This window comes from Allobosea sp. LjRoot90, assembly GCF_964254315.1.
Classification (GTDB): domain Bacteria; phylum Pseudomonadota; class Alphaproteobacteria; order Rhizobiales; family Beijerinckiaceae; genus Allobosea.
In genome coordinates this window covers 111937-339727 of record NZ_CAXUTF020000001.1, presented here as the reverse complement: position 1 = coordinate 339727, position 227791 = coordinate 111937, and the positions used below count along the sequence as shown (strand labels likewise).

Here is a 227791-nt window from a genome sequence, read left to right as displayed (position 1 = left end):
CAAAACGCTGACGGTGACGACCGTATGGCCGGGCGCAACCGCGCGCGAAATGCAGGACCTTGTCGCTGAGCCGCTGGAGAAACGGATTCAGGAGCTGACCTGGTACGACCGTGTCGAGACGACCACGCGGCCGGGCTACGCCTATATGACGGTGACGCTAAAGGACAGCACGCCGCCATCCGTCGTGCAGGAGGAGTTCTATCAAGCCCGCAAGAAGCTCGGGGATGAAGCCCGCAACCTGCCGCCAGGCGTTCTCGGCCCCTTCGTCAACGACGAATATTCGGATGTGAGTTTTGCCCTCTATGCGCTGAAGGCCAAGGGCATGCCGATGCGTGAGCTGGCCAGACAGGCCGAGGCGATCCGTCAGGATCTTCTGCACGTTCCGGGCGTCAAGAAGATCAACATCCTCGGCGAGCGACCCGAACAGATCTTCGTCGAATTTTCCTATGCGAAGCTCGCGACGCTTGGCGTGTCTGCACAGGACATCATCACGGCCGTGCAGCGGCAAAACACGGTCACGCCGGCTGGCTCGATCGATACCAACGGCCCCCAGATGTTCATCCGGGTCGATGGCGCCTACCAAGGTTTAAAGGCCATCGCCGACACGCCGATCGTTGCTGCGGGACGGACGCTCAAGCTCTCCGATATCGCCGATGTCCGCCGCGGTTATCAGGACCCTCCGACCTATCTGATCCGCCGTCAGGGAGAAGCCACGATCCTGGTTGCTGCCGTCATGCAGGCGGGCTGGGATGGTCTCGCGCTCGGCAAGGCGCTCGAAAACAAGACGGCGGCGATCGCTCAGACGCTGCCTCTCGGCATGACGCTCGACAAGGTGACCGACCAGGCCGTCAACATTACCTCGGCGGTCGACGAGTTCATGATGAAGTTCGCCATGGCGCTCGGCGTCGTGCTGCTCGTGAGCCTGCTCAGTCTCGGCTGGCGCGTCGGCATCGTCGTGGCCGCGGCCGTCCCTCTGACGCTCGCCGTCGTGTTCCTGATCATGCTGGAAACTGGGCGCTTCTTCGACCGCATCACGCTCGGCGCCCTCATCCTGGCGCTCGGACTTCTGGTCGATGACGCCATCATCGCCATCGAGGTCATGGTGGTGAAGATGGAAGAAGGCATGGACCGCATCAAAGCGGCCGCCTATGCGTGGAGCCATACGGCGGCACCGATGCTGTCGGGCACGCTTGTGACGATCGCCGGCTTTCTGCCGGTTGGCTTCGCCCGTTCGACGGCCGGCGAATATGCCGGCAACATCTTCTGGGTCGTAGGCTTCGCGCTGATCGTCTCGTGGATCGTCGCGGTCGTCTTCACGCCCTATCTCGGCGTCAAGATGCTGCCCGATATCAAGCCGATCCCAGGCGGTACGCACGCGATCTACGACACGCCGAACTACAGGCGCCTAAGGGGGCTCATCACTTTCGCCGTGCGCCACAAATTCATGACCTGCGGTGTCGTCGTGGTGGCATTCGCGCTCTCCGGCATCGGCATGGCCGGTGTCAAACAGCAGTTCTTCCCGACATCGGACCGCCCCGAAGTACTGGTGGAAGTGCGCCTGCCGGAAGGCACCAGCATCGAAACGACGACGGCTGCGGTCCAAAAGCTCGAAAGCTGGCTGGGTGGCCAGCCCGAGGCGACCATCGTCACGAGCTATGTCGGCCAGGGCGCTCCGCGCTTCTTCTTCGCGATGGCGCCGGAACTGCCTGATCCCGCTTTCGCCAAGATCGTCGTCCTGACACCGGACGCCGAGGCGCGCGAGGTTCTGAAGCACCGGCTGCGGGCTGCAGTGTCTGAAGGCCTGGCCCCCGAAGCCAATGTGCGCGTCACGCAGCTGGTGTTCGGGCCGTACACGCCGTTTCCCGTCGAGTTCCGGGTGATGGGGCCTGATCCGGCAGAACTGTACGCCATCTCCGATAAAGCCCTGGAGATCATGCGCGGCGTCGCGGATGTGCGGCAGGTCAACCGGGATTGGGGCAATCGCACGCCCGTACTCCGCTTCGTTCCGGACCAGGACCGGCTGAATCTCATCGGCCTGTCCCCGGCAGCGGTTGGCCAGCAGCTTCAGTTCCTCCTGACAGGCGTTCCCGTCACGCAGGTCCGCGAGGATATCCGCAACGTGCCGGTGGTGGCGCGCAGCGCCGGCAGTGAGCGGCTCGACCCGGCGCGCCTTGCGGACTTCTCACTGATGAGCCGCGACGGCCGCCAGATCCCGCTCGACCAGATCGGCCGTTCGGAAATTCGTCTGGAAGAGCCGATCCTGAAACGCCGCGACCGCACACCCGTCATCACCATCCGATCGGATATCAACGAGGCGACACAGCCTCCGGAGGTGTCCAAGCAGATCTTGACGGCTCTTCAGCCGCTGATCGCCTCCCTTCCGACCGGCTATCGCATCGAGATGGGCGGATCGATCGAGGAGGCTGCCAAAGCCAACACTGCTCTGGGCAAGGTCTTCCCGGTAATGATCGCTGTCACCTTGATCGTCATCATGCTCCAGGTGCGGTCGTTCTCGATGATGGCGATGGTACTCCTCACCGCGCCTCTGGGTGTGATCGGCGTCGTCCCGACATTGCTTGTCTTCAACCAACCATTTGGCTTCAACGCCATTCTCGGCCTGATCGGGCTGGCCGGCATCCTGATGCGCAACACCCTGATCCTCACCGAGCAGATCGAGGAAAACCGCGCTGCAGGCCTCGACGACTATCACGCCGTCATCGAGGCGACGGTGCAACGTACGAGACCCGTGATGCTGACGGCATTCGCCGCCGTGCTTGCTTTCATCCCCCTCACGCACTCCGTCTTCTGGGGATCGATGGCCTACACGCTGATCGGTGGCACGGCAGTTGGCACCGTGTTGATCCTGCTGTTCCTTCCCGCGCTCTACACCGCGTGGTTCCGCATCAAACCGACTGCGGCTGAGAACCATGAGGTTTCGACGGTGGAACCAGAACTGCGACCAGTATTGGCTGCCAAGTAAAATCGTCGTGGAAGGAGACCGTTCCGGGTCGTGTTGCAGCTGCGTTCGTCGGTCGTGAGAGTCTGCTTTCCGGTAATGTCACAATGTCCGCAGTTGGCGCACAGCTGACTATTGACCTAACGACTCATCTTTCAAGCCATGGTGCGGACGGCGGGGATCGAACCCGCATGCCGTTTCCGGCGAGGCATTTTAAGTGCCATGAACAACGCTGCTCAGGCTCAATATACTGAATTTAATAGAATTTTGTCCTGCCTCTGCACCCACCCTCGCCCACATGCATCTGGCATTTCGGGACGCCGTCAGTCCACGCGATAGCGTGCGATGACAGCCGGATCGGGGTCCAGGCCGAGCCCCGGCCCTGACGGCACGTCGATATGGCCGCCGCGCGGCCGCAAGGCACCACCGTAGAGATCGGCTTCCATATCGAAATAGCGCCATTCGATCATCGACCCATCGTCGCCGAGCGCGGCGGTGGCATGAATGCTCGCGAGCAGGCCGGGACCGTCGTAGAAAGTATGGACCATCACGGCGACGTTTTGGGCATCGGCCAGCGCCATGACCTTACGTAATGCGGTGATGCCGCCCATCTTGGCCGGGCTGGGCTGCACGAAGTCGACCGCCCCGCAAGCAAGCATGTGCTGGAATTCGATCAACGTGGACGCATTCTCTCCGGCAGCGACAGGAATCGCGGAGATGCTGCGCAAGGCAGCCAGCCCGTCGAAATTCTCCGGCGGCCAGACGGGCTCCTCAAGCCAGCGCAAGCGCATCGGCTCCAATTTCTCGGCCATGTCGATCGCTTCCCGCAGCGACCAGGGGCAGTTTACGTCGAGCGTGATCTCGACATCGGGACCGGCGGCTTCACGGGCCGCCGCGATCACTGCCAGATCGACCTCGTGCAGCTTGAGAGAGCGGTAGCCGTCGCCCAGCGCACGGCGGACGTTGGCAGCGATCGCGTCCGCGTTCGCGTAGCGGATCAGGCTGGCATAGGCCGGCAGGCGATTGCGCCTGGCGCCGCCCAGCATCGCATGGACAGGCACGCCCGCGGCCTTGCCTGCAATATCCCAGAGCGCGATGTCCAGTGCCGAAAGGCCGAACATCACGGCGCCGCCGCGCCCGAAGATGTGGAAGCGCCGCTGAAGATCTTCTGCGATGGCTTCGATACGGCCTGCCTCCATGCCGATGCAGGCCGGTGCGATCATGGAGTCGACCACAGCCCTCACGGCCGGGATCGCGGTAAAGCCGAACGATTCTCCCCATCCGACAAGACCGGCATCCGTCGTCACCTTCACCAGCAGCGAATCGGCTGCCTGCAGACCGCCCTTACCCCAGGCGCCGGCAGCGGATGTGCCTCCGACGGTGAACGGGATTCGCAAGGGAATCGCTTCGACGCTTGTAATCTTCAATGCCCGCCTCCCACTTCGGCAGCCCTTACGGCAGCAACGGCTCGATCCATTACCTTGCCGATGGGTGCGGCAGCATCCTAGTTATTTGAAAGGCGCCCGGTAGACAGGTACTGACGCAAGGTAGCGCGCAACCTACGTCGCCCATTGGCCTGTCCGATACCGTATCTCTCCAAGAAAGAAACATGGATTCCCCGAACGAGGTACCTCGAATTGGGTATCCCTCAGGTCGGGCGACAGATCGCGGCCTCATGCGCAGGGCAAACGAAAGCGCTTGCCCTGGAGAGCTATGGATCATGGTGCGGACGGCGGGGGTCGAACCCGCATGCCGTTTCCGGCGAGGCATTTTAAGTGCCTTGCGTCTACCAGTTTCGCCACGTCCGCGCGGCGGAACTGGTTAGCGGTGAGAAGGCCCGCCGACAAGCGCTGGTTGCGCGCCCCGGCTCAGCGCCTGTGCGCCGGCTTGTACCATTCGACGCCGTCGGGATCGACATAGAGCCCCGGCGCGACGTCGGAGCCGATCTTCTTCTGCTCCATCGGCACGCGCACCGTGTCGTCGCGGTCGCCGCGGCGGATATAGGGGCCGCTCGCCTGCTGGCTGGGCTGGCCGCGGCCGCCATCGCCGCCACCGATCACGGCGCGACGGGCCGCAACCTTGTCGTCGAGCGCCGCGACCTGGCGCGCCGAGAAGGCGATCTTCGCCGTGCCCTCGACGATCGGAAAAGCCTTGCCCGAAGCGCCCTCGCCGGTGACGCGGATGCCGACGAAGCGCGGCACGTAAGACTGCCCGCCACCGCCGCGCGCCAGCGCGTCCCAGCCGCCAGTGGTCGAGACCTGGGCGCCGCAGCGCTTGTGGGTACGCTCGCAGGCGGTACGCGAGGCGTAACGCGGTGCCTTCTGCTCGAATTCGGCGCGGGCGTTGCGATAGGCGTGCTCGCATTGCTCGGCCGAGAGCTTGCCGGCCTCGATGCATTCGTCGCGGCGAACATAGGTCTGGCCGGCGGCCTGGGCGGCAAGGTCGGCGGGCGTCAGTGCGATGCCGGCAACGGCAAACGCCGCAGCGCGGACGAAGACGAGGGGAAGAAGCGTGATCATGCGCCTTCCCTGATCATGCGATTGTGGCGTCACAGCAGCGGCCTCATCGTGATGGCGAGCTCGCGCGTGCCACCATAATCGATTTTGCCGTTGCCGAGCACCGGAATCGAACCGGTGACCAGGATCGCCTTCGGCAGCCACAATTCCGGGAAACCCTGCGCCTTGGCCTCGTCCTGCAGCGCCTTCTTCTCGGCGTTGGGCTTTTCGGTGACGAGGACGAGCTGCTCGCCCTTGCGCAGATCAGGCAGCGCCACGACCACGTGATTGTGACCGGGCCAGAGCCCCGCGATCATCGATTCGACCGCCGCGAGCGAGACCATCTCGCCGCCGAGCTTGGCGAAGCGCCGCGCCCTGCCCTTGATGGTGATGAAGCCGTCATCGATCGCGACGATGTCGCCGGTATCGTGCCAGCCGCCCTCCGGCGGCACGATCGCGCCCGGCCGGTCGGCGTTGAGATAGCCGAGCATGACGTTCGGCCCCCTGACGCAGAGTCGCCCGCCTTCGGTGATGCCCTCGACCGGCTCGAGCTTCGCGGTGATGCCGGGCAGCAGCCGCCCGACGCTGCCGTCCCTGGTCGCGACCGGCGTGTTGCAGGCCAGCACCGGCGAGCATTCGGTGCAGCCATAACCTTCGAGGATGGTGGTGCCGTAGGGCTCCCACATCCGGCGCGTCTCCGGCTTCACCCGCTCGGCCCCGGCGACGACATAGCGCACGCTCTTGAGGTCGCCCTCATCGGCAGCGCGCGCATAGCCCTGAAGGAAGGTGTCGGTCGCGAACAGGAAGGTCGAGCCGGTCTCGCCGATCAGCTTCGGCACCTGCTTGTAGTGCAGCGGGCTCGGATAGAGCACGACCTTCATGCCGTGGATCAGCGGCATCAGCAGCGCCGCCGTCAGCCCGAAGGAGTGGAAGGCCGGCAGCGGGTTCATGACGACGTCGCGCTCGGAGAGGAAGCCGGCTGCGAGCTCGAAGATCTGGCGTGCGTTGGAGACGAGGTTGGCATGGCTCAGCACCACGCCCTTCGGCTTGCCCTCGGTGCCCGAGGTGAACAGCACGACGGCCGGATCGTCGGGCTTGGCCGCATGGCGGCGATGCACCATGCCCGGCGCCAGCGAGGCCAGCGCGCCGATTGCCTTGTCGAGGCTGGTCAGCTCCTTGCGGACATCCTCGAGATAGATCACCCGCCGGCCCGGCTCGAGCGCCTCGATCACGTCGTCGAGCTTGGCCTGGTCGATGAAACGCCGCGAAGTGATAATGGTCGAGATCGGCCCGATCTCGCAGGCGGCGGTGAGGTTCTTCAGGCCCGCGGTGAAATTCAGCAGCGCCGGCACCCGGCCATAGGCCGAGAGCCCGAACAGCGTCACCGCCATACCCTGGACGTTCGGCAGCATCAGCCCGACCGTCTCACCGGGCCTGGTCGACGCCGCGAGCTTGCGGCCGAGCACCAGCGCCCCCAGCACCAGCCGGCCATAGGTGATCGGCTGCCGTTCCGGGTCCTCGAGCGCGATGCGGCTTTTTCCATGCTTGCCGGCGGCAGCCAGCAACGCCTGGAACAGCGTCGTCCGTGCGCCTTCGGCATCGAAGGGCTGTGCCGGCAATTCGATCGCGGCCATTCGGCTCGTGCTCCTTTGACGTTTCTCCCGCCTGCAACCTAAGGCGAACGGGCCGGGATACAATGCGCAGACAAGACCTTCCCTTGCGTCATCACGCACGCTACGGTTGCTGCGTGAGGCGGGGGTATGGCATGTTTCGGCTGCGCTTGTTTCTGCTGTTCCTGACTGCTGGGCTCGCTGGCGGCGAAGCTTTCGCGCAGCCGCGCATCGAGTGGGAAATCGCCAACCGCTTCCGCCTGTTCAAAAAAGAAGAGCAGTTCCGCAAGCTCGCCGAGGTCTTCGCCGCGCTGCCAGTTGAAGACCGCAAGGGGCGGCCGGCCTTCGCCTTTGAAGACGCGATGCAGCGTGCCGCTGCGAAAGGCACGCTCGGCAAGGCCTTCGGCGACCGGGTCAGCATTGCGCGCTGGGGCTGGACCTCCGCGGTCACGCGCCAGACCTGCTTCGAGAACGGCAATCACGGCCACTATGAATGCCTGCTCGAAACCGGCGACCAGTTCATGAAGCCGCGCGTCGCCGATGTGCTCGCAAAAATCGCCGACCTGCCGCCAGCCCTCGCCGGGCAATCCTGCCGGTGGGTCGCGGCCGAACTCACCGTCGTCGCACCCTGCACCACGGAAGTCCGGCTGGCGCGGCGCGCCTTCGACAAGCCCTTCGACATAACCGTGACCGCCGCGAATGCGCCTGTAGCCGACATCAAGAGCGTCCGGCTGCGCCATGTCGCAATCGTCGGCTTCGGCGATTCGTTCTCCTCAGGCGAGGGCAATCCCGACAAGCCGGTCGAGCTCGTCGACGATAGTCCATCAAGCTATCAAGAATCCTCGGCGACCAATGGACGTCCTCGGAATTATCCGCGACGGCGCGAAGGTAACCCTGGAAGTCTAGGGCATCGTTTGGCAGCGGCGACCTGGCTGAATGACCAGTGCCACCGTTCGCTCTATTCGCAGCACGTTCGCGCGGCACTCGTCATCGCGATGGCCCATCACGACACCGCCGTGACGTTGACCCCTTATAGCTGTACCGGCGCAGCGGTCAGGGCCGGCATCCTCGGCTACTATGGGGCGCGCGACGATGCCGGCGACGCCGGCGACTCCTCGCCGCAGCTCATGCGCTATTGGCGCGACTACTGCAGCAGCAGGGTCGGCTACAGCCGCTTCAACAATCGTGGCAGGGGCTTCGACTGGCAAAGCGAGTTGCGGGATTGCAAGGAGCGGGCCCGGCTCAAGCCGGACGCAGTGCTGCTCAGCATTGGCGGAAACGATATCGGCTTCTCCAGCGTGATCGCCGAAGAGGTGGTCGCCAAGGGCGATTACGGGCCGTTCACAGAACTGCTCTACGAGCTTTGGCTCAGCCAGGTCGCAACCAAGACCTTCGACGAGGCGCGCCAGGCCGTCACGGAGCTGATCCCGGCCCGCATAAGGGAGTTGTCCGACGCCTTTCGCAAGCACCTCGACCTGCCCTCCTCCGCCATCATCCAGACCGGCTATCCGCAGATCACGCGCAGCGGCGGAGGAAGTAGCGTCTGTCAGCCGAGCGACGCGGGCATGGACGTCCACCGCATCCTCGCCATCAGCAAGGACGACACGGGCCAGCAGGCGGCCGCGTTCGTGCCGTTCCTGAACCAGCGTATCGCCGCTGCTGTCGCCGTCCTCCCCGAAGAACGACGCTGGCGGTTCGTCGACAGCCATGTCGAGCGCTTCGCCGGCCACGCACTGTGCACGGCGGGCGCACCCGGCGATGCCCCGGATCGGCAGATTTCAGGTGCGATGCAATTTCCCACCTATGTCGGGTTCAAAAAGCCCCACCACTTCCTGTGGGAGCCGTTTGCGCCCAGCGAATGGCGTGCCTATCGGCCGCGCAACCGCTGGTTCGTCACGCCGAACGACGCCTTCCTCACCGGCCATTACATGCGCGTCGCCCCGATCGGTAGAGGAAAGACGCCCTATCCTCCCCAGGACAAGGTGCAGCCGCTTCTCGCCGCAACGCTTGGCGGCTCCTTCCATCCCAATGCCAGCGGCCATTCCGCGATCGCCGACGCGACCATTCCGGTACTGCGCGAGGTGCTCAAGCTTCCACAGCCTTGACCCCTTTGCCGGCGCATGGCCGCATGCGTCCGGCGCGGTCCTTGCGCTGCATTGCAGCAAAATTCTTCGTGAAATCGATCACAGCTCAACGATCTCGCAACAGGTTCGGCGCAATCGCTGAAAAGTGACGAAGAAGCCGTTCATCACGTCGCGCCATCGTCATTGAGATCGGGCATAGTCACTGCTATCTCCGGTTGCGGAGCTGGGGACTGCCGCCGTGCCGTCAATTTCGAAACAAGTCATTGCGGTTGCCGCGCTGGCAGCGGCCTCGATTGCTGTCGCCTCGCCGGCGAACGCAGCGGGCTTCTGGGAGACGCTGTTCGGCGTCCCGCAGCGCCGGGCCGTCGCGCCCCTGCCGGAGAGCGTGCCGCTGCACATGACCGTACGACCCTCGCGCAAGAAGGCGAAGCTCGACGGCGCCACCAAGGACGTGAAGGACGGGCCGAAGACCCCGCTCGTCAAGCCGATGGAATACGCCAACGACCCATTCTGGTACCTCAGGGACGAGACGCTGAAGAAGGGCGACATCATTGTCCTGAAGGACCGCGTCGTGGTCTTCGATGGCGGCACGCGCGCCTATGCCAATTTCGCCAGCTTCCAGACCAGCAAGCTGCTCTCGGCCAAGGCCAAGGGCCAGCTCAAATATCTGATCTCGACCCCGAGGGACAATTACACGGTCTGGGAGCCGGTCCAGTCGATCGGCGATCGCAACGCCGCCGCCTCGGCCGAGCTCTCCGAGCGCACGCGCTGACACGACCCAGCGGTCGTGCCAGCGGTTCCCGTTATTGCTTCTGAGTTCGAGACAAGTCGCCATCACCCCAGGCTTGCGAAAGCCTCGGCTATTTTCTGAGGCGCTTTCGGCCGTGCATACATGCGGTCCAGATACGCGGCGAGATTCGTGAACTGGCCGAGCAACTGAGCTTCGTTGGCCCAATCGAGCGTGTAGGCGGCGATGCAATCCGCGGCACTGATACGATCGCCGACAAGAAACTGCCGACCCTCCAGATGGCGGTCCAGTACAGCCGCCATCTGCAAGAACTCCTCCCTGGCAAGCGCGACATCGTCCGGCAGGCGCTTGTCTTCGGGGTAGACCGCCGTGTGCTTGGCGATCCGCCAGAGCGGCTGCTCGAGTTCGGTGACGGCGAACATCATCCAGCGGTATACGGACGCCCGGTCGGAGATGCTCGCCGGCAGGAGGCCCTTGTCGCTGTGCTTCTCGGCCAGGTACAGCACGATCGCGGCGGATTCGGTCACGATGAGGTCGCCGTCCACCAGAACCGGGATCTTGCCGGCCGGATTGAGCTGGAGGAAGTCGGGATGCCGGGTCTCGCCGGCGAAGACATTGACGGGCACGAACTCGAAATCGGCACCCAGTTCTTGCAAGGCCCACAGCACGCGAAGCGAGCGCATCGGGCCAAATCCATAGAGCTTCAGCATTGTCGTTCTCCTTGGTTGATCATTGCTGCTACCGGCGCGTCGCCTCGGGCTTCGCGCGAGTTCAAGTCGCGTCGGCTGTCGCCAAACGTTGGGAGGGAGCTGCAAGGCGCGGACTTGCGGTGCCCAGCCACGAGCCGCACAGGATGAAGGCGAAGGCGACGACGAGACGGGCGTCCAGGGGCTCGGAGAGGGCAAACGCTCCTGCCAGGACGGAGACCGCGGGCGCCACATAGGTGATGAAGCTGGTGCGCTCGGGACCGACCTCGCGGATCAGGACGAAGAAGGCTGCGAAAGCGAGCGCGGTGCAGAAGAAGCCCAGGCCCACGATCGCAGACAATGCGGGCATCGACGGCAGGGTTTCGGGCGCTGTGAGCGCCGCCGGCACAGCGTAGGCGAGCGCAGCCCCGATGAGACAGATCGCGGTCAGCGGGATTGCCGGGGCGTCCTTGAGCCACCGCGCGGCGATGATGGAGCCAACAGCGTAACAGATCGCCGCCAACACGATCTCGACTATGCCGAGGAGGCTGCCTCCCAACGCCGGCACGGCCAGCACGAAAACACCGATCAGCCCCAGCGCCAGCCCGGCCCAGCGGGCTGGGCTCAGAGGTTCGCTGGCGCCGGTGAGGCGCGTCACTACGACCGTGGCGATGGGAGTGAACGCGATCAGCAGGCCAGCGGTCGAGCTTTCGACGCTGATCTCTCCATGCGCGATGAGGCCCCAGGGCACGACCATCTCGACCAGGCAGAAGGCGGCGACTGGCAGCCGGCACTTGCGGATCCAGCCGAACCCCCCTTGCATGAAGGCGAAGGGCAATAATGCGAGCGCGCCGACGCCAGCTCGGGCAAACGCCAGGAAAGGAACCGACACTTCGGCGACGGCGATCTTGATGAGAAGATAGGGCGCGCCCCACACGAGGCAGAGAAATGCAAACAGGATCCATCCTTGGCGGGTCATGTCGTCCTCCTGGTCAGAAAAAGCCTGATCCGATGCGAGAAACGATGCCCCCAAGGCTGCTTGGCTTCCAATCGAGCCTCAGTCAGTATGCATAAGGAGATTTGATCCGTCATGAGCTGGGACCTGCCCCCTTTGACCGCCCTGCGAGTCTTCGAGGCGGCCGCACGCCTGGGCAGTTTCACCAGGGCGGCAGAAGAACTCGGCATGACCCAGTCTGCCGCCAGCTATCAGATCAAGGTGCTGGAGGAACGCGCCGGAGCGGCGCTTTTCGTCAGGGGCACCCGTCGGATCGACCTAACGGAAGCGGGAGAAATGCTCTCGCCCCAGGCAACACGAGCCTTGTCCGCGTTGGCTGATGCGTGGAGTGCCGTCAAAGGCGGGACAAGCGGCGTGCTCTCCGTCACAAGCGTCGATACGTTTGCGTCAAACTGGCTTGCCTCGCGCCTTGGCAGCTTCCAGTTGCTGAACCCGGGCCTGGCGGTGAAAGTCGACGCATCGACCCGATTGGTCGATTTCACACGCGAGAACATGGACGCCGGCATCCGCACCGGAAAGGGCGAATGGCCTGGCCTGAAGGCGCATTATCTGTTCAAGGCCGACTACACCCCGATGCTCAGCCGCAGGCTGGTGGAGAGCGTCGGCGGCCTACACCGGCCCGAAGATCTCTACAAAGTCCCGCTGCTTTGCGCTGACTATCGCTGGTGGCCGGCTTGGTTCGAAGCCGCAGGAGTCAAGTTCGACGCCGACAGAGTCGTCAGCGGTGCAAGACTGGACACGGAAATCTACGACGCGATGGCGGCGATGACGGATCAGGGCGCCGCGATCCTCACGCATAATCTCTACAGCGATTTCGTCGCCAAAGGCCATCTCGTGCAGCCTTTCGAAATCACCGCATCCGACGGAGATGGCTACTGGCTGGTCTATCAGGAGAGCCGGCGCAATACTCCGCGGATCAAGGCCTTCCGTGATTGGTTGCTGGAACAGACTGCCGATATCCGAGAGCTCGAACGACAGCGCGCCGCCGTGCGCGCGGATTAACCGTCGCCATCGTCAGCCAAACGCCCCGATCTCGTGCTGGATTGCGCCGGAAATCTCGCGCAGCAGCGCAAAGCATGCCCGCATCGGCTCGATCACGTCGCGATGCAGGGCGGCATAGGCGCCGCCCTCGCGCGGACCGGCAGGCTCGCCGAAATCGAGGCCGAGCGCCGCATCGGGATTGACCGGGAAGATCTCGCTGAGCAAGGCGAGCGCCCCGGTCATGTCGAGCCGCAGGATGCGCTCGAGCAATAGCTCTCGCGTCACTCCGGCATGCGGCCGGAAATCGGGAATATGCGTCGCCGAGAGCCAGATCCGGTGCAGCAGCGCCAGCCTCAGCGTATGCAGCGCCACCAGCCTGACCGGCATCGCCGGCGGCTCGCCCGCCGCCTCCTTCAGCTTCAGCCGGTCCGAGGCGAAGCGCCAGAACAGCCGCCGCAGCGCGGGGGCGAGATCGAGCCGCGCCAGCGCCTCGGCGACCGCGAGCAGTTCGTCGCGCCGCCCCTCCTTCTCGGTGCGCCGTGCCCGGTCGAACCAGCTGCCGGCGTCGAGCGTGTCGAGATAGGCGCGCAGCACGTCGAGATCGCTGTTCGCCATCGCATGCGCTGCGAGCCGATAGGCCCGGCCGAAGCGCTCGGAACTCTCGCGCATGCTCATGAACAGTTCGGGCGCGCGCGCCGCCGCCTGGCCAATGCCGTGGACGCTGTTCGCCAGCCAGCCGAGCTGCTGCAGAATGGCGTTGTTCGGGATGGCACGCAGCTCGCGCGGATGGCGGATCACCGTCGGTCCGCCGGCATCGCTCTGCCGCGCCGCCGGGCGCGAGCCGGTCTTGTCGAGCAAAGACGGGCCGAAGGTGCCGATCAGCGCCGCATAGCCGGGATCGTCGATGAGATGCGTCATCTCCTCGCGCACGGTCTGGAAGAACTCGGTGGCGAAGTCCGGTTCGGCATAGATCGGATCATCCGCGCCATCAGCCGGATCGGCGAAGACGCTCTCGGCGATGCGCGCCACCGTCGCGCCCGCGAGCGCGCTGGTGCCGAACAGCAGGTAGCCGTCGCTGCCCTGGAAGCTGGTTTCGCGCGTGACCTTGACCCCGGCCTTGGCGAAGGCGCGCCGCGGCCATTCCGGATCGAGATAGGCGAGCCGGTCGGTGAGGCTGTCGGGATGGGCGCCGCGCCCGGCCGATTCGCCATGGGTGTCGAAGATCACGAGCTCGACCTCGGTCAGCCCATAGCGCTGCAGCAGTTCGAGGATGCGGCTGCGCAGCCGCTCGACCCAGAAGGTCGCCGCGACCTGGCCGATATAGCGGCCGGAATCGGAATAGCCGAACTGGACGCAGAGCCGGCCATGGCGCTTGAGATAGTCGCGCCAATGCGGGCTGCGCAGCGCCTCGTCGATGATGCGCGGCCCCTGCTCGAGCGCGTCCGAGGTCTCGAACAGCGGCGAGATCTCGACGAGGTCGGCGATACCGAAGCGCTTGGCGAGATAGAGCGCCGAGAGCAGCGTGTAGCCCGTCTCGGTCTCGGCGATCAGGAAGCGCACCGGCCGCGAGCCGTCGACATGCTTCACGATCTGCGCGACGCTCATCATCATCCGGGCCGCGGAGGCGCGCTCGACCGCGAGTGCCCCGAAATCGACCGGCGTCGGCCTGACCTTGACCAGTGCCTGGTTCGCGGCGGACAGGAAGGCGCGCCGCTGCGCCGGCTGGGCCGGATCCTCGTCGAGCGGGATCACGCCGCGCATCGCGTTGTGTAGCTGCGAGGCGTTGAGCCGGAAATGCGGCAGTGCGATCGAGACGCCATGCGCGATCACGCCGGCCCGCGCCAGGATCAGCGCGGCGGCGGTCTCGTCATCCCCTGCCAGCATGATCGCCTTGTCGAGCGCCGCCAGCAGCCGTGATGCTTCCGGCAGGGCCGCCTCGCGCTCGCCGACCAGCGCCAGCGAAAACGCCTGCAGCGCCCCGATCTCCGGCTTGCTGTTCAGCGGCGGGCAGAGCGAAAGCTGCCGCTCGACCGCCGTGTGTGCGCCTGCGATCAGCGCCCTCACCTCGGCGGTCGCCGGCGCCTCCGGCAGCTTCTCCAGCAGGCGGAAGAACTGGCCGCGCTTCGATTCCAGCCGGTAGCGCAGCGTGTCCCACCAGCCGATATCGGTGCGCCCGTCGGTATCGCAGCCGACCCAGGAGGCGAGCAGCAAGGCGCGTGGCCTAAGCTCGCGCCAGCGCTGCGGCCAGCGCGCCCGCGCCTCGGCAAGGAAGGCGGAGTTCAGTCGGTCGATCGCATCGCGCGCATGGCGGACGGAAAAGCGCGCCTGTTCGAACTCGTCCTGCAGGGTGATCGTCGCATCCGGCCGGAAGGAGAGATCGGACGCCATCAGCGCCGTCGCCTCGCCCTCGTTCGAGGCGAGTTCGGCCAGCGCATGCGCCACCACCCGGCTCATGCCGAAAGTCGGATGCGCGGTGAAGACCGCAGCGAAGCGCGTGCGGGCCAGCGCCGCGCCATAGGCCTCGAAAGGCTGCGATGCGCCGCTTGCCTCGTCGGCGACCCGCCGGGCCAGCGCCGCATAGGCCTCGACTTCGTCGCGCTCCAGCCCGACATAGGCCGCGACGCGCGCGGCCCGGTCGGCGAGCGCGGCGCGGCCGAGCTGGCGGATCAGTGCGGCGGCATCCTCGAGCGTGACCTCGCCGCGGTCCATCTTGCGGGTCAGCCAGAGCGTGACGCGCAGCACCGGATTGCCGAACGGGTCCTCGCGTGCATCCGAGCGCGCCTGCACGATCGCGGCCGACAATTCGCTCGCCAGCGCCGATGGCGACAACTCCTCCACACCCGCCACGCCGCTCTCCGCTTTTCAATCGTTTGATGAGGCGGGTCGCAAGTGAGCAAGATTCCGACTTTGCTGCAACTGCGAAATGCATGCGGCAGCGCAGCAGCAATCGCCGTCGCCGTTTGAAATGCGGTTCAACCCGGGAACATCGGCCGCCGCGCTTCGCTGGTGTCCTGATCGAGCCCGGGACGCGCCGGATCATTCAGGTGGTCAACTGACCTCAATTGGCTGACTGGGTCGACTCACCGGTCCGGTCGCCGCTCCGGACCTGATACCTGCGCTTCGACCGGTCTCCGGCCCTTACAATCACCGTGTCCATGGCCATATCGGGGTAGACCCGGAGGGAGCCATGGACACGACCGTGCGGCGTAACCTCGCCGGCGACTGGGGCGTCTGCGACCTGCTCGAGCGTCCGATCTGTTCGATCACGTGCGATCTTGACGGCAGTTGCTGGATTATCCTCTCTCAGGAGCAGGTGGTGCGCCTGAGAGACATCCGAAAGGGGCCGTTCCTGTCGGTGGATGCAGCCATGACGGCGATCGAGAAAAACCTCAACGGACCATGCCGTCATCGCGCCGCAACCGTTTGGGAGAGTGATTTTCCTAGACTATCGGCAGTTACGACATAGCAGAGCTCGCCTGCAACTTCATTTAGCCACATTGCCCCGATAGAAACGGCAGGCAGGCGAAGAATGATCGGCTGGTTCCTTGACATAGGAACCGGCGGCGAGCCTCCCACCCTACCCATCTAAAACCGATTGCTGCCAATGGCAGCACCATCGCCGCACGCCTTGTGCCCGCGATGTCATCACAAGACCGCGCGGCCTCGGCCGGGCGGCAAACGGACATAAATGCAAGAATCAACACAACTGAAGTCACCCGATACCCAGCGCGTCGCCGATGCGATCGCCAACACCATGCCGCCGAAATCCGCACCTGATTGGAAGCCCCAGCCATGCGGTCTGAGCCGCCTGGAGCTGCGTCGCATCGTCAGGAAAATGCTGGGATGAGGAGGCTGATATGAATGAACGCCCATCCAGGACCACAGCCTACGACAATCGCTTCGCCCGCTCGGGACCACGCGCCGACGCTGCGCAGACAAGGCGGGGGGCAACCCCGCAGGCGAGCTACGAGCGCTATCTGGCCTTGGCCAAAGCCCAGGCCCTCGCCGGCGACCGGATCGAGGCCGAGCGCAATTATCAATACGCCGAGCACTATCATCGCCTGATCAACGGAACGGCCGCCTGAGACGTGGGTGCTCGCCGACAGGGCGGCGAGCATGACGGACAGGAGAACCGCGACGCAGAACCCCTCTCCCGGATGGGAGAGGGGCAGGGGTGAGGGATCGCCGCCAATTACTTGGGCGCGACGGCACCGTTGCACTTTCTGCGGATAGGGCAGGCCCTCATCCCTGCCCTTCTCCCACACGGGAGAAGGGTTCCCCGCGCTCCTCCATCACGCGCAGCGGCCTCAAGCGGGAATAACTCCCCAATCAATCCCCGCCTCTAAAACCTGGCTTATGCTTCTCCCCGTCCCGCCCGAACCGAGGGGGCTTCGCGAGGCATCATGAGGCCGGGCGGGAGAGCGGTGTTTGTGGCGAGAGGGCCTTGCGAGCCTGAACGAGCATGCTCCGCAGAAGTGCGAACCACTTTTGCGACCAGAGGCTGCTCGTTCCACCACGAAGGGGTTTCGTCGTTCGGGGCAGGCACCCCGGTCCAGCCGGACGCAACACACGGCGAGAACTCATAGAAAACCGCGCGCGGGGCTCGGGCAGTGGCCAGTGGCGCTGCCTCGACAATTCGACATCGACATTCGGCACGCAGCCGTCGACTGCGACGCCGCCTTAGCCCCGCGCCTCCCTCGGATGGCGTTCTGCTTCAAACCCCCGCGGCGGTAAGCCGGCGGGATGCACGAGCATGACAGACGAACAGGCCGGCGATCTCGCCATGCCGAGAGCCAATCCGCCATCAGGCAGCTTTGCCTCTTTCATTCGAAATTAACTTTCTGGTAAGAGCTTCGGGATTCCTTTCCGGTGACAACGGCCCGCCGCCCGCGGCAGGTCAGACCCCGTAATCAGGAGATGACCGCATGAAGCGGACCGTGATCGCTGCAAATGCTGTCCGTTTCACCTGCATGGGCCCCCGCAAGACGATCCCGCTTCTGGTTGCTCTGGCTGCGCCGGTTCTCGGCGCCTGCAGCGTCTCGCCGGTCCAGACCGCTGCGAACACGGCCGCCCCCGCCGCCAAGGAGCCGCACGAGGCCCGCAAGCGCGCCATCGAACTCGCCAAGGCCGACCCGCGCGAGAAGGAATGCCTCGTCCGCGCAATGTATTTCGAATCGAACCGCTCGAGCGATGCGGGCCTGCTCGGCGTCGGCACGGTGGTAATGAACCGGGTCGGAGCGCCGCGCTACCCCGATACGATCTGCGGCGTCGTCGGCGCACCGCGCCAGTTCGCCCCCGGCGTACTGACCCGCCAGATGGTCGCGCGCGACCTGCCGAAGGCCGAGGCCGCCGCCGAAGCCATCCTCGCCGGCAAGCGCAACGAGGCCGTCGGCAACGCCAAGCATTTTCATATGGCCGGCCTGCGCTTCTCCTACGCCAACATGCATTACGTGACGGTGGCCGGCGGCAACGCCTTCTACGTCAAGGGTGAGCGCCCCGAGCGCCGCCGCATCGAGGAGCCGAGCTATCAGCTCGCCGCGGTCACCGCGCCGGCGCCGCTCGCCACCACCGCCTCGACCGGATCGAGCTCCTTCGCGGCCGCGCCGCTGGCCTATGCGCCGGAAACGCCGGCGGCCGCCGCACCGGCAAGCCCGGCGTTGCAGCTCGTCGGCAATGCCACGCTGCCGCCGAGCCGGCCCTATGATCTCGGCATGTCCCGGAAGACCGCACAGGCCTTCATCGCGCCGCCGAAGAGCGACGCCCGCCTCGCGGCCCTGATCTCAGGCTCCCGCAGCCTGCGCGGCAGCTTGGCGCAGAACTGAGCTTCACCAACGCCGAGGGCGCTGCTTTTCGTCATGGTCGGGCTCGTCCCGACCATCCACGTCTTCGCTTAAAAGTAGGGCGGCGAGGGAAACCGCGACGCAGAACCCCTCTCCCGGATGGGAGAGGGGCAGGGGTGAGGGACCGCCGCTGATTATTGGAGTGCGACGGCACCGCTGCGCCTTCTGTGGATAGGGCAGGCCCTCATCCCTGCCCTTCTCCCACACGGGAGAAGGGTTCCCCACGCCTCTCCTTCGCAGAGTCGGCAACCATCGGGGATAGTCCCCAAATCCCAGCTTGCACCTCCTGCCCGCCCGCGAGCGCCCATGAGACGAAGCAGCCCGACCCGCCTGCCCGCGCCCTATCTCAGGCGCATCTGGCTCGACCACACCGCGGTGCCGGACGCAGCATTTCAGGCTCATCCGCGAGTTCTGCCTCGACCCGGCAACGTTTGTGGAGACGATGATTGAGGAGTGAGGGGCGGCCTGCCCCAGCGCAGCGCCGATCTGCCCCGCCTGCTCGGCATCGTGCTATTGGTGGCGGGCGTGATGCTGATCAGGCGGTAGGGGGCTTGCGGTGGCAGACGTCGAACCCGGCGGCGGCTCGCGCTTCGGCAGGGCGGCCTGGCTGCTTCTCATCCTGTCGGCCGCGCTTGCGGCCTATTTCGGGCTGTCTTCGCTGCTGCTGCCGCTTCTCGGGGCGCCGAACCTCTATACGGGGGTCGACCGCTGGATCGTTCCCGCCACAGGCGCGCTCCAGCTCACGGCCGCCGCGGTGGCCTTCAGGCTTGCCGCCCGCCGCGACCTGCGCGGCACGACCCTCGCCGTCGCCATGTGCCTCATGCTGGGGTGGCTCGAGATGCTGCCGCCCGTGATACGCAACGGGCTCGACCTCGGCGCCGAGGGGCGGCTCACATTAGCCTACTTCGTGGCGATGCCGGTGGTCGCGGTCTCGGCGGCGGCGCTGGCGTGGCGGAACCGCCACCCGATCCTGGCCGCCTTCATCGTGACCGCGCCGACCACGGCCGGCCTCCTGTTCACCATCGCCTTCGCGATCATGATCGCGATATACGGTTTTTGAGCCTAGAGCATTTTCGAGCGAAGTGGGCACCGGTTCGCGTGAAGAAAATGCGATAAAACAAAGAGATAGAGTATTTCAGCGATTCGGAGAAACGCGGAAATCCTCTGGCGCCGACGTCGTGCCGGAACGGCATCTTCATGGTCGACGAGCCGGAATCGGCGCTGTCGCCGGCCCGCCAGATCGCGTTCCTCAAGCCCGCATGGACCAACTCGGCCAGTGCCAGGTGATCATGGCGACCCGATGCCCCTGGAACTTGCCGATCCTGATGGCCTATCCCGGCGCCCGCCTGCTCGGCCTGACCAAATACGGGCTCGATCCCGTAACGATCGAGCAGACCCAGCATTTCAGGCTCATCCGGGAGTTTTGTGCGGACCCGGCGACGTTTGTGGAGACGATGATTGAGGAGTGAGTGGGCGGTCGCATCGCCGCGATCGATGACAGCTCGGCGCGGATGGCCGTTTTTCGATCCAATGGCAGCGCCGGGTATCCGCAGCTTGCGAGGCAGAGCATCAAAGGGGCGATGAATTTCAGTAGCAATATTGCCTTGATGCCGAACCGGCATCAGTGTGATCGATTTGTGATATTGCGAGAACGACAATGTCAAAGACAAGAAACAATCATTATGTCCCGCAATGGTATCAAGAGGGGTTCTTCGAGCCAGGCCGCTCGTCCATTGCCTATGTAGACATGACACCGGAACGTAAAATCCTTCCGGATGGACGCGTGATCACTCAAAATGGCGCGTGGAATGATACGCCGACCTCGAAAGCGTTCGTCCAAGAGGATTTGTATTCGACCTTCTTCGGAACATCGGTCAACGACGAGATCGAACGACACCTGTTCGGTGATATCGACGGCAGGGGCTCCAAGGCGGTGCGCGCATTTTCTGGCACCGACGTACGCGAATGGCACAGGCACTTCCAAACGTTCTTTGAGTACCTCGATATCCAAAAAATTCGTACACCGAAGGGGCTGGACTGGTTGAAGGCTCAGTATCCCAATCTCTCGCAGAACGAATTGATGGACGAGATGCAGGGTATACGCATGATGCACTGCACGATCTGGGTCGGCGGCGTGCGCGAAATCATCTCTGCTGAAGACTCCGGCGTGAAGTTCATCTTCAGCGACCACCCGGTGACGATCTACAACCATGCGGTTCCACCTACGCACAAGATGGGCGCCTATCCGCTCGATCCCGGCATTGCATTGAGGGCGTCCCAAACGGTCTTCCCGCTGAACCGCGAGCTCTGCCTGATTGTCTCAAACCTGGAGTACGCAAGAGATCCGAACACCAGCCCGCTCGAAAAGAGGACATTCGCGCGAAACTACCGGCAGTCCTTGACCCGGATCGACTCTTTCATTCGCACCCGGAAGCTGACTTCCGAAGAAGTCACGCATATCAACTTCGTTCTAAAATCACGCGCGCGGCGCTACATCGGAGGTGGAAGGAAGGAGTGGCTGTACCCGGAAAAGACGGTCGGGCAGCCTTGGGAGGACCTGAGGAAGACGTTTCTGCCCCCAAAGGATGGACTGTTCCACTTCGGTGGCGAGATGTTCGTGGGATACGAGAGTGGTCATGTCCACTATCAGGACGAATTTGGTAGGACAGAGAAGCCACGTGACTTCCTGATCAAGAGTGCGCCGAAGAAGCCGTTGCGCCCAGAAGAAACCTGCAGGTGCGGGTCTGGGAAGTCCTTCAAAGAGTGTTGTCAGCCCAAGCCCGAAGCACTGCGCCCTTCCTGGAATGAGCGCAGCATACGGGAACGAAACATCATGCTGCAAAACGGGATCGAAAATGTCCTCGGGCTAGATGGGAAAAAGGATTGGGTTCAAGTTCGGCGCGAAATAACCGATGAGCAGATCAAGAAAATCTACTCCCTCTACGAGGGTCTTTGGCCGCTAGAAACCGATCTGCTCGCGCTATTACCAAAGCCGGACGGCGTCGCTCGCGCGGTTTACACTGGCTCGATCCACCCTTCGTCAATCACTGACTTTGCATTGGCTGCCCCATTATATTTTGGCGAGCTAATTATCGCGCACCCGTTTGTCCATTCCGGGATAATGGCAAAAAAGTACCGGCCAACCGAAAATCCGAAGAACTATCGGCAGGAAATTTTGAAGAGCATCGTTCTCTTCGTGAATATCATGCCGCTCGTGCAAATCGGCTTGGTCAATCTCATACCCGATCCCTGCGATTTCGATTTCCATCTCCGCGACCAGATGCTGAGCATGGCGCAAGCGCGAGCACGCATCACGCGGTTACGTCCAGATAAAGAGCCTCGCCTGAGAAAACAGATGGAAGAGGACACCCGGCGCAGCCTGATGCTGATGCCCCCGGATGCGCTGCGCAGGCAACTCCGTAAACTCAATCCAGAAATGAGCGAGGAACAAGTTGAGGCCACGATGCGCTTTGCTACGCGCAAGCGAGAGCTCGACCCACTCGCCGTGCTTCAGGAAGGCTCGTTGGAAGGCGGCAATCAGGATGGGCAAATGTCCATGTTCAAACTCGCCCCAAATTTCGAGATGACGATGTACTTGGCCCAAGCGACGGGTGCCTGCATTGTCACGGACAGCCCTTTCCGCTGGAACGAAGTCAAAAGAGCTATCCGTCGCCAACCGACAATGGCAACGCCTGGGCTCGACACTTTTTCGAATGTGATGAAGTCTGCGAAATTCGCTTTCCCGCAGAACGTTATGGATGTCGTCGAACACGCGCTGGTCAAGACATGCGCGGGCTATCCGGATTTGCTCCGGGACATATCCGAGTATCTCTCGCATCTTGAGGAGCGCGGAGCAAAACCCAACCGGGAATCGCAGTTTGCTAGCCGGCTCCCCAAGATCCATAAGGCCGCGCAAACTAGTTTTAAAAGATCAGGCGTATTCGCAAAAGAGGGCCGCATATCTTGCGTCTTGCCGCCCGAAGGCATCCAGGACAATACGATTAATCGCCTGCTTTTGATGTCTAGCTCTGAACAGCACCTTTCAAGCGTGCCGATGGCGTTCTTCATTGAGGAACACGGGACTGGCGAACCCTCAATACTCGCTCGGTGACGCCTCAAGGTCCGCAATCCATCCCTTAGCACCCACTCCACCCAGCCCTAAGCGGCCTGCATTAACAGTCCAAGACGCCCCCAAGCAGCAATGCTAGACCTGTCTCGTCAGCCCTCGCTTCCCGAGTCCCCGCCTTGCCCAACTCCAACTCCGTCTCCCCCGCCCGCCTCCAGGCCGCCGTCGCGTTCGCGCAGGCGCATGATTCGCCCTGGCCGCGCAGCATGTTCTATCCGGACGGCGCCTATGTCGGGAATCGCGAATGGGACGAGAAAGGTCCCTGGACCGAGATCGTCGGGCCGGTCGAGCCTCACGGTGGGAGCCGGCAGGGAATTACGCGTGCGTCGCGATAGCGGAATTCGACGCGTTGCCGGCTTTCAACCGACTCGTCATTGCGGCGTACGCAGGATGGCCAGTGCGAGTGCCTGCGCCCTCGGAACGAGCGTATTGATTTCCATGTATTCGTCGGGCGTATGGTTGTTTCCGCCAACGGGCCCGACCGCACAAATCGTAGGCGTCCCTACAGATGCGGCAAATCCCGAATCCGCGCAGCCGCCTGAAAACTCGCCCGTCAAGCCAACCAAGCCTACGTCGAACGCGGCCTGCTGATAGGCTTCGAACAAAACCTTCGAACCGGGCGTCTGGACTAAAGGCAATATCTCGCCCTTAAGATCGAGCCTCGCCGTTGTTCCCGGCACCGTCGCGCTGCCCATGATACGCTCGATCGCCGCCAGCGTATCATCGCGGTCGGCGGGATCGATATAGCGTAGATCGATCTGCCCATCGGCATAAGGCGCCGTGGTATTCACTGACTGCCCGCCGGATACCAGTCCGACGTTCAATGTAATGCCCTTGTCGAGGTCAGTAAGCGCGTGGATTGCAGTTACCTTATGCGCCAGTTCGCCAATCGCGCTGGCGCCCGATGTGAAATTTCCCCCGGAATGTGCTGCCTTGCCAAAGATTTCGAACCGCATGAAGACACAGCCCTTTCGACCGGTATTGACGTTGCCGCCGGGCCGGCCTGGCTCCGAGTTGTAAACGGCGCGGGCGTTTCGCGCTTCCCGCTCGATCAACGGCCTGGATGAGGGCGAGGCGATCTCTTCGTCGGACGTGATGAGCAGCCGGATGGGACAAGGGGCGCCGCCGAACTTCTTGAATGCTGCCGCGACGAACAGGTTCATGACGATGCCCGACTTCATGTCGGATACGCCCGGACCATAGGCACGATCACCATCGATCCTGAAGGGACGGCGCCGTGCTTCCTCCTTCGGGAAGACCGTGTCGCGATGGCCCATAAGCAGAGCTGCCTTTTCGTTTGCTCCCTGCTGGCCGACACGCGCATGCAGCGCGTCACCATAGACATCATTCGCCTCGCGCCAGGCCTCGATGTCGTGGTTGCTCAAAAAACGCTCAAATACCTCAGCAACGTCATCGACACCTCGCTTATCGTAGGAACCGGAGTCGATATTCACCACATCACGAACTAAGTCGATCATTGCCCCTTGTTGAGATTCCAGCCAATTCAGGATTCTAGCTTCGATCGACTGAGACATGTCTGTGCGCTCGCCAAAATGCAGTTGCGATTTAAAAAATTACCATCGCTCGGCGCGCGGTGACAGCTTTTCGCTGCTTTAGTTTCGCTCTCTTTGACTTCCTTTTCTGCGAGAATTTTGCGTCCAGTTGGCCTGTTGGGGCTGGGTCCGCCTCGCGCAGATTGCGGCCATCGCTGCATCGCCGGAAAGCGGGCAACCCTCTCGCCAGCACGAAACGCCAGCTTGCCATCCGTGGCCGCCATTCCCTCAACCGCCGCGTGGCCTGCGCCGCCGAGGGAGGACTGGCCAAAGCGGCGATGCTAGAGCATTTCCGCGTTTCTCCGAATCGCTGAACTGCTCTATCTCTTTGTTTTATCGCATTTTCTTCACGCGAACCGGTACCCACTTCGCTCGAAAATGCTCTAGCGTGCCGCGCCGAACCCTGCCTTGCCGAGGACCAGCCCTTTGCCCAGCCCCCTCTCCCCCGCCCGCCTCCAGGCCGCCGTCGCGTTCGCGCAGGCGCATGACTCGCCCTGGCCGCGCAGCATGTTCTATCCGGACGGCGCCTATGTCGGGAATCGCGAATGGGACGAGAAAGGTCCCTGGACCGAGATCGTCGGGCCGGTCGAGCCGCGCGGCGGGCCAGCCGGCATCATCATGCAGGGCGGCAAGGTCGTTGCCGAATGGGGCGATGTCGAGCGGGCCGACATGACCTTCTCGATCGCCAAGAGCTATCTCTCGGTGCTGGCGGGCCTCGCCGTCACTGAGGGTCTGATCGCCGATCTCGACGAGCCGGTGGGCAGAACCGTCGACGGCCCGCATTTCTCCAGCCCGCACAATGCGAAGATCACCTGGCGGCATCTGCTGCAGATGAACAGCGAATGGCAGGGCGAGATCTTCGGCAAGTCCGACCAGGTCGACCATAACAGGCAGATCGGCATCGGCGCCGACAACAGCCGAAAAGGCCAGCGCCGCGAGCTCAGGGAGCCCGGCAGCCTCTACGAATACAACGACGTCCGGGTGAACGCGCTCGGCTATGCGCTGCTGCGCCGCTTCCGCCGGCCGCTGCCTGAGATTCTGCGCGAGCGCATCATGGACCCGATCGGCGCCTCGCAAGGCTGGCGCTGGGAGGGCTACGAGACCTCATGGGTCGAGATCGACGGGCAGCGCATGCAGTCGGTCCCCGGCGGCGGCCATTGGGGCGGCGGCCTCTTCATCAGCGCCCGCGACCATGCCCGCTTCGGCCAATTGATCGCGCAGAAGGGCATCTGGGAGGGGCGCGAGCTGATCCCGTCGGCCTGGATCGAGCAGTCGCTGGTACCCTCGCGGACCTTGCCGAATTACGGCTTCCTCTGGTGGCTGAACCGCGGCCCCGCTGCCAATCCCAAGCTCCCCGCGAGCGCCTTCAGCGCGCAAGGAGCCGGCAACAACCTGATCTGGATCGACCCCGAGCACGATCTCGTCGCAGTGCTGCGCTGGATCGACAAGGCCGCGATCGACGGGTTTCTGGAGCGGCTGGTCGCGGCGGTGGAGTAGGCTTGCCGTCTTGGGGACCTCGACCGAGAACCCCTCTCCCGGATGGGAGAGGGGCAGGGGTGAGGGACCGCCGCTGATCATTGAGGCGACGCGGCACCGTTGCGTCTTCTGCGGTTAGGGCAGGCCCTCATCCCTGCCCTTCTCCCACACGGGAGAAGGGTTCCCCGCGCCCTCCATCCGCCTCCTCGCCCATGCGCCCAGCGTCGAGCCGCCTACGCCGCCCACCCTTGCCGCCAACCCCTCCCGCGCGCATAAGCCGCCTCGCTCCCGCAAGGCCTTAAGCCCAGTGTCCCCAGCCGCTCCCGCCTCCCCTCGCCTCGCCATCGGCTTTGCCTGCGGCATCCTTTCGGCCGTGATCTGGGGCGTGCAGTCGGTGATCTCGCGGCAATCGGTGGCGGACGGGCTCTCGGCTGGCGACGTCACAACCTTACGCTTCCTCGCCGCCTCGCTGGTGCTGCTGCCTTTTGCGCTGAAGCGGCTGAAGCCGTTTCCGGTCGGCCGGCTCGGCTGGAAGAAGGCGCTGATCCTGACCGCGATCGTCGGCCCGAGCTACAGCCTGATCCTGGTCGGCGGCGCCCATTTCGCCCCGGCTTTGCACTCCTCGGTGATCTCGCCTGGGCTGATCCCGGTCGCGACCGCGCTGCTCGCCGTCCTCGTACTCGGCGAGCGCATCAGTCCGCTGCGAGTGATCGGGCTCTCGATCATCGTCGCCGGGATCGTGGTCTTCTCCTTCGAGGCGATGGCGAACACGCCGACCCGCGAGGGCGCCTGGATCGGCGACCTGCTCTTCGTGCTGATCGCCGTGCTCTGGTCGGTGTTCGGGCTGCTCGCCCGGCGCTGGCGGGCCGATGCGGTCGAGGTCACCATGGCGACCTGCCTGCTCTCGCTGCCGTTGTTGCCGTTGCTGGCGCTGGTCCAGCCGGTCAATCTACTGCAGGTGCCGCTCTCGGCGGTGGTGCTGCAGGCGCTCTATCAGGGCGTCATCGTCGGCGCGGTCGCGCTCTTCCTCTACACGCAGGCGGTCGCAATTTTAGGCGCCGGCCGCGCCGCGCTCTTCCTGCCGCTGGTGCCGGTGGTGACGGCGCTGTCGGGCGCGGCGCTTCTGGGCGAGCGCGCCTCGGCGCTGGAGATCGCCGGCATGGCGCTTGCCATCCTCGGCATGGTGGTGGCGCTCAAGGCGCCGAGCCACGCCTGATCCGTCTTTGCCGCGCCGTCATTCCGGGGCAGGCCGCCAGGCCTGAGCCCGGAACCCAGAACCGATGAGAGCCATAGGCAAGGTGCGCCATGGCAGCGCCTTATCAATAAGCGGCAACGGTTCTGGGTTCCGGGCTCTTCGCTTCGCGAAGCCCCGGAAAGACGAGCCCGCTCAGCCCTTGTGGTCCTTGGCGATCGGCTCGACATAGGACAGGCCCATGTCCCAGGGGAAATAGATCCAGGTGTCCTGGCTGACCTCGGTGACGAAGGTGTCGACGACAGGCACGCCGGCCGGCTTGGCGTAGACCGTGGCGAAATGGGCGTTGGGCAGCATCTCGCGCACGACGCGGGCGGTCTTGCCGGTGTCGGTCAGGTCGTCAACGACGAGCACGCCCTTGCCCTTGCCGTCGCCGATGGCGCGGATCGAGGGGGCGATCTCCTTCATCACCTTGAGCTCGGACTGGTTCTTGTAGTCGTGATAGCTCGCGACGCAGACCGTCTCGATCATGCGCAGGCCGAGCTCGCGGCAGATGATCGCCGCCGGCACCAGCCCGCCGCGGGTGATGCAGACCATCGCCTCGAACGGGCCGGCATCGGCGAGGCGCCAGGCGAGCGCGCGGGCGTCGCGGTGGAACTGGTCCCAGGAAACGGGGAAGGCCTTGTTGGCGCTCGGTTCGGCCATGGCTGGTCCTGCGGCAGACTTAAGAAAGAGCCTTTCCGCAAAGCGCATTCGGCGCAGGCTGGCAAGAGCCGCGCGGCCACAATCCCCGACCGCGCGACTCTTTAGTTGGTCCTAGAATTCGGCCCAGCCGTCGTCGCCCCGACCACCCGCCGCTCTGGCGCGCGGGAGCGGCACCGGCTTCGCCGGCGCTACCACCGCCTTCATCGCCGGCAGCACCGAGCGCAAATTTGCTGCGAGCGCAGCCGGCTGGTCGTTGCCGCCGAGCCGGAAGGCGCCGACCAGCGCTGCCAGCGCCTGCGTCTCGGCCTGCAGGTCGCGCGACAGCTTCGAGCTGGAATCGGCCATCAGCGAATTCTGCTGCGTCATCTCGTCCATATGGGCGACGGTCTTGGCCATTTCCTCGACGCCATTGGCCTGCTCCGTCGCCGCGCTCGAGATCTCGGCGATGGTGCCGGCGACACGGTTGGCCGCATCGACGATCTCCTCGAGCGTCCGCCCGGTATCCTTGACCAGCTGCACGCCGGCGCGGACCTGCTGGCTCGAATTGGCGATCAGCGCCTTGATGCCGTTGGCGGATTCGCTGGAGCGGCCGGCGAGCGCCCGCACCTCCGAGGCGACGACGGCAAAGCCGCGGCCGGCATCGCCGGCACGCGCCGCCTCGACCGCGGCATTGAGCGCGAGCAAATTGGTCTGGAAGGAGATCTCGTCGATCATCGAGATGATGTCGGCGATCGAGGCCGAAGCCTGTTCGATCCGGCCCATCGCCGCGACAGCATCGCTGACGATCGCCCCGCCGCGCGAGGCCACGGCCTTGGCCTCGTCGCCGAGCGCCGCCGCCTGGCGCGAGTTGCCGGCGCTGGTCTTGATCGAGGCAGCGAGCTCCTCGGTCGTCGCCGCCGTCTCCTGCAGGCTCGAAGCCTGGGCCTCGGCGCGTTCGGCGAGTTCGAGGCTCTCATTTGCCATCCGGTCAGCCGCGATGCCGACCTTGCCGGAGATCGTGCCGACCTCGCCGACCACCTCCGCCATCGTCTCGATCAATTCGTTGATGCCGTCGCAGAGGACCGCGACCTCGCCCTCCTTGCCAGCCATGTCGATGCGCGTGGTCAGGTCCTTGGCCTTGGCCCGGCCGATCACCGCCTGCGCCTCGCCGACCGCCTTGGCGAGTTGGCGCGCCGCCTTCTGCTCGCTGATGTCGGTGGCGTATTTCACCACCTTCAGCGGCCGGCCCTTGGCATCCATGATCGGGTTGTAGCTCGCCTGGATCCAGACCTCGCGACCGCCCTTGCCGAAGCGCTGGTACTGGCCGGAATCGTATTCGCCGCGGCCGAGCTTCTCCCAGAAGGCGCGGTAGTCCGCCAAGCTGCGATAGGCAGCGTCGCAGAACATGGCGTGGTGCTTGCCCTTGATCTCGTCGAGCGCGTAGCCGGTGACGGCGAGGAAATTCTCGTTGGCGTCGAGGATGTGCCCGTCGAGCGTGAACTCGATCACTGCCATGGCCTTGCGGATCGCAGCGACCTGCCCGGCCAGGTCGGCTTCCCGATTCTTCTGGTCCGTGATCACGGTCGCAAACTTGATCACCTTGACCGGCTTGCCGCGGGAATTGAAGACCGGGTTGTAGCTCGCCTCGATCCAGAACTCGCTGCCATCGGCGGCGACGCGGAGAAACTGTCGCGCGTCGTATTCACCCTGCCGCAGCCGCTCCCAGAACGCCTTGTATTCGGCGCTCGCGGCCTCCTCCTTCAAGACGAACATGCTGTGATGGCGCCCCCGCACCTGGTCCAGCGTGTAGCCCACCGCCTTCAGGAAATTCTCGTTGGCATCGAGAATCGTGCCGTCGAGCTTGAAACTGATCACCGCCATGGCGCGGTTCAGCGCCGCCATTTCACCTTCAAGCTCACGGCGCGAAGCCCCGCCTCCAAATGGATTTAGCCGCATGCCCCATCCCCCGCATTCAGCTCCGCGGACTCCTGGCCCGCAAGATCAGAATTGCTGAGAATGGTTTATGACTCGCTAAGCGAAGATGGATCTCAAGTTAAAAATCAAGATGACGTTAGGGCAACTCAAAAAAACTACTATAAATCGATCATCGCCCGAAAACTGAATACATTCAATGAAAATGAATGCATCCACTCTTGTTAGCAGGCTAAGTTTATGAAAACTCGTCGCACTAAATAGAAATTCCTCTAATCATGTCCTAGAGATACTTGCGAATTATTCCAGACTGTTGCTCGACTAAACTTTGAACGGCGTTAGAAATCTGAGGGCCCTAGACTAAAAGTTGCATATATTGTATTATGCACTCTATACGTTAAGGCGCTTCCGCTCGGTTTCAACCATCGCCTGCACGGCGGCGGTCGCCATCATCAGCTTCTCCGGATCGCGCGAGCGGATGACGATGTTGGTGTCCGGCCCGGTCTCGGACCAGAACGGATAGGAGCCGATCGAGCAGTCGGGATGGGCTGTCGCGATCTCGGCCAGCGGCGTGCCGATATCGCCTTCGCGCAGGCCGGCCCTGACTGTCTCCGAGAGAATCTTGGCGCCGGTCTTCAGTGTCGGCGCGACGACGTCGAGCATCGCCTGCATGATCGCCGGGACGCCGGCCATGACATGAACGTTGCCGATCTTGAAGCCCGGCGCCTTCGACACCGAATTGGCGATGAGGTCGGCGCCGGCCGGGATGCGCGCCATGCGCATTCGCGCTTCGTTGAGCTGATCCTGCGGGAAGCGCTCCAGCAGCATGGCGACAGCGCGCGGGTCATGGTCGATCGGCACACCGAAGGCGGCCGCGACCGCGTCCGCCGTGATGTCGTCATGGGTCGGGCCGATGCCACCGGTTGTGAAGACATAGGTAAAGCGCGAGCGCAGCGCGTTCAGCGCCGAGACGATCTCGTCGGTCAGGTCGGGCACGACCCGGACCTCGCGCAGCTCGATGCCGATATTGGTCAGGTACTCGGCGATGTAGCCGATATTCTTGTCCTTGGTCCGGCCGGACAAGATCTCGTCGCCGATCACCAGGATCGCAGCGGTGATGACGGGCGGAAAGGCGGGCGATGGCGCTGCCGTCATGGGCATGATCCTGCTGTTCGAAAAAACGCCGCATGCGTGCCCCGATACGCAAGCGAGCTAAGCTGCTTGCGCGCGAATGCTCAAGCAGCGCGCCAGTCAGGGCCGCTATGCGCGCGCGGCGCAGCGCATCACGCGGTCGTGCGCTCGTAGACGAGGTTGAGCCGGGTCTGGGCGATCAGCTTATAGCCCTTGCTCTCCAGCAGAGCCGGAAGGTCGCTCTGCCAGCGCCCGCGCGAATCCTCGACGATGATGAAGCCGGGCCACAGCGCCTCGGGCGCATCGCGCAGGAAGGGTTCGAGGATCAGGTCCTCGGCGCCCTCGACATCGAGCTTGACCGCGTCGAGCCGCTCATAGCCCTCGCCCTGCATCAGCGCGAACAGCGTCGTCGCCGGCACGCGCACCGAGTTCGCGTTGCTGGAACGCAGGATGCGCACACTCGATTCGCCCTTGTTGGCGGGATCAAGGAACAGCGTCAGCTCGCCCGGCTTGTCGGCGAGCGCGCAGGCCACCGCCTTGACCGTGCCGAACGGGTTCTGGGCGATGTTGTAGGTCAGCCGCGCGAAGATGTCGGGCTGCGGCTCGACTGCGAGGATGCGCGCGCCGCGGCCGGCACGGGCCGCGACGAAGAGCGAATAGGCGCCGATATTCGCGCCGATATCGATGAAGCAGAAGCCGTCGCGAATGCGCGAGGCCAGGAGCTCGCGCTCCCGTGCATCGAAGTACTGCGGCGTGAACAGCACCCGCTTCTCGCAGACATTGCCCTCCGGATAGAGCCGCATCTGGGCGCCGAGCGCCTCGATATCGACGGGCTGGCCTTTGAGCCGGTTGAGCCCGAGGCGGCGCAGCGCATAGGCGAATTTGCGCCCGAGGAAGGAATCCGAGGCGCAGCGCGTCCAGCCGATGAGGCGCGCGATGCCGCCCTGGGGGGCGAAGGTGCCGAAAGGCTGATCTTCGGCCGATCTGATCTCATTGAATGCCATCGGCGGGCTGATACACCCCCGGCGCAGCGTGCGCCAGCGGCTTGATCGACGCCGGCGCGGCGAGAGGACCATGTCAGGCTGCATCGGTCGCCGCCGAGGCGCAGCCCGCATGCAGCGGGCAGAGGCTGCCGCAATCGGCGACGCCCGCCAGCAGGTAGCGCAGGCAGCAGAGCTTGCGGCGCCGGATCGGCTCACCCTGCTCGACGGGATAGCGCACCGCCTCGAACATAGGGTTGCGCTGGCCGGAGGGTTCGAGACGTCGCTCCAACCGTAGGCGCGCCGCCGCCAGCACTTCAGCGTCGGCAAGAGCGGCCGGCACTTGCTGCAGCGTCCATTCGAAGATAGCCGCCGCATTGGCCCAGAGCAGCCGCGGCGACACCCGGAACTGCGCCGCAAAATGGGCGATCAGCGGCGCGACATGGCCGTCGAACAGGCGCGCGAAAGGATCGCTACCGCCAACGCGCGACCCGCCTTCGTCGGGAATGACGATGGCGCTGGTCAGCCCGGCCTCCTGCGGCACGACCGCGATGTAGTCTAGCTCCAGCGGCAGATCGCGACCGCACAGCAGGATCGCCGCCGTCGCCGGAATGACCAGAGCGCCGAAATGCCATTGCGTCCACATCGAGACGATCGCGCGTCGGTCGCTCTCCGGATAGAGCACGGCGAAACGCGCCATCAGCCGGTCGGCGCCGCCCGTAAGCAGGTCGGGTCCCGAAATCGCTTCCCGGGCGCCACCGGGCAGCACGAGCTTGTCCCTGTACCAGGTCAGCGCCTCCGGAAAGCGCGCGGCAAATGACGGCTGCTGCTGCGCTTGGCTCATCCGAGCGCCGCCTGCTCCTCCGCCACCGGCTGCGCCGGGGCCGCAGGCCCGCTCAGCAATGCGACCAATGGCGCCGCGACCAGCGCAGCGCCGGCTGCGAGCGCAAAGCAGACGCCGTAGCCGAAATGCTGCGCGATCCAGCCGGCGCCGATGCCGCCGGCCATGCTGACCAGCCCGTCCATGCATTGCAGCAGGGTGAAGTCGACGCCGGCCTGGCGTGGATCGGACAGCGCCATGAAGCGGGCGTAGAGCGCGACGAAGCCGAGCGCCATGACGCCGGACGAGCTCGCCAGAGCCAGCGCGAGCACGGCCGGCTGCGGCAGGCCGCGCCAGGCGGCGAAGGCGAGGCCCGCAAGCGAAGCCGCCTGCAGCACGAGCGCCAGGACGAGCACGCTGCGTGCACCGAGCAGCCGCACCAAAGCGCCGCCAATGAGGGCGCAGGCGAAGCCGACCGCAAGGCCGCCGACGCCGTTGACAAGGCCGAGCGAGGCCAGATCGAGCCCGCTATCGACGAGATAGGGCCCGAGCATCGCCACACCCCATTTCTGCGCGGGGACATAAAGCGCGGCGAGGAGAAGCCCGGAGCGCATCTCCGGCCGGCGGAGCGCCTCCTTCAGCGAAGGCTGGTGAGTGCGCCGGGCCGGCGCGGCCGGAGTTGGCGAGAGCAGGAAGGGCAACGCCAGCAACAGGAGCAGCCCGGCCATGGCGAAGGTGGCGAATTGCCAGTCGAGCCGCGCGACGAGAACAAGGAACAGGCCAGAGCCGAGCGCCGAGCCGAGATAGGCCCCGCCGACCTGGGCAGCATTGCCCCAGCCATGATGCGCCTGCGCCAGCGTCTCGACCGCGTGTCCGTCGCAGGCGATGTCGCCGGTCGAGGCGGAGAACGCGATCACCACGAAGACGGCGATCAACGGGACGAACGCGATCGGCCCGATCAGGCCGACAGCGACGAGCCCTACCGCCGAGATCAGCGTTGTCGCCAGCACGATCGTCCGCGAGCGCGCCGACCCGGTATCCGGCAATCGGTAGCGCTCGATCGACGGCGCCCACAAAAACTTCAGCGCCCAGGGCAGTACGGCGAGATAGGTCAGGCCGATCTGGTCGAGCGGCAGGCCGCGCTCGCGCAGCACGCTCGGCAGGGCGATGAAGGTCAGCCCGCCGATGATGCTCTGGCCGACATAGAGCCCGCCAATAGCGAGAACGATCGCCGCCGGCGACAACAGCAGCGCCCTCACCAGCGATAGCGCAGGCTGGCGATGACCTTGCGGCCCTCGTCGAAGTAGCAATAGCCGGCGGTGCAGGTCTGCTGGACCTCGTTGAGCAGGTTGGTGGCATTGACCTGCAGCCGCATGCCCTTGAGCTGCGGGCTGAGGTTTTCGAGGTCATAGCGGATCGAGCCGTCGACGAAGGTGCGCGCCTTGTTGTCGATCACTGGCCGGCCGAGATTGTCGCCGAGGCTGGAGCCGACATAGCGCACGCCGCCGCCGACCCCGAGCCCGCGCACCGGCCCGCTTTGGACGGTGTAGTCGAGCCAGAGCGAAGCCATGTGGTAGGGCACGCTGGACAGCGGGTTGCCGACGGTCTCCGCGGTCAACTTCTTGATGCGCGCATCATTGTAGGAATAGGACGCCTGCAGGCTGAGCCCGTTCGCCAGCGAGGCGACGCCCTCGATCTCGAAGCCGCTGGAGCGCAAGTCGAGCTGGACCTGGCGATTGAGGCCGTCGACGACCTCGTAGACCACCCCGTTTTCCTGGCGGATGCTGAACACGGCGGCGCGCAGCGAGGCGTTGTAGCCCGGCAGGTCGTATTTCACGCCGAGCTCGGCCTGCTTGCCGCTCGTCGGCTGGGCGATGCCGCCATTCAGCACCGTACCGGGATTGGGCACGAAAGAGGTGCCGTAGCTGACATAGGGCGCAAGCCCGAAATCGGTGACGTAAGACAGCGCCGCGCGGCCGGTGAACTTGCCGTCATTGCGCTTGCTCTCGGTCGGGACGGCGCCCGCAGCGCCCGCCTCGAACTTGCTGTCGACCCAGTCCTGGCGAACGCCGGCCGAGAGGCGCCAGCCTCCCCATTTGATCTGGTCCTGCAAGTAGACTCCGGTCGTGGTCAGCGTCTGCTCGGTCCGCCACAGGAAGGCGGGGTTGTAGCCGAGCGGCACGCCACCGAAGGCTTCCTTGCTCTTGTAGTGCAGCCGGCTGACATCGACGCCGGCGAGCAGGGTGTGATCGACCGCCCCGGTCCGGACTTTTGCCTCCAGCGAGGTGTCGACCGAGAACCCGGCGGTGTTCTCGCGGGTCAGGCCGGGGTCGAAATAGACATATTGCTGGTTGTTGCCGAGCTGCTGGTACCGCGCCCGCTGGCGCAGCGTGAAAACCTCGTCGAATTTGTGCTCGAACTCGTAGCCGATGCGGGCCTGCTGCTGGCGGAAATCATTATAGCGCTTGTCGCCGACATAGAGCTTGGTCGCGCCCAGGGTCTTGGACAGCACATTGCCCTGGCGATCGACATAAGGGCCGTACTGGTTGAGATAGGCCGCAGTGCCGCCCGTGGTCGAATCCATGTACTCGCCGAGCACGGTGAGCTTGGTCGCCTCGTTCGGCTTCCAGGTCAGCGCCGGGGCGATGAAGATGCGGTCGTCCTTGATCGCGCTGATGTCGCTCTTTGCATCGCGGATGACGCCTGTCAGCCGGTAGAGCAGCGTGCCCTCCGGGTTGGCCGGGCCGGATAGGTCGAAGGCGAACTGCTTGCGGCCGAAGGAACCGCCCTGGATTTCGATCTCGCGGAACGGCGTCTCGGTCGGCCGCTTCGAGATCAGGTCGACGATGCCGGCGCTGGTGCTGGCCCCGTAGATCGCCGAGGCAGGACCGCGCAGCACGCTGATCCCTTCCAGCCCATAGGGCTCGAGCCGCATCAGCCCGTTCGGGCTGCCGATCTGGCGAAGGCCGTCGCGGAACACCGCGTTGTGGGTGACGTCGATGCCGCGGATGGTGAAGGCGTCGTAGCGCGGATCGAAGCCATAGGTGCCGATGCGTGCGCCCGGCGTGTAAGCCAGCGCCTCAAGCAGGTTCTGCGGCTTGCGCTGCTCGAGCTGCGTCTGCGTCACCGTCGAGATCGACATCGGCGTCTCGAGCAGCGGCGCGTCGGTCTTGCTGGCGCTGCGGCCGGATGTGGCGACATAGCCATTGGCGCTGAAGACGCCTCTCTCGCCAGAGCCCTGCCCTTCGACGACGATGGTGTCGAGCTGGATCTGCCGACCTTCGGCCCCCTGCGCCAGGGCGGCGAGAGGAGCAAACAGCAGCGCGGACGAGCCCAGCAGGGCAAAGCGAATATTCACGGCACACGACTCTCGGCGGGAAGCGACGAGCGCGGCCTAACAATCGAGACTATGCAGGTCAATACATTATAGTTTTGAATTATTACAGGTAAACATATCGATCATATACTTCAAATACCAAACAATACGTTGTTACACAGCATCATCATTGTTGATCTGCTCCTGCCTCGGGCAAATTGCGACAACGTCCAGCGCGACCGTCCAGATCCCGCGCAGCCGAGCACGAGTTATGCCGTCCCGCGTCAGCCTTGCACCGCTGCCCAAACCCAATAGATAAGAAGATCAAGGAGCGGCCTCCGGAATGACCCTGAACGAATCGATCTCGCGCGCTCGCCGCGACCCCGCCATCAAGCTGCATGGTCCCGAGGCCTTCGCGGCGATGCGCAAGGCCGGCCAGCTCACCGCGCGCGGCCTCGACATGCTCGCCGGCGAGGTCAAGCCCGGCGTGACCACCCAGCGCCTCGACGATCTCGCCTTCCAGTTCGCCATGGACAACGGCGCCTATCCGGCGACGCTGTTCTATCGCGGCTACACCAAGTCGATCTGCACCTCGATCAACCATGTCGTCTGCCACGGCATTCCCGACGACAAGCCGATGCGCGAAGGCGACATCGTCAACATCGACTACACGCTGATCGTCGATGGCTGGCACGGCGATTCCAGCCGGATGTTCGGTGTCGGCGACATTCCGCGCAAGGCCGAGCGGCTGGTCGAGATCACCTATGAGAGCCTGCTGCGCGGCATCCGCGCGGTGCGTCCGGGCGCGACCACCGGCGATATCGGCTTTTCCATCCAGCGCTATGCCGAGGGCGAGCGCTGCTCGGTGGTGCGCGACTTCTGCGGCCATGGCCTCGGCCAGGTCTTCCACGATGCGCCCAACATCCTGCACTATGGCAGCCCCGGCGAAGGCGTCGAACTCAAGCCCGGCATGCTCTTCACCATCGAACCGATGATCAATCTCGGCAAGGCGAGCGTGAAGGTGCTCTCCGACGGCTGGACCGCGGTGACGCGCGACCGCTCGCTCTCGGCCCAGTTCGAGCACACGATCGGCGTAACCGACACGGGCTGCGAGATCTTCACGCTCTCGCCCGCCGGCCTCGATAATCCGCTCGCCCGCACATGAAGACCAGCGGCAACGGCAAGTCAGCCCCGATTGCCGCAGCCTCTGACGACGCCCCGCCGCACCATCTCGGCCATCGCGACCGTTTGCGCCAGCGCTTCCTCGACGGCGGCGATGCCGCCCTGCCCGACTACGAGCTGCTCGAGCTTCTGCTCTTCCGCTCGATCCCGCAGCGCGACGTGAAGCCGCTCGCCAAGCAGTTAATCCAGCATTTCGGCTCCTTCGCCGAGGTGATCGGCGCGCCGCTCTCGCGCCTGACCGAGGTCAAGGGCATCGGCGAGAGCGTCGCGCTCGATCTCAAGATCGTCGAGGCGGCGCTCAAGCGCACGATGAAGGGCCAGGTCGCGAAAAAGCCGGTGCTCTCCTCCTGGTCATCGGTGATCGACTATTGCCGGCTGGCGATGGCCTTCGCCGAGCGCGAGCAGTTCCGCATCCTCTTCCTCGACAAGAAGAATGCGCTGATCGCCGACGAGGTGCAGCAGACCGGCACGGTCGACCACACCCCGGTCTATCCGCGCGAGGTGATGCGCCGGGCGCTGGAGCTCTCAGCCACGGCGCTGATACTCGTGCACAACTATCCCGCTCGATACCCCACGGGAATGCATGGTCACGCATAGTCCCGGACGATCACGGAAAGGCTTAGATTCAATAGCTTATGAAGATTCTGCGCAGGCCAAAGCGGGATGATAGATTACCAGCTCCCCTCGCAAAGGTCTCTCGCGTATTTGTGCGATAAATCAATAACTTAAACCATCGCCGCTATGAAAATTCGGGTAATTAATACTTCCCACCACTTGGTCGGGCGCGCTCTGGAGCCATCGGAAATCCCGAGCTCCGAGCAACTGCTTCGCGGTCACCTAGACCCGCAGCAATTGCCGGAATTGTCTATAGAGCCAAAATTTGCGAGGATGCCGCGGGCAGACCGAAGGTATCAAACCGACGCCGCGATCCGGTTAGGAAAGCCGCCCATAAAGCTGCAGCGAAGAACGGCCTTGCGACCGCTTGCGCGGATCGCATCGAAAAACCCGCGCGCGAGCTCAGACCCGATACCGAGCCCCGAGAAGGGCTGCGGCACCTCGGTATGGGTGAGCGTGACGCGATCGCCCTCGATCTGGTAATAGGCGACAGCAGGCTCGTCGGAGTCCTCGATCGCGAGTTCGAAGCGATCCTCGGCCAAGTTGTCCCTGACCGCGCTCATGCGCTCTCTCTTTGCTCAATGAAGGCCAACAGGTCAGCGTTGATGATGTCGGGATGGGTCGCGAACAGCCCGTGTGACAGGCCAGGGTAGGTCTTGAGAGTGCCGTTCGACAGCAGCTTGATCGCTTCGCGGGCCGATGCGTCGATCGGTACCACCTGATCGTCCTCACCATGCAGGACCAGGACAGGCACAGATACGGCCTTCAGGTCATCGGTGAAGTCGGTTTCCGAAAACGCGGCCACGCAGTCATAGTGCGCCTTGGCGCCACCGTTCATGCCTTGGCGCCACCAGTTGCGGATCAGCCCCTCGCTGACCTCCGCGCCCTCGCGATTGAAGCCGTAGAAGGGGCCGCTAGGCACATCGAGGAAGAACTGCGCGCGATTGCGGCTGAGCGCGTCGCGAAAGCCATCAAACACAGACATTGGCAGACCGCCGGGATACCGGTCGGTGGCCAGCATGATGGGGGTGACCGCGCCGATCAACACCGCCTTGGCGACCCGATCCGGCTCGCTGCGCGCGACACAGCGTATGACCTCGCCGCCGCCCGTCGAATGACCGATATGAACCACATTCCTGAGGTCAAGCGCGCGCACCAGCGCCGCGACATCGGCGGCGTAGGTGTCCATGTCGTTTCCGGTATCGGTCTGGTCGGATCGACCATGGCCACGCCGATCATGGGCGATCACCCGAAATCCCCTGCCAAGGAAGAACAGCATCTGGTTGTCCCAGTCGTCCGCGCTGAGCGGCCATCCATGGTGGAACATGATCGGCTGGCGGTCCTTCGGGCCCCAATCCTTGTAGAAGATGCTGACGCCGTCGCTCGTGACTATCGTGGGCATGAGAGGGTCTCACTGATGTTGATTGCGTCGGAGGAGGAAGGCCGCCATGGCCTGCCAGCCTGGTTATAAAGGGTGCTGTTGCGGCCAACGGCAGCGGCGCGCCTCCTGCGAGGGCGGGAGACGATGTGCATCTCGCTGATGCGATATCCCCTTGCCAGCAAGTGGTGGCGACATGAGCCGCCGCCACTTCCGCTCGCCGTCAGGCGGCGTGCGCTGCCTTTTCGGGATTGAAGCCGTCGAAGCTTTCGAAGACGCCCATGAAGCCGGGAACGGTGGCTTCCCGCGCCCAGTCGCGCTGGAGCTCGCAATACATCTGCACGCGGCTGATCAGCTTCGCGCCCGCCTGCTCGACCCGGCGCAGCGCAGCCTCGTGCGCGGCCAGCGACGTGCCGCCGACCGCGTCGACGGGCACATAGACTTCATATCCCTCCTGGATCGCATCGAGCGCAGGGAAGGTGAGGCAGGCCTCGGTCCAGAGCGCGGTCATGATCAGCTTGCGGCGGCCGAGCGCCTTGACTGCATCCTTGAAGCCGGTGTCCTCCCAGCTGTTGATCGAGGTGCGATCATAGGTCGGCAGATGACCAAGGACGTTCTGCAGCTCCTGGATCGGCGGCTTGTTGCGGCCGGTCGCGATATTGACCGTCGAGTGGACGATCGGGAGATTGTAGTTCACGGCCGCCTTGGCGGTGCTCACGATGTTGAACACCAGCTCGTCGCGCGGCATCGAGCGGATCGAGGAAACCTGGATCGGCTGATAATCGATGATGATGAAGGCTGCGTTGTCAGGGGTAAGAAGGTGATCGGTCTGCGGATTGCGGATGGTCTCACTGGCCATGATTGGTCCCTTTCCTGTTCATGTCGCGCGTCGGAGGCGGGCTTGCGCCCTTGTTCAAGCGGAGGGTCGAGCGCCAACCGATCCGCAGGAAAAAGGGGCCGGATGCAGAGCGCATCCAGCGCCCTGATCATGTTGCGGCGGCGACGAAGCGCCCGCTGTTGAAGTCTTCAGCGGCCTGCCGGATTTCCGCTTCGCTGTTCATCACAAAGGGGCCGTATCCGACGATCGGCTCGTCGATGGGTTCGCCCGTCAGCACCAGCAGCTCGGCATCGCCATCGGCGTGAACGGCGATGTCGATGCCTTCGCGGTCAAGGAGCACCATCTCCGCCTCGCCTGCCTCCTGCCTGTCTGCGATAGTGACGTGACCCGTGAGGACAACGATCATAGCGGTGTGTCCCGCAGGCAGATCGAGGTTGACGTCCGCACCAGCGTTCACGCTGAGGTCCCAGACATTGATCGGCGTGAAGGTGCGCGCAGCTCCCTGCGTCCCCCGATAGTCGCCCGCGATGATCCGGATCGTGCCGGCACGTTTGGGGAGCTTCACGACCGGAATGTCGGCCTTCAGAATGCCTTGGTACCCAGCCGGCGCCACCTTGTCCTTTGCGGGCAGGTTCACCCACAGCTGCACCATGCGAAAGGGCCCACCGGCACGGGCGAAGCCAGGCGAGTGATACTCCTCGTGGATGATGCCGCCTGCGGCGGTCATCCACTGGACGTCGCCCGGTCCGATCACACCGCCGTTGCCGGCAGAGTCGCGGTGCTCGACCTCCCCTTCGTAAACGATCGTGACCGTCTCGAAGCCACGATGTGGGTGCTTGCCCACCCCTCGGCGCTGACGAGTCGGCTCGAACAGATGCGGCCCGGCATAGTCGAGCAGCAGGAACGGGCTGACGTGCGCGCCCAGGTCGTTGTACGAAAAGAGCGAGCGAACGGGAAAGCCGTCGCCGACCCAATGCTGCCGGTCGTTACCGTACCGGCCGATTACCTTGGCCATGTGCGTTCTCCGATTCCGACGCGCCGCCGCGCGGCTGCGTGCTGGATCGTAGATTATGGCGCGACGACAAAATGAATAGATTGCCATAAGCGACACAGCGTCCTACATAAAGGACGATGAAAGACCTCAACGATCTCTATTATTTTGCCGCGGTCGTTGATCATGGCGGTTTCTCGTCGGCTGGGCGGGCGCTCGGCATCCAGAAATCGCTGCTCAGCCGTCGGGTTCTGGCCCTTGAGGAGCGCCTGGGGATCAGGCTTCTCAACCGATCCTCCCGCCGGTTCTCCGTCACAGAGGTTGGGCGCGAGTTCTACGACCGCTGCATCGCGATGCTGGTGGAGGCAGAAGCCGCGGAGCAGGTAGCGGCGCAGGTCCAGGGCGAACCGCGCGGCATCGTGCGCATGAGCTGCCCCACCGCATTGCTGTCGTTCCAGTTCGGCGAACTGATTGCGCGTTTCATGATGATCAATCCGCGTGTCCAAATTCTTCTGGAGAGCACAAACCGCCGGGTCGACGTGATCTCCGAAGGATTGGACCTCGCCATACGGGTCCGCTTTCCGCCGCTGGACTCGACCGGTCTGGTGATGCGGCGCCTTGATGAAAGCGCCCAGTGCCTGGTTGCTGCTCCAAAGCTGGTAGGTGGCCAGCTGCAATCGCCGGCCGACCTTCATGGCCTTCCAAGTCTGGATCAGGGGCGTGCGACCCGTGAGCATAGCTGGGGACTTCACCATGCCGACGGAAAGGTGGCGACGGTTCCTCATACGCCCCGCCTAGTGACCGACGATATGTCGGTGCTCCGCGATGCGGCGATGGTTGGCGCGGGAGTGGTGCAGTTGCCGACGATCTTCGTCTCCGATGACGTGAAGAAGGGACGGCTCGTCGACGTGCTCCCGGACTGGCGACCTCAGTCCGGGATCGTTCATGCCGTCTTCCCGTCGCGCCGCGGGCTGCTCCCGTCCGTACGCGCGCTGCTGGACTTCTTCGCGCGCGAATGCGCGATACAGCGCACTCGAGCGGAGAAGATCGTGCCGCCCGGGTTGCAGCCCCGAGGCTGGAGCGATGGAACGACTGCCAGCGAGGATGGCGCTCAAAAGACAAGCGGGCCGTACGAGGAGTTGCCGCAGTGGCTAAGCCAGATTCGATAGCAGATATTGCTTACAAGATTCCCCAGGATGTCACCGGAGCAGCCCGGAGTCTGCTATCTCAGATCATTACTTGCCTTGAGCTGAGCGCGGTGCACGCATCCGACCATTGGAGCGTCCGGGATGGTGCCAGCGGCATTTCGGAAAACGCACAGTTGACAATGTTCTGGCCTACCGTGTCGCGTAACGGGGAACGATGAATGGATATCGAGGGCTTGCGAACATTTGTGGAGGTCGCCGATGCGGGCGGAGTGACCGCCGCTGCCTTGCGCCTCGGCGTGTCCAAATCCATCGTAAGCCGGCGGCTCGCGAGGATCGAGACCGAGCTGGGCGTTCAACTGCTCGCGCGCACCACGCGCGGTGCGGCCCTCACCGAAGCAGGTATCACCTTCCGAGATCACGCGGCCAGAATCTGTGCGGAATACGATATCGCGATGGAAACAATCCTGCCGGCGGGCGACCTCCGCGGAAGCTTTAGAATTGCTGCCCCACTGACGTTCGGTCCCACACACTTCGCATCCGTCATTGCAGATATGGCCCGTCTTAACCCTCTGCTGCAGGTTCGATCCTCCTACTCTGACCGCTTCGTCGATCTCATCACGGAAGGCTTCGACTGCGCGATCCGGATCGGTCATTTGACAGACTCGAATTTGGTCGCGCGCAAGGTCGGATATACACCGGCGATCTTCGTAGCGACGCCCGACTACATCGGGCGCCACGGCGCACCGGAAACGCCCGAGGAGTTTGACGCCCACGATGTCGTGATGCACGGGACCGAGACCTGGCTTGCCATGGATGGGGACAAATTGATTAACCTGAAGCCGCAGGGGCGGTTCAAGGCCGACAATGCCGTAGCTCTCGTCGCGGCGGCGCTCGCTGGCGTGGGCGTGGCCGGAATTCCCAAGGAGTTGATCATTGAGCACCTGGATTCCGGAGCACTTGTTCCGGTCATGAAGCGCTATCCGCCACCGAACCTCGGTATCTATGTGGTGCGGCCACCCGGGCAGCATCCGGAGCGTAAGGTGCGGATCCTGACAGAGATGATGATCGCATGCTGCCAGAACCTCTGCAAAGCGATCATGATGCGGGACGCCCCCCGACTGGGCCAGCGGGGCTGAAATTTGCAGGGGACTTATCCTTGGCGGAGCTTCAGACGCTGGTTTCCGATCCGTCTGGATTTGCCTTGATGAGATATTCACCACTTTCCCGGAAACTGCGGACGGTCGCGAAGGTATCTTCCATAAACTGCACATAGGACAGCTTGCCGTTCTCGCCGCGCGCCAGAACCGCGAAGGGTGATGTCACGGTTTTATTCAAAACGGTCGATGTATAGGTAAAGGAACCAAAGATCGCAGCGCCGTTCTCATTTTCAAAGCTGTCCTGAATTTGGAAATCGTCTGTCCTCCAGTAGCGGCCGACATCGATAAAGGTCTGAACCAGCCCCTCGGTGCCTTTGTTCGTTCCTGCCCAAGGCATGATCTGCTTCAGTTCAGCGTGCTCATAGTTGAGCGAGACATATTTGAAGTCATCCGTGGTGAATTGCTTGACGAAGTCGAGATCGGTCGGGTTCGACAGGATTGACTGCAGTACGGCCAAAGGCGACGCCGTCGATGCGGGTTCAGCTGTAGAGTGTGCAGTAGGGGACATGATAGGTTCCTCGTTTTTGGCAATTCCAGAAATTGAGGTGTCGGCGTGCTTCAAACCTGGCAGCCATCCCGCTCTCACAAGCCGCGTCGCACACCTCCCTTCCCTGATAGGAATTCCGCCCCCGGCTCTCTAGTCACGACCTATGAGGAGCTGTGTTGCACGACCCGGAACGTCGTCGTTGGAAATCCCGCAATCGGCGACCTCCCGGACAGGTTGAACGGCCACGAGCGCCCATAGCCGACCGGGCACACCACGCTCCCCGCGCGGCCGTGCCACCGGCACCCTTGTTCCCGAGAGAACATCGGCTCGAACATCGAACTTCTAAGCCCACCGCGCGGCGTTCCAGTTCACGCAACACAGCTTGGCACTTCCCGAAGCTAAGAAACGCTGATCGCAACTGCTAAATGCGCGGATCAGGAAGTCGTGTGCCTTTCCCGTCCCGCGACGACATGCGGCTGACTTGGACCGAGCATGGTAGAAAAGGACGAGTATATGATCGATCTTAAAGGCAAGCGGGCGCTGGTAACCGGTGGATCGCGTGGTATCGGCGCAGCGGTCGCCTTGGTGCTTGCGGAAAATGGAGCGGACGTCGCCTTCACTTATCAGAATGCGGCTGAAAAGGCGCAGAGTGTCGTCAAGTCAATCGAGGCTGCAGGACGCCGCGCAGTCGCGATTCAGGCGGATAGCGCCGATCCGCAGGCGATCGCCCGTTCCGTGAACGAGGCAATCTCCGCGCTCGGCGGCATCGACATTCTGGTGAACAGCGCCGCGATCGGCCACTCCGGCATGATCGCCGATATCGACCTTGGCGAATATCAGCGCGTGATGGACGTCAACGTTCGTGCTCCCGTGCTGTTCGCGAAGGCTGTGATCCCGCACCTGGGCGAAGGCGGCCGTATCATCACGATCGGTTCGGCGCTTGGTGAGCGCGTTCCGTTCCCGGGCATTACGACCTACGCGATGTCGAAGGCGGCGCTGACCTCGTTCACCCGCGGCCTCTCGCGCGAACTCGGGCCCAAGGGCATCACCGTCAACCTGATCCAGCCGGGCGCGACCAACACGGATTCGAACCCTGCGGATGGCGAGGCGGCCGATTTCCAGCGCAGCCTGACGTCGCTGGGCCGCTATGCCGAACCGCGCGAGATCGGTAACGCCGTCGCCTATCTCGCCAGCCCGGCCGCAAGCATCATCACCGGCGCGACGCTGACCGTCGACGGTGGTGCGATTGCTTGAATCGCGAAGGTAGCGGCGCGCATGACGGCTGTCGTGGCCGAAGAGCGCGCCGCTCCGGAATAGGGCAGCCGCTTGATCGCTATACCGCCGAAACAAGATTGTATCACGAGGACCTGTATGACCGCAGTGCATTACCGGAAGCAGAAGGTCGGCGAGGTCGACATATTCTATCGGGAAGCGGGTCCGGCCGACGCGCCCGTGCTGCTGCTCCTTCATGGTTTTCCTACAGCCAGTCACATGTTCCGCGACCTGATCCCCGAGCTTGCGGACCGATACCGGGTGATCGCGCCCGATCTCCCCGGGTTCGGGCAGACCAGGGCGCCAGACCGCGGCGAATTCACCTACAGCTTCGACAAGCTGGCTGAAGTCATCGAGGGGTTCGTCGATGCCATCGGGCTGGATCGCTTCGCGCTCTACATCTTCGACTATGGGGCGCCGACGGGCCTCAGGCTGGCGATCAGGTACCCCGAGCGGATCACCGCGATCATCTCGCAGAACGGCAACGCCTATGAGGAAGGCTTCAGCGACGAATGGGAGGCGTGGCAGGCCTATTGGCGCGATCCCAGCGAGGCGAACCGCGAAGCGTGCCGCGACTCCCTGTCGCCCGAGACGATACGCAATTGGCAATATGGCACCGGCGCCGATCCCGAGCTGCTGGGCCCTGACGGTCAGGAGCTCGACATCGCCTACATGGCGCGCCCTGGCGCGGAAGAAGTGCAACTCGACCTCATTCTCGACTATCGCAGCAACGTCGCGCTCTATCCTCAATTCCAAGCCTATTTCCGAGAGCATCGGCCGCCGTTCCTCGCGGTGTGGGGACGGCATGACCCTGCCTTCGTTCCGGCAGGCGCGCTTGCCTACAAGCGGGATCTCCCGGACGCCGAAATTCACTTGCTCGACGCAGGACATTTCGCGCTCGAGACGCACCATCGTGAAATCGCGCAGCACATCCGCGACTTTCTCGGACGCGTCCTTCCTGAGCGCGCGGGTTCGCCTGGTTCGCCGCTCACTCCACCGGCCGATATCGACTTCGCGGCCATTTTGGGGGCCAATCTCAAGCGCGTCTTCGGCGAGCGCGACGCCGCTCGCCGGATCGACGCTATCCGGGAGCTATACGGCCCCGACGCCATCCTGCACGAGCCCGATCGATCCGTGCACGGCCACGAAGCCATCTCCCGGGCCGTGACCGAGCTTCTCGGCCATCTGCCCAGAGATTTCGCCTTCACGCCTGTCCGGCCGGCCCTCGGCCACAATGGCGTCGGCCGGCTGCAATGGACCGCCGGACCGCCCGATGGCCCGGTGGCGGTCACCGGGCTGGACGTAGCGCACATCGAGCACGGCGTCATCAAGATGCTGCATGTCTTCCTCGATCCGCAAGGCGCTTAAGGCTTCCGGCTAAGCCTGCGCTGCACCCGTGGCCGGAGCCGTCAGTCGATGATCGCCGTTACCCTGATTTCGATCCGCATCGTCGGCAAGCCCAGCGCCGCAACGCCGGTTTGCGTCCAGATCGGCGCCCGGTCAGGCATGTAGTGGCGATACAGGCGCGAGATCGTCGCGTTCACCTCAGGCGGAAAACCGCCGACGTGATAGCTATTGACGTGCACCACGTCCTTCCAGCTGGCGCCGGCGGGAGCGAGCACCTTCTCGACGTTGCGGAACGCCTGCGCGATCTCGTCTTCGATCGCGGCGGGGATGTTCAGGTCATCGTCCCACCCGCCCTGGCCCGACGTTTCCACCCGATTCCCGACCTTGAGCGTCTGTGACATGTGCAGCGCGTCGAACAGCTTCTGCCCGGCGCCCTCGGTGACGAACATTTCCGGCTTGGTCATTACAAGAACCTCCAAACGTTGATCCATACGACCCGACGGCGGGGTCTCTCTTCATGACATCGGCGGTGCCGGCGGAGCCGGTTCGTCCGGGAGCGGGATGAACTCGGCATTGTCGGCGTCGGGCAGCTTCATTCGCCCTGCTTTCCAGTCTGCCGCCGCCTGCGCGAGCCGCTCCTGCGAGGACGAGACAAAGTTCCAGTAGACGTAGCGCCGGCCGACCGGCTCACCGCCAAGCAGCATGACCGTGGATTGCTCGGTTGCGGTCACGTGCGAAGCGGAGCCATCCACGACCAGCATTTGTCCGGCATCGAAGCGTCGGCCGTCCACCTCTAGCCCGCCCGAGGCGATGTAGATCGCGCGTTCGCTGTGACCGCCCGGGATTTCGGTGCTCGCGCCTGGTGCCAGGTCGAGGTGCGCGTAGAAAAGCGGCGAATGCGTCTGCGCACCTGCGGTGAGCCCGTATGCGCTGCCCGCGATCAGGTGGCCAATGACGCCGCTTTCGGTCCACTGCGGAAGGCCGCTCCCGGAATGATGGGAGAAGGACGGTTCGGTCTCCTCGACTTCGCTTGGGAGCGCCACCCACGCCTGGAATCCATGGATCCTGTCTCCCTGCGCACGGGCGCGCTCCAGCCACTCGCTATGGGTGATGCCGCGTCCCGCCGTCATCCAGTTGACCTCCTCGGGACGGATCGCCTGCTCATAGGCCAGGCTGTCGCGGTGCATGATCTCGCCGGCAAAGAGGTAGGTGACCGTGGAGAGGCCAATATGCGGATGCGGTCGAACGTCGGCGCTGCGATCAACGCCGCGCGGGATGTCGACCGGCCCGATATGGTCGAAGAAAATGAAGGGGCCCACCATCCGGCGCTTCGCGAAGGGTAAGACCCGGCCCACCTCGATGCTGCCGCCAAGGTTCCGCCGCCGTTGTTCGATGACCAGCTCGATCATTGTCCATCCTGCTCTGCCGAAGTGTCTACGACGTCTGCATATTCGGGATGCCGCGCGTAATGGGCTGCCATGAAGGGGCAGCGGAGGACCGCCTTGCGGCCGCTTGCTCGCAGGAGCTCGAACACGCCTCGCGCCAGCTTCGAGCCGATCCCCTGCCCTGAGAACCGCTCCGGCACGATGGTGTGCGTGAGGGTAAGCCTCTCACCTTGCAGCCGATAATAGGTGGCAGCGATCTCGTGGCTGCCGTCGATGGCAAGCTCAAAGCGCCTTTCGGCGGGATTGTCGTCGACTGTGCTCAAGCGGATCGTCTCCTGTTGCTTCGTGATGCCGGCTAACCCAAGCCGACCAAGCTGAGGCGGAAAGCGTCGAGCTCGGCATCGTTCTTCGATCGCGCCGCCGCTGCGATTTCGATCGCGCGGTCGCCGACAGGCACATGACCGGCCGTCGCAGACGCCTGCGCGATCTGCACCACCCGCGCCGCAACCTCGGCGACATGGCTGCCGCCGATCGCAAGCTGCTCCAGCCGGGTCGACGCCGTGGCCAGGCGTTTCCCATAGAAGTCGCGCTGCGCGGGCGTCAGATCGGAAATCGGGCGCGCCGACCTTGTGGGTCGGTCCGTATCGCCTAGAGGCACGATGAGGTCTGTCGTCACCATCACCACGTCCACACCTGAAGGCTGCACCTCCGCCCGATATGCCGCGGACAGCGCTTCGAGCGCCGCCGTCGAGGCCGCGGAGAGGCCCCCGAACGGAACAGCCAGACGGGCAATCCAGGAACTGACCTGGATAATCCTGCCGCGCGCTACGCGCAGCGACGGAAGAAATGCGTTGATCAGAGCGACCGCGCCGACCACATTCAGCTCGAGCTCTCGCCTGATGGCGTCAAGAGGCATAGCCTCAAGGGGACCAGCCTGGAGGGATTCCTGAAGGTTCATAAGGACGTCGAGCCCTGCGCCGTCGAGCGCCTCCGAGACACCCTCAGCCCAGGCCTTCAACCCCTGCATGTTGGTGATATCGCAGGCTGCAAGGCTGACTCGCCCGCCTGATGCCACTTTCAGGTCATGAACCTGGGCCGCCGACTCTGCGGTACCGAAGACCACGCTTCCTTCGCCGGCGAACTTGAGCGCGACTTCCCGCCCCAGCCCGGCACCAGCGCCCGCGATCACGACGGATCGAACCCGTTTGGCAGAGGGCCGTGACATCACCGACCTTCAGCGCAAAGTGTGATGAGGTGCACCACCTCACGATCAAAATCCTGCACATTCGCGTCCGTGGCACCGCTCTCCTCTGCCGAGTTCAGCGGGAAGATGCCGTTGCCGAGCCGCTGTACGTCGATGGAGACGGTTTCCTTGTGCGCGAATGGCCCCTCGGCAATGTCCAACGACATCTGCGTGAGTGAGTGAAGCTTGAGGCTGATTTTGAAGTCGGGATAGGCGACATTCATCTCCTGTCCGACCGGAAAGCCGGCGATCGACATTGTCATTCTCCTTGATTGCGCCGTTGCAGCATCGTCAGGTTCGACAAAGGAACCGGAGCAGGAGGAGTGAAGTCCCATCGTGAAAGCGGCAGGTCGCCATCACGTCCGCGACCCGCATGGTGCGCATCGATCCGGCCTCCCGATTGAAACGCATCTGGTTGGGAGCACCTGAAGCCTGAGGATTGAGCCGGTATCACTCCACCGTCGGGACTGCGGGGATGGCAGGGCCGACGAGGAACAAGGCCTGGGGCCACGCATCCCGCCGGCTCCGCCATCGGGCCTTCTCAGCCCGCCGCCGGGACCGGCGTATTCAGGAGCTGCTGTTCCCACATGAAGGCGACGCCGCTGCCGCCGACATGGTCGATCATGACCTGCGTCAGCGGGCCGGCCGTGTCGACGCGCGCCCAGTCGCGCTGCCATTCCGCGGCCAGCGCCAGCCACGTCATCATGTTGATGCCGGCCGCGATCATGCGCTGGATCGCGACCGCGTGCGCCTCGACCGAGGTGCCCCCCGATGCGTCGGTGATCACCGTCACGTCCCAGCCCTCCCCCGCTGCCTGGATCGCCGGCATGGCGACGCAGATCTCCGTCCAGAGCCCGGCGATGATCAGCTGCTTGCGACCGGTCGCCTTCACGGCATCGACGACCGCCTTGTCCTCCCACGTGTTGATGAACGTACGGTCGATCACCTCCTGGCCGGGGAAGACATCGGTGACGTGCTTGAAGATCAGGCCGCCGCGGCCCGCTATGACGCTCGTCAGGATCGTCGGAACGCCGAAGACCTTGGCGGTCTTGGCGAGAGCGGTCGTATTGTTTACGACCGCCTGGGGATCGTGACTGTTCAGGTTCGCTAGCTGGTAAGGCTGGTGATCGATGAGCACGAGCACCGAGTCTTCGGGGCGAAGAAGCGAGTCGAGGCCGTTGCGAAAGGTCATGTTGGTTTCCTTTGCTGCCGTAATCGGTTTACGGGAGACACCAGGACTGAGCATCACCCTCGGATGGCGTGCCATCGCCTTTTCCGACGCGGTAGCTCCACATCATGCTATGCTGTGTTGCGCATCTGGGAACACGGCGTGGATATTGAAGAACTGCGTACGTTCGTGGAGGTCGCGGATGCAGGCAGTGTAACTGCCGCGGCGCTGCGATTGGGGGTGTCGAAGTCGATCGTCAGCCGGAGGCTGGCGCGGCTCGAGGCAGATCTGGCTATCTAGCTACTTGCGCGCACGACACGGGGCGTAGCGCTAACGGAAGCCGGGATAACCTTCCGGGATCATGCTGCAAAGGTTTGCGGCGAAATCGACATTGCGCGTGAAACGATCCTCCCTGGCGGCTCGCCACGAGGGGGCTTCAGGATCGCGGCTCCCCTAACGTTTGGACCAACCCACTTCGGGTCTGTCATCGCGGAGTTGGCGCAGCGAATCCGGAATTGCAGTGCGTCAAGGCGACTCACCGAACATGCGGGTGATCATGCGTGATGATCACGATGGGGCATTCGAAACATCCCAATCAACGGCACCCACGGCGCTTCTCTATGCTTTTTATTCAGCATTTTCAGTAGCTTATAGCTTTGACAAGCTTAATCCACAAAGATCCCGCTCGATACCCCACGGGCATTCTGGATCACGATGGATCACGCCTCGACCAAAATTCCCTCTGAAAAGAGGGGCCTGCGAATTTTCTCCGACCTGTCCGCCCCCTGTCCGACGGGTGGTAGAACGCCAAAATGCATCTCAGCAGCTTGCGGGGCCATGCTGCGGGCAAAGAAGCCCCCTGCCCCGCCTCGCTGGTGTGAACTCGCTCAGATGGCCGCCTTGGCCGATTACAGGGTTACTGCTGCCAGCCCCATTGGCGCTCAGTGCGTGATCGAGATCGGGCGCGTGAGTACACGAGCGCGAACGCGAGCAATATGAGGCGTCCCGCGGGACGCAAACGACAGCCATTCGGCGTCAGGCGGCATCATCTCCGACGGAAGGCGAGTCCGGCGGAATACATCCGTCGAACCTGCAGACAGCGGGCATTTGCGGCCTGCCATCAACGCCGGTCCCAGAAAATGGCTATCGTTTCCCGGGTATCAGCTACAGCGCGATCTAGGCGGACTTCCTGACCCCGTTATCCTCCATAGCCACAAACTAAGCAGCTTTCGCAAGATGGCTAACACGGGGGATTTCGAATGATCCGGCGATCATCTGTTGTTGCCATGGCTTTCCTTGCCTTGGCGAGTTCCGTCGAGGCCAAAGTCAAGATCGGTGTCATCGGGCCATTCTCCGGGCCGTTCGCCAGCCAAGGCAAGAATTTCAAAGCCGGCATCGATGCCTACATGGCGTTGAACGGCAGCAAGGTCGGCGCCGAAGAGATCGAGATTATCTATCGCGATCTGCCGCAGGCCGATCCGGCGCAGGCCAAGGCCCGTGCCCAGGAACTCGTGGTCAAGGAAGGCGTCCAGTATCTCGCGGGCTTCTATTTCACGCCTGATGCGCTGGCGGTCGTGCCGATCCTCGAGCAGGCCAACGTCCCCATGCTCGTCATGAATGCCGGCACCTCGATGATCGTAACCCGAAGCCCGCTCGTGGTGCGGACCTCCTTCACCATGTGGCAGACCTCGACGCCCATGGCGAAGGTCGCCAGGGACAAGGGTATCGGCAAAGTCGTGACGATCGTCAGCGATTACGGTCCTGGCGTCGATGCCGAAACCGCTTTCAAGACGGCTTTCACAGGGCTCGGGGGACAGGTGATCGATTCGATCCGCATGCCGCTCTCGACTACGGACTACAGCCCGATCATGCAGCGGGTCCGCGGCACGGGCGCCGACGCCATCTTCGCCTTTCTTCCGTCCGGGCCGACGACTCTCGGCTTCGTCAAAGCCTATAACGAGAATGATCTTGCCAAGGCCGGCATCCGGTTCCTTTCGCCGGGCGATTTGACCCAGGAATCGGATTTGCCCGCGCTGGGTGATGCCGCGCTCGGCATTCAGACGACGTTCCACTACTCGGTGTCGCATGACTCGCCCGAGAACAGGGTGTTCGTCGAAGCGGCGAGCAAGGCCATCGGCAATGCCCAGGAGTTGTCGTTTCCGGCGGTCGGCGCCTTCGATGGTATGCACGTCATCTACAAGATGATCGAAGCCACCGGCGGCAAGCAGGATGCGGCAAAGGCCGTCGAAGCGATCAAGGGCATGAGCTGGCAAAGCCCGCGCGGCCCGGTTTCGATCGATCCTGCAACGCGGCACATCACGCAGAACATCTATCTGCGCGAAGTCAGCAAGACGCCGGACGGACGCTACATCAACAAGGAGATCGCGACCTTCGAGAAGCAGGGCGACCCCGGCCTGGCCGCCGCCAAGTGATCGCCGCCTAGATCACCAGGACGCGCTCGAGCCGGGCTGTCCGGCCAGCGCGGGGAAAGGCGGAGAGTGGAGCGGTGCAGACCTACTTCAGTGTCGCAATCGATGCGCTTGCCTATGGCATGGTGCTGTTTGTCATCTCGATCGGCCTGTCGATCACCATGGGATTGATGCGGGTCGTCAATCTGGCGCATGGCGCCTTCGCGATGGTCGGCGGCTATATCGCATCCCATGCCACGCAAGAGCTGGGCTTCGGCTATGCGAGCGCCATCCTGATTGCGGTCGGCATCACGGTCATCGCAGCCATTCCGATCGAGCGCCTCCTCTACAGGCGCATTTACGGCGCACCTGAACTCACGCAGGTGCTGATGACGATCGGCATCACCTTTTGCATCATCGGCATTGCCAACTACCTTCTGGGTCCGACGCTGAAGGTCATCCCGCTGCCCGAATTCCTGCGCGGTCCGGTCGATCTGGGCTTCCGTTCGATCGCGGCCCATAAGCTCTTCGCCATCGCGGTCGGCGGCGGCGTGGCGATCGCGCTGTGGTACCTGATCGAGAGGACCGCTTTCGGCATTCGGATCCGGGCGACGGTCGATAACTCCGCCATGGCGGGATCGCTCGGCGTGAATGCGAAGCTGGTATATGCCGCAAGCTTCGCCGTCGCGGTCGGGCTGGCAGCCCTTGGCGGCATCGTCGGAGCACAAATGCTGCCGATCGAGCCCTATTACGCGCTCCGCTACATGGTGACGTTCCTGGTCGTGGTGTCGATCGGCGGCGCCGGCTCGATCCAGGGCGCCTTGCTCGCCTGTCTGCTCCTCGGGGCGATCGACACCACCGGGCGTTTCCTCGTGCCGGAATATGGCGAGTTCTTCTCCTATCTCGCCGTCGTCGTCGTCGTTTCGCTGTACCCGAACGGTCTATTCGGCAGGGCTGAATAAATGTCGGATATCTCTATCGGGGCAGCGGCCGCAGCACGAAAAAACTGGCTCTTGCGGGATTTCGCCGGGATCGGCCTCATCCTGGCTCTCGCGGCTGTCGGCTACCTTCTCTTTCCGAACAACCTCTCGTTGCTCACGCGCATCATCGGAATTGCACTGCTGGTGTTGTCGCTCGACCTGATCACCGGCTATTGCGGTGTCGCGACCCTGGGCCAGTCCGCCCTCTTCGGCGCCGGCGCCTATCTGGCCGGCATCGCCGCGGTTCGCTGGGGCATTCACGATCCGCTGTTGATGATCGGCCTCGGCGCGATCGGCGGCGCCGTCATGGCGGCGCTATCGGGCGCGATCATCCTGCGCGGCCATGGATTGACGCAGCTCGTGCTGTCAATCGCGATCGCGCAAATGCTTCAGCAGATCGCCAACAAAGCTTCCACCTATACGGGCGGCAGCGATGGTCTGGCCGGAATCGAGCCGTCGCCGATCTTCGGGCTGTTCGCATTCGATCTCTGGGGGCGCACCGCCTATGGCCTGGCCGTGGCTTTGCTCGCTGTCATTTTCCTGCTTCTGCGGATATTGACACGCTCGCCCTTCGGAATGTTGTGCCGCGGCGCCAAGGAAGACCCTGTCCGCGTGCGGGCGATGGGGGCCTCCGTCCGCAGTACGCTTCTCAAAGCCTATGTGATCTCCGGCGCCGTGGCCGGCGTCGGCGGTGCACTCACGGCCATCTCGACGCAGGTCGTCGGCCTCGACAGCCTGAGCTTCCAGCTTTCGGCGCAGTCTCTCGTGATGCTGGTCGTCGGGGGTACCGGCACATTGTACGGCGCGCTCCTCGGCGCGGTCAGCTTCGTGCTCTTCGAGGACCTCGTCTCCGCGGCAAATCCGTTCCACTGGCTGACCATCGTAGGCGCGTTGCTGGTCGTGGTCGTCCTGTTCGCGCCGAAGGGGCTCTATGGCGGGGCAGCCGCACTCGTCGCCCGGTTCAGGACAGGTGGCCAATGACCGCGCTGCTGCATGTCGAGAAGCTACGGAAGAGCTTCGGTGGCCTGGCCGTCACCCAGGATGTGTCGATCACCATCGCCGCCGGTGAACGCGTTGCGCTGATCGGACCCAACGGCGCGGGCAAGACCACCTTCGTCAATCTCGTCACCGGACATCTTCGCCCGGATGGCGGCAGTGTGCTGCTCGGGGGTGTCGATGCCACCGCATTCGAACCGACCAGACGGGTTCGACTGGGGCTCTCGCGCTCGTTCCAGGTAACGCGGCTGTTCCCCAGCATGACGCCGCGCGAGCATCTTGGACTTGCCGTTATGCAACGCCGGGGGATCGCGGGACGGATGTTCGGCGATTATCGGGCCAATTCGCAGGTCACGGCCGAAATCGACGAACTGCTTGGCCTGCTTGCGTTGGAAGCGGTCGCCGATCGTAAGATAGCCGAGATCGCCTATGGGCTGCAGCGTCTGCTCGAAATCGCCTTGGCACTGGCGTTGAAGCCGAAAGTCCTTCTGCTCGACGAACCGGCGGCCGGAGTTCCGCAAAGCGACACGCCACGCATCGACGCGGCGCTCAGCTCTCTGTCGCCGGAACTCGCCATTCTGATGATCGACCACGACATGGATCTCGTCTTCCGCTTCGCGACCCGCGTGGTGGTTCTGGCCGCAGGCGCCGTCATCTTTGACGGTTCCCCGTTGGAGGTGACGGGAAATCAGCGTGTGCGCGAAGCCTATCTGGGAAGTTACGCCGATGACCGCAGCGCTGCTTGACGTCGAGGGCGTCGCCGCGGGCTACGGCCCGACGCGGGTTCTCGAAGGCGTAACCTTCACCGTGCCTGCCGGAGCGCGATTGGCCATCCTCGGCCGCAACGGCGTCGGCAAGACGACCCTGCTGGCGACGCTGGCCGGGCACACCAGGTTGCTCGCGGGGGCCATTCGCATCGGTGATCTCGATCTGGCTCGCATGGAGCCGTATCGCCGCGCCCGTGCCGGCCTGGGCTACGTACCGCAAGCGCGCTGCGTCTTCCCTTCGCTGACGGTCGAGGAGAATCTCTTCGTCGGCCTGAAGGACCGGGCTCGTCCGGCAATCGAGGAGGCATACGCGATGTTTCCGCGCCTGAAGGAGCGGCGGCGGAACTTCGGCAATCAGCTTTCCGGCGGAGAGCAGCAGATGCTGTCGACAGCCCGGACGATCCTCGGCCGCCCCACCGTCCTGCTGCTCGACGAACCTCTCGAGGGGCTAGCACCCGTCATCTGTGAGGAATTGATGTCCGGTTTGTCGACGCTCGCCGCGAGCGGCGAGATGACGATCCTGCTGGTCGAGCAGCGAATTCAGAGCGCCCTCGAGTTCGCGACGCATGTGCTGATCATGGAGCGTGGCCAGATCGCCTGGACCGGTACGCGGGCCGATCTCGGCGCGGAGCCCGGCGTCATCGAACAATTCCTCGGCGTCGGAGGGCACTGAGGCCGCAGGGCTCCGACATTTCAACTCATGGCTATCGCATCTCAAGGATTGGCCATCCGAACCGGTCGCGGACATGGCGAACATTCGAGATGATCGGACGAATGGGCAGCGGCTTCACCATGCTGCAGACGTTTGGGAGAGAAACGCATGGCCGACAATCCAGAAGACATCCGTGCCGACAAGAAGCGGCCGTTCACGGGCGCCGAATATCTGGAATCGCTGCGCGACGGCCGTGAAATCTACATCTATGGCGAGCGCGTCAAGGATGTCACAAAGCACCCTGCATTCCGCAATTCGGCCGTCTCGATCGCGAAGCTCTATGATGCGCTGCACGACCCGAAGACGAAGCCTGTGCTCACCACGCAAACCGACACCGGCTCCGGCGGATACACGCATCGCTTCTTCCGCTACGCCCGTTCGAGCGAGGATCTGATCGCGCAGCGCGATGCGATCGCAGCCTGGTCCCGGCAGACCTATGGCTGGATGGGCCGCAGCCCCGATTACAAGGCGAGCTTCACCAACACATTGGGCGCGAATGCCGATTTCTACGGAAAATTCGCCGATAACGCCCGTGGCTGGTATGCGCGCGCTCAGGAAGCCGTTCCGTTCATCAACCACACGCTGGTCAATCCGCCGATCGACCGCAACAAGGCGGCCGACGACGTGAAGGACGTTTATGTCCGCATCGAGAAGGAGACCGATGCCGGCATGTACGTGTCCGGCGCCAAGGTGGTCGCCACCTCCTCCGCGCTGACGCAGTATAATTTCCTCGGCCAGAACATGGCGGCCGAAATCACCGACGACAGCCTCGCGGTAATGTTCATGGCTCGGATGGACACGCCCGGCATCAAGCTGATCTGCCGGCCCTCTTATGAATTGGCCGCAGCGGCGACGGGCTCGCCCTTCGACTATCCGCTGACCAGCCGTTTCGACGAGAACGACGCGATTTTCATCTTCGACAACGCGTTCATTCCCTGGGAGAACGTGTTCGTTCACCGTGACATCAACATGCTCAGGAAATTCTATCCGCAATCGGGCTTCCTGAACGGCTTCACCTTCCAGAGCTGCACGCGCTTGTCGGTGAAACTCGACTTCATCATCGGGCTGCTGCAGAAAGCCTTGCGCGCGTGCGGCACCGACGAGTTCCGGGGCGTCCAGGTCCAACTCGGCGAAATCATTGGCTGGCGCAATCTGTTCTGGTCGCTCACTGACGCGATGTCGGCGGCGCCGGACAAGTGGCATGGCGACGCCTACCTGCCTAACGTCAAGGCGGGCTCGGCCTATCGCATCTTTGCGACCGAAGCCTATCCGGCGATCCGCTCGATCATCCAGCAGATCGTTGCGTCGGGTCTGATCTACCTGCCGTCGAGCCCGCGCGACTTCAAGAACCCCGAAGTCGATGCCTATCTGGCCCGCTATTCGCGCGGCTCCAACGGCATCGACTACAAGGAGCGGATCAAAATCATGAAGGCACTCTGGGATGCGGTCGGCTCCGAGTTCGGCTCACGCCACGAACTCTACGAGCGCAATTATGCCGGCAATCACGAAGCGATCCGCATGCAGGCCCTGATGCAGGCGCGAGGCTCCGGCGCACTCGCCGAAATGGAGGCGTTGGCGACCGCCTGCATGAACGACTACGACGAGAACGGCTGGGTCGCTCCGGGCTACCACAGCAATGAAGACGTCAGCATTCTCGGCAGGCTGAACGGCTGACGTTATGCACGTCGATCGCAATACCTTTCGCACCGCCATGTCCCGCTTTGGCGCGGCGGTATCCGTCATCACGACGGACGGGCCGGGCGGACGGTGCGGGTTCACCTGTACCGCCGTTTGCTCGGTCACGGATGAGCCGGCGACCGTGCTCGTCTGCGTTCACAAAGACAGCCGCACCAATCAGGCCTTCAAGACCAATCTGGTGCTGTGCGTGAATCTTCTGAACGCCGATCAGGGCGAACTCTCCGCCTCCTTCGCAGGTCAGGCCGGCGACGATATGGAGGCGCGTTTCAGAAGGGTGAGCTGGTCGACGCGGAAGACCGGCGCGCCTGTCTTCGACAATGCCGTTGCAACGCTCGATTGCAGTATCGCCGAGATCAAGGAGTTCGGCACGCACAACATCATGTTCGCGCGCGTCTATTCGGCGGAAGCCAGGCCTGAGCAGGTGCCCCTGATGTACTTCAATCGCGGCTATCACGGCCTCGGGCCGATCGGGATCGGGCTGCCCCTTTCGACGGCCGGCGCGGCCGGAGGCTAAGGCCGGCAGCCTCAACGGATAAGCGAGGAGAATATCGTGTCGAACGATGCAGACGACCTGCCGATCAATCTCGACGAGTGGATCAAGGAGAACGGTCACAATCTGAAGCCGCCGATCGGCAATCTTCAATTCTGGAAGAAGCGTTGGCAAAATCTGCTCGTCATGATGGTCGGCGGGCCGAACTACCGCCCGGACTATCATGACGATCCCGGCGAGGAACTCTTCATCCAGCTGCGTGGCGACGTGACGCTGAAACTGATCGACCCGGTCACGCGCAAGCGCTCCGAGGTCGTGGTGCGGGAGGGCGAGATGTATCTGTTGCCGTCCCATGTCAGGCATTCCCCGCAGCGCCCCGAGGGGTGCATCGGCCTTGTGATCGAGCGCTATCGCCAGCCTGGAGAGGTCGATGCGCTCGAGTGGTATAACGAGGCTGGAAACCTCGAATTCAGGGGCGAATTTCTGATCACCAACATCGAAACAGATCTCACCAAGGTTCAAGCGGCCTGGAAAGCCTGGGTCCAGGATCCCGGCCGAACCATCCCGACCGTGTGGCGTGTCGGAGAGGATCTGCCTGCGGGGATCGTTGTGGCGGAGAAGTCCTGACGATCATGGCCGATGACACGCCGAAATGCTCGGGTTCGAAGACTGTTCCGGCTGCGTCCGGCGCGGCTCGGCGTGCGCTCAATGTCCCGGCCTACTACCTCTACGGGGAGAACTGGACGGCCGAAAGTTTCGGATTTTTTCACATCGAGCCTTTCGCCGTCCGCAATATCCCCAATAACTGGCGGATCGGCCTGCACCGGCATCCGGATTTTCATCAGCTCTCGATCACGTTCGCCGGTCGCTGTTCTTTCGAGCATGACGGATACGTGGCGACCGAAGCCGAGCCCTGCTGCGTTTTCACTCCGGCCAATGTCGTTCATCAGTTCACCTACGAACCGGGCAGCGTGGGTTATGTGATCAGTGTGTCGTCGGATTTCGTGGCTGGCCTGTCTCTGGACAACGGCCCGGTCAAATCGGCATTGGCGCGACTGTCCGCGCTGCGCTTGATCAAGTTGCGGGACGATGCGACTGCCGAACGCCTCCGCACGCTGATCTCCCTGATCGGCGAAACGTTCACGGCCGACTACGGGCGCAGCCGCGAGACAGTTCGCCATCTCTTCGGCGCGTTTCTCCTCGAACTCAATGGAATGGTCGCGTCGGCAGCACCGATCGACCATCACGCGGTCCGTTCCACCGCCGGCACCGCCGATCTCTTCAATCGCTTCCGGGAATGTCTGGAAACCGAATTTGAACTCACGGGAAGGTCCGGCAGGCCGCCCGATACGCTTCACACGGTGGAGTCGTTCGCTGCTCGGCTGTCGACGACGACCTATGCGCTCAATGCCGCCTGCAAGCGCGCGCTTGGCCGCTCGGCCAAGGACATCGTTCAGACCGCGCTGCTCGGACAGGCGACGAGGCTTCTGCTCTACACGAAGCGCTCGATCAAGGAGATCGCTTACGGTCTGGGCTACTCCCACCCGTCGCATTTCGTCCGCTTCTTCAAGCATCACCGCGGCGTGACGCCGGAAACCTTTCGGCAGCGCTTCATCGAACTGGAGCCCGGCTCGGCAACCTGATGTCGGCGTCGAACGGCTCCCTCATCCCAGCGACAGGAAACCAAAATGGCTCGCACCATCATCAACAATCCCGACCTGCCGCGGTCCAAGTCACCGCACTCCAACGCGGTCAAGGTCGGCAATCTGATCTTCGTCTCCGGTTTCCCCGGCTATGACGAGAACGTCAAAATCCCCCAGGGCGATTTTGCCCAGCAGATGCGGTTCGCACTGCAGCATATCAAGGCAACGCTCGAATATGCCGGCAGTTCGGTCGACAAGATCGCCAAGGTCAACGTCTATCTCGACCGACGTGCCGATTTCGATGAGATGAACGGGATCTACAAGGAGTTCTTCGGCTCCGACCAGTCCGGCTGGCCGGCTCGCACGACTGTTGAAGCGCGGTTGCCGCGCAAGGATTTCCTGCTCGAAATCGATTGCGTCGCGGAAGCCTGATCCACTCCTCGCTGCTTCAGCCTCCACCGCCTGCAGCTGCCCTAATCTATGCCCAACACAGAGGCCAACCCATGCTGACAGACGAAGAACGCCGCCAGGGCGCTGCCGACCTCTACCGGGCCGAACAGGACAAGAAGGTCATCCCGCAGCTCAGCAAGAGCTTCCCGGCCATCGAGTTGCAGGATGCCTATGCCATCCAGCGGCTCTGGGCCGAGATGCATATCGCCAAAGGCGCCAGGCAGATCGGCCACAAGATCGGGCTGACCTCACGGGCGATGCAGATGGCTTCGAAGATCACCGAGCCGGATTACGGTCATCTGCTGGATTCGATGATGTATCGCGACGGCGCGCAGATTCCGGCTGCGAACTTCCTGAAGCCGCGCCTGGAAGTCGAGCTCGCCTTCGTCATGGGGGCGGATCTGGAGGGGCCGGGAACCCAGATCTACGATGTGATGCGCGCCACCGAATACGTCGTGCCCGCGCTCGAGATCATCGATTACCGGACCGAGGTTCCACGCGCCATTACCGATACGATCGCCGACAATGCGGCTTCGGGCGGCGTCATCGTCGGCGGTCGGATGATCCGCCCCTTCGATCTCGACGTGCGATGGGTGGGGGCGACGCTGGCCAGAAATGGCATCATCGAGGAATCCGGAGTTTCGGCCGCGATTATGGGTCACCCTGCAGCCGGCATCGCTTGGCTGGTCAACAAGCTCGCGTCGGTCGGGGCGAAGCTCGAGAAAGGTCAGATTGTCCTCGCAGGCTCGTTCACACGGCCGGTCGATGTCGCGGCCGGAGACGTGATCCATGCTGACTACGGGCCACTCGGCGCGATCGGCGTCTCGTTCGTCTGAGGAACTGCACATGGAACTTCCCGTCAACGTCTTCAAGCGCGCCATCGCGCAGGGCCGCCAGCAGGTCGGTCTCTGGTGCAGCCTGCCCGGCGGCTATGTCGCCGAAGCACTGGCCGGAGCGGGTTTCGACTGGCTGCTCTTCGATACCGAGCACTCGCCTGGGGATCCTCTGACGGTGCTTGCTCAGTTGCAGGCCGCAGCCGCTTATCCAGTATCGGCCGTCGTTCGTCCTGCCTGCAACGACGCCGTACTGATCAAGCGCTTCTTGGATATCGGCGCGCAGACACTGCTCATCCCCTATATCCAGAATCAAGCCGAAGCGGCCGCGGCGGTGGCAGCTATGCAGTATCCGCCAGATGGGATCAGGGGCGTTTCTGGCGTCACGCGGGCGACCCGGTTCGGCCGCGTCGCCGACTATGGCAGGCGGGCAGCCGAGGAGCTTTGCCTTCTGGTCCAGGTCGAGACGCGCGAGGCGCTCGACAATCTCGAAGCGATCGCCCTCACGCCGGGCATCGACGGTGTCTTCATCGGGCCGGCCGACCTCGCCGCCAGCCTTGGCCACATGGGCGAGCCAGGACATGAAACCGTGCGCATGGCAGTCGAAGACGCGATCCGTCGTCTTGTTGGACTTGGCAAACCTGCGGGGATCCTAACGCCGGACAAGGACTTCGCGCGGCGGTGCATGGAACTCGGCGCCACATTTACTGCCGTCGGCGTCGACGCGGCACTGCTGGTGCGGTCCGCCGAAGCCTTGGGAAGAGACTTCAAGCCGGTATAGAGCAGACTCGGATTGTTTGAATGGTTAGGCGCTGTCGCTAATTGGAGCTCGGCCCTGGTTGGGCCCAGTCGGGATTGAAGATCCAGACTCGCCCGTCAGCGAAGGCCTGATCGGGCCGCGTGCGGAGACCGGGCAAAAAGCCTTGGTCCTCGGGTGTTATCTCTGCGAACCTGCCCTGATCATCGCCAGTGATATGACCGAAACGATACCGACACACCGATCCTGAGCGACTGCCTGACAGTGTTTCGGCGTGCGCTTGTTTGGATGCCGGTGGGGAGCCACGTTGAGCGCCGTTTGACAAAATGGCTATCGTTTCCGGGGTATCAGCTACAGCGTGAACTAGGCGGGCTTCCTGACCCCGTTATCCTCCATAGCCACAAACTAAGAAGCTCAGGGGATCTGGCAATGTTTCTGACCGATCGAAGGACTGTTCTCGTAGGCCTGTCGAGCACGCTTGCATGTGCGGCATTGGGGCAGACCATGCCAGTGGTCGAGACTGCGGGCGGCAAACTGCAGGGCTTCGCGCAAGGCGGTGCCGCTGCCTTCTTCGGCATCCCCTATGCTGCCGCCCCCGTCGGGCCGCTACGCTATCGCGCGCCGCAGCCGGCCGCGGCCTGGGTCGGCATACGCGATGCCAGCAAGCCGGGCGCGGCCTCGATCCAGACCTTGGCGGGCGCGGCCGCCTGGCTCTATGACGGCGCCGAGCCGCAATCGGAAGACTGCCTTTTCCTCAACGTCTGGACGCCCTCTGCTCAGGGCAAGCGGCCGGTGATGGTCTGGTTTCATGGCGGCGCCTGGCGCACCGGCCACGGCCTCGTCGCCGGAACGAACGGCGCAGCGCTGGCCGTGCGCGGCGACGTCGTCGTGGTGACGGTGAATTACCGGCTGGGCGCCCTGGGCTGGCTGGCGCACCCCGAGCTCAAGGACGAGAGGTCGGGCACCCTCGCGAATTGGGGGCATCAGGACCAGATCGCAGCGCTGCGCTGGGTGAAGGACAACATCGCCGCGTTCGGCGGGGATCCGGCGCGGGTGACGATCTTCGGCCAGTCGGCCGGCGGGCAGAGCGTCGCGACGATCGCGCAGAACCCAGCCAATGCCGGGCTGTTCGACAAGGTCATCCTTCAGAGCGGGTCCCTGCACGGCGCCCCGGGCTTTCCTGAACTCGACACCGCCGCCGCTTATGCGGAGGCGCTGGCGAAGCGGCTCGGCACCAGCATCGCCGGCCTGCGTGAGCTTCCCGCCCAGCAGCTTCACGACGCCGAGCTTCAGCTGGGGCGCGACCCCGCCATGGTGCGCTCGCTCGGACGCCCGCCGATCCTGCCTGTGCTCGATGGCAAGGTGCTGACGGCCTGGCCACGTGACGGGGAATTGCCGGCCGTCCCCGCGCTGATCGGCACCACGCGCGATGAAGGCGTGTTCTGGTACGACCTGGTCAATCCCGACGGCAAGGCTGTGGGCGGACCGAAGTCGCCGCAGACGGAGGCCGACTTGCAGGCGATGATCCGTGACCTCGTCGCGATCTATCGCCCCGAGGCCGCGCATCTGCCGGTGGCAGAGATCGTCGAGGCTTATCGTTCCACCGCGACGGCGGCCGAGGGCGATGCTCCGAAAAGCCTCTGGATGGCCGCCTATGGCGACATCGTCTTCCGCCTGCGCGCGCTCGAGGCCGCCAGGCGCCATGCCCAGGCCGGGCACGCCGCCTATCTCTTCGAGTTCGATCATCCCCTCGCGCCGCCCGCACGCGGCGTACCTCACACGGCCGAGATCCCATTCGTCTTCGGCACCTACAGCCATCCATTCTTCAGCGCCAAGGTGGGAGCCGGCCCGGTCGAGGCCAGGCTGTCCGAGCTGATGCTGACAAGCTGGGCCCGCTTCGCTCACACCGGCGTGCCCTCATCCGATATCTCGGGAGCGTGGCGTCCGGTCTCGCCGGACGGCAAAGGCGTCAACATCCTCGGCCGCGAGAGCGGCTACCAGCTTGCCGACGCGGTCCAGCCCGGGCGCACCGCGGCTTGGAAGATCTGAGGCGCCCTTGCGCCGACGGCTGACCCTCGCCGCAAGACGGATGTGTCTGACAACGCCGTCGAGCCAATGACGCTGATCCGTTAGACATCGGGAACTCTCACGAATTGTGACTGAACGCCAGGCCGCCGCGCTCCCCAGCCGGCGGCTCTTGCGTGTTCGGCGACGAGATTTGTCATGCTTGATGACGAAGACGACGCCGCAGGGCGACATCGCCGCCAAGATGCGTCGCATGCTGCGCGAGGCCAAGGCGCCCAAGGCCTTCGTAGGACAGGCCGCGCTCGGAGTTCTGGGGCGTCCGCCGCGAGATCGACTACGTCATGCCCGACGCGATCCGCAGCTATCTGCGGAATCCGGGGTAGGGTGTGAAGCGGTAGATCGACCGGGCGCACGCTCGTTGGCGCTGCTGTGCGCCAATAGCAGACGGTGAGTGATTGCCCGGAACCGGACGTCGATGACGGTCATGGGAAAGGCCATTTGGATCGACACTGTATGTCGCTTGGCATGAGTTGAAACAGTCAGCTTGGCGGCACAGGTCGCGCTAGAAGCCGAAATGCGATGGCTCCAAGAAGCGAAGATCGCCGAAGGAGATGCCTCCAAAACTCGGAGGCAACAGCTTGACGCGATCAACCTGCAAGCTGCCACGTCCGATAACCCTATCCCCGCCTCCGGCGCTGCCGTCCCGTCCGATCAGAACGGCATCTTGCACTCCTTGCCGTAGGCATCGGGCAGCCCCTCGACGATCTTGCTCTCGATCTCGGTGGCGAAGCTGCCATCCTCGCGCTTCTTCACCGAGACGAGATAATAGTCCTGGATGGGGAACTGGTTCGTCCCGATCTCGAAGCGCCCGCGCACGGATTCAAACTTCGCCTTGCGCAGCGCGTCGATCAGCTTCGTCCGGTCCGCGATCTCGCCCTTCAGAGCCGTCACCGCGGCGTTCAACCATGTCGCCGCGTCATAGGCGTGCGCGGCATAGTTGGCGGGCGTGTATTTGTACTCCGCCTTGAAGGCCTCGACGAAGCTGCGGCTTGCCGGCACGTCCAGCGCGGGCGACCAGTTGGTGACGCCCGACGTGCCCACCGCCGCATCCTGAAGCGCCGGCAGGTTGGTCTCGTCGATGGTGTGGGCCGTCAGCATCGGCAGCGTGATGCCCGCCTGTCGCCATTGCTTGACGAAGGTCACGCCAAGGCCGCCGGGCATGAAGACAAAAGCGGCGTCGGCCTTCGCGGCCACGATCTTGGCGAGATCGCTGGAGAAGTCCGGCTGCGTCAGCGGCACGAAGATCTCGTCGACTACCTCGCCCTTGTATTCTCGCTTGAAGCCGGCGACGACGTCCTTGCCGGCCTGGTAATTGGGCGCGACGATCACGATCTTGCGATAGCCCTTCTGCGTGGCGTGGCGCCCCATCGCCTCGGCGTTCTGATCGTTCTGATAGGCGGCAGAGAACAGATAGGGGCTGCATCTTGCGCCGGCGAGCGGGGATGGGCCGGCATTGGTGCCGATGAAGACGGTCTGGCCGTCGACCATGCGCCGGGCCGTCGCCATCAGGATGTTGGAGAAGACGATGCCGATGATGGCGTCGACCTTGTCGCGCTCGATCAGCTGCTGCACGCGCTGGATGCCGACCTCGGGCTTCAACTCGTCGTCGACGACGAGCACTTCGGCCGGGATGCCGGCGATCTTGCCGCCGAGCTGCTTGATCGCGAGCTGAAAGCCGTCGCGGGTGTGCTGGCCGAGCACCGCCGGCGGCCCGGTCAGGGTGGTGACCAGGCCGATCTTGATAGATTTGGCCGGATCGGCCGACGCCGTTGTTGAAAGGGCCGATAGCAGCGCCAGCGCGCTCGCGGCGGTCCTGAGTATGTTGGACATGTCGTTGGTTCCTTCCTGATCGGATCGCTCTCAGCCGATGCCGTAGCGCCCGGGCGCGATCACGCCCGCCGGATCGAGCGCGGCCTTGATCGCCGTGCAGCTGTCGCGGAAAGCCGGCATGGCCTGGCCCATATGGAGCGCGTGGTAGTCGAGCGGCGCACGGCCGACGAAGATGCCGCGCTCGGCATAGGCCCGGGCGAGCGCCTCGTAGCAGGCGTTGGCGCGGGCGTTCTCGTCGGGGTTCTCGCGGTCGAAGGTGATGACGTGCAGCCCGCGCGCGAAGCGGGCGCTGCAGACATTCATGATCATGTAGTCCATGCCGTGCTCGGCATAGATGCGCCGGGCCATGCGCTGGCACTCATTGGCGATGCTGCCGACCATCGGCGTGCCCGGCAGGAACCAGAGATTGCCGCCTCCGGGGCGCCATTTCAGCAGGCCGAGCTCGCCGACGCCGGGAACGCCCGAGCAGGCGTTGATCGCGACCTGCAGCGCGTGGAAACCGAGCGCCTCCTCATGCGGGATGTATGTCGCCTTGCCGGACTTGCCGAAGGCGGCGCGCACGCGCTCGATCTGCGGCTCGAGCGCCGCCATGCTCGGGCCGTAGAAGGCGCCGGACACTGTCCACGCGCCGAGCTTGTCCTTCTCGCGTAACGCCCGGCGGCCGGCGTCGGAGATCGGCGCGCGATTGCCGGGGCTGTACTCCGGGCTCGGATGCTCGGAGCCGCAGAGGTAGATATCGTTGGCGACGCGCAGCAGCGTCGGCACGAAGTTGGAGAGCTTGAGCGCCCGGCAGATGTCGACGATCTCGGCGAGATCGTCATCGTCAGGATAGGTGAAATGGAAGCTGCGGACCGCCGGCGGGCGCGGCAGCAGCCAGATGCCCATGCGCGTGACGATGCCGAAATTCGACTGGGCGAACAGCCCGTCGAGGATCGGGCCGAAGCTGTACTTGCTGACATGCCAGTTCGGCAGCTCGGAGCCCGCGAGCGCGCCGTCGCCGGTGCGTAGCACCTCGCCATTGCCGAGCACGACCTCCATGCCGCAGGAAAAGCCGAAATGGTCGAAATACGGGCCGTAGCCGGCGCCCTTGTCGAGCGCATTGCCGAGCATGCCGCCCTGCGGCGGGCCAGAGGTGACGTCGACCATGAACTTGTCGCCGCGCCGGACCAGCTCGTCATGCATCGCCTGGTAGCTGACGCCGGGCTCGACCACGGCGAAGGCCAGCGTATCGTCGATCTCGAGAATGCGATTCATCCTGCGGCCGAGATCGAGCACGACCTGACCGGCATGCACCGCCGAGCGGCTGCCGAGGCCGATATTATTGCCGGTGCTGACCGGATAGAGCGCGACGCCATGGCGGTTCGCCGCCTTCACGATCGCCTGCACCTCGGCCGTGCTGCCGGGATAGACCACGCCGAGCGGGCGCCGGTCGCCGCCCGGCATGGTGTTCTCGCCATAGCGGCGCAGCGTCTCGTCGCTGCGGTTGATCCACTCGGCGCCGATCGCCGCCGCGACCTCGTTGAAGAATGCTTCCGCCATGCCGGCGTCTCCCCTCTGTTGTCCTGGGTCTTTGCCGGTCACCAGAAGCCGGCGTCGTCGTTCGGCGCCGGGGCAGTGGCCGTCGCCAGCGCCTCTTCCGGCTGCGGCGCGGGTCGGCTCGTCAGCGTCACCCCGACCAGGGCCGGTGGCAGCGGGCCGCCCGTCGCCCAATCCAGCAGCTCGACGGTGTGCGCCATCGGCGCGCCGACATAGCGCCGCAGCTGCGTCAGGCAGCCGATATTGCCGGCCGCCACGACATCCGGCGCCGTGCTGTCGATATTGCCTGCCTTGCGCCGTCCCAGGATTTCAGCCGTCGCGGGCTGGAGCAGGTTGTAGGTTCCGGCCGAGCCGCAGCAGAAATGCTTCTCCGGCACGTCCACCACTTCGAAGCCCGCGGCATGAAGCAGGTCGCGCGGCGGCCGGGTGACGCGCTGGCCGTGCTGCATCGAGCAGGCGTCGTGATAGGTGACGCGCAGGCGTGGGCGCTCCGGTGCGACAGGCCGGAGCCCGATGCCGGCGATGAATTCGGTGACGTCGCGGGCGATGCCGGCGATCTCCTTCGCTTCGCCCGCGAGTTCAGTTCGACCGAGGAGATGGCCGTAATCCTTGACCGTCGTACCGCATCCGGAGGCGTTGACGATCACGGCGTCGAGCCCCTCGCCACGACGCTCGCGCATCCAGGACCGGACATTGGCGGCGGCGGCCGCCATGGCCTCATCCTCGCGGCCCATATGCAGCGTCAGCGAACCACAGCAGCCGGCGCCGGCGGCGACGACCACGTCGCAGCCATGCCGTGTCAGCAGGCGGATCGTCGCCGCGTTGATGTTGCCATCCAGCACCTGCTGGGCGCAGCCGGCGAGCAGCGCCACCCGCGCCCGGCTTTCGCCCTCGGCCTTGAACACCTGCGGCGCCAGGATCTGCGCCCGCGTCCGCTCCGGGATCATCGCGAGCAGAGGTCTGATCCGGCGCGGCAGGAGCCGCTGCAGCGGGCGCCCGAGACGGCCGAGCGCCAGTGCCGCATGGAACAACCGCGGTCGCGGCAGGACGAAGGCGAGCAGAGCCCGCAAGGCGCGCTCGGCCAGCGGCCGCCGGTGCCGGCGCTCGACATGAACACGGGCCCGGTCGATCAGATGCGCATAGTCGACCTTCGCCGCGCAGGTGGTCATGCAGGACAGGCAGGAGAGGCAGCTGTCGAGATGCGCGACGGTCTGCGCCTTCGGCGCCGCCTCGCTCTCCAGCATCTCGCGGATCAGGTCGATGCGCCCGCGCGGGGATTCGTTCTCGTCGCGGCTCAGCACATAGGTCGGGCAGGTATTGGTGCAGAAGCCATAATGCACGCAGGTGCCGAGGATCTCGGCGGCTTCCCGGATCGCGGGATCGCGCAATTGCTCGGCGGTGAAATCCGTCTGCATGACCCGTCTGTCCTCCGAGCGGAAAGCTAAGAAGGCAGGCGGCGCGAGGTCTCGGCGCTGCGTGCAGAAACATCCGGCTTTGCGTGCAAATCGTTCTTATGAAAAGCTGCTGGCGCCCCGGCGGGTCCTGTCGGCTGCCGGGCGGAGAAGGTCATGGGGACCATCGTTTGGGGCACGGAAGGCCTGGAGCCCGATTGCGGGTTCGACTACTGGCGCGAGACCGTGTGCCGCGCCGTGCTCAACGTCACGACCGAGGCGCCTGGCCCGCAGGAAGCCTTCCACGCCTCTATTGTCGGACGCAGCTTCGGCGATGTCAGGATCGCGAGCTTCCGCTCGACGCGGCACGAGGTCGTGCGTACCCCCCGCCACGTCGCTCAGGGCGACGACAGCGTTCTCATCAGCCTGCAGGAGCGGGGTCAATGCCGGCTCTCGCAGGGCGATGAGCGGCTCTTGCTCCAGCCTGGCGAGATTGGCCTGGTCGACGGGGCGCGGCCGTTCCGCCTCTCGTTCTCGGAAGACGTCCGGCGCGTTGTCGCCGTCCTGCCGCGCCGAACGCTCCTGCTCAAGGCGCCTTGGCTCGTGCGTGGCCGCCCGCACCGTATCGCGCTGACATCGCGCTTCGTGTCGCTGGCACGGCGCCACCTCCTGGAGCTGGCCCGTCATGGCGAGGTCATGGACGAGATGTCGGCGAGCCTGCTCACCGATAATCTATGCAATCTGATCGGGCTTTCGAGCGATGCCGGCGGCCCCCGCCCCGATCGTCTGCATGAGGCGATCCTCGCCTTCTGCCGCGGGCGGCTCGGCGACGAGACGCTGTCGCCTGGTGTCGTGGCGGCGCATTTCAATATCTCGCTGCGCACGCTGCATGCGCGCTTTGCCGCAACGGGCCAGAGCTTCGGGCGTTGGCTGCTGGCGACGCGGCTGGAGGAGAGTCGCCGGGCCCTGCTCGACCCCCGTCGCGCCGGTGAGGGCATCGCCTCCATCGCCTATTCGGTTGGCTTCAACGATCTTTCCGTCTTCAACCGGGCCTTTCGCAATCGGTTCGCCCTTGCGCCGCGGCAATATCGAGACCGAAGCTGCTCGTGATTACCAGAAAGCGGCAGACGCCGCCGAAACCGATCGTCCTCGGTGCATCGAAGTTTGCCCAGTCGCCAATTTCGGCATTCCAGCCTAGCGCCAGACTGCGCTGCCCGAATGCGGGCATCCCAGACGTCGGCTGTGGGCCAAGAATGCACGAGCGGGAAGCGGCAATTCCTAAAATGGGCCGTCGCTAGGAACCGGAAATCCGAGACATTCGTGCTACTCGGCCGTGATGGCCGGAGTTGGCTGCGCGCAGACCCAGCACCGCTCTCAGGCACTGTTCCGAAGCGGGTTTCGAGCTGAGTGGGTCGATTTTTTGGATTCCTGGATCGGCGTGATGCTGAATTAGAAAACTGCGTCGTAGGTCAGATGGGAATTTGCAGAGGGGCGGGGCACTTCACGCGGACAAGATTGCGGTCGTGACCCAGACAAAAAATTGTTTTATAGACAAATCAAGGAACCAGGCGGATCGAAATCGAATGGACGACGTGACGGATGCGATCGATGCCGAGGCGCAGCACAAGAACCACTCGGTCTACTTCGTCCCCGGCCTGCATCGCGGACTTCGTGTGCTGGAGATCGTAGCGGCTGCGCAGCGCCCGCTGAGCATTACCGACATCGCGTCGGAACTCGGGTTGACCCGATCCTCAGTGTTCCGCCTGATCTACACGCTCCGGCATATGGGTTTCCTGGAGGAGGAGCAGTCCAAGCTCTTCACGCTAGGGCCGCGCGTCCTCAATATCGGATTCGCCTTTCTCGCCTCCAAGGACATTATCGAGATTGCCCGCCCCGAGCTGGAAGCGCTACGCGACGACACGCAGGTTTCCGCGCATCTGGCGATCCGCGATGAGCGCGACGTGCTTTATCTCAGCTGCGTCCAGACCCGCTCCGGGTTTCTCAGCAACATGAATGTCGGCTCGCGAGTGCCGGCCTACGCCTCGCCCATGGGGTGGCTGCTGCTTTCGAGCCTGCCGCCAGCGGAGCTGGCAGTGCTTTTCCGCAACGAGACTTTCGTACCGCTGACGGACCAAACTCCGACTTCGGTCAAAACGCTGCTGGATATCGTCAAGCAAGCCGGGCAACGCGGTTACGTCATCAGCCGGGGTGCCATGGAGGCCTCAGGAAGCTCGATTTCGGCGCCCATTATCAACCGGCGTAAGGAAATCGTTGGGGCCATCGACATATCGGGACCGGATTCCGCCTTCAATCTGGGCGAAATCGAAGGACGCTACCTGAGCGCGGTTCTGGCCACCGCCGCGCGAATTTCCCAGCGTATGGGATAGGCTTGGGAAGGGGCAGCCGTTACGGCGCCGGCAGTCCGAGGATCTGACGTGCCTCGGCCGGCGTCGCGAGGGATCCGCCGAGATTCTCGACGATCGTGCCGGCCTTCTCGACCAGCTCGGCATTGTCACGGGCGAGCACACCCTTGCGGATATAGATGTTGTCCTCGAGCCCGACCCTGACATGGCCACCTAGAAGAAAGGCCTGCGCCAGCAGCGGGAACTCGTGGCGTCCGACGCCGAATGCCGCCCAGATGCAATCCTTCGGAAGCTGCGAGGCGAAATAGAACAAGGTCTCTGGGTTGGGAATCGCACCGTAGCGGACGCCCAGGACGATCTGGATCAGCAGCGGATTTCGCAAGGTGCCGTCCGACTGCAGGGCCAGAGCGAGCTGCAGGTCGCCACCGTCGAAAAGCTCCAGCTCGGGCAGGACGCCGGCGGCATAGATGCGCCTGGCCATCTCGGTCACGTTGCGCGGCGTGTTGATCACCACCGCGCTGCCCGAGAACATGGTATTGAGATCAAGCGTACAGATTTCGGGCTTCAGCGCCTCGACATGCGCCACGCGCCGCTCGGGGGTTGTCAGGGTCGTCCCGGGAGCGGCGACGGCCGGCTCATCAAGGCCAGGGACGAAGCGGCCGCCTTCTCCCGTCGACAGGTTGATGATGACGCCCGAGCCGGACTGGCGGACGCGATCGACGATCTCGCTGAAGAGCCCCAGATCCATGCTGCCCCTGGTCGAGACCGGGTCGCGCGCGTGGAGGTGGACGACGGCGGCGCCTGCCTTTCCGGCCTCGACGGCAGCCGAGGCGATCTCGGCAGGCGTGACGGGAAGGCTAGGATGCTGCTGGCGCGAAGTGAGGTTGCCGGTGACGGCGCAGGTGAGGATCGTCTTGCGGGACACGAGATGGCTCCTCAAGCCGCAATCTTGGCGGCGGACAGAGTAGCCTCCAATGCCGCCCGGAGCTTCTCGACGATTTCGTCGACATGGCTCTCGTTAATGGTGAAGGGCGGCGCGAGCAGGACATGATCGCCGTTGACGCCATCGGCCGTGCCGCTTGAGGGATAGCAGATCAGTCCGAGATCCTGCGCCGCCTGCTTGATCTTGGTGGCGAGTTGGTGCTTCGCGGCGAAGGGCTGCTTGGTCTCGCGATTGGCGACCAGCTCGAGGGACTGGAACAAGCCACGCCCCCTAATGTCGCCGACATTGGGGTGCTGCCCGAAGGCCTCGTGCAGCCGGCGCGACAGTAGGCGCCCCAAGCGATCAACGTTGTCGAGCAGCCCCTCATTCTCGATTGTCTCGATCACCGCGATCGAGGCGGCGCAGGCGACCGCATGACTCATATAGGTGTGGCCATTGGCGAGCAGGCCGGAGCCGGCCTCGATTGCCCCGGCGACGCGCTCGCTCGCCATGGTCGCGGCGATCGGCTGGTAGCCGGCCCCCAGCCCCTTGGCGATGGTGATGATGTCGGGCCGCACGCCCTCCTGCCCGGTGACGAACATCGCGCCGGCGCGGCCCATCCCGCACATCACCTCATCGGCGATGAAGAGGACGCCATGCCGGTCACAGATCTCGCGGATGCGGGCGAAATAGCCTGGAACCGCGGTGACGCTGCCGAGCGTCGCCCCGACGATCGGCTCGGCGATGAAGGCGGCGACATTCTCCGGGCCGAGCCGACGGATTTCGGCATCGAGCTCGTCGGCGACGCGCATTCCATAGGCCTCGATCGTCTCGCCCTCGCGCTGGTCGCGATAGGCGTAGCAGGGCGCGATCTGCGAGGTCTCGATCAGGATCGGCTGGTACATCGTCCGGCGGCCGGGATGGCCACCGACGGCGAGCGCGCCCAGCGTGTTGCCGTGATAGCTCATGCGCCGCGAGATGAAGCGCACGCGGCCAGGCTGACCGATCTCGACGAAGTATTGCCTGGCGAGCTTCATCGCCGCTTCCATGGCTTCCGAGCCGCTGCCGAGAAATGCGACGCGGCCATGTCCGAAGCCGGCCGGGGCGCGCTCGACGAGCATCTGTGCCAGCCTCTCGCTCGGCTCGTTCGTGAAGAAGGAGGTGTGGGCGTATTCGAGCTTGCCGAGTTGGGCTGTGATCGCTTCGATGACGCGGGGATGCGCGTGGCCCAGGCACGACACTGCCGCGCCGCCGCTGGCGTCGAGATAGCGCCTGCCCTCGGCATCGACGAGATGGACGCCATCGCCCGCCACAGCCACCGGAGGGGTCTTGCGTAGGTTGCGATGCAGGATCGCCGACGAGCTCGGACGGGGAGTCGGATTTGACATGGTGCTCTCTGCCGCTTCCAAAATTCTGTTGATATACAAAACACGGTTCCGTATAAGAAACAAGAACGGAGTGACCCATCCTTGAACCCGTCAGTGCAGCGTCCCTTTCACGGCATTCGCGTCCTGGACGTCACCCATGTGCTCGCCGGGCCGTTCTGCGCCTACCAGCTCGCTCTGCTCGGCGCCGATGTCGTGAAGATCGAGCCGCCGCAGATGCCCGATACGGCCCGTGGCCGCGGGCCGGATGACGCCCTCAATGCCGCCGGCCTCGGCATCAACTATCTCGTCCAGGGCTCGAACAAGCGTTCGCTCGCGCTTGACCTCACCTCCGAGGACGGACGGGCAATCCTGCTCGACCTCGTCGACGGGGCCGACGTGCTGGTCGAGAACTATCGCGTCGGCGCGCTGGAGGCTCTCGGCCTCGGACCGCAGGCGCTCTGCGCCCGCAATACCCGGCTGATCCACTGCTCGATCACCGGCTTCGCCCGCGGTCATGAGCGCGAGGCGGTCAACGCCTACGACAACGTCATCCAGGCGGCTTCGGGCGTAATGGCGCGCACAACCGGCCGCTCGGGCGAGCCGGTTAAATCCGGCGCTTCCTTCATCGACTACGCCACCGGCTACGCCGCGGCCTTCGCGATCTCGGCGGCTCTGTTCCAGCGACAGGTCAGCGGCAAAGGCCAGATCATCGACTGCGCGATGTTCGATACCGCCCTGACGCTGATGGCGCCCGAAGCCGCCGCCGCGCTCTATGAAGGTCCCGCCCAGCCGCGCCCGAAGGAAGCCGGGCTCGGCACCTATGAGACGGCGGATGGGCTCCTGATGCTCGGCGCCTTCAACACGCGGCAGAACAGGCGGCTGTGGGAAGCGCTCGGCCGACCCGACTTCGCCGCGTTAAAGGACTGGCCTGAGCTATGGACCGCCGCGCAGGCGATGCGCGAGGCGCTCGTTCCGATCATGCGCACCCGCTCCGCATCGGAGTGGGAGGAGTATCTTCATGCGATCGGCATCCCCGCCGAGCGTGTGCGCACGCTGGACGAGGCCGTCCGCCTGCCGCATTTGCGCGAGCGCGGCTTCTTTCACGCGCTCGATGTCGCCCTGCCCGGTTCAGCACCCGTCGCGGTCCCCCTCGCCCCCTTCTCCTTCGTCGCCGCCGGCCCGGCGATCGACCGCCCTCCGCCGCGGCTGGGCGAACACAGCGCCGAAATCCTCCGCGAGATCGGGCGCTCGCCGGCTCAGATCGAAGCGCTGAGAGCGCAGGGTGTGATCGCATGATCGGCGCCGCCTTCCCACGGCATGATGCCGAGCTGTTCACGCGCCTGCCGGAGGCCCTGCACTGGACCGGCGAGCCGACCGACTGGGTCCGCGCGACGCGGCCGGGCCAGCGCCTGCACTCCTTCCTGGAAGGCCCCTGCTTCGACGCGGAGGGACATCTTTGGTTGGCAGACGTGCCCTATGGCCGCCTCTTCCGGATTGCGCCGGATGGGGGCTGGCAGCTCGCCTTCCAATATGACGGCGAACCGCACGCACTACGCCCGCGCGGCGACGGCACCTGGCTGATCGTCGATTATCGCCGCGGCCTGCTCGCCTTCGACCCGGTGACGAAGACGGTCACGACGCTCTGCGCTCGGGTCAACACCGAGCCGTTCCGCGGCCTCAGCGACCTCACCGTCGCGCCCGATGGCGATGTCTGGTTCACCGATTCCGGCCGCACCAGCCTCTCAGATCCGACCGGACGGGTCTACCGGCTGCGGCAGGGCGCGACAGTGCCGGAGCTGATCCTCGCGAACGTGCCTTATCCGAACGGGATCGCGCTCTCGCCGGACGGCACGCTGGTCTACCTCGCCGCGACGCGTGCCAACGCCGTCTGGCGTTTCATGGCGGAAGCGCCCGATCCTGCCTGGCCGATGGTCGGCACGTTCCTCCAGCTCTCCGGCGGCCTTGGTCCGGACGGGCTCGCGGTCGACGCCGCCGGCCGCCTCGCTATCGCTCAGGCGCAGGCGGGACGGCTCTATCTCGTCGACGCGCTCGGCGACGCGCTCGCTGTCGTGCACACGCCGGGCGGGCTCTGGACCACGGCCTGCGCCTTCTCGCCGGACCAATCGAGCCTGTTCATCGTCGAGGCGCAGACCGGCAGCGTCTTCCGCATTCCCATGGCCACGCTTCTTGCGGCCGCCCCATCAGGACGATCCTCATGACCATGCTGACGAAGGATACGCTCAAGGGCTTCGTGCCGGCCATCGTCACGCCCTTCGACGAGCACGGCGAGATCATGGCGGACGCCTTCGCTGATCTGATCGAGCATCTGATCGGCATCGGTGCGCAGGGCATCTGCGTTGCCGGTGACAATGGCGAGAGCTGGGCGCTCGATCGCGACGAGCGCGCCCGCCTGACCCGCATCGCCGTCGACCGCAGCGCCGGGCGCGTGCCGGTGATGATGGGCTGCACCGCACCGGGGTCGAAGCAGACGATCCAGTATGCGCAGGCGGCCGAGGAGGCCGGCGCCAGCGGTATCCTGGTCATGCCGCAGACCTATGTGCTGAAGGCTACGCGCGAGGAGTTGCTGCGGCGCTTCGAGCTCTTGGGCAAGGCCATCGACATGCCGATCGTGCTCTACAATTCGCCGCGCCGCGCCGTGATCGAGCTCTCTATCGACGATGTCGAGGCGATCGCCAGCGTCGCCCCGGTCGTCGGCATCAAGGAGTCCAATCGTGACATCGGCCACCTGACCCGGCTGATCCGCCGCATGGGCGACAGGATCGCGGTGATGGTCGGCCCGTCCTATTATATCCTGGTCGGCAGCGCGCTCGGGGCGCCCGGCTTCATCGCCACCGGGCCCGAACTGCTCGGCAAGACCGCCGGCCGGTTGATGGAGATCGGCCGCAAGGCGCCCGATGCCGACTATGTCGACGCCCATCAGAAGCTGACCATCGTCTACGAGACGCTGATGTCGCTCGGCACCTGGCCCTCCTCCGTCAAGGCGGCGCTCAACCTTCAGGGCCTGCCTGCCGGCGTGCCGCGCGATCCGCTGCTGCCGCTTGGCGGGGCCCAACTCGAGAAGCTCCGCGCCACGCTCGGCGAGCTCGGCCTGCTGCCCGGCCGCTGAGATGGCTGGCGACCTGCGCATCGGTGTTGCCTGTAAGCGGATGGTCCGCTTCCGCTTCGACGGCGAGACATTGACAGCTTGCGAGGGCGAGATGCTCGCCTCCGCATTGTATGCGCAGGGGCGACGCACATTACGCACAAGCCGCGACGATGGCGGCCCGCGCGGAGCGTTCTGCTTCATGGGCGTCTGCCAGGAATGCGTCGTCTCGATCGGCGGCAGGCTGACGGAAGCCTGCCGCACGCCAGTGCATGATGGGCTCGTGGTGGAGTCGGTGCGGTGAGCGGCGCCTATGACCTCATCGTGCTTGGTGCAGGCCCCGCCGGCGCGGCGGCGGCGATCAAGGCCCGCAGCCTCGGCCTCTCCGTCACCGTGATCGACGAGGCACTGTCGGCCGGCGGCCAGGTCTATCGCGCGCCCTCCCCGGCGCTGACGGCGACGCAGCCCGATGCTGACCGGCGCAAGGGCGAGGAGTTGCGGGCGAAGCTCGCCGCCAGCGGCGCCGTCCTCTATGCGAACCATCGGGTCTGGTCGCTGACGGCGGGCTTCTCCGTCATCGCGATCGGCCCCGACGGTCCGCTGACGCTCAAAGGGCCCAATCTCATCGTCGCCGCCGGCGCGGTCGAGCGGCATATCCCCATTAGCGGCTGGACCTTGCCCGGCGTGATCGGGCTGGCGGGTGCGACCATCCTGCTCAAGGCCCATGGCGTGCTGCCCGGGCGCCGGGTCGTCGTCGCCGGCTCCGGCCCCCTCCTGCTGCTCGTCGCCAACAAGATCGTCGCGGCCGGCGGCGAGGTCGCCGCTATAGTAGATGCCGCGCCGCGGTCAGCCTGGCTGGCGCGGCTCGGCAGCATGCTGGCGCGGCCCGACCTGATGGCCAGGGGAGCGGGCTGGCTGCTCGCGCTGCTGAAGGCGCGGGTTCCGATCTACTCCGGCTCGGCCATCCGCGCGATCCAAGGCACGGAGGGCGTCGAATCCGTCACGATCGGCCCCGTCGACCGCGATTGGCGGCCGGCTGGCGATTCCGTGCGGACGATCGCGGCGGACGCCGTCTGCCTCGGCTTCGGCCTGTTGCCGTCGACCGAGGTCACGCGGCTGATGGGCGCCGAACATCACTATGAGCCGGAGCTGGGTGGCTGGGTCCCGGTGGTGGACGCCTCGCTCCAGTCCTCGGTGCCCGGGCTATTCGTTGCTGGTGACGGCGCCGGCGTGCGCGGCGCCGATGCCGCCCCGCTCTCCGGCGAGCTTGCGGCGCTCGGCGTCGCCCGCCGGCTCGGGCGCGGCGGCGATCTCGCAAGCCAGGTCGCGATGATCGATAGCGCTTGGCGCAAATCGGCACGCTTCGGCGTGGCGATGTCGGCGCTCGCCATGCCGCCGCCCGGCGCTGCCGCGATAATCGAGGCCGGGGCGACCGTCTGCCGCTGCGAGGGGCTGACGCGCGCAACCCTCTACGCCGCAATCGCGGCCGGCGCCAGGACACTCGCCGATCTCAAGGCGACGACGCGCTGTGGCATGGGTCCTTGCGGCGGGCGCGTCTGCGGCGAAGCGGCGGCGATGGTGATCGCCGCTGCGACCGGTTGGGATCGCGTGGCAATCGGCCAGCCGAGCGCCCGCCCGCCGCTGCGACCAGTCCCGCTCGCCGCTATCACCGGCGCGTTCGACTATGACGAATTGCCCATCCCCGCCCCGGCCCCGCTATGAGCGCGCGCTACGATCTGGCCGTCATCGGCGGCGGCATTCTGGGCAGCGCCGCCGCTTGCCGCGCCGCGAAAGGCGGGATGCGCACGATCGTCGTCGAGCAGCAGACGCTCGGCAGCGGCGCCTCGGGCGTCAATGCCGGCACGCTGTCGCTGCAGATCAAGCGCGTCATGCTGATGCCCTACGCAATCAAGGGCCATGAGCTCTGGGAGCGGGCCGGCGAGCGCATCGGTTTCCACAAGTCCGGCGGCATCACGCTCGCCTTCAACCAGCGCGAGGCCGATCTCCTGCACGAGCGCATGGCGCTGAAGCGCGAGGCCGGCGCGCCGATCGAGATGATCTCACCGACGCGCGTCGCCGAGCTCGAACCCAATCTGTCGCGCAAGGTCGTCGCGGCGAGCTGGTGCGCCGAGGACGGCTACGCCAATTCGAGCCTGACCGGCGCCTATTATCGCGACCTGCTGGAAACGGCCGGCGTCGCCATCCGCGAGCGCACACCGGTCACGGCGATCGACAGGAACGGCGGCGCGTTCCATCTAGCCACGCCTGAAGGAACGATCTGCGCGACCCGTCTCCTGCTCGCCTGCGGCGCCTGGCTCAGGAGCGCCGGCGCGATGATCGACCTCGACCTGCCTGTCCGCGCCCGCGTCAACACCGTCTCGGTCACCGAGCGCGGCCCGGCTCTGGTCGGCACCGTGATCGGCCACGCCACCGGCCTGCTCACCCTGAAGCAGAAACCGAACGGCAGCGTCCTGATCGGCGGCGGCTGGCAGGGCACCGGCTCGCCGGATGAGGGCCGCAGCTCGGTCGATCCCGCGACGCTGCTCCCGAACCTTCAGCTCGCCATGTTCGCCGTGCCTGGCCTCGATCGCTTCCGGGTGGTGCGGTCCTGGACAGGCTTCGAAGCCAATGTGCCGGACTTCTATCCGCTCGCCGGCGCGGCGCCTGGCGTCGACGGCGCCTTTCTGCTCGGCTGCGTGCGCGGCGGCTACACCATCGGCCCCTATATCGGCGCGCTGATGGGCGATCTCATCCTCGGCCGCGAACCGGAGCTCCCGCTCTTCGACCCCGGCCGGTTTTCCAACCCAACTGCGCCGGCAGCCTGATCCAACAGCGAGAGACCCCATGTCCACGGATTTGTATCGTCTGGACGGACGCACCGCGATCGTCACCGGTGGCGGCACCGGCATCGGGAAGGCTATCGCCGAGGCTTTCGCGCGGGCCGGCGCGCATGTCGTCGTCTCGGGCCGTACGATGGAGACCATCGAGCCGGTCGCCCGGGCGATTGGCGGCACCGCCGTCGTCTGCGACGTCACCAGGCTCGACGGCGTCGAGGCGATGTTCGCGCGGGCCCTGGCGATTAGTGGCAAGATCGACGTACTCGTTAACAATGCCGGGCAGAGCGGGCCGATCGGCAACATCGCCGACGTCGATCTCGACGCTTGGCGGACCTGCGTCGAGATTAACCTGTTCGGCACCGTCAACTGCCTGCGAGTCGGCGCCCGTCTCATGAGTGCCCAGGGCTCCGGCTCGATCGTCAACATGTCGTCGTTGATGGGGCTGAAGGGCTACCCGATGCGCAGCGCCTATTGCGCCACCAAGTTCGCGGTCATTGGCCTGACCGAGACGGTCGCGCGCGAGGTCGGTCCGTCGGGCGTCCGCGTGAACGCGCTTTGCCCGGGTGCGATTTCGGGTGAGCTGATGGACCGCGTCGTGGCGCGCCGCGCGGCTGCCGAAGGTCGGGAGCCTGCCGACATCATCAAAGAGAACTATACGGATGTGGCGGCGCTTCGCCGTTGGGTGACCCCGGAAGAGGTCGCCGCAGCGGCTCTTTTCCTGGCTTCCGATGCCTCCTCCTCACTCACCGGCGAGCGCATCAAGACGGATGCCGGCCGTTTCTGAAGGCAGCGCACAAGACCGCTCCGATGCTGCATTTGCATAAAACAAAGTTTTGTGTATAAACAAAACAGGGAGCCGTTATGCAGCACACGACATTCGCCGAGACCGTATCCGACGTCCCGCGGAGGTCGCTTCTCGAGCTCAAGGGCATCGAGAAGTCCTATGCGCGGACCTCGGCGAAGCCCATTCAGGTGCTGAAGGGCATCGATCTGTCGCTCTATCAAGGCGAGGTTCTCGTCCTCATCGGGCCGAGCGGCTCGGGCAAGAGCACGCTGCTGCGCTGCATGAACCTGCTCTCGCCCTTCGACGGCGGCGAGATGGTCTTCGAGGGCGAAAGCTGGCGCCCGGATGGAAAAGGGGAATGGCCCGACGGCAGCGATGCGCGTGCGCGGCTGCAGAAGCTGCGCTGGCGCATCGGCATGGTGTTCCAGCAGTTCAACCTGTTCCCGCACAAGACTGCGGTCGAGAACGTCATGCTGGCGCTCAAGCGGATACGAAAGATGTCGTCCTCCGAAGCGCGTGCCGTCGCTGTCACCGAACTCGACCGTGTCGGGCTCAAAGAGAAGGCAGACGCCTATCCGAGCCAGCTCTCGGGCGGCCAGAAGCAGCGCGTCGCGATAGCCCGAGCACTGGCGATGAAGCCGGAGGTGATGCTCTTCGACGAGCCGACCTCGGCGCTCGATCCCGAGCTGCGCGGCGGCGTTCTCGACCAGATGAAGCGACTGGCCGGCGAGGGCATGACCATGGTCGTCGTCACGCATGAGATGGCCTTCGCGCGCGAGGTCGGCAACCGCGTCGTCTTCATGGCGGATGGTGTCATCGTCGAGGAAGGCCCTGCGCGGGAAATCATCGGCGATCCCAAGCACGAGCGCACGAAATCCTTCCTCAAATCCGTCCTCGCCGCATGAGTGCTCCAATGACTGATCGTTTCACCGGCAAGGTCGTCATCGCCACGGGCACAGCGTCCGGGCTCGGGGCCGAAGCTGCCAGGCAATTCGCCCAGGAAGGCGCCAGCCTCGTCCTCGTCGACCTGAACGCGGGGTCCCTGGAGCGCGTTGCGGCAAGCTTGCGTCAGGAGGGAGCCGCCGTCGAGACGGTGGCCGGCGATGTCTCCGATAGCGCGGTCGCCAAAGCCGCCGTCGAGCAGGCGCTTTCGCGTTTCGGGCGCATCGATATTCTCGTCAACAACGCCGCCATCGATCCCTGGAACGCCAAGGCCCTGCCCGACACGAGCGAGGAGGTCTTCGACCAGGTTATCGCGGTCAATCTGAAGTCGGCCTATTTGTTTTGCCGCGCGGTCGTGCCGGTCATGCTGGCGCAAGGCGGCGGTGCGATCGTCAACACGGCCTCGATCGCCGGCATCACCGCCTCCTCGCAGGAAGCGATCTACGGCATCTCGAAGGCGGCGCTGATCCACCTGACCAAGTCGATCGCGCGGGACTATGCGACGTCAGGCATCCGCTCGAACTGCATCTGCCCGGGTATCCTTGAAGCCGTCATGACCGACCGGCGCCAGGATATGACCGGCGAGATGCTGGAGCAGCGTTCCAAGAAGGCCGGCGGCGTGATCCCGATGGGCCGCGAGGGCCGCTACGACGAAGTCGCCCGTTCGATCCTGTTCCTCGCGAGCGAACGCGACGCCAGTTACGTCACCGGTGCCGCGCTCGTGGTCGACGGCGGCTACACGATCGTCTGACGGCAGCTGAATACAGCCAAGCAACCCAACCAAGCAAAAACGAAAGGGGATACCGATGACCGACCTCAACGCCACTGCCGCCGCCAGCCGCCGCTCGCTCCTGCTTGCCGGAGGCCTTGTTGGCGCCGGCGCCGCCCTAGCCGCAAACCTCGCGCGGCCAACCGCCGCGCAGGCGCAAGCGCCAGCCAACGAAGCGCTGATCGACAAGTGGATCAGGACCAAGAAGATCACCTTGGGCTACGAGTTTGGCACGCCGCCGATGCAGTATCGCGATCCGACCACCAATGAGCCGGCCGGCTACACGATCGAGCTCACCAAGTTGCTCGCCGCCGATCTCGGCGAAGGCATCACGATCGACTATGTCGAGGTTCCGTTCGGACAGCTCTTCTCGCTGCTGGAATCGGGGCGCTGCGACATGATCGAGCCGGTGACGAACCTGCCGGCACGCGCGTTGCGCGGCGATTTCACACCCATCCCGGCGTTCTATGCGCCGGTCTATGTCGGCCTGAAGCCGAATTCGACCGTGCAGAAGCCCGAGGATTTGAACGCCGAAAACATCCGCTTCGCTACGCTCCAGGGCACCTCGCAGCTCGCCGTCGCGCGCCGCACCTTCCCGAAGGCGCAGTTCGCCTCCTTCCCCTCGGCGACCGACGCCATCAACGAAGTTGCGTCCGGACGCGCCGATGCGACCGTGCAATCCTCGTCGAGCATCGTGCGGGCGCTGGATGCCGGCGCGCGCATCAAGCTGCTGCCGACCGGCGCGCTCTATCTTGAAAGCGTCAGCTTCTTCATGCGCCAGGGCGATCCCCGGACCCTGAACTGGATGAGCAACTGGATCGGCTACCACGCCTCGATCGGCACCCTGGCGACGCTCTATGAGCGCTTCGTCGGGACTGCCAGCCGCGAGAAGTACAAGCTCCAGACGGTCGCCGTCGGCCCCGCTGGCCAGCCGATCCGCTCGAACTGACCGACCTGTCCGGAGCGGTCGTTCCCGACCGCTCCGGCATGTCCTGCCACGGAAGCCGGCCATCCCGATGCTCCCAGAAGCCACGCCCGATCTCGTCGTCGTTGGATCCGGCGCAGCCGGCCTGATGGCCGCGCTGTCGGCGGCTGTCGCGGGCGCGAAAGTTCTCGTCCTGGAGCGTTCGCCCCTCATCGGCGGCACCAGTGCGATCTCGGGGGGCCAGATCTGGTCGCCACTCAACGCGCTGATGGAGCGGGCCGGCGCAGCCGACGATCGCGACGAGGCGCTGGACTACCTGTCACGCGTGACACTCGGCACCGTCGGGGAAGAACGGCTGTCGCGCTACCTCGATGCATCGCCCGCCCTGCTGGAATGCCTGGAAGCTTGGACGGAGTTGCGCTTCTTCCAGATCGAGCGTCCCGACTACCATCCGGACTTCATCGGCGCACGCGACGGCCGCGCGTTCGAGCCGCTGCCCTACGACACTACCCGGCTCGGCGGATGGCGCAGCCGGATCCGCACCTCGCCGCTGCGAGGGCCGGCGACCTCGCGCGAACTGCGTGCCGGATTGGACCCCGATCTTCTCGCCGAGCGTCGAGTCAGGGATGTGCGCACGCAGGGCGCCGGCCTGGTCGCCGGCCTGGTTCAGGCCTGCCTCGACCGGGGCGTCGCCTTCGAGAGCGACATCCGCATCACCGATCTCATGCTGGAAGGCGGCGCCGTGCGCGGCTGCCGCACGAGCGAGGGCTCCACCATCCGCAGCCACTCGGGCGTCATGCTCGCAAGCGGCGGCTTCGAATGGAACGATGCCCTCAAGGACGCCTTTCTGGCGCCGGCCGACCGCGCGCCGACCTCGCCGCCCTGGAACGAAGGTGATGGCCTGCTGATGGGTCTGCGCCTGGGCGCAGGCGTCGCGCATATGACGGAAGCGTGGTGGACGGCCGCTGTGCAGGTGCCCGGCGAGCAGTGGGACGGCCGCCCCATGACCCGCAACATCGTCCGCGAGCTTGCCTTGCCTGGATCGATCCTCGTCAACGACGCCGGACAGCGCTTCGTCAACGAGGCGAGCTCCTATCACGACCTCGGCAAAGCCTTTCAGCATTTCGATCCGGGCGGCTATCGTCATCCCAACCTGACGGCCTGGCTCGTCTTCGACGCGCGCTTCAAGCGCCGCTACCAGATCGTCAACGTCGCGGCGGCAGCGCCTGCGCCAGACTGGTTCCAGCAAGCCGATACGTTGGCCGAACTCGCGGCGAACGTGGGCATCGCGCCCGGCGGACTTGAGTCGACCATCCGGCGCTTCAACGCGGCCGCACGCGACGGGCAGGATCCCGACTTCAGGCGCGGCGCCGACCGGCATGGCCTCACCTATGGCGACCCGGAGCATGGGCCCAACCCTTGCCTCGCGCCGCTGACCGAGCCGCCGTTCTTCGCCATCCCCATCCTCCACGGCAACAACGGGACCAAGGGCGGCCTGACGACGGACGATCAGGGGCGGGTGGTTCGGTTCGACGGGAGCGTCATCGCCGGGCTCTACGCTTGCGGCAACGTTGCAGCCAGTCCGATGGGGCCCGGCTACCCCGGAACGGGTGGTTCGCTGGGGCCGGCCATGACCGAGGCCGTGGTCGCCGGCAGGGCCGCCGCTACCGCAGCCGGCATGAAGGCGCACGCATGAACCGAGCCATTCAACTCGACTGGAATTTCGTGCTCGATCGCTGGCCCTTGCTGGCGAAGGGGGTCGTTCTCGATCTCTACATGGCCATCGTCGGCACGATCGCCGCCTGCCTGCTCGGTCTGCTGATCCAGAGCGCACGTGGCAGCTCGTGGACACTCCTGTCGCGCACGGCCTACGGCTTCACGCAGATCACGCGCGGCATCCCCTTCTACGTTCTGCTGCTCTGGCTCTATTTCGGCGTCGCGAGCTATTTTGATCTGGCGCTGAGCGCAGTGACCTGCACCATCATCGCGCTCGCGATCACCGATTCCGGCAAGGCAGCTGAAATCTTCCGCGGCGGCTTCCTCAGTATCGACGCAGGCCAGCTCGAAGCCTCCGACGCGATTGGGCTCAGCCATCGTCATCGTTATTTCGACGTCCTGCTACCTCAGGTGATCCGGGTCGTCATTCCTCCGCTCGGCAACGTCTTCGTCGGCCAGATCAAGGGCGCGACCTTCGCCGCAGCGATTGCGGTGCCCGAGATGGTCTTCCAGGCGCAGGAGATGAGCGTCACCTTCTACCGGCCTTTCGAGGCGTTCGCCGCGGTCGCCATCATCTTGATCACCGTCGTCCTTGCGTTTTCGCTCGTCTTCCTCGCCGCCGAACGCGCCCTGAGGTTGCCATGACTGAGTTCCTCGCAGAGCTCCAGGCACAGTGGCTGCCCGTCTGGGTCAAGCTTCCCGCGCTGCTGATCGGCTTGCGCTATACGGCAATCGTCGCCGTTACGTCTTTCGTCGCGTCGTTGCTGCTGGGTCTCGTCGTCGCCATGCTGCGGCGTTCGTCGGCGGGCTGGCTGCAGGCCATCGCCTTCCTCTACATCCAGCTCTTCCGCTCGCTGTCGCTCTACGTCTACATCCTGTTCATCTATTTCGGACTAGCCGCGTTCCTGGGGCTCGCGATCACCCCGCTCACGGCAGCGATCATTTCCGTCACCCTGCTGAACAGCGCCTATGTCGCCGAAATCTATCGGTCGGCGCTGGACAGCGTCGATCAAGGGCAGGTCGAAGCCTCGACGGCGCTCGGTCTGTCCCGGCGGCATGCCTTCCTCGACGTCGTGCTGCCGCAGGCGCTGCGGACGGCGCTGCCCGCTCTCGCCAACCAGCTGATCATCGTCGTCAAGGATTCGTCGATCGTCGGCGTGATCGGCGTCGCCGACATCATGTACGAGGCTCAGCGCGCCGCGAGCGTGTCCTATCGGCAGTTCGAGTTCCTGACGGCCGTGGCGGTCATCTACATCGCCATCGTCTTCGCCCTGTCCTGGCTGACGGGCCTCGTGGAGCGCCGGCTGAAGACGCCCTGACAACGGAGCAACGACATGAGTAACGCGTCTCATTCCAGCAACCGTCTGGCGCCACTGGCGGAGGACACGGTCGGTCCTTATTACCCTTATTCCTTCCTCGACGGCGACCGTAGCGATCTCACGCGGCTCCACCACGGCCTCAGCGTTGGCCCGCAGGGCAAGCCGATCATTCTGTGCGGGCGCCTTATCGATTGCGAGGGACAGCCTGTCGACGACGCGCTGCTGGAGTTCTGGCAGGCGAACGCCGCTGGTGTCTTGCGCACGCCGGACATCCAGGACGACACGCTGCTCGACCCCTATTTCGACGGTTTCGGCCGGCTTATCACGACCTTGGAGCCGTTCACGTTCAAGACCGTCAAGCCAGGCGCGATCGCGCCCAGCAGAGGTATGGCCGCACGCTCGCCCCACATCACGCTGACGATCTTTTCCGATGGCATCACGAGACTGGTGACGCAGATCTTCTTCGACGACGAGCCCGAGGCGAACCGCCGCGATCCCTTGCTCGAGAGCCTGGCCCCGGAACTGCGGGAACGCCTCATTGCTCGGCTGGTTTCGGCTCCGAGCGGCGATCTTGCCGTCTACGAGATCACGCTCGTGATGCGCGGCGAAAACGAGACTCCATTCTTTGACGATCTTTCGAGCTGACGGACGGCGGAGCAAGCCCATGATCATGAACCGCGGACGCCTCATGCTGCCGGGACCGACCGACGGGGCGGCGGAACGGCGCGTGCCGATCGAACGGCTGCATCTCATCCCCGAGGCGGCGCGCGCGAGCTTCGTGCCTTGGGTCGCCGATCTGCCCGGCCTCAAGATCGGCGAGAACGACCTGACCCGGATCGCGCCCGGTCGTCCGCAGGCGGAAGGCGAGGTCATCGAGATCTCGGGCCACGTCTTCGACGAATTCGGCCGCCCCGTCCGCAACACGCTGGTCGAGATCTGGAACGCGAACAAATGGGGCCGCTACACGCATGTGAAAGACCCCGTCCGGGAGCGCCTCGATCCAAACTTCCTCGGCTTCGGCCGGACGATGACCGATGATCAGGGCGCCTACCGCTTCCGTACGATCCGGCCTGGCTCCTACCTGGCGCGCCCGGATATCGACCGCTGGCGGCCGTCCCATGTGCATGTCTCCATCCGCGGCGGCTCGGCGCGGCTGATTGCGCAGATGTATTTCGAAGGCGACCCCAACCTCGCCCGCGACCCGATGTTCATCCTGCTGGGCACCGCGCAGCCACGACATTTCGGACAGGCCGCCGGGACGGGCGTCAATGGCGAGGTCCTGTATCGATGGGACATCGTGATCGGTGGGCGCAACACCAGCTACTTCGAGAACTGATCGCGCGGCGAATAGCTGGCATGCCGCTTGCCGCATCAACCGAGCGTGTGCCTCGCTCAGGTGCCCGCCTGGTTCGCCTGTACCGCCTGGAAGTGGACATCCCGGGCTTCTGGAATGGACCAGCAGCAGTCAGAACGTGCATTGGCTCTGAATCGTCCGGAAGGCATTTCTGAGGGGCTGCAGAACGGATCACCAACTGCCGCGCGGCCCGTCGTCGAATTCCTCCCGGCCGCTTCCGATCGGCTCCTGTGATCGTCCGCCGGTACAGGAGAAAGGCCGTGACTATCCCCGCTTACCTCACTCTGGAAGAAGTCGTTGCACGCTACCGCGGCCAGATCAGCGAGGGCACCCTTCGCAACTGGCGATCGATGAGGATCGGCCCGTCGTTCATTAAGATCGGTAAGGCGGTCCTATACCCGGTCGAGGAGCTGGATCGGTGGGATCGGTCGAACTTGGTTCAGTGCAGGCGGACGAGGTCCCTCCCCTTCGAGACGGTCGGCGCCGATCGCGAAGCGGGATGAGCGACATCGTCAGCGGCTGCGATGCGCCGGCCGGCACCTCGCCGCACGCGACCAGCACGCGTCGGCTGATCCCGCTCATGCCGCGCTCCAGTTCGGGCCGGCGCAACCAGCGGCGTTTGCGCAGCGGTTGGATCAGCACGTGCCGAGGGCTCGGCGTTCGAGCCATTGTAGCCGAAATCTTGTTCTGCATCGGCCTGCGTCGTAGTAGTGTTTCTGGCGTTCGGAATCCGTGATGAGGCGTGACCATCACGACATATGAAACATTAACCGGAACATTACGGGATGATCACGGCGCATCACGGAACACATGTACCAGACCCATACCCCAGTTAAACTTGAATCACGCTTAAGCCCCTGTCTTGAAAGCGATTTTCGCTTAGACTATACTGATCCACAAAGATCCCGCTCACTACCCCACGGGCATTCTAGGTCACGTTGGATCACGCCTCGATCCAAGTTTCCTCTGAAATGAGGGGCTTGCGCATGCGCTCCGACCCGTTCGACTACTGTCCGACGGGTGATAAAACGCGAAATGTGCCGCCTAACCTCAACAGGCGGCATTGTGCGAGCGAGGAGGCGCCCTACCCTTCCTCAGAGGTGCGACAGCTCTCCTCTTTCTGTCGCTTTTGGCGGACCACAAATTCCAGCGGCCATCGGCGACTGCATCGCTGAGGCCTCACATTTGTGACAGGCTATGTCTGAAAAAACCGCCGCGAGGCCGTTCGATGCTGTCGGTATTTCAGAGATCAGGATCGGCAAGAGGCGGCAACATGGTCATTCCTGACGTCGTGACGCGTGACGAACAGAACTTGCGCGACGCTGGCCGAGCGGGAAGATCTGATCCGCCTTGGCCGCCCTGTCGAAGGTGGCAACTTGGACTATAGCGCATGTCAAATGCGCGATAGTCCGCACGATCCCTGGGGCCTCAAGGCAAATCTAGACAACTAGCGTGCGCCGCCTGGTTCGGCGAGCGATCATGATTTTCCTTTATGTTTATCATGCCGTCACTCCGTTTTATGAGATCGACAAAGGCGGGCGATGCATTGCAACCGTTGACTGTCGACCTTGAGAGCAGAAGCGAGTTAATTGGGTGTCACATCCGGAGCAAACGGCTCGCCTTCAGCTCATTCCATTAGCGGCTGAACATCTCGTTCCTTACACGACCTTGATCGCTCAACCACTGGTCCATCGCCACCTGTCGCGAGCCCGCGAGATCGCCGCCGATCCCGAGGGCCAGGCGCGCCGCATCATCGGCATGAGCGAGCAGCAATGGTCGAAGCGAGGACTCGGGCCGTATGCCGTCTTCGCAAAAGAGGATGGGCGATTTATTGGGCGCGGGGGCTTGCTCTTCGTCGAGCATTCCGGCGAGGTCGAGGTCAACTATATGTTGGATCCCGGCGCCTGGGGGCGCGGTTACGCTCGGGAGCTCGCGGCGAAATGCCTCGAAATCAGCTTTGGTCGAATGTGCCTCAGCAAGATCATCGCGACGACAAATCCTGACAACGTCTCTTCGCGCCGTGTGCTGGAGAAGCTCGGCTTTGCCCTGACCGGCGAGAAGATGCTGGACGGCGGCAGGGTCGTGCAGCTGCACGAGATCACCCAGGCTGGCTGGCGCAACCGCGCGGCCGCGCCTCAAGCCTGAGGATCGAGGACCGCCGCCTCGAGCAGAAGCGAGCTGTCGGCGAGCGTTGTTAACGTCCCAAGGAGCGCCAGAAGCGCGGCTGCGCGCTCATTGCCGAGAACCGGCTCAACCAATGAGACAAACTTCGCCTCCACCTCTTCGTAAGTCAGCGGCCTGGCCTCGTGGCCGCGCTGATAGGCAACGACTTGCTGCAGGCGCCGGCCGCTACACAGGGTAAGTTCCAGCGTCGTCGGTGTCTGTGCATCCGATTGCAACTGGCCATGCAGTGCTGGATCGGTGACCATGGTGACGCGTTGCGCCAACGCCGATGTGGCCGGTCTGGCCATTGCAACCTCGGTAAAAGCGGAGAGGCCGAGTTCCCCGTCCACGAGCGCAGATGCGGCGCAATATTCGAGGCTGAAGCGCGCCTCCGATACAGAGCTGGGGCGCGGGAAACGCAAATTCTGTGTCTGGATCTCAGCCATGGCGACGCGCAGGCTGAAGATCTCCTCCGGCGTCAACTTTTCAGCCATGCGCAGATCGAGAATACCGTCGATCGCCCGATGCATCGCGGCGCAACTCGGATAGATCTTTCGCATCAATCCGAAGCGCTCGATCATCAGCGGCTCGCCGATTTCGGCGGCCAGCGCCTCGCTACCGCCGGCCGCTCCGTTCATCAGCCCATGCAGGCCCCAGTTGCCAGTGAGCGCCTCCGGCGCCGCATCGAGCCCTGCTGCAGCCAAGAGGGCCGCGGTAATCCCGGCCTTTGCCGCGAGGCCGGCATGAACGGGCTTCAGACCAGTGCCGAACTGGATCTTGCTGCCACCAGCCATGCTGGCGGCGATGGAAAGCGCGTTTCGGGCCTTGCTGGTATCGAGCCTTAGCAATCTGGCGATGGCAGCTGCAGCCGCCGGTGCGCCGAGCGTCAGTGTGGCATGCCAGCCACGGCTATAATGCTCCATGTTGAAGGCGGCGCCGAGGCGACCCATGACCTCGATGCCCACGACATATGCGTCGAGAGCAGCAGCGCCGGGGCTGCGCCGCGATGAAGCCACGCTGAGAATGGCAGGCACCAACACCGCACTCGCATGGCCGAATGCCGGCTCAAGATTGTCGTCGAAATCGAGCGCATGCGCCGCCGTGCCATTTGCGAGCGCAGCCCAGGGCAAAGCGAGCCGACATGCTGCGCCTGCGACCGGCACCTCCCCACTGCCCCACTCGGTCGAAACGGCGACAACGCTGCGAACCGGATCGCTGCTGGCGCCGGCGACCATGCATCCGAGCGTGTCGAGGAAGGAAAGCCGCGCCTGCTCCAGCACCGCGGCTCGCGCATGCTGCGGCGCCTGCGCGATCCATTCGGCCAAGCGGGTGCTGAAGTGGTTTTCGGACGTAGGCATCGCTCGGTTCCGGCTCAATCAGGAGGCCAATGACGCGGTGAAGCCGTCTCGGGTGTTGATCCACACCGCCTTCTGCTGGAGGTAATCGCGGATCATCGCCGAACCGCCCTCGCGGCCAATGCCAGAGCGCTTGAAGCCGCCGAACGGCATGGCGACCGAAGACGTCCGGTAGCAGTTCGCCCAGACGATGCCGCATTGCAGCTTGCGGGCGACGCGGTGGACGCGCGCTCCGTCCCGCGACCAGATGCCTGCCGCCAGGCCAAAATGGCTGTCATTGGCGAGCGCCAGGGCTTCGTCTTCGTCATCGAAGGTAATCACCGCGAGCAATGGCCCGAAGACCTCCTCGCGCGCGATCCGCATGTCGCTGCACACGTCAGCATAGATTGTCGGCGCCACGAAATAACCCTGCTCGCCATCGCCACGCGCGACGCGACTTCCGCCAGTCACGAGGCTGGCGCCATCGGCGGCAGCGATCTCGAAATAGCGCAGCACTCGGTCCAGTTGCGGAGCGGTCGCAATCGGCCCAATCCGCGTTGCCGGGTCGAGCGGATCACCGATTTTGAGCGTGGCGACGAGCGCGACGATCCGCTCGATCAACGCCTGCTGCAACGAATGATGCACAAGCAGACGAGAGCCCGCCACGCAACTCTGCCCGGTCGAGGCGAAGATGCCTTGGATGACACCGTGAGCGGCACTTTCGATGTCAGCGTCGGCAAAGACGAGCTGAGGCGACTTGCCGCCGAGCTCGAGCGTGACCCGTTTGAGATTGCGGCCGGCACACGCTGCAACAGCTGCCCCTGCGGCCTCGCCGCCCGTGAAGGCGATGAGTGCTGTCTCGGGCGCGGAGATCAAGGCTTCGCCGATGTCGGCACCGGGGCCTGTGACGACATTGACGACGCCCGGCGGAAAGCCAGCCTCGCGAACGAGCTCCATCAGCACGGCGATAGAGGTCGAGGTAAATTCCGACGGTTTGACGATGACTGTATTGCCGGTCGCTAAGGCTGGAGCCAGTTTCTGCGCGCAGAGCGGCAGCGGTGAATTCCAAGGCAGGATGAAGACGCAGACGCCGACGGGCTCCCATTCGGCATAGACATGCGCCGTGACATCCTCGACCGGAATCACCGCGCCTTCGAGCTTGTCGGCGAAGCCGGCATAGTAGTGGAAATAGCGGGCGAGCCCCGCCATCTGGCCTCTGGTCTCCGTGATCGTCTTGCCGTTTCCAAGCGTTTCGGCCAACGCCAGCCGCTCGTGGTTCGCGTCGACCAGGTCACCGAGCCTATTCAGCAGGCGGGCACGCTCGGCGCCCGGCGTCAGCCGCCATTTCGCCCAGGCTGAGGCGGCGGCTTCGACGGCTGCGAGCGCGTCCTCACGGGTCGCGCGCGCCACGAGGGCCCAAGGCCGCCCGGTCGCCGGATTGATGGCCTCGAACCACTCGCCGTCGGCCGCAGCGCGCGCTTCACCGGCGATGTCGAGATAAAAGCGCTCCATGACTGCTCCTTCAGGCCGCGCGTCCGGCGATCAACCGTTCGAGGCGAGCCGTCATCCGGTCGATCTCGTCGGTCGTGTTGTAGTAGTGAACCGAGGCCCTCAGCCGGGCCTGATCGTCGAGACGGGCAAAGTCGACCCGCGCCGAGCGCGCCTTCGAGACCGAAACATTGATCCGCTCAGCCCGCAGCCGAAGTTGCAACGCGAATGGATCTTCATCGGCCACGGTGAACGTCACTATGCCCGACTTAACTGCGCCGCGGTCGCGCACGACGACGCCTGGCATGACGGCCAACCGGCTGCGCAAATGCGTCGCCAGCGTCTGGATGCGGGTCTTGATGTTGGACAGGCCCCACGACGCGGCATAACGCGCCGCCGCCGCGAGCCCGAGCCTTGCGGCATGATCGAATTCCCAGAGCTCAAAGCGCTGCGCTCCGGGCTTGGGCTCATAACGCTCGGGGCTCGTCCAATCGGCGCCGTGCAGATCGAGCATCCAGGGCTCGAGCGTGTCGGCAAATGCCTGGCGAATATAGAGGAAGCCGGTGCCGCGCGGTCCGCGCAGGAATTTGCGCCCCGTTGCCGTCAGCATGTCGCAGCCGATCTCGGCGACGTCGACAGGCATCTGGCCAACCGACTGGCAGGCGTCGAGCAGGAATGGAATGCCGGCGGCTCGCGCCAGCCTGCCTATAGCCGCGGCGGGATTGACGAGTCCGTCATGGGTAGGGATGTGATTGACCGAGATCAATCGGACGTCCGGGCCGATCATTCGCTCTAAAGCCGTAAGCGAAAGCGCACCGTCGTCGCCGTCCGGCACAACTTCGATCCTGACCCCATAGCGCCGAACCGCCTGCAAATATGGGATGAAGTTGCTGGCATACTCCGAGGTGGTCGTCAGGATGCAGTCACCCGACTGGAAGCGCAGCGCCCCAAACGCCGCGATCCACGCCCGCGAGGCGCTGTCCATGATCGCGATCTCGCTCGCCTGCGCGCCGATCAAGCTCGCCAAGGTTGGATGAACCGCCGCGAGCGCTGCAGCAGCCTCGGCCGCTGCTTCATAGGGACCGATCTCGCGCTCGCGCGTCAGGTGAGCGGCCACGACCTCGTTCACCGGCTCTGGCATCAGTGATGCGCCGGCATTGTTGAAATGGATCAGGCTGGCTGTCGCCGGCGTGTCGCGACGCGCTCTGGCAATCGCAGCGTCTGTCCAGAAGCCGGAAGCCGGTGGAGCGGCCGGGACCTTGCGCTGCTGTTTCATGCGCGCTTCTCCTGGGAGGCCGCCTGGGCAAACCGGCAAATGTCGAAAGCAGTGATCGGCGTTTTGGTCGCACCGCCCAGAACAAGCTCGGCGAGCACCGCGCCGACGCCAGGTCCAAGTTGGAAACCACTGCCGCAAAATCCGAAGCCATGCACGAGCCCGGGTGTAGTGGCGCTAGGCCCGAGAATGGGCAGCCCGTCGGGCAGGTAGCCCTCGATTCCGCTCCAGGCGCGAATGACCCGTGCCGACTTCAGCGCAGGCGCTACGCTGCGCAGCAGTGCCGCATGGCGCGCCGTATTCTCGGGAAGCGAGTAGTGCCGCACGAGGTCAGGCCTGACCTCCGCGCGAGGGCCGCCGCCAAACACGATATTGCCGCGGCGGACCTGCCGGAAATAGATCGGGCTGTTCACCGTCGACGTACTCGGCAGGATGAAGAACGGCAAAGGCTCGGTGACGCCCATTTGCGGCCCCAAAGCCTGCATCGGCACAGCCTCGCCAAAGCTTGATGCAATTAGATTGCCCCATGCACCGGCGCAGTTGACGAGGCTGCGTGCGACAAGAGCCGCGCCGCCCTCGCCGACGACAGAGAACGCGGCTCCACTATGCGAGACCGACGCGACTGCGAAGTTCTCCCGGACATCGACACCCTGCCGCCGCGCCGCGACACCGAACGCGGCCGCGACGAGGCGCGGATTCGCCACGCCGTCATCCAGCGAATGGCGCGCGCCAACGGCGCCACTCGCGATCCAGGGAAAGAGCTGACGCAAGCTTGCGCCACCGAGCATCTCCACGGCCAGGCCGAACCCATCCCGGGCTTCGCGGACATGACCTTCAAGCACCGCGAGATCCTCGTCTCGAAAGGCGATCTTGAGCGCACCAGTCCGCTCATATTCGCAGTCGGCGCCGAGTAACTCGGTAATCCGGGACCAGATCTCACGCGAGCGTAGCGACAGCGGCATCTGCGAAACCGGGCGGCCGTTCGAGCGGACATTGCCAAAATTGACCCCGCTGGCCTGGGCTCCGCACAGGCCGCGTTCCAACAAGGCGATCTTCATTCGCGGTGCAGCGCGGGCGAGATGCAAAGCGGTCGAGCAGCCCATGATGCCGCCACCGATAATGATCGTGTCGTAGACGCTCACAGGCTTGCCTCGACGTCGTCGACATGAAGCGGCTTGATCGGCGTCTGTGGACGCAGACGGCCGACATCGGCAATGTCGCAGCCGAGCGCGGCACTGAGGATTTCTGCGCAGGCGGATCCGCAATAGCGTCCCTGACAGCGCCCCATACCGATGCGCGACAATGCCTTGGCCCGGCCGAGATCTGGCGCACCTTCAGCGGCAACACGACGTAACTCGCCGGCTGTCAGCGTCTCGCAGCGACACACGACCACGCCGTCGTCGAGACGCGCGGCGATGCCGTGCGGCCACGGAAAGGCGGCACTGAGTGCCGCCCTGAAACGAGCAGCACGGCGCAGCTGGCGGAGGGCGCGTGTGCGCTCGCCATCATCCACCGCGGCACTAAGATCAAGAAGGAGAGCCCAGGCCGCGAGTTTGCCCTCGATCTCGGCAACGTCCGCTCCGCCAATTCCGGCACCGTCTCCGGCCAGGTACACAGTACCCAACGGCGTCCTGCCCTCCTCGTCGCGCTGCGGCAGCCATTGCCGCGTGCGTCGGTCGAAGGCGAAGGGGACGCCGGCGAGATCGGCGAGCTGTGTTTCGCTGCGCAAGCCGTGGCCGAGCGCCACACCGTCGCAGGCGACCTGATGGCGCCTGCCGGCCTTGGTGTAGACGAAACCGGTGACCGCAGGATTCCCCTCGACCGCAAGCGGCTCGACGCCATTGCACACCGGCACGCCGCGGCGGGCGAGCTCCAGGCGATAGCGCAGACCGATGAGCAGCGTGCGTGGATCCGAGGCCAAGCCTCCGACAAGGCGCAGTTGCCTGTGGAGCGGCGTGGTGTCGAAGACACCTACCGGCGTGACGCCCGCCTTGAGATATTGATAGGCCAAGAGGTAAAGCAACGGCCCGGTACCGACGAGCGCAGGTCTCCGTCCCGGGGTGCAGCCCTGGAACTTCAGCGCGATCTGCGCGCCGCCCATCGAGAACACGCCGGGCCGGGTCCAACCTGCCACCGGCATGATCCGGTCGGTTGCCCCGGTCGCAAGGATCAGCCGATCGAAGGCGACCCGATCGACCACGCCCGCCTTGACGGTATGGATCACGCCGGCATGGAGCCCCCAGGCGATGGTGCCGGAGCGATAGTCGATCCTACCGGCGAGTGCGTCGAAGCTGCTATGCAAGGCCTCGGCCTTCGCCGCCTCGGTGCCGTAGAGCGCTTGTGCCGAACGCGTGAAGCCAGGAGGTTGCCGGCGATAGATCTGACCGCCGCTGCGGTCATTCTCATCGAGGATGACCGGCCTATACCCTGCAGCGACGAGGCATTCGGCGGCGCGAACGCCGGCAGGTCCCGCGCCAACAATGACGATAGCTGTCATGTCAGGTCGGGATTTCGCGTCGAGAGCGCCATGCCCTGGCTGACGAAGGTCGCACAGGCCTGGATGCGGTCATTGTCACCAGTCCACATCCAGCAATCCTGACAGGCTCGCATCAGGCAGAAGCCTGAGCGCGGACCATCCCCGAATTCCGATTCACGCAGGCGGATGCCGGCGAGCAGGACGGCAGTCAGCACGGTATCCCCCTCGAGGGCGAGAACCTCCTGTCCGTCGACCCGGAGGGAAAGCGGCATCCGTTCCTTCTCTTGCACCCGCACCAGGAGCTGATCTCGCTCAGCCATCGCCGATCCCTTCTCCCGCCGTCGGGTTTCGAACGACGCCACCATCACTGAGCCATGCTTTATCTTGAAGATAACAATTGCTAATGCCAGCGCAGCTGGAGGACGCCCCACGATGAGCAAACCTAATCCACGCAGCGGTTTCGAATATGATCTGCGCCATCTCGAAATGTTCCTCGACACCGTGCAAACCGGGAGCATGACCGAGACCGCGCTGCGCTTCGGGGTGACCCAGCCGGCCGTGTCGCACATCATCGCGACCCTGGAAAAATCCGTCGGCTCCCCGATTTACGACCGCAGCATACGGCCGATCCAATTGACGCCGGCCGGCAGGGTCTTGCTGACGAGCGCCCAGCGCCTGATCGCCGCAGCCTATGAAATGGCGCGCGACGTGCGCCGCGCAGGTCGCGACAATTACGCCGAGTTGCGGATCGGTGTGGTCGACAGCGTGATAGGGCTGATCGCCGCCGATTTGGTGCAGCATCTGGACCCGCTGGCGCAGTCGCTCTCGATCTGGGCGGGTCTCTCTCCCGATCAGCGCAGCGCCCTGCTCGACCGGCGTGCCGACCTCGTCATCAGTTCCGACGCAATGGAAGAAACCGACGATGTCGAGCGCTACGAGGTGCTGCGCGAGCCCTTTATCGTGGTTTTGCCGCGCTCGCTGACGCATCTGCAAGGCGCTCCGCTGCATGTGCTGGCCGAAGAGGCGCCGCTCATCCGCTATAGCAGCCACTCCCATATCGGCCAGCAGATCGAGCAGCACCTGCGCCGCTTGCGGGTCAAGCTACCCAGGGTCTTCGAACTCGACGTCTCGGACGCCTTGTTTGACTGTGTGCGAGCCGGCGCGGGCTGGAGCATCTCGACGCCCGTTTGCTTTCTCTCGGCCTCCAAGCCGATCGAGGATTTCGTTTTCGCCCCGCTCGACCCGGGACGATTCCGCTCGATCTATCTGGTCTTCCGTCGCGGCGAACTCGGGAACCTGCCCCGGGATGTCGCAACCCTGGCAGCGCGCGCCATCCGCAAGAACGGCCTCGATCGCCTAGCCTCGCTCCATCCCTGGCTCGGCCAAAAGCTGGAGATCACTTCATAAGATTTTTCTCTGTTATTCATAGAGCAGGCTCATGGCATTCCAACGGGATCAGGATTTAACCGTGAGATTGCGATGCGGCACGCCGTCAGGGTCGAGGAGGATTCGCTTGGACCGGTCGAGATTCCGGCCGACCGCCTCTACGGCGCCAATACCTCTCGCGCAGTCGGCAACTTTCCATCCAGCGCCGCACTTGGTGCCTTTCCGGATTTCATTCGGGCGCTCGCCATCGTCAAGAAGGCAGCGGCCGAGGTCAATCATGCGCTTGGTCTGCTGAACGATACGCGGGCTCGAGCCATCATAGCCGCGTGCGACGAGCTCATCGCCGGACAGCATCACGACCAATGCGTGGTCGAATTGCTTGAGGGCTCGGGCGGCACCTCGACGAACATGAACGTCAATGAAGTGGTCGCGAACCGCGCCCTTGAGATCATGGGGCAGCCGCGCGGCTCCTATGCAGCGCTCAACCCGAACGACCACGTCAACCTCAGCCAGTCGACCAACGACGTCTATCCGACCGCCCTGAAGCTCGCACTGCATGCCATGTCAGCTCGGCTGGCCGAGGTTCTGGCGGCGATGCAGCTCACTCTGGCCGACAAGGCATCGAGCTTCGCAAACGTACTCCGGGTTGGCCGTACCTGCATGCAGTCGGCCCAGCCAATGACACTCGGGCAGGCTTTCGGGGGCTATGCCAGCGCGATCGGGCGGGCTCGCGCGGCATTGGAGGCACGCCGGGAGGCTCTTCTCGAAGTGCCGCTGGGCGCGACCGCGATCGGCACCGGGCTGGGCGCCGCCCCGGGCTATCGCGAGCGGATCGCAGATGCCCTCTCTCGCATTTACGGGGCTCGGATTCGCCTCTCCGAAAACTTCTTCGACGGTTTGCAGAATGCCGACGAGATCGGTCGCTTTTCCGCGGAGCTGCGGACTTGCAGCCAGATCGTGGCGCGCATCGGCGCCGACCTCGAGCTGCTTGCGAGTTCGCCGGATAGCGGGCTCGGAGAAATTTCCCTTCCCAGGGTCCAGGCCGGCTCCTCGATCATGCCGGGCAAGGTCAATCCGGTCATGCCTATGCTGGCGCAGCAGGTCGCCTTCGTCGTCCAGGGCCATGACACGACGACCACGCTCGCTGTCTTGCACGGACAGTTCGAGATCAACCATTTTGAACCGGCGATGGCGCGGGCGCTGTTCGAGGCATGCAATCTGATGAGCGCCTCCTATGCGCTCTTCAACGAGCGTTGCCTGAAGGGAGTCGAGGCCCGCGACGAGCGGTCCTATCTCAATCTGCGCAATTCCCCGGCGATCGCCAGTCTGTTCCTCGCCGATATCGGCTATGCGGGCGTGACGCGCATTGTCCAGGAAGCGGAGCGCGAAGGCATAGCCTTCGTCGATGTCGCCATTCGTGAGCAGCTGATGACCGAGTCGGAGGTCAGGCTGCGCCTCACCCAAGCTGCCCGCCCACATGCCCGCCCCTGACCGACGCGGGCGCAAAGCTCAACACAACAAGAAGGAGGGGATCATGACGAATTTCGGATCGAAGCTTTTGAGCGCACTCGCCGCCGCCGGCCTGAGCCTCGTTGCGGCGCAGGCCCAGGCCCAGGGCAAGGTCGTGCTCGGCAGCACCAGCAGCACGACGATGAGCGCTCTGAACGAGCGAATCCTCCCCGCCTTTGAAAAGGCCAGTGGCATCGAGGTCAAGAACGTCGCCGGCGCCTCGGCCCATCATCTGGCACGCCTGCAGGCCCAGCAGGGTAATCAGGAACTCGACGTCGTCATGCTCGACGACGCCATCATGGCACAGGCCGTCTCGCTCGGCTTCTGCGCCGACCTGCCGAAAGCCTTCCTCGATACCTTCGTGCCGGAGGCGGTGATCGGAGGTCAGGCAGTCGGCTTCGGCCTCAATGCCATCGGCCTGGCCTATAATCCGAAGGTCTTCCAGCAGAAGCGTTGGGCGGCGCCGACATCCTGGAATGACCTCGCCCGGCCGGAATTCAAGAACCGCATTGCGGTTGCGACGATCAGCAACGGCTATGGCCTGGCAACGCTGGCCATGCTCGCCAAGGCGAACGGCGGAAGCGAGGATAATATTGAGCCTGGCATCGCGGCGATGAAGAAGGTCGCGCCCAACGTCGTCGCCTTCGTCGATTCGACTTCGAAGATCCCCGAGCTTTTCCAGACCGGCGAGATCGCGCTGACCGTCTGGAACAACAACCGCGTCAAGCTGCTGGCCGATACCGGCTTTCCGATCGAGTTCGTGTTCCCGAAGGAAGGGGCGCTGGCCGGGGTGTCATATCTCTGCATCGTCAAGGGCTCGAAGAACCCCGAGAATGCCCGCAAGCTGATCGAGGTGATGACAGGCGCCGAAGCCCAGAAGCTCTATGCGACGGCGTTCGCCGGCGGGCCGACGCTCAAGGGGCTCACTGTCGACGACCCGTCAGGCCTGATCGTTGATACGGCGCGCCTACGCACGCTCGTCGAGCTCGATGCGAAGAAGGTCCAGGCCAACCGCGAGGAATGGGCGCGGCGCTGGGCGCGTGAAGTCGAGCGCTAGGTCGCCGCGGCTAAACCCTAGGAAAAGGGCGACCATCACCATGGCATTTCTCGAACTTGACGGGCTCGTCAAACATTTCAGCAGTTTCGTCGCCGTAGACGGGTTGAGCCTTTCCGTCGAGCGCGGCGAATTCGTCAGCCTGCTCGGGCCGTCTGGCTGCGGCAAGACGACGACCCTGCACATGATCGCCGGCTTCCAGGAGCCCAGCGCCGGATCGATCTCCGTCGACGGCGTCGACATCGTCGATGTGCCGGTCAACAAGCGCGATATCGGCATCGTCTTCCAGAACTACGCGCTGTTCCCTCACATGACCGTGGCCGACAATGTCGGCTTCGGCCTGGATATGCGCCGGGTGGCGAAAGCCACCCGCGACGCCAGGGTGCGCCGCGCGCTGGAGCAGGTTCACCTCGAAGCGCTCGCCGGACGCTATCCCAAGGAGCTGTCCGGCGGCCAGCAGCAGCGCGTCGCCTTGGCACGTGCACTGGTGATCGAGCCCAAGATCCTCCTGCTCGACGAGCCGCTCTCCAATCTCGACGCGAAGCTGCGCGAGGACATGCAGATCGAGCTCAAGCTGCTGCAACGCGAACTCGGCATCACGACCATTCTCGTGACACACGACCAGAACGAGGCCATGGCGCTCAGCGACCGCATTGCGGTGATGCATGGCGGCCGTATCGTCCAGCTCGATGCGCCCTATCAGGGTTATGAGCATCCCGAAACGCCCTTCGTCGCCGGCTTCCTTGGCAAGGCCAATCTGTTCGACATCGCCGCCGCATCGGAGGCGATCGACTGGTCGCGGATCGCCCAATCAGGCGGGCCCGACGTTTCGGCTACGCTCGGTAAGCGCGGTGCGCTGCTTTGCGTGCGGCCGGAGAAAATGGCCTTCTGCAGCCCGGAGGAGGCCTATCTCTCGGGTGTCGTCGCAACCCGGATTTTCCTCGGCGCGAGCTGGCTCTATCAGATCAAAGTCGCGCAGTTCGGCACCATCCTGGTAGCGGAACAGAATCGCAGCGCCTCGGACAAGGTTGAAGGCAGCGCAGTGCACCTGCGTTGGGAGCCCGAGCATGCCGCGCTGATCCCGGGAGATGGCCAATGAACCTGTCGCGCGCCCAGGCGTGGCCATTGCTGATGTGCTTGCCCGCGATCGCCTTGTTCGCCGTCTTCTTCCTGCTTCCGCTGGCACTGGTGATGATGCTGAGCGCCTATTCCTTCAAGGCCGGCGTCGGCATCGTGCCGGACCTTAGCTGGGCGAACTACGCCGCCGTCATCTTCGACGGCTATTATCAGCAACTTTTCTTCAACACCCTGTTCATCGGCATCACGACGGCGCTGGTGACATTGCTTCTGGGCATGCCCGAGGCCTATGTGCTCTATCGGATGCGCTCGCCCTGGCGCACGATCTTCCTGCTGATCATTCTCGGCCCGCTACTGATCTCGCTGGTGGTGCGGACCCTCGGCTGGCTGATCCTGCTCGGCAATCAGGGCGTGCTCAACTCGGCGCTGATGGCCGCAGGCGTGACCGAGGATCCGATCCGCTTCCTCTATTCGGCGCCGGCCATCGTGATCGGCCTGACGCATGTCCTGCTGCCCTTCATGGTCATTCCGATCTGGACCTCACTGCAGAAGCAGAAGAGTTCGGTGGTGCACGCCGCCTTCTCGCTGGGTGCCTCTCGCCGTCAGGTGTTCTTCCGTATCATCCTGCCGACGGCACTCCCCGGCATCCTCTCCGGCACCATGGTGGTGTTCTCGCTCGCGGCCAGCGCCTTCGCCACGCCGGCCATCCTCGGCGGGCGCCGCTTCAAGGTCGTCTCCACCGCCGTCTACGACGAATTCATGAGCACGCTGAACTGGCCGCTCGGCGCCACGATCGCGCTCTTTCTCCTCATCATCAGCCTTGGTTCCCTGATGCTCTACAACCGCCTGATCGAGCGGCGCATCCAGCGTTGGGCCTGAAGGAGGTCCAGATGCTGCGCAACACCCCCCTCGCCCTTGCCTTTCACGCCGTGCTGGTAACGTTCGTCATGGCGCCCCTCGTCGTGGTCAGCCTCGTCGCGTTCACCGCGGAAAGTTACCTCGCGCTGCCGTGGAGCGGCCTTTCCCTGCGTTGGTTCCGCAGTGTCTTCGCCGATCGCGAATTCCTCGCCTCCGCCTGGATCAGCATCGAGGTCGCAGCCTTCACAGCGACGCTGGGCGTGGCTCTCGCCCTCCCGGCAGTGCTCGCCATTGGGCGCTACCAGTTTGCCGGCCGCGACGCGGTCAACGCCCTGCTGCTGGCACCGATTCCCGTACCTGGAATTGTTCTCGGGGTGACGTTCCTGCGCTTCATGACCCAGATTGGCTGGAACGGAACAGTGGCAGCCATGATCGTCTGCCATTTGATCGTGACGATTCCCTTCGTCGTGCGCATCCTGCTCGCTGCGATCATAGGCCTCGACAAGTCGCTTCCGCAGGCCGCGCAGTCGCTGGGCGCGTCGCGGCTGGCGGTTTTTCGCCGCATCACTCTCCCTATGCTGGCCTCGGGGATCAGCGGTGCCTGGATCATGGCCTTCCTGCTCAGCTTCGACGAGTTGACGGTCGCGATCTTTGTCGCCTCCACTAGCGTCAAGACCTTGCCGGTCTGGCTGTTCGAGAAGATCAGCTGGGGCCTCGACCCATCGGCCTGCGCTGCCTCGGTCCTGATCATTGCCGGGACGTTCCTAGCAATGCTGATATTGGACCGGATCTATGGTCTCGAGCGCCTGCTGGTCGGCAAGTCAGCAGAAAGCTAACAACGGTCGCCGGCGTCTGCCGCGAATGCGGCGGCGACGAATTGGCCTCGCCGCTAATGGTTGGCACCGGATCGACTATCGCCCCGGCCAACTTCACCTTGTCTACCCGCTATATCGAGGTCGAAGGCGGCCCCCAGCGCGCTGCGTGCATGCCCCGGATGCGGTTTTTGCCTCAGGTCTTAACATTCCCTTAGCAGCCCGACTCTAGTCATGATCGCGTGCCGCCCGAATCTCGCAAGGGCGCTGGCTAGTAGGGGATGAGCAGATGACCGCTGGACGACGCTGTTCTGCCCCTATCGGCACCTTTTTCGGCACCGTCAGCATCGCTGCCCTGGTGCTGGGTTGGGGCTCTTCGACGACACTGGCTGCGACCTACTTCGTCAGCACTGACGGCCAATTGCGCGCCGCCATGACCGCCGCTAATGGCGACGGCGACCCCAGTTCGACGATCGTTCTGACCGCCAGTTTCGCCTCGGGGGTCGGCAATCTGCCAATTGCGACCAAGCCGGTCACGATCGACACCCAGGGCTTCACCGTCTTCGGTCCGCCGGGCAATGGCACGTTCATTTCAGGCGCTGGAGCGGTCAGGACGCTGGTCGGCACGTTCCGTGGCACCGATGGCGGGTCATCATCATCGGCACTGGCTGTTCGGGGTGGTGCCTCGGTGACGAACACGGGTCTCGCCCAGGGCGGAACGACCGGCTCAGGAAACGGAGGCGCAGGCGTCGATTTTGGCGGCCCGGGAGCCGCTGCCACGCTGACGAATCACGGCGTTATTCGCGGCGGGGCAGGAGCAACCGGCGGCGTTGGCATAAATGCGCGCAATGGCGCCGGACAGATCATCAACACCGGCACGATTGAAGGCGGCAGCGGCAATCTCGCGATAGCCGCCACCTCCGCTACGTTGGCTCTCAATATCATCAATAGCGGCACGATCCGGGCCGGCGCCGGCGCCAATGCGATCGGCTGGCTTGCCGGCGTCACACCGACGACTGGAGCCATAGCGCTGGAGTTGCAGGCCGGCTCGATAATCACCGGCAATGTCGTCGGCAACGCGGCCGGCAGCAACGACATCCTGCGCCTCGGCGGCGCGGACAATTGGGTGCTCGACGGCGGCATCGGCAGCGCTGGCCAGTACCGCAACTTCGACCGCCTGGAGAAGACCGGCGCGAGCACCTGGACCATTGCCGGCAGCGGCAATTTTGCAGGCCCGACGAACATCGCCGAGGGCGCGCTGATCGTGAACGGCTCGCTCGCCGGCTCGGCTGTGACGGTCGCGTCCGGGGCGCGGCTCGGCGGCAGCGGCACGGTCGGGACACTGACGCTCGCCTCGGGCAGCCGGATCACGCCCGGCAACTCGATCGGCACGCTCACCGTCAATGGCGCCTATGTCCAGAATGCCGGGGCGGTCTACGAGGTCGAGGTCGATCCGGGGACGGTCACCTCCGACCGTATCCAGGTCAACGGAGCGGCGACGCTCGCCAGTGGCGCGGCGATCACGGTCGTCAACAGCACCGGAGCGGGCTACGTCGCCGGCCAGCGCTACACCATCCTGACCGCGACAGGGCTGACCGGCAGCTACGGCAACACCGATCTGGTGCTGACGCCCTTCCTCAACCTGCGCAATAGCACCGATGCGACCAATGCCTATCTGACGGTGATCCGGACGAACACGGCCGGCGGCATCGGCACGACGCCGAACGAGGTCGAGGTCGGCAAGGGCGTCGACAGCCTGCCCACCGGCAACGCCGTCCAGACCGATCTTTACAACCAGGCCACGCTCGATGCCGCGCGCCGGGCTCTTGGCCAGCTCTCCGGCGAGATCCACGCCTCGGTCCGGACAGCGCTGGTCGACGAGAGCTGGCTCTTGCGCGCAGCAGTCAACGACCGGCTGCGCTCGGCCTTCGGCGCAGTTGGGGCCGCCCCGATGGCGACGCTGAACTACGGCTTCACTGCAGACCTCGCGCCCGCCGTGAAGGGACCGATGCCGAAGCTGCCTTCGGCCGAGCGCTTCGCCGTCTGGGGCCAGGGCTATGGCTCATGGGGCAAGATCAAAAGCGACGGCAATGCCGCCAGCCTGAGCCATTCGACCGGCGGCCTGCTCGTCGGTGCTGACGTCGCCGCCTTCGACAGTCTGCGTTTCGGTGTGGTCGCCGGCTACAGCCGCAGCGAATTCGACATCGACCGTCGGCTCTCCTCCGCGTCGAGCGACAATTATCATCTGGGTCTCTATGGCGGCGGCCAATGGGGTGCGCTCGGCCTGCGCACTGGCCTGAGCTACACTTGGCACGATCTCGAAACCCGCCGAGGCATTGTTGCCGCAGGCCTCGGCAGCAGCTTGCGCGCCAATTACGATGCCGGCACAGCGCAGGTCTTCGGTGAGCTGGGCTATCGCATCGATCTCGGCCCGGTCGCGTTCGAGCCGTTCGCCGGCCTTGCCTTTGTCAACCTGCGCAGCGACCGTTTCAACGAGACTGGTGGCGCAGCGGCACTCACCAGCAACAGCGACGACATGAACCTTGGCTATTCGACGCTGGGCCTGCGCGCGTCGACGACCGCTCATGTCCAGGGCATGGACCTGACCCTGCGCGGCGGCCTGGGCTGGCGCCATGCCTTCGGCGACGTCGACCCCAAGCTGACCCTTGCCTTCGCCGGCAGCACGCCGTTCTCAGTCGCCGGCCTGCCGATCGCCAAGAATGCAGCTCTGGTCGAAGCGGGTCTCGACATCGCCCTCGGTGCCAACGCCGCGTTGGGCGTGTCCTATGCCGGCCAGCTCGCCGAGGACGCCCAGGACCACGCCTTCAAGGCAAATCTTTCCGTCAGGTTCTGACGTGTGACATTCGGAGACCAACGTCTCCGACTGATGGAGCAAATCCTGCGGACGCGCCCGAACTGATGTCAGCGGCGAGCCACTGTCGCGCCCTTACGCGAACCGGTTATGATCCGGTCGGGAGGATCGCAGTGGCTAAGACGATCAATGCCATCGATCAACACGTCGGAAACCGGGTGCGCTTACAACACAGGAGCCTTGGCCTCACCCAGCAACAACTCGCCAGAGCCGTCGGCGTCACCTTCCAGCAGATCGGGTTTTACGAGAACGGTATCAATCGGGTCAGCGCCAGCCGCCTGGAGCAGATTGCAAAAGCGCTCGGCGTAGCGCCCTCTTTCTTCTTCGAACAAGGCGTTACCCACCATCGGGTGCCCGCTGAAGAGATGGCGGCGACCTTGCTGGCCACGGCCGAGGGAGTTGAGCTGATTGAAGCCTTCTCTCGTATACGCTGCCCTCGGATGCGCCGCACCGTGATCGGAATCATCGAGCAACTGGCCGAGGCGGCGATAGACGGTCCAATTTAGAAACAGCTTTCGTGAGGCATGCCCCTCGACGGATGTCCGCAACGGGTGGGAAGCGGCCGTTCGACGAAATGCCGAGAGCAGACGTTGAGAGGCACCCCATCGGCCGCTCCACACGGCGTCAGAAGCTGACCCTGAGCTGAGCGGTTCCGCCGATGCGGCTTGTATTCTCGGACAGCTCCGCGTCGATCCTGGCACCGAGGCTGACGGTCTGGCTGAGCCTGATATCGGCACCGGCAGCGAGCAGGGCGGTGTTGCGGTCGGGCCTGGCGCCGGTCGCCGCGAAGCTGGCGCCGGGCAGGCCGTTGAGCGAGGCGGTGAGGTCGGCGTCGCGCTGGTAGTAATGCGCCCAGGCGGCTCGCACGAAGCCGGTGACGGGAGTGGCGCCCGCCAGCAGGTTGGCGTCGAGCTGCAGGCCGAGTTCGCTGCGGCTGGTGATGTCGGAGCGCCCGGCCAGCGTCAGCGTGCCGGGGGCTGCGCCCGACCCGTCGCGCTCGATCGCGGCGGGGCTGCTCGCGCGCACCGCCTGGAAGGCGGCGAGCGGCGAGAGCGTCAGACCGTGCCATGTCGCCACCGGCAGGCTCGCCTCGATCCGGCCGGACCAGACCTGCGTCGCATAGGAGGCGGCAACGCCGGTACGGCCGAGGACCGGGATGGCGCGGGTGGTGTCGGTGTCGAGCCTGGCATAGCCCAGCGCCGCAGCGAGGTTGACGGCCCCGAGCGTGGTGCGGCCATAGAGGCCGGCCTGGAAGACATCGGCCTCCGCCTTGCCGAGCCCGCCCGAGAGCGAGGCGCGCGCCTGGCCGCCTGCGACCGCGACGCCCGCGACGGTGTTGGAACCGAGCCGGATGTCGGCGCCGACCGCGACATGAGCATCGGAGAGGTTGCGGTTGGCGGAGCCCACGACCCGGTCGCCGTCGTTGCGTCCGGTCGAGCCGAAGGTCGCGCCCCAGAGCGTGAAGCGCGCCGGATCGAAGGTGGTGCGGCCCGGCCCGTCCTGCTTCGAGGGCAGGTCGGCGGTGAAGCTCGTGGCACCGCCGGGGCCGCTGGCTGCGCCCGAAAGCCGCCCGGCGCTCGAGCCGTCGAGCATTGTCCGCAGGAACTGGTCGGAGGCGGCATGGGCCATGGCGGGTGCGGCGGTATGGACCTCGCCCGAGAGGCTGTTCACCGCCGCCGGGATCGACGCCGCCGGCAGGTTGTAGATGCCGAACAGGGCCGAGGGATCGGCGCCGTTCGCCACCGCCGTGTCGATGCCCGCTGCCACAGACGCGGCATTTCGTGGCGCCCCGATGCCCAATGATGGTGTCACAATCGGAGCCAGCGGCTTCGGCGTCAGCGTCAGCAGCACGTTGTTGCCGGTGTAGCTCACCGCAGTGGTAACACCGTCACCAAAGGTCCCGGTCGTGTCGACCGTACCAAAGCTTGTACCGCCGAGCCCGCCCGCCGCCGAGAGCAGGGTGTAGGCGCTGTTGAAGGTATAGGCGCCGCCCAGCGGCACCAGCCGCAGCGTGCCCGCCAGCGAGGCCGTGCCGGTGACGTTGACCCGGTCCGCGACCGCGCCCTGCACCTCGGCGAGATAAAGCGAGCCCGCCCCCAGCACGAGGTTGCCGTTGACGGTCAGCGTCCCCGGCGAATTGCCCGGCGAAAGCGTGCCATTGACCGTCAGCGACGGCATCTGCCCCGAACCGCCAAGGCTCGCCCCCGCCGCAACCGTCACGCCGGACGAGGCCAGGATCGAGCCGTTCACGATCAGCGCGCCGCCCGTCACCGTGGTCGCGCCGGTGTAGCTGTTGATGCCCGACAGCGTCAGCGTCCCCGCCCCGGATTTGGTCAAGGCGCCGCCGACCCCGCTGATGACGCCACTGACCTCGCTCGACCGGCCATTGCCGCCCACCGTCAGATGCACGCTGCCGAGGCTGTAGGCGCCCGCCCCCTCGATCGAGCCGGCCGAGACCTGGCCGTCCCCCAGCGGTCCGGTGCCGACGAAGGAGGTGGCACCACCGACCGTGGTGATCAGCCGCGCAGTGCCGGCCGTACTGCGGTTGTTGAAAACCAAGACGTTATTATTCGTGATCGTTGCGCTTCCAGCCGTGCTGCTGTCGATGAACTCCAGGACGTTATTATTTGTGATCGTGGCGCTTCCGGCTGTGCTGCTGTTGATGAAACCCAGGGTGTTATTATTTGTGATCGTAGCACTTCCGGCCGTGCTGATATCGAGAAAATACAGATCGCCAGTGTTCGTGATCGCGGCGTTGCCAGCCGTGCTTCCGCCGAAGAAATACTGGCTGTTATTATTTGTGATCGTTGCGTTTCCGGCCGTGCTACTCCCGTTAAAGTACAGACCGCTATTATTCGTTATCGTGGCGCTTCCGGCCGTGCTGGTGGCTAAGAAAAACTGGAGGCTATTATTTGTGATTGTGGCGTTTCCGGCCGTGCTGCTATTGCCGAAACTCAGATCTCCTGCGGAAACGTTCAGCGTCTGCGTTTGGCTGGAATTATTGACAATCCCGGCACCAACGAAGTCGAGATCTCCCGTCAGATTGAAAGTGTAGGCAGAGGCGCTAGCCGCGAATGTGAAGCCGCCGATTGTCAGGGCGGCCGTCGTAACGGATGTCTGGGGGCTCGCCCCAAAGGTAGCCGTTCCGCTTGGAACGCTGTTGGGGCTCCAGTTCGAAGCGTCGCCGAAGATGCCCGTCACGCCCAGCCAGGTCGCGTCCTGGGCGAGGGCCGGAGACCCGACGGCAAAAGCCGCGGCACCGACGCCGAGCAGCAGCGCCAGACGCGAAGGGGCAATCGTCTTGCGGTGCCGCATGGCCGACGTACGCCTTCATCGTTTTAGATTATTGGAGCACAGAATCGTCGTAGCGACTGTATGCTGATGACGTTGCGGCAGTTTATGTCAAGTGCATCGACGCTGGGAACCCAAAAAGTCACGTGGCGGCTACGTGCCCGCCTGGCGACCCGGACGGATCCGATCGCTGTTGAGCTCCTAATGGGCGCCTGAAATCTTCGCCATGCGATCAGGACGGATGTCGCGCTTTCAACCGCCAGGCGAGCAGCCCGGAACCGGACGTTGCCAAGGTCGGAGATGGGTCGGAAGCGGAACTAACCCAGCCGATAGATCTTCGCCTCATCAGCCTTGTCGTGCAGCCCCTTGGACGGGGCATGGCGCAGCTTCGCGTCGTAACCCAAGCGGAACGGGCCGGTTGTCCCCTAAGCTGCCGAACGCACTAGCGCACCGACGACCGCGCCGATGTGAAGAATGCCAATCAAGATCGCAAATATGCGGTTCTGGCAAAGAAGGAATGCGTAAAGGGGGAATTGGGCGAGTGAAGTGATGAGCAGCGCCGCGTTATTGAATCCGGCATAGGCCAGCAGCATACACCACGGGAGGAGCACGCTGGCAGGAACGTTAGTCCCATGTCCCGCGCCCATAGTGAACAGCGAAACGAACATTGCTAGCACGCCGAATGCGAAGCCGATCAGCAGCGACTTGATCATCTTCTCCTCGCTGGGCGGTCGAGCTACCAAGCGCTCATCCGGTTTTCCCGCGCCAGTAGCTCGTCTCCATACAAACTAGGACGCGACCGCTAGAACGATGGCGATGAAAAGCAACAAAGGGCCCATCCACTTGAAGTGCCCAGCGAGCTTGCTCACCCACGCGGGCTGGGTGGCAGGATTGCCGGGCAGCACCAGATAGCCAAGGCCCACTGCTGTCATCCACAGGCCCACGCAAAACATGATGAACTCGTCGATATAGGCTGCAACCATCGCTTCCATCTCCGCCCGCGGCGAATACCCGGCTTCGTCAAGCGAAGCCAACAGCCCTCCATGAATGGAGGCCATGACATCTGATGTCAGGTCTGTAGAGGAACTGGACCTATCGGGCGACGCGAACCGACGAAGACAAATGAGCGATGCCCCGCGGACGATCAAAGCCACTGGCAACTGAGAGCCGAGTCAAAGCGGCGACGACGTAGAGCGATCAGGCCGCACCCAGTCGGTTGGCCGCCTTCGCGGCGATAATGAATGCATCCCGGGCTTCACCGGTCGATTTCTTCCCCTCGATGGCCTCGGCGCAAGCTTTCAGCGCCAGTCGCCACTCTGCTCCATGCGGCGGCCAAGCCAACAGCAACTCTGCTGCCTCCTCCACCGATCTCACCGTATGCAATTGCCCCGGTCTTTCGGGTTCGACGCAGATGGCTGGGCTGAAGCCGTGACGGTTCATTGCAACCTCCATAACGAACCCCGCATCTGACGATGCGGGGCCCGGTAGCCCGCTTATTCGATGACCTGGATGATCCGACGGCTTTCCGGTTCGACCAGGACGGTGCGGTTGTTGACCACCGTGTAGCGGTACCCTTTGACACCGTACTCAGCAGGCACCTCGCGATAGGTCACCCCCTGCTGGGGAAGTACCGCACCGACGCGGACGTCCTCGGAGTAGGTGTAGGACGGAACTCGCTGCTCGGTGACATAGGTTTGAAGCGCGGGGGTGTTGTCACCGATGATGCCGCCAACCACGGCTCCACCGACGCCCCCGACCACGCCCCGACCGGTCCGCCGACCACTGCGCTACCGACAGCGCCGGCCGCCGCTCCGCCAGCCGCGCCACCTTGGGCTCCGGAGGGATTGCCTTGAGCGAACGCCACCATCGGTGACAGCCGGCGGCGATCGGGGAAGGAAAAATCGGGACATTGGAGGTAGTTGGGCTAGTCCGAGTGCAACTCCCCCTAAGCAACCCGGATGCGCAGCACGAATGTCGGGGGAACAACAGTAAAATCCCACGATGAGGATTAGCCAACCGGCCGTCTGCTTGTGTCACAGCAGACTAGATGTGCCGACGCGCATGGGCACATTCAGCAGGACATGCAGGCGCTGCCACGCTGCGGGCTGGGAAAACTTGGGCTCGGCGCGAAAAAGACGGAGCTTCGCGGCGCATTACCGTGCTGCGATTGGTCCCGCGCTTGCCGTCGGCAACCAGGCTCTGTCGAGCATCTGCAATTTTCTTACGACGATCCTGCTAACTCGCGCACTCGGCCTTGAGGTTTTCGGTCTCTACACAATGGCCTGGCTGCCGCTGCACTTTGCGATGAGCCTCCAGCTTGGCCTGATTGTCAGCCCGATGATGAGCATTGTGGAGCAGAAGGACGGAGCGGAGGCCGACGCCTACTACACCGTGGTTGGAGTCCACCAACTCATCTACGGAGCCGTCGCCGCCGCAGCAATCTTCAGCACTCTGATCTTTGTTACAGACTCGTCGCGGCCGCTGCACGACATCGCTTTGCCGGCCGCGGTCGCCGGGGGGTGCTATCTGACCCAAGATTTCTTGCGACGCTGCCTCTTCGCCCGCCGGCGCCCGGGTTGCATCTTGCTATTCGACATCGTCAACTTCGGCCTCAGACTGGGCCTCCTCACAGCGCTCTGGCACGAGGGCCTAATCGGCATCGGGAATGCACTGTGGGTGTTCGCGGCCGCGGCTGCGGCTTCCGCCTTGTGCGGTCTGGGGATGGTGGGACCATTTCGCTGGAAGCTGGAGATCTTTTCGGCCGTCACCCGCCAGCAGTGGCAATCGGCCCGCTGGCTCGTCCTCACCGAGGCGGTACAATGGGTATTGGCCTATAGCGCCCTGATCGTGACGGCCGGGCTGTTCGGCCCGCGAATTCTCGGGGCTTTGCGAGTAGCCCAGAGCCTGCTTTCGGTGATGAACGTTGCGCGTGAGGCGCTCGAGAACATCCTGCCGCCGTTGGCGGCGAAGGCACTGGCAGACAGTGGTCTGCCAGCTCTTCAGCATGTGCTCGGCTGGGCGCTGGCCGTTGTCGTCCTGATCAGCGTTGCGGCGGTGTCTGGCCTCGGATTGTTCGGACCCTGGCTGCTGCATTTGCTTTATGGCGGTGAGATCCTGGAATTCAGCTGGGTGATCATCTGGAGTTCGCTCGGCTTTCCAACGGCATTGGTGATTGTCGTTCTGGCTTGCGCGTTTCGGACTCTGGAGCAGACCCGGTCGATCTTTCTCGCAGTGGTGGCCGGGGCTTGCTTCAGCCTGGTTGCTGTCTATCCGGCGGCTTTGATCTTCGGCGTCGCGGGATTGATCGCGGTTACTCTCCTGTCGCAACTGACAGTCCTGACCGTGCTTGGGGTCATGATTGCAAGAATATCGGGATTGTGGGTCGGCGCTTCTTCCGCAGAGAGCGGCGAGAAGTCCTCACCTAAAAGGCGGCAACTCTAAATAAAAAAAGGCCCAGCCTCGCTCGCGCAGAACCGAAAGTACTGAAGAACGGCTCCTCGCCGTCGCTAGCTGCACCGGCGAGAGGCATGGGCGCTAGTAGGAGCAGCCGCCCGGCCACACCAGATCATATGCCGACCGGCTGCGTTTAATCGTCGTAGGAGATCCCATGGCCATCCCCTTTTTCAACAGACGAAAACTTGTGCGCTCTGAGTTCTCGAACCGGCTTACCCCAATCGGATCGGAGGCGTGGCGTCATGAGTGTGAGGTGGCGGTCTTCCTTGGGCGGCCTCCCGCCAAGCTGGAAGAGATGTCAATGAAAGCTCCGAGGGAACCGATCTGGGTGTAAAGGGTGCGCGAGGTAAATCTGCGGTCACCATGCTCCGCTCGACGAGCATTATGAGATGGTCGAGCAGCAGCGGACTGGAAAGGGCATCGGTACCAAATCAAAGCCCGACTCGTAACCAAGCCGGCTTGGTCGATCGCTGCGCAATGCCAGCTATGGGTCGAAAGCGGACATATCGATCGGCCAGATTGGCACTCCCGGCGAGCCCACATCATTTGACATTGACGACTGCGTTAAAGGCATTAAATCATTCGGTGTGGTGACTTTTTCGGAGGAAGGAGATGCCATTCTCATCACTGGCGGGTCCCCTTGAACTTGCTCGCGCCGTTGCCGCGCTCGAAGCCGCCTGGAGCGAAATCAGATCGACCTTGGCCGATCAATTTGACGAGCGCGAGCGAACCCGGCTTGCCTATATCGTAGCTAGCCTGGTGCCCCTCGCAGAGGACGAAGACGATCTGGCGCGCCGAGCTATCGAGCGATATCGGCAGTCGGGAACCGACTTTCGCGGACGTCCACAGGTCAGCCGAATATAGACGCTGGTTAGGATCAGCCACGCGAATCCGCTTCCGAGTTTGCCTGTAGACGCAAGCTGGCCATTGACGGCGCAGCTCATTGCAAAGATTGGCGAAAATCGAACTCGGAAGCGCTCGGCAACCCCTGAGCTGAAATTTCCGAGTTCGGAGCCGTTTTTTGAGGGTTTGCAGCTTCCAAGCGGCCTTCCACCGATATGCTGGACGCCGTCATTGCCATTTGATTGTTCGCTCGGAGTGGAAGCGCCGACCGCCATCTGGCTTAGCTATGCTCATCTAACCCCTTGTTCGAACGCAGCTTTCCGCCTGATCCCAGCTAATACCGGCTAGTCCCGCACAAGCCCTGCCATTGCCATGTGATTGTTCGTTTCACAACAGTTTCACACATCTGCACCGGCCTCGGCTCGTTGGAGACGTGGCCAATCACATCGATCTCCTTGAGTTTCTTCGCGCAATACGGAAGGCCATAGTCGGCATGGTAATGCGTCGAGACGCCGACTTCCGCGAGTCAGGGTGGCGCCAGTTGCGGACGTTGGCGATCCGCCCGGAAGCAGGCTTGGTGTGCAGCTCAGCCTGGCGCCGCATGCCAACGGTCCGGGTGACCTCGAAATCACTCAGCGATCGAATGCGATTCCGAGATAGGTGCGGTCGTCGGTCCAACCGTCGGGGCCCGAGCCCTTCACGCTGGCATAGGGGCCGATCTTGTCGGGGTCGAGCCGCTCTACCTCGGCGAAACTGGCTTCCCACGCCGCCACGCCGAAGGCCTCGGGCTCGGCGAAATACCCGTCGCTGAACAGCTCGAGCGTCGCGACCTCGGCCGCGGCATAATCGGCCGTAAAGACATGCCGCTCGGCGATGGGGAATCCGTCGAGAACGCCATAGCCGAGGTCGCTGCTGGGGTGATTGGCGAAGGCGCGCTGGCCGCTGATGCCGCTGTCTATCAGCCGCTCTATCTCGGCCCGCGCGATCGTCGGTATCTCCTCGTCGCAGAGGTGCAGCACATGCGCCCTGACCGCGGCGCAGCCTTCCGCATCCAGTCCGGCCGGCGGCTCGCGCAACCCCTTCCAGACGGCATCGTCGGAGATGGCGCGCTGAGGCAGCGGATCGGCCCGCATCTTTCCGAGATGAGCCCAGCACTCTCGCCTGATCAACGCAGTCACCCGGTCGAGTGGCTTGGCCTCGACATGGCGGATCGTTCCCAGGCTTTCCCCGCCCAGTCGAATGCCGGAATCGCCGATCGACACCAGTTGCAGCGCCGGGCCGTCATGATAGCCCAGCGCCAGCGTGCAGCCGATCCGGGCAGCGACATCGCTCGCCGCCCGTTCCGAGAGGTCATGAGCGGCATAGCCCGCGATCAGCGTGTCGCCCAAGGCCTGCACGAGCCTGCGCACGCGATCCTGCCCGCCACGAACGCTCAGGTCCTCTGCCAGAAGAAACCGGGTGACTTCCGCCGCCACCAGACCGGAGGCGAAACGCCCGGCCCGCATTGCGCCAAAGCGGCGTCCGCTACGGTCGGTCACACCATCGATCACCGCATAGCCGCGGCCCGGCATTATGACGACGCTGTCCTCGTTCTCTTCGGGGCTGGCGAAGCGCTTGCCGAGGCTGAAGCATTCGATACGCATGGGCGGTCAGCACTCGTCCGGCATTTCCTTCATTGGCCGGTCACCTGCCGCCACTTCTCGATCATCACCTTGGTGCCACCAAGTTCCTCGACCGATTTCAGCTTCACCAGGGTCAGTTCGGAGAGTGGCTTCACATTGCTTGGCGCGGCGACATCCTTACGCACCGAGCGGCGGCCCGCCTCCTTCACCAGCGCCTCCTGTGTCGTCTTCGACAGCGCCCAGTCGATGAAGCGCTTCGCCGGTTCCGGATTGGGCGCGCCCTTCACCATCGCCACGCCGTCGGGCGAGGTCGTCGTACCGTCCTCGACATAGGCGATCTTCACCGGGGCGCCGCCGGCGACATATTCGAGCGCATTGTCCTCGAGCGTCAGGCCAAGCGCAGCCTCGCCATCGGCGACGTAGCGCGGGACAGCTCCCGAACTGTCAGAAAAGATAAAGTTCTTGGCGAGCTTGCTGTAAGTCTCCCAGCCCTTGTCGCCACCGGCGGTGAGCACGGTCGTCATCTGCTGGAAGGCCGAGCCGGAATTATCGACTCGTGCCGAGGCGATCTTACCCTTCCACTTCGGATCTGAGAGTTCGGCCCAGGTCTTCGGGATATCGGCGTCCTTGACCTGCCGACTGTTGACCATCAGCACGTAGATCACCGCCGTATAAGGCGTCCAGGCCGGATTGCTGACGAAGCGTTCGTCGATCGCGCCTTGGTCCTTGGGAGCGTAGGGCACGAACAGATCGCCATTTTCACCCAGAACCGAACCGGTTGCGCTCCAGATCACGTCAGCCTTCGCCGCCGCCGCCTCGGCCCGGGCCCGGCGGACGACGTCATTGGAGCCAAGCTGCACGACCTCCGCCTTGATCCCGGTCTCGGCTTCGAAGAGCGGAATCATCTTCTGCACGATCGAGGATTTATGCGCGGTGTAGACGACGACCTTGTTGTCCGCGGCGCCGGCTGCGCCTGCCAAGGTGGGCAGTGCCGCGGCAAACAAAATACGCCCCATCCAGATCCGGCTCGACATGACGATCCACCCTCCTGCCCTGCCCGGTAGATGCCGATCTGAGCCGGCATCGATCAGATATCTTGCCGTCTAATCACAGCCATGCGCAACTAGGCGAAGGGAGCGGGGGAGCTCTGCCGGCATGGCGTATCTGCAAGTCGATGGCGCGATCAAGCGCTATGGGGCGACGACGGCGCTGAACGGCGTGTCCTTCGCCGTCGGGAAGGGCGAGTTCTTCACGCTGCTCGGCCCGTCTGGATGTGGCAAGACCACGCTTCTGCGCTCGATCGCCGGCTTCTCCCAGCTGTCGGAGGGACGGATCGACCTCGATGGTGTCGATCTGCTGGCGGTGCCGCCCCATCTGCGCGACATCGGCATGGTGTTCCAGGACTATGCGATCTTTCCGCATCTAACGGTCGCCGAGAACGTCGCCTTCGGCCTGAAGGCCCGCAAGGTTCCAGCCTCCGCCATCCGCGAGCGCGTCGCCGAGGCGCTCGCGACCGTCCGATTGGGCGCACTGGCCGACCGCTTGCCAGCAGCCCTGTCCGGTGGCCAGCAGCAGCGCATCGGCATTGCCCGCGCCATGGTCGTGAAGCCGCGCCTGCTGCTGATGGACGAGCCGCTCTCCAATCTCGATGCCAAGCTCAGGCTCGACCTGCGCGACGAGATCCGCGACATCCAGCGGACGGTCGGCATCGCCGCGATCTATGTCACGCATGATCAGGAGGAAGCGCTCGCCATCTCCGATCGAATCTGCGTGATGGACGGCGGCAAGGTCGAGCAGATCGGAACCCCGCAACAGATCTATGGCCAGCCGGCGACGCGCTTCGTCGCCAGCTTCGTCGGTACGATGAATCTGCTGCCGCCCCGCGCGTTCGGCCTGCCGTCTTGCGACGGGATCGCGCAATGGGCGATACGTCCCGAGCGGCTGCGCCTGGCGGATGCGGTCACGCCGCCGGAGTTCTCCGTATCCCTGACGGCGGCGGTCGAGCATTTCACTTATCTTGGCCGCGAAGCGCATCTGATCCTCAGCGCGCAAGGGCACAGGCTGGTCGCTCAGATCGCAGCGCCTCCGGCCGATCTCTCCATCGAGGCGGGACGCGAGATCCGACTTGCCCTAGACCTGCGCGACCTGCACGGTTTCGACGCCGAAGGCCGCCGGGTCACGGTCGCGCGTGCGACATGAGCGCAATTGCCTACGCTCCACGTCAACGCCGCGGCTGGAGGCTGGACTTCTGGACCCTTGTCGCATTCGCCGGCTGGGCAGTCCTGGTCCTGCTGCTGCTGATGCCGCTCAGCCTCGTGCTGGTCTCCAGCTTCCGTGACGAGAGCGGCCAGCTCAGTCTCGCCAACTGGCAGCGCTTGTTCACCAGCACGCGCTATTTCAATGCGTTCGTGAACACATTGGTCGTCGGTTTCGGAGGCTTGGCCGGCGCGCTGCTGCTCGGTTCCGTGATGGCCTTCTGCATGGCGCGGCTCCAGATCGCGGGTGGCCGCTTCGTCTCGATGCTGGCGATTCTGGCGCTGGTCTCGCCTCCTTTCATCGGGGCTTATTCCTGGATCGTGCTGTTCGGCTCGGGCGGCATCGTGCGCCAGATGCTGATGTCCTGGGGTATCTTCATGCCGCCGATCTATGGCGTCTGGGGAATCCTCATCGTCTTCGCCTTCAAGTTCTACCCTTACGTCTACCTGCTGACCTCAGGCGCCCTCGCCAACGTCAATCGTTCGCTCGAGGAGGCCGCCGAGAGTCTCGGTCTGACACCGTTTCAGCGCGTTATAAAGGTGTCGTTTCCGCTGGTGCTGCCGGCGCTTTCGGCCGGCGGACTGCTCGCTCTGATCCACGCGATTGCCGATTTCGGCACGCCGCGCCTGCTCGGGCGCGGCTACAACGTGCTCGCGACCGAGGCCTATACCGCTTATTCGGCCGAGATCGGCTCCAATCTCGGCATGGCGACCACGCTCAGCCTGGCGTTGATCCTGCTGTCGATGATGTTCGTCTTCATCCAGCGCTTCATGTCGCGGCAGAACGTCTACCACAGCAACCTGATCAACCGGCCCGAGAAGGTCAGGCTGCGCGGCTTCGCCAATGTCGCGGCTCATGCGGCGGTCTACTTCATCGCGCTCGGCGGGGCGATGCCGGCGATCATCGCAGCGATCTATTCGGTGCGGAAGACGAACGGGCCGGTGTTCCAGCCCGGCTTCGGCCTTGAAAGCTACAGCCGCATCGTTGCGACGCTCGGCGATGTCGTGCGCAATTCGCTGGTGTTCTCCGGGGCGGCCGTGCTGCTGATCGTCATCGTCGGCACCTTGGTCGGTTGCCTGGTGGCGCGACGCAACACCGTGCAGACCTCGCTGCTCGATGCCACGCTGATGGTGCCCTATGTCATGCCCGGCATCGTCATCGGTGTCGCCTTCATCGCCGCCTTCAATACGCCGCCGCTGGTGATGACCGGCACGGCAGCAATCATCATTCTGTCCGTCTTCATCCGGCGCTTGCCCTATGCCGTGCGCTCCTCGGCTGCCGCCCTGCGTCAGGTCGGGCCGAGCATGGAGGAGGCCGCGATCTCGCTGGGCTACAGCCCGGTCCAGGCCTTCCTGCGCGTCACAATTCCTCTGATCGCTCCAGGCATCATTGCGGGCGCGATGCTGTCCTTCGTGACCGCGATCAACGAGCTCTCTTCATCGCTCGTGCTCTATGTCGGCGGCACCGTAACGATGCCAGTCAAGATTTACATCGCGATCAACGATGGCGACTACGGCACAGCCGCCTCGCTGTCGACGATCCTGCTCGTGCTCAGCGGGGGCGCGATCTATCTGGCCTTCCGGCTGTTGGGACGCGACGAGCGCGCCTTGCTGTAGGCGCAGCACGCAATATCGGTGAGGTGCCCGACGACAAGCGCTCAATGCTGCCTAAGGTGCCCCTGCCTTATAGCTAGCTGACCTTCAACGATCGCAAGAGCGCACCCAAGCCTGCCTCACCAACGAGGTCGGCAGCGTCACCGAGCTTGAACCATTGCTGTCGGCGCTCGTCACGTTCGGGCCAGTCCTCGAGCCGCTTCTCTACGGTCAGCTGGAAGACTTTCACACGGCAGAGGATCGCATCGTCAGCCATACGCTTCCAATAGAGATACTTCCCTACAGGCCTTTTCCGTACTTTCCCGACGACGCCCGCCTCCTCCTGTGCTTCGCGCGCGGCAGCTTCGTGAGCTTTCAGCCCCTTGATCGGCCAGCCCTTCGGAATGGTCCAGCGCTTCGTCGTCCGTGTCGTTACGAGCAGGATTTCGGCCGAACCATCTTCCGAGAAGCGCAGCGGCAAAGCTCCAACCTGAAGGCGTGCCTTCTCCGCACGCAAAACTGCACTCATGGAATCGAACCCAGAAAGTCTAGACTAATGATACTCGATCGCATTCTAGCGATGCAAGAGGCATCCCTAAATGCCTCACGCGGGTGAGACTGAGGTTTGGAAAAGTCCCGCGTTGAGGTCTGCGGCCAGGTTGGCGTCCAGTGGCGCTCCGTCGATCCAGCAATGGCGCACGATCGCAATCCTGCCGGCATCGATGAGGCTGTTCTCGTCGCCTGGCCGGCTGGTATGCGGACGGCCGCGGCGGATGCGCCAGACGATGCGCTCGCCGTCCTCGGAGCGGACATCGGCAGCGCTTGCGATCTTGTCGCGGCCGATCGTGGCGAGGCCGATTTTGGCCGGTAGCTCCTTCGGCAGGTTGACGCTGAGATAGGCGCCCTCGCGGCTCCAGGCGGTGCGGCGCTGCCAGAGATTGTCGATCAGCCCTGCCAGCGCGGCGACGTCGTGCTCCTCGGATGTCCCGCCCTTGGAGCGGGAGAAGCCGATTGCGGGAATATCCCAAAAGCTCGCTTCGCGGGCGATCGACAGCGTGCCGGAATAGGCGGCGTCCTCGGCGGCGTTGCGGCCGTCATTGACGCCGGAGAGCACGAGATCCGGCTTGCCGCCATCGCGGAACAGCACGGTCATCGCCGCAACGACGCAATCGGCCGGCGTTCCGTCCAACGCATGAACCTGGGCTTCGCGACGGCGCTTGTGAAGCCACTCGACCTCTGTTAAACGTTTTACAGTTAAACGTTTAACGGGCCGGGCGATGGATAGCCGCCGCGTAACGATCCGGGATGTCGCAGGCCGCGCAGGGGTATCCATCGCGACGGTCTCGAATGTCTTCAGCGGCAACAAGCCGGTGAACGACGATTTGCGTGAACGCGTTCTGCAAGCAGCCAAGGAACTGGCGTACCAGGTGGATCGGGCGGCATCGCAATTGCGCTCCGGCCAGGCGCGTGTCGTTGGCGTCCTGGTTCCTGATCTCGATGACGTCTTTTTCACTTCGCTCGTCTCACGGCTGGAGGTGCTGGCAGAGGCCGACGGCTACGACATCGTCGTTGCGAGCTCCCGCGACGATATCGGCCTTGAACAATCGCGCCTGCGCACCTTGCTCGCCTGGCGTCCATCCGGCCTCATAGTGGTGCCCTGCTCCGATGAGGTGCCGCAAGCCCTCGCCGCTGAAATCGGACGGCTGCCGATCATCTTCGCCGACCGTGTCCCCCCGGGAGGCTCGGTCGTCGACACGGTCGCGATCGACAACCGCGAAGCCGGAGAGATCGCAGCGCGCCACCTCCTGGCGCTGGGGCATCGCGACTTCGTCATTGCCGCCTCCAGTCTCGCCATCTCGCCGATCCGCGAGCGCGTCAGCGGGGCCAGCGACCTGATCCGGGAGGCAGCCGGTTGCGCGGTGACCGTGGTCGAGCTCGGATCGGTCGCCGAGCGTGGTGCCGAGCTTTTCCGGAACTGGCTCGAGCGACATGCGCAGCCGAGCGCAGTGATCGCACTGACCAATGTCACGACGCTGAGCACCTTGTCGGCGCTGGCGCGCCTGAAGATCGATATCCCCGAGCCCGTCTCCGTGGTCGGCTTCGACGATTACCCATGGATGAGCGCCCGCAAGACCGGGCTGACGGCGATCCGGCAGCCGATCGTCGAGCTCGCCGCGGCGACCTGGCAGCGCCTGCGGGCGCGCATGGCGGGCGACGATATGCCGGCGCAAACCATCGTGCTGCAGACCAGCCTGCAAGTGCGCGACTCCGTGCGCGACCTCACCGCCGCAACGGATCGCGGCAACAGCCGCGATCCCGATCCGCTTGCGAACCCGGAGAGACCGGCCGCATCGCCCAAGGCGGTGCACTGACGAATACCGACTGCGGACGCCCAGCGTCCGGGCCACCGGGCCGACAGAGCCCGGAGCGAAAGAAATCCTGGAGGAAAGCGTGCAGCTTCAACGAACGGCATGGATACTGCCGCTGCTTGCGCCGGTGCATCTGCTCATCCTGAGCGTGATCGTGCTGCCGTCGCTCTATGTCGTCTGGCTGAGCCTGAACACGTCGAGCTTCGGCCAGGCGCCGAGCTTCGTCGGCCTGCAGAACTATTGGCGCGTCCTGACCGACCCGGCCTTCCACAGCGCGCTGTGGAACACGGTCGTCCTCGTCGTCGTCGCCGTGCATCTGGAGCTCGCTGTCGGCCTCGGCATGGCCCTGCTCTTCGCCAGCGGCCTGCCGTTCCGGCGCTTCCTGCTGGTCGCCGTGCTCGCGCCCTATGCAGTCAGCGAAGTCACCGCCGTAGTGATGTGGCGCTTCCTGTTCGATCCCGACGCCGGCCCGATCACGCTCGCGCTGCGGGCGTTCGGCCTGCCGACGCTCGACTGGTCGTTCGAGCCGTCGCGCGCCATGGGGCTGATCGGCCTTCTGACGATCTGGCTGCACCTGCCCTTCACCTTCGTCATCGTTTATGCGGCGCGCCTCGCCATCCCGGCCGAGCTTTATGAGGCGGCGCGGATCGACGGTGCCACGCGCTGGCAGGCCTTCCGGCGCGTGACGCTGCCGCTGCTCGGCCCGGCAATGTTGATCGCGCTGCTCTTTCGCTACATCTTCGCCTTCCGCCTGTTCTCGGAGGCTTGGCTGCTGACCAAGGGCGGGCCTGCCCGCTCGACCGAGGTCGTGGCGATCTACCTCTATCAGGAGGCCTTCAGCTTCAACGCCTTCGGCCCGGCCGCCGCGACCGCCTGGATCATGGTGCTGGCGTCACTGCTGCTCGCCGGCGCCTACGTCCTCCTGCTCAGGCGCGGAGGGCTGTCCCATGCGCACTGAGCGCCTTCTCATCGGGGCGGGCAAAGCGCTCGCCGTCATCGCGATCCTGTTCTGGTCGCTCTTCCCGATCCTGTTCATCGCGATGTCGTCGCTGAAGCCGGGGCAGGACATCTTCGCCGTGCCGCCGAAATGGCTGTTTGCGCCGACATTCAAGCACTACGCCGAGCTCTGGCGCTCCTGGGGCGTCTTCTTCGACGGCCTTCTGAACAGCCTGCTGATCACTGTCGGCGCCACGCTGCTCGCCATCGTCGCCAGCGCCTGCGGCGGCTATGTCTATTCGCGCAATTCCGGGCGCTGGCTCGGGGCGAGCCTGGTCGGGCTCATCATCGTGCGCCTGATCCCGCCGATCGTGGTGACGCTGCCGCTGTTTCCGATCGTCAATGCGCTCGGCCTCAGCGACACGCATCTCGTGCTGATCTTGCTCTACGCGACCTTCTTCGTCTCGCTCGGCACGGTGCTGATGCGTACCTTCATGGACCAGATCCCGCGCGAGCTCGACGAAGCGGCCTCCATCGACGGCGCCAGCCGCATGACCATCCTGCGCAAGATCATCATCCCGTTGGCGATGCCCGGCGTGCTCGCCGTCGCGGTCTTCGTCATCGTCTTCTCCTGGAATGAGTTCCTCTTCGCTTTCATCTTCACCGCGACGAAGGCCAAAACCGCCCCGCTCGTGATCTCCGAGATGATCGGCTCCATCGACGGGGTCGACTGGGGCATCCTGTTCGCAGCCGCAACGGTGCAGCTCGTGCCCGTCCTCATCTTCGTCGTCTTCATGAACCGCTACCTCGTGGCCGGCCTCACCGCCGGTTCGACGAAGGGGTAGTCAACCACAAAAAGGGAGGAAGCCATGTCGAAAAAGCCCGCCACCGAATTGACGCGCCGCGGTTTCATCGCCGGGGCTGCCGGCACCGGAGCCTTGCTGGCCGCAGGTCCCGGCCTCGCCGCCGGCAAGACGCTGAACGTCCTCAGCCACAAGGTCCACCAGACCGTGCTCGGCAGCGGCGACGGAGACCTGCTCAAGGATTGGCGCAAGGTCAACGATGCCGAGATCGCCTTCACGACCTTCGACTCGAACCCGTTGCAGGACCGGCTCTTCCGCGAGGCCAGCCTGAAGGAGACCGAGTACGGCGTCGGCTACCTGATCGACAACCGGCCGACCTCGCAGATCGCCGCGCTGTTCGAGCCACTCGATACCTATCAGAGCAAGGATGCGATCGAAGACTTCAGCGATATCGCCGCCGGCCTCGTCCAGGGCATGACCGTCGACGGCAAGCTGATCGGCATCCCGGTCCGCCATGCGACGCAGGGGCTGTTCTACAACGAGGCCCTGCTGGAGGAAGCCGGCATCTCCGCCCCGCCGACGACGCTGGAAGAGCTGATCGAGCAGGCGAAGAAGACGACCTTCACCTCGAAGGCCGGCACGCCCGTCACCGGCATGGTGCTGGCCAGCGACCTCGCTGTCTTCCCCGTGATGTTCGCCCGCGCCTATGGCGGCGACTTCGTCAGCCCCGATCTCAAGCTGGTGCCGAACCGCGAGGCGCTGGAGAGCGGGCTTGCCGCACTGCGCGGCATGTTCGAGACCGGCAGCCTGCCGCGCAGCTACGCCACCACCAAGAACGACGATCAGGTCACCTGGCTGCAGCAGGGCCGTGCCGCCTTCACCGTGCTGCCCTTCGCCCGCGGCGCGCAGCTCAACAATGCCGAGCAAAGCAAGTTCCCCGGCAGGATCAAGGCGGTCGAGTTCCCCGGCTCCGCTGCGATCAAGGGCAAGGTGCCGATGGCCTCCGTCGTCGAGGCCTGGGCGATGTCTATCCCCAGGAATGCCAAGGACAAGGCGCTGGCCTGGAGCTTCATCAGGGAAGTGTCGAGCAAGCGCGTGACGCTCGGGATGGCGATCAACGGCAACGGCCCGGTTCGCGTCTCGAGCTATGGCGATGCCGGGCTGAAGGCGAAGAATCCACTCGCCGAGGTGGAGGCCAAGGTGCTGGCGACGGCGCGCGGCGCCTTTCCGCCCTTCCCGGAAGCTGCCCGCGCCCAGGCGACCTTCCTCGAGGAAGTCCAGCTCGCCGTGCTCGGCCGCAAGCCGGTCAAGGATGCCGTCTCGGCCATCATCGAGCGCGTCAAGCCGATGATGCCTGCCTGATTGCCCGTCAGGGCTGCGGGGCGCGCTGCCCCGCAGCCGTCACTGAATTCATCCTATCCTGAAGGACCTTCGTCATGTCGACCGTAGCGACCCGTTTCATCGAGGAGCCGGCACGCTCCATTCCCGTCTCCGCCGAATACGACGTGCTCGTCGTCGGTGGCGGCCCCTCGGGCCTGACGGCGGCGCTGGCCGCGGCCGAGGATGGTCTGCGCGTTGGGCTGATCGAGAGCCGCAGCTTCGTCGGCGGCAACATGACGATCGGCCTGCCGGTGCTCGGCTTCCTTGGCCAGAAGGGCAACCAGATCATCGATGGCCTGCCGCAGAAATTCATCGAGCGGCTGCGCAGGGAGCGCCAGGGGGCGAGCGAGCATCGACCCTGCCCGCTGCACATGGGCATCACCCTGGTCGAGCCGGAGGCGGTGAAGACGGTCGCGCTCGAGATGCTAACGGAAGCCGGCGTCGATGTGCTGTTCTACACCTTCTTCGCGGGCGCGCTGGTCGAGAACGACACGATCCGTGGCGTCATCACCGAGAGCAAGAGCGGCCGCACCGCGACCCTCGCCAAGATCGTGATCGACTGCAGCGGCGATGCGGATGTCGCTTATAGCGCCGGCGTGCCGACCGAGAAGGGCAATGCCGATGGCGGCATGCAGCCGCCGACACTGATGTTCTGCCTCGCCGGCGTCGACACCGATGCGCTGCGCCTTAGCATCGCCAATGCGCCGCCAGAGGCGCGGACCTACCTCACCGACTTCATCCCGGCCGAGTATTTCGGCCAGAACCACCAGTTCATCGTCGTCGGCATGCGCGAGCTCATGGCCAAGGCCAAGGCCGAGCGCGGGCTGAAGATCGCCAATGAGCGCACCATCATCATCACCGGCCTGAAGAAGGGCGAGGTCTGGATCAACATGACCCGCGTCAAGGGCACGGACGGCACCGATGCCCGCAGCCTGACCAAGGGCGAGATCGAGGGCCGCGCCCAGATCGACGACATCGTCTCCTACCTCGTCGGCTATGTGCCCGGATTCGAGAAGGCTTACTTCACCAAGACCGCGCCTTTCCTCGGCATCCGCGAGACGCGCCGCATCCTCGGCCAATATGTGATGACACAGGAGGACGTGCTGGCCTGCACGCATTTCGACGATGCTATCGCGGTCGCGAGCTATCCGATCGATATCCACCGGCCCGCCGACGATGGTTGCACCCTGATCTGGTGCGGCGACTGCTACGACATTCCCTACCGCTCGCTCGTTCCGCAGAAGATCGGCAATCTGCTGGTTGCGGGGCGCAGCATCTCGGCGACGCATGAAGCAATGGGCGCGATCCGCGTGATGGCGACCTGCATGGCGATGGGCGAGGCAGCCGGCCGTGCCGCGAAGATATCGGTGCGCAGCAATCGCCCGCCGGCCGAGATCGACATCGATGAGCTGCGCCGCCAGCAGCTCGAGCACGGGGTCTATCTGCGCAATCCCGACGGGACCCGCGCCGGATCGCCGAACCGCGCTGCGGCCTGACATGGCCGGGCATTTCATCGGCATCGATGTCGGCACCGGCAGCGCCCGGGCCGGCATCTTCGATCCGAGCGGGCGCATGGTCGCGACGGCCAAGCGCGACATCGCGCTCTACCGGGACGGCCCGGACATCGCCGAGCAGTCGAGCGAGGACATCTGGCAGGCCGTCTGCGCCAGCGTGCGCGAGGCGATGGCGCATGCCGGGCTCGCAGCGGAGGCGATCGCCGGCATCGGCTTCGACGCGACCTGTTCGCTGGTCGTGCTGGGGCCGGACGGAATGCCCTTGCCTGTCGGTCCGCATGGCGACGCCAGCCGCGACATCATCGTCTGGATGGATCACCGCGCCATCGATCAGGCCGAGCGCATCAACGCGACCCGCCATCCTGTCCTCGCCTATGTCGGCGGCACGATCTCGCCCGAGATGGAGACGCCGAAGCTGCTCTGGCTCAAGGAAAAGCTGCCCGCTACCTATGGTGCAGCCTGGCAATTCTTCGACCTGCCCGATTTCCTGACCTGGCGCGCGAGCGGCTCGCTGGCACGCTCGACTTGCACCGTGACCTGCAAATGGACCTATCTTGCGCATGAAGGACGCTGGGATGCCGGCTATTTCCATGAGGTCGGGCTGGGCGATCTGGCTGACGACGGCTTCGCCCGGATCGGGACGGAGATCGTTCCCGGCGGCACCGCGCTCGCGCAGGGGCTGACAGAGCGGGCCGCGGCCGAGCTCGGTTTGAAATCGGGCACCACCGTGGCCGCGGGGCTGATCGACGCTCATGCCGGCGGCCTGGGCTCGATCGGCGTGCGCTCTCCGCACGGCAGCGCCCTGACCCGCGTGGCCTATGTCTTCGGCACCTCGGCCTGCACCATGGCGAGCAGCCGGGAACCGCTCTTCATCCCCGGCGTCTGGGGTCCGTACTTCGCTGCGATGGTTCCGGGCCTCTGGCTCAGCGAGGGCGGACAGTCTGGCGCCGGCGCCGCCATCGAGCAATTGATCGGCTTCCATCCGGCCATGCCCGAGGCGCAGCGCCGGGCCGAGGCGGAGGGCCTCTCGCTACCCGATTGGCTCGCTGCACAAGCTTTGCAGCATGCCGATGGACCATCGGAGGCGGCTCGTCTCGCCGGCGAGCTGATCGTCGTGCCGGATTTCCTCGGCAATCGCTCACCCCATGCCGATCCGCAGGCGCGCGCGGTCATCTCCGGGCTCGGCATGGAGCGGGACCTCGACAATCTCGTCGCGCTCTATGTCGCCGGTCTGACCGGCATCGGCTACGGCCTGCGCCAGATCATCGAGGTCAGCCGGGCGAAGGGCGCCGTCGTCGAGGCGATCGTGCTCGGTGGCGGCGCCGGGCGCCATCCCCTGATCCGGCAGCTGCTGGCGGACTGTTCGGGTCTGCCGGTGCTGGTGCCAGGCGATGTCGATCCCGTCCTTCTCGGCTCGGCCATGCTCGCCGCAGCCGCGGCAAAAGCCTTCCTGGACCTCGCCGAGGCCATGGCCGGAATGGCGCCGGGCGCCACCGTCTTTACCCCGGTCGGCGGCGAAATCGCCCGATTGCACGCCCGGCGTCTGGCCGCCTTCGAAGCACTGCAGGCCGCCGCACGCCAGGCGCGAGAGCTCATGCGGCCAGCGCGAATCCAAGCGGTATCGGAGACCCTCACGTGAGCCAGGACCTGACCGGAAAAGTCGCTGCGATTACCGGGGCAGCCTCGGGGATCGGCCTTGCTTGCGCGAAACGATTGATCGCAGCCGGAGTGCGCGTCGTCCTCGTCGACCGCGACGGCGAAGCTTTGGCGCAGGTCTGCAAGCCTCTCGGCGCCGATGCCATCCCGCTTGTCGTCGATCTGACCGATCCTGCCTCCGTCGCCGGCATGCTGCCGCAGGTCCTCGAAAAAGCGGGCCCGCTCGACATCTTCCATGCCAATGCCGGCGCCTATGTCGGCGGGCCGGTCAGCGAGGGCGATCCCGACGCCTGGGACCGTATGCTGAACCTCAACGTCAACGCAGTTTTCCGCAGCATCCACGCCGTGCTGCCACACATGATCGCGCGCAAGACCGGAGACATCCTCGTCACCAGCTCGGTGGCCGGTGTCGTTCCGGTGGTGTGGGAGCCGATCTACACCGCCTCGAAGCACGCGGTGCAGGCCTTCGTCCACACAGTTCGCCGCCAGGTTATCCCACATGGCCTGCGCGTCGGAGCAGTGTTGCCCGGCCCGGTGGTGACGGCCCTGATCGCCGACTGGCCACAGGAGAAACTCGAGGCGGAGCGCGCCCGCGGCGGCTTGATCGAGGCGGAGGAAGTGGCGGAAGCCGTGCATTTCATGCTGACCCGTCCCCGCAACGTCACCATCCGCGATCTCGTCATCCTGCCGCAGAGCACGGATCTCTAGCGGGCAGGTTTCGCCAGAGCCACGGGGGCGCGGAGGCGCGGAGGCGTCAGAAGCGGCCGGGGGTGGGATTCTCCAGAATGGCGGCCGCCGCGTCCTCATCGGTGATCAGCACCGATGCCAGCTTGCCGCGCAGGCTTGCCGCGATGATGTCGGCCTTGTTGGTCCCGCCAGAGGCGAGGATCACAGTCGGTATCTTGCGCAGCCCATCCAGCGGCAGGGCGATGGCACGGTGGTTGATCGAATGCGCGATGGCCTGGCCGCTGCGGTCGATGAACTGGCCGAGGATGTCGCCGACCGCTCCCGCCTGAGCCAACTCCTCCACGCCGATGTCGCCCGGAAGTCCGTAGCGCACCAGCAGAGAGCGTTCGCTCAGATCGCCCGCGCTCAGAATGGCGACTTCGGTTGCCTGGATGCGAGCAAAGGCCGCCTCGAACACGTCCTGCGCCAGGATGGTGTCGCGCGATTGCGGCGTGCCGGCGTAGATCGGCGCGGCGAGGTAATGGCACTCTGCCTGCCAGAGCCGGGCGAACCGGCTGGCGATCTCGAAGGTGTTGATCTCGATGCCGTAGGTCAGGCCACCCATCATCGACGTCACCGTGAGGCCGCGATACTGCCCGGCGCGGATGTGGCGGATGGTTTCCCGCAAGGTGCCGCCCCAGCCGACGCCGAAAATGCCGGACGGGCTCTCCTCGATGATCCGTGAGACGAAGTCGCCGGCTGCCTTGCCGATCTGCGCGGCGACCTGGTCGGGATCGACCGGACTCGGGACGACGACCGCGTCCTTGAGGCCAAATTCGGTGACGAGCGCGCGTTCAAGCCGGACACAGCTCTCGAGGCGGGAGTTGATCGTGATGTTCACCAGCCCGCTGCTGCGGGCCTCGGCCAGAAGTCGGTTGACGCGAAGGCGGGTCATCTTCAACCGCTCCGCGATCTCGGCCTGGGTCAGGCCCTCGACGTAGTAGAGCCAGGCGGCCCGAACTTGCGTCTGCGCTTCCTCGGGCATTGCGGCATCCTGATGAGAACGGCTGGCCGCCGGCGGAAAGGGATGGCCGTCGGCGGTTTTTGGGCTTGACCTAACTAGTGTAAATTACAAAATACATTTGTTGAAGGACTGTTCCCTAGCGAGCGCCGACGTCCCATGTCCCATGCCGTTTTCCTCCATGCCGCAGGCGATGCACGCGTCGCGCCGTTCAACCTGCGCGAGGGAGCGGCGGGTGAGACCTTGCTCGACGTTGCCGCCGTCGGGCTCTGCGGCAGCGATCTGCACTACTACAAGGATGGCGGCATCGGTTCGGCCGTGATCTCGGCGCCCTTCGTCCCCGGCCATGAATTCAGCGGTTGGTTGACCGAGGACCTGCCGGAACTCGGCCTGGCGCGTGGCGCGCTGGTTGCCGTCGACCCCAACCAGGCCTGCGGCCAATGCGAGCATTGCCAGAGCGGGCATCCCAATCTCTGTCCCGAGGTCGTCTTCATCGGGGCTCCCCCGCATAATGGGGCGATGACGGAGCGGATCTGGGTGCCGAAGTCGCAGATCGTCGCAGTGCCCGAAGTTTTCTCGCCGAGCGAGGCCGTCATGCTCGAGCCGCTCGGCGTTGCGATCCATGCCGTGGATCTCGCCAAGCCACGCCTGCTTGAGAAAGTGGCGCTGATCGGATGCGGGCCGATCGGCTTGCTGATCCTGCAGGTGCTGCGGTCGGCGGGAGTCGGAGAGGTCCTCGCCTGCGATCCGCAGCCGCATCGCCGCGAGCTCGCCCTCAGGCTGGGGGCCAGCAAGGCTGGCGCGAGCGTCGCCGATATCGCCGAATGGACGAAGGGCGAGGGCCTGCCGCTGGTGATCGAGGCGACCAACGCCCCCGAGGGCTTTCGCGACGCCATCCGCGCTGCCCGCATTGGAGGCCGCGTCGTGCTGGTCGGCATACCGGATGGCGACAGCTACGTGATTCCGGCCGCCGAAGCCCGAAGGCGCGGCCTCAACATCAAGTTCTCGCGGAGGATGGGGCATGTTTATCCGCGCGCAATTGAGCTGGTGGCGCTGGGCAGGGTCGACGTCGAAGCCGTGGTCAGCCACCGCTTCACCCTTGCCGACGGGCCGGCCGCCTTCCGACGCCATGCCGCCAACGAAGCCAGCATGGTGAAAAGCATAATCTATCCCGGCGGCTTGCCCGGCTAACTCCGTTGACCACGCTCCGCAGGCTCTGATGTGACCTATATCGGCATCGATCTCGGGACTTCATCGATCAAGGCCGTGCTGGTCGACGACCGGCAGCATGTGCTCGCCACCGCAACGCGAGACCTCACTGTGGATCGCCCTGCGCCGCTGTGGTCGGAGCAGAATCCCGCGGATTGGATCAGCGCCGCGCTGGCTGTCCTTGATGGCCTGAGGGATGCCAGCCCCGAGGCCTTCCGCCGCTGCGTCGGTATCGGACTGTCCGGCCAGATGCATGGCGCGGTCCTGCTGGACGAGCGTGATCGGCCGCTGCGTCCCTGCATGCTCTGGAATGATGGCCGGGCGGCTGCGGAATGCACCGAAATCGAGGCGGCCGAGCCGGACTCCCGACGGATCACCGGCAACATCGCCATGCCCGGTTTCACCGCCCCCAAGCTCCTTTGGGTGCGCCGGCACGAGCCCGACATCTTCCGGCGGACCCGCAGGGTTCTCTTGCCGAAGGCCTATCTGCGGCTCGCGCTGACGGGCGAAGCGATCGAAGACATGTCCGATGCGTCGGGAACGCTCTGGCTCGATGTCGGCCGGCGCGACTGGTCAGACCGGATGCTGGCCGCGACCGGGCTCGATCGCAGCTTCATGCCCAGGCTTGTCGAAGGATCGCAGCCGGCAGGCCGCATGCGGGCCGAACTCAGCCGGGAGCTTGGCTTCGACGCGCCGCCCCTCTTCGCCGGCGGTGGCGGTGACAACGCCGCCGGTGCGGTCGGTCTGGGAGCCGTCGCGCCCGGTACCAGCTTCCTGTCACTGGGGACCTCCGGCGTGCTCTGGCGCACGACGGAGCGCTTCGAGCCGCGCGCCAGCAGCGCCGTTCACGCCTTCTGCCACGCCCTGCCGGGCCGCTGGCATCAGATGTCGGTTCATCTCTCGGCCGCCGCCAGCCTGAGTTGGTGGGCGTCCGTTTCCGGGCAAACCGAAATCGCGCTGCTGGACGAACTCGGCCAGCAAGCGGAGCGTCCTTCGCCCGTACTCTTCACGCCCTATCTGTCGGGCGAGCGCACGCCTTACAACGACCCGCAGATGCGTGGCAGTTTCGCCCGCCTCGGCCACGAGACCGACCGCGAGGCCATGACCCAGGCCGTTCTGGAGGGCGTCGCCTTCGCCTTCCGGGACGGCAAGACTGCGCTGGAGGCCGGCGCTCCGCCAATCGGAGAGGCCACGGTCATCGGCGGCGGTTCGCGTTCGGATCTGTGGCTGTCCATCCTCGCCAATGTGCTGGACATGCCGTTGTCGCGCTATCGTCAGGCTGAGATCGGCGCCGCATTTGGGGCCGCGCGCCTCGCCCGCCTGGCCTGCTCCGGCGAGGATCCGGACGCGGTCTGTACGCCGCCATCCGGCGATGTCGACATCTTCGCCCCACATGCCGCGCGGGCAGCGGTCTATTCGGAACACTACGAGATCTGGCGACGTGCAGCGGGGGTCAGCCGCAGCCTTTGCTGACCAGGGCGTGGATTTGACAGAAAACCGGGCAGATGCTCTTCATGTGAGCATCCGCTCAAATCAACTGTTGCCCGATGCCCACTCCGCACTTGCCTTTCGACCTCGTCATCCTCGATTGCGACGGCGTGCTCGTCGACAGTGAAGTCATCAGCTGCCGCACCCTCGTCGATATTCTCTCGCCCTTCGATCCCAGCTATGATCTGGAGGTGGTCATGCGCCGCTATCTCGGGCGGCCGTCCAGCGCCATCATCGAGGATTACGAGCGAATGACCGGCGGCCCGGCCTCGGCCGACTTCACCCGGGACTGGCGGGCACGGCTCTTCGCTGCGTTCAACAGCGAACTCCAGCCGGTCGAAGGCGTCCGCAGCGCCGTCGAGGCCTTCGGAAGCGACTATTGCGTCGCCTCGTCCAGCGATGAAGAGCGCATCGAGCTTTGTCTGCGGAAGGTGGATCTCTGGGATCTCTTCGCCGGGCGGATCTTCAGCACGACCCGCGTGCGGCGCGGCAAGCCCGCACCGGACCTATTCCTGCTCGCGGCCAATGAGCGCGGCGTGGCGCCTGAACGCTGCCTGGTGATCGAGGACAGTGTCAGCGGCGTCACCGCAGCGAAGGCGGCAGGAATGACGGCCTACGGCCTGGCGGCCGGCAGCCATTTCGCCGTTCTTGACCAGCGACAGGCACTTCTGGCGGCCGGGGCCGACCGGCTCTTCGAATCCTGGCAAGAGCTGGCGCTTGCGCCAGTAGCCGGCTGAGGGCTCGATGGCCGACAACGACAGCGCCCGCCTCGACGATGCGGCCCGCGCCGGCTGGCTGTACTACATCGCCGGCCGCACGCAGGACGACATTGCGCAGATCCTGAACATCTCGCGCCCGGCCGCTCAGCGTCTCGTTTCGCTCTGCCGCAGCGAAGGGCTGATCAGCTTCCGCATGAATCACCCGATCAGCAACTGCATGGATCTCGCCGCAAGGCTGCGCGATCGTTTCGAGCTGCTGCATTGCGACGTCGCCCCTTCGGACGGCTCGGCGGGCACGGGTGCCGCCGGCGTCGCGGCGCTCGGCGGCGTGCTGATCGAGCGCTGGCTGCGCTCGCGCAAATCTCTGGTCATGGCGCTAGGCACCGGCCGCTCGATGCGGGCCAGCATCGAGCGCGTTCCGGCGATGTCCTGCCCGTTGCACCGGCTCGTTTCACTGGTCGGGACCATCTCCCCCGATGGTTCGGCCAGCCCCTTCGACACGCTGGTCAAGCTTGCCGAGATCACCAAGGCGCAGCATTTCCCGATGCCGCTGCCGCTTTACGTGTCGAGCCCCGAGGAGCGCACCCAGCTCATCGAAATCGAGTCGGTCAGGCGCATTCGTGCCATCGCCGGCGAGGCCGATCTCTGGGTGATGGGCATCAGCCAGATCGGCGACGACGCCGTGCTGTATCGCGACGGCTTCATGACGCGCAGCGAACTGCTCGAGATGGTTCGCCATGGCGCTGTCGGCGAGGTGACCGGCTGGGTCTTCGACGCGGAAGGCCGTTTTCTCGACCGCGGCACCAATCTGCGCGTGACCAGCGTGCCGCCGGAACCTGGCAGCGCCCGGCTGCGCATCTGCATCGGCCAGGGCCCGGCCAAGGTTGCGCCGCTGCGTGCGGCGCTGGCCGGCAAGATCGTGAATGGCCTCGTCACCGACGAGGACACCGCGCGCGCGCTCCTCGCGGACTGACCTCGCCAATCATCCCTCTCATCTGTCCCCGGCGCACGCAAGCTGCCGCAGCGGGCGGCTGTCATACACCCGTCACCAATGGTTGACATAGCAAGCCAGTGTGCGAGCATATGCTTAAACCAAGAGCAGATGCTCATATAACTCGTGAGGGAGGCTTTACATGCGACCTTTCTATGGTGCGTTGGCGGGTGCAGGCGCTTTGCTGCTGGCGGGGTTGTCCTCGGTCCAGGCGGCGACGGAAATCGAGTTCTGGCACGCGATGAGCGGCGCGCTCGGCGAGCGTGTCGACGAGGTGGTCAAGAAGTTCAACGACTCCCAGAAGGACTACGTCGTCAAGGCGATCGCCAAGGGCAATTACGACGAGGTGCTGAACGGCACCATCGCGGCGTACCGCGCCAAGCGCCAACCCGAGATCGTGCAGTCGAACGAGCGCTCCTTCCTCACGATGGTCAATTCCGGCGCCATCTTATCGACGAGCGAGCTGATGGCGCAGCAGGGCCGCCCGGTCGACGTCTCGAAATTCATCGCGCCGGTGGTCAGCTACTTTGCGATCGACGGCAAGCTCCAGGCGATGCCGTTCAATTCCTCGACGCCGATTCTGTTCTACAACCGCGACCACTTCAAAGCCGCCGGCTTCGACAAGCCCGGCGCGACCTGGCAGGAACTCGAGCCGCAGCTCGACGCGATCAAGGCCAAAGGGGTGTCGAAATGCGCGATGGTGCTTCCCGGCGACTATGAGTGGAGCTTCCTCGAGAACTACAGCGCGGTGAACGACATCCCGTATGCGACGAAGCGCAACGGCATGGACGGCCTCGATACCAGCTTCGTCTTCAACAAGGGCAAGCTCGTCGGCCAGGTCGAGCGCATGAAGCGGCTGGTCAGTTCCGGCGTGATGCAGCTCGCCGGCCAGGGCATCATCCCGATCCAGCTCTTCACCTCGGGCGAGTGCTCGACGATCATCGCCTCCACCGCATCGCATGCCGCGGTCGTCGCCGCCGCGAAGTTCGATTGGAGCGCGGCCGAGATGCCCTACGAGCAGGGCGTGACCCCGAAGAACAGCGTCATCGGCGGCGCCGCGCTCTGGACCCTGAAGGGGCATACGCCGGAGAAGTACAAGGCGATCGCCGCCTTCTACGAGTTTCTCGCGAAGACCGACACGCAGGTCTGGTGGCATCAGGCGACGGGCTATGTCCCGGTCACGACCGCCGCCTACGACGCGGCCAAGGCGCAGGGCTACTATGAGAAGAACCCGACGCGCGAGATCGCCGTGGTGCAGCTGATGCGCGGCACGCCCAGCGACAATTCTCTCGGCTTCCGCATCGGCAACAGCAACCAGATCAACGTCGCGATCATGGAGGAGGTTTCGGCCGCCTTCCTCGGCAAGAAGCCGGTGCAGCAAGCGCTCGACGACGCAGTGGGCCGCGGCAACGAGGTGCTGCGCCGCTACGAGCAGCTCAATGCCGGCAAGAAATAGTACGGCGGCCCTTCCCGTGGCGGCTGGCGGTGGCGGTCTGCGCCTCCGCTGGCCTTTCCGGCGCTTGCTCCTCAAGGGCGGCGATGGCCAGGCCGAAAGCGGGCTGAAGCGCGCGCATTTCCGGGACTGGCGCTTGCCGTTTTGGCTGCTCGCGCCGCAGCTCTTCATCCTGCTGCTGTTCTTCTTCATTCCCTCGATCAGGGCGCTGATCCAGGCCTTCCAGCTGACCGATCCGTTCGGCGCCACCACCCAATGGGTCGGCTTCCAGAATTTTGAGCGACTGTTCCGCAGCGGCGTCTACTGGTCCTCGGCGCAGGTGACGCTGATCTTCACCATCGCGCAGAACGTGCTGACGCTGTCGCTCGCGCTGCTGCTCGCCTTCGCCTCGAACCACATCCTGCGCGGACGCGGCGTCTACCGGACCGTGCTGCTGCTGCCCTACGCCATCGCCCCCGCGATCGCCGGCATCATGCTCGCCTTCCTGTTCAATCCCCGGGTCGGCCCCGTCGCGCACATGCTGCAGGGGCTCGGCTTCGACTGGGACCCGAACCGAAATTCCTGGCACGCGCTAAGCCTGATCGTCATGGCCTCGTCGTGGAAGCACATCTGCTACAACTACATCTTCCTCGTCGCGGCGCTGCTCTCGGTGCCCCAGTCGATCCTCGAATCCGCCTATCTCGATGGCGCGGGACCGATCCAACGCTTCCTGCGCATCTCGCTGCCGATGATCACGCCGACACTGTTCTTCCTGATCGTGATCAATTTCGTCTACGGGCTGTTCGAGACCTTCGCCATCGTCGATGCCACGACACGGGGTGGCCCGGCCGGTGCGACCTCGATCCTCGTCTACAAAGTCTATCAGGACGGCTTCGTCACGCTCGACCTGGGCTCCTCCGCTGCGCAATCCGTCGTGCTGATGGTGCTCGCCCTGTTCCTGACCTTCGCGCAGTTCCGCTTCGTCGAGCGTCGCGTGAACTACAGCGTCTAGGATCGCGATGAACGAACGCACGCCGATCATCGACGCTGTCTGCCATCTCATCCTGCTGGTGGGCGCCGCGCTCGTCTGCCTGCCGATCTATTTCGTCCTCGTCACCGGCTCGCTTTCGCAGCAGGAGATCATGCGGGTGCCGATGTCCTGGCTGCCCGGCACCGAGTTCTTCGCGAACATGCAGACCGTCCTGAGCAACGCGAATTTCGGCCGGCTGCTTCTCAACTCCTTCATCATCGCCACCGGCATCACCATCGGGAAGCTGGCCGTTTCGGTGATCGCAGCCTTCGCCGTCACCTATTTCCGCTTCCCCTTCCGGATGACGGCCTTCTGGCTGATCTTCATGTCGCTGATGCTGCCGATCGAGGTGCGCATCGTGCCGACCTACGAGTCGGCGGCGAACGTGGCGTTGCCGCTCAACATTCTTGGCTCCTGGCTCGGCGTGCAGGCGCTGGTCGATCTCGACTGGAATCTGGTCAACACCTATTCGGGCCTGATCCTGCCGCTGATCGCCTCCGCCACGGCGACCTTCCTCTTCCGCCAGTTCTTCCTCACCGTCCCCGACGAGCTTTGCGAGGCGGCGCGCATCGATGGCGCCAGCCCGTGGCAGTTCTTCCGGCTGATCCTGCTGCCGCTGTCGCGCTCGAACATCGTGGCCTTGGCGATCATCCTCTTCCTGATGGGCTGGAACCAGTATCTCTGGCCGCTGCTGCTCACCACCGACCCCGCAATGGCCAATGCGGTGATCGGCCTGAAGAAGCTGATGCCGCAGAGCGACTCGTTGCCGACCTGGCACCTGCTGATGAACGCGGCCTTCCTGACGATGCTGCCGCCGACCCTCGTCATCCTCATCCTCCAGCGCTGGTTCGTGAAGGGGCTGGTGGACAGCGGCAAGTAGCAGTCAACCCGGACAACGGAACTCATCATGCGGATCATCGGCCATCGCGGCGCGCGCAATATCTGGGCGGAGAACAGCCTCAGCGGCTTCCGCAATGTCTGTGGTCTTGGCGTCGACGCCGTCGAGTTCGACGTGCATCTCTCGAGCGACGGCGAGATCATGGTGATCCACGACCCGCTGCTCGAGCGCACGACGGACCATAAGGGGCCGGTCGGGCGCCTGAGCCGCGAGGCCCTGCGCAAGGTCAAGCTCGACGATACGCTCGCCGAGACGATCCCGACGCTGCCCGCCGTCCTCGACGTCTTCGCGCCGACGACAATCGAGCTCGAGATCGAGATGAAGATGGATGCCTTCGGCAATCCCTATCCCGGCCTGCTCGACAAGGTGATCGGGCTGGTCAGGGAACGTGGGCTGGCCGCGCGCGTCGTGCTGACCTGCTTCGTCCCGGAGGTCATCGAGGAGATCAGGGCCAAGGCGCCCGAGATGCGCCGGCTTGCCTCGGTCGACCGCCGCTCCTGCGAGGCTTTCGGCGGCGTCGACAGGACCTTGAAGCGCTTCGTCGACCTTGGCTGCATCATTGCCGTCGAACAGTCGCTGCTGCGGCTGACGATCGACCGTGCCGTCGCGATCGTCGGGCGCGACAAGCTCGGCGTCTGGGTGCCCAATACGGTTGGTGATCTCGACTACTGGCTCGGCCAGCCGGTGTCGCAGATCACCAGCGACCGCCCGGACCTCGCGCTGCAGCTCCTGAGCGCCAGGGCGAAGTGACAGCGATGGCTGTGTCTCTGTCACGCGCGGCGCTTGCCGAGATCGGGGGAGCGGTTGCGACCCCGAGCTACCGCCCGGAACAATTGAGCCCGGGCATCGTCCATATCGGGATCGGCAATTTTCATCGCGCCCATCAGGCGGCCTATCTCGACGAGCTGTTCGAGCGCGGGCTCGACCAAGACTGGGCGATCATCGGCACCGGCGTGCGGGAGAGTGATGCTGAGATGGGGCGCGATCTCGCCGCGCAGGACTTCCTGACCACAGTGGTGACGCAGGAGGCGGATCGCGCGCAGGCGCGGGTGATCGGCGCGATGATCGACTTCATTCCGCCGAGCGACGGCGAGGCGATCCTGCAGCGCCTAGTCGATCCCCGGACGCGGATCGTTTCGCTGACCGTCACCGAAGGGGGCTACTATGTCCACCCGGCGACACAGGCGTTTGATGCGAACCATCCCGACATCGTCGCCGATGCCGAAGATCGGCTCGCTCGCCCGAAGACCGCTTTCGGTCTGATCGCCGCCGGGCTGCTGAAACGGCGTGCGGCCGGCCTGTCGCCCTTCACGGTGATGTCCTGCGACAACCTGCCGGGCAATGGCCATGTCACGGCAGACGCCGTCACCGGCCTCGTCGATCTGATCGATCGCTCGGAGGCGGACTGGATTCGCCAGAATGTCGCCTTTCCGAACGGGATGGTCGACCGCATTACGCCGGCGACGTCGGAGCACGAACGCCGAGCCTTGCGCGATGATTTCGGCATCGAGGACAGGCGGCCGGTGTTCTGCGAGGATTTCCGGCAATGGGTCCTGGAGGATCACTTTCCCGCCGGGCGCCCTCGGCTGGAGCGGGTCGGCGTTCAGTTCGTCGCCGATGTCGCGCCCTTCGAGCTGATGAAGATCCGCATCCTCAATGGCGGCCATGCGGCGATAGCCTATCCCGCCGGCCTGCTCGACATCCATTTCGTCCACGAGGCGATGGAGGACGCACATATCGCGCGCTTCCTGTCGGTTCTGCTCGAGGAAGAGGTCATCCCCCGGGTCCCGCCGGTTCCGGATACGGATCTGGCGGCCTACAAGCGCACGATCGAGCGGCGTTTCGCCAATCCCAAGATCGGCGACACGATCCGCCGCCTGTGCCTGGACGGCTCGAACCGCCAGCCGAAATTCATCCTGCCGACACTGCGCGATGCGTTGCGGGCCGATGGGCCGGTCGACGGCCTCGCGCTCGTCAGCGCGCTGTGGTGCCGCTACTGCTACGGCGAAACCGAAAGCGGGCAGCCGATAGCGCCGAACGATCCGAACTGGCCGCGGCTGACGATGCAGGCGCAGCAGGCCAGGCTCGCGCCGGAGGCCTGGCTCGCCATGCAGGATATCTATGGCGACCTGGGTCAGGACCGGCGTTTCCGGGAGGCGTTCGACCTGGCCTTGCAAAGAATCTGGCAGTTCGGAACCCGCTCGAGCATCGACGGCTACCTCGTTTCGCGCAGCTCGTGACGGGCATAGCAAGTTCCACGGCGGACCGGCTTCCGGTCCGTTTCTCAACAGTGGTCGGATTCAGAGCAGCCTTTCGTCCAGCTCGTACTAATCGCGCCATCGCTTAAGAAAGTTCGGGAGATTCTCTCGCCCCTGCTCGCTCGCCAAGAACCGAAGCGGTTAGTGCTTCGATAGGAGTTATGATCGAGGCCTAGCCAAAGGGCGCGAAAGCAGACGCCGTGAATGTCTGTTACGGGCCACGACGAGACTTCTGCGGTGAGCGATCGAACTGCGCCGCCTGCCCTGCCCTCCTGCGCATCGTGCGGGAGGCATCCCGTGTGGGTTCGCTACGCTACTCGGCGCTCCCCCCAAGGCGCATCCAATCGTGCAACAGGCTGCTGCACCATTGCTTGGCCTCAGGAGCTATCGTGTCGACCCCTGCGTACCTTACGCTCGAGGACGTTGTTGCCCGCTACCGTGGCCAGGTCAGCGAAGGCACGCTGCGGAACTGGAGAGCGATGCGGATCGGTCCGTCCTTTATCAAGATCGGCAAGGCGGTCCTCTATCCCGTCAGCGAGCTCGATCGTTGGGACAAATCCAATCTGGTGATTTGCAGACCCTCCCGGTCTTTGCCGTTGGAGTACGCTCCAGCAGGTTGAGGTGGATCGCCATGGCTGGCTGTTCAAGCCATCGGTGATGCGATATGACGAAATTCACGATGCGGAATCCATGACAAAGCGGTATTGTGGAGTATCGTACAAGCTTAAGCATGATTAATGATTATTTATCACGAGCAGTCATGCTCTACATATACCATTTAGCGACCCCTCTTGATTTCGAATTTAAAACAGGACATTGAAACATAACAGGAATCAACTTATAGTAGACTGGCCCACAAAGATCCCGCTCGATACCCCACGGGCATTCTGGGTCACGATGTGTCACGCTTCGATTTAAATCCCCTCTGAAACGAGGGGCTTACGACCGCATTCCGACCTGGCAACCTGCCGCCCGACGGATGGCAAAACGCGAATGTACAAGGCTAGCTACACGGAGCCCAATTCTGAGAGCAGAGAGGCCCCCTTCCCTCCCTCGCAGATGCGGCGGTTCTATGCCCTCTGCAGGTGACGACAGCTCCCTTGCCTCTTGCGGACGTACGCCACCGCCCTTTGGGCCGGATTGCCTACAACCGCGGCCCTATCGAACGACACCACGCCGCGATGCTGGCGGTATTGCGCTCAACACAAAATGACCGTGCCATGAGGTCGATCAAAGGGCACAACAGGCATAACATCAGATTATAGCTGATCTCAAAGAAAGCATATGAAGAATGGGAATGTAACGATTTAAGGTTCTGGCACCATCCAACAACCAAGGGGCAGCCTTGGCGAAAGCCGTGCTCGCGTCCGTCGCATCGGCCTCGAATGCGCTTGATTCGAGCCCGGTCTGCCGCCCCTCGGACGTCATGTGATCAGGAACGCCCCGTGCCACGCATCGTCACAGTCGCTGCCGCTCAACTGGGCCCGATCCAGCGGGCCGACAGCCGCAAGCAGGTCGTCGACCGCATGGTTGCGCTGATGGAATTGGCCAAGGCGCAGGGCGCAACCTTCATCGTTTACCCGGAACTGGCGCTGACCACCTTCTTCCCCCGGTGGCACCATGAGGATCGCACCGAGGCCGATCATTGGTTCGAGCGCGCCATGCCCGGGCCGGCAACACAGCCGCTCTTCGACAAGGCGAGAGAGTTCGGCATGGCCATGAGCTTCGGTTATGCCGAGCTCACGCCGCAGGGCCGCCATTTCAACACCTCGATCCTGGTCGATCACACCGGCCGGATCGTCGGCAAGTATCGAAAGGTGCATCTGCCGGGCCATGCCGAATTCGATCCTGAACGTGCGCATCAGCATCTCGAGAAGCGTTACTTCGAGCCTGGCGATCTCGGCTTTCCGGTCTGGGAGTTCGAGGGCGGCCTGTTCGGGATGGCGATCTGCAACGACCGGCGCTGGCCCGAGACCTATCGCGTCATGGGGCTGCAAGGCGTGGAGATGGTCGTGCTCGGCTACAATACGCCGTCCGCCAACTCGCAATCTACGAACGAGACGACCGCCGATCGCCTCTTCCATCACCGCCTCTCGGTGCAGGCCGGCGCCTACCAGAATTCAACCTGGGTCGTGGCCGTCGCCAAGGCTGGCAGCGAGGACAGCCATCACCTGATCGGCGGCACGCTGATCGCGGCGCCGGACGGCAAGATCGTCGGCGAGATCGACCACGAGCAGGATGGCGTACTCGTCCATGCCTGCGATCTCGACGACACCCGCTTCGGCAAGGCCACGATCTTCGACTTCGCCCGCCATCGGCGCATCGAGCACTACGGCCTCTTGACGGAACGCACCGGCACCGGCGCGCCGCTTGGCAAGCCTCTCCCTGGAAAGGCGGAGGGCGCCTGAGCGCGCTTGCGTGAATGCCTTACCGGAATGGATCGAACGGCGTCGGGAAATGCCCCGTCGGCGCGATCTCGGCATAGGGGCCGCGCGCCAGCAATCGGCCATCTCCGGGCTGGGCAAGCACGTGCTCGCCGTCGAAGACGAGGCGGCCGCGTTGATAGGTGGCGGTCGGGTAGCCCTGGACCGTCATGCCCTCATAGGGCGTGTAGTCGCTGCCGTGATGCTGCAGGGCGTTGGTGAGCTCGACGCGCCGCTCCGGATCGAACAGGACGATGTCGGCGTCCGCTCCGACGGCGATCGCGCCCTTGCACGGCGCCAGGCCGAAACGCCGTGCCGGGTTGGTCGCGACGAGATCGACGAAGCGGCGCAGGTCGATCCGCCCCTTCGCGACGCCTTCCGAATAGAGGATCGGCAGCCGGGCCGCGAGACCGGGCACGCCGTTCGGGATCTTGTTGAAGGGCGCGGTCTCGCCATGCTGTTTCTTGCCGCGCGGATCGTCGTAGCGCAGCGGCGAATGGTCGGACGAGACGATATCAATCACGCCGTTACGGAGGAATTGCCAGAGCGCCTCGCGATCGGCGACGGACCGCAGCGCCGGCGAGATCATGAATTTCGCGCCCTCGAAGCCCGGCCTGTCCATGTCGGCCTCGTCGAGCACGAGATACTGCGTGCAGGTCTCGGCCCAGGCCTTCTGCCCGCGCGCCTGCGCCCGCGCCACTTCCTCACCCGATTGCGCGCCCGAAACATGGAAAATCTGGATCGGCGTATCCAGCGCCTCGGCCAACGCCAGGATGCGGTGCGTCGCCTCGCGCTCGACCACCATCGGCTTGGCCCAGGCGAGATGGCGCGGCGCCGTCAGGCCAGCCGCCAGCAGCGCCTGCGTCAGCCAGCCGATCAGCTCGTGATGTTCGGCATGGACGCAGACGAGCGCGCCCGCGCTGCGTGCCGCCGCGAGCGTCTGCAGGATCTGTGCATCGCCCAGGCGATTGCTGTCATAGGTCATGAAGATCTTGACCGAGCGGTGCCCGGCCTCGACCAGTGCCGGCAGCTCGTGCTCGAGCACCTGCGGCGTCGGATCGTTGACCAGGAGATGGAAGGCGTGGTCGATCCGCGCCTGTTTGGCCTTCTCGGCATAGGCGGCGACGGCGACGGCCAGCGAGCCACCCCTGACCTGAGGCGCATGGCAGACGACCGTGGTCGTGCCTCCTGCAGCAGCAGAGGCCGTCCCGCTGTCGAAGCCGTCGGCGATGTCCGCGCCCGAGGAAAACGGCTGATCGAGATGGACATGGCTGTCGACACCGCCAGGCAGGACGAGCAGCCCGCGCGCCTCCACCTCCTCGCGACCGCGCGGGAGCCGCTCGCCGATCGCGACGATGACGCCATCGCTCACGCCGATATCGAAGGGTCCGATATCGGCGGCGGTCACGGCTGTTCCGCCACGGATGACGAGATCGAAATCGCTCATGGTCTTTCTCCCGGAGCGGCCTGGGCACCGACGCAATGGCGGCCCGCGACTCGCCAGATAACAACGAGGTCAGGATGAAAACGGAACTGCACGTGCAGCTCGGCACGACGCTGTTCGGCATCGAGCGGCCCTGGGGTGCCCTGCCACTTACGCCCGGCCGGATCACCGATCTTGCCGTCGACAAGGATGGGCTCGTCCACGTCCTGCTGCGCCGCGACAGCGCCGTCGACCCGGCGGGCCCTTGCGTCGTCACCCTGGCGGCGGATGGCGCGTTCGTTCGAAGCTGGGGCGAGACGCTGTGCCTCGATGCCCACAAGATCGCGACCGGGCCGGACGGCGTGATCGCCATCGTCGACCGGGACGCGCACCGCGTCCTGTTTTGCGATGCGCACGGGCAGGTGCAGCAGCAGATCAGCGAGAGCCACCGGCCCGGCCACCCCTTCAATCATCCCAGCGACATCGCCTTCGCACCGGATGGCGGCTTCTACGTCGCGGATGGCTACGGCCATGGTCGCATCCACCGCTTCGACCGGAGTGGCAGCCAGATCGCGAGTTGGGGCTCGGTCGGCACCGCGCCGGGCGCTTTCCTGACGCCGCACGGCATCTGCGTGCTCAGCGACGGGCGTGTGATCGTCGCCGACCGCGAGAACAGCCGCGTCCAGAGCTTCACGGCCGACGGCCGGTTGCTGGCGGTATGGGACGCGTTTCTGCGCCCCCAGGATGTCGTCGCCGATGCGGACGATCGGATTCATGTCTGCGATTCGATTCCGACGCTCAGCCTGCTCTCGCCCGACGGCGCCTTGCTCGGCCGCTGCCGGCCCGTCCTCAACGGCGCGCACGGTCTCTGGCTCGGCGCCGCCGGCGACATCTTCCTCGCCGAGACCAATCCCAACCGCATCACGCGGCTCTTCCCCGTCACGCCATAGCGCAACGGGCGCTCTGCCATCACGCGGCCGAGATGGCGGTGCGGTTCTGCAGACGGGAGACCAGGCGCACGAACGGCCAGAACATCAGGAAATAGACGAGCGCCACCGCGATCAGCGGCGTCGGATTGTAGAGCAGTCCCTGGGCGAGCTGGGCCGAGCGCAGCAATTCCTGCAAGGCGACGGCAGACGCGATCGAGGTCTGCTTCACCAGCTCGACCGTGTTGCTGACCAGGTCGGGCAGCACATTGCGCGTGCCCTGCGGCACGACGACATGGACCATGCTCTGATACCAGCTCAATCCCGTCGAGCGTGCGGCCTCGCGCTGGCCCTTCGCCACAGATTCGATGCCGGCCCGGAAGATCTCGGCGAAATAGCTCGAGCCGTTCAGCGTCAACGCCAGCACGGCCGCGGTGAATTCGTTGAGCTTTAAGCCCAGGAAGGGCAGGCCGAAGAAGATGAAGATCAGCAGCACCAGCGGCGGGATGGCACGCATCACGTCGACATAGGCGATGAGCAGGAAGCGCAGCAGCCGGCTCGGCACATCCTGCGCCATGGCGATGGCGACGCCGCTCAGCACCGAGAGCGGCACGGCGACGGCCGCCAGCGCCAGCGTCATCCAGAAGCCCTGCAGCAGCAGCGGCCAGACCTGCCTGAGCACATCGAGGTTGAAGAAGGTCGTGACGAGATCGTCCATCATGACCTCGGATGCGAGTAGGCGTGTTCCAGCCAGCGCGTGAAGCGCACGAAGGGCAGGAATAACAGCAGGAAGAGCAGTGCGCCGACGGTCAGCGCGGTCGGGTTGGCGACGTTGGACTGGATACTCGACGTCACGTTCAGCAACTCGGGCACGGCCACGACGGAACCCAGCGTCGTGCCCTTGCTGATGCCGATGGCGCGGTTGGTCAGCGGCGGAATCGAGATGCGCACGACCTGCGGCAGGATGATGTAGGCGAGCGTCTTTGTGAAGCTCAGGCCGGTTGAGCGGCCGGCCTCCCATTGCCCCTTCGATACGGCGTTGATGCCGGCCCAGAAGACCTCCTCGGCGAAGGCCGAGAGCACGATCGCCAGCGCCAGCACCGTCGCGGTGAACGGCTCCAGCACCAGCCCGAAATAAGGCAGGGCGAAATAGGCCAGCACGATCAGGACGAGCTGCGGGATCGAGCGGAAGAAATCGATGTAGAAGATGATCAGCCAGTTCAGCGGCCGGATGCCGTATAGCCTGAGGACCGCAAGGGCGAGGCCGAGCGGGATGCCGATCACGACCGTCAGGATCGACATCTGAACGGTAATCAGGAAACCGCGCAGAATGTCGGGCCAATAGGCCGACATCAGCTGGAAATCGAAGAAGTAGCGGACGATCTGGTCCATGTAAGGCCGTCAGCTGTGCGAGCGCATCACGAAGTCGCGGATGCGCTGGTGCTGCGGGTTGATCAGGATTTCCTGCGGGGTACCCTCGGCCAGGATCGCGCCATGGTCCATGAAGACGACGCGGTCGGCGACATCGCGGGCGAACTTCATCTCATGCGTCACCACGATCATGGTCATGCCCATCTCCTTGGTGCGGACCATGACGTTGAGCACCTCGCCGACAAGCTCGGGATCGAGCGCAGAGGTCGGCTCGTCGAAGAGCATGACCTGCGGCTCCAGCGCCATGGCGCGCGCGATGCCGACGCGCTGCTGCTGTCCGCCCGAGAGCTCGGCCGGATAGGAATCGGCCTTCGGCGCCAGGCCGACCACCTCGAGGTGATGGCGGGCCTTGCGCTCCGCTTCCTCCTTGCCGAGGCCGACGACCTTGCGCAGCGCCAGCGTCACATTCCCGAGCGCCGTCTTGTGCGGATAGAGATGGATGCCCTGGAAGACCATGCCGATCCGGCGGCGCAGGAGGTTGAGGTCCACTTTCGGACCGGTGACCTCCTGCCCGCCGACGCGGATCGTGCCCGCCGTTGGCTCCTCGAGCCGGTTGATGCAGCGCAGGCAGGTACTCTTGCCCGAACCGGAGGAGCCGACGATCACGACGGCCTCGCCATTGCCGACCCTGAGGTCGACCCCGCGCAGGACTTCGACCTCGCCGAAGCTCTTGCGCAGTCCCTCGATCGAAACGATCGTCTGGGAGGGCGCGGCCGTCGTTGCGGGCTGTGCGCTCACTTGCACTCCGCCTTGTGCGGGGTCGCGTCGTAGCCCTCGAAGTCGGGCGCGCCGATGCCCGGGTAGACCTTCGCCGTTGAGGATGCGACATCCGGCATCACGCCGAACCATTTCTCGTGGATCTTGGCGAGCGTACCGTCGGCCTTGATGCATTCCAGTGCCGCCTCGACCTGGGCGCGGAAGGCGGTGTCCTCCTTGCGGAAGGCAATGCCGAAGTTCCGGCCGCCGTCGAGCACATAGGCGACTTCGGCAGTCGGCGTCTGGGTGGAGACGTAGCGCGAGACCGGCGCATCGGCGACGTTGGCGAAGGCGCGGCCGATCATGACCGCCTGCACGGCGTCGGCGTTCTTGTTGTAGCGCTGGATGCTGAAGCCGTACTTGGCCTCGTTGTCCGTCAGCCACTTGTCCGAGATCGAGCCGTTGTTGACGCTCAGCGCCTTGCCCTTCAGCTCTTCGAGATTGGCGATCTTGCCGCCCTTCTTGACCAGGAATCCGAGGCCCGTCGGCATATAGGGCTCGGAGAACAGCATCTGCGCCGCGCGCTCGGTCGTGATGTTGGTCGGCGCCGGGATCATCTCGTAGCGCTTGGAGAACAGTCCGGCGAAGATCGCCGAGAAGTTCGAATCCGTCACTTCGACGCCCGGCCGGCCGAGCTTCTGGGCGAGCGCAGCCGACATGTCATAGGTGAAGCCCGTCGTCTCGCCGGTCGACGTCTTGAAGCAGAACGGCGCGAAACCGAGGTCGCAGGCGACCTTCAGCTTTTCGTTCTTAGGGTGGTCGGCGTCCTGTGCCATCGCCGGCATCGCCAGAAAAGCCGCCAAGGCGGCGGTTGCGAGCGCGATCCGCGCCGGCTTGATCGACTTCAGCTTCATGAATCCCGCTCCCGTTCCGAGTGACTATTACGCCGCGACTGTCGCACCCCTGTTCTTGCAACAATCCGGCCACGTCTGGAGCGGAGCCTAACAGGGCAAAATCATGCCAAGCCAATCATTTGTTGTCGGGTACCCATAACGCGGTGTTAAGTGTTTTCTGCCGCTTCCGCCTCCTTGCTGCTCGGTAGCGGCGGCACCAGCCCACGCAAAATGTCAACGAAAGCGTTCGCCGTCCGCGACAGAGGCTCGAAGCGCGGCGTCAGCAGGTGCGCGCGCACCCGGGTCTTCGGCGCGAGCGGGCGCGAGACCAATTCCGGCCAGGTTCGCCCGCGCAGCACAAACTCGTCGACGACCGCGATGCCTGCGCCAGCCCGCACCATGGCGCAGGCAACGGGGGTGAAGCGGACCACGGTGCTGATGCGCAGCGGCGCGGATTTCAGCGCCAGCGCGCGGCCGACCACGTCGCCATAGGGCGTCTGCGGGCCGAAGCCGATCAGCGGGTAAGGCACGAGATCGGCCGGCCGGACGACGCGCAGCCGCGCGAGTTGGTGGTCGCGCGGCATGATGACCATCAGGCGCCCCTCGGTCAGTACCTCCATGTCGAGCGTTGGCTCGTCGATCGGCAGGATCGACACGCCGAGATCGGCCCGCCCGCTGACGATCTTGGCGACGATCTCGAGCAGGGTGAGCACCTCGAACTCGACCCGCAGATCCGGGAAGCGCTCGCGGACGCGGGCGATGGCGTCGGGGACCAGCGCCTGGCCGACGCTGGGACTCGCGACGATCCGAACCGAGCCGGTGCCGCGCTCGCGCAATTCCTCGGCGAGCTCGTTGACCCGGACCACGCTCTGATGGACCTGGTCGACCTCCTGAAAGAGCCGGCGCGCTTCCGGCGTCGGCTGAACCCGGCCACGCACGCGCTCGAACAGGCGCAGCGCCAGCCGGTCCTCCGTATAGGCGAGCAGGCGACTAATCGCCGGCTGGGACACCGAGAGCAGCCGCGCCGCGCCACTGATCGAGCCGGTGAGCATGATGGCTCGGAAGACTTCGATCTGCCGAAGATTGAGGCGCATGGTAATAACATCCGATTATGGTCGGCCGCATAATAAGCATGATTCATTTCGCGCCTAGCGCTCTAAGCTCGGCCCGCGCCGGCAACGACCGGCATGCGATACGGGACGAGGCTGGCCGATGAGACGCTTTCTGACGATGAAGGATGTCGAGGCTGCCGTCGCTGGCGGCTCAGTCTTCGCCGCCGGCGGCGGTGGCTGGGCGGACCATGGCCGCATGCTCGGCACCGCCGCGGTCAGCACCGGCCGGCCGGAGCTCGTCACGATGGACGAGATTCCCGACGACGCGATCATCGCGACCGCCGCCGCAATCGGCGCGCCGGCCGGCACGACCGAGTGGGAGATGTGGGGCATCGACTACGTCAAGGCCGTCCAGCTGCTGCAGGAAGCCCTCGGCAAGCCGATCTATGGCCTGATCATCGGTCAGAACGGCATGTCGAGCACGCTGAACGCCTGGCTGCCCAGTGCCATCCTCGGCGTGAAGGTGGTGGATGCGGTCGGCGACATCCGTGCCCACCCCACCGGCGACATGGGCTCGATCGGCCTCGCTAACAGCCCCGAAGCGACGATCCAGGTCGCGGTCGGCGGCAATCGCGCCAGGAACCAGTATATCGAGCTGGTGACGCGCGGTGCCACGGCGAAGGTCTCACCGATCCTGCGCACGGCTTCGGACATGTCGGGCGGCTTCATCGCCTCGTGCCGCAACCCGGTCTCGGCGGCCTACGTCCGCAAGAACGCGGCGCTCGGCGGCATCTCGATGGCGCTGGCCCTGGGTGAGCGCATCCTCGCGGCGCAGCCGAAGGGCGGGACTGCGGTGATCGACGCGATCTGCGACCAGACCGGCGGCTCGATCATCGCGTATGGGCCGGTCGCGAAGAAGAATGTCCGCTACACCAACGAAGCCTTCGACATCGGCACGATCGAGGTCGGAACCGGCGCGACCGCGCGCATCATCCATGTCATGAACGAGTATATGGCGGTGACCGATCGCGACGGCGCGCGCCACGCCTGCTTCCCTGATGTCATCACCACGCTCGGCGAGGATGGGGCCCCGGTCAGCGCCGGCCATGTGCGGGAAGGCATGATGCTGTCCGTCCTGCGCGTGCCCAAGGACAAGATTCCGCTGAGCTCGAGCGTGACCGATCCCAGCGTCTATCCGATCGTCGAGAAGGCGCTCGGCATGAATTTCACCGACTACGCGCTCGGTCGCGACATCTAGTCGGCAATCTCCCACCCGCAGGTTCAACCGGGATATCCTGACCATGAGCGATTTCGATCTCGTCCTCCGCGGCAATGTCGTGCTGTCCGACCGGATCATCGAGGACGGCTATGTCGCCGTCACCGCTGGCAAGATCGGCGCGGTCGGGGCGGGCGCGCCGCCATCGGCCCGCGAGACGCAGGACTTCCGCGGCCAATGGATCATTCCGGGCGTCATCGACGGGCAGGTCCATTCCGGCAGCCAGGCCAACCATGAAGGTATCGGCATGTGCTCGCGCGCCGCGGCTGCCGGCGGCGTCACCGTCATGGTCGACATGCCCTATGACGAGCCGGAGCCGGTCACCAGCGCCAAGCTCTTCAACGAGAAGGTCGCGGTGGTTGAGCGCGACGCCCATGTCGACGTCGCCCTCTACGCCACGATCATGATTGAGAACGGACTCCACGCGATCCCCGGGCTGGTCGAGGCCGGCGCCTGCGCCTTCAAGTTCTCGACCTTCGAGGCCAACGCGACCCGCTTCCCGCGCATCGGCGACGACACGATCTACGAGGCCTTCAAGCTGATCGCGCCGACCGGGTTGCTCTGCGGCGTGCACAACCAGGACCAGGAGATCACGCGCCGCAACATCGCCCGGCTGACCGAGGCCGGCGATACCGGGCAGGACGCCTTCCTGCGCGCCCACACGCCATTGGTCGAGAACCTCGCCACCGCCCGCATCTACGAGATCGGCGCCGAGACGGGCGCACGGGCGCATGCCGTGCACGTCTCGACCTCACGCGGCTTCGAGATCCGCAACCTCTACAAGCAGGCCGGCTACAAGGTGACGGCCGAGAGCTGCGTGCAGTATTTCATGCTCAATGCCGAGGAGCACGGGCCGCGTTTCGGCGCCAAGATCAAGCACTACCCGCCGATCCGGCCGAAGGCCGAGAGCGATCTGCTCTGGAGCCATCTTGCCGCCGGCCATTGCGACTTCATCTCCTCCGACCACGTTTCCTGGGGGCTGGAGAAGAAGGGCGACCCCAACATCTTCAAGAACACCTCGGGTGGGCCGGGCATCGAGACGCTACTGCCGGCACTCTGGACCGGTTGCGAGGAGCACGGCCTCTCGCCCACGATCGTGGTCAAGCAGCTCTGCGAGGGGCCAGCCAAGGCTTTCCTGCTCGCCGACAAGGGCCGGCTTGGAGCCGGTGCCGATGCCGACATCACCGTGCTGGAGCCGGGCCGCTTCATCCATGACCCGAGCAAGAGCCTGGCGGCGGTGAAGTGGAGCTCGATGGAGGGCCGCGAGTTCCGCGTCCGCGTCGCCGCGACCTATGTCCGCGGCCAACTCGCCTGGGACGGTGAGCAGATCCGCAACAAGGCCGGCGACGGCCGCTTCCTGCGGCCGGCAGTGTAACGGCCGTGTCGATCGATCAGGACCGACTCTGGCGGCGGATCGAGGCGCTCTCGCGGATCACCGATCCGGAGCGTCCGTGGACGCGTCGCTCGTTCACGACGCGCTTCCTCGAGGGGCGCGACTGGCTGGCAGCGGAGTTTCGTGGCGCCGGACTTGAGACGGAGCTCGACGCCGCCGGCAACCTGATCGGCCGGCTCGCGGGGGCCGACCCCAAGCTGAAGCCGATCCTGATCGGCTCGCATTCCGACACGGTACCATCCGGCGGCCGTTATGACGGCATCCTTGGCGTGCTCGCTGCGCTGGAGGTAGCCCAGAGCTTCAGCGAGCGCGGCGACCGGCTGCGCCACACGCTGGAGGTGGTCGACTTCCTGGCCGAGGAACCGAGCGAGTTCGGCCTGTCCTGCATCGGCAGCCGCGCGCTCGCCGGAGCGCTGAGCGAGACACATCTCGCCCTGACCCGGCCCGACGGCATGACGCTGCGCGAAGGCATCGCCTTCGTCGGCGGATTGCCGGAAAGGCTCGCGGCGGTGGCGCGCCCCGCCAGCAGCGTCGCGGCCTATGTCGAGGTCCACATCGAGCAGGGCCGCGTGCTGGAGAACGAGCGAATTCCGATTGGCATCGTGACTGATATCGTCGGCATTCGGCGCGAGCGCATCGTAGTCACGGGCCGCGCCGACCATGCTGGCGCGACGCCCATGCCGCTTCGGGCCGATGCGCTGGTTGGAGCGTCCAGGTTGATCGAAGCCGCCTACAAGCGGGCGCTCTCCACAGCGCGTGACAACCAGCCTTTGGTCGCGACCTTCGGGCGTATCGAGGTCAGCCCCAATGCCGCCAATGCCGTGCCCGGCGAGGCGATACTGACGCTCGAGGTCCGCTCCGGCAACGAGGCGGCGGTCAAGGCCTTCGGCGAGGCGCTGGTACGCGACCTGCGTCCCGCGCTGGAGGAACTGCGTCTCACCATCGCGTCCGAGCCGATCAGCCATGTCGCGCCGACCGCCTGCGCGCCGCAGGTGCGGGCGGCTATCGCCAATGCTGCCACCTCGCTCGGCCTCGCCACGCGCGACCTGCCGAGCGGCGCCGGCCATGACGGCGTTTTCGTAGCCCAGACCGGTCCGATCGGCATGATCTTCGTGCCTTGCCTCGACGGTCGCAGCCATGCGCCGGAGGAAGCGATCGAGCCGGAGCAGGCCGGCGATGGCGCCCGCGTGCTGGCCGAGACCGTCCGCCTGCTCGATGCGAGCCTGGGCTGATCGCGATGGATTGGGCAGCGGCAGACCTTGCGGAACGCGATCTCTACAAGCTCCTCGTCAACACGGTGCTGCCGCGCCCGATCGCGCTCGTCACCACGGTGAATGCCGAAGGGCGGGCCAATGCGGCCCCGTTCAGCTTCTTCAACGTCTTCAGCCATGCGCCGCCGCTGGTCGTGCTCGGCATCGAGGGGCGTGTCGGCGGGGCGCCACTGAAGGATACGATGCGCAACATCCGCGCCACCGGCTGCTTCGTCGTCAATCTCGTCGACCGGGCACTGGTCGAGGCGATGCAGGTCTGCACGATCGACTTCCCGGATGATGTCGACGAGATCGCGGCGGCCGGACTCGCGACTGCGCCCGGCGTCTCGATCGCGGCGCCGCGCCTTGCCGCGTCCCCCGTCCAGCTCGAATGCCGCGAGACCGTCTCGCTCTCGCTCGGCACGCGAAACCGCAATCTCGTCGTCGGCGAGATCGTCCACATCCACATCCGCGACGGCATCGTCGACGAGCGCCTGCATGTCGACATCGACAAGCTCGACCTCGTCGGGCGTCTGCATGGCGCCGACTGGTATGTCACGCTGCGCGACCGCTTCCACGCACCGCGACTGACGTTCGATGGCTGGCGCCGGCAGGCACAACCGGATTCCGAAGGAGAAGTGTCGTGAGCGGCACGATCTACGTCATCAATCCGAATTCGACCGAGCGCGTGACGAAAGGCATCGACGATGCCGTTGCGCCGCTGCGCATGGCGGGCGGTCCGGCGATCGACTGCTTGACGCTTGCGGAGGGGCCACCCGGAATTCAGTCGCAGCGCGACGTCGACGGGTTGATTCCGGCCCTGCTGAAGCGCGCCGCCGGGCTGGAGAACGAAGCCGCCGCCTTCGTCATCGCCTGCTTTTCCGACCCCGGTATGCATGCGCTGCGTGAGCAGAGCACACGGCCGGTGCTCGGTATCGCCGAAAGCGGTGTGCTGACGGCGCTGACGCTGGGCCAGCGCTTCGGCATCGTCGCGATGCTGCAGAACTCGATCCCGCGCCATCTGCGTTATCTCGGCGCCATGGGAGTGATGGGCCGTTTCGCCGGCGACCTGCCGGTCAATCTTACCATCGCGGAGATGGCCGACGATGAACTCACGCTCGGCCGCATGATCGCGGTCGGCCGAACCTTGCGCGATACGCACCATGCCGATGTGCTGGTCATGGGCTGCGCCGGCATGGCGCGCTTCCGCGAACCGCTGGAGCGCGAGCTCGGGATTCCCATCGTCGAGCCGACGCAGGCGGCGGTGACGCTCGCGATCGGGCGCGTGCAGCTGGGCTGGGGCGGCCGGCCGCTCGACGGAGGCTGAAGCATGGACGATCTCGTCGCGGAACTCGCCGGGCTTCTCGGCGAGGCGAATGTCCTCGTCTCGGCGCAGGACCAGGCCCTCTTCCTGAGCGATTGGCTCGGCAAGTATCACGGCAGCGCGCGAGCGGTCGTCAAGCCCGGTTCGACCGAGGAGGTCGCGGCGGTGATGCGGCTCTGCACGCGGCACGGCGTTCCGGTCGTGCCGCAGGGCGGCAACACCAGCATGTCCGGCGGCGCGACGCCCGACGGATCCGGCCGCGCGATCGTCCTATCGCTGACGCGGATGCACCGCATCCGCACGCTCGATGCGATCGGCAACACCATCACCGTCGACGCCGGGGCCGTTCTCGCGAAAGTGCAGGATGCCGCGCAGGAGGCCGGGCGCTTCTTCCCGCTCAGCCTCGGCGCCGAAGGCAGCTGCACGATCGGCGGCAACCTTGCCGCCAATGCCGGCGGCGTCGCCGTGCTGCGCTACGGCACGATGCGCGAGCTCACCCTCGGCCTCGAGGTCGTGCTGGCCGACGGACGCATCTGGGACGGGCTGACGGCGCTGCGGAAAGACAATACCGGCTATTGCCTGCGCGACCTCTTCATCGGCTCGGAAGGCACGCTCGGCGTCATCACGGGCGCCGTTCTCAAGCTCTTCGCCCAGCCGCATGCCCGCGCCACCGCCTTCGTCGCCGTTCCGGACGTGGCCGCGGCGCTGTCCTTGCTGGCTGCGGTCCGCGATCGTTGCGGCGACCGGCTGACCGCGTTCGAGTTCATGACCGGCGATTGCCTGGCGCTGATCCTGCGGCATGTCGGAGAGGCTCGCCTGCCGCTTGGGGAAATGCCGCCTGCTGTCGTCCTGATCGAACTCTCCGATCAGGACGACGAGCCCGGCCTGCATGATCGCCTTGAGGCTGTCTTGCTGGGCAGCACCGAAACCGGCCTCGTCCTCGACGCCGCGATCGCGCAGGACGGCACCCAGGCCAAGGCCTTCTGGCGCATTCGCGAAGGCGTGTCCGAGGCGCTGGTGCGCGAAGGCAAGGCTGCCAAGCACGACGTCTCGATGCCGGTCTCGGCCATGGCCGATTTCGTCGCTGCCGCAGACGCCGCCGTCTACGCCGCAGCTCCCGGCGTCCGGCCAATCGTCTTTGGCCATCTCGGCGATGGCAATCTTCACTACAATCTGCTGCCAATGCAGGGGCAGGATCCGGCCGCCTTCGCGGCGCTCACCCCGGCACTCACCCGCATCGTCCATGACGAGATGGACCGGCGACGCGGTTCGATCAGCGCCGAGCACGGTATCGGCCAGCTCCGCGTCGCCGAGATGCCGCTGCGCAAGGCGCCGCTCGATCTCGAATTGATGCGCTCGCTGAAGGATCTGCTCGATCCGGCGGGCCTGCTCAATCCGGGCAAGCTTTTGCCGGGCAAGTTTCTGCCCCGTTTCCGCCACCAACTGAGGACGATCATGGCTCTGCTCGATGAAACCGCGAAGGGTGTCTACGTCATCGCGGTGACGCCCTTCACCGAGGCTGGTGCGCTCGATCTGGAGAGCACCGATCGCATGGTCGATTTCTATCTGGAGAAGGGGGCGACCGGCCTCACCGTGCTCGGCATGATGGGCGAGGCGCCCAAGCTGACGGCCGAGGAATCCCGCATCTTCGTGCGCCGCGTGTTGGCGCGGGTGCAGGGCCGCGTGCCTGTCGTCGTCGGTGTCTCCGCCTCGGGGTTCGCTGCGATGCGCGAGCTCAGCAACAGCGTGATGGGCGATGGCGCCACTGGCGTCATGGTGGCGCCGCCGTCGAATTTGCGGACCGACGACCAGATCGTCTCCTATTACGCCATGGTCGCCGAGACGCTGGGACCGAAGGTGCCCTTCGTCCTGCAGGACTTCCCGCTGGTCACGCAGGTGCAGATGACCCCGGCCGTGATCCTCAAGATCGCCGCTGCTCATCCCGGCTGCGTCATGCTCAAGCACGAGGACTGGCCGGGCCTCGCCAAGATATCGGCCCTGCGCGCCGCCAGCGATCAGGGCGCGCGCCGGATCTCGATACTCGTCGGCAATGGTGGCATTTTCCTGCCTGAAGAGCTGTCGCGCGGCGCAGATGGCGCCATGACCGGCTTCGCTTACCCCGAGATGATGGTCGATGTCTGGAAGGCGCATGCGAGCGGCGACGTCGAGCGGGCGCATGACCTTTTCGACGCCTATCTGCCGCTTGCCCGCTACGAGCAGCAGCCGGGCCATGGCCTCGCGATCCGTAAGCACATCCTGGCCAAGCGGGGCGCGATTGCGTCTGGCACTCTGCGCAAGCCTGGCGGAACCTTGTCCAGGTCCGACATCGCCGATATCGAACGGCTCATCGCACGGCAGGAACGGCGCCTGAAGGAGATCGGCTGATGGATCTGGGACTTGTCGGAAAGCGCGCGCTCGTCCTGGGCGCAAGCCGCGGCCTAGGCGCCACGATCGCGCAGACACTCGCTGCTGAGGGGGCAAGCGTCATCGCCGCGGCCCGCGGCACCGATGTGACGGAAAGCTGGATCGCCGCGTTGCCCGCAGATCAGCGCGCGTGCGTCAGCGCCGTGAAGCTCGACCTCGCCGCTCTCAGCTCGGTCGATGCCCTTGCCGACCGCCTCGTAGCGGAAGGCGGCATCGACATCCTGATCGGCAATTCCGGCGGGCCGCCGCCGGGCGAGGCCCGCGACGCCAAGCGCGCCGACTGGCTCGTCCATTTCGAGGGCATGGCAGCCAATCTCTTTCATCTGGCGCAGCGCCTCCTGCCCGGCATGACGGAGCGCGGCTGGGGGCGGATCGTCACCATCGCCTCGTCCGGCGTCGAGCAGCCGATCCCGCGCCTGGCTCTCTCGAACGGCATCAGGGCCGCGGTCGTCGGCTGGTCGAAGACGCTGGCGTCCGAGGTCGCGAGCAGCGGCGTGACCGTCAACATCGTCCTGCCGGGCCGCATTCACACCGAGCGCGTCGACCAGCTCGACGATGCCGCCGCGGCCCGCACTGGCGGCACGCGGGACGCTGTCGCGCAGGCTTCGATGGCGGCGATCCCCGCGGGCCGTTATGGCAAGCCGCAGGAGTTCGCCGACGTGGTCGCCTTCCTCGCCAGCGAGCGGGCGAGCTATGTGACAGGGGCCAAGATCCGCATCGATGGAGGCGTGATTAGGGGCATCTGAGGTTGGATGCCGGACATGCCAAAAAGCGACGTTGCAAACGTCCGCTTTGCGCCACAACCGGACATTGGGCTCTTGCCCAAAACCGGTCATTTGTGGGCTGTGAAGCGAAGGTCGGCTTCAACGCTCGAATGTATCAATCTCGGCGAGGAAACCAACGAGCTCAGCCTGGCGGTGCATGACCTACTTCTGAAGTACCGACCGGATCTGCGATCTGACGGTCTCCACGGATACGCCGCATGTTCTGGCGATCTTGGCCGCGCTCTGTCCCGATGTCAGCAGGCGCGTGACGCGTGTCTCGCTGGCGTGAGATCGAAGAGAGCATTTCGGGATCGAGGTCGCCGCTTCGGCCGTCGCCGATGGTCTCCTAAATGGGATCCCCTTTCGCCATTGCCGCGTTAGCCGTCGTTCGAAGAGTTCAGCTCGTCGGGCGTGACTGCTTCATTGCCACCGATGCCCGCAGCCTGCCGCAGCGCGTTGTTGATACGATCCTGCCAGCCTGGTCCGCCACTCTGAAAATGGTCGAGCACACTGCGATCGATCCGGAGCGAAACGAGTTCTTTCGCTCCGGGAACGCTCGGCCGCTTGTCGGCAGGCGTCGGGGCTTTCGGCGCAGCGGGCTTGAACAATGCCTCGGCCTTGTCCCGGGCGCTGGTGGGCCTGCGAGTTCTGTCGCTGTTCATGGAGCCTCTGTGTCGTTGGTCGCCGTGTCGGCCGGTGTCGCTCTATCGAGCAAGCGTCTCGGTCAGGCCTTGGCCTTCACACGCCGTGGGCTCTTGGCAATTGCTGCCTTGCCTACAGCGGTTGCAGCCTTCCGACCAAGACCCATCGACTTGGCCAAGGCCGAGCGCGCTTCGGCATAGTTGGGTGCCACCATCGGATAATCGGAAGGCAGGCCCCATTTCGCTCGGTACTGATCAGGCGTCATATCGTACTTGCTGCCAAGATGGCGCTTCAGCGATTTGAACGCCTTGCCGTCCTCGAGGCAGATGATCGCATCCGGGGTAACCGACTTCCTGATCGAAACGGCGGGGACAAGCGGCTGGGCAGCAGGCGCGGCAGCTTCAACCCCCAAGCCAGCAAGTGCTGCGTGAGTCTTCGCGATAAGCTCGGGCAGATCGGCGCGGGTGACATTGTTATGTGCCACGTAGGCCGCAACGACCATCGCTGACAGCTCGATAAGCTGGTTGTTGTCTTCAGACATTCGTATTTGTGATCCCAGGAGATGATCGGAATGGACGGCGACGCAGACGTTGCCCTCGCCGAGGTTGAAGGTGAGCTAGCCGCTTCGCCGAGCGGCTCGCAATAATTTTCGGGGCTGCCTCTGAATATATCATACTGAGCTAGAAGCCTGCAGCCCGTCGATTTCTTCCAATCGCCCGCGGAATAAGTGGCACTCGTCGATGCCACAGGTATGCCCTGGACACTGCGTGAAGCGCTGACGAGAGGGTGAATAAGGCCGACTACGCATCGACATTGCCCAAAACCGGTGATTGGTGGGCTGTGGAGCGAAGGTCGCTAGCAATTCCGGCGAGGAACGCGAATACGCATCACGACAGCGACAGCCGGTCCCGGCGCTAAAGCAATTCCGAGCACAGGGCGCGCAGATGCTGCGGTCAGCCGCGCGAGGTCACGAGGTTCAGCGTCGTTTCCTGGAGGAAAGTCGGCACGAAGAAGTCGTCGACCAGACGCAATTGGCGGATCCTGACCAACGCGCTTACGAGCTCGACCAGGACAAGAGGTCGGGAACCCGGCCAGTAAAAAGGCGCGCGAGCGGCTGAGGTTTGGGCTCGGCCGAATCAGACGCCCCGCCTACCGCCCCTTCCCCCTCGGCCCCTTCATCTCCGGCGTCTTTGCCCTGTTCTCTAGGTCGAGCTTGCGCCAGCGTGCCAGACGCTCAGGGTCGATCACGCCCTTGGCGACTGCCTCCTGGACCGCGCAGCCGGGTTCGTGCTCATGGGTGCAGTCGCGGAAGCGGCAGAGCGGGCTTAGTTCCGTGATCTCAGCGAACAGCGTTTCGAGACCAGACGCCGCATCGCTGACATGGAGCGTGCGCATGCCCGGCGTATCAATCACCCAGCCGCCGCAGGCAATCGCATGCAGCGAGCGCGACGTCGTGGTGTGGCGCCCCTTAGCGTCGTGGGCGCGGATGTCGCCGGTCTGCTGCGGTTCGCCCTCGATGGTGCCGGCAAGCGCGTTCACAAGCGTCGATTTGCCGACGCCGGACGAACCGACCAGCGCGAGGGTGCGGCCTTCGCCACACCAGGACGCGAACGCAGCCGCCGCGTGAGAGCTGCGCGGATTAACGGTTGCAACAGCCAGCCCGCGCTGCAGGGCGGCGGCCTGGTCGAGATAGGGCTGAACGTCCGGCACAAGATCGGCCTTGGTCAGCAGGATGACGGGTTCGGCTCCGCTCTCATTGGCCAGCGCAAGATAGCGCTCCAGGCGCGCGACGTTGAAATCAGCATTGCAGGAGGTGACGATGAACAGCGTGTCGATATTGGCCCCGGCAAGCTGCGGCGTCATGCTGCCCTCGGTGCGCCGCGCCAACACCGTCGCGCGCTCCAGCCGGCGCCGTAGCAGATGTGTGCCGGGCTCCACCAGAACCCAATCACCCACCGTGAAGTCGCCTGTATTGGTACGGACCGGCAGCTTGAGCCTGATCGGCCCATCGGGCGTGATTGCGCTCATGCGGGTGCGGTGCACAGAGCCGATGCGCGCAGGCCGGAGGCAGGCGTCATCTGGTTCGCATTGATCTGCAAAGAAATCCGTCCAGCCCAGCGCCGCAAGTGACAGTGGTGCGGAGGCAGTGTCGCCTTGCGTCACAGTATCGCCCCACCGCTCGGCGTCCTCGTCATCGGCGACGATAGAGCGGGGTTTAGGCCGGCTTGCAAGCGCCGGAAGACGGAAAGTGAGCGTAGTCCGTGACGCCTATCGAGCGGATCGCGTCCGCTACGGCTGGCGTGTCTGCAGTAAGACATATGTCAGCCTGATGCAGCAGACTCTCAACCGGCGACATGCGCCTTCGCGGCATATTCGCTAAGCTGTGTCGCAATGGAAAAGGTGGTTCGACGGGCTGTAATCCGATTTAGCGCTCCAGAAAAGCTGGAGGCTGCGCTGCGCCAAGAGCGGACATTGGCTCCATCCCGAGAAGCGGGCTTTCGCGCTCGCGTGGGATGCACTGTGCTCCATGCTCTTGGCCGGCCGAAATGGGTAGGTGCACTGTCCGATGAGGAGCCTGTGAGGCGTTGCGGCGCCGTGAAACCGTTCCACCACATGCTCAAGAGACCAAGAGTCAGCGCCCGTACAGAGCCGGATGTACGCGGACGATGAGCTAATTGTGAAGCTAGGGTGCCGCCGCAGCTAACCGTTCCAAGCACCTGTCCTGACGCAGTCTGACAGGGCATGCGATGAATGATGCTCGGCTGGAAACCCGTGCATCCGGCCGGGGCTGACGATGGGCTCGGATGTAATAATGAATTACCTTATGAGTAATCAGGGATTCCACCGAGGAGTGCTATCATCTTGGGGGATGAGCAAGAATTAGAATTAATTTTCTCTGATTTGTTTCAATAACCCGGGTTTGACGGCTCTTAGGAGGTCATGGTGAATAGCCTTGTTCGTCGCCAAACTTTGCATGAAGAATTATCCGCCGAAATACGTCAGATGATTCTGTCGTCCGAACTTATCCCCGGTGACAAGGTCTTCGAGCCCGAGCTGTGCGAACGCTTCCAGGTGTCCCGCACGCCGCTGCGCGAGGCGCTCAAGGTCCTGGCGGCGGAAGGACTTGTCCAGCTGCTGCCGAACCGCGGCGCGCGCATTGCCTTGATCACGCGTGACGAGGCGATGCAGATATTTCCCATCATTGGCGGCCTGGAAGCTCTCGCCGGCGAACTGGCCTGCCAGGAATTGGAAGACCGCGAGATCGCGCGGATCCAGGAGCTGCACGACGTCATGGTCGGCCACTACCGGCGCCAGGAGGACGAGGCCTACATCACCCTCAACCGCACGATCCATGAGGCTTTCATCGACGGTGCCCGCAACCCGCGGCTCGCCGATGTCTACCGGCGCGAGCATGGCCGGCTTTCGACGCTACGCTACTTCGCTCCTAAATCGCCGAGCCAGTGGGACGTGGCGGTGGAGGAGCACGAGCAGATGATGTCGGCTCTGCATCGGCGCGACGGGCGGCGCTTCGCGCAGATCGCGCGCGACCATATGCGCCACAAGGCTGACGTGGTCCTGCAGACGATCGACGCTTTGCAATTGCGCAGCCGCGCCGCTTAGTCGGGGGTGTTTTCAGGATCCGTCCTGCGGACCGCCGCGAAACACGCGAACCTTCGCTGCCGCATCCGCCGGGGTTGCCGCTGCGCCGCCGGCAGCAGCCGTGTCGCGTCCACCCTTGAGCTGGCTCAACGCTTCCCGCACCAGATTGCGATAGGCTGGAGGGCCGGACACCGAGATCACGCCGCGCGCGCCGCCGGAGCGCAGGGGAAAGCGGGAGTCGGCGAAGCCGAGACGTCGCAGCATCTGGTCGAGCTGCGCGGGGCTGGTGCCGTCGAGGGCCAGGAGTTCGGTCTGGAGCGTCGACTGCCCATCGACATGCAGGGACGTGCCGTCGAAATACCAGATCAGGCCGTGAGCCTGCGCCAAACGTTCAAGGAACGCCCTGGCGTCACCACTCGCCGGCATGGCGCGCAACCGCCCTTTCACCTCCGCGCCCAGTTTGACGGGGATGCGCAGATTGCGCCCGAACTCGAGCAGGGCGTTCCGTAGATCCTGATCGATCGCGACATAGTGGTAGGGCTTATGCTGCCAGTCGCCGTCTGCTGCCTGCAGCGGCACGTCGCTCATCACAAGCCACAACAGCCCTGATCCGACCAGCTGCGTGACCCGGGCGCCAGTTTTTCGACGGAGGATGGTTACCACCAGAGGCGCTCCTGACCCTGTCGATGGGCTATGAGATTTATCGCTCTGCAGGCATTGGTGTCAAAGAATTCCGAACTGGCTAAGTCAGTATATGTCTGTTTCGAAATATTGAATAATGAATTCATAATAAGTGAATTCATGTGAATATTCAAACTAAATCATGATCGTGGCGTATTCACTCGCATATTTGCCGATGAGGCTTGTATGTAGAAGCGGAATAGCCTTGTATTGCCTCGAATGTGCTGACTCGGAATCGAGCCGCTTCGCGGCCTTCCCGCCGCGCAGCCGCTTCGGGAGCAAACCATGACTACGGCATCATTGGCGCCGCAGCCGGGACGAGAGCTGGCTTCGATCCTGGCGCGGGACGTAGGACTGCTTATTGAAGGGGGGCTTCACCAGGGCGCGCGGCTGAAGCTTGATTCCGGCAGCTATCGGGTCGGTTCGGCTGCGGACTGCGACATCATCCTGCACGATGATGGAGTCGCCACCCAGCATGCCGTCCTGCGCATAGTCGATGGCGAGCTGAGGCTGGAGGCCGTCGGCGGCGCCATAGCGCTCGATCCGGAGCGCCGGCGCATCCTGCCCGCCGGTAGCGGCGTCAAGCCGACTTTGCCGGCGACGGTCTGGATCGGCCAGGCGCGGCTGAAGTTGACCGGCGGCGCCATGGCGAAGGGCAAGGGCGGCCGGATGGCGACGATCGCCGTGTCGGGTGTCGTTGCCGTGGCGGGCCTCATCGCCGCCTACGCGATGGCGTCGCGCCCATCCGCCGCTCCGTTGCTTGCCGCGGATGGCAGCGCCGCGGCGACTACGATCACCCGCGCTGCCGGGGATCAGGTTCCAGCCGCCGCCGAGGGGCTGCGCCGCACGCTTGCCGCCGCCGGCCTGTCCGGCATCGCCGTAACCGCGTCGGGGGAGCGCGTGCTGGCGAGCGGCGCCATCGAGTCGGGGCAGGCGCAGGCCTGGGCCACCGTCCAGCAGACCTTTGACGCAGCGCATGGCGGCAGGATTCAGTTGGGGTCCGAGGTCCGGGTGGCGCAGCGGGAGGATGGACCGAAGGTCGCTTTGCAGGCGGTCTGGCTCGGCGAGCATCCTTATGTGCTGACCGCCGACGGCGGCAGGCACCATGAGGGCGCCTTCCTCGACAATGGCTGGACGATCCGCTCGATCAGCAAGGATGGCGTCACCTTCGTTCGCGGCGAGCGCAACTTCACGCTGACCTTCTAGGAGCGGCGGGAGACGAGCATGGATGTCAAGAAGGCAGGATGGCAGCGGCTCGATGACGTTCTCGCGAGTCTGCGCGGCGCGAGCCCGGAGGCAGCGACCCGCGCCCAGCTCAAGGAGTTCGAGGCGCTGTTGCGGGCGCGCCAGCGACGCCAGCAGCGCGCCGGCGGTCCGACGCTGACCGAGGATCTCGCCGAGCTGGTGATGCCGCAGATCGCCGATCCGGAGATCTTCCAGAGCGCGCAATACACCGCGATCCTCGATGAGCTCGTCACCGACGTCCTGCCCGAGATCGAGGAGGACGTCGAGGTTCGCGAGCTCGTCGCCGTCCTGCTGACGGAGGAACTCGACCGGCATCGGTCTTTGCAGCGACGGTTGCGGGAGCGCGAGCGTTGACGACCAAGCTCGAAGCCAAGGTCCAGCTTCTGCACGCGCTCGGCTATCTCTATTGCCGGCACGGCCAGGTGAAGCGGGCCCTGGTGCTGCTGCTGCTCGCCGGCCGCCTCGCTCCGCGCGACGAAGGCCTGCTCCGGACCTTGGCCTATGCCTTCATCTGCGACGGGGCCGGGCAGAGCGCGCTGCGCGTGCTCGATCATCTCGGCACGCTCGGCAGCGGCGACCGAAAGATCGAGCTGCTGCGCAGCCGGGCCCTCTGGCTCGCTGGCAAGGAGGCGGAGGCGCGCGAATCCTTCCGTGCCTTTACCGAGGATCGGGCGGCCCATGTCGATGCGGGCTGAGCTCCAGCGCATCCTGCTGATGCTGTCGCGTCGGAGCGATCTCATTCTGGCGCTGATCGTCATCGTCGCAGTGCTGATGATGATCATCCCGCTGCCGCCGCTGGCGATCGACATGCTGATCGCGATGAATATCGCGGCGAGCGTGCTGATCACCCTCGTTGCCTTCTATGTCACGCGACCCGTCGAGCTCTCGGCGCTGCCGGCGATCATCCTGCTCGCGACCCTGTTCCGGTTGACGCTGACGATCAGCACGACAAGGCTGATCCTGCTCGATGGCGACGCCGGCGAAGTGGTCGCGACCTTCGGCAGCTTCGTGATCGGTGGCAATGTCGCGGTCGGATTGGTGATCTTCCTGGTGATCACGATCTCGCAGTTCGTGGTCATCACCAAGGGCGCCGAACGCGTCGCCGAGGTCGCGGCACGCTTCAGCCTCGACGCGCTGCCCGGCAAGCAGATGGCGATCGACAACGACCTGCGCAACGGCGACATCGAGCAGGAGGAGGCCCGTCGCCGCCGTCGCGATCTGGAGCGGGAGAGCCAGCTCTACGGCGCGATGGACGGCGCCATGAAGTTCGTGAAGGGCGATGCGATCGCCGGGCTCGTCATCGTGCTCGTTGCCCTGATCGGCGGTCTCACCATCGGCACGTTCCAGCGCGGCATGTCGTTCGGCGATGCCGCTGCGCTCTATTCGGTGCTTACTGTCGGTGACGGCCTCGTCGCCCAGATTCCGGCGCTGCTGATCTCGGTCGCGTCCGGCATGGTGGTGACGCGCGTCGCGTCCGAGACGCAGCGCGACATCGGCACGGAGATCGGGCTGCAGCTGATGCGCGAGCCGCGCGCGCTCGCGCTTGCCGCGCTTGTTGTCGCCAGCCTCGGCTTCGTGCCGGGCTTCCCGACGCTGGTCTTCCTCGTGCTGGCGCTGGGCTTGGCCGCCGGCGCCGTGCTGCGCTCGCGTCGGCCCTCTTCCGGGAGCCAGGTCGCAGGGTTCGTGGAGGCGCAAAATCTCGACCCGGCCGGGATTGCGGAGCCGGCACCCGCTGCGGCGCCGGCGCGTGCGCGCTACCGGGTCGCGGTGCTACTGGGGCCGGAGTTGGAAAGGGCGATCCCCGCCGACCTGTTCCGCGAGCAGGTTGAGCGCATTCGCGGCGAGATGCAGGCCGAACTTGGCGTCGTTGCGCCGCTGCTCGAGCGCCGCGGCGACAGGAAGCTCGGCGATAGCCAGTTCCGCCTGGATTTCGAGGGAGTTCCGATCGCCCAAGGCGAGATTCCAGCGGACAGTCTGCTGCTGCAGGACGAGCGGGCGCACCTTTCCATGCTTGCCATTCCGTTCCGTGAAGGTCCGCCGCTGCTCGGCCGTGGCCCCTCGTCCTGGATCGAGGTCACTCATGCCCGGGCGCTCAATCAGGCGGGCATCGGCTTCCTCGATCCGGCCGGGGCGCTGTCCGCCCGGATCGTTGCGGCTCTGCGGCGCCATGCTCACTATTTCATCGGCATCCAGGAGACGCGCGATCTGCTGCAGCTGGTCGAAGCGGATTATCCCGACCTTGTCGCCGAGGCCGGAGCTGGCGTCAGCCTGCAGCGCACGGCCGATATCCTGCGCCGTCTGGTCGAGGAAGGCGTGGTCATCGCCAATCTGCGCCTGATCCTCGAAGCGCTGGTCGAGTGGGGCGGGCGTGAATCCGACCCGGCCCAGCTTGCCGACTATGCCCGCATCGCGTTGCGCCGCCAGCTCTGCCATCGCCATGCCGACGCCAACCGCGTCATTCCGGGCTACGTGCTCGATCCCGAAGCGGAAGCCGTATTGCGCGCCGGGCTGCGCGATATCGGCGGCAATCGCATCCTGCATCTTTCGGAAGATACCGCGACGGCTCTGGTCGGGCAGTTGCGCCAGGCCATGACGGGGCTCGATGACGTCCATCCGGTGGTCTTCACCGCGATCGAGCTGCGCCGCCACCTGCGCGAGCTCCTGATGCGCCACGATCTCGATCTGCCGGTGATGGCCTTCCCCGAGCTAGCGCCCGAATTCTTCATCCAGCCGCTGGCTTCGCTCACGCTCGGCGCGGGCAAGCCCGCAGGCCCGCCGCCCCCGCAGGCGACCCGCCTCGCCGTGCCGGCCGCCAACCCCCTTTCCTGACGCAAAGACCGCAGACGAGGACAGGCAGAGTGCAACCACGCATGATCCGCAATGGCAGCCTCGCAATGCGCCTCGGCCCATTTTTCTGCCTGAGTGCACTCGCGGTTGTACCTTGGCCGGGGGCGATCTCACCGAGCCCTGCGGTCGCGAACGAGGTCTCCCCGCTCTCGAATTCGCGCCCGATCGAACTGCCGACAGGCCAAGGGCGCATCATCCGGTTCGACCAGCCGGTCGAATCCGTCATGCTGGCCGACCCAACGGTCGCCAATGTGCAGGTGGTGGCGCCCGACGTGGTCTATGTCTACGGGCTCAAGAGCGGCTCGACCAACCTGATCGCACTCGACGAGCAGAAGCGGATGAAGGGCGCGATCCGGCTCGAAGTGCTGACGCCGGCACGCTCGGCCAACCAGGCGAAGCGTGTCCTGCAGCCGACTTCGACGATCGACCTCCAGTTCTTCGGCGAACGGCTGGTCATGCGGGGGGCGGCCCGCTCGGTCGACGAGGCGATCGATGTCGCCAATGTCGCGCGGACCTATTCGCCGCCCGACCAGCCGCCGCTCAACAATGCGACGATTCCCTCCTCGCACCAGGTCAACATCCGCGTGCGCTTCGCCGAAATGTCGCGCAAGGACCTGACCGCTTTCGGCATCAACTGGAAGGTGATGGTCGATACCGGCAACTTCTCCTTCGGCGTCGGCAGTTCCGGCGGCAACCTCGCCAGCGGCGGGCGGGGTCTCGGTCTGAATTTCAGCAATAACCGCGTCAATGTCGATGCGCTGGTCGAGGCGATGCAGCAGAATGGGCTGCTGACGATCCTCGCCGAGCCGAATCTGACCGCGACGACCGGCCAGACCGCGAGTTTCCTCGCCGGCGGTGAAGTCCCGGTGCCCGTGCCGCAGGATCGCGACCGCATCACTGCCGACTACAAGCCCTTCGGCGTCTCGCTGTCGTTCACTCCGACTCTGCTTCAGAACAACCGCATCGGGCTCAGGGTCCGGCCCGAGGTGAGCGCCATCTCGATGGCGGGCGCAGTCCGGGTCAGCGGCTTCGAGCTGCCGGCCTTCACCGTCCGGCGGGCCGACACCAATGTCGAGCTGGCCAGCGGCCAGACCTTCGCGATCGCCGGCCTGTTCCAGCGCAATCTCTCCCAGGAGGTCGACAAATTTCCGTTCCTCGGCGACGTGCCGATCCTCGGCACCCTCTTCACCTCGACGCGCTATCGCCGCGACGAGACCGAGCTCGTGATCCTGATCACCGCCCATCTGGTGAAACCGTCGAGCGATCGTCTGTCGGCGACGCCGCTGGATCGTCCGGCGCCGGTCGCGCGCCGGCAACCGGCGGCGACGGCTGTGCCGGTGGAGAAAGGCCCGAAGGCTCCGGCCGGCGCCGGCCTGATCTTCAAGTGAGATGCGGGAAGCGATCATGACAACGGTTCGGACCCGTCGATTTCTCACTCTCGCCATGGCCGCGCTCGTCGCGGGCTGCGCCAACCCGCCGCCCGACGTGTCGGCCAACTACCAGGTTCTTTACCTGCCCGCGGAGGCAGCAGGCGCACGGCCGACCGCCATCGTCGCGCCCGAGGCCTGCCTGCAGCCCGATCCGACGCGTTATCCCTTCGATATTGACCCGCATTTGCCGCCTGGCTGCGCCAATGCCTACAACCTGGAGCGCATGGTCGAGCGCAAGGCCGATCTATTCCAGGGGCGCAAGCCGGGCCCGGCGGCGGCGGCTCCAGTCACAAGGGCGGCGCGGCGCTATCTCGACGGCGACGAAAATCCGCTCGGCGGCGCCTTCGACCGCGACGGACGCCGCAACACGAATCGCGCGCCGGCGCAGGTGACGACGGAGCAGAAGTGAGAGCGGCCGGCCAGCGCGGCTCAGCCGGCGAGGATCGTGCCGACGATCTTCGCCCGGGCCCGCGCATCACCGGCGGCTTCCAGCGTGCGCAGGCGGCGCAGGAAGGCCGGCCGCTCCGTAGCGGGCACATTGGTTTCGACGAGGCTCTGTGCCTCGGCGCCCGCGCCGGACAGCGCGAGCACCAGTGCGAGGGTACGCCGGTGCGTCGCCTTGGCGCTTTCCGAGCGCGCCACGCCGCGAATCCGATTGATCGCCTGCTCCTTGCGACCGGCGAGCGCCTCGGCCAAAGCGAGGTTAGCCGCGATGTCGAGGTCGTCCGCGGCGCGGCTATGCGACTTCTCGAAGGCGGCGACGGCCTCGGGTGCCTTGCCGGCGAGCGTCAGGGCGATTCCAAGCCGATTATAGCCGGCGGCGCTGTCGACGATGGGCGCGGCCTTCGCAAGCGATGCGAGCGCAGCATCGATCTCGCCGCGCCTGAGTGCCGCCGAACCGAGCCCGAGCTGCGCTGGGCCATTGTTCGGTTCGCGCTCCAGCGCCAGGCGGAAGGCGCGCTCGGCACCGACGCCATCGCCGCTGCGCAGATAGGCTTCGCCGAGTTGCACCGCCGCGGCGGCATCGCCGGTCGCCGCTGCACTCTCGTAGACGGCGAGCGCGGTCGCCATCTCGCCGCTGTCCTCCAGTGTCGATGCGAGGACATGCGCGCCACGCGGCTGCACCTGCGGCTTGTCCATGTCGCTCGCCGCCTGCTGCGTCAGCGTGCACGCCGGCAGCCAGGCGACGAGAAGGAGCGAGGCCAGGCGGCTGGGTCTGGTCATCATGGTGAAGCGCTCCGTGACACGAGGGTGCGGATGGATGCCGGGGTGCTCGGGCGATGAGCGAGCCCTCCGAGGAGAAAGCGCTTCCGGCGAGCGAGAAGAAGCTGCGCGAGGCGCGGCGCAAGGGTCAGGTGCCGCAGAGCCGCGACCTGATCATCGGCTTCACCTTCATCGCCGCATTTATCTACCTGGTCTTGATCAAGGACCGACTGCTGCTGCAGCTCGACGAACTCGTCGGCCTGGTGATCAATCCGGAGAGCGAGGCTTTCGCCATCGTCCTGGAGCGGGCCTTGCGCCATGCCGGCAGCATGCTGCTGCAACTGACGGCGCCGCTGGTCGCCGCAACGGTCGCGACCGCGGCGCTGACTGCGATGGTCGGCAGCTTTGGGCCGGTCTTCTCCTTCGAGATCATCAAGCCGAAATTCGAGCATGTGAATCCGGCGAAGGGCCTGAAGCGGCTGGTCTCGCTGAAGAGCGTCAGCGAGTTCCTCAAGAGCCTGGTCAAGATCGTGGTGCTCGGGGCGGCTTTCATCCTGATCCTCGGCAGCCAGCTGCAGCCGCTTCTGGAGACGCCGGTCTGCGGCGAGCGTTGCGCCGGCAGCGCGATCACCGTCCTGCTGCTGCCGCTCTTTCTGATCGTGGTGCTGGCCTATGTCGTGGTCGGCCTCGCCGATATCCTGCTGCAGCGCTTCATCTTCCTGCGCGAGATGCGCATGACGCGCTCCGAGATGAAGCGCGAGACCAAGGACACCGAGGGCGATCCGCAGATCCGCAGTGCCAGGCGCCAGCATTATCGGCTGATCGGGCGCTCGAGCGGTGTCGGTCTCGCCCGCGCGACCATGGTGATCGCCTATCGCGGCGATGTGGTGGGGGTGCGCTATCAACGCGGCGAGACACCTGTGCCGATTGTCGTCTGCAAGGCGGCCGGGGATCCGGGCGCAGCCCTGCTGCTGGATGCGCGTGGCCGCGGCATCCCGGTGGTGCTCGACGAGCTGGCGCAAGCGCTGCACAAGCGTCACGCGCAGGGCGATCCGGTCAGGCAGGACCTGTTCCAGTCGGTCGCCGATGCGCTGGTCAAGGCAGGGGTGCTCTAGCAAGCTGCCTGTCATGGCTGGCGCGGCGCCAGCTGGCGCAGGAATGGCTCGGCGTCGAAGAGCCGGCTGATGTCCTGGCGCATATATTCGAGCATGAAGGCCGAATAGATCAACAACATCACTGAGAAGACCAGGCTCTTGGCCGAGAGCGAGAGCTCGAAAATGTTCAGCTGCGGCGCGGTGCGGGCGAGCAGCGCCATGGCGAGATCGGTGAAGAGCAGCGCGAACACGATCGGTGCGGCGAGGCGGAGCGCGAAGCGCATGACCTCGTCGAGCAGCTTCAGCAGCAATTCGCCTGCGCCTGGATCGAAGACCGGCTCGAGGCTGGCCACTGGCCAGATCCGGTAGCTGGCATAGAGACCCTTGACCAGGAGGTCGAACCCGCCGGCCGCGAAGAACAACATCAGCAGGCTGATGGCGAAGAAGGTCGCGGTGATGCTCGATTCGGCGATGGCGGACGGATCGAGCAGGGCGGCGGCGGTCGATCCGCGCTGCAGGTCGAGCAGATCGCCGGCGAGTTCGGCCGCCCAGATCGGCACGCCGAAGACCAGGCCGATGACGATGCCGAGCACCAGCTCCTTGAGCAGGATCGCGGTGACGAGCGCCGGCGAGAGCGGCTGGCCGTTCTGCAGTGTCTCGGTGAGTACGGGGGTGAGTGGCAGGGTCAGCGCCAGCGCGACCCCGCCGCGGATGATGCCGGCGAGGCCGAGCCGGGTAAACGCCGGCGTCACCAGGATCGCGCCGGTGATCCGGGTCACGGCGAGCGCCGTCGCGACCATGAAAGGCAGGACCAGCTGGAGCAGGAGATCGCCGGACATCGCTTCTTCTCAGCGCGTGAGGGCGGGAAAGTCCTCGAACAGGGCGAGTGCCTGGTCGTAGATCTGCAGCGAGAGCAGCGGGCCGATCAGCAGGAGCAGCAGCAGGAGCACGACGATCAGCTTGATCGCCTGCGGCAGCGACTGGTCCTGGATCTGCGTCAACGCCTGGAGCAGGCCGACGCCGAAGCCGATCAGCACCGCGGCCAGGAGCGCCGGCCCCGAGACGACCAGCACGGTCATCAGCGCCGCGTTGATCTTGGTCAGGATTAGGTCGTTGGTCACGACCGCTCGTCCAAATGGCGGGCCAGGTCCATCGCGCTTCAGCCATAGCTCAGGATCAGGCCGTGCATCAGCTTGGTCCAGCCGTCGATGCTGACGAAGAGCAGCAGCTTGAGCGGGATCGAGATCAGCGTCGGCGATACCATCATCATGCCCATCGCCATCAGCACGTTGGCGACGATGAAATCGATGACCAGGAACGGCAGGTAGAGCAGGAAGCCGATCTGGAAAGCGCGGGTCAGCTCCGAGCTGACGAAAGCTGGAACCAGCACGATTAGGTCGTCCGCCTTCAGCGCCGCGGCAGCATTCTCCGGCCAGACGCGAACGGCGGCGGTGCGGAAGAATTCGCGCTCGCGCTCATGCGTGAAGCGGGAGAGATGGTCGCGCAGCGGCTGGCGGACCGCGTCGGCCGCTTCGGTCAGCCCCTGCACTGAGTTGAGATCGAGCTGGCGCGCCGAGACCCGCCCGTAAAGGTCGGCCATCAGCGGCGCTGTGACATAAACGGTCAGCACTAGAGCGATCGCATGCAGCACCAGATTCGGCGGCGACTGCTGGATGCCGAGGGCGTTGCGGATCAGGAAGAGGACCACCGAGATCTTGAGGAAGGCGGTCATTGTCACGACGCCGAGCGGGATCAGCCCGATCAGCGCGACGAAGGCGATGATTCCAACGAGGTTGGGATTGAGATCAGGCATCGAACAGCCGGGTGATGCGAACGCCCAGCGCTTCGCCGATCCGGACCGGTTCGCCCTGGCCGATGCGGCGGCCGTTGACGATGAGGGAGAGCGGCTCACCGGGCGGCGTCGCGAGCGCAACCACGCTGCCGGCACCAAGGCCGGCGAGTTCCTTCAGCGACATCTCGCTGCGGCCGAACTCGAAGATGACGCGGACGGGCAGGTCGTCGAGCGCCGCGGCATCCTCGGGGGCCGCCGCGTCGTCATCGAGATCGTCCATGAGCCACTCCCATCGTGATGATCGCGCCGGAACCGGTGCGGCGTGCAGGCGGGCCGCGCCATTGCCGATCTTGACCGGAGCGACCAGGTTTCGGCCGGCCAGAAGACAGGCCTCTCCGGCGGGCAGATGCTTGTCGAACAGCAGCACGTCGCCCGGCCTGGCGCGCCCGAGCTCACCGAGCGTGAGCCGGACCTCCGCGTGGCGCAGGCTGAGCGGGACAGGAATCGGAGCAAGCCATTCGGGTCGCTCTGCCGACGCGGGCAGCAGGGCGAAGAGTCGCGAAAGGAGCGCGGCCGGGCCGGCGATCTCGCCGATTTCCTTCGATGCGTTGGCGAGCGTGACGGCCACCGGAAACCGCGGCCCGGCACTGCCGGACGGTGCCCGCAGTTCGACGCTCTCGCCGAGGCGTGCTTCCAACTCGGCTAGCGCCTCGGCAAAGGCCGCTTCGATCAGGAGCGCCTTGCGCCCCGGATCGAGCGCCGTTGCGTCGACATGCGCGCCGAAGCCGTCCAGGGCGGCCGTAACCAGCCGAGGCGGCAGGAGCAGCACGGCCTCCTCGCCGCCGACAGCCAGCGAGACCGCCAGGCAATCGCTCTCCGCTGCCCGCGCGGCGGGAGCGGCTGCGCTGAGCTCGATCGGGCGGCCGCCGAGCTGCAATCGCAGCCGCCAGCGCGAGCCGTGGAAGCGGTTTATCGGTGCGAGGTTGTGTCCTGGCACGGAAGGATAGACCAAGGGACGCTCGTCCCCGTGCCCGGGCATGGGGCGGCTCGCCAAGGGAGCGCCCGCCTTCATGGCGTGGCCCGTCCGCGCCCGGCAGTCTCGCCCTGCGCGGCATCGAGGCGCGCCTCGCGCCACCGCCGCTCCCGTTTTGCCTGTTCTTCATGGGCCTGTTCGAGCCGCAACCGGTCGTGCCGGCGGGCGCGATGCGCGGTCCGGGCTGCGGTGAGTTCGCTCTGCCGCAGGGCGAGCGTCTCGGCGGCAGCGGCAGTGGCGGCCTCGAGATTGAGGCGCATCGCGTCGGCGATCATCGTTTCGTGCCGAATCTGCTCCAGACCGGCCAAAGAGAACGACTGTCCCATCAAACCGCGGTGGCGCGAGCGCTGCAGCGCCAGCGTTTCCTGATCATGGCTTGCAAGGGTTGCCGCGGCCTGTTCCGCCGCTGTTCCGGCGCTGACCGCCGCAGCCTGCCTCCGAGCCGCGAGCTCGCCGGCGCGCAGCTCGCGGCGTCGGCGGATCGCGAGCAGGGTCTTGAGTTCGGCGAGGCCGGTCACGCCAGCACCTCCCGCATCCGCTCTCGCGTCCTTTCGAGCGACTCCTGCTCCCCCGACGGCTGGCGCAGAAAGGCGCGGATCTTGTCGATCCGCGCCAATGCGGCGTCGGCCAGCTTGTCCGAGCCCGCTTCGTACTCGCCGACGCGCACCAGCAGCTCGACTTCGGCATGGCGCGCCAACAGTTCGCGTATCCGCTGCGCATCGTCGAGTTGCTGCTGCGGCGCGACGATGCTCATCAGCCGCGAGCGGCTCTTGAGGATATCGATCGCCGGGAAATGGTTCTGCTGCGCCAGCTCGTTCGACAGCACGATATGTCCGTCGAGCAGTGCCATCACCTCCTCGGCGACCGGGTCGATCTCCGCCTCACCCTCGGTCAGCACGGTGTAGATGCCGGTGATCGAACCGCCTTGCCCCGGCCCAGCCCGCTCGAGCAGCCTCGGAAGCGCCGCGAAAAGCGACGGCGGGAAGCCGCGCCGGGTGGGCGGCTCGCCCGCGGCCAGGCCGATCTCACGCTGGGCTCGGGCAAACCGGGTGATGCTGTCCATCAGCAGCAGCACATGACGGCCGGTGTCCCGGAAATATTCGGCGATGGTCGTCGCGACATGAGCCGCCTTTACCCGTTCGAGCGCCGGGCGGTCGGAGGTGGCGACGATCGCGACGGTACGCGCCCGCGCCGCCGGAGACAGGCGCCGCTCCAGAGTCTCCCGGACCTCGCGGCCGCGCTCACCGACCAATGCCAGCACGATCACATCCGCTTCCGTCCCGGCGACGATGTCGGCCAGGAGCGAAGACTTGCCGGCACCGGCGGGGCCAAAGATGCCGAGGCGCTGGCCGCGCGCGCAGCCGAGCAACCCGTCGATGGCACGCAATCCGAGCTGGAGCGGAGCCTCGATCAGGTCACGCGCAAGAGGGGGCGGGGGCGGGGCATGGACAGGACGGAAACCGGTTATGGCGCCGCGCGGCCAGTCTGCGCCGTCCAGTGCCATCCCGGTCGCGTCGATCGCGCGGCCGAGCAGGCCCGGCCCGACAGGCGCGAGCAGGGCTTCGCCGGTCGGCACGACCTCGGTTTCAGCCGAAAGACCGGCGAGGTCGCCGATTGGCGTCAGGATCGCGTAGCTGTCCTGGAGGCCGACGACCTCGGCCAGGGCGACGCTTCCCCCGGCGGGATCGCGCAGCTCGCAAATCTCCCCGAGCCGGACATCGCGCAGGCTGGCATGGATGGTGACGCCCAGCGCCCGCTGGACCTTGCCTTTCGGCGGCCGTGGCCGCCCTCGTTGCAGGCCGTCGCGCAGCGCTGCGAGGGCCTCGTCGAGGCGTGCGGGGCCGGTTGCCTGCGCTAGTGTCATACCGGCATCGTCCGGCGCGACAGGCCGCGGCGTAGCGCCTCGATCTGGCTATCGATGCCGGCATCGACGGTGGTGACGTCGCTCGTCAGCACGCAGCCGTCGCGCGCCATTCCGGGATCGCTGCTGACTTCGAGAGCGATCTCGATGCCGCCAGCCCGCACGGCCTCCTGCAATGTCTCGTTCACGGCCTCGACATGGTCAGGGTGCACGCGGACGGTCAGCGTGCGGCTGCGGCGGAAGGCCGACAGGGCCTTCAGCGCCACCATGGCCACGATGTCTCGGCGGTCGAACTGGTCGATGACATCGCGCACGACCGCGAAGGCAATATCCGCCAGCTCGCCAGAGAGGCCGGCGAAGTATGCGTCGACATCCGCTATCGCCCGGCCAATCCGCTCGGCCGCTTCGGCCTCGCCGCGCTCTCGCCCGGCCGCCATCGCCTGCGCCAGCACCTGGTTCCCCTCGTCCCTGGTCGCGGCTTCGATCGCACTCGCCTTCTCGCGCGCGGCGGCGAGGAAAGCGAAGCCATCGTTCCAGGCGTCGGCCTGCTCGGCAGGGATGAGACCTCGCGGTGGCCGCGAGGGCAGATCGGCCATCGCGGTCATGGTGCGTCGGCGCGATGCGCCGCCTCGATGATGGGCCTGCCGAGCTTCGGTGTGACGGTGGCCAGCGGCAGCATTTCGCCGGGCATCTGCAAGCGCAGGCGCGCGCCGATCTCGTCCGGCAGCGTGGCTGCCCAGGCAAGAAGGCAGCTCCAGCCCGCCCGCTCGATCTGCTCGACCAGTTCCGCAACTGCCAGTGGCGTGTCGACCGGTCCGGCGAGGTCGCGTTTCGTCATGGCGCGGGCGAATATACCGGGCCCGAGCGCCTTTTCGAGCGCGCGTACCTCGTTCGCGAGCACGATGCGGGACAGCGCGCCGGAGAAATAGATCGCGCCGGCCAGTCGCACCAACCCGTGCAACAAGGGCGGGGTCAGCAGCAGGATGCCGCGGTCGGAATCGGGCACTGCATCCGGACCGAGCCCCGCCGAGAGACCGTTCCGGGCACAGAGCAATTCAGAAAGCCGGTTCTCGAGCCGCGGCAAGGCGAGGAGCCTGCGGCAGGCCTCCGGCGTGATCGCATCGTCGAAGGCGGCCGCCAGCCGCTCGGGTGCAACGTAGCCGGCCGGGCTTGCGGCGAAGCGACGCCAGGTGACGGCCGCATCGTCGGAGCGCGCTGGCACGCCGCTCATCGCTCGCCCGTTCTCTCGGAGAGCGGATAATAGCGACGGCGGCGGAGGAGCAGTGCCCCGCCGGCGATCACGGCGCAGCCGGCAGCGGCTCCGGCGATGGCCGGCCAGGGCAAGTTGGCCTGCGACAAGGTGGTCGCTCCGGCGGGCGCAGCCTGCAGCATCGCGGCATTGCGCTCGGCCGGCACCACCACGACCGAGACGCGATCATAGCTCAATCCCGCGACGCCATTGGCGATCAGCATCTTGATCGAAGCGAGCTTGTCGTCGATCCCGATCTTGGGATCGTGCCGGATGAAGACCGAGGCGGAGGACGGCACCAGATTCTGCCGCAGCGGGTCGTTCTCGGGCAGGACGAGATGAACGCGGGCCGTCAGCACGCCGTCGATCGCGGCGACGGTGCGCGACAGTTCCTGGCTCAGCGCAAAGATCATCCGCGCCCGATCCTGTACCGGCGAGGAGACGAGGCCGTCCTTCTTGAAGACGTCGCCGAGGGTCTGGAATTCCTGTCGCGGGAGCCCGCTGCGGCCGAGGATCGTCACGGCGTCGGCGAAGCGTGCCTCCTCTACCGTCACGGTCAGCTTCCCGCCCTTCTGCACGTTGCGCCCGGCCGGAATGCCGTTCTGCAGCAGGATCGCCACCATCTCGTTGGCCTGGGGCTCGTCGAGATTCGTGTAGAGATCGACCTTGCAGCCGGCCAGCAGCGCAGCGCAGCAAAGCAGAGCCAGAATACGACTGCGACGGGCCTTCGCCATGGCAGGCACCGGGCCGCTCACTGCCCCTTGAGCACGGTGTTGGCGGAACCGGTCGTCTGCGTCGCGCCACGGACAACCAACTGCGTCTGCACGGCGAACTCGAAGGAGCGGTTCATCGATTCGATCACCCGGTCGAGCTGCCGGTTGTCCAATGCACTGCGCTCTGTCGCTCCCTGTTGAGCGGTGCTCGACGGAGCCTGCTCACGTGCGGTCTCGCCGGCTCGGCGCAGGAAGCCGTCCATCCGGTTCGTCAGCTCCGAAGCGAGTTGGCCGGGGTCGGCCAAGGTACCGGCTCGCGCCGGCCAACTCTGCTGGCGCGCCGCCGCCTCCGCTGCATGGTCGAAGGCCGGCTGCTGCTCGGCGCCCGTCTGGATGACCAGCGTGGAGCCGGACAGCAACGTGCTCGGCAACCCGTTTGCGATCGTCATATGCGCCTCCGAAAATGGATCTGCGAGAGCCGACCGCGGTCAACCTTCTTCGTCGGCCATGGCCTCGCCAAGCATGTCGGTCATGCGCGGCATCAGCAGCATCGACATGATCTGCGAGCCGTATTGCCCGACCATCCGGGCGAGTTCGTCCTGGCTGATCTCGTCCTGCTGCTCGGCCGCGCCGGCGCCGGCATTGCGCTGCTGCGCCGCTGCGATCGCATCGTCGAAGCCGGCTCCGTTGTTATCGACCGAGCCGCCGGACTGGGCGGTATTCACCGGTTGCACGCTCATCGCTGCTCTCCTCGGTATCCGCCGGGCGCGAACAGTCGCGCTGTCGGCCAGTCGACACGCCGTAAGGTAGGAGCGCCATTTTCACGATGTCAACGTTTATTATGATATAGTCGATGTTACAGCTCAGATGTTGCGTTATGAATAATGAATTCATTACACATTAGTAAGGTAATTTGAAATTCAAATCTTTTGACGAGGCGCATTAGTTCCATTTGATATCTAAATAAGCGAATCCAATGCATTCATAATTTCAAATAACATTGCAGTTCGTGAATCGAATGCTTGACGAATCCTTTATCGACATTAACGTTCCCCTGGCTTGAACGACTCTCGGGTCGTTCGGGCGCCGGAGCCGGGGCATCGAAGATCCCGCACCGGTCCGATCCAGAGCACGTCAAAACGGAGTCTGCGATGTCCGGAGCCTCGTCCGTCCAGAGCACCACTACGCCGGAGAATGCGATCCAGCAGATGGAAGCCGCCTTCAACCGCGCCATCGTGAAGTCGGCGGAAATCACCACCAAGACGACCGAGAAGAAGGTCAGCCTCGACGCCGCCAAGCAGCGTCCGAACGCCTGATCGCGCTTTCCCGGCGTATTGGCGTGGCCGGTCTGGCCACTGCCCTCCAAGCCACCACCGCGCGCCGCCACAAGGCGGCGCGCGGCCCCTCCGGTCGCGCAACGGTCTCCTCGCCATCGACCCGGCGTGCGGGCTAGCCGGAACGCCGCCGGCGCCAGCTTCAGGAGGCCGTCATGCGAGTCAACAAAGCCGACGGTGGCCTTGTCAGCCAGACCGCGAGCACGCAGTCTACCAATCCGATCGGATCGCTGCTCAAGACCCTCGCTGACATCGTTCGCAAGGTGCTCCAGGCGTTGGCCCCCGTGCTGTCACGGGTGAACTATGCAGCCTCCATGACCAGCGCTGCGGGCCGCAACCCCAAGGTCATCTGGGCCGGAAACCTGAAGCCGGGACAGGCGGGTACCCCACAGGGGCAGGCCCTGATCGCCAAGCAGGAGCGGGTGCTGATCCTGCTCGCACAATTGCTGGCGAACTCGCTTGCCAACAGCGACCCGGCGAAAGCGAAGGAGAGCCAGGTCCTCACTGCCCAGATCAAGGCCATCATCCTCAATGACGAGGCGACGGTCGCAGGACAGGAAGCACATGACCGCGGTGTCGAAACAGCCGCCGCCGAGCAGAAATACGGCGCCGGCACTGCGAGCAAGCCGCAGCTCGTGCCGTCAGGCGGGGGCGACTGGATCCAGTCGAACGGTCAGTGGGTCCATCCGGAAGTGGCTCGCGCCCGTGCAGCGCAGGACTCGGCCGAAGGCCGTGGTGTCGAGGCCCGCGCCAAATCCGACGAGGCAACGGCCCAGGTCGAGGTCTACGCTGCCGACCCGGAATATCGCTCGGCGGTCGCCGGCGCGAACCGGACGCTGGCCAAGACGCTGGCGCCGGAAGGCATCACCTTCGAGATCAAGGCGACCAAGCCACTCGCCCAGGCGCAGTCCGACCTCAAGGATGCGCAGGGAGTTGCCGGCAAGGCGACACAGAGCCGTCAGAAGCGCGAGCAAGCGGAATCTGTACTTCTCGCTGCGCTGGTGGACAAGAACAAGGTGCGTGGGCCGCAAGCTCCCAATGCCGCGGCAGTCGGGCCGGCGGAAAGCAGCGAAAGCAGCACGGTCTCCGATCGCAGAGTCGATTATGAGGGCAAGGAAGTCAGGGCCAAGTTCGCCGAATACGGCCAGCTCTCCGCCGAAGCCGATCTACTCGATGTCGAACTCAGCGAGTTGGTGGCCCAGCAACTGATCCGGACGACACAGCCGGGTACGCCGGAGCGCACCGAGGCCGAGCGGATGGCGGGGGCAGCCCCAAACCAGCGCAGCGTGGCTGAGGCCAATCGTAATGTCGCGGTCAAGGCCAGTGATCTCGCTGATGCGGACAGGGATGTCGCCTGGGCGAAGTTTCAGGCTGCCCCGATCGAGGACGCCGCGCTCAACAACCTGCGCGAAAAAAGCCCGCACTTGTTCAAAGCCGACGGGTTCTACGACGGCAACAGAAAATACTCCGGCAACCTGAGGAACGTAACGGTCGATGACGATCGGAAGGACGGGCAGCTTTACGCCACGATCGTCTACGAGAATAAGACGCTCGTCATTCAGCTGACTTTTGCGCCGGGCGCCAAGAATATCCGGCGCGGTGCGCATGAGCGCGACATCGACGTGGCGTGGAGCAATATAAACGGCTGCGGCCCGAACAGCCTTCTGGTTGCTCAGCAGCGCAAGCAAGCCGCTGAGGCAGCCTTTGCGTCGAGCGCGGTCGAGCAGATCAAAGTGAACATCGAGCTCGCGGGAAGAACCATCCCCGCGCTCGAGGCCGCCCTCGGCACTGCGCTCACGGACCACGGGCCCGCGATCCCCGTTGGCGGTCCCGGCGAGAGCGCGCCTTTCGCTGGCGCGGTCAAGGCGACGATGGACGGCGTCGAGGTCTGGGTTCACTCCGATGTGGCGGTGATCTTGTCGGCCCTCAATGCGACGCGCGATCTCGAACACGATCTTCAGGTTCAGCTCAGGAGTGCCGAAGCCTGGCATGACTTCGCGAAGTTCACCGCGACGCTGCCGACCAAGCTGCTCAACGAAGATTCTGGCCAGCATCAGAGCTATCTGAAGGCGGCCTACTACCAAAGCCGCCGAACCGAGGCGACCACGCAGATCGAGCTGACCTTCGGCGCGATGACGCTTGAGGCTTTGCCTAACGGCAAGGCACTGTTCGGCGTCGAGCATGCCCTCGGTGGCAAGGATCTGGATTCGGCGCTCGAGATGGCGGGCGCCGGCCCCAAAGAAGCCGAGGCGATGTCCGCCAAGATTCGGGAGCTCGGCGGCGACAAGGCACGGGTTACCTTCGTGCCTTTCCAGTACATCGACGCCAGCGTCGGCTCGCAGCAGATGCTGTTTGCCATCGTGCGTGGGCTAGATGGCCAGGATCATGTCGTCGACAATCGCGGATCCGACTATGATCTGGCCGGGCGCAAGCCCGAGAACATCAAGTCCTTCATCGAGACCTACCAGAACGACAATGTTCTGGCGGAGAGCGGCACGATCATCGTTCCGAAGAATTTCTCCTTTACCGCCACAAACGAGAAGGTCGAGACCGAGGCGTTCCAGGCCCACATACCCACTGTCTTTGACAAGGTCGTCGATCCCATCGCGACCGGCGTGGCCACCGTCGGGGGCGTCCTGGCGTTCGTTCCCGGCGTCAACATAGTCGCCGCCCCGCTCGCGCTCGTCGCAGGCACCTATCTTGGTGCTCGGCAGCTGCAGAACTTTGGCGAGGACATTTATTACGGCAGAGAAATCACGGTTGGCCGTGTCTTCACCGAGCTTCTCTCAGTCGGGACCATGGTCTTCCCGCTTGCAGGATCGGCGTCTCGCTTTGTCGGATTGCGGCAGGCGGGAATGACCACCGTCGCGTCGGCGCGCACCTCGATCGGGGCGACCTATGGCCGGACGTCCTATTATCAGGATGCCGGCCTGATCATGCAGGGCGCGACCGGCACGGCGCTCAGCGTCGCCCGCACGCTCGACCTGGCCTCGATCGCAGCTGGCGCGCCACTGATCCTTGTCTCCGCCAACAACCTGATGACGCATGGCGATGAGCCGGGCGCGGGCTCGCTGATGGAGCTGATGAACTTCGCCTCCGGCGTCTACGGCACGACGGCTGGCCTGCGCGCGCATGTCGAGCAGGGCCGAGCCGCTCCCCAACCCGCAACGCAGAGAGCGCGCCATGTAGCGACGTCGACGACATTCACGCATCCCGCGCTAGGGACGGCTGCTTTGCCGAGCGGCCTTGGGGGGCTGGGAACAGCGCGTGGCGGCGGTCCGCAGGGTGTCGTGGCAAACACGCAGCCGGCGTCACAGCCCGGTGGGTCGCGAAATGATCCTGGCACGACCGATCGTTCGGCCGAGCCACATACGAACGGCGTCGATCCGGTGGTCGGCGAAGGAGCGCCTGCGCCCAGTCCGGCAGCGACGGTCTTGCCGACTGTCGTCGATGCAGTGACCGCCGGCCAGATCGTGAACAGTGGCGGCACGGGGCACGGCGATACCGGCAATGGGAACACCGAGCAGCAGGCGCGGCCAGGGCGCTCGCTGGAGGAAGGCAGGGCTTCAGGCCCAAGGCAGTCAGTGGTGGCGGATGACGCTTCCCCGCCCCCCCGGATCGCAGGACCCGCGTCCGCGACTGGTGTGCTGAAGCCCCACCTGTGGATGACCGGTTCGTCGCCTGTGATGGACGCCGTGGGCGGCGCGGGTGATCTGCGCCACTTGACCGACGGGACCGGTGCCTCGCCGGAAGAGGTCATGGCGCGCATCCGCGAGAAGCTGGAGCAGGAAGCGAACAAGCCACAGCCGCGCAATCTGAGCGCCGGCGCCCAGCCGAAAGGAGGCCCAGATCAGCAGTTGATTACGCAGGGACGCGGACTGGTCGGCCAATCACCGGATCCTCAGGTCGATGGCGCCTTGAACAGTGTCCTGCATTATCTTGCCGGCGCACCGAAGACGGCGCCGGGATATGGCCGAGCGCTCTCCGATCTCCAGGCATTGGTCCGCCATATCGAGAATCCTGGTCAAACATTGACGCTGGGCCCTACCCTGGCGCGCGCCCAGGCCTATGCGATCGACTCCACGCAGCGCAGCGTCGATTGGCCGACGACCGTGCCCTCGCGGCACGGCGTGGCTGAGACCTCGCGGCAGCGGGCCGCTGAACCGGATGGCGGCCCTGCCTCTGTGCCTGACTTGCTGCAGCGGTGGACGGAATTGCGCGAATCGCGCGGTCCGTTGACCGCGCCGGACTGGTTGCGGGCTGCCATGGAGGCGGAGAGAAGCGCGGCCAGCCAGCCGCAACCGGCCCGCTGGACCCAGACCGAGCCGTGGACGTGGCAGAAGAATGCCCCCGACATCCGTGTCCTGGGACTCGTGCGTGCTCGGATCAATTCGGGAGCGCTCGCTCGCCCGATAGGGTTCCAGCTGGGGTCGCAGGTTGATGCATCGCCTGTTGGTTCACCGACCTGGCGCTCTTTCTCGGTCGGTTTAGGTGTGAAGAGCAACTTCCGGTCGGTCGGAGCTGCCTCGAAAGAAGGGCTGCGCGAAACACGCGATGCGCTGCAGTCGGCTGCCGGCGTTTCGATCCGGCCTAACGAGCATCGGAACGTCTCCAGCGCGCAACTTGGCGCGCCGGTCTCTCATCAGGTGGCCTTCCAGTTCAAGGGAGCGGACTTGCTCAAAGCGGGCGAGGACTTGATCTTCGGCAAACAGGCGCACCCGGTGTTCGGCCTCCTGCCGAAGAAGGCCCGTGTCGTCCCAGCGTCCAAGACGGGATCGCCCAATCCGCAAGGTCATGTCGTCGAGATCGTCTACGGCCTCTCCCTGCGCTCCAAATCGGTGGAGTTGCAGCCCGGCGAGACCGACGTGTTCGGGGCGCCAGAGAGTAATAAGGCAGGCTTCGTGCACTTCGAGGGCGCCGTGCCCTACGAGAAGGTCATGCTGGAGGACAAGCTCTACCTGCATCCGGCCTGGGTCAACGCATTGCCGAATGCCATTGGCAAGTTCATTCCGCGGATCGCGCTCGAGCGTCGCCACGAGGTTGCGATGGACGCGGCGTTCCATCAGGACTTCACCGTCTCGCGCGAGTTCCTCGACCTCAACCAGACGGTCCTCGGCAAGCTGCGGCTGAGGACGCAGGTCGTCGTGAACAACCCTGACGATGCGGCTGCATTGGCCAAGGCGCCCTCGGCCGAATTGCTTCAGGAATTGCGGGCCAAGGGCGCGATCGATCCGGATCAGCGCCTGACCTATGCGCGTGGCTCCGGTAGCGGACTGCGCCAGTCGGCGGTCCCCGGCCTGCCGCTCAAGGAGGCGATCGTCGATCTCGCCGGCAATAAGCGGCGCGTCTGGTCGCCGGGTTCCAGCCGGCTCGAGATCATCATCAACGAGCAGTTCAAGCCGCGCAGATCGTTCAATCTCGACCGGCTTCTGCTCGCCAAGGCGCCAACGACATTGAGCCATTATGTTCCGTCGGACGGGCCGATCTTCTGGGGAATGTTCGGCGACAAAGACAATGTCGCGATGACGACGATCCGCACTGCGGCCTTGTCGATGCAGGCTTTTACCTTCGGTGTTCCTGGTATGCCCGCGCTTCAGCTGCCCCTGGCCGTAAGTATCGAGGGCAGGCTGTTCTACAAGACGAAGCTGCCGGACGCGGCTCCGGCGGTGGCTGCCGAGCGGACGACGAGCTGGGAATTCCCCACAGCGGACGGCCTCGTGCTCGCGGTGGACGGGCCGCGCTGGCTGAAGCGGCTCGATGCGCGGGCCGACACCGGGCGGATCGCGGTATTCCCGCGCGGCGGCAACGAGGCAGTCGGCAAGTGGCTGACCGGGCTCGAGGCGCAAGCCACGCCCAGCCAGAAAGTGGCAATCGCCGATTTCAGGCGTGACGTTCTTCCGGGCCTGAAAGACGAATCCTTCCTGACGCCCGAGCAGGCCGCCGCCGTGCACGATTTCATCGTCGGGCAGGCGAGGCCGAAAACCGGCAGGCCGCAAGACGGCATCGTCGAGCTTCGCCCCGGAGCGCTCGAGCTGCCGCTCAAGGCATGGTACGAAACGCACGGCTTCACGGTCGAGATCGCACGGCGCAATCCCATGCCGCTCTGGGACGCTGCGCGGCAGAATCTCGAGACGCTGAGGGTACGCAGCGAACCGGATGGCGACAGCGCCAGCCGGCCGGCGAGGCCTGCCACTGAAACCCCGGATGAATTGAAGCCGCATTTCTGGTCGGTCGGCTCGGCGCGCGCACTCGATGCAGCGACCGGGCCCGACTACCTTCGCCACCTGAGCGACGGCACCGGCGCCGCGCCGGAAGACGTTCTGGCGCGCATCCGCGAGAGGCTGGAGCAGGAGGCGAACAAGCCGGAGCCGCGCGATCTGAGCGCCGCCGCCCAGCCGCAAGGCGGGCCAAACCAGCAGTTGATCGCAAAGGGGCGCGGGCTGGTAGGCCAGTCGCCGGACCAGAAGGTCGACGGTGCCCTGACCTTGGCGCTCGGCTATCTCGCGAAGGCACGCGAGACCGCGCCAGGCTATCGCCAGGCAATCGCCGATCTCGGACATCTCGTCCAGCATATCGAGAACCCCGCCCAAGGCGCCTTCGATGCGCGACTGCAGGCCGTGCTGGCTCGCGCGAACTCCTATGTCTTCAACCGCGTCATGGACCCCGAGGCGCAGTGGCCGCTGACGGTGCACCGAGCACCGGCGGCGAAGCCGAAGCCGGCCGTCGTGCAACCGAGCGCCGGCGCAGCCGCGGCGAATCCAACAGCGCCGCAGCGCACGGCCGGATCCGATGCGTTGTTGTCGCCGGGCGTCGCTTCGTTGATCGGACAGCATGGCGTTTCGCTGATGCCCAATCTGGCGGCCCAGGTGAGGGCGAGCAAGGCCTTCAAACCGACACCGGACGACGATCGCGCAGTCAGGCTGTTTCCGCAGCCTTCGGGGGATCCTGGGATGCAGACCAGGTTTGCCCTTACCATGCAGCGGCCGGTCGATGTCTACGGGCAGCAGGGCGGCGCACCCGCCACGGGGCTGCTCACGGCCGACACCCAGTTCTTCGACAATTATGCCGACGCGGCCGCTGCCGTGGCCAACCTGCCACCGCCGAAAGGAAGCCTTCGCGGCAGCTTCGTCTACAAAGTCGAGGCCGATGCGAAGGACATCGCCGGCATCGGCAATCTGGCCGAGATACCTGCCGACTGGCTGCCTGGAGCCCAGTTCGTCTACCGCAGCGGGGACGTCTTTCCGGCGGTCGCCTTGCGTCCGGCGCCGGGCGCCGCCGCGGTGAGCCAGCCGGCGGTTGCCACACCGCGGCAGGTTCAGGTCCCGCCGCAGCCGCATGTCGGCCAAGCTGCGACCGCGAACACAGGCTCGATCGACCCGATCGCGGAAGCCAGGCAATCTCCCCAAATCACGAAGCGGCCCGCCTTTGCGGGGCCGCAAAAAAATCTGAAGAAGACCTTCGTCGATCTGGCGGACGTGTACTGGCGCAAGAAGCAGTCCGGAGCTTCCCTACCGGAGCCCGACGCACAGATGAAGGCGCAGACCGCCTATCTCGCTACCGCCCAGTCGCCGGACGATCACGCCCTCAAGAACCGCCGCTTCCACAAGAAGGTGGCCGATTATGCGACCAGGCAAGTGCCGCATCTGTTCGGCGCGCATGACTATACGGCAGTCCGCTACATTGAGGGGCCGGTGCCGCCACAGGAGATCATGGGCGGAGGAGGCTCCCACCCGGCGCTGAATCTGTCGGATTTTACGCTGCATTCGAGCTTCGAAGGCGCGCGCGAGGCGGTGCAGCAGCGCCCCGCTCCGGCCGGGAAGAAGAGACGCAAGCAGGCGGCGCCGGGCGGCTACGTCTACCGGCTCGTCGGTCCCAAGGACGTGCTAGCGGACGCGATCGCCTCGGGCTCGATCGAGACGACGCTGGTCGAGGGGGGATTGCGCGTCTTCGGCGATGGCAGCGCCTATCCCTTCAGCGTCGTCAATCGCGATGCAGCCTATGCACCCGGGCAGAACGAGACCTTCGTCAAGGGCGACAGGCCGGTCGGGCGCAAGGACAAGCTCCGCATCGTCGGCACCAATGTCGGTTATGTCGGAGGCGCCGCCTTCGGCGCTTACATGACGGCGCGCCTGGGCACCGGCAGCCATATCGGCGCGCGCGATCTTTTGTCCTCGCTCGCGATCTATGCCTGGCTCTACCGCTGCGGCATCGCCGGCATCCGGCAGGGCGCCAAGATCCGGCTACAGAAGCGGCAGCACAATGCTGCCCTCGTCTCGGACGTTGCGCATGACAAATTCAAGCCCGGAGAAGCCCTGCTCGATCAGATCGGGCGGCAGGTGACGGGCGGGCAGGGACGGCGGCTGGGGATCGAGAAGACGGATCGCCAGCGCTATGCCAGCGCGATCGAGATGGCGAAGAACGCCGTAGAAAACGGCAAAACGCCCAATCCAGCCACGATGATGGTGGTGCGCGAGGCGGTGGTCGACATCGCGACGCAGCCGCTGCTCGGAAAGCGTGGCTTCTTCCATCGCGTCGGCAACAAATCCGAGATCGAGCAGGCGGCCGCCGAGCTGCATCGGGACCCGACCCAGTCGGCGCCGTGGCTGACGATCGCCGATGCTCACCTCGATATCCTGAAGCGCCGCACCACCGGCTGGCACGGCGCGATCTGGGGCCATAGCCGCGCCGACCGGATGAATTATCTCCTTGCCTTCGAGACGCTGCGCGCGAACCGGCTGGACGCCGAGGCGATGAAGGTGCTGGAAACGGCGCCGGGCCGCCTGATCTCGCCGAATACGCCGACCGGGCGCATCCTCGAATTCGCGCGCTATGCCAGCTTCGGCATCAGCAATGCAAACACCACACGCCTGGTGACCAATCCATTCCTCGACCCCGGCGCCTACCGCTATCTCGGCGTGCTCGACACCTTTGATGGTGCGGCAACCCTCGCCAGCAACTCCGCCAGCGCGGTCTTCCTGTTCGGCAACATACCCGGCGTCGTCGGGACCGCCTCGAAGCGCGGTGTCGGCGATGCCGACTTCAATGCGCCCAAGAAGGCGGCGGAAGAGCTCAACGCATCGGCAAGCGCTGGCAATGTCCCGGCCACACAGGCACAGCCCGGCACTCCTGCGCAAAGCGGAACTGCGCCGGCTGGCAAAAATCAGAAGCCTCACCCGACCTACCCGGCGACGAGCGGTGGCAAGATCATCGGCCCGGTCCGCCGCTTCCTCGCCAGTGCCGGCGATCCGAAGGCCGTCGCCCACGACGGCCGGTTGCCCGATGGCCCACCGGAAGCGGACGGGACGCAGAAATACGTGCCGATGTACAAGCCCTCGCTAGTCCAGCGCTGGGCGCAATATGCTTCAGCCGGCGACGCCGCGGGCATGGTGCCGTTCTTCGCAGCCGACGGCGTCCATTTCGTAGAAGCCTTGGCAGAGCGCCAGTATGTTCTCGCTGGTATCGAGGGGACGAAACTGGTCGCCAACTGGTGCATCTTTCGCGCCGCCCAGAAGGACCATATCGATGAATACCGCTCCAATCGCGGCATGGGCCCGATTGTCTGGCACAGCCGCGTCACTGATATGTTCAACGCACCGTTGAACGGTGCTGAGCGAAATCCATCGAGCATCGACAAGCCCTGGCTGCGCTATGGTCTGCCGCCTCTGGTCCTGCTCGGCGCAGGGGTCGCTGTCCGCGTCGGCTTGAGCTTGGCGTTTCCCTGGGAGCCGATCGAGGAACCGCCTCAGCCCGTGACCCCTCCTGACCCGGCTCCGGTACCTGGCCCTGTCCAGAACCCGCTATTGCCCGGCCCGGGAGGGCTCTATCGGGCGGTTGAAAACATGAATGATGGCGCAGGACCGGAACCGGAGGGTTCGAACGCACCGGCGGTGAATTCGTTCATGCGGTTCGTCACGACAGAGGAGAAGACTGGATCGACCCTGGCTGCCTGAACGGGTGTCGCGGCGGTGGCAGGCGCTACGCAAATTGCCGCTAGCGGACATTGTTGATGTACCGAATGGGCCAGCCCGGCCACTAAGACGGGGTATCAAACAGCCTGCCAGAAAGCGGACAGACGCGATGTCGGCTATGGGCCAGGATCGGCTGTTGCTCTGCGTGCGGTGAACCCGGCCATGGCTCGCAACGAGATTCGGCGAGGCGTCGAACTGCGCGGCCTGCCCTGCCCTCCTGCGCATCTTACGGGGCATCCCGTGTGGGTTCGCTACGCTACTCGGCGCTCTCCCCAAGGCGCATCCAATCGTGCAACTGGCTGCTACATCATTGCTTGGCCTGAGGAGATCTCGTGTCGACCCCTGCCTACCTCACGCTCGAAGAAGTCGTTGCCCGCTACCGTAGCCAGGTCAGCGAAGGCACGCTGCGGAACTGGAGAGCGATGCGGATCGGTCCGTCCTTCATCAAAATCGGCAAGGCGGTCCTCTATCACGTCAGCGAGCTCGATCGTTGGGACAAATCCAATCTCGTAGTTTGCAGACCCTCCCGATCCTTGTCATTGGCGGAGTAAGCCCCCGAGGGCGAACTCGATCAGCATGGCCGGCTGTTCACGTCATGAGCAATGCGATATGACAAGATTCACGATGCGGAATCCGTGACCATGCGGGACTATGAAGTATCACGGAGGCTCTGCCATGATCGCGAGGTATTCATCACGAGCAATCATACGCTGCATATACCAATTAACGACCCCAGATTAGCTTGATGCTGGAGCAAGGCGCTGAAAAACAACAAGAATTAATCTTTGAGCATACTGCTCCACAACCACCCCTCGGGGGATCCGACACCGTCCGGCGCCGACATGCGCATGACCCGCGAGCTGGTCGATATCGCCAAGCCGCTCGGCATCGCCATCCACGACCACATCATCGTCGGCCGCGACGGCCATGCCAGCTTCAAGGGGCTGGGGCTGATCTGAACGCGGCCCGAACCGCACCGGGTGACAGGCCCAAGGTCCGGCGCATCGCCCGTGCCAGTGCCGAACCCGATTCAAAACCGGTACGCCATGCGATCTCGCCGACCGGAAGCGTCGAGTCGGTCAGCAGGCGATGGGCAGTCTCGATGCGCTGCCGGTTTCGGTAGTCGCCAATCGACATGCCGGTGCATTGCCGGAACAGCCGCGTCGCCTGCCGCCGCGACACGCCAAAAGCATCGGCGAGCTCGTCGAGCGGGACATCTTCGTCCAGCCGCTCGCCTATGGCCGAGCGCATTTCGGTGACGAGGGCACTGCCGTGGTCATGGCTGCTCGCGCTGGAGAGCGGCTCGTCCTGCTCGATGCGGGTCAGGGTCGCAATGAGCAGAGCCGCCGCCAGATGGTCCTGCGCAGCCCTCGGCACGGCGTCGGTATCGTCGGCGCAGCATAAGCGAAGCAGCGTCCGCATCAGCGGCGTCGCTGCAAACAGCGATGGCTTCTTGATGCGGCGCTCGAGAGGACGCGACGGCGCAAACTGCGCGAGCGCCGCTTCGGTCAGATAGAGCGCCACATGATTGCTCGCGTGGCGGACCGCCTGCGACTCGTGCGCCTGCATTTTCGGGACGACGACGAAGCGATCCTCGCTGAGCCAGGTAACCGACCGGCGCGTTTCATCTCGGAAGGCGATGGTGCCGCGGGCGGGCATCAGGATCATCGCGCAGTCGTGCCAATGCCACTGCGTGCGATAGTGCAGGCCTCCGCCGGTCACGACGGCACGGTGCTCGCTCGCATCGAGAAGACGCGGCGGCGGCGCCGAATGCCGGATGTGCTCGAACGATCGAAGCATGCGGCCTGAAGACTAGCACAAACAGAGGAACGCGCTGGGACGACCAAGGCGACGATGGCCCATTGGGTCGCATCATATGGCCCGGCGGGTTGCGCGGGGCGCAGCTCGAACCGGCAAGCTCCGGTCATGACATCCGAGCCCATCCCCACCCGGCGCTATGCCGAACACGTCTTCATGGTCAACGTGTTCAGCAATGGGCCCGGCGGTGGCAACCCCGCGCCCATCGTCGTCGACGCCCAGCAGCTCGATGGCGAAGCGATGCGCGCGGTCGCCGCCCGCCATGGCCATGAGAGCGCCTTTGTCATGCCCGGGCGTGACGGCTGTGACTACCAGCTGCGCTTCTTCGTGCCGAACCACGAAATGGAAATGTGCGGCCATGCCACGCTCGGCACGATCTGGCTGCTCGACCACCTGGGCGAACTGCCCCAGCGAACCGTTTCGATCGCGACGCTGTCAGGGCCGGTTCAGGCCCGTATCGATGACGGACAGGCGAGCGTGAGCCAGTCCAGAGGGCGATCCACTGACGTCGACGACCCCGCCGCCGTGCTCGACGTCCTCGGCCTGCGCCCATCCGACCTCTTGGACTATCCGGTGGTCAACGCCGCGACCAGCCGCGTCAAGACGCTCGTCCCGCTGCGCTCGATCGAGACACTCAACGGCCTTCGGCCCGATTTCGCCCGGATCGAAGCCCTGTGCGATGCGATTGGCTCAACCGGCCTTTATCCGTTCGCACCGGTCGATCCGGACACAGGCGCCTTTTCGGCCCGGCAATTCCCGCGTTCTTCCGGCTATCCGGAGGACGCGGCGACCGGCATCGCCGCCGCGGCGCTGGCCTGGAGCGCCTGGGACCTCGGCCTGACTTCGACGCACCGCGTCGTTATCCAGCAAGGCGAGGCCATGGGACGGCCATCACAGATCACGGTGGAATGCGACGGCGACCGATGCTGGCTGTCCGGTCATGCCGAGCTCATTGGGGAGACGCCGCTATGAACCGCCGCCTGTTCCTCACCGGCGTCGCCACCATGGCAGCTGGACAAAGCTTCGCGCAACAGAATGCTGCGCCCTGGCCTGCAAGGCCGATCCGCTTCATCGTGCCATACGCGGCCGGCGGCCCGACTGATGTCGCGGCTCGAATCCTCGCCGAGACGCTCTCCCAACGCCTGCCTCAGCACGTCGTCGTCGAGAACGTCACCGGAGCGGGCACCGTTGTCGGCACCGCGCGAGCAGCGGCCATGAAGGACGGCCATACCTTCCTGATCGCGACCGTCGCCCATGCCGTGAACACGGTGCTGTACGCCAACCTGACCTTCGATCCGGTCAGGGACTTCCGTGGCGTTGCTCTGATGGGAACCGTCCCGCAGATCGTGCTGGTCAGGAACAGCTTTGCCGGAAATTCGCTCGCCGATCTGCTGGCGGCAGCGCGGGCCAAGTCGGGCGGCCTGACCTATGGCTCTGCCGGCATCGGCTCGGCCCAGCATCTGGCCGCCGAGCTGCTCGCGAAGCTGGCGAAGATCAACCTCGTCCATGTTCCCTATCGCGGCAGCGGGCCGGCCGTTACCGATCTGATCGGTGGCCAGCTCGACCTCGTGATCGACAGTGCCGCGACAGCGCTGACGCAAGTCAAAGGCGGCGCCTTGCGCGCGCTTGCGGTGACCACGAAAGAGCGGCTCCCGGCCTTGCCAGAGCTGCCGACCGTGGCCGAAACCCTGCCGGGCTACGAGGCTTACACGTGGAATGCGGTGCTTGCGCCCGCCGGCACTGCGCCCGAGATCATCGCCGCGATGAACCGGATCACGAACGCCGCCTTAGCCGACCCGGCTCTGACACGGCGCTTCGAGGAACTCGGCATCGCAGTCGCCAAGAACTCGACGCCTGAGGCGACGGATACTTTCGTCGCCAGTGAGATGGCGAAGTGGCAGCCGATCCTGCGCAGCGCCGGGATTGCACCGAACTAGGCGGCTGCCGAACACCGCGCGGTCAGTAAACGAAGGCGTAGGTGGTCGGGACAAGCCCGACCATGACGATGTCGCCTCACACCTCCCGCATCGCGAGGCCGAACTCGCCCAGCCTCCGCATCAGATGGCCGGTCTCGACCAGTGTCTCCGGCAGATGCAGCCCGCCCGTCGGGCGCGCCTTGCCGGCGAGGCCGAACAGCCCCTCGATCACCACGGCGATGCCCTTGGCGCTGAGCGCGGCATAGCCGTCAGGATCGACCAGTTCCCAGCGGAAACGGCCCTCGCGGCCGTCGCGGCGCTGCCCCGTGATCTCGATGATCACCTCATGCGAGGGCTTCTCGCCACGCAAGGTGCTCGCCGTCTGCCCCTCGGCGAAATCGACGCGCACGCTTCCCGCCTCGCTCGCCGACAGGCTGAAGACATCGACCAGACCGACGGTCGCACCCTGATGCGTGCGGCCATCGACGCCGGTGTAACTGCGCTCGGTTTGCGGCGCTCCGATCCAACGCCACAGCCCCTCCGACTTGACCAGTGGCGCCGGGCCGATCGCACCGATGCGGTCCATGTCCTGTTGCGAAGCGAGTCCGAGCGGATCGGCCGGATCGAAGACAAGCCCGACCTCGATCGCATCGACGCGCTCGAAATCACCGGTGGCATGCAGCGCGGCAAGCGCCGGTACAGAACCCATGCTGTGGCCGAGCAGGACGACCGGCGCCGCCTTGGGTTGGCGGATGAAGCCCGCGATTGCCGGACCGACCTCGAACACGCCATCCGACAGCGCGACATAGGCCGCACCTTGCGCCGCGGCCCAGCCCTGCGTGCGCAGCGAAAGATCGCGCACCGCCATCAGCACGACCGCTGGTTTAAGCTCGACCAGCAGGCCGAGATCATCGCGCTCAAGATCGAGTGGTGCAGTGCTGGCATGGCCGAGCTCGGCGACCAGCGCCTGCGCCTTGGCGGCATCGCGGCCGGCGATCACCAGTGGCAGCTTGGGATGGAGCTGGCGCAAGGCGCGGGCGGTACGCGAACCGACGCTGCCATAGCCGCCCAGGATCAGGACGGGACCGAAAGCGGGGTTAGCCATTGGCCTTGACCTCCGTAAAGGTCGCGCCGAACTCCTTCATCCGGCCGACGTAATAGGCCGGGTCGATGATCCCATCGGGAAAGTAGAGGCCGGCCTTCAGTGCCTCACCTCCGGCGAGCCCGAGCGCGCGTTCGGTCGCGAGCGCGACGCCAAGCGCCGTCAGCGGCGCCTGGCCCCGCGGGTGCACCACCTCGTAGCGCCGCGTGCCCCGCTCACCCGACTGCAGCACGCCCTCGATCGCGATCACACTCTCAGTCGAGAACGGCTCGCCGGCCCGGCGGCTGGCCGAAACGTCGAAGGCAAGGTCGAAGCGGATATTCTTCGCGTCGGTCGCGGTGGCGAGGCTGAGCACGTCAAGCGGGCCATAGGCCGTCGCCGGGAGCTCGACGCCATCGACACTGCGATAGCGCGCCGTGGCCTCCTCGCCCGCGATCCAGACGAAGCGGCCATCCTTCAGCGTCAAGGTCGCGGAGCCCGACTGGGTGATGCGCTCGTAATCGGTCAGCGCCGCCTGCCCGCCCATGTCCTGCTCGTCGAGCAGTACGCCGACATGGAGCGTCTCGATCGAGCGGAACGCCTTGGCGTATTCCAGCGTCGGGAACAGCGCCGCGCCGGCGAGCCATTGGCTGGTGAGCACGACCGGCGCCGCCTGCGGCGCATGGATGAAGCGCGCGGCCTCGATGCCGATCTCGAAGGCCCCGCTGGAGACGCTGAGATGCGGGATGCCGTGGCGCTGGGCGAAGCGCAGCGCGTGGCTCCAGTCGTCCTTGACGAAGACGATGACGGCGCTGAACAGCGCATCGCTGGGCAACCCGAGATCGGGCCTGGAGAGGTCCGCGGCAAGCGCCTCGACGCCGAGCCTCTCGGCGACTGCCTGCGCCTTGCCGAGGTCGCGACCGGCGATCGTCACCGGCAGGCTGGGATGCAGGCGGCGGATCGCTGCAGCAGCCTGTACGCCGACGACGCCGGAGCCGCCGATGATGAGGACGGGATGTTGTATGCTGGGCATCTGATAGTCTCCTAGCCGAGGTCGGCCACTGAAGGACTGGCATTCCTACTAATAGTAAGTTACTTTAAGTAGGAATTCGTTTTCCCTTTTGTCAAGCGGCCTTCGCCGGAGAACTTGAATCGCCATGCCACCGACTTTCGCCGTCGCGTCAGCCCGCAAACTGCCGAAGCAGGAGCGCCGCGAGCAGCTGCTCGACTGCGCCCAGGTTATGGTGCGCGAGGAAGGCACCGAGGCCCTGACGCTGGCGCGCGTCGCCGAGCGGGCCGGCGTCACCAAGCCGGTCGCCTATGATCATTTCGGCACGCGGGAGGCGCTGATGATCGAGCTCTTCCGGCGCATCGACGACAAGCAGACCGCCCTGCTCGTCGACACGCTGCGGGCGACGGACGGACAGCTGGGCGCCATCGCCGCGACGATCGCCGCGGCCTATATGAGCTGCGCCCTGGAAGTCGGGACCGAGTGGTACGCGCTCTCGGCTGCGCTAAAGGGCAGCGAGGCGATGGAAATCGTGCAGCGCGAGCTCGTGTCACGCTATGTCGGGATCTGGCGCGATGCCTTCGCTCCGCACGCGGCCCAGCTGCCGGCGGACGAGCTGAGCCTGCGCTGCACCGCCATCCTCGGCGCGGCCGAGGCGATCTCGCTCGAATTATTGCGCGGCCATATCGACGAAGGGCGGGCCGCGGCGACGCTGGCGACGCTGGTCACGGCGACGATCCGCGCCCCGATCTCGACGGCGGTGAGCTGACCCTGCCCAAGAAACAGGCAAGCCTAGCCAAAGTGCTTGGCAACAGACCTCTTTCCGAAGGCGAGCGAATGCGCATAGGCTACCTGAAATAGGGGAAGACGCCTGCATGGTCGCATTCGATGAGATGACGGGTGGAGAAGGCGGATTGCGTTCGGCGTATGCCGAGCTCGACCGCTGGCTGAAGGAGGCGCCGCCCGAGATGCTGGCGCTGCGGCGCAGCCAGGCCGAGCTGTTCTTCCGCCGCATCGGCATCACCTTCGCCGTCTATGGCGACGAGGAATCGACCGAGCGCCTGATCCCCTTCGACATCATTCCGCGGGTGCTGACCAAACCGGAATGGACCAAGCTGGAAGCCGGCCTGCGCCAGCGCGTCACCGCGCTCAACATGTTCCTGGCCGATGTCTACGGTCCGAAGGAGTGCCTCAAGGCCGGCATCATCCCGGCGGACCTGGTCTACCGCAACGCCTGCTACCAGATGCAGATGGTCGATTTTCAGGTGCCGCACGGCATCTACTGCCATATCGCCGGCATCGACATCGTTCGCGTCGACGCCGACACCTTCTACGTGCTCGAGGACAATGCCCGCACGCCCTCCGGCGTCTCCTACATGATGGAGAACCGCGAGGTGATGCTGCGGCTCTTCCCGGAGCTCTTCGCCACGCATCGGGTCGCGCCGGTCGACAACTATCCCGACCAGTTGCTGGCGACGCTGCGCTCGGTCGCGCCGCGCACCGCCTCCTCCGATCCGACGATCTGCCTGCTGACGCCCGGCCAGTACAATTCGGCCTTCTACGAGCACTCGTTCCTCGCCGACAAGCTCGGCGTCGAGCTGGTCGAGGGTTCGGACCTGCTGGTCAAGGACGACGTCGTCTACATGCGCACGACGCAGGGGCCGAAGCGCGTCGACGTGATCTACCGACGCATCGACGACGATTTCATCGACCCGCTGGTGTTCCGCAGCGATTCCGTGCTCGGCGTGCCCGGCATCATCGGCGCCTACAAGGCCGGCAACGTCACGCTGGCCAACGCGGTCGGCACCGGCGTCTCCGACGACAAGGCGGTCTACAGCTACATGCCGGAGATCGTGAAGTTCTTCACCGGCGAGGAGCCGATCCTGAAGAACGTGCCGACCTATCGCTGCCGCGAGCGCGAGGCCAACGCCTATGTGCTCGACAATCTCGACAAGCTCGTCGTCAAGGAGGTCAACGGCTCAGGCGGCTACGGCATGCTGGTCGGCCCGCATGCCAGCAAGCAGCAGATCGAGACCTTCCGCAAGAAACTCAAGGCGCAGCCCGAGGGCTTCATCGCCCAGCCGACGCTGGCGCTCTCGACCTGTCCGACCTTCGTCGCCTCGGGCGTGGCGCCGCGCCATGTCGATCTCAGGCCCTACGTGCTCTCCGGCGCCAACGGCATCTCCTGCGTGCCGGGCGGGCTGACCCGCGTCGCGCTCAAGGAGGGCTCGCTCGTGGTCAACTCCAGCCAGGGCGGGGGAACCAAGGACACCTGGGTGCTCGATGCATGAGCGAGCGGGAGCGCCTTCGATCCAGCCCCGTGCGCAGTCCGAGCACCCGCGCGAACCGCATCACGCCAAGAGACCGGACCTGATCATGCTTTCCCGTACCGCCGACAGCCTCTACTGGGTCTCGCGCTATGTCGAGCGGGCCGAATACCTCGCCCGCATCCTCGACGCCACGACCCGCCTGACCAACCTGCCCTCCGCCTATGGCGGCGCCGGCACCGAGTGGCAGAGCGCCGTCGCCACCGCCGGCTGCGAGGACACCTTCGCCAAGGCCTATGGCGAGGCGAACGAGCGCAATGTCTGCGACTTCCTCAGCTTCAATCCCGACAATCCCACCTCGATCCGCAACTGCTTCGCCCTTGCCCGCTCGAACGCCCGCGCGGTCCGCACCGCGCTGACATCGGAGATGTGGGACGCGCTCAACGGCGCCTGGCTCGAACTTCAGCGCTTCGAGCGCAAGCGCATGGACCGCGAGGAATTCGCGCGATTCCTCGACTGGGTGAAGAATGTCTCGCTGACCTTCGACGGCTCGGCCTACCGCACCATGCTGCGCGATGACGGCTACTGGTTCTCGCGGCTCGGCGTGAATGTCGAGCGGGCCGACAACACCGCCCGTATCCTCGACGTGAAATACCATGTCCTGCTGCCGGAGACCGAGAAGGTCGGCGGCTCGCTCGACTATTTCCAGTGGACCACGATGCTGCGCGAGGTCTCGGCGCTGACCGCCTATCACTGGGTCTATCGCCAGGCCGTGAAGCCGGTGCTGATCGCCGACCTCCTGATCCTCAACCGGCGCATGCCGCGCTCGCTGGCCAGCTGCTACGAGAACATCTCGCGCTTCCTCGACCAGATCGGCGACGCCTATAACCGGCACGGACCGGCCCAGCGCCAGGCCCGCAAGACGTTGACCAACCTCGCCAATACGCCGATCGAGGCGGTGCTCCAGCGCGGGCTGCACGAGTTCATCGAGGACTTCATCACCGAGAATAACCGCCTCGGACACGTCATCGTCGAACAATATCTGCAATAAGGACTTCCCTTCCGCTCCCCAATTTGGATTGCTTGCCGCATGCGGATCCGGATTTCCCACAGCATCGCCTACGCTTATGCCGAGCCGGTGCGCCAGCTTCGGCAGGTGCTGCGGCTGACGCCGCGCGACCATGACGGCCAGCACGTCATGTCGTGGCGCGTGGCGCCGAGCATCGACGGGCGGCTGCACGCCGGGCAGGACCCGTTCGGCAACATCGTTCATGACTTCACCGCCGAGGGACCGATCGAGAGCTATACGATCGAGATCAACGGGCTGGTCGAGACCATCGATCTCGCCGGCGTCGTCCGGGGCGTGACCGAGAAGGCGCCGCCCGACGTCTTCATGCGCGACACCCGGCTGACGCAGGCGAACGAGCCATTGCGGGCGCTCGCCGACAAGGCCGCTGGCCAGGACGGCAGCGACCTGAGCAAGCTGCACGCGCTGCTGGAGACGATCCACACCGAGATCCGCTGCGTGCCGACGGCCGACCATCTCGGCATCGGCGCCGCTGCCTGCGCAGAGGCCGGCGAAGGCATCCCGCAGGACGTCGCCCACGTCTTCATGACTTGCGCCCGCCTGCTGGGTGTCCCCGCGCGCTATGTCTCCGGCTACGTTGCCGCGTCTGACACCCTGCCTCACGCCGACGGCGCCCATGCCTGGGCCGAGGTTTATCTGGCCGATTATGGCTGGATCGGCTTCGACAGTGCCAATGGGCTTTGTCCGATCGATACGCATGTGCGCGTCGCGACAGGGCTCGACTATGCCGATGCCGCCCCTGTCCGCGGCGCCCGCACCGGCGGCCACGGCGAGAGCCTCCTGGTCGAGGTCAGTGCCCAGGCGGCGAAACCGCGCTTCCAGGGACAATAACGGCGGCATCGCATTGCCGCTGTCACGACCCGCTGATACCAGCCTCACGTGCCATGTCGGCGCGCCGCGGAGATCGATCTTGACCTATTGCGCCGGCATTCTCGTCCAGGACGGGCTCGTGATGATCGCCGACACCCGCACCAATGCCGGGCTCGACGACATCTCGACCTTCCGCAAGCTGCACGTCTTCTCCTGGCCGGGTGAGCGGACGATGGCGCTCGCCACCGCCGGCAACCTCTCCGTCACCCAGTCGGTCGTCAGCCTGCTGCACGAGGGCGTCCCCCACCCCGAGACTGGTGAACCGGAGACCTTGCAGAACGTGTCCTCGATGTTCCGTGCCGCCCAGCTCGTCGGCCGCGCGGTCCGTCTCGTGCGCGAGAGCGATGGCGAGGCGTTGCGCGACGCCGGCGTCAAGTTCGACATGTCGTTTCTGTTCGGCGGGCAGATCCAGGGCCAGCCGATGCGGCTCTTCATGATCTACTCGGCCGGCAATTTCATCGAATGCGGCATCGACGCGCCGTTCCTGCAGATCGGCGAGCACAAATACGGCAAGCCGATCCTCGATCGCGCCGTCACCTTCAAGAGCCATCTCTACGACGCGCTCAAGGTCGGGCTGATCTCGATGGACTCGACCATGCGCTCGAATCTCGGCGTCGGCCTGCCGATCGACCTGATCGTGCTGCGGCGCGACGCGGCTGCGCCCGAGCTCAACCGCAGGATCGAAGCCGGCGAACCCTACTTTCACGATCTGCGTGAGCGCTGGTCGGCCGCTTTGCGCGCCGCCCACATGGCGATCCCGCGTCCGCCCTATGAGCCTGCCGGCGAGTAACACCAACGGGCCGGTGCAGACGAAAAGAAATGCAACTTTGCTGATTTCTCGGTGTCGCCGGAAACCGGATAGCAAGATTCCCCTGTCAAGGTTCGCTGCTAGCGTGCCGCCACAGGTCAGGGCCTTTGCCGACTCTCGTTAAGATGACGGACACCGAATCGTCGGCGCGCATGCTGACCCGCACGCTGGCGACGCTGGCCTGTGCCTTCGCGCTCGTGCTGGCAGCGGTTCTGGGCGTGATGTTCGCGATGGTGAGCAACGCCAACCAGCTCGAGATGGTCCGGCAGCGCGAGCGTGTCGAGGCGGCGCTCGCAACCCAGGTCCATCTGCGCCGCCTGCGCTTCGAGAATCTTCAGGCCGCCGGCGTGCTGGCGCCTGTCCTCAACAGCGTCCTGCCCAACGCCACGCTGCAATGGGCCTTCGCCCAACTGGCCAATCGCTTTCTCGATTTCGACGGAACCTACCTGGTGACGGCTTCGGGACGCGTTCTTGCCGGAGTAGAGCGGCGCCAGACCGGTACCCAAGCTGATTACGGGGCATTACTCCGACTCAGGCCCGACCTGCCCGGCGGCGACGCGCCGACGCAATTGCATGGCATCGGCAATGGTCCGGTCAGGGCCACGCTGACCTATGACGGAGCCGGCACGGTCGGCATCATCTCGGCCGATCTGCGCTCGCCCGGGGCCGCCGCCGAAGAGCCGGGCTCCGAGGCCGCCGCCTTCATCGTCGGCTATCGCAAGGTCGTCCAGGCCCAGCTCGATGAGCTCGGCTTCCGCTACCGTGTGCCCCGGCTGGAGATCGTGACCGAGCGGCCGGCCGATCCGTTGCAGCGGCGCGACATCCCCTCCCCCGACGGTTCGGTGCGCGCCTGGCTGAGCTGGACGCCGGAGCGCCCCGGGGATGCGATGATCAGCCAGTTTGCCTGGGCACTGGGCGCGGTCACCGCTCTCTTCGTCGCCCTGTTCGCTTATGTCCTGCATCGTCTGCGCAGTGCCGCCCAGCAGATCGCCTCACGCGAGATCCAGATCCAGCGACTCGCCGGCCAGGACGAGCTCTCCGGTCTGCCCAATCGCCGGACCTTCGATCTCAGGCTCGATCAGGAACTCGCCCAGCTCGGCCGGACCAAAAGCGCGATCGCCGTGCTGATGCTCGACCTCGATCGCTTCAAGGCGGTGAACGATACCTATGGCCACAATGCCGGCGACGAACTCATCCGCGAGGTCGCCAGGCGTCTGACCACGATCCTGCGCGTTGGCGACACGGTGGCCCGCCTCGGCGGCGACGAGTTCGGCATCATCCAGACACATATGGCCGCGCCGAACGCCAGCGCTACGCTCGGCCAGCGCATTCTCGATGCGCTGACTGAGCCGTTCGAGATCGGCGGCGTTGCCGTCACCATCGGCTGCTCGATCGGCATCGCCCATGCGCCGCAGGACGGTACCAACCGTAGCGTACTGCTCCGTCTCGCCGACACCGCGCTCTACCAGGCGAAGAACGAAGGCCGGAACCGCTATTCTTTCTTCGAGCCGCAGATGAACCGGGCGCTCCAGCTCAAGCGGACGGTCGAGGAGGATTTGCGCAATGCAATCGCCCGTGACGAGTTGCTGCTGCACTATCAGCCGCAGGTCTCGATCGATGGCGCGACCATCATCGGTGTCGAGGCGCTGGTGCGCTGGCCGCATCCCGAACATGGGCTGATACCGCCGTCCGAATTCATCGGCATCGCCGAGGAACGCGGACTGATCGTCCCGCTCAGCGAATGGGTGCTGCGCCGGGCCTGCGAGCAGGCTCGGCAATGGCCGGGCATCAAGCTTGCGGTCAACGTCTCGCCGATCCAGTTCCGCCACAAGGATTTCGTCGCCAGCGTGATCCGCATCCTCGAGGAAACCGGCTTCGACCCCGACCGGCTCGAGCTCGAACTGACGGAGGGCGTCGTGGTCGAGGATGCCGACGCGGCGGAAGCTGCGATGATGGATCTTCGCGCCCACGGCGTCAGCCTGGCGCTGGACGATTTTGGCACCGGCTATTCGAGCCTGATCTATCTGCGCCGTTTTGCGTTCGACAAGATCAAGATCGACCGGTCTTTCCTTGAATACATGGAAGCGACGGGCGAATCTGCCATCCTCGTCCATTCGGTTGTCCATCTCGGCCGGGCGCTCGGCCTGCGCGTCTGCGCGGAAGGCGTCGAGACGGCCGAGCAGCACCGCTTCCTGCAGGCGATCGGCTGCCACGAACTGCAGGGCTTCCTGTTCTCGAAGGGCGTGCTGCCCGAAGAGATCGACCGGCTGCTGGCGCTCGACCGGCCGTTCGAGCAGGCGCTCGCCGCCTGAACGGCAGTACTCAGAGCCGGATCCGATCAGGTTGAATCAATCTGATCGGTAAAACGGTCTCTAGAAGAAGCTCGCCAGCCAGCTCACCAGCGCATAGGCGAAGCCCGCCGACAGAGCGAGGCCGATCGCGCCGACCACCGCACCGACAATGATCAGGACGCCATCGCGTTCGACCAGGCCGAGCCCGACCAGGCAAACCGCGAGCCCTAGCGGAATCTGGCCGATGAACGGCGCCGCCACGATCAACCCGAGCGCCAGGATCAGCAGCACCGCGCCAAGCACGGGCAGTGCAAACGGGCCGCCGAGCATGGTCAGCCGCGGCTTCGAGAAGCGCTCGAGCCGGATCAATGGCGGCAGCGCCCGCTGGACGGCGCGCGCGAGATCCGCCTGGGCGATGCTACGGTTGAGCAGTCTCTGCGGCAGCCAGGGCGTGGCGCGGGCCATCAGCATCTGCGCGGCGACGAAGGCGAGGACCAGGCCGCAGAGCAGCGGAATCGGCGGCGGCATCGGCAGGCAATTCGGCAAGCCGAGCAGCACCACCAGCAAAGCGTAGGCGCGATCACGCAGCGCCGCGACGATATCGCCCACGGCGGTACGCGGCCCTGGCAGATGGGCGAGCGTGATCAGGAGTCCGGAGGTGCGCAAGGGGGAAGACAATAGGCTCGCCGGGCGATGAGCAGGGCCTGCGGCCTAGCATGCCCGGCGCCGGCCCAACAACCCCGCCGCGGCGCATGGCCGTCAGTGCAACGTCAGCACGCCGTTCACGTTCACGATCTCGGCCGGGCGGATCAGCCTCGCATGCGCCACTGTGATCGAGTGCAGCGGCCCGTCGAGCTCGCGCCGCCAGAAATCGAGGAACTTGTGCAGTTCCGGAAAGCGCGGTGCCAGGTCGTATTCCTGCCAGACATAAGTCTGCAGGAAATCGGGATGATCCGGCATGCGGTAGAGGATGTTGGCGGTCGTCAACCCGTAGCCCGCCAGCTGGCGAATGAAATCCTGCGAGACCATGACCGATGCGCTCCTTTGGCGAGAGAACGATGAGCCGGCTGCCCTCAGGCTGAGCTGCGATGGTTAACAAATGCTTGCAGGAATTCCGCCACCTGCCACACTCATGACGTGCATGGGTGCCGTCCGACGATCAGGACGGAAGGGGCGTATGCGTGGCGTGGGGGATCGCGAGCCGATCGGGCATGGTCGCGCGCGGCATCGGCGCGGCGCTCGCGCTTGCGCCATCGACACCGAGAGCCGACCCTGCGCTCATGGAACGCCCCCCGCTCTCGCTGGTGATCTTCGGCTCGCTCGAAGGCGGTGCGGGCAAGACCTATGGCTCCATAGGACTCAAACGGGCATTCGGCGCCTTTGGCGGGCTCGACGCCAGTGGCTTCCGTCTCGGATTGAAGTGGGGAGTGAGCGTCGAGCCTGCCTATCGCAAGCCGACTGGAGGCCGCCTCTATAGGACTGAGTTCCACGCCCTGCTGGGCTATGAATGGCGCATCGGCGATAGCTTTCTCGCCCTGTCGGCAGGGCCCGCGGTCGAGGCTGCCTATCGCGAGACGCGCCGATATCTCAGCTTCGAACACCGCCGGGCGCTGCGCCTGCAGGCCGATTTCTGGTCGAAGCCGGCCGAAAACTGGATTCTGCAGGCGAATGCCTATGCGGTCCTGACCGATGGCGGCCGCTATTGGGGCCGCATGGCTCCGGGCTGGCGGCTGATCGGCGATCTCTATCTCGGCCCTGAGCTGGAGGCTTATCGTGAGCGCGACTATCATAAGGTGCGCCTCGGCCTGCATCTGACTGGCCTGCGATTCTTCAGGCTGGACTGGCGCCTCGCCGCTGGATTCCAGAAAACGCGAGACGAGAAGTCTGGCGCCTATGTCACCCTGGGGCTTCACTGGAAGCGTTGACGCAAGGGATCTGGGAAGGCAGCCATGCAGGACAACGCGCCATCGCAGCAGCCATCGATCGCACCGGCCTCGCCGGTCGCCACCAACGAGCCGCCCTTGCGCCGCCATCTGCTCTTCCTGGACGGTACCTGGAACAGCGACGACCGCGAGGGCGAGCAGACCCATATCGTGCGCCTGCGCAACCTCGCCATGCCGAAGGTCAAGGTCGACGCCAAGAACGGCGTGCCCGAAAAGATACTGTGCCTACAATCGATCTACTACGATTCCGGCGTCGGCACCGGCCTCTCCAGGCTCGACCGCTTCATCGGCGGGGCGCTCGGCGCCGGCCTCTCGACCAATGTCCGTCAGGCCTATCGCTATCTCAGCGCCGCCTATCACCCCGGCGATGAAATCTGCGTCTTCGGCTTCTCCCGCGGCGCCTACACGGCACGCAGCCTGGTCGGCTATATCGCCGCCTCCGGCCTGCTCAAGCGCGAGCATTGCTCCGAAGCCAATGAGAATGCCGCCTGGGCCTATTACCGCATCCCGCCGAAGCAGCGCTTCCCCGGCAGCGCCGCCAGCCGCGACAGGCTGGTGCACGAGAACGTCCGCATCCGCGCCATGGGCGTCTTCGACACCGTCGGCTCGCTCGGCATTCCCTCGACTTGGGCGCGCGTGGTCAATCGCTTCTTCCTGCAGTTCCACGATACCGAGGTCAGCCGCATCGTCGACTACGCCTTCCATGCGCTCGCCATTGACGAGAAGCGCGAGCCCTTCCAGGCCTCGATCTGGCAGCGCCCGCGCCATGAGGAGTTCAAGCGGGTCGAGCAGGTCTGGTTTCCCGGCGTTCACAGTGACATCGGCGGGGGCTATTCCGACCACCGCCTCGGCGACACCGCGCTGAACTGGATGGTCGAGCGGCTGACGCACGGCCCTGGTACCGAAACCGAGCCGCACGTCCATTTCTACGGCAGGTCCCAGCGCTCGACGCCATCGGCGTCCAGGCGCAAGCCTGCCCGCGTGGCGGCTCCCCGAGTCTCCGAATCATCGCCTCGTCAGCTCGGGCCAATCGAGCCGGGCGCCCCTGACGACACCCCCGCGCCGCAGAACGAGTCGCGGACGACCTTGTATCGCCTGCTCTATCCGTGGCCGCTGCTGCGGCTGATCGGCCAGACCTGGCCGCGCGGCGACCGCGCCGCGATCCGCCGCCGCTTCGCGGTCAACGAGTTCCAGCCCTTCCAGGACCCGATCGGCGAGATGGTCCACTGGAGCGCGCTGGCGCGGCTTGGCCAGAGCGTGCAGATCGCCGAGACGACCTCCGCCAGGGCCAAATCCATCGACTACGCGCCGCCGAACCTGATCGCCGTGTTGCCCAACATCCTGATGACCTATGTCCGCAACGGCGACGAGCTTTCCGGTCCACAGCAGGATGCGCTCGACGGGATGAAGCGCCTGGCGGCCGATATGCGCCGGAAGGCCGCGGCCGACCGGGACATCCATGAGGTTCGCATCGTCCGGCATCTGCCGGACCCGGATAATCCCGAGTTGCTTCGCGTCCAGGAACTTGATCCCGAGATCGCCGAGGACTGCGTCACCGTGCTCGGGCAGTTGCTGCGGCTGTGGCGCCCCGGCTTCCTGACCGCAGCCTGAAGCTCAGCTCCGCGGGCCCTGCCCCGTCAGCGCCCTCAGCGCCTCGGGCGTGTCGATGTCGAGCGCGATGGCGGGATCGTCGAGCGCGATCTCCTCGACCGCATCGCCGGCCGCGTCGAGCAGGCGGCGTGCGCCCTGATCGCCGCTGAGCTTGGCGACCTCGGGGAAGATCGCACGCGACAACAACACCGGATTGCCACGCTGACCGAGCAGGGTCGGCGCGACTGCGAGCGCATCCGGGCGATCAGCGAAGGCCTGCGCCAGCCGGTCGATCACGCCGGCGGTGACGTTCGGCATGTCGCCGAGCGAGACGACGACGCCGGGAACGTCCTTCGGCAGCGCCGCAAGCCCGGTTTTGAGCGAGCCCGACAGGCCCTCGGCGAAGGCCGGGTTGTGCACGACGATGACATCGAGCCCGGCGAGCGCGGCGCGGACCTCATCCTGCTGGTGGCCAGTGACGACGATCACGGGCGCGGCGCGCGAGGCGATTTGCGCTTCGACGGCATGGCGCACCAGCGGCTTGCCGCGAACCTCCTGCAGCAGCTTGTTGCCGGGTCCCATGCGGGTCGAGCGCCCGGCTGCCAGCACGATGCCGGCGACGGGCGCGGCCTCGCCCCGCCCGGGCGCGCGCGGCTGCGGCCGCGAGACGATCTCCATCAGCAGCCCACCGACACCCATCTTCTGGATGTCGCCGCGGCTGACAGGCACGCCGGCAAGGCTGCGCTGCAGCACCCAGTCGAAGCCATTCTCCTTGGGCGAGCGGGCGCAACCCGGCGCGCCGATCACCGGCTTGCCGCCCAGCCTGCCCAGCATCAGCAGGTTGCCGGGGTCGACCGGCATGCCGAGATGCTCGACCGTGCCGCCGGCGAGGGTCAGCGCTTGCGGCACGACATCGCGTCGGTCGGTGATGGCCGAAGCGCCGAAGACGACGACGAGCTCGGCTGGACCGGCCACGGCCTCGCGGATCGCCTCTGCCAGCGGCGGGCTTTCATGCGGCACGCGCCGGTCGCGTTCGATCGCGGCGCCGGCCGGTTCGAGCCGCTCGGCCATGGTGCGCAAGGTCTTGTCGACCACGCTGGTCTTCAGGCCAGGCAGCAAGGTCGAGACGACCGCGACCGATTTCAGCCTGTACTCGGCGATCGCGATCGGCCTGTCGGCACCGAGCCGCTCCAGCGCCTCGGCGACCCGCTTTTCCGGCACAGCATAAGGAATGATCTTGACCGTGCCGACCATCTCGCCAGCGACCACCGGCTTCAGCGCCGGCAGGGTCGCCACGGTGATGGCTTCGTCGACCGCGTTCAACGCATCGATCACGGCCGTATCGATCCGCAGAATACCCGGCGCCGCGGCGAACAGGTTGACCCGGCCCGTGAACGGCGCCTCGGTCACCACCGCCCGGCCTGCCAGCGCTCGCGCCAACTGCTCGGCCGCCGTGTTCTCGTCGATGTCGCCCGCCTCGAACTGCACGGCGACGATCTCGGTCAATCCGGCCGCGGCAAACCTGCGTACGTCCTCCTCGCCGATCGTCGCGCCCTTGCGCACGATCACGTCGCCGGCGCGCACGGTGTGGGCGGCGACGGCGCCGGCAGCTTCGGCGATGGGGACGGGGCCGAACTTCATCAGACGCAATCTCTCAAGCGGGCTTGCGCCGCGGGCCGCGCAGCGCCTGAACGATCTCGCCGAGGATGGCGAGCGCGATCTCGGCCGGTGAGACCGCGCCGATATCGAGCCCGATCGGCGCGTGAATGCGCTTCACATCGGCCTCGCCGAAACCGGCCGCGGCGAGCCGCTCCAGCCGCTTGCCATGCGTCTTCCGGCTGCCGAGCGCGCCGATATAGAAGCAGCTCGAGCGCAGCGCCGCGATCAGCGCCGGATCGTCGATCTTGGGGTCGTGCGTCAACGCGACGAAGGCGGTGTAGCGATCGAACGGCAGACGCTGCAGCGCCTCCTCCGGCCACTCCGCCAATAGAGTCACCTCCGGGAAGCGCTCTTGCGTGGCGAAGGCAGTCCGCGGATCGATGACAGCGATGTCGAGATCGAGCAGCTTCGCCATCGGCGCCAGCGCCTGCGAGATATGGACGGCGCCGGTGACGACGAGGCGCAGCGGCGGCGCCTGCACGGTCAGGAAATAGGCCTTGCCCTCGATTTCGACAGTGCCGCTTTTGCCGCTGCGCAGCTGCTTGTCGAGCGCCTCCACCAGCGGATCGCCGGCAAGATCGACCTCCTTGACCAGCCGCTGCTCGCCCGAACCGAGTTCGGTCACCAGCACGGTTGCGCGCCGGGCGGCGCGCTCGGCGTTGAGGACGGAGAGAAGCGAAATATCCATCGGCTGATTCAGTTCCGATCGAGTGCGATGCGGGCGCCGAGCCCGATCAGGATCGTGCCGCCGATCGCCCGGATCACACGCTGCGCCACGCCGTTCGCGGCGACTTTCGCCTGCATGTAGGAGGCGGTCAGCACCGTCAGGATCGAGGAGGAGGTGAAGAGCAGGTTGACCACGACGCCGAGGATCAGGAACTGCGCCCAGAGCGGCAGGCTCGCCGACGGATCGACGAATTGCGGCAGGAAAGACACGAAGAAGATCGTCGTCTTCGGATTGAGCAACTCGACCGCAAGGCTGTCGACGAGGGCGCGCATTGGCGAGCGCGGCGCGACATCGGCCGCGGCCTGGGCTGGCGCAACGCGACGGAAGAAGCTGATGCCGAGCCAGATCAGATAGGCAGCGCCGACGAGCTTCATCGCCAGATAGAGCTCGGGCACATGCCTGAAGATCGCCGACAGGCCGAACGCGGCGGCGAGCACATGGACATAGTCCGCGAGATGCACGCCGAGCACCGCCATGAAACCGGCCTTGCGCCCGCGCGACATGGTTTGGGCAGCAATGTAAAGCACCGCGGGGCCCGGAATATAGGCGAAGACGAGCGTCGCCAGCACGAGCGCAAAGAGAACTTCGATCGACGCCATCGGATCAGCCCTTGTCTGTCGCGAGCTTGAGGCCGAGCCCGATCATCAGCGAGCCGCCGAGCCAGCGCCCGAGTGCGAAGCCGGCGCGGCTCGCCTTCATCGTCTTCATCACCAGGCTCGCGCCGAAGACGGTGACGAGGTCGGCCGAGGAGAAGGCGAAGTTGACGATCGTGCCGAGGATCAGGAACTGCGCCCAGACCGGCAGCGACGCGGCGGGATCGACGAACTGCGGCATCAGCGCGATGAAGAACAGCGCTACCTTCGGGTTCAGCACTTCGACGATGAAGGAATCGATCAGGGCGCGCCTGATTGTCTTGGCCGGTGCCACGGCTTCCAGCTCGCCTCCGCCCAGCCTTGAGCGGATCATCCCGATGCCGAGCCAGACCAGATAGAGCGCGCCGACGATTTTCACGGCGAAATAGAGCTCGGGCACATGCTTGAACACCGCCGACAGGCCGAAGGCCGCGGCGAAGACGTGGACATAGCAGCCAAGATGGATGCCGAGCATCGCCATCAGCCCGGCCTTTTTGCCGTGGGCGATGGTCTGTGCCGCCGTGTAGAGCAGCGCCGGGCCGGGGAAATAGGCGACGAGCAGCGTCAGCGTCGCGAAGGCGAGAAGGGTTTCCCAGGAGGCCATGCTTGCGTTTCCTTAAGCCCGAACCGGCTCGACATAGACCTTGATCCGGCCGCCGCAGGAAAGTCCGACCTGCCAGGCTGTCTCGTCGGCGACGCCGAATTCCAGCGTCCGCGGTTTGCCGTCGGCGATGACGTCGCCGGCTTCGGCCACGACCGCGCCCTCGACGCAGCCGCCGGAGACCGAGCCGAGGAAATTGCCCTCGCCGTCGATGACGAGATGCGAGCCGACCGGGCGTGGGGCCGAGCCCCAGGTCTCGACCACGGTGGCGAGCGCGACCCCGCGCCCGGCTTTCGCCCAGGCCTCGGCGGTGGCGAGGATGTCGGTGTCGGTGCTGATCATGATCGCCGGTTCCCGGTGCAGGCGGCGCGCATCATACGCAGGCGTCGTCCAAAAGCCCCGTCTACTTAAGCATGGCCGCCGCAAATTGTGAGCATCCAGAGCATGGCGGAGCGTATGAATTCTCGACCCGCACGGCCGGCTTCGCTATCGCTCAGAGCCATGGACGGCATCGTTCTCTTCCATCGGAACTAACCTACGATAGGACCTTGGCTTCACCGATGAAGCGCCCCTCCCATAAGTAAAATCGACCTGCTTGCCTGATCGCGGCAGCTCCCTTGATCGTCAAAAACACAACCCCAATGCGCCGCTCGGTTCCTGGCAGAAACGGCTGGCAATCAAGTTGAAACCGGGCGTCCCAACCGCCCTCCTGCGTGTCCATTGAAGCGAAGCACGGACACCCATACTCACGAATCAAGGGCTCCTTCCTGCCACCCATTTCCGTTTGATAGAGCCGCACATCGGCAATGATGTCCGGCTTTTTTTCTTCCAAGGGGCCAAAGCCACGTCGGACGTTACATCGACATGGCCCTCCAAGGAGGCGGTTCCATATGCTTCCATAGCCTCAGCAAGACTAATCTGACGAAGCAACGGCGGTCCTCCCCCATGAAGCTCGGACTTTGGGTAAGTTCGCTCCCACAAGCGCCCGTCTCTTGGGTCTCTGAAGAGTATCGTCCAGCCGCCATCTGACGGATGCGCCGCCACACGCTTTAGAACCAACCGCGTTAGCGCTTCGATGCGGCGACAAGTGTGGTCTGCGATCACACGACCTTCTGAGAGCGTCCATTCGCCTCGAAGTTCTGTTTCATGATGCGGCAGATCGAGCATTCGCGATCCTAGAAGCGGTCGCCTGAGTCAGCAAAGGGGCGAATGCCCATGCTCCTCTGCCACGACAACCTAACCAGCCCGCTTCAACCACTGGCGCGGATCACTCGCCTGCCTCGCATCGGCGCGCAACGCGGCGCAGAGATCCGCCATCGCCGCAAGGTTGTGGATCGGCCGGAACTGATCGACATGCGGCAGCATCGTCCGGATGCCGCTGGCGCGGGCCTCGAAGGCGTCATAGCGCAGCAGCGGGTTGAGCCAGGTCAGCTGCCGGCAGGAGCGGTGCAGGCGGTCCATCTCGAAGGAGAGATCGGGGCCGAGATGCCGCTCCAGCCCGTCGGTAAAGAGCAGCACCACCGCCCCGCCCGCCAGGACCCGGCGCGACCAGACCCGGTTGAAAGCGTGCAGTGCCGAGGCGATGCGCGTGCCGCCCTCCCAGTCGGGCGCCGCCTTGCCGGCGAGCGCCAGCGCCTCGTCGGGATCGCGGGCGCGTAAGCTGCGCGTGACATTGGTCAGGCGCGTGCCGAAGACGAAGGAATGCACGCGCCGGCGCTGCTCGGTGATGGCGTGCAGGAAATGCAGGAAGATGCGCGAATACTCCGCCATCGAGCCGGAGATGTCGACGAGCGCGACCAGCGGCGGATGGACCTCGGCCCGCTCGCGGAAGGCGAGATCGATCGAGGCGCCGCCACTGCGGAGCGAACGGCGGAAGGTGCGGCGCGGATCGATCCGTGCGCCCGCATGCGCCGCCTGAAAGCGGCGCGTCGGCACGGCATCATCAGGCAACTTCAGCTCTCCGATGAGCTGGCGCGCCTTGGCGATCTCGGCCGCGCTCATCTGGGCGAAGTCGCGGGATTTCAGCGTCTCGCGCTCGGAGACGGTGAGGCGCGCCGTGAGCTCCGTCAGCTCGACCGGCGGTTCCTCCTCGCGTGGCGGCGGGGTGAAGGCCTCGGCGACGCGTAAGGCTCCCGCCTCCGGTTTCTGCGGCTCGTTGTCGACCCGCGGGGTCACCGGCGACATCTGCGCCATCAGCTTCTCGATCAGCCCGCGCCGGCGCCAGAACAGCCGGAAGGCCTGGTCGTAGACCGCTGAATCCTCGTGCTTCTTCACGAAGATCGCATGCAACGCCCAGTAGACGTCGTCGCGGCCGCCGAGCGCGCCATCAGCCAGCGCCTCGACCGCCTCGACCACCGCGCCCGGCCCGACGCGCAGGCCGGCGCCCCGCAAGGCGCGGGCAAAGTAAGCGACATTCTCGGCGAGCTTGCCGCTCATCTCTCCACCGTCATGCTCGCCCTTGTGGCGAGCATCCACGTCTTGAACGCTGCCTTCGACCATCGAAGACGTGGATAGTCGGGACAAGCCCGACCATGACGGGAAGGCGTCTTCGTCACGCCGCCGTCTCGGTCATGAACACCTTCTGGGCCACGACCCATTTGCCGTCGACCTTCAGGAACGACAGCAGGTCGGTGAAATAGCGCGGCGGCATCTGGCACTTGACCTTGACCAGCGCCATGGTCGGTCCAACCAGGTCGATCGCCAGCACGTGGTCGCCGCGCTCCAGGCCGGTCTCCTTCGGCGATTTGCGCCCGCGCACCGCCTCGAACCATTGCTCGCGCGGCACGACCTTGAGCTCGCCGTCGAGCGACTGCGTCAGCGCGCTGGTCGCGTGGAAGACCGAGCCGAGCTTTTCGACATCGCCCTCATAGAGCCCGTCAAGATAGGTCCAGGTCGCAGCCTCGATCGCCTTGATGTCGTCGTTCATCGCTCGCTCCGTCATGCTCGGGCTTGTCCCGAACATCCACGCCTTGCGACGCGGATGAAGGGAAAGACGTGGGTGGTCGGCACAAGGCCGACCATGACGGCGCTCATCCCCGCGCCGCCTGCTTCGCCTGGTCGAGCAGCTCGCTCACCTTCGAGCCCTGCATCGCCTGAATGTCGTCCTGGTACTTCAGCAGCGCGCCGAGCGTATCGGAGACGATCGCCGGGTCGAGCGCCACCGCGTCGAGCTCGACGAGCGCGCTCGCCCAGTCGAGCGTCTCGGCGACGCCCGGCGCCTTGAACAGCTCCTCCTTGCGGATCGCCTGCACGAAGGAAACGACCTGCTTGGCGAGCTTGGCCGGCGCGCCCGGCGCCTTCGCCTTCAGGATCGCGAGCTCGCGGGCGGCGTCGGGATAGCCGACCCAGTGATAGAGGCAGCGGCGCTTGAGCGCGTCATGGATCTCGCGGGTGCGGTTCGAGGTCAGGATCACGATCGGCGGCTCGGCCGCCTTGATCGTGCCGAGCTCGGGGATCGTCACCTGCGCATCGGCCAGCACTTCAAGCAAAAAGGCCTCGAAGGCCTCGTCGGTCCGATCGAGCTCGTCGATCAACAGGATCGGCGCGCCACCCTCCTGCGGCTCCAGCGCCTGCAACAGCGGGCGCTTGACGAGGTACCGCTCGGAAAACAGATCGCTCTCCAACCGCTCGCGATCGCCGGCGACACCGCCGGCCTCGGCGAGGCGGATCGCCATCATCTGGCCGGCATAGTTCCATTCGTAGACAGCCGAAGCGAGGTCGAGCCCCTCATAGCACTGCAACCGGATCAGCCGGCGGCCGAGTCCGCTTGCGAGCACTTTGGCGATCTCGGTCTTGCCGGTGCCAGCCTCGCCCTCGAGGAGCAGCGGCCGCTTCATCCGCAGAGCGAGGAAGAGCACGGTCGCCAGCGCCCGGTCGGCGACATAGCCCTGCGCCTGCAGCAGGGAGAGCGTGGCGTCGATCGAGGTCGGAATGCGCGATGAGGTCAGCATGAACGAGGTCTAGCGCGACGGCGGCAGCGACGGAAGCCGCGCCGATGCAAGGCGCTCTGCTGTCATGATCGGGACGAGACCTGCATCTACCATCATGCCCTCACGGAGGAGACGCCAATGACCACCCAGGAACTCGCCAACGCGTTCGTTGCCCTGCTGAAAGAGGGCAAGCACGAGCAGGCAGGCGCCGCCTACAATGCCGATGACATCGCCAGCTACGAGAACATGCCGGGGCCGATGGCGGAGTGCCAGGGCAAGGAGGCGGTGAAGGGCAAGGGCGAATGGTGGGTCGCCAATCACGAGGTCCACGAATTCACCACCGAAGGTCCCTATCTCAACGGCGACCAGTTCGCGGTGCATTTCTACTTCGACGTCACCGTCAAGGAGAGCGGCGAGCGCCGCAAGATGCACGAGATCGGGCTCTACACGGTGACGGACGGCAAGATCGTCGAGGAGCGGTTCTTCTACTGAGCCACTTCCGTCATTCCCGGGCGAAGCGAAGCGCAGACCCGGGAATCTCGTGACGAGAAGGTCTCGATCAACGCCCTCTCCGGCCTGAGATGCTCGGGTCAAGCCCGAGCATGACGCGCCATGGCGGGCTCAGGCCTTCCCCGTCGCCTGCGCCACCGCCTGCTTGGCCATCACGCCGATCAGATGGGCGCGGTATTCGGCGTCGGCGTGGATGTCGCCATTGATGCCCTTGGCCGTGTGCTTCAGCCCGTCCAGCGATTTCGCTGCAAAGCGCGCCTTCAGCGCCGCCTCGGCTTCCGGCCAGCGGAAGACGCCGCCCTCGCCCGCTCCGGTGATCGCGACCGCGATCTCGCTACCGCGCTTGGCGACGAAGACGCCGACCAGCGCATAGCGCGAGGCCGGATTGCGGAACTTAGCATAGCCTGCCTTGGAGGTGGCCGGGAACGAGATCTTGACGATGATCTCGCCCTCGTCCAGCGCCGTCTCGTAGAGGCCGCTGAAGAACTCTTCGGCCGGCAGCTTGCGCTTGTTGGTCACCACCGTCACGCCGAGCGCCAGCAGCGCCGCCGGGTAGTCGGCCGCCGGGTCGTTGTTGGCGACCGAACCGCCGATCGTGCCGCGATGGCGCACATGCGGATCGCCGATATGGCTGGCGAGGTAGGCGAGCGCCGGGATCGCCTCCTGCACCTCCGGCGAAGCGGCAACCTCGGCATGGGTCGTCATCGCGCCGATGACGAGATTGCGGCCCTTGCGGGCGATGCCCCTGAGATCGGCACAGGAGGAGAGGTCGACCAGCGCGCTGGGCGAGGCCAGGCGCTGCTTCATCGTCGGCAGCAGCGTGTGGCCGCCGGCGAGCAGCTTGGCGTCCTCCTTCTTGGCGAGGAGGCTGGCGGCCTGTCGTGCGGTCGCCGGGCGGTGATAGGTGAAGGCGTACATCGTCTCGTCCTTTCAGATCACTCGGCAGCCATGCGGCTGAGCGTTTTCTGCGCCGCACGCCAGACGGCCTGAGGCGTCGCCGGCATGGCGATGTCCTCATGGCCGAGCGCGTCGGTAATGGCGTTGATCACGGCAGGCGGCGAGGCGATGGCGCCGGCCTCGCCGCAGCCCTTGATCCCGAGCGGGTTCGACGGGCACGGCGTCACCGTCATCCCGACATCGAAGGACGGCAGGTCGTCGGCGCGCGGCATGCAGTAGTCCATGAAGCTCGCGGTCACGAGCTGGCCGTCGGCGTTGTAGCGGGCGCCTTCGAGCAGCGCCTGGCCGACGCCCTGGGCGATGCCGCCATGGACCTGGCCCTCGACGATCATCGGATTGATGACATTGCCGAAATCGTCGACCGCGGCCCAGCGCTCGATCCTGGTGATGCCGGTATCGGGGTCGATCTCGAGCTCGCAGATGTGGACGCCGGCCGGGAAGGTGAAGTTGGTCGGGTCGTAGAACGCCCCCTCCTTCAAGCCCGGCTCGAGATCCTGGCCGTTGAACTTGTGCGCGACATAGGCCTGCAGCGCACAGGACCCGAAATCGAGCGTGCGGTCGGTGCCCTTGACGGTGAAATTGCCGTCCTTGAAGTCGATATCGGCCTCGTCGGCCTCCAGCACATAGGCCGCGACCTTCTTGCCCTTGGCGATCACCTTGTCGATCGCCTTGAAGATCGCCGACATGCCGACCGCACCCGAGCGCGAGCCATAGGTGCCCATGCCCATCTGCACCTTGTCGGTGTCACCATGGATGATCGAGACGTTCTCCAGCGGCACGCCGAGCCGGTCGGAGACGAGCTGGGCGAAGGTCGTTTCATGGCCCTGGCCATGGCTGTGCGAGCCGGTCAGCACCTCGACCGTGCCGATCGGATTGACCCGGACCTCGGCCGATTCCCATAGGCCGACGCCGGCGCCGAGCGAGCCGACCGCGGCTGAGGGTGCGATGCCGCAGGCCTCGATATAGGAGGAGAAGCCGATGCCGCGGAGCTTGCCGTTGCGGGCGGCGTCTCGCCGGCGCTTCGGGAAGCCCTTGTAGTCGATGATCTCCAGCGCCTTCTTCATCGACGCGGCGTAGTTGCCGGCGTCGTACATCATGATCACCGGCGTCTGGTGCGGGAATTTCCGGATGTAGTTCTGCATCCGGAACTTGGCCGGGTCCTTGCCGAGCTGGCGCGCCGTGACCTCGATCAGGCGCTCGACCACGAAGGTCGCCTCGGGCCGCCCGGCGCCTCTGTAGGCGTCGACCGGCGCGGTGTTGGTGTAGACCGCGTCGACCTCGGCATAGATCGCCGGGATGTCGTACTGGCCGGACAGCAGCGGCGCGTAGAGATAGGTCGGCACTGAGGAGGAGAAGGTCGAGAGATAGGCGCCGAGATTGGCGGTGGTGTGCACGCGCAAGGCCAGGATCTTGCCGTCGGCGTCGGTCGCAAGCTCGGCATGGGTGACATGGTCGCGGCCATGCGCGTCGGAGAGGAAAGCCTCGGTCCGGTCCGAGGTCCATTTCACCGGCCGGCCGACCTTCTTCGCAGCCCAGACGCAGACCGTCTCCTCGGCATAGATGAAGATCTTCGAGCCGAAGCCACCGCCGACATCGGGCGCGATCACTCTGAGCTTGTTCTCCGGCGCGATGCCGATGAAGGCCGAGAGCACCAGCCGCGCCACATGCGGGTTCTGGCTCGTGGTGTAGAGCGTGAAGGCGCCCTCGCCCTGGTCGTAGTCGCCGACCGCGGCGCGCGGCTCCATCGGGTTCGGCACCAGCCGGTTGTTGACGATGTCGAGCTTGGTGACGTGCTTGGCCACCTTGAAGGCCGCCTCGGTCGCAGCCCTATCGCCGAGATGCCAGTTGAACACGGTGTTGCCTGGCGCCTCGGCATGGACCTGTGTCTTCGCCTTAACCGCGGTCGCAGTGTCGACCACCGCCGGCAGCACGCCATAGTCGACGACGATCGCTTCGGCCGCGTCGCGCGCCTCAGCCAATGTCTCGGCGACGACGACCGCGACATGGTCGCCGACATAGCGGACCTTGCCCTGCGCCAGCGCCGGATGCGGACCTGCCTTCATCGGCGAGCCGTCCTTGGAATGGATCATCCAGCCGCAGATCAGCCCACCGACCTTGTCGGCGACGAGGTCATCGCCGGTGAAGATGCCGAGCACGCCCGGCATCGCCGCTGCGGCCTTGGTATCGATTGTCTTCAGCGTGGCGTGAGCATGCGGCGAGCGCAGGAAATAGGCATGGGTCTGGCCCGGCCGGTTGATGTCGTCGGTATAGCGGCCCTGGCCGGTGATGAAGCGGTGGTCTTCCTTGCGGCGGACGGGAGCGCCGATTCCGGTAGCGGACATGGATTCCTCCTGGCGTGGCGCCTCTTGGCGGGCGCTATCAGCATGTTTCGGGGATCACATCGTGCGTTTAGACCCGCGCGACGGCGCAGGCCTGGAGTCCGCTCACTCGGCGGCCTGGCGGACTGGGCTCGCGCCCTTGCCCATCGCCTCGGCGCCGGCAGCGACCGCCTTGACGATGTTGTGGTAGCCGGTACAGCGGCAGATGTTGCCGTCGAGATCCTCGCGGATCGTCTTCTCGTCGAGGCTGTTGCCGCGCCGGTTCACGATATCGACCGCCGCCATGATCATGCCCGGCGTGCAGAAGCCGCATTGCAGGCCATGATGCTCGCGGAACGCCTCCTGCATCGGGTGCAGGGTGCCGCCATTGGCCAGTCCCTCGATGGTGGTCACCGAGGCGCCCTCGCAAGACAGTGCCAGAGCGGTGCAGGCCTTCACCGCCTTGCCGTCGAGATGGACGACGCAGGCGCCGCACTGGCTGGTGTCGCAGCCGACATGCGTGCCGGTCAGTCTGAGATTTTCGCGCAGGAACTGCACCAGCAGGGTGCGCGGGTCGACAGTCGCGGTGACGGGCTTGCCGTTCACCGTCATCGACAGATTGGCCATGGGGCACTCCTCCGAAAGCCTGTTTTTCCGGCACGGCCGACGACATCTCGAAGGACCGTACGATTCGCTCGCCAGCCCATCCCGAGCCAACGAAGAATTTCCTTGGAACAACTTCAAAAAGCAGTGTGGACCCGGGATTTTCTGCGGTCAAGCGGGCTGCCGCCCTGAAGACGAGCCCGTTTGGCGGCGTTTTTGCATGGTTTTGACAATCCAATTGCAAAAGCGAGGCTCGAAAAGTCGTAGCCGGCGAGCGAACGCTTTGCGGAATCTTAACTACGCATCCTCAACATCCCCCGTTGGAATGACGATCTCCGATCGTCGCGCTCACGGATGGCGCGGTTGGCCACGATCCTCGAACACGTCCAGCGTCGCCTGACCGCGATCGGCTTTGACGAGCGCCAGCGCCAGCGCTTGCGCCGCTATCGCCCCATCGTCGATCGCGTCATCGTCGAGGTCGTCGAGCAGGATTTCGCCCGCGCCTTCGCCATCCACCCGATGCTGAAGCTGGCGGTCGAACCGGTCTCAGCCGAGCTTTTCGCCGCCGAGGCCGATCATTTCCGCCTGCTGTTCGAGGGTGATTTCGATCAGCACTACTGCGACTCGCTGGAACGGCTCACCCTGCTGGAGCGGCACGGCCAGGTCGGCGCCCGCGCCCGCGCCTCGATCGCCTTCACCCTGTTCCGGATGATCCTGGAGGAGAGCCGGACGCGGCTCGTCTTCTCGCGGCGCGACATCCCGCGCGACCTCTTCACCATCGAGCGGGTGCTGACCTATGACGTCAATACCGCCATGTCTCTCGACCGGGAGTTCGAAGCGGCGGAAGCGCGCCGCCGCGGTGTCGCGCTCGACGAGGTCGCCGCGACGCTGACCTCGCGCATCGGCAAGCTCGACACCGCGATCAGCAACGCGGTCGACCTGTTCGTCGACACCGCCGAAGAAACCTCAGCGGCCAGCAGCTTCATCAAGGAGCAGGTCGGCTCCGTCGCCCAGACCTCGCTGCTGGTCCGGGAGAAGGCGATGCAGACCGCGGCGGCGACCGAGGAGATGTCGGCGAACATCGCCGAGATCGGTCAGCGCGCCCGCCAGAGCCTGGAGATCGCCAATCGGGCCGTGGCGGACGCGCAGGCGATGGATGGCGCAATCGCAAGGCTGCGCGACGTCACCCGCAGCATCGGGACCGTGGTCGGCATGATCGCCGACATCGCCGCGCAGACCAACCTGCTCGCTCTCAACGCCACCATCGAGGCGGCTCGTGCCGGAGAATCCGGCCGCGGCTTTGCGGTCGTCGCAGCAGAAGTGAAATCGCTCGCGACACAGACGGCCTCGGCCACGCAGGAGATCGCGGCGCAGATCGCCGAACTCTCGGCCAGCGCCGAAGCCTGCGGCATCCGCGCCACCTCGATCGGCGCGACGATCGGCGAGATCAAGGCAGATTCGGAGGCGATCTCAGACGCTGTCGCCCAGCAGAGCAGCGTCACCGGCGGCATCGCACGGCACGCTGCCGAGGTCGCGCATGGCTCGGACGAGGCGATCGACAGCGCGAACCGCGTCAACGACAGCATCGGCAAGACCGAGAAGGCGCTGGAGCGCGCCAATGCCGCGGCGGCCGACATCGCGCTTCAGGTCGGTGCAGCGGAGGCCACCGTCAGCGAGGCCCTCGCAGCACTGCGCAAGGCCTCGTAGGCGTCAGCCCTCGCTGACCGCCTTGGCGAAATTGGCGAAGAACTCGTCAGCCAGCTTCTTCGAGACCGAATCGATCAGGCGCGAGCCGAGCTGCATCAGCTTGCCGCCGACCTGCGCCTCGACCTCGTAGCGCAGCACGGTCTGCCCGCCCTCGGCGTCTTCCAGCATGACCTTGGCGCCACCCTTGGCGAAGCCGGCGATGCCGCCCTCGCCCTCGCCGACGATGCGGTAGCCGTTCGGCGGATCGAGATCCTGCAGCTCGACCTTACCCTTGAAGGTCGCCTTGACCGGGCCGAGCTTGACCTTGACCACCGCCGAGAAATGCGTGTCGTCGTCCTTGGCGAGTTGCTCGCAGCCCGGGATACAGGCCTTCAGCACCTCGGCGTCGTTGAGCTTTTCCCAAACCACCTGCTTGGCAGCGGGCAGCGTCACCTCGCCGGTCATCGTCATCGCCATGGCGTCGCTCCTCACCGTTCTCCCGGGCCGCTGACATGTTGCAGGCGGACCGGTCTCGGGTCTATCCAAGTTCCCCTATTCCATGACCGGAAAGCACCGGCGCGCACAAGGGGACGAAGCTGGGATGTGGGTTGCACCGACTGCTCCGCACGAAGGCGCGTCCGGACATGGCTGATGGCGGGCTCTATGGCGAGCTCTTCGCCGACCGGGAGATGGCAGCGCTGCTCGACGATCGCGCCGCGCTGCAGGGTATGCTCGACTTCGAAGCCGCGCTCGCCCGCGCCGAGGCAGAAGCCGGTGTCATCCCCGCTACCGCCGTCGAGGTAATCGCGGCGCAGTGCAACGCCGAGCTCTATGACATCGCCGCGATCGGCAAGGCCGCAACGCTCGCCGGCAATCCGGCGATCCCCCTGGTCAAGGCGCTGACGGCCCGCGTCGCGACCGTCGATTCCGACGCGGCGAAATGGGTACATTACGGCGCGACCAGCCAAGACGTGATCGATTCAGGACACGCCCAGCAATACTGCGCTGCCTGGGAATTGCTGCTGGCGCGCTCGGCCCGCCTCACCCATGCGCTCGCCGGCCTCGTAAGAGAGCATCGCCGCACGCCGATGATCGGCCGCACCTTCCTCCAGCATGCGGTGCCAATCTCCTTCGGGCTCAAGGCCGCTAATTGGCTCGCCCCCATCGTCTCCTTCCACGACGACTTCATGATCTGGGGCCAAGCCGCGCATCAGCTCGGCGGCGCCGCAGGCAGCCTTGCCTCGCTCGGCGACAAGGCCGAGGCGGTGTCGGAAGCCTTTGCTCGCACGATGCCGTCGATCGGCGCGGTGCGCGTGCCATGGCACAGCGAGCGTCGGCGCCCGGCCCGGATCGCGACCGAGCTCGGCCTGCTTCTGGGCCATCTCGGCAAGATGGCGCAGGACATCGCGCTGATGGCGCAGACCGAGATCGGCGAGCTCGCCGAACCGGAAGCGCCCGGCAAGGGCGGCTCCTCGGCGATGCCGCACAAGCGCAATCCGGTGCTGTGCACGCTGATCCTCGCCGGGACCAAGCGGACGCCGGGGCTGGTCGCGACCATGCTCGCGGCGATGCCGCAAGAGCACGAGCGCGCCATGGGCGGCTGGCATGCCGAATGGCCGACATTGCGCGAGCTCTTCCTGATCGCCGGCTCAGCCCTGAACCAGGCGGTCGCGCTGATCGAGGGGCTCCAGGTCTTCCCCGAGCAGATGCAGTACAATCTCGACCTGACCAACGGGCTCGTCATGGCAGAACGCGTCTCGCTCGCGCTCGCGCAGACGATCGGCCGCGGCGAAGCGCATCACCTGCTCGAAGAGGCGAGCCGCGACTGCATCGCCAGCGGCCGCCATCTCAAGGATCTCCTGGCCGATCACCCGACGCTGGCCGGCAAGCTTTCGCCCGAAGAGCTCGACGACCTGTTCGATCCCACGACCTATCGCGGCGCAACCGACGCCATCATCGACCGGATCCTCGTGCTCTACGAGGAGGAGCGGGAATACATGAGCGGCAGCGGCTGAATTTCGTCGAGGAGCGTGCGACCGCGGCCAGCGCGACGACGGCGCTGTCATCATCCAAGCGTAGAGAAATAGGCTTCAGACGCCGCCGAAGCGACGATGGCGATAGACCAGCCCCGGCCCGGTGCCGCTGCCGCCGAGCGCCACCACCTGGCCGATCACGACGCGATGCGTCGCGACGCGGTGCACCGCAGCCACCCGGCAGTCGAAACTGGCGAGCGCGCTCGCCAGTGCCGGAGCGCCGGTGATGAGTTCGCCCCATTCGCCGGTGGCGAAACGCGCCTCTCCTGTCAGCCCCCCCTGCCCAGAGAAGACAGCCGCGAGCTCGTGGTCGGCCGCCGCCAGCGTGTTGATGCAGAAGATGCCACTCTCCTCGATCGCAGCCAGCGTGCGGCTGGCGGCCTCGATGCAAACAAGCACGGTCGGCGGTGCATCCGAAACGGAGGCGACGGCGGTCGCAGTCAGCCCGGCACGGCCGGCCGGGCCGAGCGTCGTCACGATATGAGCGGCGCTCGCCACTTGCGCCATCGCCTCGCGGAAGGCCTGCGCTTCGGGGCGCGACGCGCGTAAGGCGGCATCGACCATGTTGTTCATCGCCCAACTCTGCGCGAGGGTACTGCGTTTTATCTAAGCACGCAGGGGTAAAAGGCCAGTTTCAGCAATTGCCGACAAAACGGCCCTTTCTGGCGCAAGGTTAAGATATATCACATACCGCCGAAACGCCCGGCTCACTCGCGCTGCAGCGCCGCCAGCAATCCGGCGCGCAGATGGCGCATCAGCGCATCGCTCGCATCCGCCGCAGCGGCGGGCTCGCCCGCGATCAGCGCCTGAGCCAGGGTCACATGGTGGCTCGCTGCCGGCCCGAGGTCGATCTGCCGGTCGAAGAAGTACCAGGCCCGGCGGATCAGCGCCTGCAGCGGCTCGACGGCGCGGCTGGCATAGGGGCTGCGCGCCGCAGCCGCGACCAGCGTGTCGAGTTCCTTGTCGAGGCGCATATAGGCGTTGACGTCGCCTGCCTGCGCCGCCTCGCGCATCGCCCGAGCCTTGGCGAGGATCGCGCTGCGCTCGGCCGGCCCCGCCCGTTTTGCCGCCTCGGTCGCGATCAGGCGCTCCAGCACCTCGCGCGCATCGAGCGCCGCCATCACGTCGATCGCGTCGATGGCCGTGACCACGACGCCCTTGCGCGGCAGGATCTCGACCAGTCCCTGCTGCGCCAGCCGGATCAGCGCCTCGCGCACCGGAGTACGGCCGACCCCGACGAGCTCGATCATCTGCGCTTCGGTCAGCACCGCGCCCGGCCGCAGGGACAGGGTCACGATCGCCTCTTCGAGACGGCGATAGGCCAGGTCGGAGAGGCTGACGATGGCGCGAACGCCGATGGCATCCTCACTGGAAACGCGGGCATCCTCGGTCATGGGCGGTACCAGCGATGCTTGACGCACCGGATATCATTGATATATCAGAACTTTCAACAAGACCGCAAGGCGGGCAAGCCGGCCGACCAGCGGTTAAAATCCCGCGTATGGAGGCCGACATGGCGTTCGCCTGCACGATCCCCGCCGTCGCCACGCTGCAGCAGGACGACGACACGGTCCGGATCACGCGCTGGGATTTCGAGCCGGGCGCGGTGACCGGCTGGCACAGCCATGGCTGGCCCTATTTCGTGATCATGCTGGTCGCCGGTACCTTGCGCATCCATGACGGCGCCAAGGAGACCGACGTGCCGCTGGCAGAGGGCCAGGCCTATATGCGCCAGGCCGGCATCCAGCACGATGTGATGAACGGCTCAGCCCATCCGATCGCCTTCGTCGAGATCGAGGTGAAGCAGCCAGCGGCGCTCAAGCTCCTGCCCGAGGCCCTGCCCACCACATGAAGATCGCAATCATCGGCGCCGGCATCGTCGGCACGGCCACCGCCCACGCTTTGCTCGACGAGGGCCACGAGGTCCTGATCCTCGACAAGGAGGGGCCGGCCTTCGGCCCCTCGCGCGGCAATGCCGGCATCATTGCGCATACCGACGTGCTGCCGATCGCCAGCCCGAACATGCTGCGCAAGGTGCCGGGCTTCCTGCTCGATCCGCTTGGGCCGCTGGCGATCCGCCTAGGCTACCTGCCACAGCTACTGCCCTGGCTGACGCGCTTCCTGCTCGCAGCGCGCCCCGCCGCCTATGAGCGCTCGATCGCCGGGATCATCGCCATCCAGCAGCTAGCGCTGCCGGCCTGGCTGGCACGCGCCGAGAAGGCCGGGCTCGGCGGGCACATCCACCGCCGCGGCGCGCTCTACGCCTATGGCGATGCGAAGGACCGGCCGCATCTGGAGGAGACCGCCCGGCGTCAGCGCGCCGCCGGCATCGCCGTCGACATGCTGCAGCCGCAGGAATTGCGCCAGATGGAGCCGGCACTGAAGGATCGCTTCGCCGGAGCGGCCTTCCACCCTGACGCTGCCCATATCAGCGACCCGCTCGCCCTCACCATGGCGCTCTTCGAAGCTGCGCTGGCGCGCGGCGCCACCTTCGAGAAGGCTGAAGTCAGCAACATCTCGATGGGCGAGCGCCCTGCCCTGATCGGTGCCGATGGCTGGCAGCGCGTCGTCGATCGCGTCGTCGTCGCGGCTGGCGCCTGGTCGAAGCCATTGGCGGCCGCAATGGGCGATGCCGTCCCGCTCGATACCGAGCGCGGCTATAATGTCAGCTTCCCGGGCGTAACCGGCCTGACCAGCCGCCCGGTCGGCTTCAAGGACCACGGCTTCGTCATGACCCCGCTCGACAGCGGCCTGCGTATCGGCGGCGCGGTCGAGTTCGGCGGGCTCGAGGCGGCGCCGAACCATGCCCGCACCAAGGCACTCTACGACAAGGCGGCGACGCTGGTTGACGGGCTGCCGGCCTTCGAGAGCGGCAGGCTCTGGATGGGCTTTCGCCCGTCGCTACCGGATTCCCTGCCTGTCATCGGCAAGGCGAGCCGCAATCCCAACGTCGTCTATGCCTTCGGCCACGGCCATTACGGCATGACCCAGTCGACGGCGACGGCCGATCTGGTCGCTGCGCTGATCGCTGGCCGGCCGCCCGCGATCGACCTCAGCCATTTCAGCCCGCAGCGCTTCTGAAGGGGCTGAGCCAAGCGTATAGCTCAGGTCGTCAGGCGACTGAATCGATCTCGCAGCCGGCGGGGGCAACAGCATGATCCGACTCGGCTTTGCATTTCTTCTGGCGGGCTCCCTCATCGGTTGCGCCAGCCTCCCGCAACAAGCCTGCGCGCCCGGCCAGCAGTCCATGCTGAGCGCCGAATTGTTCTTCGGCCGCAAGATCGGCGACCGCGTCGGCGTCAGTGAAGCCGCCTTCCGCCGCTTCGTCGATGCGGAGGTGACGCCGCGCTTTCCCGACGGGCTCACCATTCTCGACGCCAACGGACAATACCGCGACCGCGAAGACGGCAGGCTCATCCGCGAACCGAGCAAGCTCGTCCTGATCGCAACCCCTGACGAGACCGGGAATCGCGAGAAGCTCGCCGCCGTCGCAGAGGCCTATAAGCGCCGCTTCGACCAGCAATCGGTCGGGCTCATCCTGAAGCCGGCCTGCGCCTCATTCTAACGTTAGGTCCGGGATCGCCGAAAGAATCAGAAAACCTTTCCCGACAAGAGTCTGTCAACTCAGTGGCGTAGCGACCGTTCCTCAACTAGCCTGACGCGAAGGCATAGAAATGCCGACCAGGGGAAACGTGCATGCAGGCTTCGATCTTGACCGACCTGCTGTTGCCGCTCGCCATCGGCATCGTCATGCTCGGTCTGGGCCTGAGCCTGACGATCGCGGACTTCCGCCGCGTCGCGCGCTATCCGCTCGCCGTCGGCTTCGGCCTTTTCCTCCAGGTCCTGCTGCTGCCATTCGCTGCCTTCACGATCGCGATCTGGCTAAAACTCTCGCCCGATCATGCCGTCGGCCTGATGCTGCTGGCGGCCGCGCCGGGCGGCGCGACGGCCAATATCTACAGCCACCTTGCTCGCGGCGACGTCGCGCTCAACATCACGCTGACGGCGGTCAACAGCCTGCTCTGCCTGCTGACCCTGCCGATCGTGCTCGACCTCTCGCTCGACTATTTCCTGGGGGCCGGCCAGTACGTGCCGCCGCCGCACCGCAAGGTGGTCGAGGTCGCCGCCATCATCCTGATCCCGGTCGCCATCGGCATGCTGCTCCGGGCGAAGGCTGAACGCTTTGCCATCCGCGCCGAGAAGCCGATCAAGATCTTCTCGATCCTCGTGCTCGTCGCCCTGATCGCCATCGCGATCTACATGGAACGCAAGGCACTGTTGCCGAGCCTGATCGCGGTCGGCGGCGCCTGTCTCGCCTTCAACCTCGTCAGCATGCTGGCCGGCTATCTCGCCCCGCTGGCGCTGCGCCTGCCGAAGGGGCAAGCGGTGGCGATCGCCATGGAGATCGGCATCCACAATGCCGCACTGGCGATCTTCATCGCGCTCAACGTGCTGCGGAATCCGGCCGCCGCCGTGGTGCCCGGCATCTACAGCCTGGTCATGTACGTGACCGCCTCGGCCTTCGTCGTGCTCCTGTTGCGTAAGGGAGCCAATCTCGCGCGGAATTGAATACCGATCCAATCCCTTGCCCAGCAACCACGAGGCGACGTCTCGAAAGGTATTTCAGAGGGGTAACTGTGTACTTTTCAAATTGCTGGTGAAATTTTGTGGGCTGATTGCTATTAAAGCTGACGGGGCTTGAACCGATGTTCAACGAGCTGATGTTACAGCTGATACCGATTACGGTGATCGGCGCGTTGTTCGCGTGGGGAAATTATTCTCTGGCGGTGAAGAGCGGTCGGAATGGCTGGCTCTTTGTGATTTTGAGCTGCATTCCGGTCATCGGCCTGATCACGATGTATTACACGCTATATTCGTCAATCAGTTACGCGCTCAAACGGTTGCCCGAAGAACCGCGCGTTTAGCAGGTTCATCGGCTGGAGCATTCTTCGAAACACGAGCGCCTCAGGACGCGAGCTGAGAAGGGAGTTTTCGCTCAGCCGAACCGCGCCGGCGCGAACGGTGTCGGATCGACGAAGACCTTCTGGCCGCTCACCATCTCTGCGATCATGCGGCCGGTCACCGCCGCCAGCGTCAGCCCGTGATGGGCGTGGCCGAAGGAGAACCACAGATTCCTGTGCTTCGGCGCCGGGCCGATGATCGGCATCATGTCCGGCGTGCACGGCCGGTTGCCGAGCCAGGGCTCGGCGTCGAGCCGCTCGCCGAGCGGAAACAGGGTCTTGGCGATCGGCTCGGCCCGGGCGAGCTGCACCGGCGTCTTCGGCGCGCCGCGATTGGCGAATTCGGCGCCGGTGGTGAGGCGCACGCCCTGGCGCATCGGCGCCAGGAAATAGCCGCGCTCGGTGTCGAGCACAGGATGGTTCAGCACGGCGTTGCCGAGTGGCTTGTAGTGCATGTGGTAGCCGCGCTTGACCGCGAGCGGCAGGTGGTAGCCGAGCTGGCGCGTCAGCACATCGGCCCAGGGTCCGAGAGCAACGACCACGTCCACGCCGAGCGCCTTGGCGCCATCCGTCAGCGTCACGCTCCAGCGGTCGCCATCCTGCGCCAGCGTTCCGGCATCGCCTTGCGCGACGCGCCCGCCGAGCTTTTCGAACAGCGCGAGATAGGCCTTGGACAGGCCGAGCGGATCGATCACCGTCACCGGGTCGGTCCAATGCAGGCCGCCAATCAGGCTCTGGTCGAGATGCGGCTCCTCGGCCCGCAAGGCCGTGACGTCAAGGGCACGATGGTTCAGGCCGTAATCGCGCTTCCAGCGTTCCGCCTCGGCAAGGCGCGCATCCTGCTGCGCTTGCGTACGGAAGACCTTCATCCAGCCCTTGCGCCGCAGCAGATCGGTCGCGCCCGCCTCCTGTGCGAGCGCATCATGCTCGGTGACGCAGTGCTCGATCAGGGTCGCGTATTTATGGGCGATCGCCTCGTGCTGCGAGGCGCGCGAATGCATCCAGTACGACCACAGGAACGGCGCGAGCTTGGGGATCGCGTTCCAGTGATAATGCGCATCGATGGTGTTGTTCATCGCATAGCGGATGAGCGCACCGAAATCATGCGGGAAGCCGTAAGGGTAGACGCCCTCGCGCTGGATCAGCCCGGCATTGCCGTAGCTGGTCTCGCCACCCGGCTGGCCGCGATCGACGAGCAGCACCGAGCGGCCCGCCTTCTGCAGGTGCAGCGCCACCGAAATCCCGACGATGCCCGCCCCGAGAACGATTGCATCCGTGCGCATCCAACCTGCCTCCGCCAGCCTTCCCTCTTGCAAGAATAGCGCCGGCCGCAGCGCTGTCAGCTCTTGTGTGGAATATTGCGGTATATCCGGCAAAGTTTCGTAGCTTCTGCCGCTCTTGCCGCAGAACAATACGCTCCGCCGTCATGCCGGTCGGCCTCGCGCAATTTTCTGCGTACACTAGCAGCCATGATTGCGAGCAGTGCGGCCCCCCCCGGCAGACTCGCTCGAGCAGGGGCCGCTTCATCGCCCTTCACACGCACTGACGCTGGAGCGCCCTGCGCCCATGCCGGATGACGGCGCCCTCCGGATCGGCCAGTGTGGCGCCCCGTTTCGCTCTCCCGGTTTCGATGCTCGCCGCCCTCGCCTCCGCCCTCGCTCTGCTCGGCCGCTATGGCACGCAGGGCTTCGCGCTCTCGATCTTCCTCGGGCTCGCTTTGCCGCAGTTCTCCGCGGCGGCGCGCCCGCTCCTGCCGATCACGATCTTCTGCTTCACAACGGTGGTGTTCATGCGCGCCGATCTCGGCGTGATCGCCGGGCTGGTGCGCCGGCCGATGAAGCTCGTCCTGTCCTGCCTCTGGCTGATGTTCGTGCCGGCCCTGCTGATCGCCGCCGCACTCCTGCTGCTCGGGCGCGAAGCCCTCGATCCCGGCCTCCTGCTCGGCATCGCGATCATGGGGGCGGCGCCGCCGATCATGTCCTCGCCCGCCGTCGCCATACTCTACGGTTTCGAGCCCTCGCTGATCATTGCCGGCGTCATCGTCACCACGATCGCAAGTCCGCTCATCGCACCATTCCTGGTCGACTGGCTGGCGGGAGCCGCCGTCCCGCTCGACCGGCTGGCGCTGGCCTTGCGGCTCGTGATGTTCATCGGCGGTGGCATGGTCGTCGCCTTCGCCATCCGGCGCTGGCTCGGGCCCGAGCGCATCCGGGCGCTGAAACCCAACCTCGATGGCTTCGGCGTGCTGATGTATTTCATCTTCGCCATCGCCGCGATGGACGGCGTTACCCGCGCGGCGATGGAGCGGCCGGGCCAGGTCGCGCTTTTCCTTGCCGTCGCCTTCCTGGTCTCGGCGGTCGGCCTCGCCAGCGCCTGGCTGCTCTTGCGCCGCTTTCCTGCCTCCGAGCGCTTCATGATCGGTTATGGCACCGGTCAGCGGAACATGGGCCTGCTGGTCGCCGCGCTCGGCGCAGGCGTGCCTCCGACCACCTTCCTCTATTTCGCGCTGGCCCAGTTCCCGATCTATCTCCTGCCCTGGCTGCTGCGCGGCATTGCCGCGCGCCTCCGGCGCAGGGAGGCGCCTGCTGACGCAAGCTGACCAGGCCGGCCCCCAGGCTGCCCGCAACCGGCCGCTTTGACGGCTGGGGGCAAGGGATGAAACCAATGAAGCTCTACTCTGGACCACTCAGCCTGTTCGGCCGCAAGGTCGAGATCGCGCTTGCCGAGAAGGGGCTGGCCTTCGAGCGCGTCGTGGTGTCGTTCAACCAGATGGTCGGCTATAATCCGAAGCACCCCGACGTGCTCGCCGCCAACCCGAAGGGGCAGGTGCCGGTCCTTGTCGATGGCGAGCTAACCCTCTACGATTCCACCCTGATCCTCGAATATCTCGACGAGGCCTATCCGCAGCCGCCGCTCTACCCCGCGACGCCGGTCGAGCGGGCGCGCTGCCGCCAGCACGAGCTCTTCGCTGACGAAGTGGTGTTCGGCGCGTTGCGTCAGCTCTTCCATCGCAACGGCGAACGCCTGCCGCAGGCGGAGCTGGAGCAGGCCGAGGGCGAGGCCAGGGCGGCCGAAGCCTTGCTGGCACGCTACTTCGTCGAGATCGAAGCGGCGCTCGGCCAAAAGCCCTATCTCTCCGGCGCCTTCTCCGTCGCCGACATCGGAATGTTTCTAATGGTGCACTATGTCCGCCGGCTGGACGGGCCGTCATTCGCCGCCCTTCCGGCACTCGCGGCCTGGTACGAGCGGGTCGCCGCGCGTCCCGTCTTCGCAACACAACTGACCGAGATCGCCGATTGGGACCGCAAGCTCTCGCTGCCGCTCCAGCGCCTCTGACTCCGGGGGCGATGGCGGAAGCGCATGCGCTGGCGGCAACGCATGGGCACGCCACTCCATACCGCTTCGGCCGACGCTCCGCTCGCCGATCTAAAGAAATCCCTGCTGACGCAGGCTGACCCGAAGAGTTGCGAAAGTCGCTCCAAGCAAAGCCGGAGTTCCTGCCATGATCACGCTCTATTCGGGGCCGCTCAGCCTGTTCTCGCGCAAGATAGAGATCGCGTTGCGTGAAAAAGGCCTCGCCTTCGAGCGGATCATGGTGCCGTTCAACCAGACGACCGGCTACGATCCGAAGCATCCGGAAGTCGTCGCCATCAATCCCAAGCAGCAGGTCCCGGTCATGAACGATGACGGGCTGGTGCTCTACGATTCCACCGTGATCCTCGAATATCTCGAGGACGCCTATCCTGAACCGCCGCTCCTCCCACTCTGCCCCGGCGCGCGCGCCCGCTGCCGGCTCAACGAGCTCTATGCCGACGAGATCATGCTGCAGGCGCTGAAGCCGCTGATGCACCGAACCAGCCCGCCTAGCACCGACCAGACCAGGCGCTTCGCTCAGGAGGCCGATGCGCTGATCGCCGAGCGCGCGCTGGAGAACCACTATGCCGTGCTGGAAGACAGGCTCGCCGGCCGTGACTTCTTCGGTGACG

General features: G+C 65.2%; 209 protein-coding genes, 1 tRNA gene and 4 pseudogenes (2 of these 214 running past the window's edge). 123 read left to right on the top strand and 91 right to left on the bottom strand.

What is annotated here, in order from left to right:
* A protein-coding gene (locus ACSQ3M_RS01580; RefSeq protein ID WP_436148330.1) for an efflux RND transporter permease subunit crosses the window boundary here: on the top strand, window positions 1-2980 show its 3' portion. The gene continues 131 nt to the left of window position 1, outside the view; the window shows 2980 of its 3111 coding nt (coding positions 132-3111); its start codon lies beyond the left edge, outside the window; the stop codon is at window positions 2978-2980.
* Window positions 2981-3279: 299 nt separating this feature from the next.
* Here ACSQ3M_RS01580 and ACSQ3M_RS01575 read toward each other — a convergent pair whose 3' ends face one another.
* The 4 genes from ACSQ3M_RS01575 to ACSQ3M_RS01560 form a co-directional block, all read right to left on the bottom strand.
* The gene (locus tag ACSQ3M_RS01575; protein WP_436148329.1) at window positions 3280-4383 is read right to left on the bottom strand and encodes a mandelate racemase/muconate lactonizing enzyme family protein; all 1104 of its coding nucleotides are present in this window, start codon (window positions 4381-4383) and stop codon (window positions 3280-3282) included.
* Between the two features lie 294 nt (window positions 4384-4677).
* Window positions 4678-4764, bottom strand: a tRNA-Leu gene (locus ACSQ3M_RS01570).
* A gap of 60 nt (window positions 4765-4824) precedes the next feature.
* Entirely contained in the window at window positions 4825-5475 is a 651-nt protein-coding gene (locus ACSQ3M_RS01565; RefSeq protein WP_436148328.1) for a DUF1190 domain-containing protein, read from the bottom strand.
* Between the two features lie 29 nt (window positions 5476-5504).
* A complete protein-coding gene (locus ACSQ3M_RS01560; protein WP_436148327.1) occupies window positions 5505-7085 on the bottom strand; it encodes an AMP-binding protein in 1581 nt (526 codons plus the stop codon).
* Between ACSQ3M_RS01560 and ACSQ3M_RS01555 the strand changes: the two genes are divergently transcribed.
* Both ACSQ3M_RS01555 and ACSQ3M_RS01550 read left to right on the top strand, forming a co-directional pair.
* Window positions 7061-9166: an SGNH/GDSL hydrolase family protein gene (locus tag ACSQ3M_RS01555; protein ID WP_436148326.1), complete on the top strand. Its 2106-nt coding sequence runs from the start codon at window positions 7061-7063 to the stop codon at window positions 9164-9166. The genes ACSQ3M_RS01560 and ACSQ3M_RS01555 overlap by 25 nt on opposite strands.
* A gap of 217 nt (window positions 9167-9383) precedes the next feature.
* On the top strand, window positions 9384-9917 hold the full coding sequence (locus tag ACSQ3M_RS01550) for a hypothetical protein (RefSeq protein ID WP_436148325.1): 534 nt from the start codon (window positions 9384-9386) through the stop codon (window positions 9915-9917).
* A 62-nt stretch (window positions 9918-9979) separates the two neighbouring features.
* On the opposite strand, the gene ACSQ3M_RS01545 is transcribed toward ACSQ3M_RS01550, so the two are convergent.
* Together ACSQ3M_RS01545 and ACSQ3M_RS01540 are read right to left on the bottom strand one after the other, a co-directional pair.
* Window positions 9980-10603, bottom strand: coding sequence for a glutathione S-transferase family protein (locus tag ACSQ3M_RS01545; protein ID WP_436148324.1), 624 nt, complete (start codon window positions 10601-10603; stop codon window positions 9980-9982).
* Between the two features lie 61 nt (window positions 10604-10664).
* Window positions 10665-11558, bottom strand: a complete 894-nt coding sequence (locus tag ACSQ3M_RS01540) for a DMT family transporter (protein WP_436148323.1) — start codon at window positions 11556-11558, stop codon at window positions 10665-10667.
* Window positions 11559-11669: 111 nt separating this feature from the next.
* Here ACSQ3M_RS01540 and ACSQ3M_RS01535 point away from each other — a divergent pair, with 111 nt between their 5' ends.
* Window positions 11670-12596 carry a LysR substrate-binding domain-containing protein gene (locus tag ACSQ3M_RS01535; RefSeq protein ID WP_436148322.1) on the top strand — a complete coding sequence of 309 codons (927 nt, stop codon included), beginning with the start codon at window positions 11670-11672 and terminating at the stop codon, window positions 12594-12596.
* A gap of 12 nt (window positions 12597-12608) precedes the next feature.
* On the opposite strand, the gene ACSQ3M_RS01530 is transcribed toward ACSQ3M_RS01535, so the two are convergent.
* The gene (locus tag ACSQ3M_RS01530; protein ID WP_436149273.1) at window positions 12609-15284 is read right to left on the bottom strand and encodes a phosphoenolpyruvate carboxylase; all 2676 of its coding nucleotides are present in this window, start codon (window positions 15282-15284) and stop codon (window positions 12609-12611) included.
* A 478-nt stretch (window positions 15285-15762) separates the two neighbouring features.
* On the opposite strand from ACSQ3M_RS01530, the gene ACSQ3M_RS01525 reads away from it, so the two are divergent.
* From ACSQ3M_RS01525 to ACSQ3M_RS01500, 6 genes and pseudogenes are all read left to right on the top strand, one after another.
* Window positions 15763-16041, top strand: coding sequence for a hypothetical protein (locus ACSQ3M_RS01525; RefSeq protein WP_436148321.1), 279 nt, complete (start codon window positions 15763-15765; stop codon window positions 16039-16041).
* 391 nt (window positions 16042-16432) lie between these two features.
* A complete protein-coding gene (locus tag ACSQ3M_RS01520) occupies window positions 16433-16660 on the top strand; it encodes a DUF4167 domain-containing protein (protein ID WP_436148320.1) in 228 nt (75 codons plus the stop codon).
* An 840-nt stretch (window positions 16661-17500) separates the two neighbouring features.
* Window positions 17501-18397 (top strand): cell wall hydrolase, encoded by an 897-nt coding sequence (locus ACSQ3M_RS01515; RefSeq protein WP_436148319.1) that lies wholly within the window; start codon window positions 17501-17503, stop codon window positions 18395-18397.
* Between the two features lie 574 nt (window positions 18398-18971).
* Window positions 18972-19475 (top strand): hypothetical protein, encoded by a 504-nt coding sequence (locus ACSQ3M_RS01510; protein ID WP_436148318.1) that lies wholly within the window; start codon window positions 18972-18974, stop codon window positions 19473-19475.
* Window positions 19476-19597: 122 nt separating this feature from the next.
* Window positions 19598-19884 (top strand): annotated as a pseudogene (locus ACSQ3M_RS01505) (AAA family ATPase); the annotation flags it as partial.
* A 188-nt stretch (window positions 19885-20072) separates the two neighbouring features.
* Window positions 20073-22526 carry a DUF4238 domain-containing protein gene (locus tag ACSQ3M_RS01500; protein WP_436148317.1) on the top strand — a complete coding sequence of 818 codons (2454 nt, stop codon included), beginning with the start codon at window positions 20073-20075 and terminating at the stop codon, window positions 22524-22526.
* A 386-nt stretch (window positions 22527-22912) separates the two neighbouring features.
* On the opposite strand, the gene ACSQ3M_RS01495 is transcribed toward ACSQ3M_RS01500, so the two are convergent.
* Window positions 22913-24076 (bottom strand): M20 family metallopeptidase, encoded by a 1164-nt coding sequence (locus tag ACSQ3M_RS01495; RefSeq protein ID WP_436148316.1) that lies wholly within the window; start codon window positions 24074-24076, stop codon window positions 22913-22915.
* Between the two features lie 444 nt (window positions 24077-24520).
* On the opposite strand from ACSQ3M_RS01495, the gene ACSQ3M_RS01490 reads away from it, so the two are divergent.
* Both ACSQ3M_RS01490 and ACSQ3M_RS01485 read left to right on the top strand, forming a co-directional pair.
* Window positions 24521-25591: a serine hydrolase domain-containing protein gene (locus ACSQ3M_RS01490; RefSeq protein ID WP_436148315.1), complete on the top strand. Its 1071-nt coding sequence runs from the start codon at window positions 24521-24523 to the stop codon at window positions 25589-25591.
* Window positions 25592-25877: 286 nt separating this feature from the next.
* Window positions 25878-26786, top strand: coding sequence for a DMT family transporter (locus ACSQ3M_RS01485; RefSeq protein ID WP_436148314.1), 909 nt, complete (start codon window positions 25878-25880; stop codon window positions 26784-26786).
* Between the two features lie 171 nt (window positions 26787-26957).
* On the opposite strand, the gene gpt is transcribed toward ACSQ3M_RS01485, so the two are convergent.
* The 7 genes from gpt to ACSQ3M_RS01450 all read right to left on the bottom strand — a co-directional run bounded on the left by gpt (window position 26958) and on the right by ACSQ3M_RS01450 (window position 35667).
* On the bottom strand, window positions 26958-27467 hold the full coding sequence (gene gpt, locus ACSQ3M_RS01480) for a xanthine phosphoribosyltransferase (protein WP_436148313.1): 510 nt from the start codon (window positions 27465-27467) through the stop codon (window positions 26958-26960).
* 111 nt (window positions 27468-27578) lie between these two features.
* The gene (locus ACSQ3M_RS01475) at window positions 27579-29348 is read right to left on the bottom strand and encodes a methyl-accepting chemotaxis protein (protein ID WP_436148312.1); all 1770 of its coding nucleotides are present in this window, start codon (window positions 29346-29348) and stop codon (window positions 27579-27581) included.
* 420 nt (window positions 29349-29768) lie between these two features.
* Complete coding sequence (locus ACSQ3M_RS01470; RefSeq protein ID WP_436148311.1) at window positions 29769-30533, bottom strand: competence/damage-inducible protein A; 765 nt, start codon at window positions 30531-30533, stop codon at window positions 29769-29771.
* Window positions 30534-30661: 128 nt separating this feature from the next.
* Window positions 30662-31513 (bottom strand): FkbM family methyltransferase, encoded by an 852-nt coding sequence (locus ACSQ3M_RS01465; protein WP_436148310.1) that lies wholly within the window; start codon window positions 31511-31513, stop codon window positions 30662-30664.
* A gap of 73 nt (window positions 31514-31586) precedes the next feature.
* Window positions 31587-32333 (bottom strand): siderophore-iron reductase FhuF, encoded by a 747-nt coding sequence (gene fhuF / locus ACSQ3M_RS01460; protein ID WP_436148309.1) that lies wholly within the window; start codon window positions 32331-32333, stop codon window positions 31587-31589.
* Entirely contained in the window at window positions 32330-33571 is a 1242-nt protein-coding gene (locus ACSQ3M_RS01455) for an MFS transporter (protein WP_436149272.1), read from the bottom strand. Before ACSQ3M_RS01455 ends, fhuF begins: the two co-directional genes overlap by 4 nt.
* Window positions 33565-35667, bottom strand: a complete 2103-nt coding sequence (locus ACSQ3M_RS01450) for a TonB-dependent siderophore receptor (RefSeq protein ID WP_436148308.1) — start codon at window positions 35665-35667, stop codon at window positions 33565-33567. The genes ACSQ3M_RS01455 and ACSQ3M_RS01450 overlap by 7 nt, the downstream gene beginning before the upstream one ends.
* Window positions 35668-35968: 301 nt before the next feature.
* On the opposite strand from ACSQ3M_RS01450, the gene map reads away from it, so the two are divergent.
* Together map and ACSQ3M_RS01440 are read left to right on the top strand one after the other, a co-directional pair.
* A complete protein-coding gene (gene map / locus ACSQ3M_RS01445; RefSeq protein WP_436148307.1) occupies window positions 35969-36790 on the top strand; it encodes a type I methionyl aminopeptidase in 822 nt (273 codons plus the stop codon).
* Window positions 36787-37404: a JAB domain-containing protein gene (locus tag ACSQ3M_RS01440; RefSeq protein ID WP_436148306.1), complete on the top strand. Its 618-nt coding sequence runs from the start codon at window positions 36787-36789 to the stop codon at window positions 37402-37404. The genes map and ACSQ3M_RS01440 overlap by 4 nt, the downstream gene beginning before the upstream one ends.
* 314 nt (window positions 37405-37718) lie before the next feature.
* Here ACSQ3M_RS01440 and ACSQ3M_RS01435 read toward each other — a convergent pair whose 3' ends face one another.
* The 4 genes from ACSQ3M_RS01435 to ACSQ3M_RS01420 all read right to left on the bottom strand — a co-directional run bounded on the left by ACSQ3M_RS01435 (window position 37719) and on the right by ACSQ3M_RS01420 (window position 40653).
* Window positions 37719-37985 carry a GNAT family N-acetyltransferase gene (locus tag ACSQ3M_RS01435; protein WP_436148305.1) on the bottom strand — a complete coding sequence of 89 codons (267 nt, stop codon included), beginning with the start codon at window positions 37983-37985 and terminating at the stop codon, window positions 37719-37721.
* Entirely contained in the window at window positions 37982-38824 is an 843-nt protein-coding gene (locus ACSQ3M_RS01430) for an alpha/beta fold hydrolase (RefSeq protein WP_436148304.1), read from the bottom strand. Before ACSQ3M_RS01430 ends, ACSQ3M_RS01435 begins: the two co-directional genes overlap by 4 nt.
* Before the next feature lie 199 nt (window positions 38825-39023).
* Complete coding sequence (locus ACSQ3M_RS01425) at window positions 39024-39659, bottom strand: hydrolase (RefSeq protein ID WP_436148303.1); 636 nt, start codon at window positions 39657-39659, stop codon at window positions 39024-39026.
* 127 nt (window positions 39660-39786) lie between these two features.
* A complete protein-coding gene (locus ACSQ3M_RS01420; protein ID WP_436148302.1) occupies window positions 39787-40653 on the bottom strand; it encodes a pirin family protein in 867 nt (288 codons plus the stop codon).
* 116 nt (window positions 40654-40769) lie between these two features.
* Between ACSQ3M_RS01420 and ACSQ3M_RS01415 the strand changes: the two genes are divergently transcribed.
* Complete coding sequence (locus tag ACSQ3M_RS01415) at window positions 40770-41798, top strand: LysR substrate-binding domain-containing protein (RefSeq protein WP_436148301.1); 1029 nt, start codon at window positions 40770-40772, stop codon at window positions 41796-41798.
* A gap of 197 nt (window positions 41799-41995) precedes the next feature.
* Window positions 41996-42913, top strand: a complete 918-nt coding sequence (locus ACSQ3M_RS01410) for a LysR family transcriptional regulator (protein WP_436148300.1) — start codon at window positions 41996-41998, stop codon at window positions 42911-42913.
* 31 nt (window positions 42914-42944) lie between these two features.
* Here the strand turns inward: ACSQ3M_RS01410 and ACSQ3M_RS01405 are convergent, their stop codons facing one another.
* The gene (locus tag ACSQ3M_RS01405) at window positions 42945-43442 is read right to left on the bottom strand and encodes a nuclear transport factor 2 family protein (protein ID WP_436148299.1); all 498 of its coding nucleotides are present in this window, start codon (window positions 43440-43442) and stop codon (window positions 42945-42947) included.
* A gap of 492 nt (window positions 43443-43934) precedes the next feature.
* On the opposite strand from ACSQ3M_RS01405, the gene ACSQ3M_RS01400 reads away from it, so the two are divergent.
* From ACSQ3M_RS01400 to ACSQ3M_RS01390, 3 genes and pseudogenes are all read left to right on the top strand, one after another.
* Window positions 43935-44675, top strand: a complete 741-nt coding sequence (locus tag ACSQ3M_RS01400) for an SDR family NAD(P)-dependent oxidoreductase (protein WP_436148298.1) — start codon at window positions 43935-43937, stop codon at window positions 44673-44675.
* Window positions 44676-44792: 117 nt separating this feature from the next.
* A pseudogene (locus ACSQ3M_RS01395) lies at window positions 44793-45644 on the top strand (alpha/beta fold hydrolase); the annotation flags it as partial.
* A gap of 72 nt (window positions 45645-45716) precedes the next feature.
* Window positions 45717-46061, top strand: a complete 345-nt coding sequence (locus ACSQ3M_RS01390; RefSeq protein WP_436149271.1) for a nuclear transport factor 2 family protein — start codon at window positions 45717-45719, stop codon at window positions 46059-46061.
* 41 nt (window positions 46062-46102) lie between these two features.
* On the opposite strand, the gene ACSQ3M_RS01385 is transcribed toward ACSQ3M_RS01390, so the two are convergent.
* The 6 genes from ACSQ3M_RS01385 to ACSQ3M_RS01360 form a co-directional block, all read right to left on the bottom strand.
* On the bottom strand, window positions 46103-46504 hold the full coding sequence (locus ACSQ3M_RS01385) for a RidA family protein (protein ID WP_436148297.1): 402 nt from the start codon (window positions 46502-46504) through the stop codon (window positions 46103-46105).
* A 51-nt stretch (window positions 46505-46555) separates the two neighbouring features.
* Window positions 46556-47449, bottom strand: coding sequence for a pirin family protein (locus ACSQ3M_RS01380; protein ID WP_436148296.1), 894 nt, complete (start codon window positions 47447-47449; stop codon window positions 46556-46558).
* Window positions 47446-47748 carry a GNAT family N-acetyltransferase gene (locus ACSQ3M_RS01375; protein WP_436148295.1) on the bottom strand — a complete coding sequence of 101 codons (303 nt, stop codon included), beginning with the start codon at window positions 47746-47748 and terminating at the stop codon, window positions 47446-47448. The genes ACSQ3M_RS01380 and ACSQ3M_RS01375 overlap by 4 nt, the downstream gene beginning before the upstream one ends.
* 32 nt (window positions 47749-47780) lie before the next feature.
* Complete coding sequence (locus tag ACSQ3M_RS01370; RefSeq protein WP_436148294.1) at window positions 47781-48650, bottom strand: SDR family NAD(P)-dependent oxidoreductase; 870 nt, start codon at window positions 48648-48650, stop codon at window positions 47781-47783.
* Window positions 48650-48925 carry a MoaF-related domain-containing protein gene (locus ACSQ3M_RS01365; RefSeq protein WP_436148293.1) on the bottom strand — a complete coding sequence of 92 codons (276 nt, stop codon included), beginning with the start codon at window positions 48923-48925 and terminating at the stop codon, window positions 48650-48652. Before ACSQ3M_RS01365 ends, ACSQ3M_RS01370 begins: the two co-directional genes overlap by 1 nt.
* Window positions 48926-49209: 284 nt before the next feature.
* Window positions 49210-49860, bottom strand: a complete 651-nt coding sequence (locus ACSQ3M_RS01360) for a hydrolase (RefSeq protein WP_436149270.1) — start codon at window positions 49858-49860, stop codon at window positions 49210-49212.
* A gap of 138 nt (window positions 49861-49998) precedes the next feature.
* On the opposite strand from ACSQ3M_RS01360, the pseudogene ACSQ3M_RS01355 reads away from it, so the two are divergent.
* The 14 genes and pseudogenes from ACSQ3M_RS01355 to ACSQ3M_RS01290 all read left to right on the top strand — a co-directional run.
* A pseudogene (locus tag ACSQ3M_RS01355) lies at window positions 49999-50343 on the top strand (LysR family transcriptional regulator); the annotation flags it as partial.
* A 779-nt stretch (window positions 50344-51122) separates the two neighbouring features.
* A complete protein-coding gene (locus ACSQ3M_RS01350) occupies window positions 51123-52268 on the top strand; it encodes an ABC transporter substrate-binding protein (RefSeq protein ID WP_436148292.1) in 1146 nt (381 codons plus the stop codon).
* A 74-nt stretch (window positions 52269-52342) separates the two neighbouring features.
* Window positions 52343-53206 (top strand): branched-chain amino acid ABC transporter permease, encoded by an 864-nt coding sequence (locus tag ACSQ3M_RS01345; protein WP_436148291.1) that lies wholly within the window; start codon window positions 52343-52345, stop codon window positions 53204-53206.
* Complete coding sequence (locus tag ACSQ3M_RS01340) at window positions 53207-54205, top strand: branched-chain amino acid ABC transporter permease (protein WP_436148290.1); 999 nt, start codon at window positions 53207-53209, stop codon at window positions 54203-54205.
* Entirely contained in the window at window positions 54202-54966 is a 765-nt protein-coding gene (locus ACSQ3M_RS01335; protein WP_436148289.1) for an ABC transporter ATP-binding protein, read from the top strand. Before ACSQ3M_RS01340 ends, ACSQ3M_RS01335 begins: the two co-directional genes overlap by 4 nt.
* Window positions 54947-55660, top strand: a complete 714-nt coding sequence (locus ACSQ3M_RS01330; protein WP_436148288.1) for an ABC transporter ATP-binding protein — start codon at window positions 54947-54949, stop codon at window positions 55658-55660. Before ACSQ3M_RS01335 ends, ACSQ3M_RS01330 begins: the two co-directional genes overlap by 20 nt.
* Before the next feature lie 147 nt (window positions 55661-55807).
* A complete protein-coding gene (locus tag ACSQ3M_RS01325; protein WP_436148287.1) occupies window positions 55808-57373 on the top strand; it encodes a 4-hydroxyphenylacetate 3-hydroxylase N-terminal domain-containing protein in 1566 nt (521 codons plus the stop codon).
* 4 nt (window positions 57374-57377) lie between these two features.
* The gene (locus tag ACSQ3M_RS01320) at window positions 57378-57911 is read left to right on the top strand and encodes a flavin reductase (protein ID WP_436148286.1); all 534 of its coding nucleotides are present in this window, start codon (window positions 57378-57380) and stop codon (window positions 57909-57911) included.
* 36 nt (window positions 57912-57947) lie between these two features.
* Window positions 57948-58514: a 3-hydroxyanthranilate 3,4-dioxygenase gene (nbaC, locus tag ACSQ3M_RS01315; protein ID WP_436148285.1), complete on the top strand. Its 567-nt coding sequence runs from the start codon at window positions 57948-57950 to the stop codon at window positions 58512-58514.
* A 5-nt stretch (window positions 58515-58519) separates the two neighbouring features.
* The gene (locus ACSQ3M_RS01310) at window positions 58520-59530 is read left to right on the top strand and encodes an AraC family transcriptional regulator (protein WP_436148284.1); all 1011 of its coding nucleotides are present in this window, start codon (window positions 58520-58522) and stop codon (window positions 59528-59530) included.
* A gap of 45 nt (window positions 59531-59575) precedes the next feature.
* The gene (locus ACSQ3M_RS01305; RefSeq protein ID WP_436148283.1) at window positions 59576-59962 is read left to right on the top strand and encodes a RidA family protein; all 387 of its coding nucleotides are present in this window, start codon (window positions 59576-59578) and stop codon (window positions 59960-59962) included.
* Window positions 59963-60033: 71 nt separating this feature from the next.
* On the top strand, window positions 60034-60816 hold the full coding sequence (gene hpaH, locus ACSQ3M_RS01300) for a 2-oxo-hept-4-ene-1,7-dioate hydratase (protein ID WP_436148282.1): 783 nt from the start codon (window positions 60034-60036) through the stop codon (window positions 60814-60816).
* Between the two features lie 10 nt (window positions 60817-60826).
* The gene (locus ACSQ3M_RS01295; protein WP_436148281.1) at window positions 60827-61594 is read left to right on the top strand and encodes an aldolase/citrate lyase family protein; all 768 of its coding nucleotides are present in this window, start codon (window positions 60827-60829) and stop codon (window positions 61592-61594) included.
* Between the two features lie 480 nt (window positions 61595-62074).
* Window positions 62075-63619: a carboxylesterase/lipase family protein gene (locus tag ACSQ3M_RS01290; RefSeq protein ID WP_436148280.1), complete on the top strand. Its 1545-nt coding sequence runs from the start codon at window positions 62075-62077 to the stop codon at window positions 63617-63619.
* 687 nt (window positions 63620-64306) lie between these two features.
* Here ACSQ3M_RS01290 and ACSQ3M_RS01285 read toward each other — a convergent pair.
* Genes ACSQ3M_RS01285 through glcF form a run of 3 tightly spaced genes read right to left on the bottom strand, consistent with a single transcriptional unit; the run spans window position 64307 to window position 68436 of the window.
* A complete protein-coding gene (locus tag ACSQ3M_RS01285) occupies window positions 64307-65485 on the bottom strand; it encodes an ABC transporter substrate-binding protein (protein ID WP_436148279.1) in 1179 nt (392 codons plus the stop codon).
* Between the two features lie 30 nt (window positions 65486-65515).
* The gene (locus tag ACSQ3M_RS01280) at window positions 65516-67024 is read right to left on the bottom strand and encodes an FAD-binding oxidoreductase (RefSeq protein ID WP_436148278.1); all 1509 of its coding nucleotides are present in this window, start codon (window positions 67022-67024) and stop codon (window positions 65516-65518) included.
* A gap of 38 nt (window positions 67025-67062) precedes the next feature.
* The gene (gene glcF / locus ACSQ3M_RS01275) at window positions 67063-68436 is read right to left on the bottom strand and encodes a glycolate oxidase subunit GlcF (protein ID WP_436148277.1); all 1374 of its coding nucleotides are present in this window, start codon (window positions 68434-68436) and stop codon (window positions 67063-67065) included.
* 153 nt (window positions 68437-68589) lie between these two features.
* On the opposite strand from glcF, the gene ACSQ3M_RS01270 reads away from it, so the two are divergent.
* Window positions 68590-69522: a helix-turn-helix domain-containing protein gene (locus tag ACSQ3M_RS01270; RefSeq protein WP_436148276.1), complete on the top strand. Its 933-nt coding sequence runs from the start codon at window positions 68590-68592 to the stop codon at window positions 69520-69522.
* A 473-nt stretch (window positions 69523-69995) separates the two neighbouring features.
* Window positions 69996-70799: an IclR family transcriptional regulator gene (locus tag ACSQ3M_RS01265; protein WP_436148275.1), complete on the top strand. Its 804-nt coding sequence runs from the start codon at window positions 69996-69998 to the stop codon at window positions 70797-70799.
* Window positions 70800-70818: 19 nt separating this feature from the next.
* Here the strand turns inward: ACSQ3M_RS01265 and ACSQ3M_RS01260 are convergent, their stop codons facing one another.
* On the bottom strand, window positions 70819-71700 hold the full coding sequence (locus ACSQ3M_RS01260) for a 3-keto-5-aminohexanoate cleavage protein (RefSeq protein ID WP_436148274.1): 882 nt from the start codon (window positions 71698-71700) through the stop codon (window positions 70819-70821).
* A gap of 11 nt (window positions 71701-71711) precedes the next feature.
* Window positions 71712-73085 carry an aspartate aminotransferase family protein gene (locus tag ACSQ3M_RS01255; RefSeq protein WP_436148273.1) on the bottom strand — a complete coding sequence of 458 codons (1374 nt, stop codon included), beginning with the start codon at window positions 73083-73085 and terminating at the stop codon, window positions 71712-71714.
* A gap of 93 nt (window positions 73086-73178) precedes the next feature.
* Here ACSQ3M_RS01255 and ACSQ3M_RS01250 point away from each other — a divergent pair, with 93 nt between their 5' ends.
* The 17 genes from ACSQ3M_RS01250 to ACSQ3M_RS01170 all read left to right on the top strand — a co-directional run bounded on the left by ACSQ3M_RS01250 (window position 73179) and on the right by ACSQ3M_RS01170 (window position 88958).
* A complete protein-coding gene (locus tag ACSQ3M_RS01250; protein WP_436148272.1) occupies window positions 73179-74360 on the top strand; it encodes a CaiB/BaiF CoA transferase family protein in 1182 nt (393 codons plus the stop codon).
* Entirely contained in the window at window positions 74357-75283 is a 927-nt protein-coding gene (locus ACSQ3M_RS01245; RefSeq protein ID WP_436148271.1) for an SMP-30/gluconolactonase/LRE family protein, read from the top strand. The genes ACSQ3M_RS01250 and ACSQ3M_RS01245 overlap by 4 nt, the downstream gene beginning before the upstream one ends.
* On the top strand, window positions 75280-76191 hold the full coding sequence (locus ACSQ3M_RS01240; RefSeq protein ID WP_436148270.1) for a dihydrodipicolinate synthase family protein: 912 nt from the start codon (window positions 75280-75282) through the stop codon (window positions 76189-76191). Before ACSQ3M_RS01245 ends, ACSQ3M_RS01240 begins: the two co-directional genes overlap by 4 nt.
* 1 nt (window position 76192) lies before the next feature.
* Entirely contained in the window at window positions 76193-76471 is a 279-nt protein-coding gene (locus ACSQ3M_RS01235; RefSeq protein WP_436148269.1) for a (2Fe-2S)-binding protein, read from the top strand.
* Window positions 76468-77889, top strand: a complete 1422-nt coding sequence (locus tag ACSQ3M_RS01230) for an NAD(P)/FAD-dependent oxidoreductase (protein ID WP_436148268.1) — start codon at window positions 76468-76470, stop codon at window positions 77887-77889. Before ACSQ3M_RS01235 ends, ACSQ3M_RS01230 begins: the two co-directional genes overlap by 4 nt.
* Window positions 77886-78992 (top strand): NAD(P)/FAD-dependent oxidoreductase, encoded by a 1107-nt coding sequence (locus ACSQ3M_RS01225; RefSeq protein ID WP_436148267.1) that lies wholly within the window; start codon window positions 77886-77888, stop codon window positions 78990-78992. The genes ACSQ3M_RS01230 and ACSQ3M_RS01225 overlap by 4 nt, the downstream gene beginning before the upstream one ends.
* A 19-nt stretch (window positions 78993-79011) precedes the next feature.
* Window positions 79012-79788 (top strand): SDR family NAD(P)-dependent oxidoreductase, encoded by a 777-nt coding sequence (locus tag ACSQ3M_RS01220; RefSeq protein ID WP_436148266.1) that lies wholly within the window; start codon window positions 79012-79014, stop codon window positions 79786-79788.
* A 77-nt stretch (window positions 79789-79865) separates the two neighbouring features.
* On the top strand, window positions 79866-80693 hold the full coding sequence (locus ACSQ3M_RS01215) for an amino acid ABC transporter ATP-binding protein (RefSeq protein ID WP_436148265.1): 828 nt from the start codon (window positions 79866-79868) through the stop codon (window positions 80691-80693).
* A gap of 8 nt (window positions 80694-80701) precedes the next feature.
* The gene (locus ACSQ3M_RS01210; RefSeq protein WP_436148264.1) at window positions 80702-81481 is read left to right on the top strand and encodes an SDR family NAD(P)-dependent oxidoreductase; all 780 of its coding nucleotides are present in this window, start codon (window positions 80702-80704) and stop codon (window positions 81479-81481) included.
* Window positions 81482-81536: 55 nt separating this feature from the next.
* Window positions 81537-82448, top strand: a complete 912-nt coding sequence (locus ACSQ3M_RS01205) for a substrate-binding periplasmic protein (RefSeq protein WP_436148263.1) — start codon at window positions 81537-81539, stop codon at window positions 82446-82448.
* 67 nt (window positions 82449-82515) lie between these two features.
* Window positions 82516-84120 (top strand): FAD-dependent oxidoreductase, encoded by a 1605-nt coding sequence (locus ACSQ3M_RS01200; RefSeq protein ID WP_436148262.1) that lies wholly within the window; start codon window positions 82516-82518, stop codon window positions 84118-84120.
* Window positions 84117-84785: an amino acid ABC transporter permease gene (locus ACSQ3M_RS01195; RefSeq protein WP_436148261.1), complete on the top strand. Its 669-nt coding sequence runs from the start codon at window positions 84117-84119 to the stop codon at window positions 84783-84785. The genes ACSQ3M_RS01200 and ACSQ3M_RS01195 overlap by 4 nt, the downstream gene beginning before the upstream one ends.
* On the top strand, window positions 84782-85459 hold the full coding sequence (locus tag ACSQ3M_RS01190) for an amino acid ABC transporter permease (RefSeq protein WP_436148260.1): 678 nt from the start codon (window positions 84782-84784) through the stop codon (window positions 85457-85459). Before ACSQ3M_RS01195 ends, ACSQ3M_RS01190 begins: the two co-directional genes overlap by 4 nt.
* Before the next feature lie 15 nt (window positions 85460-85474).
* The gene (gene pcaG, locus ACSQ3M_RS01185) at window positions 85475-86104 is read left to right on the top strand and encodes a protocatechuate 3,4-dioxygenase subunit alpha (protein WP_436148259.1); all 630 of its coding nucleotides are present in this window, start codon (window positions 85475-85477) and stop codon (window positions 86102-86104) included.
* A 19-nt stretch (window positions 86105-86123) separates the two neighbouring features.
* Window positions 86124-86795: a protocatechuate 3,4-dioxygenase subunit beta gene (locus ACSQ3M_RS01180; protein ID WP_436148258.1), complete on the top strand. Its 672-nt coding sequence runs from the start codon at window positions 86124-86126 to the stop codon at window positions 86793-86795.
* Between the two features lie 278 nt (window positions 86796-87073).
* Window positions 87074-87316, top strand: a complete 243-nt coding sequence (locus ACSQ3M_RS01175) for a helix-turn-helix domain-containing protein (protein ID WP_436148257.1) — start codon at window positions 87074-87076, stop codon at window positions 87314-87316.
* Between the two features lie 1090 nt (window positions 87317-88406).
* Entirely contained in the window at window positions 88407-88958 is a 552-nt protein-coding gene (locus tag ACSQ3M_RS01170; RefSeq protein ID WP_436148256.1) for a GNAT family N-acetyltransferase, read from the top strand.
* On the opposite strand, the gene ACSQ3M_RS01165 is transcribed toward ACSQ3M_RS01170, so the two are convergent.
* Genes ACSQ3M_RS01165 through ACSQ3M_RS01140 form a run of 6 tightly spaced genes read right to left on the bottom strand, consistent with a single transcriptional unit; the run spans window position 88949 to window position 95819 of the window.
* On the bottom strand, window positions 88949-90334 hold the full coding sequence (locus tag ACSQ3M_RS01165; RefSeq protein WP_436148255.1) for an MmgE/PrpD family protein: 1386 nt from the start codon (window positions 90332-90334) through the stop codon (window positions 88949-88951). The genes ACSQ3M_RS01170 and ACSQ3M_RS01165 overlap by 10 nt on opposite strands.
* 18 nt (window positions 90335-90352) lie before the next feature.
* On the bottom strand, window positions 90353-91822 hold the full coding sequence (locus ACSQ3M_RS01160; RefSeq protein ID WP_436148254.1) for an aldehyde dehydrogenase: 1470 nt from the start codon (window positions 91820-91822) through the stop codon (window positions 90353-90355).
* A 10-nt stretch (window positions 91823-91832) separates the two neighbouring features.
* A complete protein-coding gene (locus ACSQ3M_RS01155; RefSeq protein ID WP_436149269.1) occupies window positions 91833-93011 on the bottom strand; it encodes an aminotransferase class V-fold PLP-dependent enzyme in 1179 nt (392 codons plus the stop codon).
* A 59-nt stretch (window positions 93012-93070) separates the two neighbouring features.
* Window positions 93071-94213: an NAD(P)/FAD-dependent oxidoreductase gene (locus ACSQ3M_RS01150; RefSeq protein ID WP_436148253.1), complete on the bottom strand. Its 1143-nt coding sequence runs from the start codon at window positions 94211-94213 to the stop codon at window positions 93071-93073.
* Window positions 94210-95568 (bottom strand): FAD-dependent oxidoreductase, encoded by a 1359-nt coding sequence (locus tag ACSQ3M_RS01145; RefSeq protein WP_436148252.1) that lies wholly within the window; start codon window positions 95566-95568, stop codon window positions 94210-94212. Before ACSQ3M_RS01145 ends, ACSQ3M_RS01150 begins: the two co-directional genes overlap by 4 nt.
* Window positions 95565-95819 carry a (2Fe-2S)-binding protein gene (locus ACSQ3M_RS01140; RefSeq protein WP_436148251.1) on the bottom strand — a complete coding sequence of 85 codons (255 nt, stop codon included), beginning with the start codon at window positions 95817-95819 and terminating at the stop codon, window positions 95565-95567. The genes ACSQ3M_RS01145 and ACSQ3M_RS01140 overlap by 4 nt, the downstream gene beginning before the upstream one ends.
* Window positions 95820-95979: 160 nt before the next feature.
* Between ACSQ3M_RS01140 and ACSQ3M_RS01135 the strand changes: the two genes are divergently transcribed.
* The 8 genes from ACSQ3M_RS01135 (at window position 95980) to ACSQ3M_RS01100 (ending at window position 105621) form a co-directional block, all read left to right on the top strand.
* Window positions 95980-96954 (top strand): LysR family transcriptional regulator, encoded by a 975-nt coding sequence (locus tag ACSQ3M_RS01135; RefSeq protein WP_436148250.1) that lies wholly within the window; start codon window positions 95980-95982, stop codon window positions 96952-96954.
* Window positions 96955-97026: 72 nt separating this feature from the next.
* Window positions 97027-98424: an aspartate ammonia-lyase gene (locus ACSQ3M_RS01130; protein ID WP_436148249.1), complete on the top strand. Its 1398-nt coding sequence runs from the start codon at window positions 97027-97029 to the stop codon at window positions 98422-98424.
* A gap of 43 nt (window positions 98425-98467) precedes the next feature.
* Window positions 98468-99499, top strand: coding sequence for an ABC transporter substrate-binding protein (locus ACSQ3M_RS01125; RefSeq protein ID WP_436148248.1), 1032 nt, complete (start codon window positions 98468-98470; stop codon window positions 99497-99499).
* Between the two features lie 40 nt (window positions 99500-99539).
* Window positions 99540-100595 (top strand): ABC transporter ATP-binding protein, encoded by a 1056-nt coding sequence (locus ACSQ3M_RS01120; protein ID WP_436148247.1) that lies wholly within the window; start codon window positions 99540-99542, stop codon window positions 100593-100595.
* On the top strand, window positions 100592-101452 hold the full coding sequence (locus ACSQ3M_RS01115) for an ABC transporter permease (protein ID WP_436148246.1): 861 nt from the start codon (window positions 100592-100594) through the stop codon (window positions 101450-101452). Before ACSQ3M_RS01120 ends, ACSQ3M_RS01115 begins: the two co-directional genes overlap by 4 nt.
* Window positions 101453-101463: 11 nt before the next feature.
* Window positions 101464-102267: an ABC transporter permease gene (locus ACSQ3M_RS01110; RefSeq protein ID WP_436148245.1), complete on the top strand. Its 804-nt coding sequence runs from the start codon at window positions 101464-101466 to the stop codon at window positions 102265-102267.
* Between the two features lie 265 nt (window positions 102268-102532).
* Window positions 102533-105097: an autotransporter outer membrane beta-barrel domain-containing protein gene (locus tag ACSQ3M_RS01105; RefSeq protein WP_436148244.1), complete on the top strand. Its 2565-nt coding sequence runs from the start codon at window positions 102533-102535 to the stop codon at window positions 105095-105097.
* A gap of 131 nt (window positions 105098-105228) precedes the next feature.
* Window positions 105229-105621: a helix-turn-helix domain-containing protein gene (locus tag ACSQ3M_RS01100; protein WP_436148243.1), complete on the top strand. Its 393-nt coding sequence runs from the start codon at window positions 105229-105231 to the stop codon at window positions 105619-105621.
* Between the two features lie 118 nt (window positions 105622-105739).
* On the opposite strand, the gene ACSQ3M_RS01095 is transcribed toward ACSQ3M_RS01100, so the two are convergent.
* Window positions 105740-107674 (bottom strand): autotransporter outer membrane beta-barrel domain-containing protein, encoded by a 1935-nt coding sequence (locus ACSQ3M_RS01095; RefSeq protein ID WP_436148242.1) that lies wholly within the window; start codon window positions 107672-107674, stop codon window positions 105740-105742.
* Here ACSQ3M_RS01095 and ACSQ3M_RS01090 point away from each other — a divergent pair.
* Window positions 107625-108170, top strand: a complete 546-nt coding sequence (locus tag ACSQ3M_RS01090; RefSeq protein WP_436148241.1) for a hypothetical protein — start codon at window positions 107625-107627, stop codon at window positions 108168-108170. The genes ACSQ3M_RS01095 and ACSQ3M_RS01090 overlap by 50 nt on opposite strands.
* Window positions 108171-108831: 661 nt before the next feature.
* Here ACSQ3M_RS01090 and ACSQ3M_RS01085 read toward each other — a convergent pair.
* From ACSQ3M_RS01085 to ACSQ3M_RS01070, 4 genes are all read right to left on the bottom strand, one after another.
* Window positions 108832-109119: a hypothetical protein gene (locus ACSQ3M_RS01085; protein WP_436148240.1), complete on the bottom strand. Its 288-nt coding sequence runs from the start codon at window positions 109117-109119 to the stop codon at window positions 108832-108834.
* A gap of 75 nt (window positions 109120-109194) precedes the next feature.
* Complete coding sequence (locus ACSQ3M_RS01080) at window positions 109195-109389, bottom strand: hypothetical protein (protein WP_436149268.1); 195 nt, start codon at window positions 109387-109389, stop codon at window positions 109195-109197.
* Between the two features lie 214 nt (window positions 109390-109603).
* Window positions 109604-109846 carry a DUF982 domain-containing protein gene (locus ACSQ3M_RS01075; protein ID WP_436148239.1) on the bottom strand — a complete coding sequence of 81 codons (243 nt, stop codon included), beginning with the start codon at window positions 109844-109846 and terminating at the stop codon, window positions 109604-109606.
* Window positions 109847-109899: 53 nt separating this feature from the next.
* Window positions 109900-110166 (bottom strand): DUF1236 domain-containing protein, encoded by a 267-nt coding sequence (locus ACSQ3M_RS01070; RefSeq protein ID WP_436148238.1) that lies wholly within the window; start codon window positions 110164-110166, stop codon window positions 109900-109902.
* Between the two features lie 301 nt (window positions 110167-110467).
* Between ACSQ3M_RS01070 and ACSQ3M_RS01065 the strand changes: the two genes are divergently transcribed.
* The gene (locus ACSQ3M_RS01065) at window positions 110468-111847 is read left to right on the top strand and encodes a lipopolysaccharide biosynthesis protein (protein WP_436148237.1); all 1380 of its coding nucleotides are present in this window, start codon (window positions 110468-110470) and stop codon (window positions 111845-111847) included.
* Between the two features lie 636 nt (window positions 111848-112483).
* On the opposite strand, the gene ACSQ3M_RS01060 is transcribed toward ACSQ3M_RS01065, so the two are convergent.
* From ACSQ3M_RS01060 to ACSQ3M_RS01050, 3 genes are all read right to left on the bottom strand, one after another.
* Window positions 112484-112744, bottom strand: a complete 261-nt coding sequence (locus tag ACSQ3M_RS01060; protein WP_436148236.1) for a hypothetical protein — start codon at window positions 112742-112744, stop codon at window positions 112484-112486.
* A 590-nt stretch (window positions 112745-113334) separates the two neighbouring features.
* Window positions 113335-114345 carry a hypothetical protein gene (locus ACSQ3M_RS01055; RefSeq protein WP_436148235.1) on the bottom strand — a complete coding sequence of 337 codons (1011 nt, stop codon included), beginning with the start codon at window positions 114343-114345 and terminating at the stop codon, window positions 113335-113337.
* A 29-nt stretch (window positions 114346-114374) separates the two neighbouring features.
* Window positions 114375-115358, bottom strand: coding sequence for an extracellular solute-binding protein (locus ACSQ3M_RS01050; protein WP_436148234.1), 984 nt, complete (start codon window positions 115356-115358; stop codon window positions 114375-114377).
* A gap of 121 nt (window positions 115359-115479) precedes the next feature.
* Here ACSQ3M_RS01050 and ACSQ3M_RS01045 point away from each other — a divergent pair, with 121 nt between their 5' ends.
* Both ACSQ3M_RS01045 and ACSQ3M_RS01040 read left to right on the top strand, forming a co-directional pair.
* Window positions 115480-116523, top strand: coding sequence for an ABC transporter ATP-binding protein (locus ACSQ3M_RS01045; protein WP_436148233.1), 1044 nt, complete (start codon window positions 115480-115482; stop codon window positions 116521-116523).
* Entirely contained in the window at window positions 116520-118196 is a 1677-nt protein-coding gene (locus ACSQ3M_RS01040; protein ID WP_436148232.1) for an ABC transporter permease, read from the top strand. Before ACSQ3M_RS01045 ends, ACSQ3M_RS01040 begins: the two co-directional genes overlap by 4 nt.
* A 73-nt stretch (window positions 118197-118269) precedes the next feature.
* Here the strand turns inward: ACSQ3M_RS01040 and ACSQ3M_RS01035 are convergent, their stop codons facing one another.
* Window positions 118270-118701, bottom strand: a complete 432-nt coding sequence (locus tag ACSQ3M_RS01035) for an NUDIX hydrolase (RefSeq protein ID WP_436148231.1) — start codon at window positions 118699-118701, stop codon at window positions 118270-118272.
* A 75-nt stretch (window positions 118702-118776) separates the two neighbouring features.
* Window positions 118777-119505, bottom strand: a complete 729-nt coding sequence (locus ACSQ3M_RS01030) for a 5'/3'-nucleotidase SurE (RefSeq protein ID WP_436149267.1) — start codon at window positions 119503-119505, stop codon at window positions 118777-118779.
* Between ACSQ3M_RS01030 and ACSQ3M_RS01025 the strand changes: the two genes are divergently transcribed.
* The 7 genes from ACSQ3M_RS01025 (at window position 119450) to ACSQ3M_RS00995 (ending at window position 127538) form a co-directional block, all read left to right on the top strand.
* Window positions 119450-120544 (top strand): LacI family DNA-binding transcriptional regulator, encoded by a 1095-nt coding sequence (locus ACSQ3M_RS01025; protein WP_436148230.1) that lies wholly within the window; start codon window positions 119450-119452, stop codon window positions 120542-120544. The genes ACSQ3M_RS01030 and ACSQ3M_RS01025 overlap by 56 nt on opposite strands.
* 79 nt (window positions 120545-120623) lie before the next feature.
* Window positions 120624-121499: a carbohydrate ABC transporter permease gene (locus ACSQ3M_RS01020; RefSeq protein ID WP_436148229.1), complete on the top strand. Its 876-nt coding sequence runs from the start codon at window positions 120624-120626 to the stop codon at window positions 121497-121499.
* Window positions 121489-122322, top strand: coding sequence for a carbohydrate ABC transporter permease (locus ACSQ3M_RS01015; protein ID WP_436148228.1), 834 nt, complete (start codon window positions 121489-121491; stop codon window positions 122320-122322). The genes ACSQ3M_RS01020 and ACSQ3M_RS01015 overlap by 11 nt, the downstream gene beginning before the upstream one ends.
* Before the next feature lie 24 nt (window positions 122323-122346).
* On the top strand, window positions 122347-123642 hold the full coding sequence (locus ACSQ3M_RS01010) for an ABC transporter substrate-binding protein (RefSeq protein ID WP_436148227.1): 1296 nt from the start codon (window positions 122347-122349) through the stop codon (window positions 123640-123642).
* Window positions 123643-123716: 74 nt separating this feature from the next.
* Window positions 123717-125156 carry an FAD-dependent oxidoreductase gene (locus tag ACSQ3M_RS01005; protein ID WP_436148226.1) on the top strand — a complete coding sequence of 480 codons (1440 nt, stop codon included), beginning with the start codon at window positions 123717-123719 and terminating at the stop codon, window positions 125154-125156.
* A gap of 1 nt (window position 125157) precedes the next feature.
* Window positions 125158-126813, top strand: coding sequence for an FGGY-family carbohydrate kinase (locus ACSQ3M_RS01000; RefSeq protein ID WP_436148225.1), 1656 nt, complete (start codon window positions 125158-125160; stop codon window positions 126811-126813).
* Entirely contained in the window at window positions 126810-127538 is a 729-nt protein-coding gene (locus ACSQ3M_RS00995) for an SDR family oxidoreductase (RefSeq protein WP_436148224.1), read from the top strand. Before ACSQ3M_RS01000 ends, ACSQ3M_RS00995 begins: the two co-directional genes overlap by 4 nt.
* 46 nt (window positions 127539-127584) lie before the next feature.
* On the opposite strand, the gene ACSQ3M_RS00990 is transcribed toward ACSQ3M_RS00995, so the two are convergent.
* Entirely contained in the window at window positions 127585-128541 is a 957-nt protein-coding gene (locus ACSQ3M_RS00990) for a sugar-binding transcriptional regulator (protein WP_436148223.1), read from the bottom strand.
* A gap of 135 nt (window positions 128542-128676) precedes the next feature.
* Here ACSQ3M_RS00990 and ACSQ3M_RS00985 point away from each other — a divergent pair, with 135 nt between their 5' ends.
* From ACSQ3M_RS00985 to ACSQ3M_RS00935, 11 genes are all read left to right on the top strand, one after another.
* A complete protein-coding gene (locus ACSQ3M_RS00985) occupies window positions 128677-129708 on the top strand; it encodes a zinc-dependent alcohol dehydrogenase (RefSeq protein WP_436148222.1) in 1032 nt (343 codons plus the stop codon).
* Window positions 129709-129738: 30 nt separating this feature from the next.
* Window positions 129739-131199, top strand: a complete 1461-nt coding sequence (gene xylB, locus ACSQ3M_RS00980; RefSeq protein ID WP_436148221.1) for a xylulokinase — start codon at window positions 129739-129741, stop codon at window positions 131197-131199.
* Between the two features lie 74 nt (window positions 131200-131273).
* Window positions 131274-131951 carry an HAD family hydrolase gene (locus tag ACSQ3M_RS00975; RefSeq protein ID WP_436148220.1) on the top strand — a complete coding sequence of 226 codons (678 nt, stop codon included), beginning with the start codon at window positions 131274-131276 and terminating at the stop codon, window positions 131949-131951.
* Window positions 131952-131958: 7 nt separating this feature from the next.
* Window positions 131959-132906 carry a sugar-binding transcriptional regulator gene (locus ACSQ3M_RS00970; protein ID WP_436148219.1) on the top strand — a complete coding sequence of 316 codons (948 nt, stop codon included), beginning with the start codon at window positions 131959-131961 and terminating at the stop codon, window positions 132904-132906.
* Window positions 132907-133066: 160 nt separating this feature from the next.
* Window positions 133067-134380 carry an extracellular solute-binding protein gene (locus tag ACSQ3M_RS00965; RefSeq protein WP_436148218.1) on the top strand — a complete coding sequence of 438 codons (1314 nt, stop codon included), beginning with the start codon at window positions 133067-133069 and terminating at the stop codon, window positions 134378-134380.
* Entirely contained in the window at window positions 134364-135368 is a 1005-nt protein-coding gene (locus tag ACSQ3M_RS00960; RefSeq protein ID WP_436148217.1) for an ABC transporter permease subunit, read from the top strand. The genes ACSQ3M_RS00965 and ACSQ3M_RS00960 overlap by 17 nt, the downstream gene beginning before the upstream one ends.
* 7 nt (window positions 135369-135375) lie before the next feature.
* Window positions 135376-136266, top strand: coding sequence for an ABC transporter permease subunit (locus tag ACSQ3M_RS00955; RefSeq protein WP_436148216.1), 891 nt, complete (start codon window positions 135376-135378; stop codon window positions 136264-136266).
* 27 nt (window positions 136267-136293) lie between these two features.
* Entirely contained in the window at window positions 136294-137034 is a 741-nt protein-coding gene (locus ACSQ3M_RS00950; RefSeq protein ID WP_436148215.1) for a glycerophosphodiester phosphodiesterase family protein, read from the top strand.
* 5 nt (window positions 137035-137039) lie between these two features.
* On the top strand, window positions 137040-138524 hold the full coding sequence (locus tag ACSQ3M_RS00945; protein WP_436148214.1) for a mannitol dehydrogenase family protein: 1485 nt from the start codon (window positions 137040-137042) through the stop codon (window positions 138522-138524).
* Window positions 138525-138931: 407 nt separating this feature from the next.
* Window positions 138932-139162 (top strand): helix-turn-helix transcriptional regulator, encoded by a 231-nt coding sequence (locus ACSQ3M_RS00940; RefSeq protein WP_436148213.1) that lies wholly within the window; start codon window positions 138932-138934, stop codon window positions 139160-139162.
* A gap of 825 nt (window positions 139163-139987) precedes the next feature.
* Window positions 139988-140950, top strand: a complete 963-nt coding sequence (locus ACSQ3M_RS00935; RefSeq protein WP_436148212.1) for an N-carbamoyl-D-amino-acid hydrolase — start codon at window positions 139988-139990, stop codon at window positions 140948-140950.
* Between the two features lie 19 nt (window positions 140951-140969).
* On the opposite strand, the gene hydA is transcribed toward ACSQ3M_RS00935, so the two are convergent.
* Window positions 140970-142412, bottom strand: coding sequence for a dihydropyrimidinase (gene hydA / locus ACSQ3M_RS00930; RefSeq protein ID WP_436148211.1), 1443 nt, complete (start codon window positions 142410-142412; stop codon window positions 140970-140972).
* Window positions 142413-142486: 74 nt separating this feature from the next.
* On the opposite strand from hydA, the gene ACSQ3M_RS00925 reads away from it, so the two are divergent.
* Window positions 142487-143338, top strand: coding sequence for a hypothetical protein (locus ACSQ3M_RS00925; protein ID WP_436148210.1), 852 nt, complete (start codon window positions 142487-142489; stop codon window positions 143336-143338).
* 19 nt (window positions 143339-143357) lie between these two features.
* On the opposite strand, the gene ACSQ3M_RS00920 is transcribed toward ACSQ3M_RS00925, so the two are convergent.
* The 5 genes from ACSQ3M_RS00920 to ACSQ3M_RS00900 form a co-directional block, all read right to left on the bottom strand.
* Entirely contained in the window at window positions 143358-144032 is a 675-nt protein-coding gene (locus ACSQ3M_RS00920; protein WP_436148209.1) for an amino acid ABC transporter permease, read from the bottom strand.
* Window positions 144032-144706 carry an amino acid ABC transporter permease gene (locus ACSQ3M_RS00915; RefSeq protein WP_436148208.1) on the bottom strand — a complete coding sequence of 225 codons (675 nt, stop codon included), beginning with the start codon at window positions 144704-144706 and terminating at the stop codon, window positions 144032-144034. Before ACSQ3M_RS00915 ends, ACSQ3M_RS00920 begins: the two co-directional genes overlap by 1 nt.
* Window positions 144707-144715: 9 nt before the next feature.
* Window positions 144716-145483 carry an amino acid ABC transporter ATP-binding protein gene (locus ACSQ3M_RS00910; protein ID WP_436148207.1) on the bottom strand — a complete coding sequence of 256 codons (768 nt, stop codon included), beginning with the start codon at window positions 145481-145483 and terminating at the stop codon, window positions 144716-144718.
* Window positions 145480-146355: a substrate-binding periplasmic protein gene (locus ACSQ3M_RS00905; RefSeq protein ID WP_436148206.1), complete on the bottom strand. Its 876-nt coding sequence runs from the start codon at window positions 146353-146355 to the stop codon at window positions 145480-145482. Before ACSQ3M_RS00905 ends, ACSQ3M_RS00910 begins: the two co-directional genes overlap by 4 nt.
* Before the next feature lie 146 nt (window positions 146356-146501).
* Window positions 146502-147428: a LysR family transcriptional regulator gene (locus ACSQ3M_RS00900; protein ID WP_436148205.1), complete on the bottom strand. Its 927-nt coding sequence runs from the start codon at window positions 147426-147428 to the stop codon at window positions 146502-146504.
* Between the two features lie 118 nt (window positions 147429-147546).
* Between ACSQ3M_RS00900 and ACSQ3M_RS00895 the strand changes: the two genes are divergently transcribed.
* Genes ACSQ3M_RS00895 through ACSQ3M_RS00865 form a run of 7 tightly spaced genes read left to right on the top strand, consistent with a single transcriptional unit; the run spans window position 147547 to window position 155799 of the window.
* Complete coding sequence (locus ACSQ3M_RS00895) at window positions 147547-148644, top strand: DUF917 domain-containing protein (protein ID WP_436148204.1); 1098 nt, start codon at window positions 147547-147549, stop codon at window positions 148642-148644.
* Window positions 148645-148687: 43 nt separating this feature from the next.
* On the top strand, window positions 148688-150037 hold the full coding sequence (locus ACSQ3M_RS00890; protein ID WP_436148203.1) for a dihydroorotase: 1350 nt from the start codon (window positions 148688-148690) through the stop codon (window positions 150035-150037).
* 5 nt (window positions 150038-150042) lie between these two features.
* Window positions 150043-151287 (top strand): Zn-dependent hydrolase, encoded by a 1245-nt coding sequence (locus ACSQ3M_RS00885; protein ID WP_436148202.1) that lies wholly within the window; start codon window positions 150043-150045, stop codon window positions 151285-151287.
* Window positions 151287-151952, top strand: coding sequence for a flavin reductase family protein (locus ACSQ3M_RS00880; RefSeq protein WP_436149266.1), 666 nt, complete (start codon window positions 151287-151289; stop codon window positions 151950-151952). Before ACSQ3M_RS00885 ends, ACSQ3M_RS00880 begins: the two co-directional genes overlap by 1 nt.
* Entirely contained in the window at window positions 151949-152632 is a 684-nt protein-coding gene (locus ACSQ3M_RS00875) for an aspartate/glutamate racemase family protein (protein ID WP_436148201.1), read from the top strand. The genes ACSQ3M_RS00880 and ACSQ3M_RS00875 overlap by 4 nt, the downstream gene beginning before the upstream one ends.
* Before the next feature lie 3 nt (window positions 152633-152635).
* A complete protein-coding gene (locus ACSQ3M_RS00870) occupies window positions 152636-155014 on the top strand; it encodes a dihydrodipicolinate synthase family protein (protein WP_436148200.1) in 2379 nt (792 codons plus the stop codon).
* Window positions 155014-155799, top strand: a complete 786-nt coding sequence (locus ACSQ3M_RS00865) for an SDR family oxidoreductase (RefSeq protein ID WP_436148199.1) — start codon at window positions 155014-155016, stop codon at window positions 155797-155799. Before ACSQ3M_RS00870 ends, ACSQ3M_RS00865 begins: the two co-directional genes overlap by 1 nt.
* 395 nt (window positions 155800-156194) lie before the next feature.
* Here ACSQ3M_RS00865 and ACSQ3M_RS00860 read toward each other — a convergent pair whose 3' ends face one another.
* The 3 genes from ACSQ3M_RS00860 to rsgA all read right to left on the bottom strand — a co-directional run bounded on the left by ACSQ3M_RS00860 (window position 156195) and on the right by rsgA (window position 158622).
* Complete coding sequence (locus tag ACSQ3M_RS00860) at window positions 156195-156479, bottom strand: BrnA antitoxin family protein (protein WP_436148198.1); 285 nt, start codon at window positions 156477-156479, stop codon at window positions 156195-156197.
* 62 nt (window positions 156480-156541) lie between these two features.
* Window positions 156542-157000 (bottom strand): MucR family transcriptional regulator, encoded by a 459-nt coding sequence (locus tag ACSQ3M_RS00855; protein WP_436148197.1) that lies wholly within the window; start codon window positions 156998-157000, stop codon window positions 156542-156544.
* A 608-nt stretch (window positions 157001-157608) separates the two neighbouring features.
* Window positions 157609-158622 carry a ribosome small subunit-dependent GTPase A gene (gene rsgA, locus ACSQ3M_RS00850; RefSeq protein ID WP_436148196.1) on the bottom strand — a complete coding sequence of 338 codons (1014 nt, stop codon included), beginning with the start codon at window positions 158620-158622 and terminating at the stop codon, window positions 157609-157611.
* Between the two features lie 777 nt (window positions 158623-159399).
* Here rsgA and ACSQ3M_RS00845 point away from each other — a divergent pair.
* Complete coding sequence (locus tag ACSQ3M_RS00845; RefSeq protein ID WP_436148195.1) at window positions 159400-160080, top strand: GntR family transcriptional regulator; 681 nt, start codon at window positions 159400-159402, stop codon at window positions 160078-160080.
* Between the two features lie 12 nt (window positions 160081-160092).
* Here the strand turns inward: ACSQ3M_RS00845 and ACSQ3M_RS00840 are convergent, their stop codons facing one another.
* Complete coding sequence (locus ACSQ3M_RS00840; RefSeq protein ID WP_436148194.1) at window positions 160093-160722, bottom strand: type III secretion protein; 630 nt, start codon at window positions 160720-160722, stop codon at window positions 160093-160095.
* 303 nt (window positions 160723-161025) lie between these two features.
* Between ACSQ3M_RS00840 and ACSQ3M_RS00835 the strand changes: the two genes are divergently transcribed.
* Genes ACSQ3M_RS00835 through ACSQ3M_RS00810 form a run of 6 tightly spaced genes read left to right on the top strand, consistent with a single transcriptional unit; the run spans window position 161026 to window position 166671 of the window.
* Window positions 161026-161946: a SctD/MshK family protein gene (locus ACSQ3M_RS00835; RefSeq protein ID WP_436148193.1), complete on the top strand. Its 921-nt coding sequence runs from the start codon at window positions 161026-161028 to the stop codon at window positions 161944-161946.
* A gap of 18 nt (window positions 161947-161964) precedes the next feature.
* On the top strand, window positions 161965-162339 hold the full coding sequence (locus ACSQ3M_RS00830) for a hypothetical protein (RefSeq protein WP_436148192.1): 375 nt from the start codon (window positions 161965-161967) through the stop codon (window positions 162337-162339).
* Window positions 162336-162680, top strand: coding sequence for a hypothetical protein (locus ACSQ3M_RS00825; RefSeq protein ID WP_436148191.1), 345 nt, complete (start codon window positions 162336-162338; stop codon window positions 162678-162680). Before ACSQ3M_RS00830 ends, ACSQ3M_RS00825 begins: the two co-directional genes overlap by 4 nt.
* A complete protein-coding gene (sctV, locus tag ACSQ3M_RS00820; protein WP_436148190.1) occupies window positions 162664-164814 on the top strand; it encodes a type III secretion system export apparatus subunit SctV in 2151 nt (716 codons plus the stop codon). Before ACSQ3M_RS00825 ends, sctV begins: the two co-directional genes overlap by 17 nt.
* A gap of 29 nt (window positions 164815-164843) precedes the next feature.
* Window positions 164844-166220, top strand: coding sequence for a type II and III secretion system protein family protein (locus tag ACSQ3M_RS00815; protein WP_436148189.1), 1377 nt, complete (start codon window positions 164844-164846; stop codon window positions 166218-166220).
* Window position 166221: 1 nt separating this feature from the next.
* Window positions 166222-166671: a hypothetical protein gene (locus tag ACSQ3M_RS00810; protein ID WP_436148188.1), complete on the top strand. Its 450-nt coding sequence runs from the start codon at window positions 166222-166224 to the stop codon at window positions 166669-166671.
* Window positions 166672-166691: 20 nt separating this feature from the next.
* Here the strand turns inward: ACSQ3M_RS00810 and ACSQ3M_RS00805 are convergent, their stop codons facing one another.
* Window positions 166692-167489, bottom strand: coding sequence for a tetratricopeptide repeat protein (locus ACSQ3M_RS00805; RefSeq protein ID WP_436148187.1), 798 nt, complete (start codon window positions 167487-167489; stop codon window positions 166692-166694).
* Window positions 167490-167542: 53 nt separating this feature from the next.
* Between ACSQ3M_RS00805 and ACSQ3M_RS00800 the strand changes: the two genes are divergently transcribed.
* On the top strand, window positions 167543-168580 hold the full coding sequence (locus ACSQ3M_RS00800) for an EscU/YscU/HrcU family type III secretion system export apparatus switch protein (RefSeq protein ID WP_436148186.1): 1038 nt from the start codon (window positions 167543-167545) through the stop codon (window positions 168578-168580).
* Window positions 168581-168591: 11 nt separating this feature from the next.
* Here the strand turns inward: ACSQ3M_RS00800 and sctT are convergent, their stop codons facing one another.
* The 11 genes from sctT to ACSQ3M_RS00745 are packed head-to-tail and all read right to left on the bottom strand — an operon-like array spanning window position 168592 to window position 175947.
* Window positions 168592-169398 (bottom strand): type III secretion system export apparatus subunit SctT, encoded by an 807-nt coding sequence (sctT, locus tag ACSQ3M_RS00795; RefSeq protein ID WP_436148185.1) that lies wholly within the window; start codon window positions 169396-169398, stop codon window positions 168592-168594.
* 9 nt (window positions 169399-169407) lie between these two features.
* Window positions 169408-169680, bottom strand: a complete 273-nt coding sequence (locus tag ACSQ3M_RS00790; RefSeq protein WP_436148184.1) for an EscS/YscS/HrcS family type III secretion system export apparatus protein — start codon at window positions 169678-169680, stop codon at window positions 169408-169410.
* Window positions 169681-169718: 38 nt separating this feature from the next.
* A complete protein-coding gene (gene sctR / locus ACSQ3M_RS00785; protein ID WP_436148183.1) occupies window positions 169719-170372 on the bottom strand; it encodes a type III secretion system export apparatus subunit SctR in 654 nt (217 codons plus the stop codon).
* Window positions 170365-171390, bottom strand: a complete 1026-nt coding sequence (gene sctQ / locus ACSQ3M_RS00780) for a type III secretion system cytoplasmic ring protein SctQ (RefSeq protein ID WP_436148182.1) — start codon at window positions 171388-171390, stop codon at window positions 170365-170367. The genes sctR and sctQ overlap by 8 nt, the downstream gene beginning before the upstream one ends.
* 29 nt (window positions 171391-171419) lie before the next feature.
* A complete protein-coding gene (locus tag ACSQ3M_RS00775) occupies window positions 171420-171902 on the bottom strand; it encodes a hypothetical protein (RefSeq protein WP_436148181.1) in 483 nt (160 codons plus the stop codon).
* A complete protein-coding gene (locus ACSQ3M_RS00770) occupies window positions 171899-173248 on the bottom strand; it encodes a FliI/YscN family ATPase (protein WP_436148180.1) in 1350 nt (449 codons plus the stop codon). The genes ACSQ3M_RS00775 and ACSQ3M_RS00770 overlap by 4 nt, the downstream gene beginning before the upstream one ends.
* On the bottom strand, window positions 173245-173850 hold the full coding sequence (gene sctL, locus ACSQ3M_RS00765) for a type III secretion system stator protein SctL (protein WP_436148179.1): 606 nt from the start codon (window positions 173848-173850) through the stop codon (window positions 173245-173247). The genes ACSQ3M_RS00770 and sctL overlap by 4 nt, the downstream gene beginning before the upstream one ends.
* Window positions 173847-174476, bottom strand: a complete 630-nt coding sequence (locus ACSQ3M_RS00760; protein WP_436148178.1) for a hypothetical protein — start codon at window positions 174474-174476, stop codon at window positions 173847-173849. Before ACSQ3M_RS00760 ends, sctL begins: the two co-directional genes overlap by 4 nt.
* Entirely contained in the window at window positions 174473-175228 is a 756-nt protein-coding gene (gene sctJ / locus ACSQ3M_RS00755) for a type III secretion system inner membrane ring lipoprotein SctJ (RefSeq protein ID WP_436148177.1), read from the bottom strand. Before sctJ ends, ACSQ3M_RS00760 begins: the two co-directional genes overlap by 4 nt.
* Before the next feature lie 17 nt (window positions 175229-175245).
* The gene (locus ACSQ3M_RS00750; RefSeq protein WP_436148176.1) at window positions 175246-175656 is read right to left on the bottom strand and encodes a hypothetical protein; all 411 of its coding nucleotides are present in this window, start codon (window positions 175654-175656) and stop codon (window positions 175246-175248) included.
* A 39-nt stretch (window positions 175657-175695) separates the two neighbouring features.
* Window positions 175696-175947: a hypothetical protein gene (locus ACSQ3M_RS00745; RefSeq protein WP_436148175.1), complete on the bottom strand. Its 252-nt coding sequence runs from the start codon at window positions 175945-175947 to the stop codon at window positions 175696-175698.
* Window positions 175948-176358: 411 nt separating this feature from the next.
* Here ACSQ3M_RS00745 and ACSQ3M_RS00740 point away from each other — a divergent pair, with 411 nt between their 5' ends.
* From ACSQ3M_RS00740 to ACSQ3M_RS00725, 4 genes and pseudogenes are all read left to right on the top strand, one after another.
* Window positions 176359-176523: a hypothetical protein gene (locus ACSQ3M_RS00740; RefSeq protein ID WP_436148174.1), complete on the top strand. Its 165-nt coding sequence runs from the start codon at window positions 176359-176361 to the stop codon at window positions 176521-176523.
* 173 nt (window positions 176524-176696) lie between these two features.
* Complete coding sequence (locus ACSQ3M_RS00735) at window positions 176697-186491, top strand: hypothetical protein (RefSeq protein ID WP_436148173.1); 9795 nt, start codon at window positions 176697-176699, stop codon at window positions 186489-186491.
* 350 nt (window positions 186492-186841) lie between these two features.
* Window positions 186842-187060 (top strand): helix-turn-helix transcriptional regulator, encoded by a 219-nt coding sequence (locus ACSQ3M_RS00730; RefSeq protein WP_436148172.1) that lies wholly within the window; start codon window positions 186842-186844, stop codon window positions 187058-187060.
* Window positions 187061-187300: 240 nt separating this feature from the next.
* A pseudogene (locus tag ACSQ3M_RS00725) lies at window positions 187301-187468 on the top strand (JAB domain-containing protein); the annotation flags it as partial.
* On the opposite strand, the gene ACSQ3M_RS00720 reads toward ACSQ3M_RS00725, so the two are convergent.
* Window positions 187446-188309 (bottom strand): helix-turn-helix domain-containing protein, encoded by an 864-nt coding sequence (locus ACSQ3M_RS00720; protein WP_436148171.1) that lies wholly within the window; start codon window positions 188307-188309, stop codon window positions 187446-187448. The pseudogene ACSQ3M_RS00725 and the gene ACSQ3M_RS00720 overlap by 23 nt on opposite strands.
* A gap of 126 nt (window positions 188310-188435) precedes the next feature.
* Between ACSQ3M_RS00720 and ACSQ3M_RS00715 the strand changes: the two genes are divergently transcribed.
* Entirely contained in the window at window positions 188436-189299 is an 864-nt protein-coding gene (locus ACSQ3M_RS00715; protein ID WP_436148170.1) for a PhzF family phenazine biosynthesis protein, read from the top strand.
* Entirely contained in the window at window positions 189296-190264 is a 969-nt protein-coding gene (locus ACSQ3M_RS00710; RefSeq protein ID WP_436148169.1) for a tripartite tricarboxylate transporter substrate-binding protein, read from the top strand. Before ACSQ3M_RS00715 ends, ACSQ3M_RS00710 begins: the two co-directional genes overlap by 4 nt.
* A gap of 76 nt (window positions 190265-190340) precedes the next feature.
* On the opposite strand, the gene ACSQ3M_RS00705 is transcribed toward ACSQ3M_RS00710, so the two are convergent.
* Together ACSQ3M_RS00705 and ACSQ3M_RS00700 are read right to left on the bottom strand one after the other, a co-directional pair.
* Window positions 190341-191348, bottom strand: coding sequence for a saccharopine dehydrogenase NADP-binding domain-containing protein (locus ACSQ3M_RS00705; RefSeq protein ID WP_436148168.1), 1008 nt, complete (start codon window positions 191346-191348; stop codon window positions 190341-190343).
* A complete protein-coding gene (locus tag ACSQ3M_RS00700; RefSeq protein WP_436148167.1) occupies window positions 191341-192357 on the bottom strand; it encodes an NAD(P)-dependent oxidoreductase in 1017 nt (338 codons plus the stop codon). The genes ACSQ3M_RS00705 and ACSQ3M_RS00700 overlap by 8 nt, the downstream gene beginning before the upstream one ends.
* Window positions 192358-192481: 124 nt before the next feature.
* Between ACSQ3M_RS00700 and ACSQ3M_RS00695 the strand changes: the two genes are divergently transcribed.
* From ACSQ3M_RS00695 to ACSQ3M_RS00670, 6 genes are all read left to right on the top strand, one after another.
* Window positions 192482-193102: a TetR/AcrR family transcriptional regulator gene (locus tag ACSQ3M_RS00695; protein WP_436148166.1), complete on the top strand. Its 621-nt coding sequence runs from the start codon at window positions 192482-192484 to the stop codon at window positions 193100-193102.
* Window positions 193103-193208: 106 nt separating this feature from the next.
* Entirely contained in the window at window positions 193209-194624 is a 1416-nt protein-coding gene (locus ACSQ3M_RS00690) for a circularly permuted type 2 ATP-grasp protein (protein ID WP_436148165.1), read from the top strand.
* Between the two features lie 85 nt (window positions 194625-194709).
* Window positions 194710-195651, top strand: coding sequence for an alpha-E domain-containing protein (locus ACSQ3M_RS00685; protein ID WP_436148164.1), 942 nt, complete (start codon window positions 194710-194712; stop codon window positions 195649-195651).
* Between the two features lie 39 nt (window positions 195652-195690).
* A complete protein-coding gene (locus ACSQ3M_RS00680) occupies window positions 195691-196518 on the top strand; it encodes a transglutaminase family protein (protein WP_436148163.1) in 828 nt (275 codons plus the stop codon).
* 79 nt (window positions 196519-196597) lie between these two features.
* Window positions 196598-197347: a peptidase gene (locus ACSQ3M_RS00675; protein WP_436148162.1), complete on the top strand. Its 750-nt coding sequence runs from the start codon at window positions 196598-196600 to the stop codon at window positions 197345-197347.
* Window positions 197348-197490: 143 nt separating this feature from the next.
* A complete protein-coding gene (locus ACSQ3M_RS00670) occupies window positions 197491-199677 on the top strand; it encodes a putative bifunctional diguanylate cyclase/phosphodiesterase (protein WP_436148161.1) in 2187 nt (728 codons plus the stop codon).
* Between the two features lie 60 nt (window positions 199678-199737).
* Here ACSQ3M_RS00670 and ACSQ3M_RS00665 read toward each other — a convergent pair whose 3' ends face one another.
* Window positions 199738-200334, bottom strand: coding sequence for an exopolysaccharide biosynthesis protein (locus tag ACSQ3M_RS00665; RefSeq protein ID WP_436148160.1), 597 nt, complete (start codon window positions 200332-200334; stop codon window positions 199738-199740).
* A gap of 81 nt (window positions 200335-200415) precedes the next feature.
* A complete protein-coding gene (locus ACSQ3M_RS00660) occupies window positions 200416-200685 on the bottom strand; it encodes an usg protein (RefSeq protein ID WP_436094270.1) in 270 nt (89 codons plus the stop codon).
* A gap of 251 nt (window positions 200686-200936) precedes the next feature.
* On the opposite strand from ACSQ3M_RS00660, the gene bcsS reads away from it, so the two are divergent.
* The gene (gene bcsS, locus ACSQ3M_RS00655; RefSeq protein ID WP_436148159.1) at window positions 200937-201581 is read left to right on the top strand and encodes a cellulose biosynthesis protein BcsS; all 645 of its coding nucleotides are present in this window, start codon (window positions 200937-200939) and stop codon (window positions 201579-201581) included.
* Between the two features lie 24 nt (window positions 201582-201605).
* Window positions 201606-203210, top strand: coding sequence for a DUF2235 domain-containing protein (locus ACSQ3M_RS00650; RefSeq protein WP_436148158.1), 1605 nt, complete (start codon window positions 201606-201608; stop codon window positions 203208-203210).
* Window positions 203211-203213: 3 nt separating this feature from the next.
* On the opposite strand, the gene ACSQ3M_RS00645 is transcribed toward ACSQ3M_RS00650, so the two are convergent.
* The 9 genes from ACSQ3M_RS00645 to ACSQ3M_RS00605 form a co-directional block, all read right to left on the bottom strand.
* Window positions 203214-204830 carry an NTP transferase domain-containing protein gene (locus ACSQ3M_RS00645; RefSeq protein ID WP_436148157.1) on the bottom strand — a complete coding sequence of 539 codons (1617 nt, stop codon included), beginning with the start codon at window positions 204828-204830 and terminating at the stop codon, window positions 203214-203216.
* A 13-nt stretch (window positions 204831-204843) separates the two neighbouring features.
* On the bottom strand, window positions 204844-205536 hold the full coding sequence (locus ACSQ3M_RS00640; protein WP_436148156.1) for an XdhC family protein: 693 nt from the start codon (window positions 205534-205536) through the stop codon (window positions 204844-204846).
* An 8-nt stretch (window positions 205537-205544) separates the two neighbouring features.
* Window positions 205545-206174, bottom strand: a complete 630-nt coding sequence (locus ACSQ3M_RS00635; protein ID WP_436148155.1) for a LysE family translocator — start codon at window positions 206172-206174, stop codon at window positions 205545-205547.
* Window positions 206175-206178: 4 nt separating this feature from the next.
* On the bottom strand, window positions 206179-206811 hold the full coding sequence (locus ACSQ3M_RS00630) for a LysE family translocator (RefSeq protein WP_436148154.1): 633 nt from the start codon (window positions 206809-206811) through the stop codon (window positions 206179-206181).
* A gap of 12 nt (window positions 206812-206823) precedes the next feature.
* On the bottom strand, window positions 206824-207150 hold the full coding sequence (locus ACSQ3M_RS00625; RefSeq protein WP_057188819.1) for an XdhC family protein: 327 nt from the start codon (window positions 207148-207150) through the stop codon (window positions 206824-206826).
* Between the two features lie 411 nt (window positions 207151-207561).
* Window positions 207562-207975, bottom strand: coding sequence for an Imm27 family immunity protein (locus ACSQ3M_RS00620; RefSeq protein WP_436148153.1), 414 nt, complete (start codon window positions 207973-207975; stop codon window positions 207562-207564).
* 69 nt (window positions 207976-208044) lie between these two features.
* Window positions 208045-209244: a vWA domain-containing protein gene (locus ACSQ3M_RS00615; RefSeq protein ID WP_436149265.1), complete on the bottom strand. Its 1200-nt coding sequence runs from the start codon at window positions 209242-209244 to the stop codon at window positions 208045-208047.
* Window positions 209245-209359: 115 nt separating this feature from the next.
* Window positions 209360-209734, bottom strand: a complete 375-nt coding sequence (locus tag ACSQ3M_RS00610; protein ID WP_436148152.1) for a nuclear transport factor 2 family protein — start codon at window positions 209732-209734, stop codon at window positions 209360-209362.
* 103 nt (window positions 209735-209837) lie between these two features.
* On the bottom strand, window positions 209838-210758 hold the full coding sequence (locus ACSQ3M_RS00605) for an AAA family ATPase (protein WP_436148151.1): 921 nt from the start codon (window positions 210756-210758) through the stop codon (window positions 209838-209840).
* Window positions 210759-210875: 117 nt separating this feature from the next.
* On the opposite strand from ACSQ3M_RS00605, the gene ACSQ3M_RS00600 reads away from it, so the two are divergent.
* Window positions 210876-211229 (top strand): SnoaL-like domain-containing protein, encoded by a 354-nt coding sequence (locus ACSQ3M_RS00600; RefSeq protein ID WP_436148150.1) that lies wholly within the window; start codon window positions 210876-210878, stop codon window positions 211227-211229.
* Window positions 211230-211358: 129 nt separating this feature from the next.
* Here ACSQ3M_RS00600 and ACSQ3M_RS00595 read toward each other — a convergent pair whose 3' ends face one another.
* From ACSQ3M_RS00595 to ACSQ3M_RS00585, 3 genes are all read right to left on the bottom strand, one after another.
* Complete coding sequence (locus ACSQ3M_RS00595; protein ID WP_436148149.1) at window positions 211359-212165, bottom strand: FAD binding domain-containing protein; 807 nt, start codon at window positions 212163-212165, stop codon at window positions 211359-211361.
* 17 nt (window positions 212166-212182) lie between these two features.
* Window positions 212183-214546 (bottom strand): xanthine dehydrogenase family protein molybdopterin-binding subunit, encoded by a 2364-nt coding sequence (locus ACSQ3M_RS00590; protein WP_436148148.1) that lies wholly within the window; start codon window positions 214544-214546, stop codon window positions 212183-212185.
* Between the two features lie 102 nt (window positions 214547-214648).
* A complete protein-coding gene (locus tag ACSQ3M_RS00585; protein WP_436148147.1) occupies window positions 214649-215149 on the bottom strand; it encodes a (2Fe-2S)-binding protein in 501 nt (166 codons plus the stop codon).
* A 339-nt stretch (window positions 215150-215488) separates the two neighbouring features.
* On the opposite strand from ACSQ3M_RS00585, the gene ACSQ3M_RS00580 reads away from it, so the two are divergent.
* Window positions 215489-216832, top strand: coding sequence for a methyl-accepting chemotaxis protein (locus ACSQ3M_RS00580; protein ID WP_436148146.1), 1344 nt, complete (start codon window positions 215489-215491; stop codon window positions 216830-216832).
* Window positions 216833-216835: 3 nt separating this feature from the next.
* Here ACSQ3M_RS00580 and ACSQ3M_RS00575 read toward each other — a convergent pair whose 3' ends face one another.
* Window positions 216836-217288, bottom strand: coding sequence for a CoxG family protein (locus tag ACSQ3M_RS00575; protein ID WP_436148145.1), 453 nt, complete (start codon window positions 217286-217288; stop codon window positions 216836-216838).
* Between the two features lie 167 nt (window positions 217289-217455).
* Between ACSQ3M_RS00575 and pcaB the strand changes: the two genes are divergently transcribed.
* Window positions 217456-218826 carry a 3-carboxy-cis,cis-muconate cycloisomerase gene (pcaB, locus tag ACSQ3M_RS00570; protein ID WP_436148144.1) on the top strand — a complete coding sequence of 457 codons (1371 nt, stop codon included), beginning with the start codon at window positions 217456-217458 and terminating at the stop codon, window positions 218824-218826.
* Between the two features lie 75 nt (window positions 218827-218901).
* On the opposite strand, the gene ACSQ3M_RS00565 is transcribed toward pcaB, so the two are convergent.
* Together ACSQ3M_RS00565 and ACSQ3M_RS00560 are read right to left on the bottom strand one after the other, a co-directional pair.
* On the bottom strand, window positions 218902-219417 hold the full coding sequence (locus tag ACSQ3M_RS00565; RefSeq protein WP_436148143.1) for a flavin reductase: 516 nt from the start codon (window positions 219415-219417) through the stop codon (window positions 218902-218904).
* A 134-nt stretch (window positions 219418-219551) separates the two neighbouring features.
* Entirely contained in the window at window positions 219552-220238 is a 687-nt protein-coding gene (locus tag ACSQ3M_RS00560; RefSeq protein ID WP_436148142.1) for a GntR family transcriptional regulator, read from the bottom strand.
* A 119-nt stretch (window positions 220239-220357) separates the two neighbouring features.
* On the opposite strand from ACSQ3M_RS00560, the gene ACSQ3M_RS00555 reads away from it, so the two are divergent.
* From ACSQ3M_RS00555 to ACSQ3M_RS00535, 5 genes are all read left to right on the top strand, one after another.
* Window positions 220358-220696 carry a cupin domain-containing protein gene (locus tag ACSQ3M_RS00555; protein WP_436148141.1) on the top strand — a complete coding sequence of 113 codons (339 nt, stop codon included), beginning with the start codon at window positions 220358-220360 and terminating at the stop codon, window positions 220694-220696.
* Window positions 220693-221925 carry an NAD(P)/FAD-dependent oxidoreductase gene (locus ACSQ3M_RS00550; RefSeq protein ID WP_436148140.1) on the top strand — a complete coding sequence of 411 codons (1233 nt, stop codon included), beginning with the start codon at window positions 220693-220695 and terminating at the stop codon, window positions 221923-221925. The genes ACSQ3M_RS00555 and ACSQ3M_RS00550 overlap by 4 nt, the downstream gene beginning before the upstream one ends.
* A 166-nt stretch (window positions 221926-222091) precedes the next feature.
* Complete coding sequence (locus ACSQ3M_RS00545) at window positions 222092-222409, top strand: DUF3574 domain-containing protein (protein ID WP_436148139.1); 318 nt, start codon at window positions 222092-222094, stop codon at window positions 222407-222409.
* Between the two features lie 131 nt (window positions 222410-222540).
* Window positions 222541-223413: a bile acid:sodium symporter family protein gene (locus tag ACSQ3M_RS00540; protein WP_436148138.1), complete on the top strand. Its 873-nt coding sequence runs from the start codon at window positions 222541-222543 to the stop codon at window positions 223411-223413.
* Window positions 223414-223550: 137 nt separating this feature from the next.
* The gene (locus tag ACSQ3M_RS00535; protein ID WP_436148137.1) at window positions 223551-223769 is read left to right on the top strand and encodes a hypothetical protein; all 219 of its coding nucleotides are present in this window, start codon (window positions 223551-223553) and stop codon (window positions 223767-223769) included.
* 71 nt (window positions 223770-223840) lie between these two features.
* Here ACSQ3M_RS00535 and ACSQ3M_RS00530 read toward each other — a convergent pair whose 3' ends face one another.
* On the bottom strand, window positions 223841-225088 hold the full coding sequence (locus ACSQ3M_RS00530; protein ID WP_436148136.1) for an NAD(P)/FAD-dependent oxidoreductase: 1248 nt from the start codon (window positions 225086-225088) through the stop codon (window positions 223841-223843).
* Window positions 225089-225405: 317 nt separating this feature from the next.
* Between ACSQ3M_RS00530 and ACSQ3M_RS00525 the strand changes: the two genes are divergently transcribed.
* The 3 genes from ACSQ3M_RS00525 to ACSQ3M_RS00515 form a co-directional block, all read left to right on the top strand.
* Entirely contained in the window at window positions 225406-226404 is a 999-nt protein-coding gene (locus tag ACSQ3M_RS00525) for a sodium:proton symporter (protein WP_436148135.1), read from the top strand.
* A 65-nt stretch (window positions 226405-226469) separates the two neighbouring features.
* Entirely contained in the window at window positions 226470-227141 is a 672-nt protein-coding gene (locus ACSQ3M_RS00520; protein WP_436148134.1) for a glutathione S-transferase family protein, read from the top strand.
* A gap of 166 nt (window positions 227142-227307) precedes the next feature.
* A protein-coding gene (locus ACSQ3M_RS00515; protein ID WP_436148133.1) for a glutathione S-transferase family protein crosses the window boundary here: on the top strand, window positions 227308-227791 show its 5' portion. It continues 194 nt past the right edge of the window; 484 of the gene's 678 nt are visible here — the first part of the coding sequence; it begins with the start codon at window positions 227308-227310; its stop codon lies off the right edge, out of view.

Bases quoted from the DNA above. Each gene is read 5' to 3' on its own strand.
- ACSQ3M_RS01440 (WP_436148306.1), top strand. From the start codon at position 36,787: ATGAAGACCAGCGGCAACGGCAAGTCAGCCCCGATTGCCGCAGCCTCT.
- ACSQ3M_RS01145 (WP_436148252.1), bottom strand. From the start codon at position 95,568: ATGACAGCTATCGTCATTGTTGGCGCGGGACCTGCCGGCGTTCGCGCC.
- ACSQ3M_RS00555 (WP_436148141.1), top strand. From the start codon at position 220,358: ATGGCGTTCGCCTGCACGATCCCCGCCGTCGCCACGCTGCAGCAGGAC.
- ACSQ3M_RS01565 (WP_436148328.1), bottom strand. From the start codon at position 5,475: ATGATCACGCTTCTTCCCCTCGTCTTCGTCCGCGCTGCGGCGTTTGCC.
- ACSQ3M_RS00955 (WP_436148216.1), top strand. From the start codon at position 135,376: ATGAACGAACGCACGCCGATCATCGACGCTGTCTGCCATCTCATCCTG.
- ACSQ3M_RS01080 (WP_436149268.1), bottom strand. From the start codon at position 109,389: ATGGTTGCAGCCTATATCGACGAGTTCATCATGTTTTGCGTGGGCCTG.
- ACSQ3M_RS01560 (WP_436148327.1), bottom strand. From the start codon at position 7,085: ATGGCCGCGATCGAATTGCCGGCACAGCCCTTCGATGCCGAAGGCGCA.
- ACSQ3M_RS00870 (WP_436148200.1), top strand. From the start codon at position 152,636: ATGGACGATCTCGTCGCGGAACTCGCCGGGCTTCTCGGCGAGGCGAAT.
- ACSQ3M_RS01385 (WP_436148297.1), bottom strand. From the start codon at position 46,504: ATGACCAAGCCGGAAATGTTCGTCACCGAGGGCGCCGGGCAGAAGCTG.
- map (WP_436148307.1), top strand. From the start codon at position 35,969: ATGACCCTGAACGAATCGATCTCGCGCGCTCGCCGCGACCCCGCCATC.
- ACSQ3M_RS00635 (WP_436148155.1), bottom strand. From the start codon at position 206,174: ATGGCGTCGATCGAAGTTCTCTTTGCGCTCGTGCTGGCGACGCTCGTC.
- ACSQ3M_RS01130 (WP_436148249.1), top strand. From the start codon at position 97,027: ATGCGGCACGCCGTCAGGGTCGAGGAGGATTCGCTTGGACCGGTCGAG.
- ACSQ3M_RS01065 (WP_436148237.1), top strand. From the start codon at position 110,468: ATGGGCACATTCAGCAGGACATGCAGGCGCTGCCACGCTGCGGGCTGG.
- sctV (WP_436148190.1), top strand. From the start codon at position 162,664: ATGTCGATGCGGGCTGAGCTCCAGCGCATCCTGCTGATGCTGTCGCGT.
- ACSQ3M_RS01520 (WP_436148320.1), top strand. From the start codon at position 16,433: ATGAATGAACGCCCATCCAGGACCACAGCCTACGACAATCGCTTCGCC.
- ACSQ3M_RS00800 (WP_436148186.1), top strand. From the start codon at position 167,543: ATGAGCGAGCCCTCCGAGGAGAAAGCGCTTCCGGCGAGCGAGAAGAAG.
- ACSQ3M_RS00540 (WP_436148138.1), top strand. From the start codon at position 222,541: ATGCAGGCTTCGATCTTGACCGACCTGCTGTTGCCGCTCGCCATCGGC.
- ACSQ3M_RS01235 (WP_436148269.1), top strand. From the start codon at position 76,193: ATGGCTGGCGACCTGCGCATCGGTGTTGCCTGTAAGCGGATGGTCCGC.
- ACSQ3M_RS00520 (WP_436148134.1), top strand. From the start codon at position 226,470: ATGAAGCTCTACTCTGGACCACTCAGCCTGTTCGGCCGCAAGGTCGAG.
- ACSQ3M_RS01210 (WP_436148264.1), top strand. From the start codon at position 80,702: ATGACTGATCGTTTCACCGGCAAGGTCGTCATCGCCACGGGCACAGCG.
- ACSQ3M_RS01240 (WP_436148270.1), top strand. From the start codon at position 75,280: ATGACCATGCTGACGAAGGATACGCTCAAGGGCTTCGTGCCGGCCATC.
- ACSQ3M_RS00565 (WP_436148143.1), bottom strand. From the start codon at position 219,417: ATGAACAACATGGTCGATGCCGCCTTACGCGCGTCGCGCCCCGAAGCG.
- ACSQ3M_RS01405 (WP_436148299.1), bottom strand. From the start codon at position 43,442: ATGTCCCCTACTGCACACTCTACAGCTGAACCCGCATCGACGGCGTCG.
- ACSQ3M_RS01040 (WP_436148232.1), top strand. From the start codon at position 116,520: ATGAGCGCAATTGCCTACGCTCCACGTCAACGCCGCGGCTGGAGGCTG.
- ACSQ3M_RS00535 (WP_436148137.1), top strand. From the start codon at position 223,551: ATGTTCAACGAGCTGATGTTACAGCTGATACCGATTACGGTGATCGGC.
- ACSQ3M_RS01030 (WP_436149267.1), bottom strand. From the start codon at position 119,505: ATGGATACCCCTGCGCGGCCTGCGACATCCCGGATCGTTACGCGGCGG.
- ACSQ3M_RS00750 (WP_436148176.1), bottom strand. From the start codon at position 175,656: ATGACGATCGCAAACGGGTTGCCGAGCACGTTGCTGTCCGGCTCCACG.
- ACSQ3M_RS01055 (WP_436148235.1), bottom strand. From the start codon at position 114,345: ATGCGTATCGAATGCTTCAGCCTCGGCAAGCGCTTCGCCAGCCCCGAA.
- ACSQ3M_RS00705 (WP_436148168.1), bottom strand. From the start codon at position 191,348: ATGGCTAACCCCGCTTTCGGTCCCGTCCTGATCCTGGGCGGCTATGGC.
- bcsS (WP_436148159.1), top strand. From the start codon at position 200,937: ATGGAACGCCCCCCGCTCTCGCTGGTGATCTTCGGCTCGCTCGAAGGC.
- hydA (WP_436148211.1), bottom strand. From the start codon at position 142,412: ATGAGCGATTTCGATCTCGTCATCCGTGGCGGAACAGCCGTGACCGCC.
- ACSQ3M_RS01335 (WP_436148289.1), top strand. From the start codon at position 54,202: ATGACCGCGCTGCTGCATGTCGAGAAGCTACGGAAGAGCTTCGGTGGC.
- ACSQ3M_RS00560 (WP_436148142.1), bottom strand. From the start codon at position 220,238: ATGACCGAGGATGCCCGCGTTTCCAGTGAGGATGCCATCGGCGTTCGC.
- ACSQ3M_RS00575 (WP_436148145.1), bottom strand. From the start codon at position 217,288: ATGGCGATGACGATGACCGGCGAGGTGACGCTGCCCGCTGCCAAGCAG.
- ACSQ3M_RS01400 (WP_436148298.1), top strand. From the start codon at position 43,935: ATGATCGATCTTAAAGGCAAGCGGGCGCTGGTAACCGGTGGATCGCGT.
- ACSQ3M_RS01050 (WP_436148234.1), bottom strand. From the start codon at position 115,358: ATGTCGAGCCGGATCTGGATGGGGCGTATTTTGTTTGCCGCGGCACTG.
- hpaH (WP_436148282.1), top strand. From the start codon at position 60,034: ATGCTGACAGACGAAGAACGCCGCCAGGGCGCTGCCGACCTCTACCGG.
- ACSQ3M_RS01415 (WP_436148301.1), top strand. From the start codon at position 40,770: ATGAAAGACCTCAACGATCTCTATTATTTTGCCGCGGTCGTTGATCAT.
- ACSQ3M_RS01190 (WP_436148260.1), top strand. From the start codon at position 84,782: ATGACTGAGTTCCTCGCAGAGCTCCAGGCACAGTGGCTGCCCGTCTGG.
- ACSQ3M_RS01015 (WP_436148228.1), top strand. From the start codon at position 121,489: ATGCGCACTGAGCGCCTTCTCATCGGGGCGGGCAAAGCGCTCGCCGTC.
- ACSQ3M_RS00830 (WP_436148192.1), top strand. From the start codon at position 161,965: ATGGATGTCAAGAAGGCAGGATGGCAGCGGCTCGATGACGTTCTCGCG.
- ACSQ3M_RS00600 (WP_436148150.1), top strand. From the start codon at position 210,876: ATGACCACCCAGGAACTCGCCAACGCGTTCGTTGCCCTGCTGAAAGAG.
- ACSQ3M_RS01025 (WP_436148230.1), top strand. From the start codon at position 119,450: ATGGATAGCCGCCGCGTAACGATCCGGGATGTCGCAGGCCGCGCAGGG.
- ACSQ3M_RS01135 (WP_436148250.1), top strand. From the start codon at position 95,980: ATGAGCAAACCTAATCCACGCAGCGGTTTCGAATATGATCTGCGCCAT.
- ACSQ3M_RS00865 (WP_436148199.1), top strand. From the start codon at position 155,014: ATGGATCTGGGACTTGTCGGAAAGCGCGCGCTCGTCCTGGGCGCAAGC.
- ACSQ3M_RS00810 (WP_436148188.1), top strand. From the start codon at position 166,222: ATGCGGGAAGCGATCATGACAACGGTTCGGACCCGTCGATTTCTCACT.
- sctL (WP_436148179.1), bottom strand. From the start codon at position 173,850: ATGACCGCGATGGCCGATCTGCCCTCGCGGCCACCGCGAGGTCTCATC.
- ACSQ3M_RS01265 (WP_436148275.1), top strand. From the start codon at position 69,996: ATGGACGACGTGACGGATGCGATCGATGCCGAGGCGCAGCACAAGAAC.
- ACSQ3M_RS01000 (WP_436148225.1), top strand. From the start codon at position 125,158: ATGGCCGGGCATTTCATCGGCATCGATGTCGGCACCGGCAGCGCCCGG.
- ACSQ3M_RS00720 (WP_436148171.1), bottom strand. From the start codon at position 188,309: ATGCTTCGATCGTTCGAGCACATCCGGCATTCGGCGCCGCCGCCGCGT.
- ACSQ3M_RS00895 (WP_436148204.1), top strand. From the start codon at position 147,547: ATGAGACGCTTTCTGACGATGAAGGATGTCGAGGCTGCCGTCGCTGGC.
- ACSQ3M_RS01035 (WP_436148231.1), bottom strand. From the start codon at position 118,701: ATGAGTGCAGTTTTGCGTGCGGAGAAGGCACGCCTTCAGGTTGGAGCT.
- ACSQ3M_RS01115 (WP_436148246.1), top strand. From the start codon at position 100,592: ATGAACCTGTCGCGCGCCCAGGCGTGGCCATTGCTGATGTGCTTGCCC.
- ACSQ3M_RS00740 (WP_436148174.1), top strand. From the start codon at position 176,359: ATGTCCGGAGCCTCGTCCGTCCAGAGCACCACTACGCCGGAGAATGCG.
- ACSQ3M_RS01330 (WP_436148288.1), top strand. From the start codon at position 54,947: ATGACCGCAGCGCTGCTTGACGTCGAGGGCGTCGCCGCGGGCTACGGC.
- ACSQ3M_RS01430 (WP_436148304.1), bottom strand. From the start codon at position 38,824: ATGCCCACGATAGTCACGAGCGACGGCGTCAGCATCTTCTACAAGGAT.
- ACSQ3M_RS01410 (WP_436148300.1), top strand. From the start codon at position 41,996: ATGGATATCGAGGGCTTGCGAACATTTGTGGAGGTCGCCGATGCGGGC.
- ACSQ3M_RS00595 (WP_436148149.1), bottom strand. From the start codon at position 212,165: ATGTACGCCTTCACCTATCACCGCCCGGCGACCGCACGACAGGCCGCC.
- ACSQ3M_RS01110 (WP_436148245.1), top strand. From the start codon at position 101,464: ATGCTGCGCAACACCCCCCTCGCCCTTGCCTTTCACGCCGTGCTGGTA.
- ACSQ3M_RS00835 (WP_436148193.1), top strand. From the start codon at position 161,026: ATGACTACGGCATCATTGGCGCCGCAGCCGGGACGAGAGCTGGCTTCG.
- ACSQ3M_RS01380 (WP_436148296.1), bottom strand. From the start codon at position 47,449: ATGATCGAGCTGGTCATCGAACAACGGCGGCGGAACCTTGGCGGCAGC.
- ACSQ3M_RS01305 (WP_436148283.1), top strand. From the start codon at position 59,576: ATGGCTCGCACCATCATCAACAATCCCGACCTGCCGCGGTCCAAGTCA.
- ACSQ3M_RS00890 (WP_436148203.1), top strand. From the start codon at position 148,688: ATGAGCGATTTCGATCTCGTCCTCCGCGGCAATGTCGTGCTGTCCGAC.
- ACSQ3M_RS00545 (WP_436148139.1), top strand. From the start codon at position 222,092: ATGCTGAGCGCCGAATTGTTCTTCGGCCGCAAGATCGGCGACCGCGTC.
- ACSQ3M_RS01470 (WP_436148311.1), bottom strand. From the start codon at position 30,533: ATGACGGCAGCGCCATCGCCCGCCTTTCCGCCCGTCATCACCGCTGCG.
- ACSQ3M_RS01120 (WP_436148247.1), top strand. From the start codon at position 99,540: ATGGCATTTCTCGAACTTGACGGGCTCGTCAAACATTTCAGCAGTTTC.
- ACSQ3M_RS00805 (WP_436148187.1), bottom strand. From the start codon at position 167,489: ATGATGACCAGACCCAGCCGCCTGGCCTCGCTCCTTCTCGTCGCCTGG.
- sctQ (WP_436148182.1), bottom strand. From the start codon at position 171,390: ATGCCCGGGCACGGGGACGAGCGTCCCTTGGTCTATCCTTCCGTGCCA.
- ACSQ3M_RS01340 (WP_436148290.1), top strand. From the start codon at position 53,207: ATGTCGGATATCTCTATCGGGGCAGCGGCCGCAGCACGAAAAAACTGG.
- ACSQ3M_RS00920 (WP_436148209.1), bottom strand. From the start codon at position 144,032: ATGGACGATCTCGTCACGACCTTCTTCAACCTCGATGTGCTCAGGCAG.
- pcaB (WP_436148144.1), top strand. From the start codon at position 217,456: ATGGCTGATGGCGGGCTCTATGGCGAGCTCTTCGCCGACCGGGAGATG.
- ACSQ3M_RS01200 (WP_436148262.1), top strand. From the start codon at position 82,516: ATGCTCCCAGAAGCCACGCCCGATCTCGTCGTCGTTGGATCCGGCGCA.
- ACSQ3M_RS01425 (WP_436148303.1), bottom strand. From the start codon at position 39,659: ATGGCCAGTGAGACCATCCGCAATCCGCAGACCGATCACCTTCTTACC.
- ACSQ3M_RS01125 (WP_436148248.1), top strand. From the start codon at position 98,468: ATGACGAATTTCGGATCGAAGCTTTTGAGCGCACTCGCCGCCGCCGGC.
- ACSQ3M_RS00700 (WP_436148167.1), bottom strand. From the start codon at position 192,357: ATGCCCAGCATACAACATCCCGTCCTCATCATCGGCGGCTCCGGCGTC.
- ACSQ3M_RS00680 (WP_436148163.1), top strand. From the start codon at position 195,691: ATGCGGATCCGGATTTCCCACAGCATCGCCTACGCTTATGCCGAGCCG.
- sctR (WP_436148183.1), bottom strand. From the start codon at position 170,372: ATGCCTGATCTCAATCCCAACCTCGTTGGAATCATCGCCTTCGTCGCG.
- ACSQ3M_RS00945 (WP_436148214.1), top strand. From the start codon at position 137,040: ATGGCTGTGTCTCTGTCACGCGCGGCGCTTGCCGAGATCGGGGGAGCG.
- ACSQ3M_RS01320 (WP_436148286.1), top strand. From the start codon at position 57,378: ATGCACGTCGATCGCAATACCTTTCGCACCGCCATGTCCCGCTTTGGC.
- ACSQ3M_RS01495 (WP_436148316.1), bottom strand. From the start codon at position 24,076: ATGTCTCAGTCGATCGAAGCTAGAATCCTGAATTGGCTGGAATCTCAA.
- ACSQ3M_RS00660 (WP_436094270.1), bottom strand. From the start codon at position 200,685: ATGGTCTCGCAGGATTTCATTCGCCAGCTGGCGGGCTACGGGTTGACG.
- ACSQ3M_RS01525 (WP_436148321.1), top strand. From the start codon at position 15,763: ATGGACACGACCGTGCGGCGTAACCTCGCCGGCGACTGGGGCGTCTGC.
- ACSQ3M_RS00670 (WP_436148161.1), top strand. From the start codon at position 197,491: ATGACGGACACCGAATCGTCGGCGCGCATGCTGACCCGCACGCTGGCG.
- ACSQ3M_RS00590 (WP_436148148.1), bottom strand. From the start codon at position 214,546: ATGTCCGCTACCGGAATCGGCGCTCCCGTCCGCCGCAAGGAAGACCAC.
- ACSQ3M_RS00900 (WP_436148205.1), bottom strand. From the start codon at position 147,428: ATGCGCCTCAATCTTCGGCAGATCGAAGTCTTCCGAGCCATCATGCTC.
- ACSQ3M_RS00735 (WP_436148173.1), top strand. From the start codon at position 176,697: ATGCGAGTCAACAAAGCCGACGGTGGCCTTGTCAGCCAGACCGCGAGC.
- gpt (WP_436148313.1), bottom strand. From the start codon at position 27,467: ATGGCCGAACCGAGCGCCAACAAGGCCTTCCCCGTTTCCTGGGACCAG.
- ACSQ3M_RS00615 (WP_436149265.1), bottom strand. From the start codon at position 209,244: ATGAGCGGCAAGCTCGCCGAGAATGTCGCTTACTTTGCCCGCGCCTTG.
- ACSQ3M_RS00745 (WP_436148175.1), bottom strand. From the start codon at position 175,947: ATGAGCGTGCAACCGGTGAATACCGCCCAGTCCGGCGGCTCGGTCGAT.
- ACSQ3M_RS01085 (WP_436148240.1), bottom strand. From the start codon at position 109,119: ATGATCAAGTCGCTGCTGATCGGCTTCGCATTCGGCGTGCTAGCAATG.
- ACSQ3M_RS00915 (WP_436148208.1), bottom strand. From the start codon at position 144,706: ATGGACCAGATCGTCCGCTACTTCTTCGATTTCCAGCTGATGTCGGCC.
- ACSQ3M_RS00845 (WP_436148195.1), top strand. From the start codon at position 159,400: ATGGTGAATAGCCTTGTTCGTCGCCAAACTTTGCATGAAGAATTATCC.
- ACSQ3M_RS01545 (WP_436148324.1), bottom strand. From the start codon at position 10,603: ATGCTGAAGCTCTATGGATTTGGCCCGATGCGCTCGCTTCGCGTGCTG.
- ACSQ3M_RS01205 (WP_436148263.1), top strand. From the start codon at position 81,537: ATGACCGACCTCAACGCCACTGCCGCCGCCAGCCGCCGCTCGCTCCTG.
- ACSQ3M_RS01310 (WP_436148284.1), top strand. From the start codon at position 58,520: ATGGCCGATGACACGCCGAAATGCTCGGGTTCGAAGACTGTTCCGGCT.
- ACSQ3M_RS01435 (WP_436148305.1), bottom strand. From the start codon at position 37,985: ATGAGCGCGGTCAGGGACAACTTGGCCGAGGATCGCTTCGAACTCGCG.
- ACSQ3M_RS01215 (WP_436148265.1), top strand. From the start codon at position 79,866: ATGCAGCACACGACATTCGCCGAGACCGTATCCGACGTCCCGCGGAGG.
- ACSQ3M_RS00690 (WP_436148165.1), top strand. From the start codon at position 193,209: ATGGTCGCATTCGATGAGATGACGGGTGGAGAAGGCGGATTGCGTTCG.
- ACSQ3M_RS01270 (WP_436148276.1), top strand. From the start codon at position 68,590: ATGGGGACCATCGTTTGGGGCACGGAAGGCCTGGAGCCCGATTGCGGG.
- ACSQ3M_RS01105 (WP_436148244.1), top strand. From the start codon at position 102,533: ATGACCGCTGGACGACGCTGTTCTGCCCCTATCGGCACCTTTTTCGGC.
- pcaG (WP_436148259.1), top strand. From the start codon at position 85,475: ATGAGTAACGCGTCTCATTCCAGCAACCGTCTGGCGCCACTGGCGGAG.
- ACSQ3M_RS01225 (WP_436148267.1), top strand. From the start codon at position 77,886: ATGAGCGCGCGCTACGATCTGGCCGTCATCGGCGGCGGCATTCTGGGC.
- ACSQ3M_RS01500 (WP_436148317.1), top strand. From the start codon at position 20,073: ATGTCAAAGACAAGAAACAATCATTATGTCCCGCAATGGTATCAAGAG.
- ACSQ3M_RS00695 (WP_436148166.1), top strand. From the start codon at position 192,482: ATGCCACCGACTTTCGCCGTCGCGTCAGCCCGCAAACTGCCGAAGCAG.
- ACSQ3M_RS00970 (WP_436148219.1), top strand. From the start codon at position 131,959: ATGGCCGACAACGACAGCGCCCGCCTCGACGATGCGGCCCGCGCCGGC.
- ACSQ3M_RS00770 (WP_436148180.1), bottom strand. From the start codon at position 173,248: ATGACACTAGCGCAGGCAACCGGCCCCGCACGCCTCGACGAGGCCCTC.
- ACSQ3M_RS01530 (WP_436149273.1), bottom strand. From the start codon at position 15,284: ATGGACCGCGGCGAGGTCACGCTCGAGGATGCCGCCGCACTGATCCGC.
- ACSQ3M_RS00950 (WP_436148215.1), top strand. From the start codon at position 136,294: ATGCGGATCATCGGCCATCGCGGCGCGCGCAATATCTGGGCGGAGAAC.
- ACSQ3M_RS01370 (WP_436148294.1), bottom strand. From the start codon at position 48,650: ATGTCACGGCCCTCTGCCAAACGGGTTCGATCCGTCGTGATCGCGGGC.
- glcF (WP_436148277.1), bottom strand. From the start codon at position 68,436: ATGCAGACGGATTTCACCGCCGAGCAATTGCGCGATCCCGCGATCCGG.
- ACSQ3M_RS01295 (WP_436148281.1), top strand. From the start codon at position 60,827: ATGGAACTTCCCGTCAACGTCTTCAAGCGCGCCATCGCGCAGGGCCGC.
- ACSQ3M_RS01005 (WP_436148226.1), top strand. From the start codon at position 123,717: ATGTCGACCGTAGCGACCCGTTTCATCGAGGAGCCGGCACGCTCCATT.
- ACSQ3M_RS01165 (WP_436148255.1), bottom strand. From the start codon at position 90,334: ATGCCTACGTCCGAAAACCACTTCAGCACCCGCTTGGCCGAATGGATC.
- ACSQ3M_RS01360 (WP_436149270.1), bottom strand. From the start codon at position 49,860: ATGACCTTTCGCAACGGCCTCGACTCGCTTCTTCGCCCCGAAGACTCG.
- ACSQ3M_RS01515 (WP_436148319.1), top strand. From the start codon at position 17,501: ATGAAGCGGACCGTGATCGCTGCAAATGCTGTCCGTTTCACCTGCATG.
- ACSQ3M_RS00530 (WP_436148136.1), bottom strand. From the start codon at position 225,088: ATGCGCACGGATGCAATCGTTCTCGGGGCGGGCATCGTCGGGATTTCG.
- ACSQ3M_RS00645 (WP_436148157.1), bottom strand. From the start codon at position 204,830: ATGAAGTTCGGCCCCGTCCCCATCGCCGAAGCTGCCGGCGCCGTCGCC.
- ACSQ3M_RS01540 (WP_436148323.1), bottom strand. From the start codon at position 11,558: ATGACCCGCCAAGGATGGATCCTGTTTGCATTTCTCTGCCTCGTGTGG.
- ACSQ3M_RS01245 (WP_436148271.1), top strand. From the start codon at position 74,357: ATGATCGGCGCCGCCTTCCCACGGCATGATGCCGAGCTGTTCACGCGC.
- ACSQ3M_RS01220 (WP_436148266.1), top strand. From the start codon at position 79,012: ATGTCCACGGATTTGTATCGTCTGGACGGACGCACCGCGATCGTCACC.
- ACSQ3M_RS00760 (WP_436148178.1), bottom strand. From the start codon at position 174,476: ATGAGCGGCGTGCCAGCGCGCTCCGACGATGCGGCCGTCACCTGGCGT.
- ACSQ3M_RS01255 (WP_436148273.1), bottom strand. From the start codon at position 73,085: ATGTCAAATCCGACTCCCCGTCCGAGCTCGTCGGCGATCCTGCATCGC.
- ACSQ3M_RS00625 (WP_057188819.1), bottom strand. From the start codon at position 207,150: ATGATCAGCACCGACACCGACATCCTCGCCACCGCCGAGGCCTGGGCG.
- ACSQ3M_RS01290 (WP_436148280.1), top strand. From the start codon at position 62,075: ATGCCAGTGGTCGAGACTGCGGGCGGCAAACTGCAGGGCTTCGCGCAA.
- ACSQ3M_RS01180 (WP_436148258.1), top strand. From the start codon at position 86,124: ATGATCATGAACCGCGGACGCCTCATGCTGCCGGGACCGACCGACGGG.
- sctT (WP_436148185.1), bottom strand. From the start codon at position 169,398: ATGTCCGGCGATCTCCTGCTCCAGCTGGTCCTGCCTTTCATGGTCGCG.
- ACSQ3M_RS01140 (WP_436148251.1), bottom strand. From the start codon at position 95,819: ATGCCGCTTTCCCTCCGGGTCGACGGACAGGAGGTTCTCGCCCTCGAG.
- ACSQ3M_RS00855 (WP_436148197.1), bottom strand. From the start codon at position 157,000: ATGTCTGAAGACAACAACCAGCTTATCGAGCTGTCAGCGATGGTCGTT.
- ACSQ3M_RS00960 (WP_436148217.1), top strand. From the start codon at position 134,364: ATGCCGGCAAGAAATAGTACGGCGGCCCTTCCCGTGGCGGCTGGCGGT.
- ACSQ3M_RS00965 (WP_436148218.1), top strand. From the start codon at position 133,067: ATGCGACCTTTCTATGGTGCGTTGGCGGGTGCAGGCGCTTTGCTGCTG.
- ACSQ3M_RS00605 (WP_436148151.1), bottom strand. From the start codon at position 210,758: ATGCTGACCTCATCGCGCATTCCGACCTCGATCGACGCCACGCTCTCC.
- ACSQ3M_RS00640 (WP_436148156.1), bottom strand. From the start codon at position 205,536: ATGGATATTTCGCTTCTCTCCGTCCTCAACGCCGAGCGCGCCGCCCGG.
- ACSQ3M_RS00710 (WP_436148169.1), top strand. From the start codon at position 189,296: ATGAACCGCCGCCTGTTCCTCACCGGCGTCGCCACCATGGCAGCTGGA.
- ACSQ3M_RS01045 (WP_436148233.1), top strand. From the start codon at position 115,480: ATGGCGTATCTGCAAGTCGATGGCGCGATCAAGCGCTATGGGGCGACG.
- ACSQ3M_RS00620 (WP_436148153.1), bottom strand. From the start codon at position 207,975: ATGCTCGATCTGCCGCATCATGAAACAGAACTTCGAGGCGAATGGACG.
- ACSQ3M_RS01160 (WP_436148254.1), bottom strand. From the start codon at position 91,822: ATGGAGCGCTTTTATCTCGACATCGCCGGTGAAGCGCGCGCTGCGGCC.
- ACSQ3M_RS01325 (WP_436148287.1), top strand. From the start codon at position 55,808: ATGGCCGACAATCCAGAAGACATCCGTGCCGACAAGAAGCGGCCGTTC.
- ACSQ3M_RS00685 (WP_436148164.1), top strand. From the start codon at position 194,710: ATGCTTTCCCGTACCGCCGACAGCCTCTACTGGGTCTCGCGCTATGTC.
- ACSQ3M_RS00610 (WP_436148152.1), bottom strand. From the start codon at position 209,734: ATGAACGACGACATCAAGGCGATCGAGGCTGCGACCTGGACCTATCTT.
- ACSQ3M_RS01475 (WP_436148312.1), bottom strand. From the start codon at position 29,348: ATGGCGGCGCTGAACCGCGCCATGGCGGTGATCAGTTTCAAGCTCGAC.
- ACSQ3M_RS01285 (WP_436148279.1), bottom strand. From the start codon at position 65,485: ATGTCCAACATACTCAGGACCGCCGCGAGCGCGCTGGCGCTGCTATCG.
- ACSQ3M_RS01075 (WP_436148239.1), bottom strand. From the start codon at position 109,846: ATGAACCGTCACGGCTTCAGCCCAGCCATCTGCGTCGAACCCGAAAGA.
- ACSQ3M_RS01010 (WP_436148227.1), top strand. From the start codon at position 122,347: ATGTCGAAAAAGCCCGCCACCGAATTGACGCGCCGCGGTTTCATCGCC.
- ACSQ3M_RS00585 (WP_436148147.1), bottom strand. From the start codon at position 215,149: ATGGCCAATCTGTCGATGACGGTGAACGGCAAGCCCGTCACCGCGACT.
- ACSQ3M_RS00860 (WP_436148198.1), bottom strand. From the start codon at position 156,479: ATGAACAGCGACAGAACTCGCAGGCCCACCAGCGCCCGGGACAAGGCC.
- ACSQ3M_RS00990 (WP_436148223.1), bottom strand. From the start codon at position 128,541: ATGCCCGAGGAAGCGCAGACGCAAGTTCGGGCCGCCTGGCTCTACTAC.
- ACSQ3M_RS00925 (WP_436148210.1), top strand. From the start codon at position 142,487: ATGAAAACGGAACTGCACGTGCAGCTCGGCACGACGCTGTTCGGCATC.
- ACSQ3M_RS00630 (WP_436148154.1), bottom strand. From the start codon at position 206,811: ATGGCCTCCTGGGAAACCCTTCTCGCCTTCGCGACGCTGACGCTGCTC.
- ACSQ3M_RS01350 (WP_436148292.1), top strand. From the start codon at position 51,123: ATGGCTTTCCTTGCCTTGGCGAGTTCCGTCGAGGCCAAAGTCAAGATC.
- ACSQ3M_RS01465 (WP_436148310.1), bottom strand. From the start codon at position 31,513: ATGGCATTCAATGAGATCAGATCGGCCGAAGATCAGCCTTTCGGCACC.
- fhuF (WP_436148309.1), bottom strand. From the start codon at position 32,333: ATGAGCCAAGCGCAGCAGCAGCCGTCATTTGCCGCGCGCTTTCCGGAG.
- ACSQ3M_RS00550 (WP_436148140.1), top strand. From the start codon at position 220,693: ATGAAGATCGCAATCATCGGCGCCGGCATCGTCGGCACGGCCACCGCC.
- ACSQ3M_RS00715 (WP_436148170.1), top strand. From the start codon at position 188,436: ATGACATCCGAGCCCATCCCCACCCGGCGCTATGCCGAACACGTCTTC.
- ACSQ3M_RS01535 (WP_436148322.1), top strand. From the start codon at position 11,670: ATGAGCTGGGACCTGCCCCCTTTGACCGCCCTGCGAGTCTTCGAGGCG.
- ACSQ3M_RS00905 (WP_436148206.1), bottom strand. From the start codon at position 146,355: ATGAAGCTGAAGTCGATCAAGCCGGCGCGGATCGCGCTCGCAACCGCC.
- ACSQ3M_RS01195 (WP_436148261.1), top strand. From the start codon at position 84,117: ATGAACCGAGCCATTCAACTCGACTGGAATTTCGTGCTCGATCGCTGG.
- ACSQ3M_RS00975 (WP_436148220.1), top strand. From the start codon at position 131,274: ATGCCCACTCCGCACTTGCCTTTCGACCTCGTCATCCTCGATTGCGAC.
- ACSQ3M_RS01365 (WP_436148293.1), bottom strand. From the start codon at position 48,925: ATGTCGATCGCCGGCTTTCCGGTCGGACAGGAGATGAATGTCGCCTAT.
- sctJ (WP_436148177.1), bottom strand. From the start codon at position 175,228: ATGGCGAAGGCCCGTCGCAGTCGTATTCTGGCTCTGCTTTGCTGCGCT.
- ACSQ3M_RS00985 (WP_436148222.1), top strand. From the start codon at position 128,677: ATGTCCCATGCCGTTTTCCTCCATGCCGCAGGCGATGCACGCGTCGCG.
- ACSQ3M_RS01420 (WP_436148302.1), bottom strand. From the start codon at position 40,653: ATGGCCAAGGTAATCGGCCGGTACGGTAACGACCGGCAGCATTGGGTC.
- ACSQ3M_RS01280 (WP_436148278.1), bottom strand. From the start codon at position 67,024: ATGGCGGAAGCATTCTTCAACGAGGTCGCGGCGGCGATCGGCGCCGAG.
- ACSQ3M_RS00650 (WP_436148158.1), top strand. From the start codon at position 201,606: ATGCAGGACAACGCGCCATCGCAGCAGCCATCGATCGCACCGGCCTCG.